Raw genomic sequence first — 222,807 nt, forward strand, 5'->3', positions numbered from 1 at the left:
TGGCTTGCGCGTGTCGCTCGTGCTGGCGCCCGATCGCACGGCGGCGGCCGCCTTCGCCAATGCGCTGCGTGCGGTCGCGCAGATGCCGGTACCGTTGACGGTGGCGCTCGTCTTGCGCTGGCTGGCCGATGGCAGTGCTGACGCGATCATCGCGGCCATCACGGCCGAAGCCGCGGCGCGACAGAAGCTCGCGGCAAAGGCGCTGCTCGGCCAGGTCTACAAGGCCCATCCCAGAGGCCATCATCTTTGGCTGACGCTGCCTTCGGCCTGGAATCGTACGGAGTTCGCGGCCCATATCCAGCGCCAGGGACTTGCGCTGGTGACGAGCGACAGCTTTAGTGTCGACAACGCACCGGAGCATGCTGTCCGTGTCGCACTTGGAGTTGCGCGCGGCCGTGCCGATCTCGTAAGCGCTCTGGAAGTCCTCACGGTCGCCTTGAACGCGCCTGCGTCAGCGTCTCGCATCGTCTAACGTCGTTCCTGTGATTGAGATGGCAGCATGTTCGAAGCTTTCGACGCAACCCTGCTGGCGCGGCTGCAGTTCGCCTTCACTGTTTCGTTCCACTTCGTCTTCCCGTCGTTCACGATCGGTCTCGCGAGCTACCTCGCCGTGCTGGAGGCGATGTGGCTTGTCACCGGGCGCGCCGCGTACCTCAACCTTTTCAAGTACTGGCTGAAGATCTTCTCGCTGGTCTTCGGCATGGGCGTGGTGTCGGGGATCGTCATGTCCTACCAGTTCGGCACCAACTGGGCGGTCTATTCCCAGAAGGCCGGTCCCGTGGTCGGTCCGCTGATGGCCTACGAGGTGCTCACGGCCTTCTTCCTCGAGGCCGGCTTTCTCGGCGTCATGCTGTTCGGCATGAACCGTGTCGGACGGGGGCTGCACTTCGTGGCGACGCTCGCGGTTGCCGTCGGCACGCTGATCTCCGCCTTCTGGATCCTTGCCGCCAACAGCTGGATGCAGACGCCGGTCGGCCACACGGTCGCGGCGAATGGCCAGTTCGTGCCTGCTGACTGGTGGCAAATCATCTTCAATCCGTCGTTTCCCTATCGCTTGGCGCACACCGTGACGGCCTCCTACCTTACGACGGCGCTGGCCGTCGGCGCGGTCGCGGCGTGGCATCTGTTGCGCGGACGGAAAGGCGAGGGTGTGCGCGTCATGTTCTCCATGGCGATGGGCATGATCACCGTGACGGCGCCGATCCAGATCCTGCTCGGCGACCAGCACGGCCTCAACACGCTCGAATACCAGCCGATCAAGGTGATGGCGATGGAAGGCCACTTCGAGAGCCATCCCGATGGCGCGCCGCTGATCCTGTTCGGCTGGCCTGATCAGGCGGCCGCCAAGGTGCGCGACGAGGTGTCGGTGCCCAAGCTTTCGTCGCTGATCCTGAAGCATTCGCTCGACGCACCGCTCAAGGGCCTCGATACGGTGCCGCGCAGCGAATGGCCGCCCGTGGCGACCGTGTTCTGGTCGTTCCGGGTCATGGTCGGACTCGGCCTGCTGATGCTGCTCTTGGGCGCCTGGAGCCTGCTCGCCCGGCTCTGGCGCGGCCTCTACGACTGGAAGTGGTTGCACCGGCTCGCCCTGGTCATGGGACCGGCCGGATTTGTCGCGGTGATCGCCGGATGGGTGACGACCGAGGTCGGCCGACAGCCCTATACCGTTTATGGCCTGTTGCGCACGGCCGATTCCGTGTCGCCGCTGCAGGCGCCAGCGGTCGCTTCATCGCTCGTCGCCTTCATCGTCGTCTACTTCATCGTGTTCGGTGCCGGCATCCTCTATGTCCTGCGGCTGATGGGTCAGACGCCGCACGAGGACGAGGCCGGGCCCGACGCCGTGCCGACCCATGCGGCCGGCATCACGCCGGCGCCCGCCGTCGCGGCAGGCCGGAGGACATGACCATGCCGATCGCGTTCGATCTGCCCATCATCTGGGCCTTCATCATCACCTTCGCGATCTTCGCCTATGTCGTGATGGACGGCTTCGATCTCGGCATCGGCATCCTGTTTCCGTTCTTTGCCGAAGGACAGGAGCGCAACAGCGCCATGAACTCGATCGCGCCGGTCTGGGACGGCAACGAGACCTGGCTGGTGCTGGGCGGCGGCGGGCTGATGGCCGCGTTCCCGATCGCCTACGGCATCATCCTGTCCGCGCTGTATACGCCGATCGTCGCCATGCTGCTGGCGCTGATCTTCCGCGGCGTTGCCTTCGAGTTCCGCTGGCGCGATGCGCGCCATCGCAAATACTGGGATGCGGGCTTTACGCTGGGCTCGATCGTCGCGGCACTGGCGCAGGGCATCACGCTCGGCGGCCTGCTGCAGGGCATCGCCGTGCATGACAACGCCTATGCCGGCGGCTGGTGGGACTGGCTGTCGCCGTTCAGCGTGCTCGTCGGAGTGAGCCTCGTGTGCGGCTACGCGCTCCTGGGCGCGACATGGCTGATCATGAAGAGCGAGGGCACGCTGCAGGACCATTGCCATCGCCTGGCGCTTCGCTTCGGTATCGCGACCATTGTCGGCATGGCGGCGGTGAGCGCGGCGACGCCTTTCCTCAGCAACGAGTACGCGACGCGCTGGTTCGACTGGCCGCAGGTCCTGTTCACCGCGCAGGTGCCGCTGCTGGTCGCGATCGCCTCGGTCGCCTTCTTCTTCGCGCTGCGCTACCGGCACGACCATTGGCCGTTCCTGATCGCGCTCGCCCTGTTCGCACTTGGTCTCGCCGGCCTCGGCGTCAGCCTCTATCCCTACGTGGTGCCGCGCGCCGTCACCATCTGGGATGCGGCAGCGCCGCCGGCCAGCCTGGAATTCATGCTGGTCGGCGCGGCCATCATGGTGCCGATCATCCTTGCCTACACCGGCTACGCCTACTGGGTGTTCCGCGGCAAGACCGGGCACGAGGGCTATCATTGATGCCGTCCGCCCGGCAGTGGCTCTGGTTCGTGGGCCTGTGGGCCGCAGGCGTTGGCATCACCGCCCTGGTCGGCTACGGCCTGCGCCTCTGGCTCAAATAGGCAGTCGACATACGCTGTGAAATTCGCTTATGGTTAACCAGAAAGTTAAGCGATTGGAGTACGCATGGCCTATGTCGATGGTTTTGTCCTGCCCGTCCCCAGACGCAAGCTGGCGGCGTACAAGCGCCTGTCGGCCAAGGCCGGCAAGATCTGGCGCGAGCACGGCGCGCTCGAATACCGCGAATGCGCGGGCGACGATCTCAAGGTGAAGATGGGCGTTCCCTTCGGCAAGCTTGCCAAGGCGAAGCCCGGCGAGACCGTGGTGTTCTCCTATATCGTCTACAAATCGCGCGCGCACCGCGACCGCGTCCTCGCCAAGGTCATGTCCGACAAGCGCCTGGCGGACGGCGCCAACTCGATGCCCTTCGATCCCAAGCGCATGGCCTGGGGCGGCTTCGAGACCATCGTCGACGTCTAAGTCGTACGGCGCGTCGGGCGGCAGTTCCAGGCGAGCGGCCGGCTGCCGCCGTAGTTCTCGCGCAGCGAGGCAAGGTCGTCGCGGCCGACCCATTGCACGGAGGCGTCGGCGTAGCGAAAGCCATCGCCCACGGGCTGATACTCGGTGCGCCATGTCCTGTTCTCGAAGGTCACGGTCGCCCGGTTCCTTGCATAGACCACCAGCACCTCCTTGCGGTCCTCGCAAGTGTAGGCGATGCCGTGCGGTATCTTGTCGTCCGGCGCCGGGCGCGCAATGGGCGCCGGAGCGGTGACCGTCGCGCTTTGCTGCGTGCAGGCGCCCAACGGCGCGACCAGCATGACGGCGGCAGTCGACAGGGGACGCATCGAGCGATTTCCTTTTGCTGTATTTCGGGGAGCGGGAGCTTAGCGGCCTCGGCATTCGAGGCAACGCTTCCAAGCCTGGCGCCGCCTGCGCATACTGCCGCGCCCGCCGAAGACCGCGGGAGGGGGATGGAATGCCGCATTTGAAGCTGCGCGACGGCGCCGAGCTCTACTACGAGAAGTCGGGCAGCGGTCCGCCGCTTTTCCTCGTGCCCGGACTGGGCGGCGATGGCCGCTTCTGGAGCGAGCATGTCTCCGGCCTTGCCGAGGAATTCACCGTGGTGGTGCACGATCATCGCGGCACGGCCCGCAGCACGCTGTCGCGCATCGTCTACAGTGTGACGCAGATGGCCGACGATGCACTGCAGCTCATCGAGGGGCTGGGCTTCGACAAGGTCCATTGGTGCGGCCATTCCACCGGCGGGGCGATGGGCCAGGTGCTGGCGATCGAGCATCCGCACCGTATCGACCGGCTGGTGCTGAGCGCCACCTGGGCCAAAACCGACGCCTTCTTCCGCCGTCTCTTTGAGGTGCGTTCCCAGACGCTGCGCGAGCTGGGGCCGGCCGCCTACCTAAAGGCGAGCGCGCTGGCGCTGAACATGCCCGCCTGGATCCGCGACCATGATGCTGACCTCGCGGCCTCAGAGGCGAAAGCCAAGGAGACGATTCCGGCTCCCGAGATCGTGCTGTCGCGTATCGCCGCCATCGTGGCGCACGACCGGCGGGCGGAGCTGCAGAAGGTCCGGGCGCCCACGCTCGCCATCTGCGCCCGCGACGACATGGTGACGCCGCTCTATTTCACGGAAGAGCTGGTGCGTCTCATCCCCGGGGCCCGGGCCTATGTCCTGCCGGACGGCGGGCATTTCTATCCGAGCGTGCATGGCGCCGAATTCCGGCGTGTAATGACCTCTTTCCTGCTGGAGTCCTGAATGCCTGCCAAAATCGAGCCGAAGATTGCCGCTTTCGCCGCCGAGCTGACGGCCATCCGCCGCGACATCCATGCCCATCCGGAGCTCGGCTTCGAGGAGGACCGGACATCGAAAATCGTCGCCGGCAAGCTCAAGGAATGGGGCTGCGAGGTCACGACCGGGATCGGCAAGACCGGTGTCGTGGGCACCATCCGGGTCGGCAACAATCCAAAGGCGATCGGGCTGCGCGCCGACATGGATGCGCTGCCGATGGACGAGCACAACACCTTCGACTATCGCAGCCGCCATCAGGGTCGCATGCATGCCTGCGGCCACGACGGCCACACGACGATGCTCCTGGGGGCGGCCAAGTATCTCTCGGCGACGCGCAACTTCGATGGCACCGTCCACCTCATCTTCCAGCCGGCCGAGGAAGGCCGCGGCGGGGCCGAGGCCATGGTGAAGGATGGCCTTTTCGAGAAGTTTCCCTGCGAGCAGATCTTCGGCATGCACAACAGGCCCAAGCTCGATGTCGGCAAGTTCGCCATCCGTCCCGGTCCGCAGATGGCGGGCGGCGGCTTGTTCGACATCAGGATCACCGGCAAGGGCGCGCACGGGGCGCGGCCGGAGACGGGCATCGATCCCGTCATCATCGCCACGCAGATCATATCCGCGTTGCAGAGTGTGGTGTCGCGCAACGTGGCGCCGCTCGACTCCGCTGTGATCTCGGTAACGCAGATGCATGCCGGCGACGCCTACAACGTGATCCCGCAGGAGGCAGTCCTGCGCGGCACCATCCGCGCCTTCCGCAAGGAGACGATGGCGCTGGTCAAGGAGCGCATCGAGACGATTTCCAGGGGCATCGCCAAGACACTGGGGGGCACGGCGGAGCCCGATGTGCGCGTCGTGTTCCCGCCGCTGGTGAACGATCGGGACTCGGTGGAGTTCATCGCCGACGTCGCCGCCTCCATCGTCGGTGAGGAGAACATGAATCGGGAGGGGCCCTATGTCATGGCTTCGGAGGACTTCTCCTACATGCTGGAGAAAGTGCCCGGCGCCTTCATCAATATCGGCAATGGCGGCGGCGAGGGCGGCTGCGAGGTCCACAATCCAAGCTACGACTTCAACGACGAGATCCTGACGCTGGGCGCCACCCTTTGGTCGCGCGTGGTGGAAACCAAGCTGGCGAAGGACCGGAGATAGCTTCTTCTGGACCGCGCGCATCCGCATAAGCCATGCCCGCCGAAATCGTCCTCTGGTCCGACTATGTGAGCCCCTACGCCTTCGTCGCCAAGGCGTGGGCCTACGCGCTCGAGGCCGACTACGAGGTCGTCCTGCACTGGCGGCCCTATACGCTCGACATCGCCTCGTTCCAGGGTTCGGTCGAGGAGCGCGATCCGCACCACTGGCGACGCGTGCGCTACGCCTACATGGACGCCCGCCGCTTCGCCAACAAGCAGGGCCTGACGCTGATGGGACCGAAGAAGATCTACTTCGCCCGCCCGGCCAATGCCGGCATGCTCTACGCCCAGAAACATCGCGCATTCCCCCGCTATAACGATCTCGCCTTCGACCGCTTCTGGCGCCGCGCCCTCGATCCGGAGAATGTCGAAGCGGTCGAGGGCCTGCTGGTCGAAGCGGGGGCGCCCGCCGGCTTCGCCGCCTTCCTGGCAGGCGAGGGCGGCGCCGAGCACGATCGCCTGCGCAACGAGGCCGAGGGCTCGGGCGTTTTCGGGGTGCCGACTTTCGTCTTCGAGGGCGAGCTTTTCTGGGGCGGCGATCGTGTCGGGCTGCTGCGAGAACGGCTCGACGAAAAAGGCGTGAAACGCCGCCGCACCTGAAGCGAAACAGGGTCGGCTGTCCTCGCGAAGGAGGCTGTCGATGGCCAAATCGGTGATGAAACCGCGGCGCAAGGCGCGCCTACCGGCGGCGCCCCAGATGGAGCCACTGCGCAAGCGCACGCTGATCGTGGTGGCCGACAGCGCGCGCGCCCGCTTCCTCGAGCCGAGCGAGGACGCGCGCAAGCTCGTGCCGGCGAGCCAGCTCGATCTGGTCTCCCCGACCAGCCGGCGGCCGACGCGCGATCTCGTCGCCGACAAGCCCGGCCGGGGATTCCGTTCAGCGAGCAGCCGCATGCGCCATGCCTACGAACAGACGCACGACCTGCACAAGCTCGAGAAGCACAAGTTCGTCGAGTCGCTTGCAAGGACGCTGGACGACATCCGCAGACGCGGCGAATTCGATCGGCTGGTGCTCGTGGCGCCGGCCCGCAGCCTCGGCGAGCTGCGCGGTCTGCTGTCGCCACGCGTTCGGCGCATGATCTCTCACGAGGTGCCGAAGGATCTCACCGCCTCCACGCCGACCTCGCTCAAGCGGGCTCTGGCGGCGATCCTGCCGACGCCGGTCGTGTCCCCGCCCTAGCGGTGCGGTCACTGCTGGTCGGGTCTGTTGATCGTGCGTTCGACACGCTCGCGCAAGGTCTTCACCTCGCCGCGCTGCTTCTTCGCCCGGTCCGTCAGCAGGCGCTTGGCGCGGCGGAAGGCGTCGTTCACGGCGAATTGCGGGATGGCGTAGCGATCGTCGGCCTGCGGCGTCTGGTCGATGTCGATGTTGATGCCGCCTGGCAGGACCATGTGGATGTTGACTCGATAGAGATTGTTGGTGCGATGGCGCCGGTCGGGCACCTGGACGATGACGTGACAGGCCGTCATCCGCCCATAGAGCCTCTCCAGGCTCTCGACATGCTCGCGGACGAAACCGTCCAGCGCCTCGCTGGTCTCGCCTCCTTGGAAGGTCACTCGCAGCGGCGTTTCCATGCTCATCCCCCTGAGCTTGTTCACCTTTCGGTAAACGCCGCGCGAGAAGGCGGGTTGCCGGCTACTCGGCGGCGACCATTGGCCTGTCTGCCTGCTCCTGCTGTACCACGCGGTGGCTAACCATGCGGCGATGCAGGCCGCGGATCGTGTCACTGCCTCGGGTGAGACAGAGCCACGGGAAGAGACCGTGCACGAAGCAGGCGAGGCTTCCCAGAAGCATACGCCCGCCGAAGCCGAATGCCATGCCCATGTGCTCGAGATAGGTCTCGTTGACCGAGGCGGGGTGGTCGGTGAAGCGCCGCAACATGGAGAAAGTCTAGCGGTGGACCCTGAAAATGGGTTGCAAGCTTCGCCTCGTCGACGTCAGTATCGAGAACAAAATTCCAAAGAGAAGCCCATGCCGGCGAAATTTTTGCTAGATTCCTTTGACCGGAAGATTCTGGATTGCCTGCAGGACGACTCGGACATGCCTTTGGCGGAGGTGGCGAGGCGGGTGGGACTGTCGACCACGCCCTGCTGGCGCCGCATCAACCGCCTGACGGAGGAAGGGATCATCCGGGCACGCGTGGCGCTTCTCGATCGCAAGGCGGTCAATGCCGGCGTCACGGTGTTCGTGGCGGTGCGCACGGCCCAGCACAACGCCCAATGGTTGGCCCGCTTCGCGAAGGCCGTGGCATCGTTTCCCGAAGTGATGGATTGCTACCGCATGAGCGGCGAGATCGACTATCTGATCCGGCTCGCCCTGCCCGACATCGACGCCTACGACGCCTTCTACAAGCGCCTGATCGCCAGGATCGAGCTTTCCGACGTCACCTCCATGTTCGCCATGGAGGAGATCAAATCGACGACCCGGCTGCCGCTCTCTTACCTGCCTTGAACCGGCGGACGATTGCCTCGCGAAACGCGGTCACATTGCTTGCGCCCGATCTGGCTTCGCGGCGTGGCTGCCACTAGGATCGCGGCCGTTCGATCCATGACCGCAGGGGAAACGATGTCTACGGGCCCGAATTCCGGCAAGAACCGCAAGAAAGTCCTGATCGTCGGCCGCATGCCGCAGGCCGGCCTCGACGTGCTGAAGAAGCGCGACGATGTCGAATACGAGATCCTGACCGACGATTCGGTTTCCTCGCTGCATCCCAGGCTCAAGGACGCCAACGCCGTCACGCTCGGCGCCACGCCCTTCCGCCAGGCCGAGCTCGACGCCGCGCCCGGCATGATGGTGGTGGCGCGCCTGGGGGTCGGCTTCGACGCGGTCGAAATTCCCGCACTCAACAAGCGCAGGATTCCGCTCATGACGACCGGCATCGCCAACTCGGTCTCGGTCGCCGAGCATGCGATGTACATGATGCTGGCGGCGGCGCGGCTCACCAGGAAGCACGACCGCTTCGTGCGCGAGGGTGGCTGGGGCCAGCGTCTTTCCGATCTGCCGGCCGATCTGTCGGGCAAGTCGGTGCTGGTGGTCGGCATGGGCCGCATCGGCTCGCGCACGGCGAAGCGCTGCGTCGCCTTCGAGATGGAGACCTACGTGCTCGACCCCAACATCTCCGAGGCCGAGATCAGGAAGGCCGGCGCCATCAAGGTGACGGACCTCAAGGCGGTCCTGCCCAAGGTCGATTTCGTCTCCGTCCACTGCCCCAAGTCACCGGAGACGGTGAACATGTTCAATGCCGAGACGCTCGGCCTGATGAAGCCCGATGCGTTCCTGGTGAACACCGCCCGCGGCGGCATCGTGAACGAGGAGGCGCTCTACAACGCGCTCAGCACCGGCAAGCTGCGCGGCGCCGGCCTCGACGTGCTCGACCGCGAGCCGCCCGATCCCAAGAACAAGCTGTTCGCGCTCGAGAACGTCATCTTCAGCCCGCACATGGCAGGCGTCACCAAGGAGGCGAGCGACCGCATGGCCGTCACGGCCGTCGAGAACATCCTGTCGGTGTTCGACGGCCGGCCCAACGCCGCCAACGTCGTGAACAAGGAAGTCCTGTCGGCCTGAGAGCAAGCGCAACGGCTATCTCGTGTCATCCCGAACGAAGGGATCTTTAATAGCGCAAACAAAAGATCTCTCGCTGCGCTCGGGAGACACTGCAGGTGCGCGGCAAAGCTTTACCCGGCCAGCAGATCGTCGATCTCGGCGTCGGTCGGGAAGCGGCCGGTCTTGCCGCGGGTGTATTTCAGCGTGCCGTCGACGGTGACGTCGAACTGGCCGGACTTGCCGGGACGCAGCTCGACGTCGGTCGTGCCCAGTTTCTCGAGGCGTTCCCTCACACGGAGGGCTTGCGGCTTGTAGCCTCAAGCACCGCAATATTCGATCAGGACCTTCATTCGCGAAAAGTGGGGCCTTAAGCTCGGCCCGACAAGGGGGATCTCTCGATGAAATATGGACCGCTTGGCCGTTCGGGCCTGATCGTGAGCCGCATCTGTCTCGGCGGCAATTCGTGGGGCGCCAAGGGGCGCCGTGGCTGGGGCAAGTTCGACGAGGCCGAGGCGCCGGCCTATTTCAAGCGCGCCCTCGATGTCGGCATCACCTTCTTCGACACCGCGGACACCTACAATTTTGGCCGCTCCGAGGAGATCATGGGCGCGACGCTCCTGAAGATGGCCAAGCGCGAGGAGATCGTGCTCTCGACCAAGGTCGGCATCCGGATGAGCCCCGTCGCCAACGACCAGGGCACCGGCCGCAAGCACCTGATGGCTTCGGTCGACGAGCAGCTCCGGCGCCTGCAGACCGACTATATCGACGTCTATCAGGTCCATCGGCTCGATCCCCATACGCCGATGGAGGAGACGATGTACTCGCTCGACCAGATCGTGCGTTCAGGCAAGGTGCGCTACATCGGCGGCTCGACCATGCCGGCCTATAAGTTCGCGCAGATGGTGATGATCGCCGACTGGAAGGGCTATGCACGGCCGATCGCCATGCAGAATCTCTTCAACCTGATCCAGCGCGAGGAGGAACGCGAGATGAACCGGCTCTGCCAGGAGCAGGGCGTTGGTCTCATTCCCTACTCGCCGCTGGCGCGCGGGTTCCTCGCCGGCAACCGCAGCAAGGAGGGCGGCGGCGCCACCGAGCGGTCGAAGAACGATGCACAGGTCCAGCCCGGCACCTATCGCGACTGCGACTGGGAGATCGTCGAGCGGCTGAAGAGGATCGCGGCGGCGCGCGGCTGCACGCCGGCCCAGGCCGCGCTCGCCTGGCTGCTCGCCAAGCCCTACATGGGCGCGCCCATCATCGGCGCGACCGACCTGGAGCAGCTCATGTCGGCGGCGAAGGCCACCGAGATCGCACTGAGCGACGCGGAGTGCAGGCAGCTCGAGGAGCCCTATCGGTTCCGCGTGTCGCCGGCCAACTGACGACGGTGTTTCAACGCGCTCGCGAACCACATCGCGAGCATGGGCAGGAAGAGCGCCGCAGCCCAGAAGATCGGCGGGGCGCCAAAGCGGTCGACGATGGGCGCGGCAATCGGCACGCCGATCGCCTGGCCCACGAACAGGCAAAGCGCGAACAGCGCCAGCGCCGAGCCGCGCGCTTCGGGCGCCATCTGGGTGCCGTTGGTCTGCAGTGTGTTGTGCAGCATGTAAAAGGCGATGCCAAGCACAACGATCGCGACGAAGGCCACGATGGCATTGGACGCGAGGGCCAGAACGGCGAAGCCAAGGCTCAATCCCATGCCGCCCCAAAGGCATAGCCCACGCTCACCCAGCAGGCGCACGAGATACGGGGCGATCGTCACATAGATGAAGCCGCCGCTGCCGAAAGCCGCGACCGCGAGACCGACGAAGGCGAAGCCGAGACCGAAACGCTGGTGCAGATCGGTGGCGACGAAGGTGAAGCAGCCCCAGAAGACGCCGCCTTCCAGGGCGACCACGAGGATCACGGTGCGCGCCCATGGCCGGCGCAGTACACCCATCATCTGGCTCAGCATCGAGCCGCCGGCGCGCACAGCAGGCCGGGCAATGTGAGGACGGGCGCGCATGGTGGCGAAAAGCGCCGCACCGGCCAGCGAATAGATCGTCGCCAGGATCCAGAACACGGCGCGCCAGCCCAGCCAGTCGCCCACGGCGCCACCGAGGGCCGCACCCGTCGCCAGCCCCAGGGTCTGTCCGCTCAGGAAGCGTGCCAGCGTCGCCTGCCGTCGCTCGTAGCCGACATTGTCGCCGACCCACGCCATGGCGAGCGGAATGATGGCCGAGCTGGTGACGCCGGCAAGAAAGCGCGTGGCCGCGAGCATCGCGAGCGAGACCGAAAGCGCGCTCGCCACGCAGCAGAGGGCGGCGCCCACGCAGGCGATGGCGACCACCGGCATCTTGCCGTGCCGGTCGCCGAAGGGGCCGTGCACGAGCACGAACACGCCGTTGGCCAGCAGAAACAGCGTCGCCGCGATCGAGGCCCGGCCCGGCGTGACGCCGAACTCGCGGCCGAGCTCGACCAGCAGCGGATCGACGATCCGCATGTTGGCGGCGGAGGCGAAGGCTGCGATCGAAAGGAGGACGATGGCGAACGAGGGGGCGGACCGCGCGCCGGCGGCGGAAAGCGTGGACATCGGGACGCAGCCTTAGCGCAGATCGCGGCCGGGTCGCCACAGCGGCGCCTGCAAGGCTACACTGCGACCGAACGACAAAGGGATCGATGGATGCAACGCAAGCTCGAGCAGGTCGCCACGGGCTACGGCCTGATCGAAGGGCCGGTGTGGGATCCGGCCCGCGGCCTTTACTTCAGCGATGTATTGAACGGCGGTGTCCATCTGCTGGACCGGTCGGGCAGCGTGTCTCTCGTCATGCCCAAGCGGCGGGGCATTGGCGGCATGGCACTGCATGCGTCGGGCGGTCTGGTCGTCGGCGGTCGCGATATTGCCTGGGTGTCGCTCTCCGGCGGGGAGACGCGACCGCTGCTGTCGCTCGATAAAATTCCCGGCGCCACGGGCTTCAACGATCTCACCACCGATCGGGCCGGCCGAATCTATGTCGGCTCGCTCGCTTTTCGCGTCTTCGGCGGCGATCCACCCAGGCCGGGGCATCTGCATGTGATCGATCTCGACGGGGCGATGCGCACCATCTCCGACGGCATCCTGCTGACCAACGGTCTCGGCTTCTCGCCCGACGGCCGGCGCCTTTATCACAGCGATGCGCGCGCGAATATCGTGCGCGTGTACGACGTGGCATCCGACGGCAAGGTCGCCGCCTGGCGGACCTTCGCGACTCTCGGTCCCGACGGCGTGCCGGACGGCCTGAAGGTCGCCGGCGACGGCTCGGTCTGGTTGGCCGATGCCCATGGCGGCCGGGTCGCCGTGTTCGATGCCGACGGCACACACCGCGAGGACATCGCGGTCCCCCTATCCATGGTGACCAGCCTGTGCTTCGGCGGCGACGATCTGCGCGATCTCTATGTCGTCACCGGCTCGCGCGGCGGACCAAGCGACAATTGCGGCAGCATCTTTCACACCCGGGTCGACGTCGCTGGCCTCGCCCTGCCGCCGGCGCGCGTCGCCCTGCCGGCGCCATGAAGCCCGACGTGCTTTCCGAATGGCTGGTCGGCGCTGGCCTGCGCAGCCTGCCGTTCGAGGAGCTGATCGACGGCTTTGCGCGGCGTTTGAACGACGCGGGCATCGCAGCCGCTCGCCTGTTCGTCGGCATGGATACGCTGCACCCCCTGGTGCGAGCCCGGAGCGTGATCTGGGATCGCAGCGAGGGGCCCGCGACGCACTACGAGTTCCAGCACATCGAGATCGATGCGCCGATCATAGCGCAAAGCCCGTTTGCGGCGATGCTGCGGCAGGGCATCGAGAGGCAGCAGTTGGACCTCACCCTTCCCGCCGTCGAAGGTGAGCCTCCGGTCTTCGCCGAGCTGCGCGATGCCGGCATGACAGAATGGCTGGGGCGAACTTTTCCCTTGGGCGAATCGACGCCGCGGTTGCCAACCCCTCACGTTGCTGAGGCAGCGGGGCAGCTTTGGCTCGTTTGCTCGGTCAGCACCGATCGCTCTGGCGGCTTTGTCGAGTCCGACATCAAGCGGCTCGACGCGATCCTGCCTCTGTTCGCGCTCGCGGTGAAGGCGACTACGGCGCGCTGGATCGGCCAAGGCTTGCTTGCCTCCTATCTGGGCATCGACCCGGCGGCACGCGTCTTCGCGGGCACGGTGCAGCGTGGCGAGGTACTCGGGGTCGAGGCGGTACTGTTCTATGCTGACCTGCGCGACTTCACGGGCTTCGCCGACCGGTTGCCGCCGCGCGAACTGATCGGCCTCCTCGACGAGTGCTTCGAATGCATGGTGCGGCCGCTGACGCGACACGGAGGCGAGGTCCTGAAGTTCCTGGGAGATGGGCTGCTCGCGATCTTTTCGACCGAACGACGGCGGCGCGACGAGACTTGTGCGCTGGCGCTGACCGCGGCCAGCGAAGCGCTGGACCTGATGGATCTGCTGGCGGCCAAACGGGTCGGTGCTGGTCAGCCGACGCCAAGCCTCGATATTGCGCTTCATGTCGGCGAGGTGCTGTACGGCAACGTCGGCGCCGACGCACGGCTCGATTTCACCGTGATCGGACCGGCGGTGAACGAGGCCGCGCGGATCGAGCTCCTGTGCAAGGAGCTCGGCCGTAATCTGCTGGTCAGCCAGGCCTTCGCGGCCGCCGCCGGAAGGAGCCGCGACCATCTGGCCTCACTCGGCCGCCACCGCTTGCGCGGCGTGAGCGAGGAGACCGAGCTCTTTACCCTTGCAGGCTAGCCCGATGGCTGGTCAGGCGTCGTAGACTGCCTTCTCGAAAGCGTAATAGAGCGGCAGCGCCTTGACGTCCGCGAAAGGCAGGACCTGCGTTGCATAGACTCCGCCGATCCCCTTCTTCTGGTCGATCCAGTAATAGGTGTTGGCGAGTCCTGCCCAAGCGAGGCTGCCGGCCGACCGCCCGGTCGGTGCCGGCGCATTGTTGATCATGAAGCTCAGCCCCCATTGCTTCTCGAGCCCGGGGAAGAACTCCGCATCGTTGGAGAGCGGCGGGATCGCCGTCTTCAGCACGCAGACCTTGCAATCGCCCATCGCGTTCTTCGACATCTGCGCCACGGTCTCGGGCTTCAGCACCTGCTCGCCCCGATCGGACTTGCCCTGGTTCAGCATCATGCGCACGAACTTCAGGTAGTCGCCCGCGGTGCCGTAGAGCCCGCCGCCCCCCATCTCGAACTCCGGCTGCTGCGGGATCTCGAGCTCCATGTCGGGCGTCAGGGCGCCGTCGGCGCCGCGGTGGTGGATCTTGGCGAGCCGGCCGCGCATGTCGGGCGAGATGAAGAAGGCCGTGCTGTCCATGCCGAGCGGTCCCAGCACGTTGTCCTCGAGATATTGGCCGAGCTTCTTGCCGCTCGTCGCCTCGACCATCTTGCCGGCCCAGTCGATGTTGATACCGTAGTCCCAGCGTTCGCCGGGGTCAAACAGCAGCGGCGTGGTCAGCGCCTTGTTCTCGCAGCCCGTGATCCCCGGCACGCCCATCGCCTGCTGGTACTTGGCGATGTCGCCGTTCCAGATTTCATACGAGAAGCCGGCGGTGTGGGTGAGCAGGTGGCGCAGCGTGATGTCGCGGCGCGGCTTGCGCGTCCTGGGCTTGCCGGCGGCGTCGAACCCTTCGAGCACCTGGACCTCGCCGAGATAGGGGATGACGGACCTGGCCGGCGCGTCGAGGCCGAGCTTGCCGCGCTCGACCTGCTGCATCGCCGCCGTGCCGGTGATCGCCTTGGTCATCGAGGCGATCCAGACGACGGTGTCGGGCGTCATTTCGGCCGGTTGGCCCAGCACGCGCTTGCCGAAGCCGCCCTCGTAGGTCGTGCCCTTGGCGTCGGTCGCGACCGCGACCACCCCCGGGACGTCGCCCCTGGCGACCGATTCCTTCAGCAGCTTGTCGACTGCGGCCTTCATGGCGTTCCTCCTGCGTTTCGCGTGCTGTGCTGCGCCCTCCGAACCCGTACGCGTACCGCCGGAATTAGGGCATGGGGCGCAAGCCGGCACAAGGCGCTCGACTTCTTTCGCGCGGCCTGGAGCGCTATGCTCGCCGCCATGAAGCTCGAGGGCCGTGTCGCCATTGTCACCGGCGCCGCGTCCGGCATCGGCGCCGCATCGGCGCGCCTGTTCGCGGCGGAAGGCGCGCGCCTCGCACTGGTCGACCTCGACGAGAAGGGCCTGGGACGGGTCGCGGCGGACATCGAAGGCCGAAGTGGACAGGCGATCACAGTTGCGGCCGACGTCAGCAGTGGCAGCCAGGCCCGTGAAGGCGTGGCACGGGTCATGGCGACATGGGGCCGGGTCGACGTGCTGCTCACGGCGGCCGGCGTGTCGCTCGGCGGGACTGTCGACAGTCTCGACGAGGCGACCTGGGACAAGACCTTCGCCGTCAACGTGAAAGGGACCTATCTCTGGGTCCATCACGCCATCCAGCCGATGATCGCCGCCGGATCGGGCGCCATCGTGACCGTGGGATCGCAGCTTGCCCAGTCGAGCCTGGGAAAGAACGCGGCCTATGTCGCGTCGAAAGGCGCGATCGCCTCGTTCACCAAGACCATCGCCGTCGATCACGCGCGTCAGGGCATCCGCGTCAACGCCCTGATGCCGGGCGTCATAGATACGCCGATGCCGGCGCGTTCGCTGCAACGGCAGGCCGATCCCGAGGCGGCGCGTGCGTTCTGGAAGCAGCGCCATCCGATGGGCCGCATCGGCCAGCCCGAAGAGGTGGCGAAGGCGGCGCTGTTCCTGGCGAGCGACGACTCGTCCTTTGTCACCGGGACGCTGCTGTTCGCCGACGGCGGCTGGACGGCGCACTGACATGCCCAGGAAGCTCACTGCCGATCAGATCGCCGCATACGAGCGCGACGGCTACATCTGTCCGATCGAGGGCTTCACGGCCGATCGGGCACGCGCCTGGCGCGACAGGCTCGAGGCCTTCGAGCGCACCGAGGGCCACAAGATGGGGCGTGGCCACAATTTCAAGCCGCACCTGCTCTTCCCTTGGGTCGATGAGATCGTCCATGCGCCCGAGGTGCTCGACGCGGTCGAGGACCTGATCGGCCCCGACATCCGATTGTTCCATCTCAGCGTCTGGCCCAAGGATCCGGGCTCGGATACCTACGTGAGCTGGCACCAGGACGCGACCTACTTCGCCCTCGAGCCGGCTTGCCATGTCACCGCCTGGGTGGCGCTGACCGATGCGTCGATCGAGGCCGGCTGCATGGAAGTGGTTCCAGGGTCGCACAAGCTCGGCCAGCTTCGCCACGCCGAGATGCAGGACCCGGAGAATCTGCTGTCGCGTGGCCAGACGCTGGCGGCCGAGGTCGATCGCACCAGGACCGCGTTCATGCCGGTGAAGGCGGGCCAGTTCTCGTTGCATCACACCCATCTGGTGCACAATTCGCGACCCAACCGATCGAGCGACCGGCGTATCGGGCTCGGCATCAGCTACATCCCGACCTGGGCGCGCTGCACCAGCAAGACGCGCGTCACCGCGATGCTCGTGCGCGGGCAGGACCGCTACCGCCATTTCGACGACGAGCGCCGCCCGGTCGTCGAGGCCGGCCCCGAGGAACGTGCCTTCCATGCGCAGGCCGTCGCCACCTTCCGGCAAATGAATGCGGACGAGGCAGGTGGCCAGCATGCCGTCGTGCGGCGCTGATCAGACGAGGCGCACCGCCCAGAGCGCGAAGGCGTAGGCGAGGGCGATTTCGTCCAGTCGTTGGAACCGGCCGGCGGCGCCGCCATGGCCTGCGCCCATGTTCGTGCGCAGCAGGACAGGGCCACCCGAGGTCATGGTCGCACGCAGGCGCGCCACCCATTTGGCGGGCTCCCAGTAGGTGACGCGCGGATCGGTGAGGCCCGCCATGGCGAGGATCGCCGGATAGGCCTTGGCCTGCACATTCTCGTAAGGCGAATAGGTGAGGATGGTGCGAAAGGCGGCCTCGTCCGTGATCGGATTGCCCCACTCGGGCCATTCGGGCGGCGTGAGCGGCAGCTTGTCGTCCAGCATCGTGTTGAGGACGTCGACGAACGGCACCTCGGCCACGATGCCCGCAAAGAGATCGCCTGCCCGGTTGGCGACGGCGCCCATCAGCATGCCGCCGGCGCTGCCGCCATGCGCCACGACACGTTTCTCCGAAGTGTACCGGCGCTCGATCAGCGAGCGCGCCGCCGCGATGAAATCGTCGAAGGTGTTGGTCTTCTTCTCGCGCTTGCCGTCGAGATACCAGGACCAGCCCTTGTCGGCGCCGCCGCGGATATGGGCGATGGCATAGACGAAGCCGCGATCCACGAGCGACAGCCGATTGGACGAGAACGCCGCCGGCATCGCCATGCCGTAGGAGCCGTAACCGTAGAGGAGCAACGGTGCACCGCCATCGAGGGCAAGGTCCCGGCGATGCAGGATCGAGACCGGAACCTCGGCCCCGTCGTGCGATTTCGCCATGATGCGTGTCGTGACGTAGGCGGCCGGATCGTGGCCCGAGGGGATTTCCTGCCGCTTGCGCATGATGCGCGTGCGGCTTGCCATGTCGTAGTCGTAGATCTCGGCCGGCGTCGTCATCGACGAATAGGCGAAGCGGACGGTGGTCGTGTCGAACTCGTAGCCGCCGACGACATCGAGGGAATAGGCCGCCTCCTCGAAGGCGATCGCATGCTCGGTCCCATCGCGAAGGTCGCGGATCACGATCGACGGCAGGGCGTTGGCCCGTTCCAGGCGCACCAGGTGGTTCGCGTAGAGCTCGATGCCCAACAGGTAGACGCCGGGCCGGTGAGGCACCAGCTCGCGCCAGCGCTCGCGACCGGAAGAGGAAAGCGGCGCGGTGGCGATCCGGAAATCGATCGCGCCTCGGTCATTCGTCAGGATATAGAGCTCGTCCGCGCGGTCGGCCACGCTGTAGCGCACGCCCTTCTCGCGCGGTGCGATCAGGCGGGGCGCCGCATCCGGCAGCGCGAGATCGATCAGCCGCTGTTCCGACGTGTCGTGGTCGCCACCGGCGATGACGCAGAACCGGCCGCTGGCGCTTTCATGGATATGGGTGAACCAGCCCGGATCCTTCTCCTCGTAGACGAGGATGTCATCGGATTGCAGCGTGCCCAGCCGATGACGGAAGACCTGCAGGGGGCGGTGATTGTCGTCGACCCGCACATAGTAGAAGAACGTCGAATCGCGGCCCCAGACGACGTTGCCGCTGGCCTGCTCGATCGTGTCGGCCAAATCCTCGCCCGCCGTCCAGCGGCGGACGCGGATGGTGAAATACTCCGAGCCGCGCTGGTCGGCGCTCCAGGCTTCGAGCCGGTGGTCGGGCGAGTGGCGCGTGCCGCCGAACTTGAAGTAGTCGGATTCCCTGGCCAGCGCATCGCCGTCGAGGACGAGCTGGAAATCGCCGCCGTCGCGCGGCACCCGGCCGATCAGCGCATGCTGCCCGCCTTCGCGGTACTTCCAGAGATAGGCATAGGGTCCGTCGGGCGTGGGGACACCCGAATCGTCCTCCTTGATGCGGCCGCGCATCTCGGCGACCAGGGTCTTCTGCAGTTCTTCGGTGGGCGCGAGGACGGTCTCGGTGTAGCGGTTCTCGGCCTCCAGGTAGGATCGGATGTCGGGCGCCAGCCGCGACGGATCGCGCAGCACCTCCTGCCAGTTCTCGTCCTTCAGCCAGGCATAGTCGTCCGTGAGCGTGACGCCATGCAGCGTGCGCCGCGTCGGACGCCGCGGCGCGATGGGCGGCGCAACCAACGGGGCCTCAGTAGTTGCCGACAGCCTTGACGGCCGGCTTGGCCGGCGCCTCGGCCTTGCCCTCCAGCAAACCGCGCATCTCGGCGCCCTTGCTGTCCCACCAGTCGGCCAGGATGCGCACGTCCCAGCCGATGCAGAAGTGCTTCACGCCCATCTCGAGATACTTGTCCGCCTGGCCCGGATCGCGCAGCTCCACGCGCGGATGCAGGCCTTTCCTGAGCGCCGTCTCGATCGTCTTCTTCTCGGCCGCCAGCACCTCGGCGTCGCCGTACTGCGCCGGCTTGCCGATGCTCATGGAAAAGTCGGAGGCGCCGAACTGGACCATGTCGATGCCGGGCACCGACAGGATGGCGTCGAGATCGTCCACGCACGACTTCTTCTCGACCATGATGGCGATCACGACGTCGTTCAGGGCATCGACATAGGCGGGCTGCCCGCCCTGACGCACGACGCCGACATCGCGGCGCATGCCGACGCCCATCAGCCCGCGCCCGCGCGCGTCTCTGGCCATCGTCGTCTCGGCGCGCACGGCGTTCACCGCCGTCCGGGCATCCTCGACGGTTCGGATGTCGGCGAACAGCACACTCTGGAAGCCCGAGCCGATCGCGCGCATCGCCTGGTGCATGTACTGCGTCTGCTCGATCTTGATCATGCCGGCGAGCCCCGCCACCTCGAAGGCGCGGCCGAGATTGTCGAGGTCGTGCATGTCGAACGGCGCATACTCGGCCGTGAACTCGACATAGTCGTACTGCCCGGAATGGCCGATCAGCTCGACCAGCGTGGGCCAGCAGGAAAGGATGTGCGTGCCGACGGTCGGCTGTCCGGCAATGAGACGTTCGCGAAGCAGGTTGCGGCGCATGGCGATTCCCCGGTAAGTGCGGTGGATGTCAGTCTCGCATTTTGCGCCGGGGGAGGGCCAATGTTTCCGTCGAAGGACCAGCTCACGATCTGCTTTGCGCACGCGGCCTACCAGATGAAGAACCGGTTCGATGCACGCCAGACCGGCATCAGGAACTTCGAGGTCCGGGCCTACGACGAGCTGCAGAAGAGGATCGGCGAGGCCGACGTGGTCGTGGTTTCCGGCATGTGGAAGAACGACCTCATTGCCCATGCCCCGAAGCTGAAGTTCATCCAGTCGATCAGCTCGGGCATAGACCAGTATTCCAGGGAGCAGCTCGGCGCAAAGAAGGTTCGGCTGGCGAGCGCGGCCGGCGTCAATGCCCGGGCGGTGGCCGAGCATGCGATGGCGCTGCTTCTCGCCGTGGCGCGGCGGCTGCCCGAGGCACGCGACAATCAGCACAGGAAGACCTGGCGCGGCATGATCGGCGATCTTGCCGAGCGCGAGGACGAGCTCGGTGGCAAGACGCTGCTGGTGGTGGGCATGGGCCGCATCGGCAGCCATCTGGCGCGGCTCGCCAGGGCCTTCGACATGAAGGTGATCGGCATCCGCCGCGATCCGGCGCAGGGCGACAACGGCGCCGACTCCATCCATGCGATGGGCGATCTTGTGAAGCTGGTCCCCGAGGCCGATTTTGTGGCGCTCACCTGTGCATTGACGCCGGAGACCACCGGGCTCATGAGCGCGGCCGCGTTCGCCGCGATGAAGCCGTCGGCGGTGTTCGTCAACGTCGCGCGCGGCCGGGTGGCGGACGAGACCGCGTTGATCGAGACGATGAAGCGCGGGAAGATCTGGGCCGCGGCGCTCGATGTCACCGCCGACGAGCCGCTGCCGGCTTCGTCGCCACTCTGGGCCATGCCCAATGTCTTCATCACGCCGCACACCGCCGGCGAGACACGCCGCTACGAGGACAATGTGCTCGATATCCTGGTCGATAACCTGGAGCGGCTGTGGCGCGGCGAGACTGCCTTGCGCAATCAGGTTCTCTGACCGAAGCTTGGGAAGGAGGAGCCGAGATGGCCATTGCAGACCCCAATCGAACGATCCTGACGGGCGAGAATCCGTTCATTCGTCTCAGCGCACGTGACGGCGATCCCAATTCGACCGATGCGAGCTTCTGGCGCATCCTCTTCTGCCCGGCCGGGCCGGGCCACGTCCTCTACCTCAAGAGCGAGCTCACCGACGGCCGCTGGCGCATCTATTCCGACAATATCGCCATGGCCCGCTGGCTGCAGAAGACGGTACAGGGGATGCTCAATCCCGAGCTGAAGGACCTCGCGATTCCCGTGACCGATGCCTCCTTCATGAAATCGGGCGATCCCCGCTACTTCTGGACCGAGCACGTCTCGTCGGCGGAAGCCGAGATCTCGCTCACCTGGCACGATATCGGCGAGCCTCTGCTCATCCACACCCAGCCCAACGCGCCGCCCAATCCCAGGCCCTACGGCGTCTGCACGCTCTTGGTGCCCGCGCTTGCCGCCCGGCTGACGCTGAACGGCGCGCAAGCCAAGGGCCAACCCTGGCCGCGCGAGCGCGAGGGCCAGCCGTTCAGCACCTGCGCGCTCGCCTTCTCCGAAAGCTGGACCGAGCCGCGTTAGGCGGGGGCGAAGCCGCCGGCCTGGGCGAGGAGGGTGTAGCTCTTGCGGCGGACCGCTTCGTCGTAGGTCCAGGTGACGACCGCCATCTCGTCGACGCCGATCCGGTTCTTCAGCTCGACGATGCGCGCCATCACGTCGGGCCCGGTGCCGACAAAGGTCTCCTTGCGCAGCCGTTCCATCTTGGCCTGCTCATGCGGCGCGAGCGCCGCGGCGGCGGCCACCTCGGGTGCCACCAGCGGGCCCAGCAGCCCCTTGTCGCGATTGATGCGCGACAGGGCGCGCGGCGTCAGCTGGTATTGCGCCTCTTCCATGCTGTCGGCGGCCAGCGCCCAGACGCAGAGAGCGGAGTGGGGCTGCGGATGGCGTGCGCTCGGCCGGTAGTTCTTTTTGTATAGCTCGATGGCGCGCTCGCCGCCCGCGCCATCGCTGAAGAACCAGGCGAAACAGTAGGGCAGGCCAAACAGCGCCGCGACCTGGGCGCCATAGTCGGAGCTGCCCAGGATCCAGATCTCGGGTGAGGTCGGACCGTTGGGATAGGCCTTCACCGGTGCGAACGGATGGCCCTGCACCAGGGGCTCGTTGCGCACCCAGGCCATCAGGTCGCGCACGTCGGCCGGGAAATGCTCGGGTCGTTCGTTGGCGGCAGGATTGAGGGCGAAGGCAGTGCGTCCGTCCGAGCCCGGCGCGCGACCGAGGCCCATGTCGATGCGGCCTGGCGCCAGCGCATCGAGCACGCGGAACACTTCGGCCACCTTGAATGGCGAATAGTGCGGCAGCATGATGCCGGCGCTGCCGATGCGGATACGCTCGGTTGTGGCGGCGACCGCCGCCATCACGATTTCGGGCGCCGTGCCGACGATGGTCGGGTGGTTGTGGTGCTCCGACACCCAGAAGCGGTCGTAGCCTAGTGCCTCGCAATGTCGGGCCAGCGCGACGGTGTTGCGGATCGATTCTTCGTGCGGGCGGCCGGCAACGGCGATCGACTGGTCGAGGACGGAAAGACGCATCGGTGGGGGAACTTAGATCTTCGTCTCCGGTTGTCCATCTATACACAGGAGGCTGCCATGCCCAAGGTCCCGTGTCGCGTCGTCGGCATTGACCATATCTCCGTCAGGGTCAGCGACTACGATAGGTCGAAGGCTTTTTATTCGAAGCTGTTCACCTTCCTGGGCTTCGAAATCTCGGACGAATATCCGGGCACGATCGGCTGGACCAACGGCAAGACACGCTACTGGATCGCAGAGGCGGAAGGTCGAAAACAGTACAAGATCGGCGATGTCGGCTTCCATCATTACGCGTTCCAGCTCCGCAACCGCCGCGATGTCGACGAGCTGCAGGCCTGGCTGGAGAAGGAAGGCGTGAAGATCGTCGATCCCGCCGACGAATATTACGAGGACTACTACGCCGTGTTCTTCCTCGATCCCGACGGGCTGAAGCTCGAGGGGATGAAGTACGGCGAACTGACCGGGAAGAAGGCAAAAGGGAAGGCTAAGTCTTTGAAGGAAAAAGCATAATCAATCATTGAAATAGTTCTGAGAATGACTTGCAATTAGAGGCTATCTCTCCATATTAGAAACGTTCCAAAGTGTGATTTTACGGAGCGTTTCATGCTGACCATTGGCGACAAGTTTCCCTCATTCGACCTCAAGGCGGTGGTGAATATCGACCCCAAGGCCGCCTTCAGGCAGATCAACGACAAGTCCGACGAGGGCAAGTGGAAGGTCGTCTTCTTCTGGCCCAAGGACTTCACCTTCGTCTGTCCGACCGAGATCGCGGCCTTCGGCAAGTTGAACGGCGAGTTCAAGGATCGCGATGCCGTGGTCTACGGCGTCTCGATCGATTCGGAGTACGTGCATCTCGCGTGGCGCCAGAACCATGCCGACCTGAAGGCGCTGCCGTTCCCCATGCTGTCCGACCTCAAGCGCGAGCTCTCGAGCGCGCTCGGCATCCTGGACAAGAACGAGGGTGTGGCGCTGCGGGCCACCTTCATCGTCGACCCCGACGGCATCATCCGATTCGTGTCGGTGAACGATCTCTCGGTCGGCCGCAATCCGCAGGAAGTGCTGCGCGTTCTCGACGCCCTGCAGACCGACGAGCTTTGCCCCTGCAACTGGCAGAAGGGCGAAGAGGTCCTGAAGGCTGCCTGAGGAGCAGATCATGTCCCTCGATCTCCTGAAGGAGCGGCTGCCGGACTATGCGCGCGACCTGAAGCTCAACCTGTCGAGCCTCGCGTCCGAGCAGGTCCTGAGCGAGCAGCAGAAGGCCGGCAGCTTCATCGCTGCCGCCCTGGCGGCGAACCATGCGCCGACCGCCAAAGCGGTGGTCGACGCCTTAGCGGGGCAGCTCTCGCGCGAGGCGCTCAATGCCGTGAGGATCGCGGCGGCGCTGATGGCGATGAACAACATCTACTACCGGTTCGTGCATCTCGTGCCCGTGGCCGACTACAAGACCATGCCGGCGAAGCTGCGCATGACCGCGATGGCCAAGCCCGGCGTCGACAAGGTCGACTTCGAGTTGTGGTCGCTGGTCGTGTCGGCCGTGAACGGTTGTGGCATGTGCGTGGAGAGCCACGAGAAGGTCTTGCGCGAGCATGGTCTTTCGGCAGAGCAGATCCAGGCGGCGGTGCGGATCGCCGCAACGGTTCATGCCGTTGCCCGCACGCTCGGTGCGGAAGAGGCGCTTGTGTCGCAACTCGCGCCGGCGGCGTAGAGGCGCGCGAGCCTTGTAGCGTCGCGACATGCGGGCCAAACTTCGGGCCAATTTCTGGATCCGGAGGACCCGCATGTCGATGACCGCCACGCAACTGAAACCCCAACCCACCGTCTCCGGCACCTACCAACCCAAAGGGATGCTGATCGGCGGCAAGTGGGTCGGCGCCGCCTCGGGCCAGCGCTTCGCTGTCGAGAATCCGGCCAAGCGTACCGCCGTCGCCGAAGTGCCGCGCGCGGCGGCGGCCGATGTCGAGGCGGCTGTCGCCGCGGCAGAGAAAGCATTCCCCGCCTGGAAGGCGGTCGTGCCGCGCGAGCGCGGCAAGCTTTTGCTCAAGATCGCCGAGGCGATCGAGGCGCGTGTCGAGGAGCTCGCGCGGACGATCGCGCTTGAGACCGGCAATGCACTGCGGACCCAGGCGCGCGGCGAGGCCAAGCTCACCGCCGACATCTTCCGCTATTTCGGGGGGCTCGCGTCCGAGCTGAAGGGCGAGACCGTGCCGCTCGGCGAGCATGTCCTGTCGTACACGCGCCGTGAGCCGATCGGCATCGTGGGCGCCATCATCCCGTGGAACGCGCCGGTGATGCTGGGCGCGCTCAAGATCGCGCCTGCGCTCTGCGCCGGCAACGTCATGGTGATGAAGGCGGCCGAGGACGCCCCGCTCGGCGTGCTGATGATGGCCGACATCTGCCAGGAATTCGTGCCGGCCGGCGTGCTGAACGTGCTGACGGGCTACGGCGAGGAATGCGGCGGCCCGCTCGCCAACCATCCCAAAATCCGCAAGCTCTCCTTCACCGGCTCGACCGAGGTCGGCAAGGTGATCATGCGCGCCGCGGCCGAGCGTATCGTGCCCGTGTCGCTCGAGCTCGGCGGCAAGAGCCCATCGATCGTCTACCCCGACGTCAACGAGGACTGGACGGTCGACGGCATCATCGGCGCCATGCGCTTCACCCGCCAGAGCCAGAGCTGCACGGCGGGCTCGCGGCTCTTCCTGCACGAGGACATCTTCGACAGCTTCCTGAAGAAGCTCGAGAAGAAGACGACGGCGCTCAAGATCGGCGATCCGCTCGACGAGGCGACCGACATCGGCACCATCATCAACAACAAGCAGTACACCAAGGTCTGCAAGTACGTGCAGGATGGTCTCGATCGCTCCGACGCCAAGCTGGTGTTCGGCGGCCTGCCGCCGAAGACCGGTCCTCTCAGCGAGGGCTACTTCACCATCCCCACCGTGTTCGCCGACCGCTCCAACGACTGGCGGCTGGCGCGCGAGGAGATCTTCGGTCCAGTGCTGGTTGCCATACGCTGGAGCGACGAGGCCGAGGCGATCCGCATGGCCAACGACAGCCACTACGGGCTCGCCGCCTATGTCTGGACGCACGACATCGGCAAGGGCCTGCGCGCCGCGCATGCGATCGAGTCGGGCTGGGTCCAGGTCAACCAGGGCGGCGGCCAGACGCCCGGCATGTCCTATGGCGGCTACAAGCAGAGCGGCATCGGCCGCGAGTTCTCGCTCGAAGGCATGCTGGACAGCTTCACGCAAAGGAAGAGCGTCACCGTCAATCTGGCGGTGTAGGATCAAAGATCCCTCGCTGGCGCTCGGCTGGCACGATGAGGCTGTGTCATCCCGAGCGTCAGCGAGGGATCTTTCCGTTTCAGACCGGCACTCGTCGATGAAATTCGGTCACACCCTGGTAGGCGTGGCCGATGCGGTAGAGCAGCGGCTCGTCGAACGGCCGGCCGACGAGCTGCATGCCGATCGGCAGGCCGTTGGCATCGAAGCCGCAAGGCACCGACAGCGCCGGCACGCCGAGCGTGTTGAAGGGCCGGGTGAGGCCGGTGAAGCGACCGACCATGCCGAGCGTTGCCGGGCCGCCCTTCGCCTCGACGTCCGTCTCCTCGATGGTCGGGATGGAGAAGGGAATGGCCGGCAGCAGGACGGCATCGACGCCTTCCATGGCGGTCGCCAGGAACTCCTCGAGGAAGTGCCCGCGCAGGCGCAGCGCGTCGATGTACTGCGTGGCCGGGATGAGAAAGCCGGCCTCCATGCGGGTGCGCACCTGGTTGGCATAGGCGCCGGGCATCTTCTCCAGCCACGGCCGGTGCATGGCGGCGGCCTCGCATTTCACGATCACCTCGGCGGCGCGATAGAGCGCGGTGAAGTCGGGCAGCGTCGCGGGTCTGATCGCGGCACCGAGCTTGCCGAGGGCATCGGCCGCCGCTTGCACCGCCGCACCCACTTCGGCATCGAGCGCGGCGGGACCGTCGTTCGGCAGGGCAAGCCCGATCCTGAGATCCGATACGCCGCCTCGCAGTAACTTTTCGTAGTCGGGCACCGGCCGTTCGCTGCTCGTGGAATCGTCGGGATCCGGCCCTGCAATAACAGCCAGCATCCGCGCGTTGTCGCGCACCGTCCGGGCAAGAGGGCCGACATGGTCGAGGCTCCACGACCGGGCGAGGGCGCCGGCGCGGCTCACACGGCCGTAGGTCGCCTTCATGCCGACCACGCCGCAGGCGGAGGCGGGGAGGCGGATCGAGCCGCCCGTATCGGATCCCAGAGCGCCATAGACCATGCGTGCGGCGACCGAGGCGCCCGAGCCGCTCGAGCTGCCGCCGGTGACACGCGTGCCGTCCCAGGGATTGCGGCAATGGCCGTGATGCACGTTGTGCCCCGTGGGGCCCGCCGCGAACTCGGCCATGTTGAGGAAGCCCAGCTCGACCACTCCCGCGGCGTCGAGCTTCTGCAGGACCGTCGCCGTCACCGGTGCGCGCCAGTCGCGGCGGATGGCACCGCCGCCCGTCGAGAGCTCGCCCTTGCGGTAGTACATATCCTTGTGCGCCATCGGCACGCCGTGCAGCGGCCCGCGGCGCTTGCCGGCCGCCAGCTCGGCGTCCATGGCCCGTGCGCCTGCGAGCGCCTTGTCCCTTTCGACGCGCAGGAAAGCGTTGGTCCGCGGCTGCCAGGTCTCGATGCGCGCCAGGCAGGCCTCGGTCACGGCGACCGACGTGGTCCGGCCGGCAGCGATCGCATCGGCGATCTCGCTCAAATCCGCCAGGGCCAGATCGTCGTTTCTCATTTCCGCGCCTCGCGCCCGAGAAGGCTCGCGAAAGCGGCGGGATCGTCGTCGAAGGTGAGGCGTCGAGCCGCTTCGCTGCGCACCGCCCCGTTCAGCACTTCGACCTCGGCGGCCAGCTCGGCCAGGCGCTTCTCGTCGTATTTCAAACCTTGAAGGATCGCCGCGATGCCGGCGGCGGTGCGGGTCTTTTCGTCCATGAGCCTGTTTCCTATCCGGGAAGCCGCAGCTTCAGCGTGGCAAGTCGCGCCTGATCCTCTGCCGAGAAGAGCATGATCCTGCGCTGCTTCTGGTCGAACTTCATGCCGATCGCCTCGGCGCAGGCGGCAAGCTTGCCAGTCTCCGCCTCGAAAAGGAAATGGCTGAACTTCAGGATCTTGTCCGTGAAGTCTGCGAGGCCGCTCATGACGACCAAGAGGTCGCCGGCGCGCAGCGGCATGCGATAATGCTGCAGCATCTCGACCACGACCGAGCCTTCGCCGCGCTCCTGCATCGCGCCGCGGTCGAAGCCCAGATGGTTCCACAGGAAGGGCGCGCCGTCGGAATATCGGCCGAACTGGTGCCGCGGCAGGAAAGCGCCGCGCTCGTCGCATTCGGACGGCTTGACGACGCTGCGGCCCACCTCGATCAACCCTATGCTGGGGGCATCGGCCAACGCGAGGTCGGGCAGCGCAAGGGTGCCGACGCTTCGCGGCTGCGCCTGGCCGGGCAACGCGATGCGCGCGGCCTCTGCGCGTTCGCGGAACGCGGCCGGCCAGGGCTTGTCGCTTTCGATACGGCGGCGAACGGTCGAGGCGACCTTGCCGTCGGCGGCATTGCGGACCTCGTGATAGACCAGCAGATGGCGCTCTCCCAGCTCGACCGGCGCGGAATGGACCTCGACGGCATCGATGACGCGGAACTCGCGGAGGTAGCGGATGTGGTCTTCGCTCACGTATAGAGAGAGGCTGCTGGCGGCCTGCGTGCGCGGTCCGAGTCCCAGGGACGTCATCAGATGGGCCGAGGCTTCGTGAGCGAACTCGGTGTAGAATTGCACGTTGAGATGGTCGTTTTCGTCGCACTGCCAGGTGTTCACGGCGGTGGCGAAGGTCGGGATCAAACGGGACGTTGGCACGCGATACGCTCTCTGCAACCTGTGGATGGGGCTTCAAATGGCCGAAAAAGCCCCAGAAATCGACATTTTTCGTGCATTGAGGACTTGCGAGGGCGCGATTCGTGGATAACCTTGGGCCCGTCGGCGCAAGCCTTGGGGCGTCAGGGACCGCCGGCGGAACGATAAAATCGCAAGGGACCCCTCAACTATGGCTACCAAACCCTCCACTCCCACCGTCCCGCTGTCGAAGGTCGCAGCCGAGCTGGCCGAGAAGACGGGCATGACCAAGAAGGACGCCACCGGCGCCCTCGACGAGTTCGTCGGTCTGGTCGTGAAGCACCTCAAGAAGGGCAACAAGGTGCGCATCACGGGCCTTGGCATCCTGCAGGTCCGCCAGCGGCCGGCGCGCATGGGCCGCAATCCGGCTACGGGCGAGCAGATCAAGATCAAGGCGTCCAAGAAGGTCGCCTTCCGCGTCGCCAAGGATCTGAAGGAAGCGATCTGATCGATCGCTAGCGAGATCAAGGCGGGCCCAGCCAGGGTGGGCCCGCCTTTTTCTTTGGGCTGCCTCTTGTTCGACGAGAGGTCAGGCATCCGGTTGCGCTTCGGGCGCTGTGCGTCCGGCAGGCAGAGGCGGATGCCGCCAGCGAAGGTCGCCTCACGACGTCCGGCGTCACAGCCAGGGCATGGCGCGGCGCTGGTCGTTCTCGAAGCGGACGATGTCCTTTTCGTAGCCGAGCGTGAAGTCGATCGAATCGGTACCCTTCAGCAGCATGTCCTTGCGGAAGGAATCGATATCGAACCTGTCGGTCTGGCCGTCCGGTCCGGCGACCGTCTGCGCCGCAAGATCGATCGCCAGTCTGGCGCCCGGCAATTCGTGCAGGATGACCCGCAGCCGCGCCACCCGTTCGGCCGGAAGGCGGATCGGCAGCGCGCCGTTCTGGAAGCAGTTGTTGAAGAAGATGTCGCCGAAGCTCGGCGCGACGAAAGCCCGGTAGCCGTTGTCGACCATCGTCGTCACCGCATTCTCGCGCGACGAGCCGCAGGCGAAGTTGTGGTTGGCGACGATGATCCGCGCGCCCTTGTAGGCCGGATTGTTGAGCGTTACGCCCTCGCGCGGCCGGCCGTTGGCGTCGAGTCGCATGTCGTGAAAGAAGCCCTCGACCTGCTGCCCGCGCGGCCGGCCCAGATAGCGCGCCGGGATGATCTGGTCGGTGTCGACGTTGGGCTGGTCGATCGGCACGGCGATAGCGTCGAGTTTTGTGAACGGTTCCATTGGATGCTCCTCCTAGCCCAGCATCTTGCGCACATCGGTGAAGCGGCCGGTCACGGCCGCCGCCGCGGCCATTGCCGGGCTGACGAGGTGCGTGCGCACCCCGCGTCCCTGTCGGCCGACGAAGTTGCGGTTCGAGGTCGAGGCGATGCGCTGGCCCGGCATGCCCGTGTCGCCATTGACGCCGATGCACATCGAGCAGCCAGGCTCGCGCCACTCGAAGCCGGCCTCGCGGAAGATCCTGTCGAGGCCCTCCGCCTCGGCCTGCTGCTTGATGAGGCCCGAGCCCGCGACGACCCAGGTCGGCACCTGCGCCTTGCGACCTTTGGCGATCCGGGCAGCCAGGCGCAGATCCTCGATGCGGCTGTTGGTGCAGGAGCCGATGAACACGCGATCGACCGGTATCTGGTCGACCGGCGTGCCGGGCTTCAGGTCCATGTAGTCGAGGGCGCGCTGCATGCTTTCCCGTTTGGTCTGGTCCGCCGCCGAGGCGGGATCGGGAACGCGGCCCGAGATCGACAGCGCATCCTCCGGACTGGTGCCCCAGGTCACCATGGGCGCGACCTCCGAGCCGTCGAGCGTCACCTCGCGATCGAAGGTGGCGCCGGCCTCCGTCGGCAGGCTGTGCCAGAACGCCATCGCCTTGTCCCACATCTCGCCTTTGGGGGCATAGGGCTTGTCCTTCAGGTAGGCGAAGGTGGTGTCGTCCGGCGCCACCATGCCGGCGCGCCCGCCGGCCTCGATCGACATGTTGCAGAGGGTGAGCCGGCCTTCCATCGACAGCGCGCGGATCGCGCTGCCGGCATATTCCATCACATGGCCGACGGCACCGGCGGCGCCGATCTTGCCGATGATGGCGAGGATGATGTCCTTGCCGGTGATGCCGTCGCCCAGGCGGCCATCGACATTGATGCGCATCGCCTTCGGCTTGCGCTGCCACAGGCACTGCGTCGCCATCACATGCGTCACTTCCGACGAGCCGATGCCGAAGGCGAGCGCGCCCAGCGCACCGTGGGTCGAGGTGTGCGAATCGCCGCACACCATCAACAGGCCCGGCTGCGTGAGCCCTTGCTCGGGCCCGACCACATGGATGATGCCCTGGCGGGGATCGCCGGCGGCAAAGACAGTGACGCCGTGCGCCTCGCAATTCTCCTTGATGACCTCGACCAGATGTCGTTGCTGAGGATCGGCGATGTCTTGCGGACGGCGGCTGCTGGTCAGGACGTAGTGATCGGGCGTGGCGAAGCTGCGGTCGGGGCGGCGGACCTTCATGTTCCGCTCCTTCAGCCGCGCAAAGGCGGCCGCCGATCCGTCGTGCATCAAATGCCGGTCGATATAGAGCAGCGTATAGCCGTCATCGCGATCGACGACGACATGACGCTGCCAGATCTTCTCGAACATGGTCCGTGGCTCGGCCATCGGTTTCATCCCTTCCTTTTGTCGGCGGGACTCTAGCAGCCGCCGCCTGCGCTTGCCGAGTCGCCCGATCGTCCCACCCTTGCACAACGAAAGATCCCTCGCTTCGCTCGGGACGACACCATCTCAGCGAGGGATCTCTGGTCGTCGGAAGTGGTGCTATGCCGCGTTCGATTGAGCTTTCACGTCGACCGGATGGACCGAACGGAAGCCGATGGCGAAGCGGTTCCAGGCATTGATGGTCGTGATCAGGAGCGTGAGCTTCACCAGCTCCTCCTCGGAGAACTCGGCCCGGGCCTGCTCGTAGACATCGTCCGGAACGTGGGTCTGGCTCACGAGCGTGACGGCTTCTGTCCAGGCAAGGGCCGCCCGCTCGCGCTCGGAATAAAGCGGCGATTCGCGCCAGGCGTCGAGCAGGTAGATGCGCTCCTCCTTCTCGTCCTTGGCCCGGGCGTCGCGGGTATGCATGTGCAGGCAGAAGGCGCAGCCGTTGATCTGCGACGCCCGGATCTTGACCAGCTCCATCAGCGCCGGCTCCAGCCCGCTGCCGGCGGCCTGGCTTTCGAGCGCCATCATCGCCTTCATGACGGCCGGCGCGGCCTGGTAGGCATTCAATCTCGGTTTCATCGATTTCCTCCTTTTTGGTCGATCAGTCAGTGAGCTCCGCCGGCCGACAGCGGTCCGGCCTTCTTGAGCAGCAGCGTCGCCAGCAAGGCGGCCACGAGCGCCATGCCCAGCAGGTAGAACGTGTCGGCAAAGGCCATGGTGTAGGCCTGCTGGTGCACGCGATTGCCGATGGCGACCACCGCCTTGTGCCAGGCGAGAGCTTGATCGCTCACGCCATGGCCCAGGAAGTAATGAGTGAGCTGGTCGAGCCTGCGGCGCGTGGCTTCGTCGAAGAGCGAGACCGACTGGCCGAGGATGTTCGAATGGAACTGCTCGCGCTTGGTGAGGAAGGTCTGCAGTCCGGCAATGCCGATCGCCCCGCCGAGATTGCGCATCATGTTGAACAGGGCCGAGGCGGATCCGGCGTTGGCCGCCTCGATACCGGCGGCGGCAACGGCCGAGAGCGGCGTCATCACCAGCGCCTGGCCGATCGCCCGCACGATGTTGGGTACCAGAAGCTGGTCGGCGGCGGTGTCGGCGCTCATGTAGATGTTCATGAAGTTGCTGCCTGCAAACAGGGCGAAGCCCACCACGATCACGAGACGCGCGTCGAATCGTTTCATCAGGCGCGGCACCAGCGGGATCAGCACGAGCTGCGGCAGGCCGGTCCAGGCCAGCACCATGCCGATCTGCTCCGAGTTGTAGCCTTGGATGCGCGACAAATAGACCGGCAGGATGAACACCGAGCCGTAGAGCGCGATGCCCAGCAGGAAATTGGCGAACAGGCCGAAGCCGAAGTTGCGCCGCAGCATCAGCCGCAGGTTCAGCAGCGGATGGCCGGTCCTGAGCTCGATCCAGACGAAGAGGGAGAGCGCGACCACGGCCACGATCGACAGCCGCACGATGAAGGGCGAGCCGAACCAGTCGTCCTTGTTGCCTTCCTCCAGCACCGTTTGCAGGGCGCTGAGCCCGATCGCCATGGTGGCGATGCCGGCCCAGTCGCCGTTGCGCAGCAGGCCGAGCTGCATCGGCGCCCGTTCCAGCGAGAACCACAGCATGGCAAGCATCACGCCGCCCGGCACGAGATTGACGTAGAAGATGTATTCCCAACCCCAGTTTTCCGTGAGATAGCCGCCGATCGTCGGGCCGATCGCCGGTGCGAAGGTGGCGGAGAGCGCGAACAGGGCAAGCCCGATCGGCTGCTTGGCCGCCGGCAGCAGCGTGATGATGAGGGTGAAGGCCATCGGGATCAGCACGCCGCCGGTGAACCCCTGGAAAGCGCGCAGCACGATCATCTGGCCGAGATTCTGTGCCAGCGCACAGGCGGCGGAGAAGGCGAGGAAGAGCGCGGCATTGGCGAGCAGATAGAGGCGTACCGAGAAGACCCGCGCCAGCCAGCCGCTCAGGGGAATGACCACGATCTCGGCCACCAGATAGGCGGTCGAGATCCAGCCGCCGTCGTCGATGCCGGCCCCGATCGCGCCCTGGATGTCGGCGAGCGAGGCATTGACGATCTGGATGTTGAGCACCGCCATGAAGGCGCCGAGCGTCGAGCCGATCACGGCGATCCAGGTCCGCGCGGTCACGGGAGAAGCGGCGGTCATCGTCGTCTCCTTACCGAGCCGTCCTGGTGTCGATGGTCGGCTCGACCGACATGCCGGGCCGCAGCAAGCCTTCGAGCTTTTCGTCGTCCAGCACGATCTTGACTGGAATGCGCTGCACGATCTTGGTGAAGTTGCCGGTCGCGTTGTCGGGCGGCAGCAGCGCGAACTCGAGGCCGCTGGCCGGCGACAGGCTGTCGACATGACCCTCGAGCGTCACGCCCGGGAAGCTGTCGATCTCGACGTTTGCCGGCTGGCCGGGGCGCACGCGGGAAAGCTGCGTTTCCTTGTAGTTGGCGACGACATAGACGGCATGCAGCGGCACCACCGCCATCAGGGCCGTGCCGGCCTGCACGAACTGGCCGACGCGCAGCGAGCGGGCGCCGACGGTGCCGTCGACCGGCGCGCTGACCGTCGTGTAGGAAAGGTTCAGCTCCGCCTGGTGTCGGTTGGCGAGGCTGCGGTCCCGGCTCGCTTCGGCGCGGCCGCGCTCGGTCCTCAGCACATCGACCTTGCGCTCGGCAACCAGCAGGCTGGCGCGGTCGTGCCGGAGCTGGGCGGTCTTCTCCTTGAGCGCCGTCTCGGCCTGCTGGGCGCGCTGCACGGTGCCGTATCCGGTCTTCACCAGGGCGCTGTAGCGGGCGTTGTCGGCCTTGGCGAAGCTGAGCGCGGCCTCGGCCGAGGCGATGTCGGCCTCGGTCTGGTCGATCACCGACTGCTGCTGGGCGATCTGTGCATCGAGGTTGCGAAGGGCCGCCTCGGCCGCCTCGACCTCGGCGTTGGCCCGGTCCAGCGCGACGCGGAAGTCGCGGTCGTCGATGCGCGCCAGCACCTGGCCGGCCTTGACCTTCTGGTTGTCCTCCACCAGCACCGCGGTGATGTATCCCGAGATCCGCGGCGCGACCGTGGTGTAATCGGCCTGGACATAGGCGTTGTCCGTCGACACCTGGTACTGGCCGACTTTCCAGTAGTCATAGCCGTAGTCGATCGCGACACCGAGGGTCGCCAGAAGACCGACGCCGAGCGCCGAACGCTTCAGGGCGGTCCTCGAAAGCAGCGCGCTGTTGCTGCGGGCGAGACCGGCGATGACGGCATAAGAAAGCAGGGACATGCAAACTCCGCGTTCTGATGCCGGATAGATGCCCTTGCGTGTAGCAATTGATAATCTCTCAATTTTTTGAAATATTATCCCGAAATGATTGATAATTGAGGCCCGGATGGATCGGCTCACCGGCCTGACGGTTTTCTCTCAAGTCGTTGAGTCAGGCGGATTTTCCGCTGCAGCACGGCGGCTGAACATGTCCACCACCATGGTCAGCAACCATGTCCAGGCGCTCGAGGGACGACTGGGAGCCCGTTTGCTGAACCGGACCACGCGGCGGGTGAACCTGACCGATGTGGGCAGGGCCTACTACGAGCGTTGCCGCCGTATCCTCGCCGACCTTGAGGAGGCCGACCAGGCGGCGGGCCTGCTGCAATCGACGGTGCGCGGCACGCTGCGGCTCTATACCGGCGCCCACCTCGTGCCCTTCATTGCGCCGGTCGTCATCGATTTCCTCGCCCGCTATCCCGAGGCCTCGGTCGACCTCAATGCCGGCGAGCGCAATGTCGACATGATCGAGGAGGGGCTGGATCTTGCAATTCGCGCCGTCCAGCCGCCGGAGGCCAACCTGATCCTGCGCCGGCTGGTCAGCTGGCACCACATTCTCTGCTGCGCCCCGTCCTATCTCGAACGACACGGAGCGCCGCGGCAGCTCCAGGATCTGAAGCGCCACAACTGCCTGCGCTTCTCGCTCTATCCCTTCGGCGAGGAATGGCACTTCGTGGGGCCCGGAGCGGCACAGGTCTCGGTCCGGGTATCCGGCAACCTCGTCACCAACAGCGCGACCACCATGATGAAGGCGGCGCTGGCGGGGCAGGGCATCATGATGGCGGCGTCGTTTCTGGGCGTGGCGGACGATCTGCGGGCCGGCCGGCTCGTCCGGCTGCTGCCCGATCACAAGCCGATCGATTTCGCCATCAACGCCACCTATCCGACGCGCCACCACCTCTCGAGCAAGGTGCGCGCCTTCCTCGACCTGGCGGCCGACCATATGGCGCGCCATCGGCAAGAGCTGATCTCCGACTAGAACTGCGGCGTGAAGCAGCCGTGCAGGCCGAAGGGGGCGTGATGCTTCAGCCGGGCCGTGAAGAGGGGCGGCGCCGCGACATTGTGCGCATCGAGGCCGACAATGGCGCTGCGTTCGGTCCTCGCCTCGAAGACGAGCGTGACGAGGACACCATCGTCTTCGGCCCCGCGGCCCGTCGGAATGAACACCGCTTCACCGGGATAGCCGCCCGGGCCGAAGTCGTGTGTCGCCACCGTGCCGTTCTCGACGTCGACGCGGGCGATCCGTTGCTGCAGTCCGAGCGTGCTGTCGGCGGAATTGCAGGCGATGTAGGCAAATCGGTGGCGCCTGCCGACGTAGAGGGGGTTGATGGTCGGAAACTCGTTGGCGGTTCCCGCGGCGAAAGCCTGTGTCTCGACCTTCCCGCTGGCGAGATCGACGCGCAGTCGCGTCAAGGTCGCCATGCCCCTCGCCGGCCAGTCGGAGCGCCAGAAGTCGCGCAGCGCCTGGCCGATCACCGAATAGTCCGGATAGCGCGCCAGATCGAGGATGATCGTACCACCCTCCTCGTAGCCGTTGGCGAAGTGGAACTGGAAAAAGGGATCGGCCTCGATGATGCGCGGCTTCCCGTCGCCGTCTCGCGGTACGAGCAGGATCAGCGTCGGCTTGCCGCTGTCCCAGTGAAGCGCGCCGTCGAAGCTCGCGAGGCCCAGGATCATCTTCAATGGATGAACCAAGATCGGACCGAGACAGAAGACGAGATGATGCCGCGTGAGCACGAAGTCATGGTTCATCAGCGGATAGGGCAGTGTCACCGCGGGCAGCGATGCCGCCTTGCCGTCCTTCAGGCGATAGGGCGTGAGCGTGGTGTTGGGTCCGTAGTCGATGCCGAAATTGAACAGCTCGCCACTCTCGGGATCGATCTTGGGATGGGCGGAAAACGCCCGGACGGTGCCGCCGAAGTCGGCAATGCCCCTGGTCTCCAGTGTCCGCGGATCGAGCTCATAGGGCGGCCCGCCTTCCCAGAGCGACAGCAGGCGCCCGCTTTCGAGCACGACCGACGTGTTCGAGACATTGGCAAGCGGACGGAAGATGTTCGCCAGCATGCCGCCGGGACGCATCTTGCCGAAGCCGCGATAGACGATCCGGCCGGCGCGGGTCTCGTCGCGATAGTTCGCCGTGGCGACGTAGCGGTTGCGATAGCGGATGCCGTCCGGCCCGAAGCGGATGGCGTGGATCATGCCGTCGCCGTCGAACCAGTGGGCGAACCATTTGCCGTCGAGATCGTTGCGGCCGGAGCCGTTGCGGAACAACGTGCCCCGCAGCGCAGCGGGCACCTCGCCGTCGATGTCCTCGACGCGATAGTTCCATTCGTCGGCCAGGGAGCGAAACCCTCCGCTCCAGGGATGGAGGGCCATCGCGCTCCCCGCCCCGGGATCAGCCGCCGCCGAACTTGTAGGAGAGGCCGGCGCGAATCGTCTGGTTCGAGGGCTGGAAGGTCGCGCCGTACGCCGACGCCTGGCCGAATTGCGTATAGCGATATTCGATGCGCGTCGACCAGCCGTCGGCGATGCGCATCTCCACACCCGGTCCGACCGTCCACCCGCCGAGCGTGTTGTCCTGGGACGCGCTGACAAAGGCGCCGGGCGCTGCGGCCGAGACCGTCGTGGTGAAGGTCGTGCCGGTGTAGCCGGCGGCGGCGTAGATGAGCGTCGACGGCGTCGGCAGGAAGCCCACGCGGCCGAGGATGCTCCACGACATGTTCTGGCGCGACGTCACACCGGCGAACGCGTTGCCTGTCGTCGAGCTCGTCGTCGATTGCAGGCCGGCCCAGGTGAGATCGCCCATCACGCCGACCAAGGCGCGGTCGGTGACCTGATAGTCAGCGCCCGCGAAGACCGAGCCCAGCAGGCCCTGGCCACCCGTATTGGCGCTCGCCGACGCGCCGCCGGCGCTCGCGTTCACGTTGTTGCTGAGGGCCCCCGCGCCGCCCGCGCCGCCGAGATAGACGCCGGTCCAATTGACCTGGCGCTCGGTTGTCGCTAGGCGAGCCTCAGACGTCGCGCCGCCCGGGGCACCGAACCGATAGGAAAGACCGATGCGGGCCGTATGGATCGACGGCCACAGGCTGAGGGCCGTGCCGGGCAAGGTCTTCTGCCCGTACTGGCTGTAGCGATACTCGACTTTGGTCGACCAGCCCGCGCCCAGCTTCGTTTCCACGCCGCCGCCGACTGTCCAGCCGTTGAACGTGTCGCGGCTGTCGAAGAATGCCGATCCGCCGCCGCCGAACGCCGATGCGGTGGTATGCATATTCTGTCCCGTGTAGCCGCCGATGCCATAGAGCAGGGTGGACGGCGTGGGCAATACGCCGGCGCGCAGCAACAGGGCCCAACCGAGGTCGGGATGCGTCGTCAACGTCGCGCCGGCACCCGGCACCTGGGCCGAGACGGTCGAGTCGAGGCCACCGTAGGAGAGCTCCGCGACCCCGCCGACCAGGGCTTGCGGGATGAACTGGTAGTCGAAGCCGCCATAAATGGAGCCGAAGACACCCTGGCCGCCCAACCCATCGACGCTGAGCACCGGACCGAATCCCGCGAGGTTCGCCCGGTCGACCATCGCCTGGACGCCGAAAGCAGCGCCCAGATAGGGGCCTGTCCATGTCGGCCCGTAAGCCGAGGTCGGAATGTCGATGGGTTGGGTCTGGGCGGAAGCGGAGCCAATGCCGAGGCATGCCGTGGCGACGGCAACGTGCAGTTTTTTGTACATAATTTCATTCAGTTAGAGGTAGTAGTTAAGGCAATGTAACACGGCGTTGGCCTTAACCACAAATCGCCGGCACCATCGAGGCGGCGAAAGCCTTGAGTTCCGATGGCGAAACGCCGATCCGGGCCCGGATGGCGAGCGTATCGAGAAGGGAGCCTGCGATCCGTGCGCGCGCGGCCGGGCTGGGTGACCGGCCGAGGTCGCCAGCAGCCACTGCCCTGGCGAAGGCTGCCTCGAAGCACTGCTCGAACTCCTGCAAAAGCGCCTGCGCCATCGCCGCGATCCTGGGATGTGTCGGCGCCTCGACGGCCGCGGTGCCCACGATCAGGCAGCCGCGCGGCCGGGGTGGCGCGGTATAGAGGTCGATCGCGGCGTCGAAGACCTGCCCCAGACGCCGCTCGATCGAGCCCTTGCCGCCCAGGATCGCCTGCAGGCCGGCAAGGCTCTTGTCGCCGTAGAAGCGCAAGGTGTGGATATAGAGCTGCTCCTTGTCGCCGAAGGCGGCGTAGAGACTGGGCCGGTTGAGCCCGGCCGCCTCGGCCAGCTCGTCGAGCGAGGCGCCGGCGAAGCCCTTGTCCATGAACACCGTGCGCACGCGGTCGAGCACCTCGGCGGTGTCGAACGAACGCGGACGCCCTCTTGGCCGCTTCTGCGCCGGCTCGACCAATTTTGTACCATTTCGCATAATAATCCTTGACTCAGCCGTCCGAGCGCATTTCTGTACAGCATCGCATAAAAACATGGAGGATGCGATGGAACTGTTCGCCTCACCGATGGCCTGCTCGCTGGCCTCGCACATCACTGCCCTCGAGGCCGGCCTGCCCGTCAGGGTGCGCTTCGTGAAGGACAAGAAGACCGACGAGGGCGGCGACTTCTTCGCCATCGCCGCCAACGGCTATGTCCCGGCGCTGCGGCTCGAGAGCGGCGAGGTCCTGAACGAGGGCTCGTCGGTGCTGCAGTACCTCGCCGACCGCAAGCCCGAGGCGGGCCTCGCGCCGGCCTGGGGCACGATCGAGCGCTACCGCCTGATCGACACGCTGAACTACCTCGCCACCGAGGTGCACAAGAAGCTGTTCCAGCCGATCTTCGCGCCCGACGCTCCGGCCGAGACCAAGACGGCGGCCAAGGCGCTGCTCGGACCGACGCTCGACTATATCGCGCGCCGGCTGGGGGGCGGCAGCTTTCTCGTCGGCGACCGGTTCACCGTCGCCGACGCCTATCTCGTGACGCTGCTCAACTGGTTCGGCTTCGTGGGCTGCGATCTCAAGAGGTGGCCGACACTCCATGCCGATCACCAGAACCACCTGCAGCGGCCGGCGGTCGCCCAGGCGATGGGCGTGGAGATGGAGGAGCGCAAGCGCCGCGCGGCGTAGTTCATGTCTTGCGGACCGCGAGCTTCCAGCTCGCTCGAGCTCGTGAGCGCGCGAGATCAGCGCGGTTCGGAAGACTCATGACTTCTTGTTCAACACCCCGAACCGGTCCTTCGGCGCCTTCTCGCGCGCCGCCGGGCCGTAGGTGCCGAGCTCGATGCGGTGCGGGATGGTCAGCATGTAGTTCTTGAAGGCGCCTTCCATCGCCTGACGCCAGCCCTGGGCGTCCTGCATCTCGTTGACGGACGCCTTGGCGAACTTGAGCGCGAAGGGGTCGCGCTCGGCGATCCGTTGCGCGAGCGCCATCGTTTCCTCCTCGAGCTCGGCGCGCGGCACGACCCGGTTCACCAGCCCCGCCTTCTCCGCCTGCGCCGCGGTGATGAAATCGCCGGTGAAGAGATATTCCTTGGCCTTGCGCGGGCCGAGATCCCACGGCATCGAGAAGTACTGCACGTGTGCACCGCCCCATCTGACGGCGCGGTCGGCGAACAGCGCATCGTCACTGGCAACGATGAGGTCGCAGGCCGAGGCGATCATCATGCCGCCCATGATGCAGTAGCCTTGGACCTGGGCGATGGTGGGCTTCGGCAGGTCGCGCCAGCGCATCGTGTTCTCGAAGAAGCGTTCCCAGAGACGCCGGTACTCGCCCTTGAAGCCGGGCTCGAGCAGCGTCTTCTTCTGGTCCTCCATTTCCTGCGGGCTGCCGAGATCGTGGCCGGCCGAGAAGTGCTTGCCGGCGCCCGCCAGGATGATGACACGCACCTCGTCGCTGTCGACTGCCGCCTTGAAGGCGTGGTCCAGCTCCTCGAGCAGGATCCGGCTCTGCGCGTTCAGGACTTCCGGCCGGTTGGCCGTGATCTTGAGGACCGCGCCGGTACGCTCGGTGAGCAGTGTCGCGTAGCTCTTCATGCCGCCGCTCGCAATTCCGGCGTGAGGCCCGCGCCCATGAGATCGACGAAGTTGTCGCAATAGAAGCGCTGCTTCTGCCCTTCGCTGACGCCCGCCTTTTCCATCGACGCCTCGAAGCGCTTGATCGGATGGCGCCCGCCTTCGACGTGCGGATAGTCCGACGAGAAGAGGCACACCTCGTCGCCGGAATTGGCGATGATCCAGCCGGCATCCTCGTGCGGATAGGGCGTCACGCGCACCTGGCGCCGCACGTACTCGCTGGGCTTGAGCGCCATCTCCTGCAGCCGCTCCTCGTTCTTGTAGAAGGCGTTGTGGGCCGAATCCATGTTGCGCATCCAGCCCGGCACCCACGAGGCGCCCTGCTCGATGACGCCGAACTTCAGCCGCGGGAAGCGGTCCAGCACGCGGTCGACGATCAGTGCCGTCATCGCCTTCATCGGCGGATAGGCGATCGCCATGTAGTCGATCGACCTGAAATTGTCGTCGCCGCCGTGGAAGTCGGGCACCGGCGGCAGGCCGTTGTTGAAATAGGCGTCCTCCAGGAGTTTTCCGCCGCCGCCGACATGGAACACGATCGGCAGGCCGGCTTCCTGGGCGATCGCCCACAACGGATCGAAGCCGATATGGCTCGGCGAGTGGTCGTCGGGACAGCGCGACGGGATCAGCAATGCCTTGGCACCGAGCTCGATCGACTCGCGCGCCGCCTTCGCGGTGCGCTCGAAGTCGATGAGCGGTACGTACCCGGTCGGCAGCAGGCGGCGATCGACCGAGCAGAAGTCGACCATATGGCGCGTGTGGGCGCGCGCGACGGCATAGGCGAGATCGGGATCGCGGCCGGCCTCCAGCACGGTCGAATAGTTGAGCAGCGCCGTGGTGAACATGAGCTGGCTCGAAAAGCCCAACAGGTCGATCGAGCGCGTGCGGTCCTGCTTGCGGTAAGAGCCGAGCGCATCCCAGTTCTTGGCGAGCATGATCTGCGACTCGTCGAACGCAGCCGGCGCCTTTTCGAGATGCGCTGCGGTGAGATGGCTGTGAAAGCCCTCGCGGCGAGGAAACAGCGCGGCATCGGTGACGACGGCACGATACTTCGCTTCGAGATGCCCTTCGAGGAAACCCGGCACTTCCATGATATGCGCATCGGCGTCGTGAATGACGCGGCCGCTCGCGTAGGGCATGTTCCCTCCGGTCTTTGGTGACGATCGGAGCTTAGCATGACGCCCGACATTTCCCACGCCGTCCGCCTGCTGCTGCAGGCGCGCCGTTCCGGCAAGCAGATGACGCCGCCGTTTGCCTTGCCGGATCGCAATGCGGTCTACGCCATCCAGGACGGCGTCGCCAAAGCCGCGGGACCGGTGTCGGGCTGGAAGGTCGGCGCCCGCACGCCGACGGCCGAGCCCAATCCTGCCCCGTTGCTGGCCGGCGCGCTGGTCCGCTCGCCGGCCAGCTTCGACGGCAAGGCGATGCACATGATCGGCGTGGAGATCGAGATCTCGTTCCACATCGTGCGCGACATTCCCTCACGCGAGGAGCCGGTCGGGCAGGACGAGGCGCTCGATGCCGTGGGCGACGCCTTCGTCGGCATGGAAGTGGTCGACACGCGGCTCGCCGACTTCAAGGACGTCGATCCCGAATGGCTGCTCGCCGACAACCAGATGAACCAAGCGCTGGTGGTCGGCGGCGGTATCGAGGCGTGGCGTTCCCTCGACTGGCCGAGCCTGCAGGTGAGGCTCCTGATCGATGGTCGGATGGAGGTCGATCAGAAAGGCGGGCTCGGCGCCGTCGATCCGGTGCGACCGCTCGCGTGGATGATCGACCACGCCGTGCGTCGTCGCGGCGGCATCCGCAAGGGCCAGGCGATCACCACCGGCTCGTGGACCGGCTTGCGCTACTACCCGCCCGGCACGAAAGCGCGTGGCGAGTTCGTCGGTCTCGGCGCTGTCGAGGCAAGCTTCTGACGCTTCGGCTGGCGCCGTAACCTCGAACATGGGCCGATCGGCAAGGTCGACCCATGCACAACGTCCTTCGCCTCGATGCGTTTGCGGGCGGGTCGAACGCCCGACGTCTCTGGCCTTTCCTTTTGTCGACACTGTCGTTGTGGCGAGACCGCAGCCGCTCGCGCCGGCAGCTTGCCCTGCTCGACGATCGTGCGCTGGCCGATGTCGGCCTCAGCCGCGCCGAGCAATGGAAGGAAAGCCGCAAACGCTTCTGGCAGGCCTGAGCCTCAGCGGCCGCTCCATTTCGGCGGCCGCTTCTCCAGGAACGCGCTCATGCCCTCGCGGAAGTCGGCGCTGCCGTAGGTATGGCGGATCAGGTCGTCGATATTCTCGTCGCCGATCTTCGCCTGCAGGCGGCGCAGCGCCTCCTTGGTCGACCGCATGGTGAGGGGTGCATGGCCGGCAAGGGTCGTGGCCAGCGCCTCGGCCCGCGCCTGCAGCGCGGCGACATCCGGCAGCACCTCGCTCACCAGGCCGATCTGCAGCGCCGTCGATGCATCCACCAGCCTGGCGAGCAGGATCATCTCCTTGACGCGCTGCGGGCCGATCAGGCTCGCGAGTCGGGCATAGTTCGCCATCGACAGGCAGTTGCCCAGCGTGCGCGCGATCGGGAAGCCGAACTGCGCCGAGGCCGAGGCGATGCGGAAGTCGCAGACGGCGGCGATTCCCGCGCCGCCGCCGGTGCAGTAGCCCGCGATCGCGGCAATGGTCGGGACCGCACAGCGCTCGACCGCGTCCAGGATGCGGTCCATCTTGCGCTCGTAGGCGATGCCGTCGTCGCCATTCTTGAACGACTTGAACTGGCCGATGTCGGTGCCGGCCGCGAAGGCCTTGTCGCCGGCGCCGGTGATCACCAGCACCTTGGCCTCGTGCGTCGCGGCGACGCGGCCACAAATCTCGGCCAATCCTTCATACATCGCGAAAGTGAGCGCGTTGCGGGCCTGCGGCCGGTTGAAGGTGATCCAGCCGATATCGCCGCGCTTGTCGTAGAGCAGTTCCTGGGTCATGTCCCTTGTCCGTGGAATGACCCGCATCGTAGGCGAGACATCATGGCGTTTGAACGACTTCTGAAGGGCTTTGCGGATTTTCGCCTGGGCTACTATCGCGAGCACCTCGATCTCTTCGAGAAGCTCGCCACCGAGGGGCAGTCGCCGGAGGTGCTGGTGATCGGCTGCTCCGATGCGCGCGTCGATCCCGGCATCCTGACGCGGACACGGCCGGGCGACATCTTCACCGTGCGCAACATCTCCGCGATGGTGCCGCCGGCGCAGATCCCGCCGGACGAACGTCAGCACGGCACGTCGGCCGCGATCGAGTTCGCGGTGCGCGGCCTCGAGGTCCAGCATGTGGTGGTGCTCGGACATGCGCTGTGCGGCGGCATCGCCGCGCTGGTCGACGGCGAACGGTCGAGCGCCTATGCCAGCTACGACTATCTCTCGACCTGGATGGCCGTCGCACAGGAGGTGCGCGACGTCGCCGTGCGCGAGCTCGCGGGCAAGCCGAGCGCAGAGATCAATCGTGCCGTCGAGCAGGCGGCGGTGCTGAGCAGCATCGTCAATCTGATGAGCTTTCCCTGGATTGCGGATCGTGTCGCCGCCGGCAAGCTCCGCCTGCATGCCTGGTGGTTCAACCTCGTCGAAGGCCAGCTCTACGCCTTCAACCCCGCGTCGGTGCGCTTCGAGCCGGTGAGAGACGTCGCGGTCCCGCCGACGGTCGCGAAGGGCACGTCCCTGTCGTCGATCAAGCCCGAGCGCCTGATCGCCGTCGCCGCGGGCAAGCCAGCCTTCTAGGCCCAGCCTTCTAGGCTTGGCCCGCCAGCGAATCGATGGCGGCATCCACGCCGCCGGGCGCGAAGGGGACGCCGGCCGTCTTCATGGCGAGTTCCGTCGTGGCGAGGCAGCCGAGCAACATCGGTTCGTTGAGGTCGCCCAGATGGCCGATGCGGAACACCTTGCCCATCAGCGGCCCCAGCCCTCCGCCCAGGGAAAGGTTGTAACGCTCGAGTGCCGCCTTGCGCAGGCCGTCCGAGCTCACACCCTCGGGCATCAGCACCGTGGTCACCGAGTTGGACAGGCGCTCCGGCGTCTGGCCGTACAGCGTCGGCCCCTTGCCGTTCGCGCCCCAGGCGCGCACCGCGGCGCGCGTCGCCTCGGCCAGCCGGGCATGGCGCGCGAACACCGCGTCGAGGCCTTCCTCCTCCAGCATCCTGATCGATTCCTGCAGGCCGAAGAAGAAGTGCACCGGCACGGTGCCGATGAACCGCTGCGGCGGCCGCGCCTCCATCAGTTGCCAGTTGAAGTAGTACTTCGGCATCTTCGAGGTGCGCGACGCCTCCATCGCCTTGGCGCTGACGCCGGTGATCGCCATGCCGGTCGGCATCATCAGGCCCTTCTGGCTGCCGCCGACCGTCACGTCGACACCCCACGCGTCCATCTTGTATTCCATGCTGCCGAGCGACGAGATCGTGTCGGACAGGAGCAGCGCCGGATGCTTGGCCTCGTCGAGCGCGCGGCGAACCTCCGCCAGCGGCAGCACCATGCCGGTCGCCGTCTCGTTGTGCACGGCGAGCACCGCCTTGATCTCGTGCGCCTTGTCCTCGGCGAGGCGCTCGGCGAGCTTGGCGATATCGACGCCTTTGCGCCAGTCGGCCGGCACGGTTTCGACCTTGAGCCCCAGCGTCTCCGCCATTTCCTTCCAGCCCATCGAGAAGTAGCCGGTCTCGACCACGAGAACGGTCTCGCCGGGCGAGAACAGATTGGCCACCGCAGCCTCCCAGGCGCCGTGGCCGGTCGAGGCATGGACGAACAACGTCTGGTCGGTCTTCAGGATGCGCTTCACGCCCGCCATGCAGGCGCGCTGGATCTCGAGGAATTCCGGCGCCAGGAAATCCATTACCGGCCGATCCATCGCCCGCAGGATGCGGTCGGGAATGTTGGTCGGGCCGGGATTGTTGAAGAACTGCCGTCCACGCGGCTTCACGTTCACTGGGGCGTTCACTTGGGACTCCGGTCTGCGAAAGACAGGAAACGATAGGGCCGGGCCCCTTGGCGAGACAAGCGAGGCTTGCGATGTTCGGCCATTAGCTGAGTTGAGGGCAAGTATGAGCGCGCAAAAGAACGATTCATCACAAACGAACTCCGCCGTCGTGGCCGACTACAAGGCCCGCACCGGCGGCTCGGCCGCTCTGTACGAGCGGGCGCGCAAGGTGCTGCCGAGCGGCATCACGCACGACGCGCGCTATCTCGATCCCTATTCGATCCACGTCTCGCGCGCCAAGGGACCGCGCAAATGGGACGTCGACGGCAACGAGTACGTCGACTATTTCGGCGGTCACGGCGCGCTGCTGCTCGGCCATTCGCATCCCGCGATCGTCGAGGCGGTGAAGCGGCAGATGGAGCTCGGCACGCACTACGGCTCGAGCCACGAGCTCGAGGTGCGCTGGGCCGAGCTCGTCTGCGAGCTGGTGCCGTCGGCCGAGAAGGTGCGCTTCACGGCCTCGGGCACCGAGGCCTCGCACATGGCGATCCGGCTGGCGCGCGCCCATACCGGCAAGGAGAGGATCGTGCGCTTCGTCGGCCACTTCCACGGCTGGCACGACACGGTCGCCGCGGGCGCGGTCTCGCACTACGACGGCACGACCACGCCCGGCGTGCCGCAGAGCGTCACCGATCTCACGATCCTGATGCCGGCCGACGACGTGAAGCCGGTCGTGAAGCTCCTCGAGGAGCGCGACGACATCGCCGCCGTGATGTTCGAGCCGTCCGGCGCCTCGTGGGGGCAGGTGCCGCTGCCCCCGGGCTTCGCGCCGGCGATCCGCGAGGTGACGGCGCGCCGCGGCGTCGTGATGCTGATGGACGAGGTCATCACCGGCTTCCGCTGGTCGTCGGGCGGGGCGCAGAAGGCGCTGGGAGTCACGCCAGACCTTTGCATCCTCGCCAAGATCGTGGCGGGCGGATTGCCGGGCGGCGCGGTGGCCGGCAAGCGCGAGATCCTCGACCGCATCGATCACGCCGCGACGGCGGCGAAGAACCAGGAGAAGATCGCCCATCCCGGCACCTACAACGCCAATCCGCTGTCGGCCGCGGCCGCCGTCACGGCGCTGTCGCTGGTGCGCGACGAGGACCTTGCCGAGAAAGCGAACAGGACGGCGGCCGAGCTGCGCGGGGCGCTGCGCCAGGTGCTGGTCGAGGAGAGTGTGCCGTGGGGCATCTACGGCCAGTCCTCGACCTTCCTGATCTATCCCAATCCGACCGGCGAGGCGGTCGATCCCGCGACCTTCGATCCCTTGAAGCTGGGCTTCGCCAAGCTGAAGGGCGCGCGCTCGGGCCCGCTCAGCGGCAAGATCCGCATGGGCCTGATGACCCACGGCGTCGACGTGATGGGTGCGCCCGGCGGCTTCGTCTCGGCCTTCCATGGCGGCGCCGAGATCGAGAGGACGGTGCACGCGCTGCGCCAGACCGTCCGCGCGCTCAAGGCCGAACGCGAGGTGAAGGCGGCGTAACTCGCCGGCCGCGATGTGGTGTCATTCCGAGCGCAGCACCTGTCCTGAGCGAAGTCGAAGGAAGGAATCCTTGATCGGTGCCGCAAACGATCCCGCGCTGCGCTCGGGATGACACGAGGCGATTGAAGCCTAACGCGGGCCCTTGCCGATATGGGCGATGGCCTCGATCTCGACCAGGATCTCGGGGGCGGCGAGCGCGCGCACCTCGACCAGGGTCGAGGCGGGAAAGTTGCCGGTGAAGAACTCGCGCCGCGCTGCCCAGACCTTGGTGTTGTTCTTGATGTTGGTCACGAAGATCGTGACCTTCACGACGTCGGCCATCGCGCCGCCCGCGGCCTCGAGCATGCCCTTGATCTTGCCGAAAACGATCTTGCCCTGCTCGTACTCGTCCAATGTGGCCAGCACCTTGGGATCGGTGCCGCGCGCTGTCATCCCCGATACATAGGCGATGCCATCGCAGACCAGGCAATTGGACCAGCGCTCGGGCGGCGGCTCGGGCACGGCAGGCGACGTCACGCGACGGATGGTCATCGGGCTCTCTCCTCCTCGGGTTCAGTCGGAGGAGTATAGCTCAGGCGATGCGCGTGTTGGCGGCCTCGAAGAGCTGGCGGAAGTCGTCGAGCACGAAGTAGGTGTTCTGCAGCTTGTCGATCTCGTAGGGCCGGTGCATCACGGTCGAGGCCTCGAACGGCAGGCGCTCGACACCCTCGTCCTCGATCGCGTGCCGCACCTCGCGTGCCGAGGAGAGGATGCCCGCGCCGTAGATCTTGAGGCCCTGCGGCGTGCGGATCAGACCGAACTCGACCGTGTACCAGTAGAGCCGCGCCAGCAGGTCGATCTGCGGTCCGGCCTCGATGCCGCGCCGCCCGTAGAGCTGCATATAGTCGGCGAACACCGGATTGCCGAGCAGCGGCACGTGGCCGAAGAAGTCGTGGAACAGGTCCGGCTCGACCAGATAGTCGATCTCCGAACGCCTGCGGATCCAGACCGTGACCGGAAACCGGCGATGCGCCAGATGGTCATAGAAGGCCTGGTCCGGGATGAGTCCCGGCACGCCGACGACCCGCCAGCCTGTCAGTGGCTCGAGTCGTCGGTTGACCTCGTCAAAGTCGGGAATCGTCTTGCTGATGCCGAGCGTGCGCAATCCGTGGATGAACTCGGAGCAGGCATGCCGATGCGCCAGAAGCGTCTGCCGCTCGGCGAGCAGGCGCCAGACGGCCTGGTCTTCGGCCGAATAGTGGTCGAGCTCTTGCGGCACCGTCCAGTCGGTCGCCATCCCGCGATAGTCGCCGCGCAAGGTCTCAAGGGGGACCAAGGTGTTCATGCTCCGAATATGGGCGCGGGACCGGGAGTGATTCCCGGCGAAATGGATCGAGATCTGGGCCTGTTTTAGGGATATCCTCCAGGAACATCGCCAATATAGGTGAAAAGGACCATGATCGAGCTCGATGTCATCGACAAGCGCATCGTCGCCGCCTTGCAGGCCGAAGGCCGGCTGTCGATCGTCGATCTCGCCGACCGGGTCGGCCTGTCGCCGACACCCTGCCAGCGCCGCGTGAAACGCTTGGAGGAGGAGGGCGTGATCGGCCGTTATGCGGCCCTAGTCTCGCCGACGGCGGCGGGCTTCAATCTGCAGGCGCTGGTCGAGGTCACTCTCGACGACCATTCGGAGAAGACGGTCGAGGCCTTCGAGGCGGCAATCCGCGCCCGGCCCGAGGTCGTGGCCTGTTACGCGGTGACCGGCGACATGGATTTCCTGGTCCATGTCTTCGCCACCGATCTCGCCCAGTTCAGCGACTTTGCGATGAAGGCGCTGCTGCGCATGCCGGGTGTCAAAGGCACCCGCTCGTCCTTCATCATGCAGCAGGTGAAGAACGAGCTGGCTTGGGCGCCGCTGCCGGCGAGCGCCGCGCCGCAAAAGCGCGTGAAGTAGCCGTCCTCGGCTATGGCGCCGCGCGCGGCGCTCCGTCTATGATGCGCGTCTTTTTCAATCCGGAGTCGCTTGATGCCCGTTTTGCCGCGTGCCCTGGAGATCCAGGGCGAGATTGCCGCGATCCGTCGAGACATCCACGCCCATCCAGAGCTCGCCTACGAAGAAAACCGAACGTCCGACATCGTCGCGGCCAAGCTTCAGGAATGGGGGCTCGAAGTGACCCGCGGTCTCGGCAAGACCGGCCTGGTGGGCACGCTGCGCAAGGGCAATTCGCTGAAGTCGATCGGCCTTCGCGCCGACATGGATGCGCTGCCGATGGACGAGACCAACGACTTCGCGCATCGGTCGCAGAACGCCGGCCGCATGCACGCCTGCGGCCACGACGGCCACACCGCGATGCTGCTGGGTGCGGCCAAGATGCTGAGCGAGACGCGCGAGTTCGAAGGCGCGGTGCATTTCATCTTCCAGCCGGCCGAGGAAGGCGGCGGCGGGGCGCGCGCCATGATCGAGGACGGGCTGTTCGAGAAATTCCCCTGCGATGCGGTGTTCGCGATCCACAACAAGCCCGGCGTGCCGCTCGGCCATATCGTCACGCGGCCCGGCCCGCTGCTGGCGGCGGCCGACCGCTGGGACATCCGTATCACCGGCAAGGGCGGCCACGCCGCCCATCCCCACGCCACGCTCGACCCGATGGTGGTGGGCGCCAGCATCGTGATGTCGCTGCAGACGATCGTCAGCCGCAACATCGATCCCATCGATTCGACCGTGGTGACCGTGGGTTTCTTCAAGGCGGGCTCCGCCTACAACGTCATTCCGGGCGATGTGCATATCGGCGGGACGACCCGCACCACGACACCGCAGAACCGCGCGCTGGCGAAGCGGCGCATCGACGAAATCTGCCAGGGCGCCGAGAAGATGTACGGCGTCAAGATCGCCGTCGAGCACAAGCCCGGCTATCCGCCGACGGTCAACAATGCCGATCGCGCTCGCTTCGCGATCGACGTGGCCGCCGGCGTCTGCGGCGAGGGCAATGTGCGCGACAACGCCCGGCCCAGCATGGGTTCGGAGGATTTCTCCTACATGCTGGAGAAGGTGCCGGGGGCGATGGTGTGGCTGGGCAATGGCGGCGACAAGGATGCCGTGAGCCTGCACAACTCGCGCTACGACTTCAACGACATGGCGATCCCGTTCGGCGTCAGCTTCTTCGTGCGCACCGTCGAGCGTTTCCTGGGCGAGCAGCCGTCGCCCTGACGACGCGTCGGCTCCCTTGTCATGCCAAACGGAGCGAAGCATCTTTCGCGCGGCCTTGAAGACCCTTCGCTCCGCTCAGGGTGACACCCCATCGCATGGAATTCCTCCGCGTCTATGGCCGCGTCCTCGGATTGCTGCGCGACGAGCGCAGGCTGGCGATCACGCTGGCTCTCGCCAACGTCGCGGTGGCGGCGCTGCAGTTCTACGAGCCGGTGCTGTTCGGCAAGGTGGTGGACCTGCTGTCGAACGCCCGCAACGAGACGACGGCCACGTTGTGGGAAAAGGCGAAGGAACTGCTGATCCTGTGGGCGGCGGTCGGGCTGGGCGGCATCGTCGCCAACATAGTCGTGTCGCTGCAGGCCGACCGCATGGCCCACCGCCGGCGGCTGGGTGCCATGGCGCGCTATTTCGAGCATGTGCTGGTGCTGCCCTTCGCCTTCCACAATGCCCAGCATTCGGGCCGGCTCCTGAAGGTGATGCTGACCGGCGTCGATCACCTGTTCGGCATCTGGCTCAGCTTCTTCCGCGAGAATCTCGCCACCTTCGTGGCGCTGTTCGTCATGCTGCCGCTCAGCCTGTTCCTGAACTGGCGACTCGGGCTGCTGCTGATCGTGCTGATCCTGTTCTTCGCCGCCGCCAACGCCTGGGTGGTCGGCAAGACCGACAAGCTGCAGGCCGAGGTCGAGGAACACCACAGCGAGCTGGCGAGTCGGGCGGGCGATGCGCTGGGCAACATCCATCTGATCCAGAGCTTCGTGCGGCTCGCGGCCGAGACGCGCGAGATCAACCGCATCATCGGCGAGACGCTTGCGGCGCAGTATCCCGTATTGAACTGGTGGGCGCTGCTGTCGGTGCTGACGCGCGCCGCCTCGACCCTCACGGTGATCCTGATCTTCGTGCTCGGCACCTGGCTCTATACCCGCGGCGAGGCGACCGTCGGCCAGATCGTGAGCTTCATGGGCTTCTCCGCCATGCTGATCGGCCGCATGGACCAGGCCTCGGCCTTCGTGAGTCGCATTTTCTTCCAGATGCCGGCGCTGGCCGATTTCTTCCGCGTGATCGACCACCAGACCACGGTGCCGGACCGGCCGGACGGCGTCCAGCTTGGCCGCGCCCGGGGCGACGTCGATTTCGAGGACGTGAGCTTCTCCTATGACGGGTTGCGGCCGGCGCTGCAGCATTTCTCGCTGCACGTGCCGGCGGGAACGACGGTCGCCCTGGTCGGTCCGACGGGGGCGGGCAAGAGCACGGCGCTGTCGCTGCTGCATCGCATGTGGGACCCGCAGTCGGGCATGATCCGCGTCGACGGCATCGACCATCGCGCCATCAGGCTCGACTCGCTGCGTCGCAATATCGGCGTGGTGTTCCAGGATTCGACCATGTTCTACCGCTCGATCGCCGACAATCTGCGCATCGGCAAGCCGGATGCGACGCAGGCCGAGCTCGAGCAGGCGGCGCGCCTTGCCGAGGCGCACGACTTCATCTCGCGTCAGCCGCAGGGTTACGACACGCTGGTCGGCGAGCGCGGCGCCACGCTCTCCGGCGGCGAACGCCAGCGGCTGGCCATCGCCCGGGCGCTGCTCAAGGATCCGCCGATCCTGATCCTGGACGAGGCGACCAGCGCGCTCGACTCGGTCACCGAGGCGCGCATCCAGAAGGCGCTCAAGGTGCTGATGAAGGGCCGCACCACCTTCGTCATCGCCCATCGCCTTTCGACCATTCGCGATGCCGATCAGGTGGTCGTCCTGGAACAGGGGCGGATCGTGGAACGCGGCGCCTATCGCGAGCTCATGGCCGCGGGCGGCGTCTTCGCACGACTCGTGGCCACCCAGCAGATCGGCACGGAATCTGCCTGATATCCCCTTGGCGGATCGGCAAGGCCCGCCTAAGAGTCGGCCGAACATCGGGGGGCTTGGATGATCAAGGCAATGAGGGGATTGGGGATCGCCGCGGCGATCGCGACATGGCTGGCGGCCACGCCCGCCTCGGCGCAGACGCCGATCAAGTTCACCCTCGACTGGGTGTTCCAGGGACCGACCTCGCCGTTCCTGGTGGCGCTGGAGAAGGGCTACTACAAGGCCGAAGGCCTCGATGTCACCATGGATCCGGGCCAAGGCTCGGCCGGCGCCGTCCAGCGGGTCGCCACCGGCGCCTACCAGATCGGCTTCGCCGACGTGAACGCGGCCCTCGAATACGACGCCAAGAACCCCGGCAAGGAGGTGCTTTGCGTGTTCATGGCCTATGACTTCGCGCCATTCGGCGTCTATGCACTGAAGAAGAGCGGCATCAGGACACCGAAGGATCTCCAGGGCAAGAAGCTCGGCGCCCCGGTATTCGACGCCTCCTATCGTCTGTTCCCCGCTTTCGCCAAGATGAACGGCATCACCAAGTGGGACTACGTGAACCTGACGCCACAGCTTCGCGAGCAGAGCCTGGTGCAGGGTTCGGTCGACTTCATCTCCGGTCACTACTTCTCTTCGATGCTCGACCTCAAGGCGCGCGGGGTGAAGTTCGACGACATCGTCGCGATGCGCTACGTCGACTACGGCATGGACGTCTACGGCAACGGCATCGTCGTCTCGCCGGAGATGGCCAAGAACGAGAAAGCGGTGAAGGGCTTCGTCGCCGCCACCATCAAGGGCTGGCGGGACGTGATCAAGGACAACAAGCTCGGCGTCGCCGCCGCCAAGAAGCGCGATCCGCTGATCGACGATGCGCTCGAGCTGGAGCGCCTGCAGCTTTCGCTGCAGACCAACATCCTGACGCCCTACGTCAAGGCCAACGGCATGGGCGGCGTCGATCCCGAGCGTTTCGCCCGTTCCGTCAAGCTGGTGTCGGAGGCCTTCGGCCTGCCGCACGCGCCGGCGCCGGATAAGGTCTTCACCGACAAATACCTGCCGCCGAAGGCCGAGCGCATGGTTACGCAATGATGTCGTGGGATGGGACAGGAAGATTGCGCCACTGCAGTGGCGCGCTCCCTTGAGCGCTCATCGGGGCGCGCAACTCCAGTTGCGCTCATGCGGTCTAACGGCAATGGGCCAGCGACAAAGAGACAACCATCGTTCGCAAGCCTTCGACGGCGCCCCATGACCTTCGTCGATCTCAAAGGGGTCAGTCTGACCTATCGGCTGGGCAGGGAGACGACGCTCGCGCTGGCCGACGCGACGATGACTGTCGGCAAGGGCGAGTTCGTGGCGGTCGTCGGGCCCTCGGGCTGCGGCAAGTCCACGATCATGAAGCTCGTGACCGGCCTCCTGCCGCCGTCGGGTGGCGAGGTGCGGGTGGGCGGACAGCGCGTGACGGGGCCGGTCAAGGGTGTCGGCATGGCATTCCAGAACCCTACTTTGATGCCGTGGCGCACGACGCTGGCCAACATCCTCCTGCCGATGGAGGTGGTCGAGCCGCACAAGCGGCGCTTCCGCCGGCACCGGGCCGAGTACGAGGCGCGGGCGATGAAGCTCCTCGAAACCGTGGGACTTGCCGATTTCAGCCAGAAGTATCCCTGGCAGCTCTCCGGCGGCATGCAGCAGCGCTCCAATCTCTGCCGTGCGTTGATCCACGAGCCCGAGCTCCTGATGCTGGACGAGCCGTTCGGCGCGCTCGATGCGTTCACCCGCGAGGAGCTGTGGGGCGTGATGCAGGCGCTATGGCTGGAGAAGCGCTTCACTGGCGTGCTGGTGACGCACGATCTGCGCGAGGCGGCCTATCTCGCCGATACCGTGCATGTGATGAGCCGGCGTCCCGGCCGTATCGTTCTGACGCGCACGATCGACATCCCGCGCCCCCGCACGCTCGCCACCACCTTCGAGCCGCGCTTCGTGGAGATCGTCCACGAGCTGCGCGACCGCATCCACCAGGAACATTCGGCATGAGCGAGTGGCGACGCAACGCACTCAGGATCGCCATGCCCTGGCTCGCCATCGCGGTCCTGCTGCTCCTCTGGGAGGCCGCCTGCATTGTCTTCGACCTGCCGGAGATCCTGCTGCCGCGCCCCAGCAAGGTCTTCGCGGTCTTCTTTGCGCGCTTCGACATCCTGCTGCTGTTCTGCTGGCAGACGCTCTGGACCTCCCTGATCGGCTTCCTGATCGCCATCGCGGGCGGCCTGCTGCTGGGGCTCGCGATCGGCGCCTCGCCGTTCGTCTACTCGGGCCTCTATCCGCTCCTGATCGCCTTCAACGCGGTGCCGAAGGTGGCGCTGGTGCCGATCCTGATGATCTGGGTCGGCGTCGGCGCCTTGCCGGCGGTGGTGACGGCGTTCGTGATCAGCTTCTTCCCGATCGTGGTCAATGTCGCGACCGGGCTCGCCACCATCGAGCCCGAGATGCGCGACGTCTTGCGCTCGCTCGGCGCCTCGCGCACCGAGATCCTGACCAAGGTCGGCATTCCGCGGGCCATGCCCTATCTCTTCGCGAGCCTCAAGGTCGCGATCACGCTCGCCTTCATCGGCTCGGTCATCTCCGAGACGGTGGGCGGCAATCGCGGCATCGGCTTCCTGATGCTGTCGGCCGGCGCGCGCAACGACGCACCCACCACTTTCGCCGGCCTGTTCGCCATCGCCATCATGGGCGTTTTGATGTACGCCCTCTGCGCCCTCGTCGAGAAGCGCATGACGCGCTGGGCGTTTCGCGGCGAGATCGTGAGCTAGGAGCCGATGACTCTCGCACCCACGCCGACACCGTTCGACCCGGACCGGTATCGCTTCGCCGCCGCGCATTACGAACAAGGCCGGGTACCCTACGCGCCGGCGCTGATCCGCCGGGTCGCCGAGGTCACCGGCATCGGCTCCCGGCACCGGGTGCTCGATCTCGGCTGTGGTCCGGCGCCGCTTGCCCGCGGCTTCGCTCCGCTCGTCCGCGAGGTGGTGGCGATCGACCCCTCTCCGGAGATGCTGGCGGCGGCCCGAGCGCTGGCCGGGCAGGCGGCAAACATCCGCTTTCTCTCCGGCAGTTCTTACGACCTCGATCCGACGCTTGGTCCTTTCCGCCTGGCCGTCATGGGGCGCTCGTTCCATTGGATGGACCGGGTGGACACGCTGAGGCGCCTCGACCGAATGATCGAGCCGGGCGGCGCGGTGGTCCTGTTCCACGATTCCGCGCCGGCAATCCCGGCAAATGCCTGGCGCAAGGTCTGGCGCGATATCCGCGAGCGCTACGAGCCCAACCACGGGCCGCACGACCGTGATCCCGACTGGATCCGCCACGAGGCGATCCTGCTTGAGTCGCCGTTCCCCCGCCTGGAAAGCTTCGGCGTGATCGACCGGCGAACGGTCGACGTCGAGACACTGGTGCAGCGGGCGCTCTCGATGGGCTCCACGTCACCGTCGCACCTGGGCGGGAAGATGGGAGCCATGGTGGCGGAGCTGCGCGCCGCGCTCGCAGATGTGCGCGAGGAAGTGGTGGAAACCTCCGCGCTGGTGGCGTGGCGACCGGATTTCCGGTGAACGTCCCGCTGCTCGGCAGCGGCGTTTCCTCGACTATCGCCCCTTGCGCAATCGCGCCAGCAGCGGAAAGGCCTCGGCGGCGAAGCGCTCGGTCTGCCGGTCGCGCTGCTCGTAGGGGCCGACGAAGTCGAGAATGACGTGGCGGACGCCTGCCTCGTGGAAGCGCAGGATGGTCTCGACCACCTGCTGCGGCGAGCCGAGCGCGCAGTAGCGCTCGGCGGCCTTGCGGAAATCCATGGCATAGCGCTGGCTGAGCGAGATAGTCGCGGCGTCCAGCGCCTTTTCGTAGGTGTCGTCTATGCAGGTGAACAGGAGATGGGCGGTGCCGAAGCCACGCTCGAAGACCCGCCCGGCCTCCTCCGCAGCCGCCGCGATCTTGGCCAGGCCTCGCCGGAACATGTCGGGCGTGACGACGTAGGACATCCAGCCATCGGTCAGTCGGCCGACGCGCCGCAGCGCGGCATCGGACCGGCCGCCGCACCAGATCGGCGGACCGCCGGGCTGGCGCGGCGGCGGCTGCATCGGCACGTCCTTGAATTGGAAGAAGTGCCCGTCATGCGATGCCGGCTCGCCGCTCCAGAACTCGCGCAGCACCGCGAGGCTTTCGGTGAGGCGCGCGCCGCGCTCCTTGATGGGCACGCCGCAGGCTTCGTATTCCTTGGGGAACTCGCCGCCCACGCCAACGCCGAAGATGAACCGGCCCTCGGTCAGGTGGTCCAGGGTAGAGACCTGCTTGGCAACCGGCGTGGGATGCCGCAGCGGCAGGAGATAGACCGCCGTGCCGAACTGCAGGCGCGGACTCACCACCGCCGCCTGCGCGAGCTGCAGCAGGGGGTCGAAGATGGCGAGGGCAAAGGAGATATGATCACCGACCCACAGTGAATCGTAGCCGCAGCGATCGACCAGGCCGACCAGCGTGCGCATCTCGTCGATCGTCGGCAGCCAGGGACCGGTGGCGGGCTCGGTGCGGCGGTGGATGGTCTGCATGCCGATGCGCAGGCGATCGTCGAGGGGCAAGTCCATAGCTCTACCTTTCCGTCCTGAAGCCGCGAAAGGCCTGTGGGATCCGGTGAATCTCGGCGAGCATCTCCCGCACAGGCCCCGGTTCCCAGCCCGGCGGCAGGGCGATGGTGATGGAATCGGCTGCGCCGCCGAAGCGCCGTTCGATCTCGCCCGGGATCTCGGCATAGGTGCCGCAGGCGGCGAAGATGCGCAGGGTATCGTCGGAGATCTGCTGCGCCATTTCCTTCCACCGGCCCTGCACGGACATCTCGTGCAGCTTCTGGCCCAGATCCTCGAGGCCGTGCATGGCCAGGATCGGCCTGTAGGTGCGGGTCGAGCCATAGAAGGCGACGCGAAAGCGCGCCCATTCCATAGCCTTGCGAACCGCCGCTTCATCGGCGCCAGTGCAGACGAAGCCGCCGCCATGGATATCGAAGTGCTCGCGGCGGCGGCCGCTGCGCTGCATGCCTTCGAGCATGGTCGGCAGGCAGACTTCCTCGAGGTAGCGGCGGCTGCAGATCGGATGGAGCCGCACGCCGTCGCACAGCTCACCTGCCAGCCGCAGCATGGCCGGTCCGACCGCCGAGATCGTTACCGGCACCATCGGCAGGCCGGTCCGTTCCGGCGAAAAGTCCGGTGTCATGAGCGTCAGCGTGTAGTGCTTGCCGCGATAGTCGAGCTTCTGACCTGTCTCCCAGCAGCGCCAGATCGCGCGCAGGGCCTCGATATACTCGCGCAGCCGCGGCGCCGGCGGGCTCCACGGGATGCCGAACCGGCGCTCGTTGTGGCCCTTGACCTGCGGGCCGAGGCCGAGGACGAAGCGGCCGCGCGAATTCGCCTGAAGGTCCCACGCCTGTGAGGCAAGAACGGTCGGACTGCGCGGGAAGGCGACGGCGATCGACGGCGTGAGCTCGACGCGCTCGGTGGCGACGGCGGCGAAGGCGAGCGGCGCCAGCACGTCGTGCCCGAGCTCGGTCGTCATCAGGGCGTCGAACCCGGCCTTCTCTGCCGCCTCCGCGGCCGGTCCTACACTGCGCCAGTCGGCTGGCGGCAGCTCCGTGAACACGCGCATGGCATCCTCCCGATGGCGGTGTCGACACAGTATCGCAGGACGGCCGGCCCTACACGACCAGCACGCCGTCGCGCGCGCACACGCGACCGGCCTTCACGACCAGTCTGCGCCGCGGGCGGGTGGCGACCGCCTCGGCAATGGAACTCGCTTCGACGGCGACAAAATCGGCAGGCCCGCCGACGCGCAGGCCGTAATCGGCGATGCCGAGGACGCGGGCCGCCGCCGCCGTCACCATCTCGCAGGCCACCGACAGCTCGTGATCGTGCCGGAAGTTGGCGCGATAGGCGATCGTCATGGCGCGATCCAGCATGTCGCCGTTGCCGAACGGCGACCAGGCATCGCGGATATTGTCCGAGCCGCCGAACACCTCGACGCCGTGCGCGCGCAGCAGGAGGAGGGGCGGCATGGTCGCGGCGCCGGGCCCGTGGCTCATGATCGCGACGCCCGCCGCGGCCAGCGCATCGGCCGCTTCCGCTGCGCGCGCCGGGGGGACCGAGCCGAGAGCGAAGGCATGGCTGACCGCGACCTTGCCCTCGAGGCCGGCCGCCTTCGTGCGCATGGCGATGGCGAGAAGCTGCGCGATGCCGCCCTCGCCGCCGTCGTGCAGATGAATGTCGAGACCGACGCCGCGCTTCTCGGCGATGCCGAAGATCGTATCGAGATGGCCATCGAGATCGCCGTCGATGCCGACCGGATCGAGACCGCCGACGAGATCGGCGCCCTCGGCAATGGCCGCATCCAGCAGATCGGCCGTGCCCGGCGAGCGCAGGACGCCGCTTTGCGGGAAGGCGACGATCTGGAGGGTGACAAGGTCGCGAAAGCGCTCGCGGACCTTCAGGATCTCGTGGAGATTGCGCAGTCCGAGCCGGTTGTCGATATCGACGTGGCTGCGCAGGTGCAGGGTGCCGCTGGCCACGACCTGGCGCACGAGGTTGGCGCCGGTCTCCGATTCGGGCACGGTGCGCGCCGCACGGACCTTGCGTTCCGCTTCGATGCGGTCGGCCACGCGGTTGCCCGTCGCCTGGTTGGGCACCCACGGCAGGCCGAGCAGCGTCTTGTCGAGATGGATATGACCGTCGACCAGCGGCGGCAGGACCAGCGCGCCGGCGAGATCGATGTCAGCGTCCGATGTCGTGCTCTCCGAGGACGGGAGGAGGGCGACGATGCGCCCACCCTCGACGTCGATATCGCGCCTGCTGCCGTCCGGCAGGGTGGCGTCGGCGAAGCGCACCGCCTACTTCTCGGCGACGGCGCCGGCTTCCTTGCGGGTCTGGTTGACGGCGGCGCGGGCGGCTTGCGCCATCAGGCCCGAGTCGTTGGCGATGGTCACGAACCGGAAGCCCGTGCCGATCATCTTGGCGGCGTAGCCCGCCGTGCCGTTGTGGATGCCGGCGAACAGGTTGCGCTTCTTCACGGCTGCCAGCAGCTTGTCGTAGATCGCGAGCACCTGCGGCTCCTCGCGGTCGAGCCTGGGAGCGAGGCCCAGCGACAGGCCGAGGTCGGACGGGCCGATATAGATGCCGCTCACGCCCGGCACGTCGAGGATGGCGTCGATATTGTCGATCGCCTCCTGGGTCTCGATCATCGGGATGATCAGCACCTCGTCGTTGGCGGTCGCCTGGTAGGGCGTCGCCTCGCCGTAGGCGCCGGCGCGGATCGGGCCGTTGCTGCGCTTGCCCTTGGGCGGATAGAGGCTGTAGGAGACCAGCGCCTTCGCTTCTGCCGGCGTGTTCACCATCGGACAGATCACGCCCCAGGCGCCGCCGTCGAGCACCTTGCCGACGATGCCGGGCTCGTTCCACGGCACGCGCACCAGTGGCGTCACCGGATGCTTGTCCATCGCCTGGAAGCAGGTGACCATCGACTGGTAGTCCTGCACGCCGTGCTGCATGTCGACCGTGACGCTGTCCCAGCCGCACTGCGCCATGGTCTCGGCCGAGAAGCCGTTGGGGATGGCGAGCCATCCGTTGACGCAGGCCTTGCCTGCCTGCAGGCGCTTCTTCAGCATGTTCGACGACATATCGGCGTTCCCTCGCTCCAGGTTAAGAACGCCGCAGTCTACACAGCGGCGGGAGGAGTGGTGACGGATTTGTTGTCGTTGCAGGCGGGCCGGCTGGTCGTCGATCTTGCCCCGCAGGCCGGCGGCTCGATTGTGCGGTTTCGCATCGGCGACGTCGACCTCCTGCGCCCCATGACTCCTGCCGACATGGCGTCCGGGCGCGGCAACAACGCATCCGCCTTTCCGCTGGTGCCCTTCTCCAATCGCATCGCGAACGGCCGCCTCGATTTCGAGGGGGAGACCTTCCAACTGAAGCGCAATTGGCCGGATGTCGCTCATCCCATGCACGGCGACGGCTGGTCGCATGGCTGGGACGTCGTGCGGGCGGACGAGCGGTCGGCCGAGATCGTCTACCTTCATGGGCGCGCTGGAGCGGAAGGCGGCTGGCCGTTCCGCTATCGGGCCCGACAGAGCTATCGGCTGGCGTCCGATCGTCTGAGCGTCGTGCTCGCCATCGACAATCTCGAGGACCGTGTCGTGCCGGCGGGACTTGGCCTGCATCCTTTCTTCGTGCGCGAACCCGACACGGAGCTCGTCTGTCACGCCCAGGCGGTATGGCTGGCCGACAGGGAGGTCCTGCCGGTCGAGCGGGTGCCAGTGCCGGACGATTGGAATTTCGACAGGCCACGTCGCGTCGACGGGGTCGTGCTGGACAATTGCTTCGATGGCTGGCCCGGCAAGGCGAACGTGATTTGGCCCGGCCGCCGTCTGCGCCTCGACCTCGAGGCCAGTGAGCCGTTTCGTCATGTCGTGATCTATACGCCACCCGGGCAGTCCTATTTTTGCGTCGAGCCCGTCAGCCATGCGAACGGCCAGGTCGGCATCCTGCCGCTGGCACCGGGCGCCACGCGCGGCGGCGAGATCGTCTTCCGCATCTCCGACTTGTGAGGGTCCGATGCCAGCCTTCGCTTCCTATCCCAGTCTCATGGGCCGGACCGTGTTCGTCTCGGGCGGCGGCTCCGGCATCGGCGCCTCGATCGTCGAGCACTTCGCCGAGCAGGGCGCGAAGGTGGGTTTCGTCGATATCGACGAACCGGCTTCGATGGCGCTTGTGAAGAAAGTCGAAACGGCAGGGCATGCCGCTCCGCTCTTTCTGAAAGCCGATGTGCGCGACGTGAAAGCCTACCAGGCGGCGATCACCGACGTGGCGACGAAGCTCGGCGCGATCACGGTCCCGATCAACAACGCCGCACGCGACGACCGGCACGACCTCGCGGAGGTCACGCCCGACTACTGGGACGAGCGCATCGCTGTCAACCTGCGCCACCAGTTCTTCGCCATCCAGGCCGTGGCGCCGGGCATGAAGGCGGCGGGCGGCGGCTCGATCGTGAACTTCAGCTCGGTCAGCTATCACACCATGACGGCGCGACTCTCGGTCTATGAGGCAGCCAAGGCCGCGGTGATCGGCCTGACGCGCGGACTGGCGCGCGACCTCGGTCCCGACCGGATCCGCCTGAACGCGATCACGCCCGGCTGGATCATGACGCAGCGCCAGATCGATCTCTGGCTCACGCCCGAAGCCGAGGCCGACCTGATGAAGGCCCAGTGCCTCAAGGAGAAGGTCTATCCGCCCGACATCGCCCGCATGGCGCTGTTCCTGGCGTCGGACGACAGCCGGCTGATCACGGCCCAGAACTTCGTCGTCGACGGCGGCCGGATGTAATCAGCCGTCCGTCAGGGAATCTCGTAGACCGCCATCTCCGAGGCGATGCCGCGCAGCGCATGCCGGTGGACGGCGGGCGTCAGGCCGCCCTCCTTCAGCAAGCTGGCGCTTTGCGGGTTGCTGACGACGCTGTCGGTCGCCAGGATCGAGGGCGAGAGCGCGAGCCCCTGAACGCGCGAGGCGATGTTCACCGTCTGGCCGAAATAGTCCTGGCGCTCGTTCAGGGTCACCGCAAGGCAGGGGCCTTCGTGAATGCCGATCTTGAGCAGCAGGTCGTCGCGACCGTGCGCGGCATTCAGCTTGCGCATCGCCTCGCGCATGCGCAGGGCGGCGGCCAGCGCGTGATCCGGCGTCAGGAAGGTCGCCATCACGGCGTCGCCGATGGTCTTGACGACGGCGCCGCCCTCGGCCGCGACGATGTCGTTCAATGTCCGGAAGTGCTCGCGCACCAGGTCGAAGGCGACCAGGTCGCCCACCCGCTCGTAGAGCTCGGTCGAGCCCTTGAGATCGGTGAACAGGAACGTGAGGCTGGTGATCTTCAGCCGCTGATCGATGCCGAGGGTATCGGTGCGATAGATGTCGCGGAACGTCTGGTTGGAGAGCAGGCGTTTGGCCGTGAGGAACGGCCGTCGCTTGCCGATCGCACGGTGCATCGCATCGTTGGCGACCCAGATCGCGGGCAGGACCCGGCTAGCGGCACGGTTCTCGAGCGACAGCCTGACCGGACCCGGCCGCAGCGCGGTGGTGCCCGTCGGCGCATGCAGGTTGGTATAGACGAGCGTCAGGCTCTGCCGGTTGCTGGTGGGCTCGCCCTTCACGTCGATGAACTGCGCGGCGTGAGTCACGGGTTCGAGAACGATGATGGTTTCGGCCGGGAGCTGCAGCGACAGGATCGCCTTGTCGCCGGCAGGCAGCTCGACGGCATCGAGCGTGACTTGCTGCATGGCCGCTTCGAGACTGTCTCCGGGCAGGTCGACGCCGGTGCCCCAGAAGACCTGGCGGTAATATTCCCAGATCGGGAGCTCGTCGGGATTGTGCGCCCCAAGGCGCCGCACCCGCGGGCTCACCGTGAAGCTCACCTCGACCATCTCGTCGAGCGTGGGCTCGTTGCTGACGGCGCAGAAGGCGCAGTAATACTCCTCCGACCGTACGCTCTTCAGCGTCGCGTTCGTGTCCAGGACGCCGCTGCAGCTCGGGCAAAGGACGTTCCAGGACATCTCGAACAGGCCGATCCGGGCGGCATGCAGGAGGGTCGCGACGGTCTTCTCCTCGTCGAGATTCTCGCGCCGGGCGAGGTCGAGGGCGTTGACACGGGCAAGCAGGCGGTCGGGCGCCTCGCGCACCAGCCGTTCCAGGGCGGCGACGCAGTCCGCGTCGGCCGATTGGCGCAGGACCGCGAACAGGGGTTGCGCGTCGCTCATGTCCGAAAGGTACGTCCAAACGAACAAAGCCGGAAAGCGGCGATGCGAAATTTTCGCCGGCTCGCTTCACTGCCCGTGTGTCGCGCCCATGTGTTGCAGCCTTCGGGAGGGACTGTCGTTGCAATGCAACGAGCGCGGACTACATGCAGGAAGTTCGACGTCCGAACAGGAGGAGGTTCGTCATGGCTGAGCATCTCCCGAAACCCTTCACGTCAAGCTCCCTGATGCCGTTCGGCGGCGAGATGGAGCAGTTCTTCAATCGCATGATGCGGGGCTGGCCGTTCGGCTGGCTCGAGGCAATGGGCAGCGGCCAGTCGCCGGCGTTGCGCGCGTTCGAGTCGACGCCCAAGGTCGAGGTGAAAGAAAATGACAACGCCTATACGCTGTGTGTCGAACTGCCCGGTCTCGACCAGAACGACGTCAAGGTGCATGTCGACGACGAGGTCCTGACGATCTCGGGCGAGAAGAAGGTCGAGCGCACCGACGAGAAGACCCACTATTCCGAGCGCAGCTACGGCAGCTTCACCCGGTCTTTCCATCTGCCGTCCGATGCCGAGGCAGACCGGATTTCGGCCCGCTACGGCAAGGGCATCCTGACCCTCGAGATCCCCAAGGCCGCCAATCGCAAGTCGGCAGGGAAGGAAATCGAGATCAAGCCGTCCTGACCGCCGACAGCACGTCGCGCTCGACCCAATCGCCGATCAGGCCCGCCAGTTCGCGCGGGCGCTCGAGCGGCGCCATGTGCCCACACTCCTCGATCACCTCGAAGCGGGCGTGCGGCAGGCAGTGGGCCATGCGCTCCGTTTCGACGAAGGTGCGCAGACGGTCCTGGCGGCAGGCGACGACCAGCGCCGGACAGGTGATCCGCGCCAAATCGGCATAGCCGTCGTTGCGCACGAGAGCCGCCTGCTTCGCTCTCACCTGGGGGCCCAGCCGGCGTTGCATGCCGCGCAGCCGCTCGAGCAGGGCAGGATCGCGTTCGCGGTCGGGATGAAGGCCGGCCGCGACGCCGTTGGTCCTGGGCGGCCGGTTGCCGGGCTGCCAGCCGGCCCGACGCCGCGCACGCTCCTCCTCCGAATAGCCGCGGGCGGAAGAGGCGACGAAAGCCACGGCAGTGACACGCTCGGGCGCCATCAGCGTGAGCACACGCGCCACGAAGCCGCCCATCGAGAAGCCCACGAGGATGAACCTTTCCGGCGATCCCGCCAGCACGCGGCCGGCCATGCCTTCGAGCGTGTCGTCCTGGTAGACGTCGCCGTGATGGATGCGGCCGATCATCGCAAGATCGGGCAGCATGTCGGCCCAGAGATCGGCATCGCACATGAAGCCGGGAAGCAGGACAAGGTCGTTCATCGGGTGCGCAGCTTGCGTGCGCGCGGCCGCTTGATCAACATCGCCCGGACAGCAAGGGGATCCGAGATGGCCGTTCGCAAGGAAACCGACAGCATGGGCGAGATTGAGGTGCCCGCGGACAAGCTGTGGGGTGCCCAGACGCAGCGTTCGCTCGTCTATTTCAGCATCGGCAAGGATCTGATGCCGCGCGAGATGATCGGCGCCTATGCGGTGCTGAAGAAGGCCTGCGCCAATGCCAACCTCGCCGGCCGGCGGCTGCCGCCGAAGCTGCATCGGCTGATCGTGCGGGCCTGCGACGAGATCCTGGCGGGAAAGCATCACGACATGTTCCCGCTGCATGTCTGGATGACGGGCTCGGGCACGCAGTTCAACATGAACGTGAACGAAGTGATCTCCAACCGCTGCTGCCAGCTTGCCGGCACACCGCTCGGCTCCAAGCAGCCGGTGCACCCCAACGACCATGTCAACATGTCCCAGTCGTCGAACGACAATTTCCCGTCGGCGATGTACATCGCCGCCGCGATCGGCGTGACGCGGAAGCTCTTGCCCTCGGTCAGGGCGTTGCACGCGGCGATCGACGCGAAGGCGCGGGAGTGGGTCGATATCGTCAAGATCGGCCGCACCCACCTGCAGGACGCGACTCCCGTCACCCTCGGCCAGGAATGGTCGGGCTACGCCGTGATGCTGGCGGAGGATATCGCCCGACTCGAGCAGGCGCTGAAAGACGTCCATCAGCTCGCCCTGGGAGGCACCGCGGTCGGCACCGGCATCAACGCCGCGCCGGGCTTTGCCGAGGCGGCGGCGGCGGAGATCGCGGCTTTGACCGAGCTGCCGTTCGTGTCGGCGCCCAACAAGTTCGCCGTCCAGGGATCGCACGATGCGCTGGTGCAGCTCTCCGGCACGCTGCGCACCCTCGCGGGCTCGCTCTACAAGATCGCCAACGACATCCGCCTCATGGCCTGCGGTCCGCGTGCCGGGCTGGCCGAGCTGATCCTGCCGGAGAACGAGCCCGGCTCGTCGATCATGCCGGGCAAGGTCAACCCGACGCAGGCCGAGGCGCTGGCCATGATCGCGGTCCAGGTCATGGCCAACGACGTGGCGGTCGGAATGGGCGGGGCAGGCGGCTACCTCGAGATGAACGTCTACAAGCCGCTCATGATCTTCAATGTCATGAACTCGATCGTTCTGTTGGCCGACGGCTGCACCAACTTCCGCAGGTTCATGATCGAAGGCACGAAGCCCAACCTGCGAAAGATCAGGGAGCATGTGGAACGCTCGCTGATGCTGGTCACCGCGCTCGCGCCCGTGATCGGCTACGACAAGGCCTCGCAGATTGCCCATCATGCGAGCGAGCACGATCTCACGCTCAAGGAAGCGGCGCTCCGGCTTGGCTATGTGAGCGAAGCCGAGTTCGATCGCATCGTCGATCCGGCCAAGATGGTCCGGCCCTATGTCGCGAGCGAAGGATGAGGGCGTCTAGCGAATAGTCCGGCTGCGCCGGGCCAGCAGGATCATCGCGACGAAGGAAATCGTCCCGAAGGCGAAGGCAACCCAGAGCGCGCCCGATGCGCCGAAGCGATCGAGCACGGCGGCGAGCACAGTCGGCGCGCTCGCCGACAGAATGCCCTGGGGCAGGGCGAGGCGGCCCATATAGGCGCCGAACTGGCCTCGCCCGAACAGGGCGAGCGGCAGCGTGGCGCGTTGCACCGCCTTCAGGCCGTTGGAGATGCCGTAGGCCAGGATGCAGACCAGGGCGATCGCCGAGTTGCTGCCGTCGATCAGCATCAGGCCGAGGCCGAACGGCAGCATCGCCGATCCCATGACGGCCGAGGTCATGAACGAATAGCGGTGGCCGAAGACGAGCTCGATGATGCGGATGCCTACCTGCGAGGGGCCGATCAGCGAGGCGAGGAACAGCGCCGAGGCCGGCGGATGGCCGAGGCCGCGCAGGATCTCGATGACGTGGATGATGAAGCCGGTGAACACGAAGGCACCGAGAGAAAGCGTCACGTTGAGCAGCAGGAAGGCGCGCGATCTTTCTTCCGCCGGCAGGCCGCCGCCCGCCGCCGGACTCGCCGCCGCATGCGATGCGGCGGGTGCGGTCTTGGGCAGGGCGATGAAATGAATCGGCATGCAGACGAGCAGATGCATGGCCGCGTAGATCAGCACCGTGCCGCGCCAGCCGAAGAAGCCGACCAGCGCGCCGCCAACTGGCCAGAAGACGGTCGAGGCGAAGCCGCCGATGATGGCAAGGACCGCGATCGCCTGACGGGCCCTCGGTCCCGCGACCTGCGCCAGGGCGATGCTGGAGGGCGTGTTGAGCGCCAGGGTCGAGGCGATGCCCATGCCGGCCCAGGCCAGGAGATAGACGATCGGGCCCTGGCAGAAGGCGAGGACGGCGAGCGACAGGGCATAGGCGAGCGAGCCGCTTGCCATGACGAGACGCGGCCCGGTGCGGTCCATCAGGCGGCCGATGCGCGGCGCGAACAGCGCACCGACCCCGAACATCACCGTGATACCGGCGAACACCAGCTCGCTCGGCATGCCGAGCTCGTCGCCGATCTGCCGGCCGAGCACCGACGGCATCAGGAAGGTGGTGCCCCAGCCGATGATCTGCGTCATGCCCAGGCCCAGCGTGGCGCGTCCGACCGGAGCGAAGATCGTGGCGCCGCCCAGGGCGCGTATCATGAGCCGATCATGCCGCCCGGGCTTGCTCGGGATAGAGAGAGAGCAGGCCCGCCTCGCTGGCCGGGCAGACGCCGCGTTCGGTGATCAGCGCCGTGACGAGGCGGGCCGGTGTGACGTCGAACGCCGGATTGGCGGCGGGGCTGCCCTCCGGCAGGATGTCGACACTCACCACGTCGCCACTCCCACCGCGTCCGGAGATGCGCGACAGCTCGGCCGCATTGCGCTCCTCGATCGGGATGTCGCGATGGCCGTCCTCGATCGTCCAGTCGATGGTGGGGTAGGGCAGGCCGACATAGAACGGCACGCCGTTGTCGTGCGCCGCCAGCGCCTTGAGATAGGTGCCGATCTTGTTGCAGACATCGCCGCGTCGGGTCGTGCGGTCGGTCCCGACGATGCAGAAATCGACCTTGCCCTGCTGCATCAGATGGCCGCCGGCGTTGTCGGCGATCACGGTGTGCGGCACGCCGTGCTTGCCGAGCTCCCAGGCCGTCAGGCTGGCGCCCTGGTTGCGCGGCCTGGTCTCGTCGACCCAGACATGGATCGGGATTCCGGCGTCGTGCGCCTGGTAGATCGGCGCCAGCGCCGTGCCCCAATCGACGGTGGCGAGCCAGCCGGCATTGCAGTGGGTGAGGGCGTTCAGCGGCCCGCCGCGCGGCTCGAGCCTTCGGATCTCGGCCAGCCCATGCTCGCCGATGCGGCGGCAGATCTCGGCATCCTCGTCGCAGATCTCGGCGGCCCGGCGATAGGCTGTTTCGCGGCGGCTGCCGGGCGGCAACGGCGAGAGGCGGGTGCGCAGATCGTCGAGTGCCCAGCGGAGATTGACGGCCGTGGGGCGCGCCGCAAGGAGCACCTGGTAGGCGCGGGCGAGCATTGCATCCGACGGATCGGCAGCCATGGCAAGCGCGATTCCGTACGCCGCCGTCGCCCCGATCAGCGGCGCGCCGCGCACGATCATGGTGCGGATGGCGCGTTCGGCGTCTTCCATCGCCCGCAGGTCGCGGATGACGAAGCGGTGCGGCAGCAGCGTCTGGTCGATCACCTGCACGGTCGTGCCGTCGACATCGAGCCAGATGGTGCGGTAAGGCCTGCCATCGACTCTCATGCCGGCACCTTGGCCGTCTCGCGCCGGACGGCACGCGCAGCTTCATTTGCTGCGCCGATGCCGTCGAATCTGCTGCCTTCGACCATCAGGACGCGCGCGAGTCTCAGCGCCTGCTTCTCGCACTCGGCGCGTCGGTCGGGGTCGGCGATGCTCTCCATGTCCTCGACATGGGCGAGTCCCAGGATGCGGCGTGTCATCTTGCAGCCGCCGAAGCCCAGGGCATCGACGAACAGCCGGCGCATATAGGCATCCTGCGCCGCCTGCAGCGCGGCCTGCTCCGAAGCGGTGGCGAACAGCGCGGGCATGAAGGTGTCGCCGCCGTGGGCCTTGTTCCAGAGGGCGCGGAAGCGCTGGTCGAACAAGGTCCAGACCGTCTCGATCGTCCGCAGGATCCAGTCGCGGTAGCCGTCGCGCTCGCCGGGCCATGTCTCGTGGCCGCTCTGCGAGAAATAGGCCAGATAGAGATTGCCGATCAGGGCGCCGACATCGAAGCCCATGGGACCATAGAACGCGAACTCGGGATCGATGGCGTAGGTCTCGTCCTCGGTCACCATGATCGAGCCCGAGTGCAGATCGCCATGGATCAGCGCCTGCGCCTCGCCCATGAACTTGAGCTTGAATTCCTGCGCCGCCCGCTTCCAGGGACCGTCGCTGCGCACCGCGGCGGCGGCGGCGTCGAGCTGCGGGCTGGTCCAGCGGTTGGCCTCGGCGATGCGCCAGGGATCGGTGAAGACCAGGTCCTCGGTGATGCGGCAGAGCTCGATATTGTCGCAGAAGAGCGCCATGTGCTTCTTCTTCGCCGCGGCCGGTTGCCCCAGATCGGAAGTGGCGAACAGCGTCTCGGCGAGGAATGTGGCCATGTGATCGGCGAGCTTCGGATAGACGATGCCGCGGATCAGGCCCTTGCGCAGGATGATGTGCGGCGTGAGATAGGCCATCACCGTGAGCGCCAGCGTCTCGTCGAAATGGAAAATCCTGGGGACATGCCGTGGCGCGGCCTTGCTCTCGGCGGCCAGCGCCTGGTGCTCGAAAAAGGCCCGCCGTACCGGCAAGGGCCAGCTCTCGCCGACCAGCCGCACATAGGGCAGGGCCTGCTTCAGCACCACGCCGCCCGACGGTCCCTCGACGATGAACACGAGATTGAGGTTGCCGTCGCCCACTTCGCGGACCTTCCAGTCCGTTACGCTGCCGCCCAGCTTCGTGGCGACCGCCGGCACGCCCGCCAGATAGGACGATACGTCGGCTTCCTTGAGGCTCCGATAGCCCGGCGGAACGTCGAGTGCCATGACGCCCGAAATTCGGGCTTCACGGCTGCAAGGTCAAGAGATCGCTCTTGCCGCCGCGTCGACGATCGCTGCCGAGTCGAGCTTGTAGGTGCGATAGAGGTCGGGAATGTCGCCGGACTGGCCGAAGGCCTCGATGCCGAGCGGAACGACACGCTGGCCGCGCACCGAGCCCAGCCAGGAGAGCGTGAGCGGATGGCCGTCGAGCACGGTGACGAGCCGCGCCTCGCGCGACAGCGGCGCCAGCAGGCGCTCGATCGGACTCGGGCCGCGATCGATCCTTCCCGCCGTGCGGCCACGCTCGCGCTGCGCCGCGAGCCAGTCGGCGTGCAGGCGATCCGGCGAGGTGAGGACGAGAAGTCCGGCGCCGGCGAAGTCGCGCACGATGCCGTCGTGCGCGGCGATGGTCTCGGGCGTGACGGCGCCCATGGCGACGATCGCCAGGTCGGCGCCCGGCTCCGGCGGCGCGTACCAGTAACCGCCCGCCACGATGTCGGCCTCCTGCGCAGGCGACAGCGTCCGCTCTGGCTGCGGCAGGCTGCGGGTCGAGAGCCTGAGATAGACCGACGAGCCTTTGGGCCGCTGGATATGCTCCAGGCCGAACCGCAGCAGGACGGCCAGCTCGTCGACGAAGGCGGGTTCGTAGGACAAGAGGCCCGGCTGGCCGATGCCGATCAGCGGCGTGTGGATGCTCTGATGCGCGCCGCCTTCGGGCGCCAGCGTCACGCCGGACGGCGTAGCGGCCAGCACGAACCGCGCATCCTGATAGCAGGCATAGTTCAGCGCATCGAGGCCGCGGGCGATGAACGGGTCGTAGAGCGTGCCGATCGGCAACAGGCGGGTGCCGAACAGCTCGTGGGCGAGGCCGAGCGCTGCCAACTGGATGAAGAGATTGTTCTCGGCGATGCCGAGCTCGATGTGCTGGCCGCGCGGCGTCTTGCGCCAGAGCTGGGCCGAGACGACCTTGAGCTCGCGGAACACGTCTTCCGCCTCGGTATGGCCGAACAGGCCGCGCCGGTTGATCCAGGGGCCGAGATTGGTCGAGACGGACACGTCGGGCGAGGTCGTCACGACGCGGCGGGCAAGCTCGCTGTCCTCGGCGGCGATGGCGTTCAGGATCTTGCCGAAACCCTCCTGCGTGCTGGCCTTCCTGTCGCCGGATCTCGGCAGGGTGGCGGGTATTGCGATCGCCGGCGCCTCGGTCCGGCGCCGGCCTTCGGCATTGAACGGGGCCTCGGCGATGAAGGCTTCCAGCTCGGCGGGCGAGGCCGAGAGGCCGGCGAACTTCTCCCATTCCCGGCCGTCCTCGATGGCCATGCCCTTTTTGAAGCCCGCCATCTGGTCGAGCGTCATCAGGCCGGAGTGGTTGTCCTTGTGGCCGGCGAAGGGCAGGCCCTGGCCCTTGATCGTGTAGGCGATGAAGCAGGTCGGCCGATCGTCGTCGATGCTCTCGAAGGCATCGAGCACGGCCTGCATGTCGTGGCCGGCGAGGTTGGTCATCAGCCGATGCAGCGCGGCGTCGTCGTGCTGCTCGAGGATGCGGCGGATGCCGGGATACTGGTTGAGGTCGCGCGTCAGCGCCTCGCGCCAGCCGGCGCCGCCCTTGAACACCAGCGCCGAGTAGAGCGAGTTGGGGCAGGCGTCGATCCATTGCCGGAGCTGCTCGCCGTCGGGTTGGGCGAAGGCGGTCTCGAGCAGCTTGCCGTACTTCAGCGTGAGGACGCGCCATCCGACCAGCTCGAACATCTCGCCGATGCGGCCGAACAGACGGTCGTTCACCACGCCGTCGAGGCTCTGGCGGTTGTAGTCGATCACCCACCAGAGATTCCGCACGTCGTGCTTCCAGCCTTCGAGCAGGGCCTCGAAGACGTTGCCTTCGTCGAGCTCGGCGTCGCCCACCAGCGCGACCATGCGGCCGGCCGGTCGTTCGGTCGGAGCGAGCTTCTTCAGCCGCACATAGTCCTGCACGATCGAGGAGAAGAGCGTCATGGCGACGCCCAGCCCGACCGAGCCGGTCGAGAAATCGACGTCGTCGACGTCCTTGGTGCGCGAGGGATAGGACTGCGCCCCGCCCAGGCTGCGGAACTTCTCGAGCTTGTCCTGCGTCTGGTGGCCGAACAGGTACTGGACGGCGTGGAACACCGGCGAGGCGTGCGGCTTCACCGCCACGCGGTCCGCGGGCCGCAGCACCGCGAAGTAGAGCGCAGTCATCACCGTCGCCAGCGAGGCGCAGGAAGCCTGGTGACCGCCGACCTTCAGGCCGTCGCGGTTGGGCCGGATGTGGTTGGCATGGTGAATGGTCCAGGCGGAAAGCCACAGAACCTTGCGCTCCAGCTCGCGCAGAAGCCTCAGTCGCTGGACGGGCGCCATCGAGGTCATGTCCTCCAGATACGCCGGGATACGGGGAATATCCTTGCGTTTGGACCCATTCGGCCGCTGTATAGGGCAAAATTGCGCCAAGATTGGGAAATTCGAGCAATGATCTCCCTCGATGCCATCGATCGACGCATTCTCGAGCGGCTGCAGCAGGAGGGACGGCTGAGCAATGCCGAGCTCGCCGAGAAAGTCGGTCTTTCCTCCTCCCCCTGCTGGCGGCGCGTCAAGGCGCTGGAGGAGGCCGGTGTGATCAGGGGCTATGCCGCACTGCTCGACGCCAAAACGGTCGGCCTCGCGGTCAATGTCTTCATGAGTGTCTCGCTCTCCACCCAGAACGAAAAGTCTCTGAAGGAGTTCGAGCGCGCGGCTGCGGCACGGCCCGAGGTCATGGAGTGCTACCTGATGACCGGCGACAGCGACTATCTGCTGCGCGTCGTGGTGCGCGATCTCGAGGCCTACGAGCGCTTCGTGATGGATTTCACCAAGATTCCCGGCATCGCCCAGATCCGCAGCTCCTTCGCGCTGCGCCCGGTGAAGCAGGGGACGGCCCTGCCGCTCGGCTGACGCAACGGCGGCCGATCTTTGCTAAGCTGCGGTGCTGGGAGGAACAGCGCCATGTCGACTCCGATCGCCTTCGATCCCGCCATCGGCCGCGAGTTCGTGAAGTATGCGCGACTGCTGTCGGCCCGCGGCTACGTGCACAACACCTTGGGCAACATCGTGATGCGCGTCGCTCATCCCGACTTTCCGCACGGCATCGCCTACACCAAGCACGCCGAGATCTCGCTCGAGGAGATGGAGACCGGGAACATCGTCATCACCGATATTCCCACCAGCCGGATCCTGTGGGGCGAGCGCATGACCTCGGTCGGGCACAATCTCAGCCGGGAGATCCTGCGTCTGAGGCCGGACATCGGCGCCACCATCCATGTCCATGACGACGCCACGATCGCGCTTCTGGGCGCACTGGGCGAGGCCAATGCGCCCGAATTCAAGGTGCTCTCGCTCGATCCGCCCTTCGTTCTCGGCAGGCCGGTGCATTTCGTGCCGGCCCATGTCGATGTCGAGGCCGATGTGAGCTCGGTCGCGAGCTTCATCCAGGGCACCAACTCGGTGGTGCTGGTCGGGCACGGGATCACGACATTGGGACGCACCCTGTCGGAGGCCTACCATCGGCTCAACACTCTCACCGCCGAAGTGCGCCGGTGCATCGTCGCCGAGCAGATCGCGGCGCTCAAGGGAACGCGCGTCGCCTACCGGCCCCGGCACGAGATCGAGGAGATGTACCGCTTCGCCGAGCGCATCATCTATCCGACGCGGGCCGAGGATGTGATGCGCGACGAGGCCGCCCAATAGCGGCCGGCGCCGGAGGAGCGGCGCGGTGTTGACCCTCGAGCATCGGCCGAAACCGCCGGTCGGGACCTACGTCCTGCTGGGCGTGGCCGGCCTTTTCTATCTGCTGATGCTCGTGAATCTGGTCGATATCGGCGACGTCGACCCGGCTGGACGCGGCCTCAACCAGGCCTTCGCGGCTCTCGCCGGCCTTCTTCTCTGGATCGTGCTCGCGATCCTGCTGGTGGTCGGCGGCGTTCGGGGACACATGCCGCTGCTGGCCGCCATGGCCGCCGCGATCCTGCTTCCGGCCTCGGCGGTCGCGGCCATCGTGGCGGCCGAGCTTTACGAACGCATGGGCGGCTGGCCGATCCTGGTGCCGGCGCTCCTGCCGCTGGTGTTCGCGTCCTATGCGCTGTGGGCCAGGCTGCCGCAGCTTCGCAAGCACTTCCCAGCCTTGTCGACGAGTGCCTTCGCCGGCGTCGCGGTCCTCGTGATGACGGCGGGACCTCTGGCGGCGACGTGGTACGCCGACCAGCCCGATCCCACGCGCCGGGCCCGCTTGGCGGCGGAGGAGCGAGCGCAGCACGAAGAGCGGCAGCGACAGGCGGTCGCGATCCGCAGCCGTGAAGCGGCAGCCTTCGCCAAGCTCGGCCCCGACTCGTCGCTGGCCGACTATCTGCCTTACCTGCATGGCGAGCACGCCCAGGCCGCGCTCATCGGCATCCGGCTGGTGAAGAGTCGCCAGGCCGATGCGGTCGCCCTCTTGCGGCAGGGGCGTCTCGGCGATCTGGCGCATCTGCGGGAATTCAACGTCGAGCCCACCGCGGAGCTTTGCCAGGCGTACGGCAAGGCGCTCGCCGCGGCGGCGGCCGAGGTGGCGCCGAGCCCGCACTCGGCCTATCTCTCGGCCGCCATGGCGCTCGAACGTCAGCTTCCCAACATCACGTGGCTGATCGGGGTAGGCTGCGATCTTGCCGAGCCGCTTGCCCTGCTCGAGACCAATGTTCGTGCGGTCGCCGACTCGCCGCGCATGACCGCCTTCGCCGATGCGCTCGCCAGGCTGCGCGAAATCAAATGACGGCGCCTGTCAGAGCTCGATTGTCCCCGTCATCATCTCGACGCAGCACCCGCCGATATGGGTCGCAGTCACCTTGCCGGCTCGCTTTTCGGCACAGGCTTGCAGGATGCTGGGACGGCCCATATCGAAGCCCTGGCCGATGGTCTGGCTCAGGGTGAGGTCGGCGCGCGCATCGAAGTGCGCCAGCAGGCCGATCAGGGCGACGTTGGCGCTGCCGGTCGCCGGATCCTCGGGGACGCCGTAGAGCGGCGCGAACATGCGACTCTGGATGTCGAGATCGCCGTCCTCGCCGCGCACATAGAGATGGATGCCGACGGCGCGCTCCATGGGCAGGTGGCGCCGGAAGGCATCCTGGCGGCCTTGCGCGGCCGCCAGTGCCTCCCGCGACCGGAGCTCGGTCATGACGAAGCCCACGCCGCAGGAAGCGATGATCGGCCGATGCACGCCGGTCTGGATCTCGGTCGGTGGAAGGGAGCAGGCCTCGGCGACGATGTCGACGGCGATCTCGTCGCCGAGCGTCAGCGGCTGCGGCGCGGCCAGCCGGGTCGCGATCACCTCGCCCTTGTCGCGTATCAGGTCGATCGGCACGAGACCGGCCTTCTCCTCGAACACCAGTCGATCGCCTGCGACCTTGTGGCCGAGGCATTTGCCGGCCTTGGCCAGCACGAAGGCCGTGCCGATATTGGGATGGCCGGCAAACGGCATCTCGGCCTTGGGCGTGAAGATCCGCACCTCGGCCGTGTGCGCGCGGTCGCCGGGCGGCAGGACGAAGGTCGTCTCGGCCAGGTTGAACTCGGCGGCAACGGCTTGCATCTGCTCGCCCGACAGACGCCGCGCATCGGTGACGACGGCCAGCGGGTTGCCGCCGAACTTCCGGTCGGTGAAGACATCGACGGTCGTGAAGGGAACCTGCATGGCGGCGGACCCTAACCGGCTTGCGGAAGGGGCCCTGAACGAGATTAACTCGGGACTGGGAGGAAAAACACTCGGCCATGACACAGCTTTCCTATGACCACGGCGTTTCCCGGAACAAGCTGATCGGCGAGACGATCGGCGCCTTCTTCGACCGCACCGTCGAGACCCATCGCGACCGCGAGGCGCTGGTCGTGAAGCACCAGAACGTCCGATGGAGCTGGGGCGAGCTCGGCCGCCGGGTCGACGATCTGGCGGCGGGCCTGCTGTCGCTGGGCCTCCAGCGCGGCGATCGCATCGGTATCTGGGCGCCCAACAATTCGGAATGGACGCTGACGCAGTTCGCCACGGCCAAGGCCGGGCTGGTGCTGGTGAACGTAAACCCGGCCTACCGTCGGGCCGAGCTCGAGTACGCCATGAACAAGGTCGAGTGCAAGGCGCTGGTCCTCGCGCCGGCGCTCAAGACCTCGAACTATCTCGAGATCGTGGCCGATCTGATGAAGGACAGGAAGCTCCCGCACCTCAAGCACATCGTCCGGCTCGGCGGCGAGAAGACTCCGGGCATGCTGAACTTCGACGATGTCGCCAAGGCCGGCGGCAACGCCGAGCGGGTGAAGCTCGCCGAGATCGGGCCGAAGCTGCAGTTCGACGACGCCATCAACATCCAGTTCACCTCGGGCACGACGGGCTTCCCCAAGGGCGCCACGCTCAGCCACCACAACATCTTGAACAATGGCTTCTTCGTCGCCGAAGGCCTGAAGTTCACGCCCGACGACCGGCTCTGCATCCCTGTGCCGCTCTACCACTGCTTCGGCATGGTGATGGGCAATCTCGGCTGCCTGACACACGGCGCGACCATGGTCTATCCAGCCGAGTCGTTCGATCCGCTGGCGACCCTGCAGACCGTCGCCGAGGAGCGCTGCACGGCGCTCTACGGCGTGCCCACGATGTTCATCGCCCAGCTCGACCATCCCGAGTTCGACAAGTTCGACCTCAAGAGCCTGCGCACCGGCATCATGGCGGGCTCGCCCTGCCCAATCGAGGTGATGAAGCGCGTGCAGAGCAAGATGAACATGCACGAGGTCACCATCGCCTACGGCATGACCGAGACCTCGCCGGTCTCGACCCAGTGCGCGACCGACGATCCCGTCGAGCGCCGCGTCTCCACGGTCGGGCAGGTGCTGCCGCATATCGAGATCAAGATCGTCGACACCGAGGGCAGGTGCGTGCCGCGCGGCGAGACCGGCGAGTTCTGCACCCGCGGCTACTCGGTGATGAAGGGCTACTGGAACGACGACGACAAGACGGCCGAGGCGATCGACGACGGCGGCTGGATGCACACCGGCGACCTCGCGACCATGGACGCGGAGGGCTATGTCAACATCGTGGGCCGCCTCAAGGACATGGTGATCAGGGGTGGCGAGAACGTCTATCCGCGCGAGATCGAGGAGTTCCTCTACCGCCATCCCAAGGTGCAGGACGTGCAGGTGATCGGCGTGCCGGATCAGAAGTACGGCGAGGAGATCTGCGCCTGGGTCAAGCTGCGCGACGGCCAGAGCGCGACGGCGGAGGAGATCCGCGAGTTCTGCAAGGGCCAGATCGCCCACTACAAGATCCCGCGCTACATCGAGTTCGTGGACGCCTTCCCGATGACCATCACCGGCAAGATCCAGAAGTTCGTGATGCGCGAGCAGACGATCGGCAAGCTCGGGCTCAAGGCGCAGAAGACGGCGTGAGGCCGCTGATTATTATTGCTTTCGTGTCGCCCCGAGCGCAGCGAGCGATCCTTGATCGGCGCTGCCAAAGATCCCTCGCTGCGCTCGGGATGACACCCGTACATATGCTGGCTACGACAGCGCCATTTCCTTGTACCCGTTGGCAGCGACCTCGTCGCAGCGGGCGCGGTAGGCGGGGGCGCTGCCGCTGTAGCGGGCGACGATGCGGGTCTGCTTGCCCTCGACGTTGCGGTTGATGCCGGTCATCCAGGAGTCGACCTCGTTGGAGAGCAGGCCCTCGCCCAGCGCCTTCACGTGGTCGGTCCAGGCTGCGACGCCCTCGGGCTGGCATTCGGCGCGGGTGAAGCCGTGCTCGCGCATGTAACGGATCACGCCGATCACCCATTCGACATTGTATTCGATGCTGCGCGGGATGTTGCCGAGAGCGGTGTGCGGACCCATCACCATGAACATGTTGGGGAAGCCCTCGACCTGCACGCCGAGCCAGGTCTGCGGCCCGCCCTTCCACTTGTCCTTCAACCGCAGGCCATCGACGCCGCGGATGTCGATGCGGTCGAAGCTGCCGGTGATGGCGTCGAAGCCCGTGGCGTAGATGATGATGTCGAACCCGTGCTCGGCGGCGCTGGTCTTGATGCCTTTGGGCGTGATGCGGTCGATCGGTGTCTCACCGATATCGACCAGCGTCACGTTGGGCTGGTTGTAGACTTCATAGTACCGGGTCTCGAGCGGCACGCGCCGCGTGCCGAAGCCGTGGTTCCTGGGGATCAGCTTCTCGGCCACCTTCGGATCCTTCACCCGCTGGCGGATCTTGCGCGCCACGAAGTCGCTCACGAGGGCGTTCGCCTTGCGGTCGACCAGAATGTCGCGGAAGTTGCCCTGCCACATGCCGAAGCCGCGGTTGCCGTAGAGCTTCTCGAAGACCGCTTCGCGCTCCTCCGGTGTGACCTCGCTGGTGGCGCGGGGATCGGGCGTGTGCAGGAAGCAGGCGAAGGTCTCGCGGCAGCGCTCGAAGATCTCGGGGTAGCGCGACCTGATCTCGCGCATTTCCTCCTCGCCGATCGGGGCGTTGTGCAGCGGCGCGCACCAGTTGGGCGTGCGCTGGAAGACGGTGAGGGTGCCTGCGGTCTTGGCCACCTCCTGGATGGTCTGCACGCCGGTCGCGCCCGTGCCGATCACGGCGACGCGCTTGCCCTCGAAGCTCACCGGCTCGTGCGGCCAGCGCGCGGTATGGCAGGATAGGCCCTTGAACGTATCGATGCCCTCGATCCTGGGCATGGTCGGCGCCGAGAGGGGGCCGACGGCAGTGACGAGAAAGCGCGCGCTGTGCCGGGTGCCGCCCTCCAGCGTGATTTCCCAGCCGCGCGTCTCTTCCTTGTAGTGCGCCGCCGTCACGCGCGACCTGAACTGGATGTCGCGACGCAGGTCGAACTTGTCGGCGACGTAGTTCAGGTACTTGAGCGTCTGCGGCTGGGGCGAGAAATGCTCGGTCCAGTGCCATTCGTCCAGCAGCTCCTGGGAGAAGGAGTAGCCGTAGGAATAGCTTTCGGAGTCGAAGCGCGCGCCGGGATAGCGGTTCCAGTACCACGTGCCGCCCACGCCCGTGCCGGTCTCGAACACCCGGACCTCGAGGCCGAGCTTGCGCAGGCAATAGAGCTGGTAAAGGCCCGAAATGCCGGCGCCGATGACGATCGCGTCGTAATCCATCCCCTCAGGATAGCAGTCGGCTCACCACTTCCAACTGGATCCGCGCCGCCGCGACCATTTCGGCGATCGGAACGCTTTCGTTCGCGGCGTGACCCTGCGCGCCGGAGCCAGGCCCGAAATTGATGATCTCGATCCCGTCGTCGGCGTAGTAGCGGCCATCGCTGACGCCGGTGGCGTTGAGGAATTTGGCCTTGCGGCCCGTCTGTTCCTTGATGGCCGCCTCGAAGGCCGTGACGGCCTGCCCGTTCTCGGGCGCGAAGAAGCCGTTGGTGCCGGTCAGGAACTCGACGCGATAGAGGCTCCGCGGCTCACCTGCCGAATCGACCACGCGCTTCAGCTCGGCGAACGCGTCCTTCACCTTCTCGCCGGGCAGCAGGCGACGGTCGATCTCGGCCGTGCAGGCCGAAGGCACGACGTTGGTGTTGTGGCCGCCATGGAACATGCCGACATTCACCGTCGACCTCATGGCGCCCGATCTACGCTTCGCCAGTGCCTCGTCGTAGTAGGACTGCAGGGCGCCGACGAGCCGCATCATGCGCAGGACCGCGTTGTCGCCCGCGGCGGGATTGCCGGCATGGGCCGCTTTGCCTTTGGTGGTGAGGCGCGCCCACATCACGCCGCGCTCGGCCACGATCAGATTGTTCTCGGTCTGCGCGCCCAGGATCAGCGCATCGGGCCGCACCTTGCCGCTCTTGCGCAGATATTCCATGCCGTTCGGCCCGAGATTCTCCTCGTCGGCCACGAAGGTGAAGATCAGCTCGCCCTTCGCCGGTCCGCCGCGCCGTGCGATCTCTTCGGCCAGCCAGAGCTGGACGGCCATGCTCCCCTTGCAGTTGCCGGCACCCAGGCCGTAGACGAGGCCGCCTTTCACCAGGGCCTTGAACGGATCGCTCTTCCAGTTGGCGCGCTCGCCCACGCCCACCGTGTCGACATGGGCGTTCAAGGCGACGACCGGCCCTTTGCCCCTGCCCTTGCGTCGCGCCACGACGTTGTCGACGCCCTTCACCTTGCGCGCGATCTCCACCTTGTAGCCGGCCTTCCTCAGGCGCTTCGCCGCATAGGCACAGATCTCGACCGACGTGCCGGGCGGGTAGGGGCTCGGCAGCGCGATCAGGTCGGACAGGATCGAGACGAGCTCGGACGACAATTTCTTGGACACGATGGCTCCTCAAGTAACGGCGTCATCCCGAGCGTAGCGAGAAATCTTTGATCGGCGTCGCGAAGGATCCCTCGCGGCGCTCGGGATGACACGGCGTCTGTTCGGCGGCCTAGCGATTCGCCAGCTCCTGCAGCACCGCGACCAGAACGCGCGCGCCGGCGGCGAGGTCGGAGGGCGTGGCATTCTCGCTCTCGTTGTGGCTGACGCCGCGCTCGCAGGGCACGAAGATCATGCCGGCGGGGCAGAGCCTGGCGATATGCATGGCGTCGTGGCCCGCGCCGGAAGGCATGTCCATGTGGGCGAGCTTCAGCGCCTGGGCCTTGTTGCGCACCAGGTCGATCACCCGGGGGTCGAACAAGGTGGGCGCCACATTGGTCACCCGCTCGATGCGGGCAGGGCAGGGCCTGGCCTTGCGCGCCACGATGTCCCGCAGCTTCTTCTCGTGCGTCTCCAGCATGCCGTCGTCGGGATGGCGCATGTCGATCGTGAAGGTGACCTTGCCCGGCACCGTGTTGGGCGAGCCGGGCGAGACCTCGACGCGGCCGATGGTGAAGCGCAGCGTGTCGTCGGCGTCGGTCGTCGCCTCGTACATCGCGGCCGCGATGCGCGTCGCCGCGACAAAGGCGTCCTTGCGGGCGGCGCGCGGCGTCGTGCCGGCATGCGCCTCCTCGCCGTCGATCTCGACGATGTAGCGGCGGCTGCCCTGGATCGCCGTCACCACGCCGATCGTCTTGCTTGCCGCCTCGAGGCGCGGGCCCTGCTCGATATGGGCCTCGACGTAGAAGCCGACATCGAAGCCTGGCGGGCCCTCGCGCATTGGCGCCGGCGCGGCCTTCAGCGTCTCGGCCAGCGCATCCTTCAGCGCGACGCCTTGCCAATCCTTCGTCGCCAGCATCTCGTCGAGCCGGTAGATGCCGGCGAACACCGCCGAGCCCATGGCGCCGGGCTGGAAGCGCGAGCCTTCCTCGTTGGTCCAGGCGACCGCGATCACCGGCCGCCGCGTGCGGATGCCGGCATCCTCCAGCGCCTCCAGCGCCTCGAAGGCCGCCAGCACACCGTACATGCCGTCGAAGCGGCCGCCGGTCGGCTGGCTGTCCATGTGCGAGCCGCTCATCACCGGCGGTGCCTTGGCGTCGGTGCCGTCGCGCCGCACGAAAAGATTGCCGATCGCATCGGTGAAAACGGAAAAGCCGCGCGCCCTGGCCCACTCCATCAAGAGGTTGCGCGCCGCCGCATCCTCGGCCGACAGCGCCTGGCGATTGACGCCGCCCTTGGGCGTGCCGCCGAGCCTGGCCATGTCGGCATGCCGTTGCCACAGCCGATCCTCGCGCACCGCGCCGGAGCTCTCCTTGAGGGCCACGCCCATCCTGCCTCCTCGAGCTTGTCGTCGGAGCTATACCGGCCCCATAGTCGACCTTCAATCCTGCGGAGGCTTGGGGCGCCATGCACAATCACCTCGATCGCAACCTGGTCGGCTACGGCGCCCATCCGCCAGACCCGCAATGGCCCGGCGAGGCGCGCATCGCCGTAAGCTTCGTGCTGAACTACGAGGAGGGTGGAGAGAACACGATCCTGAACGGCGATGCCGGATCCGAGATCTATCTCACCGAAACGCCGGGCGGCGTGCCGCTGCAGGGCGCGCGCGATCTCTCGACCGAGTCGATCTACGAGTACGGCAGCCGCGCCGGCTTCTGGCGCATCCTGCGGCTCTTCGCCGAGCGCAATATGCGCTTCACCTCGTGGGCCGTGGGCCGTGCGCTGGAGCTGAATCCCGTCGCCGGCAAGGCGATGGCCGAGGCCGGGCACGAGGTGGCGAGCCACGGCTGGCGCTGGATCAACTACAAGGACTTCGCGCTCGAGCAGGAGCTCGATCACATCAGGAAGGCCGTGAAGGCGATCAAGGAGACAGCCGGCAAGCCACCGGTCGGCTGGTATACCGGCCGCTTCGGCATGAACACGCTCAAGGCCGTCGTGCAGCATGGCGGTTTCCTCTATTCGAGCGATTCCTACAACGACGACCTGCCCTATTGGGTGCGCGTTGACGGCACGCCGCACCTGGTCATTCCCTACACGCTCGAGGTGAACGACATGAAGTTCGCCGTGGCGCCGGGCTTCACCCAAGGCGACGGCTGGCTACAGGCGATGAAGGATGCCTTCGATGTGCTTTATGCCGAGGGCGCACGCTCGCCGAAGATGATGTCGGTCGGTCTTCACTGCCGCCTCGCCGGTCGGCCGAGCCGCGCCGCCACCCTGGCGCGCTTTCTCGATTATGTCGGCGCCAAACCCAAGGTCTGGGTCGCAACGCGCGAGGAGATCGCCCGCCACTGGATGACGGTGCATCCGGCACCCTGAGCTGATCGGTATCGCACGGGAGGAACGACATGAATGCCGCGATTACCGAGGCGCCCACCGGCACGACGCTGGTGCTGCGGGCACTCGCGCGTTTCCCGGAACGCATGGCCTTCGCCTGGGATGGCGGCAGCCTCACCTATCGCGGCGCCCTGTCGATGATCGGTCGCTTGCAGGCGGCAATGGCAGCCGTCGGATTGCGCAAGGGCGAGACGGTCGCGTTCCTGAGCGCCAACAGCGCCGAGGCGTGGTGCGCCGGAACGGCGGCGCAGGGGCTGGGCGTCGTCAGCACGTGGCTGCATCCGCTGGCGTCGCTCGGCGACCATCTCGAAGTGATCGAGGACGCAGAGGCGAGCGCGCTGATCGTCGATCCGGCCACGCATGGCCAGCGCGGCGGCGAGCTCGCCGCGCGGGCGGCCGATCGCCTGAAGCAGGTGCTTACGTTGGGGCCGACCGATTTCGGCCGCGACCTGCGCGACGCGGCGGCTCGCGTCGGCGAGTCGAGGCCGGTCGATCTCGCGACGGCCGACGACTATGCGGTGATCAGCTACACCGGCGGCACGACCGGCCGGTCGAAAGGCGCCATTCGTCGCCACCGCTCGGCCCGCCGCCATGACGCTGGCGGTGGCTGCGGATTTCGAGTTGCCCGAAACGCCGCGTTATCTCGCGGCTGCGCCGATCACGCATGTCGCCGGCACGAAGGTGCTGCCCACGCTGCTCAAGGGCGGCACGGTCCATCTGATGAGGGGCTTCGATCCCGAGCGCTTCCTCGTCACGCTGGAGCGCGAAAGGATCAACTTCACGCTGCTGGTGCCGACCATGATCTACGTGCTGCTCGATCATCCGGCGCTCGACCGCACCGATCTCTCCTCGCTCGAGCTCGTTCTCTACGGCGCCTCGCCGATGTCGCCGACGCGGCTGGTCGAGGGGCTGGAGCGGCTCGGCCCGGTGTTCAGCCAGCTCTATGGGCAGACCGAATGCTATCCGGTGAGCGTGCTGCGCAGGCGCGATCACGACGCCCGACGTCCCGAGCTGTTCTCCTCCTGCGGCTTCCCCGTCGCCTCCTGTGCCGTGAGTCTGCGCGGCGAGGACAACGAGGAGGTAACGTCCGGCGAGCCGGGCGAGATCTGCGTGCGCGCGCCGCACGCGATGGAGCAATATTGGAAGCGGCCCGAGCAGACAGCGGAGACCTTCAAGGGCGGCTGGCTGCACACCGGCGACATCGCGCGCGCCGACGAGCGAGGCTACATCTATATCGTCGACCGCAAGAAGGACATGATCGTCTCCGGCGGCTTCAACATCTATCCGCGCGAAGTCGAGGATGTCCTGTCGTCGCGCCGTCGCCGCCGTGATCGGCGTGCCGCACGAGAAATGGGGCGAGGCGGTCGCGGCGCTGATCGTCGCCAGGGCCGGAGCACAGCCCTCGCGCGAAGCGCTGATGCAACTGGTGAAGGAGCGCAAGGGCAGCACACACGCACCCAAGCAGATCGAGATCGTGGACAATCTGCCGCTCACGGCCGTGGGCAAGGTCGACAAGAAAGTCCTGCGCGCCAGATACTGGGCCGGAAAGTTTCGTCAGGTGGGATGAATCGATCCCCAGATCGAGGGTTTACGCCGGACCGATTCCTGTGGGAAAAGGCGGTGCGTGAGACCTGCCTGCTATCCTCTGTTGCTGGTGCTGCTCGCAATCGCCGGCTGTACCAAGCCCTCTCCCCCCCGTACCGCTCTCTCAACCGAGGCACGCGCGGACATGCGCATGCGCGACGTCGAGGAGCGCAAGGACGAGATGTTGCGCGAGCTCTCGATGTGCGAGAGCGGCGGCGTCGGCGATTCGGCGCAACCGATCTACGGTGGCCGCGGTGCATTCGTCGGCCGCTTCCAGTTCACGCCGCGCACGGTGATCAACTACGTCCAGCAAATGGATGGCCGCATCCTGTCGGTCAAGGAGGCGGTCGCGCTGGCGCACGACTACCGGCGGGCAGCCGCGCTGGCGAAGTTCGTGATCTTCGAGAAGGACGGCGTCTGGAACTGGCCGCTGTGCAGCCGCAAGCTCGGCCTGGTCCAGCAGGTCGCCGACATCAAGTCCTTCGCCTCCGAGACAATGGCCGCGCAATCCGCCATCGCCCAGAGCGCCGCTTTCTAGCATCGAGACTTGTCGGCGGGCTGGCCCGCTAGTTGGCCAGTCGATAAAGCTTCATCGCGTTGTCGCGGGTGATCTTGCGGCGCGCCTGCGGCGTGATCGCCGAAAGCTCGCGATCGAGAAATTCCTGCGAGTCGGGCCAGATGCCGTCGGGATGCGGATAGTCCGAGCCCCACATGACATTGTCCTCGCCCAGGAGGTCGAGCAGTCGGATGCCGACAGGATCGGTCTGGTAGGTGGCATAGAACTGGCGGTGCCAGTATTCGGACGGCTTCATCTTGAGGTCGAGATCCTTGAACTGGTCCTCCCATTCGAGGTCCATGTGCTGCAGCACGTAGGGGATCCAGCCGAGCCCGGCCTCGCCGATCACGATCTTGAGGTTGGGATAGCGCTCGGGCGCGCCGCTGAAGATCAGCGAGATCAGCATATAGCTCATATGCATCTGGAAGCTGGTGATGTGCCAGGCGTGGACCCGCCGCTTCACGAACTCCGGCATCTTCGAGACGTCGGGCGAGCGTCCGCCGATCGTGTGGAAGTGGATCGGAATGCCGGTCTCGTGCGCCACCTGCCACAGCGGCTCCCAGAACGGATCCCAGAGCGGCGTCATGTCGGGTTTGTTGGCGACGTCGAAGCCGCGCACGCCGCGCTTGGCATTGCGGCGCATCTCGGCGGTCGCGACCGCCATGTCGTGGTTGGGAATGTTGGCCAGCCCGATCAGCCGGTCGGGCGCCGCGCGACAGAAATCGTGCAGCCAGTCGTTGTAGATGCGCAGCACCTCGGTCGAGGCCTCGGGATCGTTGAGCCGGCCGCTCGCGCCCAGGATGCCGTACAGTACCTCGGCCTGCACGCCGTCGCGGTCCTGATCCCCGAGTCGCAGCCCGGGCTCGGTGAGCCGACGGATGCCCTTCTTGCCGTCGTCATAGAGGCCGGTGGAAGCCATGCGGTCCGAGCGATGGATCACGCCCGGCACATATTCGCGTCCGGCCGAGCCCATGCCGTTCACCAGACCGAACTTGGCGCCCTTTGCACTCGTCCATTCGGGCCCCTTGGGGCCGTCCACGACGTAGGGCATGCGCTCCTTCATCGCGGCGGAGGCGTTCCTGGTGAAGAGGTCGGGCGGCAGCCAGATCAGGTCGACATGGCCGTCGGCGGAGATGACGTCGTACTTCATGGGCGCGTTCCTCCTCGCGTGATCTTCTCCCTGCTCGTCGTCGGCCGACAAGCGGCCAAATCCGCAGATCGAAGCCGGCGCCGGCCCGGGTCCGCCGGTCGGGCCGGAAGATCGCGGCAATCTATAGCCTAGTACAAGTGGCGACCTTATCCTGGTATAGCTGTCACCAGCTCTTGCACCTCAGCGTCGCCGCAGGATGACGAGGGCGATGCCGCCCAGGATCGCGACCGACGCGATCAGCAGGCGCGGCGAGAGTGGTTCGGCCAGCAGCAGGACTCCGCCGAGGGCTGCCAGTGCCGGCACGCTGAGCTGGACGGTTGCGGCCGACGCCGCCTTGAAGGCGGGCAGGGCGGCATACCAGAACACGTAGCCCAGGCCCGAAGTGATGGCGCCCGAAGCGACGGCATAGAGGATGCCGGTGGCGTCGAAGCTCGCCTGCGCCGTCGTCGCAAGGCTCAGCGCGATGGTGAACGGCACTGCGCGCAGGAAATTCCCCGCGGTTCCCGCCACCGGGTCGGTCACGCCGCGCCCGAGCAGGGAATAGACGCCCCAGGCGGCGCCGGCTGCGAGCATGAAGGCCGCGCCCATCAGCGGCGGCGCGGCGATGCCGGGCAGCAGCAGCCCGACGAGACCGGCGACGGCAACCGACAATCCCAGCCATTGCAGGCCCTGCAGGCGCTCGCCGGTCGCAAGGCCGTAACCCAACATCGTGATCTGGACCGCGCCGAACAGCAGCAAGGCGCCGGTCGCCGCGGTGAGCTGCCGATAGGCGAAGGAGAAGGTGACGGCGTAGGCGAAGAGCATCGCGGCGGCGGGCCACGTTCCTGCGGTCCACGGTCTGGCGCCACGGCCGGCCATGAGGATGGCCAGCATCACGGCGCCCGAAACCAGGCGGATCGAGGTGAAGCTTGCCGCATCGATCGTCGTGTCGCGCAGGGCGAGGCGGCAAAGGAGCGAGTTGCCGGCAAAGGCCAGCATGGCGAGGACGGTGAGCGAGGCGATGCGAAGCGGCTGCTGCATGCAACGCCTGTCCTATCACGGATCGGAACGGACATCCCGCACGGTTGTGGCGGGACTGCCTCCGCGCTAACGGAACGACATGAACATTCAGGAGAAGTCGCTGGCGACGTCGCGCTGGCTCGGGAACTTCGCGGAGGCGCTCGATCGCGGCGACACGGCTGCCGCGGCGGCACTGTTTTCAAAGACGAGCTACTGGCGCGATCTGGTCGCCTTCACTTGGAACATCGTCACCTTCGAAGGCCGGGCCGCGATCGCAGACATGCTGAAGGCGCGGCTGGCGGACGTCCAGCCGCGTTCGTTCGTCGTCGACAGCGGTGACGGCTGGTTCAGCTTCGAGACCGAGGTGGGGCGCGGCCGCGGTCACCTTCGTCTGAAGGACGGCAAGGCCTGGACCTTCTTCACTGCTCTCACGGAGCTGAAAGGGTTCGAGGAGAAGACCGGTCTCACGCGCGAGATGGGTACGGAACATGGCGCCATCCGCGACCGCGTGACCTGGACCGACCGGCGCAACGCCGATGCCGGGCTCGGCCTCTCGCATCAGCCGTTCGTGCTGATCGTCGGCGGCGGCCAGGGCGGCATGGGCCTCGGTGCGCGCCTGAAGCGTCTCGGCGTGCCGGCGCTGATCGTAGATCGCCATCCGCGGCCGGGCGACGCCTGGCGCAAGCGCTACAAGTCGCTCTGCCTGCACGATCCGGTCTGGTACGACCACCTGCCGTACCTGCCCTTTCCCGAGCACTGGCCGGTCTACACGCCCAAGGACAAGATGGGCGACTGGCTCGAGGCCTATACCAGGATCATGGAGCTCGATTACTGGAGCTCGGCGATGTGCAAGCGCGCCGCATGGGACGAGGCGAAGCGGCAGTGGGCGGTCGAGGTCGAGCGCGAGGGTCGCCCGGTCACGCTGCGGCCCAGACACCTCGTGCTGGCGACCGGCATGTCGGGCTTTCCGGAAGTTCCGCGCTTTCGCGGCGCCGAGCGCTTCAAGGGCGTGCAGCACCATTCCAGCCAGCATGCTGGCGGCGAGGGCTGGGGCGGCAAACGATGCGTTGTCGTGGGTTCGAACAATTCGGCGCACGACATCGCGGCCGATCTGTGGGAGCACGGCGCCCAAGTCACCATGTTGCAGAGATCGCCGACTCTCGTGGCGCGCTCCGAGACGCTCGCGCGCATCGGCCGTCCGCTCTATTCGGAAGAAGCAGTCCGCGCGGGCGTCACCACGGAGCTGGCGGACTTCACGGCGGCGTCCTGGCCGTACGCGCTGCAGCCCGAGGCTGCGCGGCCGGTGACGGCGCAGATGAAGAAGGACGATGCCGAGTTCTACGCCAGGCTCCAGGCCGCCGGCTTCATGCTCACCTTCGGCGAGGACGAATCAGGCATCGGGCAGATGTATATGCGCCGCGGCGCGGGCTACTACATCGACGTCGGCGCTTCCGACCTGATCGCCGACGGCCAGATCAAGCTGCGTTCCGGTGTCGAGATCGACCATCTCACCGAGACGGCCGTCGTGCTGAAGGATGGCAGCGAGCTTCCGGCCGACCTCGTGGTCTACGCCACGGGCTACGGCTCCATGAACCAGTGGGCGGCGGCGCTGATCTCGCGGGAGGTGGCGGACAAGGTCGGCAAGTGCTGGGGGCTGGGCTCCGGCACAGCCAAGGATCCGGGACCGTGGGAAGGCGAGCTGCGCAACATGTGGAAGCCCACGGCGCAGCAAGGGCTGTGGTTCCACGGCGGCAACCTTGCGCAGTCGCGGCACTACTCGCGCTTCCTTGCCTTGCAGCTCAAGGCGCGGCTGGAAGGACTCGCGACGCCCGTCTACGGTCGGATGCCTGTGCACCATCGCGTCTAGCGTCGAGAGGTCTCATGAAGCATCCCGCCGTCCGCCTGCTGCTCGCCGCGGCCTTGCTTCTGCTGGGGGGCTGCATGTCCTATGTGAGCGAGCCTCGCGGTTCGAACATCGAGCTCGGCGCCACGCTCAGCGGCGCCAGCGAGGCGCCGTCCAACGCCAGCACGGCCGGCGGCTATCTCACGGCGCAGTATTCGACGGTCACGCATATCCTGAAATGGCGACTGGTCGTGAACGGTCTCAGCACGCCGATCACGCGCGCCGCCTTCCACGGGCCCGACGCGATGGGGACGGAGCGCGCCATCGTGCCACTCAATCTGCCGTTCGACGGAACGACGCATGTCGGCGGCGCTACCCTCACCGAACAGCAGGCGACGGACCTGCTGGCCGGCCGCTGGTACATCGACGTGCAGACCGAGAAGTTCCCCGACGGGGAGATCCGCGGGCAGGTGTTGAAGACGACGCGTTAAAGGCGAGATGTCATCCCGAGCGCAGGGAGGGATCTTTAATCGGTATCGCGAAAGATCCCTCGCTGCGTTCGGGATGACACAGCGTTCATAACTTCAATCGTCGAACCTGTAGTCCCAGCCGATCCACTTGCAGAGGCCGCGGCCCATGACCTTCTCGAGATCGGAGCCTCTGAGCCAGGGCAGCTCCTCGGTGAACAGGGTCACGCACTGGCGGTAGCTGCAGGGCATGCGGGTGATGTCGGTGCCCCAGAAGAACCGGTCGGGCCCGAAGGCGTCGAAGATGCGGTGCAGCCCGTCGTGAAGGTTGCGGAACGGATAGGGCTGCGTCGAGTAGCCCGGTGCGCCCGTCGCCTTGATCGCGACGTTGGGGAGCCCGGCAAGCGGCAACAGCCCGTCGAGATTGCCGAACGCCGCTTCGTCCTTCTCCAGGCGCAAGAGGCCGCAATGGTCGATGATCAGTTTGAGTCCGGGATGCGCCTCGGCGATCTTGCGGAACTGCGGCAGGAAGAGCCCGCCCATCATGGCCACCGGCAGGCCCGCCTTCTCCGCCGCCGGCCAGATCCAGTCGAGCTTGCCCTCATGCAGCAGCCGCTGCTCTTCGGGGTAGAGCAGCGCCCAGCGCAGCCCCTTCATGCCCGGTTGCCGGCGCCAGCCCGCCATGAGCTTCTCGTTGGCGGGATTGTCGGGTGGAAACTGGCCCATCACGGCGAAGCGATCGGGATATTTCTTCGCTGCCGCGATGGCGAGGCTGCTCGAATCGGGATCCCAGCTCGAGGGTGGATGGATCAACGCCGCATCGACGCCGGCTTCATCCATCTCGTTCAAAAGCTCTTCGGCCGTGAACTTCGAAACTTTTCGATGCGCGCCCGTCGGCGGCTTGATGGTCTGGCCCCAGATATGGACCTGCGCGTCGATGATATTCATGGCCTTTCCTCAGTTCGGTGTCGGCGCGTCGGCCTCGAGGAGCTTCTCATGCTTGAGCTCGCCCCAGAGATCGGCCGGTATCCTGACCTTCATGCGCTCGACGTTCTGGGTCACCTCGCGGGCGCTGAGCGCGCCGGGAATCACCGAGCACAGCGCCGGATGGAAGAGCGGGAACTGCAGCGCTGCAGCGCCGAGCGCAACGCCGTGCCGCTTGCAGATCGCCTCGATTCTCCGGGCTTTCTCGATCAGAGCCGCGGGCGCCGGCGCGTAGTCGTGGGTGGCGCCGGGCCCGACGCCGCCGGTCAGGATCCCGGAATTGTAGGGCCCACCCAGGATCACCGAGACTCCGCGGTTCACGCATTCGGGCAGGAACTCGTGCAGCGCGCCCTGCTCAAGAAGCGTGTAGCGGCCCGCCAGCAGCATGCAATCGAAGTCGCCCGCCTGGATGAAGCGCAGGCTGGTGTCGGCCTCGTTGATGCCGACGCCGATCGCCCCGATGACACTCGCCTTGCGCAACTCGTCGAGCGCCCGGAAGCCCGACCCCATCACCGTCCGGAAGCGATGATCGAGAATCTCGCGGTCCTTTATGGTCCAGAAGTCGACATCGTGCACCAGCGCGATATCGATCCTCGAAAGCCCCAGTCGCAGATGGGACTGCTCCAGCGAGCGCATCACGCCGTCGTAGGTGTAGTCGAACTCGGGCACGAAGCCCGGCAGGCCGTTTTCCCGGAAATCGGCCGGCAGTTGCTCGCCGGGCCGCCGCGCGTGCATCACGCGCCCGATCTTGGTCGAGAGCACATAGTCGCCGCGCGGCTTCTCGCGCAACGCCGCGCCCATGCGCAACTCGCTGCGGCCGTAGCCGTAGAAGGGCGAAGTGTCGAAGTAGCGCACGCCCGCGGCATAGGCCTCGTCGACCAGCTCCACCGCCTCCCTGTCGCCGATGGTGGCGCGAAAGCCGCCCATCGGCGCGCCGCCCAAGCCGAGCGTCGTGACCTCCAGCTGGGTCTTGCCGACCTGGCGCGTGGCGAGCGTCATGCCGCCTCCTGCTCGGCCGTCGGGCCGTCGCTGCGCGTCGTCGTGCGGCGCATGTCGCGAACCACATGCAGATCGTCGAAACGGCGGACACGGTGCATGGTCGTGCGGTTGTCCCAGATCACGAGGTCGAACTGCGTCCAGCGGTGCGCATAGACGAACTCGCGCTGCGTGGCGTGCTCGATCAGGTCGCGGATGAACGCCATGGCCTCGGGCCTCGGCCAGCCGACGATGGTCCCGATATGCGAGGCGAGGAACAGCGACTTGCGACCGGTGACAGGATGCTTTCGCACCAGACGCTGGCGCACGGGCTTCATGGCCACCCGCTCGTCGGGCAGGAACTCCGTGAAGCCGAGCTGCCCGCGCGAGTAGATCAGCGAATGCTCGCAGACGAGATCCTCGACCTCGGACTTGGTCCTCTCGTCGAGGGCATCGTAGGCCGCGCGCATGTCGGCGAACTCGGTGTTGCCGCCTTCGACGGCGACGACCCGGCCGCTCAGGATCGAGTACCGGGCCGGCACCGCCCGAAACGACGCGTCGGAGTGCCAGAGGCGGTTGGCGAGGGCAGCCATGCGCTTCTTGTTGTCGCGAGGAGCGATATGGCCTTGCTTGTCGAGATTGGAGACGTCGGCGAATACGACCGGCAGGCGCAGCTCCGAGTCGCGCGCCCCGGAGTTTGCGCCTTCCTCGAGAGGTCCGAAATTGCGGGAGAACGCGAGCTGCTGCTCGTCGGTGATGTCCTGGCCGGGCAGCACGAGCACGGCGTATTTGTCCATCGCCGCCTCGATCGCCCCGACTTCGGCGGACGTAAGCGGTCGGCGCACATCGATCCCGGTCATGCGCGCGCCGATATGAGGCGTCAGCGGATGGAGCTCAATCGACATCTTCCTCCTCGTCGCCGCGGGCCATTGGCCGGCGCTCGATATCCATGATGCGCCAGGGGAGTGGGCCGCGCCTATGATTCTAACGCAACGCAGCCGCGATGTTGCCGCCGTCGACGGTGATCACCGCGCCGGTCGTCTTGGTGGCCTTGGCGAGGGCGACGAAGGCCTGCGCCACATCGTCGGCCGTCACTTCGAGGCCGAGCAGGTTGCCGCCCATGTAGTCGGCCTCGCTGACCCCGCGTGCCCTGGAGCGCCGGGCGATCATCTCGTCGGTGAGCAGGCCGGAGCGGATGCGGTCGGCGTTGACCGCATTGGAGCGGATGCCGTCGGCGCCATGGTCGAGAGCATACTGGCGACTCAGGAACAGCGTCGCCGCCTTGGGCAGCCCGTAGGGGCCGAAGTCGGGGCCCGGATTCACCGCCTGCTTGGACGTATTGAAGAGCAGACAGCCACCCAGGCCCTGCGCCTTCATGATGCGCACGGCGTTCTGCGCCACGCTCTGGTGGGCCCAGAAATTGAGCTCGAAGCTCTGGCGCAAGATCGCCTCGTCGACCTCGCCGATCTTGCCCTGCCAGGCGGCACCCGCGTTGGAGACGACGATGTCGATGCCGCCGTAGGTCGCCGCTACCTTGTCGAAGGCCGCCCGCACCTCGAGGGGCTTGGTCACGTCGCAGGCGATGGCGACGCCTTTGGCCGTCGAGATGTCGCGGTCGAGCACGACCACCTCGGCGCCCTCGCGCGCAAAGGCCTGCGCGGTGGCGGCGCCGATGCCCGAGGCGCCGCCGGTGACGACCACAATGCGGCGTGCCAGCGGCTTCTCCGCTGCCGCGCCGAGCTTGGCCTGCTCCAGCGACCAGTACTCGATATCGAAGATGTCCGGCTCGGGAATGCTCTCGTAACGGCCCAGCCGCTCGGCGTCGGCGATCACCTCGACCGTGGTCTCCGCCAAGTCCGCCGCGATCCTGGCGTCCCTGGAGCTGTTGCCGATACCGAACAGGCCGAGGCCGGGCACCAGTACGACGCGCGGAACGGGATCGAGCTCCGTCTTGGGCGGCGCCTGTCGGGCATTGTGACGCGCGAAGTAGCCGCGGTAGTCGGCGATGTACTTGTCGAGCGCCTTCCGCGCCCCGGCCCTGAAGATATCCAGCTTTCCGGCCTCGGGCGGCGGCACGACCAGCGGGGTAGGCTTGGTGCGGATCGCATGATCGGGCGTCACCGGACCCTGCTGGCTGTAGCGCGCGATGTCCTTGCCGTTGACGAAAGCAAGAATCTCCGGACTGGTGCGGAACTCGAACACGAAGCGCCGGGCGGCTTCTCGTCCACCGGCTTGCGCGGGAATCGAGAGCAGGCCGCGCAGGATCGGCGCCACGTCCGCCGCCGTGGCCGGTCCTGCCGGAAGCGATGCCGCCGGGAAGATCCTGCGCCTGGCGTCGGCGAACCGCTGCTCGGCCAAGGTCACCAGGTCGATCATGCGCACATAAGCCTCTTGGGCCGTGGCGCCCATGGTGAAGATGCCGTGCTTCAGCAGGATCAATCCCTCGGCATCGGGATTCGCCCGGCTCACCTCGGCCGCCTTCTTGGCGAGCGCGAAGCCCGGCATGATGTAGGGCACCAGCGCGGCGCGCTTGCCGAAGACGTCGGCCGCGAGCGCCGCGCCATCCGGCTGGTCGGTCAGCGCCAATACGGCGTTCGAGTGCGTGTGATCGATGAACTTGTGCGGCAAGAAGGCATGCAGCAGCGTTTCCACCGAAGGGTTCGGCGACTTGCTGTCGAGAAGGTTGCAGCGCTGGACGTTCACCATCTCCTCGTCGCTGAGCGCCGGCAGCCCGATCAGGGCGCCGAGCGGGGCGAGACGCACGGCGGGCAGCCCGGGCGCCTCGATCGTGCCCATGTCCCAGCCGCTGCCCTTAACGCACAGCACCTCGACGGGTGCGCCGGTGAGATCGGTGACGGTCGTCTTGACCGAAGTATTGCCGCCGCCATGCAGCACCAGGCGGGGTTCGCCGCCGAGCAGCCGCGTGGTGTAGACGCGCAGCGCCAAATCCTCGCCAATGCCCTTTGCCGCGTGATGCGCGACCGCCGCCTTGGCATCGCTGTGGGACCAGAGATTCTTCATGGCAGTAGACTACCACGCACGCGGCGCCGAGCCGAAGGTGCCGCAATGTTCGCGCTGCGTGATCGCTACTGGCCCGCCTTCATCTCGACGATGGTCTTGGCCATCACCGCTTCCTGGTCCCAGGGGAACAGGATCCAGGTGTCCTGGCTGACCTCGGTGATGTAGCTGTCGACCTCCGGCCGGCCGGCAGGCTTGGCGTAGACCGTCGCGAAATGGGCCTCCGGCAGGAGCGCACGCACGGCGCGGGCCGTCACCCCTGTATCGACCAGGTCATCCACGATCAGCCATCCCTTGCCCTTGTCGTCGGCGGCCGTCGTCCCCTTCAGGACCTCGACCCGGGCGCCGCGTTCCATGCGGTCGTAGGTCGAGCAGCACACCGTGTCGATCAGGCGCAGGTTGAGCTCGCGGGCGATGATGGCCGCCGGCACCAGACCGCCGCGCGTGACCGCCACCAGCCCCTTGAACGGGCCGAGATCGGCCAGCCGCCACGCGAGCGCCCGGGCATCCCGGTGCAGCTCCGCCCACGACACGGGGAACATCTTATTGTAGCCGCCGGCAATCGCCATGCGATCTCGCTTTCGCGCGCTGCGATAGTCCGCCCCGTGCCGCCGCGCAAGAGGTCCGTGACGCGGCGTTCGGGGTTTACAGGGTCGGTCCGGCCGTTATGGTGCGGCGCCCCCGGAGGAATTGAATGGTCTTCGTAGTACCCGATCTGTCATCGGCCGCGTTCTGGGCCGCGCTATGGGAGATCATCGTCGCGAATATCATTCTGTCGGGCGACAATGCCATGGTGATCGCGATGGCGTGCCACAACCTGTCCGACCGATATCGCAGGCCGGCGATCCTGTTCGGCAGCGCCGGCGCCATCGTGCTGCGCATCGTCTTCTGTGCCGTGATCGGCCTGCTGCTGGCCGTGCCGTATCTCAAGCTGGTGGGAGGCGCGCTCCTGCTGTGGATCGGCGTCAAGCTGCTGCTCGACGAGGAGGAGGAGGCAAAGATCAAGGCGCACGACAATATCTGGGCGGCAATCTGGACGATCATCGTCGCGGATGCGGTGATGAGCCTCGACAATGCGATCGCCATCGCCGCGGCGGCGAAGGGCGATTTCACGCTGATCGCGACCGGCCTGGTCATCTCCATTCCGATCATTGTCTTCGGTGCGACGCTGATCTCCCATGTGCTGGACCGCTTTCCCTGGCTCGGCCTGGTCGGCGCCGCCCTGATCGGCTGGATCGCAGGCGAGGTGATCGCTGGCGAGGGCCGGGTCGATCAGGTCGACGCCACCGGCCAGCTCGTCGAGTTCGTGAGGCCGGTAACCATCGCCGACTGGCTCGATCACACGGTTCCCCATGCGGAGACGATCTGCGCCGCCCTGGGCGCCGGTCTGGTCGTCCTTGTCGGCCTGCTTCTCGCCCGGCTCCATGCCCGTCAGGCCGGGAAGGGCTAAGGCGAATTCTTGAAGTCGAGATCCTCGAGGCAATTTCGGGACGAGCGGAGCGCAGATGGATACTCTGGGGCTACAACTGGACGCCGCCTCGCTGTCGGCCCTCCTGCAGGTCGTTCTGATCGACCTCGTGATGTCGGGGGACAATGCCATCATCATCGGCATGGCGGTGGCGGGCCTCCCGAAGGAGAGCAGGGCCAAGATCATCTTCTGGGGCGTCGCCGGCGCCACCGTGCTGCGCATCGGCTTTGCGCTGATCACCACCCAGCTTCTCGCGATCGTCGGCCTGACGCTGGCCGGCGGCCTGCTGCTGCTGTGGGTCGCGTGGCGAATGTACCGCGAGCTGCGCATGAAGAGCCGCCATGCCGTGGGCGAGCTGCCCGCCGAGAGCGCGCGCGCACAGCCCAAGTCGGCAGGCCAGGCGATGCTGCAGATCATCCTGGCCGACATCTCCATGTCGCTCGACAACGTGCTCGCCGTGGCCGGCGCGGCGCGCGACCACAAGGCGGTGCTGTGGATCGGCCTTGCGCTCTCGGTGGTGCTGATGGCCGTCGCCTCCAACTTCATCGCCCGCATCCTCGACCGCTACCACTGGGTCGCGTGGATCGGCTTCGCCATCGTCGTCTATGTCGCCCTCGACATGATCTGGGCCGGAACGCACGAGGTTGTTGCTGCGACGGGGAAGGCGTAGACAGGCGCCGACGGAGGAATCTTGAGCGAAGGTCGGGCTGACGAGCGATGGCGGTATCAGGCGCGCGCGCCCTATGCGACCTTGCCGTGGGCGAGCCGTGGCCGTCTGCATCCCGAGCCCGAGACGCCGACGCGCAGCCCGTTCCAGCGCGACCGTGATCGGATCATCCATTCCACGGCCTTCCGGCGGTTGAAGCACAAGACCCAGGTGTTCGTCTATCACGAGGGCGATCATTATCGCACGCGCCTCACCCATTCGCTCGAGGTGGCGCAGATCGCGCGCACCATCTGCCGCACGTTGCGTTTCGACGAGGATCTCGGCGAGGCGGTCGCGCTGGCCCACGATCTCGGCCATACGCCATTCGGCCATGCCGGCGAGGAGGCGCTGCACGCGGCGATGAAGCCGTTCGGCGGCTTCGACCACAATGCCCAGACGCTGCGCATCCTGACCAAGCTCGAGGAGCGGTACGCCGAGTTCAACGGTCTCAACCTCACCTGGGAGACGCTGGAAGGCGCGGTGAAGCACAACGGGCCGCTGCTGAAGGACGGTCGTACGCTCGAGGATCTGCCGGCCGCCATCGTCGAGTACTGCCGCGACCACGACCTCGAGCTGGGTGGTCATGCCGGACCCGAGGCCCAGATCGCGGCCCTCTCCGACGACATCGCCTACAACAACCACGACATCGACGACGGCCTGCGCGCCGGCCTGTTCGAGATCGCCGATCTCAGAGATCTGCCGCTGGTGGGCGATATGTTCACTTTGGTGGAGAAGACCTATCCCGGCCTCGCCCCCTCGCGACTGATCCACGAAGCGATACGGCGCATGATCAACGCCATGGTCGAGGATGTGCTGGCCGAGACGCGGCGACGGCTGGCCGAGGCGGGTCCCGGTTCCGTGGCGGACATCCGTGCGCTCGGCCGGCCGGTCGTCGCCTTCTCCGAGTCGATGGCCGCCAACGACCGCATCATCAAGGCATTTCTCTACAAGCGCATGTACGAGCATTGGCATCTGAACCGCTCGCATTCCAAGGCGCGCCGCGTGGTCATGGACCTGTTCGGGCTTCTCTTCGCCGAGCCCAATTGCCTGCCGCCGCCATGGCGCGAACGCGCCGAGGCGGCCGAGCGTGCCGGCCGCGCCCGGGTCGTTGCCGACTACATCGCCGGCATGACCGACCGCTACGCCCTCGACGAGCACAAGCGGCTGTTCGATCTCTATCAGTAGGCCGCTCGGCCAACCGTCGGATGACAAACGGCGCCGATTGAGCAATACCGCGCCCCATGAATCCCTATCGTCAATTCGTCGGCGAGATCGAGGCCGCGCTGCGGGCCATGCAGGCCGCCGGAGAGCTGCCGCAGGCTCTCGATTTCTCCGCCATCACGGCCGAGCCGCCGCGCGATCCGGCGCATGGCGATATCGCCACCAACGCCGCCATGGTGCTGGCCAAGGCAGCCCGCAAGAAACCGCGTGACATTGCCGACGCGCTGCTGCCCCGGTTGAAGGCCAATCCCGACGTGGTCGAAGGGACGGTCGCGGGACCGGGCTTCATCAATCTGCGGCTGCGCGATTCGTTCTGGCGCGAGCGGTTGCGCGATTGCCTCGAGGCTGGCGTCGCCTACGGCGATTCGAGGATGGGCGCCGGTCAGCGGGTCAATGTCGAGTATGTGTCCGCCAACCCCACCGGTCCGCTGCATGTGGCGCACGCGCGCGGCGCCGTGGTGGGCGACGCCCTCGCCAACCTGCTCTTGAAGGCGGGCTACGACGTCACCAAGGAGTACTACATCAACGATGCCGGCGCGCAGGTCGATATTCTCGGTCGCTCCACATACCTTCGTTACAAGGAAGCGCTGGGAGAGGAGATCGGCGCCATTCCGGAGGGGCTCTATCCTGGCGAATATCTGAAGGAGGTCGGGGCGGCGATCGCCGGCCGCGACGGCGCCCGCTGGATCGACAAGCCCGAAACCGACTGGCTGCCGAAGATGCGCGGCTTCGCGATCGATACCCTGATGACCGACATCAGGAACGATCTCGCGGCGCTCGGGGTGCGGATCGACGTCTATTCATCCGAGCGCGCGCTGGTGCAAAGTGGCGCTGTCGATCGCGCCTTCGACGAACTGACGCGGCAGGGGCTGATCTACCAGGGCCGACTCGAGCCGCCCAAGGGCCAGAAGCCGGACGACTGGGAGGACCGCGAGCAGACCCTCTTCCGGGCGACGAAGTTCGGCGACGAGGTCGACCGGCCGCTCAAGAAATCGGACGGCGGCTGGACCTACTTCGCCAACGACATCGCCTATCATCACGACAAGTTCCGCCGCGGCTTCGCCGACATGATCGACGTTTGGGGCGCCGATCACGGTGGTTATGTAAAGCGCATGAAGGCGGCCGTCAGCGCCATCACCGGCGGGCAGGGCAGGCTCGACGTGAAGCTCTGCCAGCTCGTGCGGGTCATGCGAAACGGCGAGCTGGTCCGCATGTCCAAGCGGGCCGGCACATTTGTCACCCTGCGTGACCTGTTGGACGAGGTCGGTCCAGATGTAGTGCGGTTCACCATGCTGACCCGCAAGAACGACGCCCCGTTCGACTTCGATCTGGTCAGGGCCACCGAACAGTCTCGGGAGAATCCCGTCTGGTACGTGCAGTACGGCCATGCCCGCACCCGATCGGTCATGCGGCAAGCGGGCGCGGCCGGCATCGCGACGGGGGGATTGGAAAAAGTGCCGCTCGACCGCCTGGTCGACGAAGGCGAGCTCGGCCTCGTTCGGCTGATCGCGCAATGGCCGCGCCAGGTCGAGGCGGCCGCCGCGGCCCACGAGCCCCACCGCATCGCGTTCTACCTGTACGACCTCGCGGCCGCGTTCCATGCCCATTGGAATCGCGGCCGTGACGAGCCTTCGCTGCGCTTCGTTGTCGAGGGCGATACCGAGCTGACGCGGGCCCGTCTCGCCTTGGTACAGGCTGTGGGATTTGTGATAGGATCGGGTCTAAAGGTCTTCGGCGTCACACCCGTCGAGGAAATGAGATAAGAGCAATGCACATCCGCCGGCCCCCCTCCGGCGACGGACCACGAATCTACCGACCGAACGAGTCGGTTGCGGTACGGTTGGACCCGCCAGCCCGCCCCGTCGCCTATGAACCCGAATCGATTCCGCCACCGCCGCGGGACTCGCTTCTTGCGCGCGTCAACCGTCGGCGCAACCAGATCCTGACCCTGATGGTCTCGACTGCCGCCATCGCGAGCTTCGGCTCGGTGGTCTGGTGGGCGCACAATCAGGACGTGCGTGCCGGCGGCAAGGGCCTCGAGCCGCTGGTGATCCAGCCTCCGGATACGCCGGCCCGGACCAAACCGGAGAACGCCGGCGGCTATGTCCCGCCGGATCAGGACAAGGAAGTCTACAACCGCATTGCGCCCGGCGCGGTGCCGCTCCAGCCCGAAAAGCTGTTGCCCGCGCCGACCGTGCCTCATCTTCCGGCGAACGGCCAGCCGGTGCCGCTGTCGACCAAGCCCGTCGACGGCGATGCCAACGGAGCGGCGCCCAACCAGACTGCTGCCGGAACGGCTACAGCGGGCTCGACGTCGGCCTCCGCGGGCGGCTCGACGCCGCCTTCCGCCGCCACGCCGCCGCCATTGCCGGCCAATCAGCCGACCGTCACCCAGGCGCCCTCGACCACCCCGACGGAGACTGGTCCCACGATCGCCAGCCTGATCGAGAACTTGTCGGGGCCGGGCGGCGGCTGGCGCATCCAGATCGCGTCGGTGAAGACCGAGGATATCGCCAAGTCGACCTGGGCCCGGCTGCAGGCCGCCTATGGCGATGTGCTGGCCAATCTGCGGATGCAGCCCACGCGCGTCGACCTTGGCGACAAGGGCGTATGGTACCGGGTGCAGGCCGGCCCGCTCGACGAGAAGCAGGCGCACAACATCTGCGGCACGCTGCGCAGCCGCCGGGCCGACTGCGTCGTCATCCCGCCGCCGCGGTGAGGCTCTTCCGGGCCGCGCGCTTGCCGCGCGCCAGTCGGCATGAGTCGCCATGAGTCCCCGGGCCGCCATCTTCGGCTGCAGCGGTCTGGACCTCACGTCAGAGGAGCGCGTCTTCTTTCGCGACGCCGATCCGCTGGGCTTCATCCTGTTCGCGCGCAATGTCGACACTCCGCAGCAGGCGCGCCGGCTGGTCGACGAGCTGCGCACCTCGGTCGGCCGCGCCGAGGCGCCGGTCCTGATCGATCAGGAAGGTGGGCGGGTCGCGCGTCTCAAGCCGCCTCATTGGCGCGCGGCCCCGCCGGCGCGTCTCCTGGGCGAGCTCTACGAGCGCGATCCCGAGCGCGGGCTCGAGGCGACCAGGCTGAATTCCCGGTTGCTTGCCGCTGATGTCGCATCGATCGGCTGCGACGTCGACTGCCTGCCGGTGCTCGACATCGCCGTTCCCGAGACCCATGCGGTGATCGGCGACCGCGCCTACGGCTCCGATCCCGGCACGGTCGCCGCGCTGGGCCGCGCGGCCGCCGAGGGGCTGTTGGCCGAAGGCGTGATGCCCATCATCAAGCACATTCCGGGGCACGGCCGGGCAATGGTCGACTCGCATCATGCCTTGCCCACCGTGGACGCACCCCTCGACGTCCTTGAACGCCTGGACTTCCTGCCGTTTTCGCTCCTGTCCGACCTGCCTTGGGCAATGACGGCCCATGTGCTTTACACGGCGGTCGATGCGGAAGCGGCACTGACGGTTTCGGCGCGGGGCGTGCAGAATGTCGTGCGCCGTCACATCGGCTTCGATGGTCTTCTGCTGTCGGACGATCTGTCGATGCAGGCGCTGGGCGGCTCCCTCGGCGACCGGGCGGCGCGCGCCCTCCTGGCCGGTTGCGATATCGCGCTTCACTGCAATGGCCGGATGGACGAGATGCGCGAGATTGCCGACAGGGCCGGGCCGATGACCGCCGCCACGATGCGGCGCTTCGAGGAAGGCCGTCGCTACCTTGCCCGCCATCGCGCACCGCTGGGCGGGGCGGGGCTTGCCGATGCCGGAAAAAGGCTGTCTTCGCTGCTCCCCGGATGGGGATAAGGCCTGCCAAATCCAGTGGCGGCCGCTGCGGCGGCTGGATAAACCGGGGCTGCATGAACGATCCCGTCAGTCCTCCCGCCGCCGACGGCTTTGCCGCCGAGGGGCCCGACGTCATCGCGCCGGGCGAGGGCGAGCTGATCGTCAATCTCGAGGGTTTCGAAGGCCCCCTCGACCTGCTGCTGACGCTGGCGCGCGATCAGAAGGTCGACCTGCGGCGCATCTCCATGGTGGCGCTGGTCGATCAGTACCTGACGCATGTCGCACAGGCCCGCCGGTTGCGGCTGGAACTTGCCGCCGACTATCTCGTGATGGCGGCGTGGCTTGCCTATCTCAAGTCGCGCCTGCTGCTGCCCGAGCCACCTGCCGACGAGGAGCCGTCGGGGCAGGAGATGGCCGACGCGCTGCAATGGCAGTTGCGGCGCCTGGAGGCGATGCAGGAAGCGGGCGTGCGCCTGATGGCGCGGCCTCAGCTCGGCAAGGACGTCTTCCCGCGCGGCCAGCCCGAGGGCGTGGTGGTCGTTCGTCGCGCGGTATGGGACGTGAAGCTGTACGATCTGCTGTCGGCCTATGGCAGCCAGGTGCGGCCGAAGGACGCCGATACCTACCAGATCGAGCCGATGCAGTTCTTCTCGGTGGAGGAAGCGGCGGAGCGTCTGGCCCGGATGCTGGGCATCGCCATCGACTGGCAGACGCTCGAGGCATTCCTGCCGGCCGGCCTTACCGATCCGACGCGCCGACGTTCGGCCATCGCCTCGACCTTCGTGGCCGGCCTGCAACTCGCCAAGGACGGCCAGATCGAGCTTCGCCAGACCGAGCGGTTCGGTCCCATTCAACTGCGCAAACGTAGCGACCGCGGTGACGGCAATGTCTGAGAGTGAAATCCCGAGCGCGACCGACACCACCGACAGCGCCGATCCGAACGTCACCGACGTGGTCTCGCCCGACCACGCGCAGCATCTGCGCCTGCTGGAGGCCCTGATCTTCGCCGGAACGCAGGCGCTGGACGATAAGGAGCTGGCCGAACGCTTGCCGGACGACGCCGACCTGCCGCGCCTTCTGGGCGACCTCGCCGGGCTCTATGCCTCGCGCGGCGTAAATTTGGTGAAGGTGGCGGGCGGCTATGCTTTTCGCACCGCCCCTGATCTCTCCGAAAAGCTCAGGATCGAAAGGCCCGTGACGCGCAAACTGTCGCGGGCCTCGATCGAGACCCTGGCGATCATCGCCTACCATCAGCCCGTCACCCGGACCGAGATCGAGCAGGTGCGCGGCGTGGGACTCAGCAAAGGCACGCTCGATCTCCTGTTCGAGCAGAACTGGATCAGGCCGATGGGCCGTCGGCGCGCGCCGGGCAAGCCGGTGACGTGGGGCACCACGGATTTTTTCCTGGAGCATTTCGGGCTGGCGAGCCTCGACGATCTGCCGGGTCATGAGGAAATGAAGGCCGCCGGCCTCTTGGACCCGCGCGCCCAGCCCCCCATATTCAGACCAGAAGAGCCCGACCTGCCGCTGGAGCCGACCGAGGACGAGGCCGACGAACCGCTGGCAGCGGAACAGCAGGGAAGCTGAGAGGTCGCCGAGAGCGATCGCCAGAGACCTTGGGCCGCAATACGGCCTCATTAGACTTGTTGCCGGGCCTTCCGCGCGGGTGCGATAATCCCTCCCGAGCGATCGCAAACAATTCTGGGAGCTTTTTACATGGGTAGCTTCAGCATCTGGCACTGGTTGATCGTGCTGGCCGTTGTGCTGCTGTTGTTCGGCGGTCGCGGTAAGGTCTCGCAGCTCATGGGCGACTTCGGCAAAGGCCTCCAGGCCTTCAAGAAGGGCGTCGGGGCGCAGGACGAGGCCCAGACCGCGTCCGGCCAGCCGGGCGACGCCGCCAAGCCGATCTCGGCCCAGGCCACGACTTCGCCGCCCGGTCAGGTCCATCAGGATACGGCCGCCAAGGTGTGATCGGGCGAGCCTGATCGCGGCAATTCTCGATGTTCGGTATCGACAGTCCCGAGCTGCTGGTCATCGCGATCGTAGCGCTGGTCGTGATCGGCCCGAAGGAGTTGCCGGGTCTGTTGCGCACTTGGGGGCGGTGGATGGCCCAGATGCGCGGCATGGCGGCGGAGTTCCGCGGCCATGTCGATGAGATGGTGCGCCAGTCGGAACTCGACGAGGTCAAGAAGCAACTTGAATCGGTCCAGGACGGTCTCGACCTGAAGTCGCTCGATCCCAGCCGACAGATCCGCGACGCCATCCAGGACGGTGTGGCCGAGGGCGAGAAGGCGATGACCGACGCCAAGGCGGCGCTGGACAATCCGCTGGCCGAGCCAGAGTCGGCGCCGCAGATCGCTGCAGAGCCCGAGACAACGCCCGTGGCGGCGTCCGCGGAGGCGGCGCCTGCTGTCGAACCCGCGCCTGCGGCGTCCGAGCCGACGCCTATCGAGCAGTCGCCCGTCGAGCACAGGCCCGCCAAGGCGGCGGCCGAATAGGCCAAATCGCCCTTTGAACTGCGAGCCAAAGGGCGGCATAACGCGCCTCCTATCTTGACTGCTCGAACTTGACCCAGGCGCACGACGGACCCGAAGACGACAAACCCATGCCGCTGCTCGATCATCTGATCGAGCTGCGCAAACGGCTGATCTATGCGTTGATCAGCTTCTTCGTCGTGTTCTTCGTCACGTTCTACTTCGCCAAGCCGATCTTCTCGTTCCTGATCGAGCCGGCCAAGCACGAGGGCTACCGCCTGATCGTGCTCGACATCTTCGAGTTCTTCTTCGTCACGGTGAAGCTTTCGGGATTCGTGGCGCTGATCGTGGGCTTTCCCCTGATCGCCACGCAGATCTGGCTGTTCGTCGCGCCCGGTCTCTATCGGCACGAGAAGCGCGCCTTCCTGCCGTTCCTGATCGCCACGCCGTTCATGTTCTACGCCGGCTGCGCGATCATGTACTACGTCGTGCTGCCGTACGTGATCAACTTCATGCTGACGCAGTACGCGCCGCCGGACATCGAAAAGACGCTGCGCTCGTCCGACTATCTCCAGCGCATCCTGCAGCTCGTCTTCGCCTTCGGCTTCGCCTTCGAGATGCCGGTGCTGCTGACATTGCTGATGCGGGTCGGCATCCTGAGCAGCGCGACGCTGAAGTCCAAGCGGCGCTACGCGATCGTCCTTTGCTTCATCGTCGCTGCCGTGCTCGCACCGCCCGACGTCGTGAGCCAGCTCGCCCTGGCGGCACCCCTGCTGGCCTTCTACGAGATCAGCATCCTGCTCGGGGGCTGGATCGAGAAGAAGCGCGAGGAGGAGGACAAGAAAGCCGAGCAGGAAGCGACCGCGGACAGCTGAGGCCATGCACGACATCCGCTCCATCCGCGAGAATCCCGCCGCTTTCGACGCCGGCCTCAGGAAGAGGAACCTGGCGCCGCTGGCTGCCGAGTTGCTGGAGATCGACCGCCGCCGCCGTGCGGCCATCTCGGAGAGCGAGGCGGCGCAGGCCAGGCGCAAGGCGCTCAGCCGCCAGATCGGCGCCGCCAAGGGCAAGGGCGAGCCGACCGATGCGCTGATGGCCGAGGTCGCGGCCCTCGAAGCGTCCCTCGAGAAGGGCGAGGCGGAAGCGGCCGCGCTCGATGCCGAGTTGACGCGGCGCCTCGAGGTGCTGCCGAACCTGCCGTTCGACGATGTGCCCGACGGGACCGACGAGACCGGCAATGTCGAGATCCGCCGCGTCGGCAATCAGCGCAACCTCGGCTTTGCGCCGAAGGACCATGTCGCCCTGGGCGAGGCGACCGGAGAGATGGATTTCGCCGCAGCCGCCAGGATGTCGGGGGCGCGCTTCGTCGTCCTGAAGGGGTACCTCGCGCGCCTCGAACGGGCGCTGGCGCAGTTCATGCTCGACCTGCATACGAGCGAGGAGGGCGGCTACGTCGAGGTCAACCCGCCGTTCCTGGTGCGCGACCGCGCCGCCTATGGCGTCGGCCAACTGCCGCGCTTCGCCGAGGACATGTTCCATACCGACAACGGCTTCTGGCTGATCCCGACCGCCGAGGTGCCGCTCACCAACCTGGTGAACGACACGGTGCTGGAGGAGAAGCAGCTTCCGCTGCGCTACACCGCCTGGACGCCGTGCTTCCGGTCCGAGGCCGGCGCCGCCGGCAAGGACACGCGTGGCATGATCCGCCAGCATCAGTTCCCGAAGGTCGAATTGGTGAGCATCACCACGCCCGAGCAGTCGGTGGCCGAGCATGAACGCATGACCGGCCGCGCCGAGGAGGTGCTGAAGCGGCTCGGCCTGCCGTTCCGCACGATCGTGCTGTGCGGCGGCGACATGGGGCCGGCATCGCGGAAGACCTACGATATCGAGGTCTGGCTGCCCGGCCAGAACGCCTACCGTGAAATTTCGAGCTGCTCCAATTGCGGCGACTACCAGGCCCGACGCATGAACGCGCGCTTTCGTCCCAGGGGGGGCCATAAAGGAAGCAGGGGGGGCACGCGCTTCGTGCATACGCTGAACGGGTCGGGCCTCGCGGTCGGTCGCACCCTGATCGCGGTGCTGGAGAACTACCAGAACGAGGATGGTTCGGTGACGATTCCCGAGGCTTTGCGTCCCTACATGGGCGGCCTGGCGACGGTCCCTGCGCCCGCCGCAAAGTGACGCCGACCGAGCTCGCCAAGGCGCGCATCCTCGTCACCAACGACGACGGCATTCACGCGCCGGGACTGGATGCGCTGGAGGAGATCGCCAGCGAGCTGTCGAGCGACGTCTGGATCGTGGCGCCCGAGCACAACCAGAGCGGTGCCGGCCATTCGCTTTCCATCACGCACCCGATCCGTGCGCGGCAGGTCAACGAGACCAAGTTTGCCGTCGAAGGCACGCCGACCGATTGCGTCCTGTTCGCGGTCAAGCATCTCCTCAAGGACCGCAAGCCCGCGGTCGTGCTCTCGGGCGTCAATCGCGGAACGAATCTCGCCGACGACGTGACCTATTCGGGCACCATCGCCGGCGCCATGGAGGGCTGCCTGCTCGGCATTCCCTCCATTGCCTTCAGCCAGGCCTTCACGCATCCTCACCCGGTGAAGTGGGGTACGGCGACGCATCATGGAGCCGACGTCGCCCGCCGGATCCTGGCGATGGACTTGCCGCGCAACGTGTTCGTCAACGTGAACTTTCCCGATGTCGTGGCGGCATCGGTCAATGGCACGCGCGTCACCCGGCAGGGGGTGCGCGGCTTCGGCGGCTACATCGTCGAGCGCACCGACCCGCGCGGCGGCGCCTACTACTGGATCGCCTACGCACCCGGCGAGCACGAGGTCGACGATCAGGGCGACATCTCGGCGGTGCGCGAGGGATACATCTCCGTGACGCCGCTTCACCTCGACCTCACGCACGAGGCGACCCGCCGCAAGCTGGCGGCCCAGTTCGAGAAGGCCTGATCCGGGGCTCGCGATGAACGTTCCGGCCATGCAACGCCTAGTCGCCGAGCTGCGCCAGTCGGGCATCACGGACGAGAACGTGCTGGCGGCGATCGGCAGCGTCGATCGCGAGCGGTTCGTCTCGCCACCCTTCGCCGAGCGCGCCTGGGAGAATACGGCGTTGCCGATCGCCTTCGGCCAGACCATCAGCCAGCCGTTGGTCGTGGCGGCGATGACCGAGGCGCTGCGCGTGGGGCCGCGCATGAAGATCCTCGAGGTCGGCACCGGCTCGGGCTACCAGGCGGCCGTGCTGGCGAAGCTCGCGCGGCGCGTCTATTCGATCGAGCGCTTCAAGCCGCTGTCGAAAGAAGCGGAGCGGCTGCTGATCGATCTCGGCATCTACAATGTGGTGTGCGATGTGGGCGACGGCAGCAAGGGCTGGCCGGGCCAGGCGCCGTTCGACCGCATCATCGTGACAGCCGCGGCCGAGGAGCGCCCGCAGGCGCTGATCGATCAGCTCGGTACCGGCGGCATCCTGATCGTGCCGGTCGGCCGCGATCCCACCGCGCAAGTGGTGGAACGCATCGTCAAGAGCGAGACCGGCCTGCAGCGCGACACGCTGATGCCGGTGCGCTTTGTGCCGCTCGTCAGCGGCCCATTGCCTGTTCTGGGCCAGGGCTGAGGCAGGGGAAAAAGCCGCATCAGCCCGATTCCCGCCGGAATCGCGATGCAGTAGAGTGGCGTCATGAAAAGAGCCCCTCGCTTCCCCTCGCGATGGGCCGGCCCATGGCGCACACTCGTCTTCGCGACGGCGCTGTCGGCTGCGCTCGGCGCCTGCTCCTCGATGGACGACGTCTTCTATCGCGCACGCGAAGGCACCATCGAATATCCCGGTTCCGGCGCCGGCACGGAAGCCGCGCCCAGCTACGTCGTGAAGCACAAGGATACGGTCGACGGCATTGCCCGCCGCTTCGCCGTCAGCCCGCAGACGATCATCGACCGCAACCACCTCCAGCCGCCCTATACGCTGCAGCCCGGCCAGACCCTGGCGATCCCCGGCGCGCGCGTGATCGAACCATCGGGCGGGTCGTCGCCGGCGACCGAAACGGCTGCGGCGGCGCCCAATCCGCCGGCCGCCGTGAAACGCGAGACGCTCGCGCCGCCGCCACAAGGCGAGGCGCCGCACTCGGCCGCGCCGCCGCCCGCCGCCTCGTCTTCCGCCGCCCCGCCGCCGCCGCCGCGGCCGGCCGCCGAGACGCCGCCGCCAGGCCAACCCACGCCGCTCAGTCCGGCCGTTTCGCACCCCGCGCCGGCGAGTTCCTCGGCGCGCTTCGAATGGCCGGTCCACGGCAAGATCGTCTCGAGCTACGGCTCGCACGACGGCCAGAGGAACGACGGCATCGATATCGAGGCGCCGAAGGATGCCACTGTACGCGCCGCCGATTCCGGCACTGTCGTCTACGCCGGCAACGAGGTGCGCGGCATGGGCAACCTGCTCCTGGTGAGCCACAGCGGCGGTTACATCACGGCCTACGGCTTCAACGACGCGCTCCTGGTGAAAAAGGGCGACAAGGTCAAGAAGGGCCAGCCGATCGCCAAGGTGGGGACGACCGGCAGCGCTCCCGATCCTCGCCTGCATTTCGAGGTCCGCCGCGGCAACAAGACGATCGATCCGACGACCGTCCTGCCCGCACCGTAGCCGGCATCAGACGACGCGTCCGTCGAGCTTGTATTCGCCCTTGCGGTCCTCGATCTCGAGCACCCAGACGTCGGGATCGCGCTGGACCTGTCGGGCGATATAAGCGTCCGCTTCCGCTTCGCTCACCGGGACGGGACCTGTGCCGCGGCTCCAGGCCGGCCGATCGTCCATGCTGCTCGCCTGCGTATAGACCGTGACGCCGGCCTCGAAGCGGTTGAGCTTCAGCAATACCGTTCCGGCGTCGGGATCGCCGCGTCGCACCACCGCCGCCGGAATGAAGGCGCGGTCGCACAGCCGCACCTGCGCCATGACCCAGAGGCCGGTCGTCAATCCCATCACCATGCAGCGATCCTATCCCGGATAGCCGCCGAAGCCGTCGCGGAAATGCAACGGGCCGCTTGCCGATGCCGATGGCTTCGGCCATGACAGCCCGCTCCTGAAACCATGGCACCTGCACCTCTCCTGACCCTGGCCGATATCCGCTACCACCTCGGCGGCCAACCGATCCTCGATGGCGTCGATCTCGTCATCGCGCCCGGCGAGCGGCTGTCGCTCGTCGGCCGCAACGGCGCGGGCAAATCGACGCTGTTGCGTATCCTGGCGGGCGAGCCGATCGCCGACGGCGGCACGCGCTTCGTTCAGCCCGGCATGACCATCGCGACCTTGCCGCAGGAACCGGATTTCATGGGCTATCCCAGCGTGGCGCAGTACGTCGCTTCCGCCCTGCCGCGATCGCTCGGGCCGGCCGACTATCGTGTCGAGGCGCTGCTGGCCGAGATGAGGCTCGACGGCGCGCGCTCGCCGGCGAACCTGTCGGGCGGCGAAGCGCGGCGAGCGGCGCTTGCGCGGGCGCTCGTTGCAGAGCCCGACGTCATGCTGCTCGACGAGCCGACCAACCATCTCGATCTCCCGACCATCGAATGGCTGGAGGAGAAGCTCGCCGGCTGGAAAGGCGCTTATGTGCTGGTGAGCCATGACCGCCGCTTTCTCTCGACTCTCGCACGGTCTGTGCTTTGGCTCGACCGGGGCATCGTGCGACGGCTCGACAAGGGCTACGCGGCGTTCGAAAGCTGGTCGACCGGGATCCTGGAGCGCGAGGCGACGGAGCGCCACAAGCTCGACCGGCTGATCGAGCGCGAGACCGAATGGGCAGGCAAGAGCATCCGCGCTCGTCGCACGCGCAACGAGGGCCGCCTGCGTGCGCTCGCGGAATTGCGCAGGCAGCGCCGCCAGCAGATCGGTCCCGTCGGCCGCGCCGTGATCGAGACCGGTCCGGCAGAGCCGTCGGGCGCGCTCGCGATCACGGCGCGCGACATCTCCAAGCGCTGGGGCGACAAGCTGATCATCGAGGGCTTCTCGACCCGCATCTTCCGGCGCGACCGTATCGGCGTGATCGGGCCCAACGGGGCCGGCAAGACGACGCTGCTGCGGATGCTGATCGGCGAGATCGAGCCCGACACCGGCTCGGTGAAGCTCGGCGCCAACCTCCTGCCGGTCGTCATCGATCAGCGCCGCGTTGCGCTCGACCCGGACAAGACGCCATGGGAAATCCTCGCCGATCGCAACGATCATGTGCTGGTGCGCGGCCAGCCGCGGCACGTCATGACCTATCTGCGCGAATATCTGTTCCGCGACGAGCAGGCGCGACAGCCAGTGCGCACGCTGTCGGGCGGCGAGCGCAACCGTCTGCTGCTGGCCAAGGCGCTGGCGGCGCCGTCGAACTTGCTGGTCCTGGACGAGCCGACAAACGATCTCGACGCCGACACGCTCGATCTTCTTCAAGAGGCGTTGAGCGACTACGACGGCACGGTTCTGCTGGTGAGCCACGATCGCGACTTCCTCGACCGGCTCGTGACCTCGACGATCGCCCTGGAAGGGGACGGCACGGCAGTGGAATATGCCGGCGGCTACAGCGACTATCTCGTCCAGCGCGGACCGCGGCCGGGGACCGTGGCGACGTCGTCCCGGCGCAGGGAAAGGGCGGCGCCGGTGCGTGAGACCGCGCCGGCACGACGGCTCGGCTACAGGCGCGAGCGTGCACTGGCCGAGCTGCCCGGCAAAATCGCGGCGCTTCAGGCTGAGCTCTCGGCCCTGCAAGCCACTCTCGCCGACCCGGATCTTTATCGCCGCGATGCCGTGGCCTTCCAGGCCAAGACCGCACGCCTCGCCGCCGTCCAGGCCGAGCTCGATGCCGCCGAGACCGAATGGCTGGAGCTCGAGCTGCTGAAAGGCGAGCTGGGTGGAGGTTAGCGCGGAGCTGCAGAAGCCGTGTCATCCCGAGCGCGGCGAGCGATCTTTGGCGACGCGGTCGAAAGATTCCTCGCTGCGCTCGGAATGACACCACGTCGAGATTCGCAAGGCTTCGGACGTTGACGCGACGGGCGCACTCCGCTACCCCACGCCGCCCCCTCAAGGTTCCAGAAAGTGCCCGATTCCGCCGCTTACGCCATGCCCGACGCCGCCCTGGCCGGCCATCCCGCCGCGCTGCGGCGCACCTTCGCCATCATCTCGCACCCGGACGCGGGCAAGACCACGCTGACCGAAAAGCTGCTGCTGTTCGGCGGCGCGATCCATGTCGCGGGGGCGGTGAAGGCGCGCGGCGAGGCGCGGCGGGCGCGCTCGGACTGGATGAAGATCGAGCAGCAGCGCGGCATCTCGGTCACTACCTCGGTGATGCATTTCGAGTACGGCGGGGCGGTATTCAACCTTCTCGACACGCCGGGCCACGAGGATTTCAGCGAGGACACCTACCGCACGCTGACCGCGGTCGATTCGGCCGTGATGGTGATCGACGCCGCCAAGGGCATCGAGGCACGCACGCGCAAGCTGTTCGAGATCTGCCGTCTGCGCGATGTGCCGATCGTCACCTTCATCAACAAGATGGATCGCGAGAGCAAGGACCCGATCGAGCTCCTGGACGAGATCGCCTCGACCCTGGCGCTCGATGTCGCGCCGATGAGCTGGCCGCAAGGGTCGGGCCAGAGCTTCAAGGGCACCTACGACCTCGCCCGCAATCGCATGCTGGTGTTCGACACCGTCGACAGAAGCCGGATCGGCGAAGTGATCGAGAACTACACCATCCCCGATCCCCAGCTCGCCGAAGAGGTCGAGCTGGTACGCGCCGGCTATCCCGCTTTCGATCTCGAGGCCTACCGGGCGGGCCATCTGTCTCCGGTCTTCTTCGGCAGCGCCTACAACAATTTCGGCGTGCGCGAACTCCTGGATGCGCTGGCCGCCTGGGCGCCGCCGCCGCGTCCACAGCCCGCCGAGCCGCGCGCGATCGAGCCGACCGAGCCCAAGGTCTCGGGCTTCGTGTTCAAGGTGCAGGCCAACATGGATCCCAACCATCGCGACCGCATCGCGTTCCTGCGGCTCTGCAGCGGCAGATTCCGCCGCGGCATGAAGCTCACGCAGATCGGCACGGGCAAGACCCTGTCGGTCAACTCGCCGATCCTGTTCTTCGCGCGCGAACGCGAGATCGTCGACGAGGCCTGGCCGGGAGACATCATCGGCGTGCCCAATCACGGGGTGCTGCGCGTCGGCGACACGCTGACCGAGGGCGAGGCGATCAGGATCACCGGCATCCCGAACTTCGCGCCGGAAATCCTGCGTCGCGTGCGGCTCGAGGATCCGATGAAGTCCAAGCAGCTCAAGCGCGCCCTGGACGATCTGGCCGAGGAGGGCGTGACGCAGGTGTTCCGGCGCGTGATCGGCGGCGACAACATCGTGGGCGTGGTGGGTGAACTGCAGCTCGACGTGCTCAAGACCCGCGTCGAGGCCGAATATTCGGTGAAGATCGACCTCGAGCCCGCGCCCTTCGAGACGGCACGCTGGATCGCGGCCGACAGCAAGGCCGACCTCGATGCCTTCATGGCCGCCAACCGCGGCGGCATATCGGAGGATCGCGACGGCGCGCCGGTCTTCCTCGCGCGCAACGTCTGGGAGCTGGGCTACATCGCCGAGAAGAGCCCGAGGATAAAATTCTCCGACATTCGCGAGCGCTCTTGATGCTAAGGTCCGTCGTCCGCTCGGACTGAATGGAGGAGAGAAATGAGCGTCAAGCGCATCAATGCCGGCCCGCGCATGTCGAGCGCCGTGGTCCATGGCGACACGGTCTATCTCGCCGGCCTCACCGCCGACGACAGCAAGCTCGACGTGAAGGGCCAGACCAGGCAGATCCTCGACAAGATCGACAAGTTCCTGGCCGAGGCGGGCACCGACAAGTCGAAGATCCTGTCGGCCAATATCTGGCTAACCGATATCTCGACCTGGAGCCAGATGAACGAGGTATGGGATGCCTGGGTGGCGCCCGGCAACGCGCCTGCGCGCGCCACCGTCGAAGCCAAGCTCGCCGCGCCCGGTCTCAAGGTCGAGATCATGGTGCAGGCGGCGAAATGACGGCCCTTGGCCGTCATCCCGGGCATTTGCGGGGGATCTTTCGGGCGACCTGAAAGGTCCTTCGCTTCGCTCAGGGCCCGATGATCTTGCCTGGATTCATGATGTTGTCGGGGTCGAGCGCCTTCTTGATCGAGCGCATGAGCGACATCGCCTCGCCGTGCTCCTCGTACAAGAATTTGATCTTGCCCATGCCGACGCCGTGCTCGCCGGTGCAAGTGCCGCCGAGCTTGAGCGCGCGCGCCACCATGCGGTCGTTCAGCGCCTCGGCGCGCGGCAGATAGGTCGGATCGTCCGGGTTCACCATCATCGTGAGATGGAAATTGCCGTCGCCGACATGGCCGACGATCGGCGCGTAGAGGCCGGTCTTCTGGATGTCCTTCTGGGTCTCGAGGATGCATTCGGCGAGCTTCGAGATCGGCACGCAGACATCGGTCGCCCACATGCCCCAGCCGAGCCGCGCCGCCTTGGCGGCCCAGGCGGCGTCGTGACGCGCCTGCCACATCCTGCTGCGCTCCTCCGCTTGACCGGTCCAGGCGAAATCGCCGCCGCCGTTCTCGGCCGCGATCGCCTGCACCATCTCGGCCTGTTCCTTCGTGCTGGCCTCGGTGCCATGGAACTCCAGCAGGAGCAGATTCTTGGGCGGCAGGCTGAGCTTGGAGTAGCTGTTCACCGTGGCGACCGTCTCGGTATCCATCAGCTCGATGCGCGCCACGGGGATGCCCGACTGGATGGTCTGGATGACCGTGTTGACCGCGCCCTCCAGCGACTCGAAAGCGCAGGTCGCCGCCGCCATCGATTCGGGAATGCCGTAAAGCCGCAACGTGATCTCGGTGATGATGCCGAGCGTCCCTTCGGAGCCGATGAAGAGCTTCACGAGATCGTAGCCCGCACTCGACTTGCGCGAGCGGCGGCCGAGCCGCATCAGGCGCCCATCGGCCGTGACGACCTGCAGCGCCAGCACGTTCTCGCGCATGGTGCCATAGCGCACCGCGTTCGTGCCCGAGGCGCGGGTGCTGGTCATGCCGCCGATCGAGGCGTCGGCGCCGGGATCGATCGGGAAGAAGAGGCCGGTGTCGCGGATATACTCGTTGAGCTGCTTGCGCGTGACGCCGGGCTGCACGACCACGTCGAGATCGGCCTCGTTCACGGCCAGCACCTTGTTCATGCGGCTGACATCGACTGAGATCCCGCCGTTGGGTGCGCTGATATGGCCTTCCAGCGAGGTGCCGGTGCCGTAGGGGATGACGGGTGTCTTGTGGCGGGCGCAGATCTGCACGATCCGCTGCACTTCCTCGGCCGACTCCGCGAACACGACGGCATCGGGCAGGTGCGCCTCGTGGTAGGAGATGTCCTTGCCGTGCTGCTCGCGTACGGCAGGGGCGGTGCTGACCCGATCGCCGAACAGCTTGCGGAGCTCGGCGATCGTCTCGTCGACGTGAGGGGCGCGTGGCTGTGCCTGGGCCTCGGCGGCCATTTCGGTTCTCCTAGCGTAGACGCGTTGGATACGCTCAAATGCCGCCCAAGCCAACCGAGGGAAATGTCAGGAAGGAGCGCCCATGCGCGACGTCTATGTGGTCGGCGCCTATACGACCGCGTTCAAGAAGCACCCCGGCATGAGCTTCGCCGACCTTGCGCGGGAGGCCTATCTGGGCACGCTGGCGGATGCCGGCATGAAGACCGGGGCCGACATCGAGGCGGGCTGGCTGGGCAATTGCGGCATGGGCTTCTGGGGCCAGAACTCGATCCGCGCCCAGGCGCTGTTCCAGCCGCTGGTCGAGGAAGGGCTGTTTCCCGAGCGCGTGCCCATGTTCAACGTCGAGAATGCCTGCGCCACCGCCTCGACCGCCTTCATGGGGGCATGGAAGGACGTGCTGGCGGGCACGCACGAGCTCTCCTTCTGCATCGGCATCGAAAAACTCTTCAGTCCCGAAGCGCCGGAGCGCACCGCCAGTCTCTTCAACCAGGGCTACATCACGGACCAGCATGACCGTCTGGTGGCGGAGATGAACCGCGTGGGCGAGATGGTCGGCGCCAGGTTCGAGCCGGGCGATGACCGCACCATCTTCATGGACACTTATGCCATGCAGGCCAAGTGGCACATGTGGAAGTACGGCACGACCCAGGAACAGATCGCGATCGGTGCGGCCAAGAACCACAACTACGGTTCCCTGAACGAGAAGGCGCAGTACCGCTTCCAGATGACGCCGCAGTCGGTGCTGGAGGACCGGCCGGTTTCCTATCCACTGACCCGCGCCATGTGCGCACCGATCGGCGATGGCGCCGCGGCGGCGCTGCTCTGCTCGAAGGAATATCTCGAGAAGCTGCCGAAAAGGGTGCGCGAACGCGCCGTCAGGATCGCCGGTGTGGGCTTCTCCGGCGGTATGTATCGCGAGCTCGACAAGCCCGGCCTCACACGCGCGGCCGCCGACAAGGCTTACAGAATGGCCAGCCTTGGCCCGCAGGACATCGACGTGGCCGAGGTGCACGACGCCACGAGCTTCTGCGAGATCTATCAGTGCGAGATGCTGCGCTTCTGCCCCGAAGGCGAGGGCGGCAAGTTCGTGGAATCTGGCGCCACCGGGCCCGGCGGCAGGCTGCCCGTGAATACTTCGGGCGGCCTCGTCTCCAAGGGGCATCCGGTCGGTGCCACCGGTCTTTCCATGCTGGCCGAGCTGGCGACCCAGCTTCGCGGCGAGGCCGGTCAGCGCCAGGTCAAGGGTGCAGAAGTCGCGCTGGCCGAAAACGGCGGCGGCGTCATCGGCATGGAAGAGGCGGTTGCATCGGTCGTGATCCTGCAGCGCGTTTGAGGTCGGCGTTCGTTCAGGGTTGAAACAGCCGCGGGGCACCCAACATGGTGCTCCACGCCGGTGATGGTCTTATAAGCTCTCCCGGACTACCTGGATGTCGTAGGGAGATTGAGAACCATGACCATCCGCTTCGACAATCGCGTCGCCATCGTCACCGGCGCCGGCAATGGCCTCGGCCGTGCGCATGCACTCCTGCTGGCGAGTCGCGGCGCCAAGGTGGTGGTGAACGATCCGGGCGGCGCGGTCGACGGAAAGGGCGGCAGCCACGCCGCGGCGGACAAGGCCGTCGACGAGATCAGGAAGGCGGGCGGCCAGGCCGTCGCCAACTACGATTCGGTCGCCGATGCCAAGAGCGCGGCCAACATCGTCAGGACGGCCGTCGACTCTTTCGGAACTGTCGACATCGTCGTAAACAATGCCGGCGTCCTGCGCGACAAGACCTTCCACAACATGACGGTCGAGGATTTCGACTTCGTCGTGAAGGTGCATTTTCTCGGCACCGCCTACGTCACGCATGCGGCCTGGCCGATCCTGCGCGCCAAGGCCTATGGCCGCGTGGTCGTGACCTCGTCGAATTCCGGCATCTACGGCAATTTCGGCCAGTCGAACTATGGCGGCGCCAAGCTCGCCGTGGTGGGCTTCATGAACGCGCTGCGCCTCGAGGGCCAGAAATACAACATCATGGTCAACGCGCTGGCGCCCGTGGCCGGCACGCGCATGACCGAGAGCCTGATGACGCCCGAAGTGCTGGAGAAGCTCAAGCCCGAGTACGTGTCACCGATGGTCGCCTATCTCTGCAGCGAGCAATGCCAGCGCACCGGCGAGATCTGGAGTGCGGGCGCGGGCTACTTCGCCCGCATCGAATATCGCGAGGCGCCCGGCGTTCGCATCCGGGGTCGGGCACCGACCATCGAGGACGTGGAAGGCAATATCGACAAGATCGCCGACCTCGCGACGAACAAGGTCTACCGGACCTCGTCGGAGGAGGTGCAGGCGGTGGTGGGTGCCTGATTCGGCGCCCGCCGCGGCGCTCGACTGGCGGGTCGAGCCGGTCATCGACTGGCTCGCGCGCGAAGGGCGCCTGATCGCCGACCCGGCCAAGCTCGTCGGGGAGACCGCCAACCGGCTGGTGGCGGCGGGTGCACCGCTCGCCCGCTTCACGATCGGCCTGCAGGCCATCCATCCGCAGTGGCGCACGATGGGCATCCAGTGGCGGCGCGGCGGCCAGGTGGAGCAGGCAAGCCGGCCGCACGGCATCGAGCAGTCGCCATCCTATATTGGCAGCCCGATCCAGGAGCTCGCCGAGACGCGCCAGCCGGTGCGCTATCGGCTCGACAGGCTTTCGGCCGAGAACCATGCGGTGCTGCACGAGCTTGCCGCCATGGGCGGCACCGACTACTACGCCGCGCCCATGCGGGTCGCCTATGGACGGCCGCCGGCCGTCACCTTCATGACCGATCGGCCGAGCGGCTTCACCGACGGCGACATCGTCAAGTTCCATCATCTGATGGACTACATGGCGCCGATCGTCGAAAGCCGTATCAACCAGCGCCTGTCGACGACGCTCCTCGACACCTATCTCGGCCGCATCGTCGGCGAGCAGATCATGAGCGGGCTGATCAAGCGCGGCGATGGGCACGAGATCAACGCCGTCCTGTGGTTCTCCGACCTGCGCGACTTCACCGGCCTCAACGAGCGCATGGCGCCGGCCGATCTCCTCGAGCTTCTGAACAACTACCTCCAGCTCGTGGGCAACGCTTTGACCTCGCACGGCGGCGAGATCCTGAAGTTCATCGGCGACGGCGTGATGGCCTATTTCCCGGCCGAGGATGCACTCTTCCTGCCTATGGTGACGGCCAATGCGCTGGCGGCGGCGCGCCAGTTGATCGACGAGGTCGCGGCGGCGAACGAGGCGCGCGCGACCGGCGGCCACGATCCGGTGCGGTTCGGCATCGGCTTGCATATCGGTCCGGTGACCTTCGGCAATGTCGGGACGGAGGACCGGCTCGACTTCACGGTCATCGGCCCTGCCGTCAATCGCGCCGCAAGGCTGGAGAGCCTGACCAAGGAGCTGGGCGTCCCGGTGCTTGCTTCGGCGGAGTTCAAGGACGCCACGGCGCAGCCCTTGGTCTCGATGGGCCGCCATACGCTTCGCGGGGTGCCGGAACCTGTCGAGGTGTTCACCCTGCCGTAAATCCCGGCGGCCAGGCTTCCGCGGGTCAGACCAGGCCTTTCCAGCCCTCGACCCAGGCCAGTGCTTCCTCGTCGGGCAGCGGCTGGCTCGACGCGTCGACCTCGAGCCGGTCGCCGATCTTCGTGGCGCCACAGCGCTCGAGCACCTGGTCGACCTTCTTGCCGCCGCCGCAGAACGTGTCCTGATAGGTCATATCGCCGAGCGCGATTACGCCATAGCGGTGGCCGGAAAGATCGGGCCGTTCGCGTTCCAGCGTCTCGGCCAGCGGCAGGATGTTGGTCGGGATGTCGCCCGAGCCGTGCGTGGCGCAAACCACCAGCAGGACGTCGTGAGCCTGCAGATCGGCGGCCGAGGCAGCCTGATCGCTGACATCGACCGCATGTCCCGAGGTTTCGAGAACGGGCTTCAGGGCGTCCGCGACCATCTGGGCGTTGCCCGACTCGGTGCCGACCAGGATCAGGATCGAGGACATTTTGTCCGGGATACGGGAGCGGGTGTCGCTCTGCGACGCGACCGGTTGGCGCGGGCCGGTGCGCATGCCAGTCTGTGGCCATGGGAGACACGACCAAGGAAACGCCCCTGCAAGCCGTGCTGGAGAGCGGGGTGCTGACACTGACCCTCAACCGTCCCGAGCGGCTGAACGCGATGAGCCAGGAGCTGATCGGCATGATCATCGAGCAGCTCGATCGGGCGCTGGCGGAATCGGAGGTCCGGACCGTCCTCATCACGGGCACCGGCCGCGGTTTCTGCGCCGGCGCGGATCTCGCGGGCACCGGCACCGGCACAGCGACCGGGGCCGATGGCAGGCCCGATCTCGGTGTGGTCATCGAGCGGCTCTACAATCCCATGATCCGCGCCATTCGCAACCTGCCCAAGCCGGTCGTCGCCGCGGTCAATGGCGTGGCGGCGGGCGGCGGTGCCAACCTGGCGCTGGCCTGCGATATCGTGCTGGCGGCGCGCTCGGCCCGCTTCGACCAGGCCTTCGTGCGCATTGCGCTGCTTCCGGATCTCGGCGGCACCTGGTTCCTGCCGCATGCCGTGGGTGATGCCCGTGCCCGTGCGCTCGCCATGCTGGGGACGTCCGTGCCAGCGGAGGACGCCGCACGCATGGGCATGATCTGGCAGGTCGTCGACGAGTCGAAGCTGATGGCCGAGGCGACCGCGCTCGCGCGCCGGCTCGCGTCCGGCCCGACGCTCTCCTATGCCGCGATCAAGCGGGCCATCAACGCGGCCGCGACCAACACGCTCGACCAGCAGCTCGACCTGGAACGCGACAGCCAGCGGGCGCTGGGGCAGAGCGCCGATTTCAGGGAGGGGGTCGCGGCATTCCTGGCCAAGCGGCCGGCACAGTTCACGGGACGGTAGGATGATGTACCAGAAGATCGAACTGGCGATGGCCGACGGGCTGGCGACGCTGACGCTCAACGCGCCCGACAAGCTGAATGCGGTCTCGCGCAAGATGGTTGCTGAGCTCAAGGAGTGCTGGGAGGGGCTTGCCGGCGACAGCTCCGTGCGGGCGGTGCTGCTGACCGGGGCGGGTCGCGGCTTCTGCGCCGGCGCCGATCTCGCCGATCCGGATCGCGATACGAGCGCCACCGCCGACTCGGGCGCGGCGCTCGACAAGTTCTTCAATCCGGTGATCCGCACCATGCGGACGATGCCCAAGCCCATCGTTGCCGCCGTGAACGGGGTGGCGGCCGGCGTGGGCATGAGCTTCGTCATGGCCGCTGACATCGCCGTCGCGGCCAAATCGGCCTCGTTCCTGCAGGCCTTCGCGCGCATCGGACTGCTGCCCGACGGTGGCAGCACATGGTTCCTGCCACGACTGGTGGGCGACGCCCGTGCCCGCGCTCTTGCCATGCTGGCACCGCAAATCGCCGCCGATCAGGCCAAGCAGTGGGGGCTGGTCTGGGAGGTGGTCGAGGATGGCGAGCTGATGAAGACCGCGACCGAGCTGGCGCGCCGGCTGGCGGACGGGCCGACGCAGTCGCTTGCCCGCATCAAGGAGGCGATGAACCGCGCTTCGACGAGCACGCTCACGGCGCAACTCGACGTCGAACGCGACTTTCAGCGCGAGCTCGGCAAGAGTGCCGACTTCAAGGAGGGCGTCGCGGCCTTCCTCGCCAAGCGCAAGCCCGCGTTCAAGGGAAAGTAAGAGGAGCATCGATGACGCCGCACAAGGAAATCACTTCCGGTCTCAGGTTTCCGGAAGGGCCGATCGCCATGCCCGACGGTTCGGTGATTCTGGTGGAGATCGCGCGCGAAACGCTGACTCGCGTCATGCCCGACGGCAAGCAGCATGTGGTCGCCAAGCTCGGCGGTGGCCCCAACGGCGCGGCGATGGGGCCGAACGGCAAGATCTATGTCTGCAACAACGGCGGCTTCAACTGGATCCAGCGTCCGGACGGCCGGATGTTTCCCGGCACGCAGCCGGCCAGCTACAAGGGCGGCTCGATCCAGGTCGTGGATCCGGAGACGGGCAAGGTCGAGACGCTGTACGACTCCTGCGACGGCCGCCGTCTCAACGGGCCGAACGATCTGGTGTTCGACAAGGAGGGTGGCTTCTGGTTTACCGATCTCGGCAAGACGCGCGAGCGCGACAGCGATCGCGGCGCGGTCTACTACGCCAAGGCCGATGGCTCGAAGATCGAGGAAAAGGTTTTTCCCCTCGAGCGACCGAACGGCTGCGGCCTCTCGCCCGACGAGAGGACACTCTATGTCGTGGAGACGCCGACCGCGCGCTGCTGGGCGTTCGAGCTTTCCGGTCCCGGCACGATCAAGGACGCCAACGGGCCCTATCGTGGCGAGAAGGGCCGCGTGATCACGGGCCTCGGCGGCTATCAGATGTTCGATTCGCTGGCCGTCGATTCGGCGGGTCACATCTGCGTGGCAACCTTGATCACCGGCGCCGTGTCCGACATCTCGCCCGACGGCCAGTCGGTGACGCAATACAAGCTTCCGGATCCGATGGTCACCAACGTCTGCTTCGGCGGAAAGGAGCTGCGCACGGCCTATGCCACGCTTTCCATGACCGGCAGGCTCGTGAGCTTCGAATGGCCACGGCCAGGGCTGAAGCTGAATTATCTGAACAGATAGCCATCCTGCCTTGACGGCAGCGGGCGCGTCTACATCCGCGCCGCCGCCCGCACCTCGCGGCTGGCGACGACGCGGCCGTTGGCGTAGGCGGCGTGGTTGGCGTCCACGTCGCCGAGCTTGTAGCGGTAGTTCACCATGATGCCGTAGGACTGCTTGAGCCCGTTGGCGCTGACGTCGGCCAGCCAGTTGATGCGCTCCACGATTGCGCCGTTGCCGAGGTGGAAGCGGGCCACGCGATCGATCGCGCGCCCCCGTTCATCCGTGCTGGTGAGGTAGCGCGCGGTGAACCGCGTCAGGATCGGCCGCAGCGCCTTGTCGATCGCCGGCACCTCCCACCAGACCGGTCTGTCGAGGAGCTCGCGCACCGCGGCAGCACCCCGGGTTGCATTGTTGGTGACCGGCACCAGGGATGCGATCTCGGCGCTGGTCAGCGCGCTGTCGCCCTCGTTCTTCAGCCGGCCGTCGATATGCTGGCGCAAGGCGGGGACGGGGGAAAGCGTGGCAAAGTCCTTGATGTTAGGCAGCTCACGGGCCAGCTCCTCGGCGACGCGCTTGATCAGGAAGTTGCCGAAGCTGATTCCTGCCAGCCCCTGCTGGCAGTTGGAGATCGAATAGAAGATCGCGGTGTTGGCGTGCTCGGGATCGGACGTCTCCGCCCTGGCATCGAGCAGGCGCTGCACGCTGCCGGCCATGCCGTTCACCAGCGCCACCTCGACGAAGATCAGCGGCTCGTCCGGCATGCGCGGATGAAAGAAGGCAAAGCAGCGCCGGTCCGAATCGAGCCGGTTCTTGAGGTCGCGCCAGGAGCGGATCGTGTGTACGGCCTCGTATGTGACGAGCTTCTCGAGGAGCGCCGCCGAGGAGCGCCAGTCGATGCGCACCAGATCGAGGAAGCCGACGTCGAACCACGCAGCGAGCAGGGTCCGCAGATCCTCGCTCAGGGTGCGGGCGGCGGCGTCGGTCTTGCCGAGCGTCATCAGCTCGGCGCGCAGATCGACCACGAACTTGACGCCCTGTGGCACACCCACGAACTCCCGCAGGAGGTGCACGGCCGGCGGTTCGAGCGCCCTGACCAGCGCACGCGGCGGCTCCTTGGAGGCGCGCCAGCGCTCGACCTGGGCGAGGGCCGCCTCGCGCGGCAGGCCGTAGTCGTGGGCAAGGGTCAGCAGAAACTTCCGCCTTCCGGCAGGCGAGAGCGACAGGTACGCCTCACCCAGCTCCGCGGCGCGGGCGCGTCGCGCAGGCTCGCCGCCCTTGCCCTCGAGGCAGGCATCGATGCGGCCCTTCAGTCGCGGCACGTCGTCGTCGGGCAGGTCGGGGCGAAGCGGCGCTCCCACCGCCTCGCGCGCGCCGCGGGCGGTTTCGATGAAGGCCTGGCGCAGGCGCTCGAGCGTGCGGTCGACGGTGCTGGAGAGGAGCAGTGCCATGCGGCCGATTATGTCATGCTCGACGTGTCACTCCAGTGGCGTCCATGAACGCTTCTTCACACCGGCGGGAGGTCGAGCGTTTGCCACAAGTACCAACAGGCGACGGTGCGGTAGGGTCGCCACTTCTCGCCATGTCTTTCGAGTGTCCGAGGCGAAGGCAGGGCGCGCTTGCGGAAGGCGATGGCATAGGCCCTGCGCAAACTGTAGTCCTCGAGCGGCAGGATATCGGGCCGTCCCAGGCGGAACATCAGGAACATCTGCGCGCTCCAGCGACCGATGCCGCGCACCTCGATCAGTCGATCGATCAGAGCGGCATCGTCCATCGTGCGTGCCTCCTCGAGCAAGGGCAGTTCGTCGTCCTGGACACGGCGGGCGAGGTCCTGCAGCGCCAGGACCTTGGCAGCCGAGAGACCCGCGGCGCGTAACGTGTCCGGCGGGGCGCGCAGAACGTCCTGCGGCGTGAAGCCGTTGCTGCTGCAGGGAAACAGCGCTTCGACGCGGCCGTAGATGGTGGCGGCGGCCTTTGTGGAAAGCTGCTGGTAGACGATCGCCTCGGCGAGCGCGGTGAACAGGCTGCAGGAGGATTTGAGCGCCATGGCGAACGGTCCCACGCGCGCCATGACCTCGGCCAGGGCGGGATCGGCGGTCCTCAAATGCCGAACGGCCTTGCGGTGGTCGAAGTCGAAGTCAGCCATCGTGGGAGGCTGTCGCCTCGAACAACGGTCCCGCACCCAACGCCGATGCGCCTTCGATCTCGAGGATGCGGCGCTTGGTGGCGACACCGCCGGTGGCCGAGAAGCCACCCATCTTGCCGTCGGCTCCGAGAACGCGATGGCAGGGAACAATGATGGCGACCGGGTTGCGGCCGAGCGCCTGCCCGACTTCGCGCGATGCGTGCGGCGCGTCGAGGCGGCGGGCGATCTCGCCGTAGGTCATCGTATGGCCGGGCGGAATGGTGCGCGCGACATCGTAAACGCGGCGATGGAACTCGGGGACCGCGCCGAGATCGAGAGGGATGTCGCCAAGGTCCGTCGTCTCGCCCCTGAGCAGGGCCTGCACGCGGTCGATGGCGCGTTGGATACCGGGAGGCGGCGGCGTCTCCTGGACGCTTGGCCAGCGTTGCCGCACTCTGGCTCGCGTGGCGGCGGCCGTCGGTTCGGGAAGCTGAAGCCCGGCAATTCCCTCGGCGCTCCAGGTGAGGCCGCAGGTGCCGATCGGCGTGTCGAACAGGGCGAAGCTGCGGGCAGGCATGGCCTTACGGTCTACCTAACCGGTCAACCCGTCAAGTATTCGAATCAGGCTGCCGCGCGCCGGGTCAGCCGGGCAAGTTCGTCGTCGATCAGCATGCGGTAGGGGCCGCGCCGGTGCAGCAGCTCGTCGGGCGTTCCTTCCTGGATCACCTGGCCATCCTGCAGCACCACGATACGATCGAAGTTGCGCAAAGTGGAGAGGCGGTGCGCGATCGCGACGACGGTGCGGCCCTGCATCAGGTGGTCGAGCGCCTGGCGGATCGCTTCCTCCGATTCGCTGTCCAGGGAGGATGTCGCCTCGTCCAGCAGCAGGATCGGTGAATCCTTCAGCAGCGCGCGGGCGATGGCGATGCGCTGGCGCTGGCCGCCGGACAGGCGGGCCCCGCGGTCGCCGACGATCGTCTCGAAGCCCTGCGGCAGGGCCTCGATGAAGTCTCGGCAACAGGCGGCTTCGGCGGCCTTCCACACCTCGGCCTCGGTCGCCTCGGGCTTGCCGTAGCGGATGTTGTCGAACACGGAGCGGTGCAGCAGGCTGATATCCTGAGGCACGAACGAGATGGCACGCCGGATGCTGTCCTGCGTGATGCGCGAAATGTCCTGGCCATCGATCAGGATGCGGCCCTGGTCGACATCATAGAAGCGCTGCAGCAGCGACAGGATGGTCGACTTTCCGCCGCCGGACGGACCCACCAGGCCGGTGCGCTTGCCGGCATCGAAGCGCAGGCTGAGCTTGTCGAACACCTTGTCGCCGCTGGGATAGCTGAAAGAAACGCCCTCGAACTCGATGCCGCGGTCCTTGGGTTCGAGCGCCGTCGCCTCCGGGTGATCGCGCAGCTGATGGGGTTGCAGCAAGGTGCCGATCGCCTCGGACAAACGCGCCATGTGCTGCGTCACGTCGACGAGGGCCACGGCGAGATCGCGTGTGGAATGCAGGATGGTGAAGCCCAGCGTGCAGACCAGCACGACATCGCCGGTGGAGGCGCGGCCGCGCTGCCAGAGCAGGATCGCCCAGGCCAGCATCGCCACCGTCAGGATGATCGTGACTGCGGCGTGCAGCAAACGCAGCCGCTCGAGATAGAGTAGGCTCTTGCGCCGCGCCGTCATTTCCTGCCCGACGGTCTCGTCGAACCTCACATGCTCGCGCGCGGTGGCGCCGAACGTGCGCACCAGCGGCATATTGCCGATCACATCGGCCAACTCGCCCTCGACACGGGCGGCCTTGTCCGCGAAGCCATGGTGAAGGGGCGTGCCGGCGGCCGCGAGCTTGAACAGAACGACAATGAGTACGGCGGCGACCGCCGTCAGCGAACCGGCCATCGGGAGGCTCACCGCCGCGAGATAGGCGATGGCGCCCGCCGTCGCCACGCATGGCGGCAGGACGTTCCACATGAACAGGTTCTCGACCGCAAAGGCGGCGTTCGACGTGGCGGTGATGCGGCCGGTCAGCGTGCCGGCCAGCCGGTCGGCGAAGTAACTGGGCGCGTGGCCGGTGAGATGGCGGAACAGATCGCCGCGCAAGTCGCCGCTCACGCCGACGAAGGCATGGCTGGCGACCCAGCCGCCGAGACGCCACAGAAGATTGTCGGCCGCGACCAGCGAGACGAGGACGATGAAGGCCATCCAGATGCCTGGGTGGGATGTTCCCGCTGCCAGCGTATCGACGAGGAATTTCACCGCATACTGGGTACTGACGGAGCAGCCCACGGCCCCGAGAACGGCGACGAGAATTGCCGTATGCGCCAAAGGCCGACGACGAACGTACCGCAACAGGAACGCAACGGGGCGTCCGGCGTAGTTACAAAGGCTGAGCATCGCCACAGCCTAATGCTCTATCGGGCAATTCGGCGGCACCAGAGGGGAGATTTGCCTGTGACAAAAAAAGGTCCGCCGCATGGTCACCGCAATCTTCCTTGACCAACGCAGCGCCGCAACCTGGAGGTAAGTTAATGCGTATTGCGCAGATCGCTCCGCTGACCGAGGCCATTCCCCCCAAACTCTATGGCGGCACGGAGCGCGTTGTCTCTTGGCTGACCGAGGAACTGGTGGAGATGGGCCACGACGTCACCCTCTTCGCCAGCGGCGACTCGCTGACCAAAGCGAAATTGCAGCCGATGTGGCCCCGGGCCCTTCGCTTGGACGGGGCCGTCCGCGATCCGGTGGCGCTACATATGGCGATGATCGAGCATGTACGTCAGCGGGCGGAGGAGTTCGACGTCCTGCACTTCCATCTCGACTACTATCCTTTCTCTCTCTTTTCCCGGCAGGCGACGCCCTTCATTACAACTTTGCATGGCCGCCTTGATTTGCCGGAGCATCAGGCCGTGTTCGATGCCTTTCCGTCGGTGCCGGTGATCTCGATTTCACACAACCAGCGCAAGCCGCTGCCGCAGGCGCATTGGGTGAAGACTGTTCATCACGGGCTGCCGGCCAACTTGCTGGCGCCGCGGCCGGCGAAAGGCGGCTATCTTGCCTTTCTGGGCCGAGTGGCGCCGGAGAAGGCGCCCGATCAGGCGATCCGCATCGCCGTGCGCTGCAAGATGCCGCTCAAGATTGCCGCCAAGGTCGACGCCGTCGACCGGGAATATTTCGAGCGGGAGATCGAGCCGTTGCTGCAGCTTCCCGGCATCGAGTTCGTCGGCGAGATAAGCGACCGCGAAAAGTCGGAGTTCCTGAGCGGCGCCGAGGCGCTGCTGATGCCGATCGACTGGCCCGAGCCGTTCGGCCTGGTGATGATCGAAGCCATGGCCTGCGGTGCGCCCGTGGTCGCCTACGGCAGTGGCTCCGTGCCCGAGATCGTCGAAGATGGCCTCACGGGTTTCATCGTCAAGGACGAGATCGAGGCGTCGGATGCCATCCGCAATCGCCTGGGAAGCCTGTCGCGGGCCAAGATCCGCGCCCGCTTCGAGGAGCGTTTCACGGCGCGGCGCATGGCCAACGAGTATCTCGAGATCTATCGCAAGCTGGTCACCAACGAGGTGCCGCGGCTGCGGCTGGTCAAGGCGTGACGCAGGATCGCCTGTCGTAGAGCGGCCTGCGACCGCTTTACTTCGGTCCGCGGTCGTCAGCCAGGGTTTCCGTCTCCCTTTCGCTGCATGGCCCTGCCTCAGGCAGGGCATTGGCAGGACGTTTGGCCGATGCTAACCGGGGCGGAACGTCTGTTGCGTTGGGAGTCCCCAAGATGACCGAAGCCTATATCTGCGACGCCATCCGCACCCCCGTCGGTCGCTACAATGGCGGCCTGTCGACGGTGCGCGTCGACGACCTTGCCGCCCATCCCATCAAGGCGCTGATGAAGCGCAACGGGAGCGTCGATTGGGGCGCGGTCGACGACGTGATCTATGGCTGCGTCAACCAGGCCGGCGAGGACAATCGCAACGTGGCGCGCATGGCGGGCCTGCTGGCCGGCCTGCCGGTCGAGGTGGCAGGCGCCACCGTCAACCGCCTCTGCGGCTCGGGCCTGGAGGCGGCGGGCCATGCGGCGCGCGCCGTGAAGCTCGGCGAGGCCGACATGATCATCGCCGGCGGCGTCGAAGGCATGACCCGTTCGCCCTATGTCATGGGCAAGCCCGAAGGGCCCTTCGACCGCAGCATGAAGCTCGAGGACACGGTGCTCGGCTGGCGTTTCGTCAATCCGAAGATGAAGGCCGCCTACGGCATCGATCCGATGGGGCAGACGGCCGAGAACGTCGCCACCGAGCACCAGATCAGCCGCACCGACCAGGACGCCTTCGCTTATCGCAGCCAGCGCCGCTGCAAGGCGGCCCAGGATCGCGGCTTCTTCGACAAGGAGATTGTCACGGTCACCGCGAAGAAGGGCAAGGCCGAGATCGTCGTCGGGAAAGACGAGCATCCGCGCGGCGAGACGACGATGGAGACACTGGCCAAGCTGCCGCCGGCCTTTCGCGAGGGCGGATCGGTGACGGCCGGCAACTCGTCCGGCATCAACGACGGCGCCTGCGCGATGATCATCGCATCGGAAGCGGCTGCCAAGGCGAACGGTCTGACGCCGCGCGCCCGCATCCTCGCTGCCGTGTCGGCCGGCGTCCCGCCGCGCGTGATGGGCATCGGCCCGATGCCCGCGACGCGCAAGCTCCTGGCCAAGCTCGGCATGACGGTGAAGGACTTCGACACGATCGAGCTCAACGAGGCCTTCGCCGCGCAGGCGCTCGCGGTGCTGCGCCAGCTCGGCCTTGCCGACGACGCCGATAATGTCAATCCGAACGGTGGCGCCATCGCGCTCGGCCATCCGCTCGGCGCTTCCGGCGGCCGTCTGATGATCACCGCGCTCAATCAGCTCGAGACGACCGGCGGCAAACGCGCGCTCTGCACCATGTGCATCGGCGTCGGCCAGGGCATCGCGCTCGCCCTCGAACGTGTCTGAGCGCCCGTTAGGGCGTCACGGCGTCTCGCTCAGGTTGATGCCGGCCTGACGCAGTTCGGTCAGCTTGCGCTTGCGGCTGCCGTCGACGTCGATCGATGCCGTGGCGTCGAGCACGACTCCGACATTGAAGCCCGCCTGCCGGGCGTCGATCGCCGACCACGAGACGCAGTAGTCGAAGGCGAGGCCGCAGAACACCAGCCGCGTGAAGCCGCGCGCCTTGAGATAGCCGTCGAGACCGGTGCGCGTCATGCGGTCGTTCTCGCGGAACGCCGAATAGGAATCGATGCCGGTATGAAAGCCTTTGCGCACGATCATCTGCGCCTTGGTCGTATCGAGGCCGGGATGAAAGGCGGCCCCCACGGTGCCTTGCACGCAGTGGTCCGGCCATAGGGTTTGCGGGCCGTAGGGGAACTGCACCGTTCCGTAAGGCTCGGCATCCTTCCAGCTGCTGGCGAAGGAGGCATGGCCGGCGGGATGCCAATCCTGCGTCAGGATCACATTGTCGTACCGGCCGATCAGACGATTGACCAATGGCACGATGGCATTTGCCCCGGGGACGGCAAGCGTACCGCCCTCGCAGAAGTCGTTCTGCATGTCGACCACGATCAATGCCTCGTTGGGCATGCCTCTGTTCTCCCTCAGATTTCCGGCAGGTCTCCTCGGCTTTGTTCCTTCTCGAATGCGGCGATCCAGTGGCAGAGTGAGCCGTTTTCGATGGCGCTGCGCAAGCCGCGCATGATGTCCTGATAATAGTGGAGATTGTGCCACGTGAGCAGCATCGCTCCGAGGATCTCCTCGCTGCGAACGAGGTGATGGAGATATGCGCGGCTGTGATTCCGGCAAGCGGGACAAGCGCATTGCTCGTCGATCGGCCGCGGATCGTCGCGATGACGGGCGTTGCGCAGATTGAGCTCGCCACGGCGCGTGAAGGCCTGCGCGGTGCGGCCGCCGCGTGTCGGCAGCACGCAGTCGAACATATCGATGCCGCGCCGCACGGCACCCACGATATCGGCCGGTCGCCCGACACCCATCAGATAGCGCGGTCTGCCGGCGGGCAGGAGCGGCACCGTCGTGTCGAGGGTCTTGAACATCAGCTCCCGGCCTTCGCCGACAGCCAGCCCGCCGACCGCATAGCCGTCGAACCCGATATCCGCGAGCACGCCGGCGCTCTGCGCGCGCAGAGCCGGGAAGATGCTGCCTTGCACGATCCCGAACAACCCGTAGCCGGGTCGCCGCACGAAGGCCCGCTTGCCACGCTCGGCCCAGATCATCGAAAGCCGCATGGATTGCGCGGCCGCCGCCTCCTCGACCGGCCAGGTCGTGCATTCGTCGAACGACATGGTGATGTCGGCGTCGAGCAGGTGCTGGATCTCGATCGAACGCTCCGGCGTCAGGCGATGCTGCGAGCCGTCGCGCGGCGAGCGGAAGGTGACCCCGTCGCGGTCGAGCTTGCGCAGGTCCTTCAGCGACATGACCTGGAATCCTCCTGAATCGGTCAGGATCGGTCCGGGCCAGTTCACGAACCTGTGAAGCCCGCCCAGCGCCGCGACGCGCTCCGCGCCCGGCTGCAGCATGAGATGAAACGTGTTGCCGAGGATGATCTCGGCGCCGGTCGCCCTCACCGAGTCGGACATCATCGCCTTGACCGTGCCGGCGGTGCCGATCGGCATGAAAGCGGGGGTCTCGATCGTGCCGTGCGCCGTGCCGAGCCGCCCGCGGCGGGCAAAGCCGTCGACGCCGATCAAGTCGAACGAAAGACTCATCGGCGCAACAGACAACAATCGCCGTAGGAATAGAAGCGATATCGCCGCGCGATCGCGTGCGCGTAGGCCGCCTTCATGCGGTCGAGCCCGGCGAAGGCCGAAACCAGCATGAAAAGCGTCGATCGCGGCAGATGGAAGTTGGTGATCAGCAGATCGACCGCGCGGAAGCGAAAGCCGGGCGTGATGAAGATGTCGGTCTCGCCGCTCCACGCCGTGACTGCACCGTCGTTGTCGCGGGCCACCGACTCGAGCAGACGCAGCGCCGTGGTGCCTATCGAGACGACCCGTCCGCCGGCCTGCCGCGTACGTTCGATCGCCTTGACGGTCGGCGGCGGCACTTCTCCCCATTCGGCATGCATGGCGTGCTGCCCGGTGTCCTCGACCCGCACCGGCTGGAAGGTGCCCGGCCCGACATGGAGCGTGACGTTTGCGGTTGCAATGCCGGCCTGGGCGAGCGCCGTCATCAGCTCCGGCGTGAAGTGCAGGCCGGCCGTCGGCGCGGCGACCGAGCCATCGACCTTGGCGAACAGCGTCTGATAGTCGGTCCGGTCGCGCGCATCGGCGATGCCGCCGCGAATATAGGGCGGCAGTGGCACGGCTCCGGCACCCTCGAGCGCGGCGAGAAAGTCGCTGCCGCTGCGCTCGAAGGCGAGCGCGATCGAGCCGTCGGCGTTGATCATTTCCACCATGGCCTGCAGCCCGCCCGCGAACGAGATCCGGTCGCCAACCTTCAAGCGCTTGACCGGACGGCCGAAGCAAAGCCAGCGCCCGCCGCCGAGTTTGCGCACAAGGAGGGCCTCGACCGCGACATCTCGCCGGCTCTGGCCGCCGGCGCGTACCCCTTTGAGACGTGCTGGAATGACCCTGGTGTCGTTGAACACCATGAGATCGCCGGGCCGCAGAAGCTTCGGCAGATCGCGCACGACATGGTCGCCGAAGCCCGCGGCCGCGACATCGAGAAGCCGCGCCGAATCGCGCGGGCAGGCGGGCCGCTGGGCGATCAGCTCGTCCGGCAGCGCAAAATCGAAAAGACCGACGCGCATCAGGAGACGACGATACCCCGCCTCAGGTCGGGCCGATATCCATCACGTCGGCGTCCGAGTCGTCGACCGGCGGCTGGGCGAGCGGATCGACGAGGGCGATGAAGCGGTGCACGCCGCCCACCACCTCGCGCTTTACGCGGGTACGCGTCTCGAGACAATGGAGGTGGGCCAGCGTCTCGCCAAAGGCGAAGACGACCTGGTTGTTGTCGAGATGGCGCGGGAAGAGCACCGGCACCATGTCCCAGCCGGTCGCGCCCCTGGCGCCGGCTCGGGCGATGGCGTTGGTCATGTCGTTCATGCGCGCGTCGTGATGCGCTATGAGCTGATCGAGGCGGGTATGCAGCCCGACGAACGGAAAGCCGTGGCTCGGCAGCACCAGCGCATCGGCCGGCAGGCGCCGGAACCGCGAGAAGCCGTCGAGGAACCAGGTCAGCGCGTCGGCGAGCGGCTCGTTGGGCCAGACGCCGACATTGGTGCTGATCTTGGGCAGGACCTGGTCCCCTGCGATCAGCACATTGAGCTCCGGACACCACAGCGAGGCATGCTCGGGCGCGTGGCCGCGGCCCACGATCACATCCCAGCGGTGGCCGCCCAAGGTGATGGGATGGGCATGGATCAGCCGCTGGAAGGCGGTCGGCAACGGCACCACCCCCTTCGCGTAGCCCCCCTTGTGGCGATGGAAAAGCGGGATCTTGTCGGTCGGCACGCCGTTGCGCCGAAGATGGCCGGCGCGCACCTCTTCGTTCTCGATGAAGTCGTTGCGCGCGGCGATGGCGCTCATGTACTCGCCGAGCGTCATGAACAGCGGCGCATTCCAGCGCGCGCACAGCCATCCCGCGAGGCCGATATGATCGGGGTGCAGATGCGTGCCGACCACGCGCGTCAGTGGCTTGCCGGCGAACCTGGTGGCAAAGATCTGTTCCCACAGGTCGCGTGTCGCCTGCGAGTTGATGCCGGTGTCGACCAGCGTCCAGCCGTCCTTCTCCTCGATCAGCCACAGGTTGATGTGATTGAGCTGGAAGGGCAGGGGCATGCGCAGCCAATAGATGCCTGGCGCGATGTTCTTGATGTCGCCTGCCGCCGGCACGTCGCCGCAGGGGAAGCGCAACTGCGCGAGCAGGCGCTGCGAGAGATCGGGAGAATCGGGCATGGAACCAACCTAGCCTTGACGGCCGCCGGCTGTCACGACCGCCGGGTGACGGCCCGCCATGCAATATCGCGGCGGCAGAAGCCCTGAGGCCAGTCGATGAGATCGACGGCACGGTAGGCCCGCGACCGGGCGTCCTCCACCGTGGGCGCCATCGCCGTGACGTTGAGGACGCGTCCCCCATTGGCTAACACACGCTTGCCGTCCGGACCGAACCTGGTGCCGGCATGGAAGATCTGCACGCCTTCGACCTCGCCGGCGGCATCGAGGTTGCGGATCTCGCTGCCCTTTTCGTAGGCATCCGGATAGCCCTTCGCCGCCATCACGACGGTGAGGGCGGCATCGTTGGCCCAGCGCAGATCGAAATGGCCGAGGCCGCCCTCGGCACAGGCCAACAGCGCCGGCACGATGTCGGACTTGAGCCGCATCATCAGCACCTGGCATTCGGGATCGCCGAAGCGGCAGTTGTATTCGACCAGCCGCGGGCCCTCTGGGCCGATCATCAGCCCGGCGTAGAGAACGCCCTTGTAGGGCGCTCCGTCGGCCGCAAGACCGCGCACCGTCGGCAGGACGATCTCCCGCATCGCCCGTTCGACCATCGCCGCATCGAGGACGGGGGCGGGCGAGTAGGCGCCCATGCCGCCGGTGTTCGGACCCTTGTCGCCGTCGAAGGCGCGCTTGTGGTCCTGCGCACCGGCAAGCGCCAATGCATGCTCGCCGTCGCAGAGCGCGAACAGGCTCGCTTCCTCGCCCTCCATGAACTCCTCGACGACGACCGAGGCGCCGGCGGCCCCGAAGCGGTTGCCCGACAGCATATCCCGCACCGCGTCGATCGCCTGCTGCACGGTCTCGGCCACGACCACGCCCTTGCCGGCGGCGAGGCCGTCGGCCTTCACAACGATCGGCGCCCCCTGCGCCTCGATGTAGGCCTGGGCCTTGGCCGCGTCGGTGAAGCGCTCGTAGGCTGCCGTCGGGATGCCGTGGCGGCGGCAAAGGTCCTTGGTGAAACCCTTGGAGCCTTCGAGCCGGGCCGCCTTGGCCGACGGGCCGAAAACCTTGATGCCGGCCCCGGCCAGCCGGTCGGCGAGGCCGGCCACCAGCGGGCCCTCGGGGCCCACCACCACGAAATCGATCTTTTCCCGCTGCACCAGAGCCAGTTGCCCGGCTATATCTTCGGCGCCGACCTCGACGCACTCGGCGATCCCGGCGATGCCGGCATTGCCGGGGGCGCAGAAAAGCTTTGTGCACAAAGGAGAGGCGGCGATGGCCCAGCACAGGGCGTGTTCGCGGCCGCCGCTGCCCACCACCAAGATCCGCATAGACTCAACCTCTTGAAATCCTGCTCGATTCCGACAATATGACCATAGTCACGACCATGGTCACATCTCGGGTCCAGCCATGACAAGAACCATGAAAGCGTCGGAGTGCAAAGCGAAGTTTTTGGGCGTCCTGGACGAGGTTGCCGCCAAGCATGAGCGTGTGATCGTTACCAAGAACGGGAAGCCCGTGGCCGAGATCGTGCCGTTCGTGGAAAAGCCTCGGTCGATCCGTGGTGCCCTCAAAGGATCCGTCACCATCTTGGGCGATCTCAATGAGCCTCTCGATGTGGAATGGGAAGCCCTCAAGGAATGAGTGTTCTTCTCGACACCAACGCCTTGATCTGGCTTCTCGGCGACAACATTGAACTGGGAGAGCGTGCCACTGGAGAGATCGAGCATGCGCTTCGTAGCAGTCGGCTGATGGCGTCGGCAGCCTCGTTCTGGGAAGTTGCCATGCTCGTGGAGAAGAAGCGCATCATCTTGGATCGACCTGTGTACAGGTGGCGCTTGGATGCTCTTCGGTCTGGGATAGAAGAAGTGCCACTCGATGGTGAGCTGGCCATTGAGGCCGTGGCCTTGGCCGATCTCCACGGCGATCCGATGGACCGGTTTATTGTTGCTACAGCGATCAGGATGCGAGCATCCCTGACCACATCGGACAGCAGACTGCTCGCCTGGAACGGCCCGATCGTCTGCATCGATGCACGGGTGTAGCGTCTGATGATGGAATCGAATGGCCCCGATGCCGCCTCGAGCAATGTTCCGGAATTCACCGTCTCCGAGCTGTCGTTCGCGCTGAAGCGCCAGCTCGAGGGGGCGTTCCCGCGCGTGCGCGTGCGCGGCGAGATCAGCCAGCCCTCGTTCCCGCGTTCGGGCCACTGCTATTTCCGGCTGAAGGACGAGAACGCGGTGCTCGACGGCGTATGCTGGAAGACCACGGTGCCCCGACTCGGCATCAAGATCGAGGAGGGCATGGAGGTGATCGCCACTGGCCGGATCACGACCTACGCCGGCTCCTCGCGCTACCAGATCATCATCGATCGGCTCGAGCTCGCGGGCGAGGGCGCGCTGCTGAAGCTCCTCGAGGACCGTCGCCGCAAGCTTGCCGCCGAAGGTCTGTTCGATGGCGCGCGCAAACGGCCGCTGCCTTTCCTGCCCGAGGTGGTCGGGGTCGTGACCTCGCCGTCGGGCGCCGTGATCCGCGACATTCTCCACCGTCTTGCCGACCGCTTCCCACGCCGGGTCCTCGTATGGCCGGTCGCGGTGCAGGGCGACAAGGCGGCCGGCGAGGTGGCGACAGCCATCGCCGGATTCAACAGGCTGCCGCAACAGGGGCCTGTCCCGCGGCCCGATGTGCTGATCGTGGCGCGTGGCGGCGGCAGCCTCGAGGATCTCTGGGCCTTCAACGAGGAGGTCGTGGTCCGCGCCGCGGCGGCGTCGGCCATCCCGCTGATCTCCGCCGTCGGCCATGAGACCGACACGACCCTGATCGACTTCGCCTCGGACCGGCGCGCGCCGACCCCGACAGCGGCCGCCGAGATGGCGGTGCCGGTGCGCGCCGATCTGCTGGCGCAGACGCTCGATTTCGGCAAGCGCACCATCGCCTGCATGAGCCGGGCGCTGCGCGAGGCAAACGTGGCGCTCACGGGCCTGGTGCGCGGCCTGGGCGACCCGCTGCGCCTGATCGAGGAACGCCAGCAGCGCCTCGATGTCTGCGGCGAGCGGCTGGCACTCGCCGTCCGCCAGCTCGTCGAGCGCCGGGGCCATCAGCTTGCCGCGGCGCGGCTCGTGAGTCCGCTCGCCGTCATCAATACCAAGCAGCAGGCGCTGGCTGGCGAGGCGCGCGTGCTCGAAGGCGCCATGCGCCGCTATGTCGGCGACACGCGCCAGAAGATCGAACGCACTGCCGAACGGATGGAGCAGTTCACCGATCGCATGCGGCGATGCATGGGCGAGATGCTGGGCCGCTGCGTCGAGCGGACCGGGCAGCTCGGCAAGTTGCTGGAGAGCTATTCCTTCCACTCCGTGCTCAACCGCGGCTTCGCGCTGGTCCGCGACCAGGACGGCCATCCCGTGCTGAGCGCCGTGGAAGCAAGGACCGGCGATACGCTTCGCATCCAGTTCGCCGATGGTCGCATCGGTGCCAGGGTCACGGACGGCGTGGGCTCGGCGCCGCGCCCCGCACCGGGCGCGCCGCGCCGGCGCAATGGCGGCGGTGGCAACCAGGGCTCGTTGCTGTAGCGCGCTGCGCGGGAACAATCGGGGCTGGCCGGCGTTCTAGCCACGCCGCGCCCGAGGGGAGGCGCCCGAGGGGAGGCGCCGGAGCGGAGGAGGAACGTATGTCTATCCTGGCGTGGATCATTCTCGGTCTGATCGCCGGCTTCATCGCCAGCAGGGTGGTGAACCACCATGGCGCCGGGCTGGTGCTCGATCTCGTGATCGGCATCGTCGGCGCGGTCATCGGCGGCTGGATCATGACCGCGTTGGGCGGTGCCGGCATCACCGGCTTCAATCTATGGAGCCTCCTGGTCGCGATCGTCGGCGCCATCATTCTGCTGGTCATCGTTCATGCCGTCAGACGGGCCTGAAACATTCCCTCGCCGCGCCGGGCAGAGGTAGGACCCGCCGGCCATGGTGCCTCCCCTCGTCCGCCAGGAGCGGTCGGAGGCTCGCCTGAGGGCGCAACCGGTCAGCGCCTCCGCGACAGCGACAATCTTTGCCGTCACCGTCGCCGCCCTTTACTTCGGCCGCGAGGTGCTGATGCCGCTCGCGCTGGCGATCCTGCTGAGCTTCGTGCTGGCGCCGCTCGTGCTGTGGTTGCGGCGCTGGCGCGTGGGCCGCGTGCCGTCGGTGATCGTGGCGGTGCTCCTGGCCATTCTCGTGATCTGCGGCATCGCCGCGCTCATCGGCGGGCAGGTGGCGCAGCTCGCTGAAAATCTTCCGCGGTACGAGTACACCATCAATCGGAAGATCCAGTCGCTGCGAAGCGCTGCCGCCGGGAGCGGAATCGTCGAGCATGCCTCGTCGATGCTGAGCGACCTTCGGAAAGAGCTCACGAGGGGAAGCGAAAGCACGAATCGCCCGGCGACAAGCGCGTCGGGTGGAACGGCGTCGGCAACCGAGGAGCAGAAGCCGCTCCCGGTGGAGATTCGCGAGCCGCCGGCCACGCCGCTTCAGGTCATCCGGGGAGTCATAGAGCCGCTCTGGGCGCCGCTGGCGACCGCCGGCATCGTCATCATCTTCCTGGTCTTCATCCTCCTGCAACGGGAGGATTTGAGGGATCGGTTCATCCGGCTCGCCGGCCTGCACGATCTCCAGCACACCACGCAGGCGCTCGACGACGGCGTAAGCCGGCTCAGCCGCTATTTCCTGGTCGAAAGCGCCATCAACGCGGCCTTCGGCTTGCTGATCGGCACGGGCCTGTTCTTCATCGGCGTGCCCAATCCCGTCCTCTGGGCGATCCTCGCCATGCTGCTGCGCTTCCTGCCCTACATCGGTGCGTGGATCGCAGCCTTCTTCCCGGCCGTCCTCGCATTGGCGGTCGATCCCAACTGGTCGATGCTGGTCTGGACCATCGGCCTGTTCGCGGTCATCGAGTTCATCATGGGGCAGGTGGTCGAACCGCTGCTCAATGCCCATAGCACCGGATTGTCGCCCGTCGCCGTCGTCGTCGCCGCCGCGTTCTGGGCCTGGCTGTGGGGACCGATCGGCCTCGTCCTGTCGACCCCGCTGACCGTCTGCCTCGTCGTCGTCGGTCGGCATGTCGAGCATCTGCAGTTCCTCGATGTCCTGCTGGGCGACAATCCCGCGCTCGCGCCCGAGGAAAGCTTCTATCAGCGCATGCTCGCCGGCGACCCCAACGAGGCGGCACGCTATGCCGAGGAATTCCTCCAGCAGAATCCGCTGTCGGCCTACTACGACGAGATCGCCGTCAAGGGGCTCGCGCTCGCGCAGTTGGACGTCAATCGCGGTGTGCTCGATCATGACCGGCGCGAGCAGATCAGGGATGCCGTCGACGAACTGGTCGACGACCTGTCCGACCACGACGATGCGCCGGGTCCTGCCGCAGGGGAGGGGGCGGCGGATGGCGCTTCTCCACGGTCCGGCGAGCACGAGGAGGCGGGGAAGCGCGACGCATCCGTGCTGTGTGTCGCTGGTCGGGGCTCGCTCGATGAGGCGTCGGCCATCATGCTGGCGCAGCTCCTGCGCAAGCGTGGCATCGAAGCGCGCGTGATTGCGAACCGCGAGATGTCGCCGGCCAATATCCAGCGGCTCGACGCGCACGGCGTGAGGATCGTTTGCCTCGCCTATCTCGAGCCGGGCGGCTTTACGAGTGCACGCTATCTTGTCCGACGAGCCAGGCGCAGGCTGCCGCAGGCCCGGATTTTCCTTGGATTGTGGGCACGCCCCTTGGCGGAGAGCGATCGCGACAATGCCGTCAAGCAGTCGGAAGCCGATGTCGTCGTCGCATCGCTGGCGGAGGCGGTGGACCGGATTGCCGGTGAGGCGGATGGCGGCAAGGCGACCGCCGGCGGCACCGCGGACCCTCAGCGTCCATTGACCGAGACTTCCTCTTCGGCACGCGCCTGGCCGCGCTGATTGCAATTCACGCCGAAGCAAGGGACTTTCCTCCGCTGCCGATCCGCGGGACCTTCCCAGGACGGCAATCGACCTGGAGGAAGATCGTGCCCAACGAAGCGCCGCTCTCGACGGAGACCGTAAAGAACTTTCTGTATGCCAGCACGGCCACGGTATCGATGCAGATGCTGAAGCGCGGCTTTCGCAATTCGGCCGTGAACGGGGTGCGGCCGCTCAATCCGAAGGCGGCGCGGCTTGTCGGACCTGCCTACACCCTGCGCTACATTCCTGGCCGCGAGGACCTCGACAAGCCGCCCACGCCGCAGGATCCGCCCTCCGCGCAACGCGCCGCGATCGAGGAAACGCCGGCGGGCCACGTGCTGGTGATCGGCACGGAAGGCAGTACACGCGCCGGCACGCTGGGCGACATCCTGGCGCTTCGCCTGAAGGTGCGCGGCGTCGCCGGTGTCCTGAGCGACGGTGCCATGCGTGACACGCCGGTGATCGGCAAGCTCGACCTGCCGGTATTCTGCGCTGCCGCCGCCGCGCCGCCCAGCATGAACCACCTCCACCCGGTCGAGGTGCAGGCGCCGGTCGGCATCTGCGGCGTCCCGGTCTATCCTGGCGACGTGATCGTCGCCGACGAGGATGGCGCGATCGTCGTGCCGCGCCACATTGCCGACGAGGTGGCGCGCGATTCCTTCGAGCAGGAACGGCTGGAGAAGTTTGTCGCGCTGCGTGTTCGCCAGGGCAAGCCGATCCCCGGCACCTATCCGCCCAACGACGAGACGAAGGCGGCCTACCGAGCCTGGCTCGAGGCGGGCGAGCCAGTCGACGGCTGAGGGGCCTACGGTTGGCTGCCGTAGGGCCTGGTCAGCAGCTCCATCCAGTGACCGTTGGGGTCGTCGAAGTAGACGCCGCGACCGCCCCAATAGTGGTTGATCTCGCCCTTGCCGCTGCGGTCGTGATTGGCGAAGTAGGCGGCGCCGGATTTCTTCAGGCGCTCGAAGGCGCCGTCGAATTCGTCCTCCTCGACCAGGAAGGCGTAGTGCTGGGTACGCACGTCCTTGGAATCGACGAAGTCGAGAGTGACTCCGTTACTGGTTTGAACCGGGCGGAATGGGCCCCATTGCGGCTGGAGCTTCACGCCCAGGATGCCGGCCAGGAATGCCGCCGAGGCATCCTTGTCTTTCGCGGGGACGATGATGTGGTTGAGGGCGGGCATCGCAGGCCTCCGATGGCTGAGACCCTTGAGAGATAGGCTGGCGATCGTGGACGTCAACGGGACCGCGGCCGCCCGAAGGCGCATCGGCAGCAGGCCGGCCATTCAATGCTGCGAGGCACTGCGCGGTATGGGCCGCAAGGCGGTGCGCCGCCAGCCGGTGCAGGCCGACGGCGACGACGCGCTCACGCTTCCCGTGTCGATTGCCGTGGCGCCGCGCGCGGTCCGGCTGCTGCGGCCTTCAGCGCACCGCCTGGACGAGCCGCTGCACGACCTCGGGCGTGGGATGGCCGTCGGCGGGTAGGCCGATCTTCTTCTGGAACATGCGGACGGCGGAGCGTGTCTTGGGGCCGAGCAGGCCGTCGGTCTCGTCGGTGTACAGGCCGAGACGGGCGAGCCTCGTCTGCATGTCGACAACCGTATCGTGCGACAACGGCTGATCGTCATCGGGCGGTTGCCGCATCACCGCCGGGCCGCCGGCGATCTGCTGGGCCAGGATGCCGATCGACAATGCATAGAGCGTCGAGCGGTTCCAGTTCATGACCGCCTTGAAATTGGGATAGAGAATGAAGGCCGGCCCGCGCCACCCCGCCGGCAGGATGATCGACGAGAGATCGTCCGAGACGGGCAAGGGCTGGCCGTTCGCGCGCTTCACGCCCATCGCCGTCCAGTCGCGCACGGGCTTCTCGACGGTCGTATCGGCTGTCTCGAGCGGAAAGGCCTGCGGCAGGAGGACCTCGTCGCTCGCCGGCAATCCGGGCCGGAAGCCGATGCCGCGCAGGAAATTCGCAGCCGAGGCGAAAGCGTCGGGCATGCTGTTCCACAGATCGATCCGGCCGTTGCCGTCGCGGTCGACGCCGTACTTCACGAAAGTGGAGGGCATGAACTGCATGTTGCCCATCGCACCGGCCCACGAGCCGCGCATCTGCTGGCTCGTCATGCCGTTGGTCGCGAGAATCCTGAGCGCCTGGACCGTCTCGTTGGAAAAGAAGGCGGCCCGCTTGGTCACGCAGGCGAGTGTCGCTACCGAGCGGACAACCTGGAAGTCGCCAAGGTAGCTGCCGTAGTTGGTTTCCATGCCCCAGAAGGCGACGAGATATTGGGCCGGCACGCCGTATTCGCGCTCCAGCGCCCCGAGCAACGATCGGTATTGCGCCAGCTTCTGCTGCCCCCTGGCGATCCGGTCGGGGGTCACGGCATTGCCGACATATTTGCCGTAGGTCTGCGTGAATTCGGGCTGGCGCGCGTCGAGGTCGACGACCTTCTGGTCCGGCGTGAGGTTGTGGAACGCCCGGTCCGCGACGGAGCCGGCGATGCCCTGACGCATCGCCTCGCTCTTGATGGACTGCAGGCAGTCGCGGAACTCGGCCTCCTGCGCCTGCGCGGGGACGAGACCCGATGCGGCGGAAAGCACAGCCGTTGCAGCGAAAAGGACAATCTTGTTGAAGGGGGTCATGAGCCCGACTTTATCACGAGCCGGCGATCGTCATCCCCTCGATTCGCACCGTCGGCGCGTTGATGGCGCCCTTGAACTGCAGGTCGCTTGCCGGGGTCATGTTGAGGAACATGTCCTTGAGATTGCCGGCGACCGTGATGCCGCTCACCGGCCAGGCACGCTTGCCGTTCTCGATCCAGAAACCCGACGCGCCGCGGCTGTAGTCGCCCGTGACGCCGTTCACGCCGAAACCGATCAGGTCGGTGATGTAGAGGCCGCTCTTGATGTCGGCGATCAGCTCGTCGACTGAAAGTTTGCCCTTCGCAAGGTAGAAGTTCGAGGTGGTGGGACTGGGCGGCCCGGAGGTGCCGCGCGCGGCATGGCCGGTGGGTGCGAGATTGAGCTGACGTGCGGCCGCGAGATCGAGCAGCCAGGTCGTGAGCACACCATCGTCGACGACAGCGTAGCGCTTGGTGGGCAGGCCCTCGGCGTCGAACGGCCGGCTGCCAAGGCCGCGCTTGCGATGCGGATCGTCGAGGATGCGCACTCCCTTCGCAAAGACTTCCCGGCCCATCCTGTCCTTCAGGAACGATGTGCCGCGCGCCACCGAACGGCCATTGATCGCCCCGGCCAGATGGCCGATCAGGCCGCCCGAGATGCGACGGTCGTAAACGACCGGCAGTCGCGCATTCGGCGCCTTCTTCGGATTGAGGCGTTGCACGGCGAACTTGCCGGCGTTGCGGCCGACCCTGGCCGGCGCCATCAGGTCGTCGAAATGGACGGCGCTCGACCACTCGTAGTCGCGTTCCATGCCGGTGCCTTCGCCGGCGAGTACCGCGCAGGAGAGGGAGTAGCCGCTGCGACGATAGCCGCCGAGGAAGCCGTTGCTGGCCGCAAGCACAATCGAGGTGCGGCCCCACGATGCCTCGGCGCCTTCGGAATTCGTGACGCCCTTCACGGCGCGCGCCGCATCCTCGGCCTCGGCGCTGAGCGCCAGCAGCGACCCGGCCGACGGAGGCTTTCGCTTGTCGTCGAGATCGAGGTCCGGCCAATCGCGCGCCAGCAGCTCCTCCGGCGCGATGCCGCAGACGGGGTCCTCGGGCACCGCACGCGCCATGTCGACTGCGCGCTCCGCCAGGGTGCGCAACGCGGCCGGAGAGAAATCGGTCGACGAGACGAAGGCCTGGCGCCTGCCGACGAACACGCGCAACCCGAGATCGCGGCCTTCGCTGCTCTCGAGCTTCTCGCGCTTGCCGAGTCGCTGCGAGACGGAGATCGATTCGCCGTTCACATAGAGTGCGTCGGCCGCATCGGCGCCGGCGGCCCTCGCCCACTTCATGAGATCGGCGAGGAGATTGGCGTCCGGCGCGGCGGCCGGACGCTTCCTGCGGGACGGGGACTTGCTGTTCGCTTTCGCCATGTCCCTTCTTACGCGCTAAGCGCGGCCGCCGTCGAGGTGGCGCGAGGCGCGGTTGGCCGCGCAGGTCACGGCCTTGAGGGAAGCCGTGACGATGTTGGAATCCATGCCGACGCCCCACAGCACGCGACCGTCGCCGGTTTCCGCCTCGATGTAGCTCACTGCCTGGGCGTCCTCGCCGGCGCCGGTGGCGTGCTGATGGTAGTCGCGCACCTTGATCCTGATGCCGCAATCCTTGGCCAGCGCCTCGACATAGCCTGCGATCGGGCCGTTGCCATGGCCGCTCACTTTCTTCTGCTGACCGTTCACCCTTACCCGCGCGTCGATCAGGCGCAGTTCAGGATGACCGGGCTCGGGCACGGTCGTGTGGCCCACGAAATCGAACGGCGTCCTGTTCTCCAGATACTCCCGGCGGAAGGTGTCCCAGATCAGCGCCGACTGGATCTCCTTGCCGGTCTCGTCGGCGATCTGCTGGATCGTCTTGGAGAACTCGACCTGGAGAAGACGCGGCATGTCGATGCCGTAGTCGGTCTTCAGGATATAGGCGATGCCGCCTTTGCCCGATTGGCTGTTGATGCGGATGATCGCCTCGTAGCTGCGGCCGAGATCGGCCGGGTCGATCGGCAGGTAGGGCACCTCCCAGACCTTGCTGTTGGAGGCTTGCAGCGCCTTGAAGCCCTTGTTGATGGCATCCTGATGCGAGCCCGAGAAGGCGGTGAAGACGAGGTCGCCGCCGTAGGGGTGACGCGGATGCACCGGCAGCTGGTTGCAGTATTCGACGGTCTGCCGGATCTCGTTGATGTTCGAGTAGTCGATCTCGGGATCGACGCCCTGGGTGTACATGTTGAGGCCGAGCGTCACGAGATCGACATTGCCCGTGCGTTCGCCGTTGCCGAACAGGCAGCCCTCGATGCGTTCGGCGCCGGCCATGTAGCCCAACTCCGCGGCGGCCACGCCGGTGCCGCGGTCGTTGTGCGGATGCAGGCTCAGGACGAAGGAATCGCGATACTTGAAATTGCGGTGGCACCATTCGATCTGGTCGGCATAGATGTTGGCCGAGGCCATCTCCACGGTCGCCGGCAGGTTGATGATCATCTTCTTCTGTGGCGTCGGCTGGTAGACGTCCGCCACCGCCGCGCAGATGTCGCGGGCAAACTCGAGCTCGGTGCCAGTGAAGCTCTCGGGCGAGTATTCATATACCCACTCGGTCGCAGGATCGGCATCGGCCAGTTGCTTGACCAGCCGGGCGCCGGAGACGGCGATGTCGATGATGCCGCTGTAGTCCATGCCGAATACCACGCGGCGCTGGAGCGTCGAGGTCGAGTTGTAGAGATGGACGATCGCGCGCCGGGCGCCGCGACAGGCCTCGAACGTGCGCTCGATCAGCTCGGGCCGGCTCTGGGTCAACACCTGGATGGTGACATCGTCCGGGATCATCTTCTTCTCGATCAGCTCGCGCACGAAGTCGAAGTCGGTTTCCGATGCCGCCGGGAAGCCGACCTCGATCTCCTTGAAGCCCATCTTGCAAAGGAGCTTGAACATCCGGGTCTTGCGGTCCGAGTCCATCGGCTCGATCAGCGCCTGGTTGCCGTCGCGCAGGTCGACGGCGCACCAGATCGGCGGCTTGGCGATGACCGCATTGGGCCATCGTCGGTCCTTGAGCTGGATGGGGGGGAAGGGAACGTACTTCTCGTTCGCGGTCGGCATCATGGGCTTTTGGGATGACATGCAAGACTCCTCGCGCCGCGCACGGCCTGAAGGCTCGAAACGAACACTGCGATGGGAATTGGGTGGCGGCGACTGGTGGGAAGGAAGAGACGAACGACGAACGATCCGCAGGGCTCCGGAAACCGGAACGGCGGATCAGCCAATAAGTCGAAGCGTCGTCAGTCGCAGCATTTCCGAAAGAATAATGCGTCGGGCCGAGGAGTCAACAGCCGCGAAAAGGGCCTGAACTGAACTGGAATTGAACTGGCCGGCTGTCGTTCGTCAGCCGGCCAGCCGATTTCGTGTTTCAGCGCAAGGGGATGTTGACGTTGAGGTTCAAGCCCGGCGGCGGTCCGTAGTAGACAGGTTCCGGGGAATAGATGACCGGCCGCGGCTGATAGACGACGACGGGGCGCGGCGCGTAAACGACGGGCGGGGCGTAGTAGTAGACATGGCCCGGCGGGATGAAGTGCCGATGGTGCTTCTTCTTCCAGTGCCAGCCGTCATGCGCCTGCGCGGCGGTTGCGAGGGCGAATACGCCGCCGGCTCCGACCAGGATCGTTGCCGTCCGGCGCAGGATCGTCCGCCACGTCGTCGCATGCCTTATCATGTCGTCCTCCTTGAATATGCAGAATACCTAACGTTTCAGTCATGGCAAAGATTTGGCGAAGCTTGAGGAATATTGTGGCGGCGGCGGCCAATTTCGCAGATTCGCACGCAACGTTTCGCCTGCGTGTCCGGCGTGGTTAGATGCCGGAGCGAACAAGCGGGGGGAAATGACGATGGCAGGGCCGCTGGCCGGAGTACGTATTCTCGATTGCACGACGGTCGTGCTGGGCCCGTGGGCGGCGCAGCAACTGGGCGATCTCGGCGCCGACGTGATCAAGATCGAGCCGCCGGAAGGCGACACGACGCGGCAACTCGGGCCGGCGCGCCATCCCGGGATGGCGGCATTCTATCTGGGCTGCAATCGCTCCAAGCGCTCGATCGTGCTCGACCTCAAGCAGGAGGCTGGCCGCAAGGCCCTGTTCAAGCTCGCCGAGACCGCCGACGTGCTGATGCACAACTATCGGCCCGAGCCTGCCAGGCGGCTGGGCGTGGAATACGAGGCTTTCGAGAAGATCAATCCGCGGCTGGTCTATCTTGCCACTTACGGTTACCGGGCGGCCGGACCGCTCGGGCCGAAGGCGGCCTACGACGATATCATCCAGGCAGGCTCGGGCCTCGCCTCGCTGCAGACGGTGGTGGCGGGCCAGCCGCGCTTCCTGCCGACCATCGTCGCCGACAAGACGAGCTCCAACGGTGTCGTCTCGGCGCTGCTGGCGGCGCTCTATGCGCGCGAGAAGACGGGCCATGGCCAGGCGGTCGAGGTCCCGATGTTCGAGACGCTGGTCTCGTTCGTGATGGTCGAGCATCTCTACGGCGAGAGCTTTCGCCCGGCGCTGGAGAGTGCGGGCTACAAGCGCGTCCTCAACAAGGAACGGCGGCCATATCCCTCCAAGGACGGGTACTTCGCACTGTTGCCCTACACCGACGGGCACTGGAAGGAGTTCTGCACCCTGATCGGTCGCGAGGATCTCGCCAGGGATCCGCGCTTCACCACGCTCGCCATCCGATTGAAGAACGTCGAGGCCTACTATGCGACGCTGGCCGAGATTTGCGCCACGCGCACCAATGCGGAATGGGTGGAGCTTCTGAAGAATTCCAACGTGCCGCACGGTCCGGTCAACACGCTCGAGGATCTGTTCGTCGACCCGCAGCTCAATGCCACCGGCTTCTGGAAGGAGGTCGAGCATCCCAGCGAAGGCAAGCTGCGCATGCCCGACATCCCGCCGCGCTTCAGCAAGACCAAGCCCGAGATCACCCGTCTGCAGCCGCGATTGGGAGAGCACAGCGTCGAAGTATTGCGCGAGGCCGGCTACGGCGCGGCCGAAATTGAGGCGATGCTGAAGTCGGGCGCGACCAAGACCGCGTCATAGACGACGCGATCGACATCACACCACATCACAGGTGCGACATCAGAGCACGGCCCGCAGCCGTGAGTTGCGTTTGTGCGCGTGAGATATTTGCAGACGGTTCTATGCACGGGATCAGTGCGGGTATAGATCAACTGGAGGTGGCAGGGGAAAAAGGGCAGGGGAACCCCGTAATGGGCTTGGATGTCTATGTCGGATCGCTGACGCGCTACTACGCGGGGGATTGGGAGAATGTCGCGGACAAGGCGGCGCGCGAGCGAGGCGAGCCGGCCGGCAGACGGCCCTTCTCCGACGGGCCGAGGGACGCCGTCGGCATTCGGCCACGTATCCTCGAATGGCGCCGCGCCCTTGCCAGCTCCCTGGGCGACCGGATCAGCGACCCGCTCGAATGGGACGAATCGGAGATGGCTCCGTATTTCACCGCCCGCCCCGGATGGGACGGCTTCGGCTCGCTGGTCCTGTGGGCCGCCTATGCCGAGCATCCATCCTTGCGGGCGCCGCCGGCCCTGCCCGAGGCATGGGACGATGACCCGGCGCTGCTTCGTTGCAACGCCGAGGGCTTCCGGTCGCGCTTCTCGCACCTGGTGCGAAACGTCGAGCTCTGGCTGCCCAACACCTTTCGCTTCACGTTCGAGGGCGACGACGTCGATGGCCGTCGGATCGTGGTGGGTTCGGTCAGGATGCTTTTGGCCCAGCTCGCCGATCTCAACGCCGCCACCTGGGGCGTGGATGACGACGCACTCGCACAATGGAGTCGCCAGGCGCCGGCGCCGGGAGCGTCGCTCGAGGTGCGGGCTCGCTATGCCTGCGCGGTGATGACAGCTCTCGTGCGGCAGGCGGTCGATCGCGACCTGCCGATGAAGCTCGACTATTGAGCTATTGAAAAAGCCGCCCGCGAGGGACTCGCAGGCGGCTTCTCCGGATGGAGGAAGATCAGGCTGCCGTCGGCGGTGGCTCGGCCGCCGGCGGACGGTTGCGCCGCTCGGCCATGAATTGGTCGAACTCGGCGCGGTCCTTGGCCGACCGCAGCTTGTCGAGATACTCGCGGAACTCGCGCTGCTCCTCGTCGAGCTTGCGCAGCGTCTCCTCGCGATATTCGTCGAAGGCGACGTTGCCGCTCGAGTAACGGCCCCAGCGATGGCGGCGGCGCCAGGCGCGGAACTCCTCGCGGGCATCGCGGCCGTCGGGCGTGTACCAGCGGCCATAGCGGCCATGATTCCAGCAAGACATGCGTCCACTCCATTTGAGGTAGATGAGCAAGCCGAGGCCAACCGGCCAAAAAACGATGAAGGCGAGCACCACAAGCGCGATCCACGCCGCCTTGGGCACATCGTCCAGTCTGTCCATCAGGCCGTAGTACATGGTTGGCCTCCTCCGGGCGGTTAACTATGTAAATGTTAACGACATTTACATTGGGCTCTGTCGCTCAGCGAGTCAAGGGGCGGCGCGTCGATTTCAGTTCTTCTGGGGGAAACCCAGCCCCTGCAGGTAGATGAGCATTGCCGACTCAAGTAGTTCGTCCGCCGTCATCGGCAAGGTGCGCCGTCCGGCATCGCCGCGGCCGAACAACGACGCGATGCCGTGGGCCATCGACCAGAGGTGGAGGCTCATCATCAGGGCAGGCGGGCGGCCCTTGGCCGGCAGGCTTGCCGACAGCGTTTCGGCAGCGCCGCGCAGCACCGCGAAAGCGCGATCGCCCGAAGCGCGCAGCTCGGGGCTGAGATCGGGCGGCAGACCCGACTCGAACATCGCGGCGTAGTAGGCGGGCTCGCTGCGCGCGAAGGCGAGGTAGGCGCGTCCGACATTGTTGAAGGCTGTCAGAGGGTCGGGTTTGCCGCCGGCCCAGCCGGTGACGAGCATCGCCTCGAAGCGCTGGAAACCCTCGCGCGCCACATCCGCCAGAAGGGCTTCGCGATCGCGGAAATGACGATAGGGAGCGGCCGGGCTGACGCCGGCCCAGCGCGCCGCGTCGGCGAAGGTGAAGCCTGCGGGTCCCTTCTCCTTGATCAGCTCGCGGGCCGCCTGGATCAGCGCCTCGCGCAGATTGCCATGATGGTACGCGCCTTCGCGGGCGCGCCGTTTCCAGCTCATGTTAACGAAGTTTACATTAGGTGGGACGCCGACCAAAGTGTCGAACGCATCAAGAAGATCGAGCGGAGGAAGAAGTGGAACTGTGGACCACGGGCGTCGCCTCGGCACGCGGCAGCGCGCGCAGCGCGCAGGAGATCGAGGCGGCCGGCTGGGACGGCATGCTGGTGGTCGATTCGCAGAACCTTTCGGGCGATCCGTATGTCTCGCTCGCGCTCGCGGCAACGGCCACGACGCGCATCGGCCTCGGCACCGGCGTCACCAACTCGGTGACGCGCCACGCTGCAGCGACCGCCACCGCCATCACCAGCGTCAATCGGGTTTCCAACGGCCGCGCGGTGCTGGGGATCGGTCGTGGCGATTCCGCGCTGGCGCATCTCGGGCGGGCGCCGGCGCGCCTTGCGCAATTCGAGCGCTATCTGCGCCACCTGCAGGCCTACCTGCGCGGCGAGTCGGTGAGCTTCGACGAGATCGACATCCCAGCCGAGGCGGCGCCGCCGGTGTCCGGCCTTCATCTGCACGATGCGCCCTCGGCGAGTCGCATCGACTGGATCGCCGGCGGCAAGAAGGTACCGGTCGAGGTGGCGGCGAGCGGCCCCAAGGTCATCGCCATGGCGGCGCTGCATGCCGAGCGGGTGATGTTCACCCTCGGGGCCGACCTCGAGCGGCTGGCTTGGGGAATCGCATTGGCACGACAAGCCCGTAAGGATGCCGGCCTCGATCCCGACGGGGTTGCCGTCGGCGCCTATGTCAATCTCGGCTGCCACGGTGACCCGAAGGCGGCGCGCGATCTGGTGCGCGGCGGCCTCACGACCTTCGCGCGCTTCTCGGTGATGCATGGCAAGGCCAACGGACCGGTGTCCGCCGCCGATCGCGCCGTGCTCGAGACGCTGCGCACCAACTACGACATGCGGGCTCATACCCGCGCCGATTCGCGCCAGGCCGCCACACTCAACGACGACTTCATCGATCGTTTCGCCATCGTCGGACCGCCCGAGCGCTGCATCGAGCGCCTGGGTTCCCTGAAGGCGCTCGGCCTCGACAAGGTGGCGATAAACAGCCGCACGCGCGGTGCCCCGGCCGACGCCGCCGCCGTGAGCCAGCAACTGATCGTGCGCGAAATCCTGCCCGCGATGCGCGGCTGAGGGCGGCTAGCGCGGGGACTCGTCGCTCAGGATCTCGTCGGTCACGCGGTTCCGGAGCGTCTCTTCGTCGCCGATCAAGCGCTTCCTGCGCCAGTTGCCCTTGGCGAAGACGACCACCGTGATGATGAAGATGAGGACCGTCGAGATCGGCAGGGACCAGTAGATCCCGTCTGCGCCCAGCGAGGTATGCTTGGAAAGAACGTAGGCAAGGGGAAGCTGCAGCAGCCACTGCGAGACCACGGTCAACATCATGCTCACCATCATGCTGCCGGCGGCGCGGAACACGCCGATGAGCGCGAACTGCGCGCCGTAGAAGCCCCAGCTTAGCGCCATGATCCGCAGGAAATGCGCGCCCTCCGTGATGACGCCGGCATCGTGGGGCACGAAGAAGGTGACGAGCGGCGAGGCGAACAGGAAGACCAGAAGGCCGAACGCCGTCAGGACCGAGAAGCCGAGCCACGCGCCCAGCCGTCCGATCTGCTCGGCGCGTTCCATATTGCCGGCGCCGATGTTCTGGCCGGCCAGCGCCGCCACCGCGATCGACAGGCCGATGCCGGGGATGATGGCGACGGCCTGCAGCACGTTGCCGCCGACACCGTAGGCGGCAAGGCTCAGGGTCCCGAAGCTCGTCACCAGGAAGGTCATCATCATCAGCCCGACGGCGCGCGCCGACATGTCGATCGAGGCCGGGAGGCCGAGGAAGAAGGCCCGCTTGATATGCTGGAAATCGGGCACGAGGTCGCCGGCGTGCACATGGACGCCATGCAGGCCGCGCCGCAGCACGGCGACGCCGATCAAGGAGGCGACGCCTTGCGTGACGAGGGTGGTGAGGGCGGCGCCCATCACGCCGTGACCGGGGATCGGTCCCCAGCCGAAGATCATCAGCGGATTGAGCGCGAAATTCAGGAACACCGTGCCCAGCACGATATAGACCGGCAGCGCCGGCCGGCCGATGCTGCGCATGATGCCCTGGAAGACGAAGAAGGCGAAATTGAACACCAGTCCGAGGAACGACACGCGCATGAATCCCAGCGCGCCGCCGTAGACGTCCGGGCCGACTCCCATCAGCCGCAGCAGCAAGGGTGCGGTGACGTAGCCGATCGCGCCGAGCACGAGCGCGGCCAGCACCACCATCAGGAGCGTCTGCCCCGCGACATGGCCCACCATCTTCTCGTTGCGCGCGCCGACATACTGCGCGATCAGCGTCGACCCCGCGATGGAGAGGCCGGCGCCCACCGCGACCATCAGGAACATCACCGGGAAGCTCACCGAGACGGCGGCGATCGCCGCGCCACCCAGCCGGCCCACCCAGAAGGCATCGATGATCTGGTAAGCCGACTGCAGCACGTTCGTCAGCACGATCGGCACGGCAAGCGCCAGCAGCGAGCGAAGGATCGGCCCTTCGAGGAGCCTGTTGTTGGAAGGCGGCACGGGAGCGATATAGGGAATTGGACGGGAATGGGGGAGGACTTTATCGCCAGATCTTCTTCCCGCTGCCCGGCAGGCCGAGTCCGCTCCACATCACATCGACCTTGTCGATCACGGCCTGGTCCATGCGGATCTGGCGGCCCCATTCGCGATCCGTCTCGCCCGGCCATTTGTCGGTGGCATCCAGCCCGATCTTGGAGCCGAGCCCGGAGACGGGCGAGGCGAAGTCGAGATAGTCGATGGGCGTATTCTCGATCACGGTGATGTCGCGCGCCGGGTCCATGCGGGTGGCGATCGCCCACATCACGTCCTGCCAGTTGCGCGCGTCGATGTCGGCATCCACCACGATCACCCACTTGGTGTACATGAACTGCCGCAGGTAGGACCACACGCCCATCATCACGCGCCTGGCGTGTCCGGCATAGGCCTTCTTCATCGAGACGACGGCAATGCGGTAGCTGCAGCCTTCGGGCGGCAGCCAGAAGTCGACGATTTCGGGAAACTGCTGCTGGAAGAGAGGGATGAAGACCTCGTTCAGCGCTTCGCCCAGCACCGAGGGCTCGTCGGGTGGGCGGCCGGTGAAGGTGGAGAGATAGATCGGCTGGCGGCGCATGGTGACGGCCGAGATCGTGAAGACCGGGAACTTCTCGACGCTGTTGTAGTAGCCCGTGTGATCGCCGTACGGACCCTCGTCGCCGCAGTCGTCGAGGCTGACGTGGCCCTCGAGCACGATCTCGGCCTCGGCCGGCACCTTGAGCGGCACGGTCTTGCAGTCGACCAGCTCGACCTTCTTCCCGCGCAGCAGACCAGCGAACTGATATTCCGACAGCGTGTCGGGCACCGGCGTGACGGCCGCCAGGATCGTCCCGGGATCGGCCCCGATCACCGCCGCCGCCGGCAGCGGCTCATGCTTGCCGGCGCCTTTCCAGCGACGGTGGTGCTGCGCGCCGCCACGATGCTTCAGCCAGCGCATCAAGGTCGTGTCGCGGCCGGTGACCTGCAGGCGATAGATGCCGAGATTGAAGCTGTCCTGCCGGTCTGCCGCCGGATTGGGGCCCTGCGTTACCACCAGCGGCCAGGTGACGAGCGGGGCAGGTTCGCCGGGCCAGCAGGTCTGGATCGGCAGATTGCCGAGGTCGATATCGTCGCCCCTCAGCACGGTCTCCTGGCAGGGCGCGGCGCCGACGGTCCGGGGCTTCATCGCCATCACCGTGCGCAGCATCGGCAGCATGTCGAGCGCCTCGCGCCAGCCGCCGGGCGGCTCGGGCTGGCGCAGGAAGGCCAGCGTCTCGCCCACCTGGCGCAGCTCGTGCGGCTCGCGCTCCATGCCCCAGGCGACCCGCTCCACGGTGCCGAACAGATTGACCAGCACCGGGATGTCCGAGCGCTTGCCGTCCCGGCCGACAACATTCTCGAACAACACGGCCGGCCCTTTCTCGGCCAGCAGCCGCGTCTGGATCTCGGTCATTTCCAGATAGGGCGATACCGGCGCCTGCACGCGCACCAGGCGATCCGCCTTCTCGAGGCGCGCCATGAAATCCCGAAGCGAGGCGTAAGGCATGCGGCTCTTTAGGGGGTCGACCGGAGATTGTCATCCCGAGGCGAAGCCGAGGGACCTTCAAAGCTCTCGGTAAAGATGCTTGTCTGCGCTCGGCATGACAGCGATTCCCACCGAGTTCGAGGATCTTCTGAGCCGCAAGGGGCGCGAGGTGCTGGCCGGCACGCATCCGCTCTGCGGCGCGCTGGCCGATCCGCGCACGCGCTTCCTGTCGGCGGGCGATCTGCTCGACCGGCCGAAGGCGGCGCGTCTGCGCAAGACGCTGGACGAGCGGCTTTGCGACGTCCTCGAGCCGCTGGAGAAGCCCATCCCGCCCGAAAGCATCTGGGACATGCGCCGCGACTATGCCGAGCTGCTGCCCAAGACGAGCCGGGCAAGCACGATCTTCTTCGACAGCCGTCGCGAGGCCGGCGCGAAAGCGGCGGAGCGGATCGGACTCGCGCGACTGCTGCGATCGCAAAGCTTTCGTGCTTTCGCCGAGGCGCTGGCCGGCCGCAGGCTCGCCTCGGGATGGGGGCTGCAGCTGCTGCGCTACGGACCGGGCGACTACGCCGGCCCGCACAACGATCATCATCCCGAGAACCGGCACGCGGCGCGCGGCTATATCGACCTGCACCTCAGTCTCTGCACCCCGGGCGTGGCGCATCAGTGGCTGGTCTACAGCCGCGCCGGTCATTTCAGCGAGATCGTCCCGGTCGCAGGGCCGCCCATGGTGACGGCCTATCGCCTGCCGTTCTGGCACTACACGACGCCGCTGGTCGGCAAGCCCGACGCTGCGCGCTGGGTGCTGCTCGGGACCTTCCTCTTCGCTAGTGCAAGCCCACGGGAACGACGCTGAGCGAATTGCGCGGGCTGCCTTCGAAAATGCGGTCGGTGTAGGTGAGGTAGATCAGCGCCCGCCGCTTGGCGTCCCAGAAGCGGACCACCTGCGTCGACTTGAAGATCAGCGAGGCGCGCTCGCTGAACACTTCATGCGGGCTCTTGAGCCTGGCCAGCTTCGACTCGTCGATCGGGCCGACCTGGCGGCACGCAATCGACGCCTCCCCCGGGTCCTCGGCGACGCCGATCGCGCCTTTGATGCCGCCGGTGCGGGCATGTGAGAAATAGCAGGTGACGCCCGGCACGTCGGGATCGTCGAACGCCTCGACCACGATCTTGTCGTTGGGGCCGATCCACTTGAAGCGATAGCCGACGGAGCCGATCTCGTCGGCGAAGGCCGGCACTGCCAGCACCGACAGCAGCAGGGCGAACAGGACACGGCGCATCTCAGGCTCCCTTGGTGGGGCGATCGGGTGTGCGCTAGATGGTGATGCGGCGCGTGCTTGCCAAGCTGGCAGTGTCAGACGGCGCGCAGCCCCTCCTTCGGCACCTCGCCGTCCGCTTCCTTGATGGCGGCACGGTATTCCTTCTCCGAGGAGAAGGGCGCGATCTTGGGATAGTCCTTCTTCCTGCCGGGCCGGATCGCCCCGCTGCTGGGCTCGACGATCAGGAGCTCACCCTCGCGGCCGAGGATCGGGATCTCCCGCTTCCAGCGCGAGTAGACCCGCCGGGCCGAGGCGGAGAAGTCGACATAGGTCGTGAACTCGCTGGGATCCTTGACGAACAGCGCCTCGTAGGTGGTGATGAACTCCTTCACGTACTTTTTGTCGACGATCTCCAGGTTGGACATCATCCAGCAGCGATCCTCGAACACCCAGTAGGTGCCGAGGCCGACGAACTCCTTCTGCCGCGTGAGGTAGGGATAGAAGGGGAAGCTGCGGCAGGCCATGGTGCGGTTGTCCCGCTCGCAGTGCCGCGCACCCTTGCAATGGATGGCCATGCAGTCCGAGGTGAGCTCGGCCACGATCTGGCGCGTGGCGTAGTCGTAGGGCTTGAACTTCGACCAGAGGTCGGTCCGGGCCCTGAGCAGCTCGAACTCGACCTTGTGCACGACCGGCACGGCGTTGTCGGTCGAGCAGCAGACGGGCGAGCCGCCGTTCAGCGGCGCACACTTGCGGCCGCAGTCGAAGCGGGAGATGGGAGCGGTGAACCCGTCATAGAGCTCGGCGAAGTCGGCGGGGGCGATGGTGGCTTGCGAGGGCTTCTTCGACATGCAGCGGCCGTGTAGCCGAAACGGATGTGAAAGAACAGTTAAGGAATTCTGACGGTGCCGTGGGGATAGGGCAATACGCGCCACACGACGGTCTCGCGCATGCCGCGATTCTCGAGCTGCAGCGAGGTCGGGATCTGGTAGCGGGCTCGTTCCTCGAGTCCCTGGGCGCTGAAGTAGTTCCGACCCGGATCGCCCAGCAGGACCAGCCGGCCGGCGCCGGCATGGCCGCGCAGCCAGGCCAGGGCGCGGGCCGACATGTCGCGCTCGTAGCAGACGTCGCCGGCGATGACGATGTCGGCCTCGGGTTCGGCTTCGGGCCCGGCGAGCCAGTCCTCGTCGCTGACCTCGAAGGCGAGCCCGTTTGCGGCGGCATTCAGACGGGCTGCAATCAGCGACAGCCTGTCGATGTCGTTGGCCAGCACGGACGCTGCGCCCGCCCGTACGGCGGCCATCGAGGAGACACCCGAGCCCGCCGCGAAATCGATCACGCGCCTGCCGCGCACCTCCTCGGGATGATCGAGCAGATAGCGCGCGATGGCCTGACCGCCCGGCCAGCAGAAGGCCCAGTAGGGCGGGTCGATGTTCTGCTCCTCCATCCAGGCTTCGGTGGCCTGCCAGATCGGCACATATTCACTGGCCAGCCAGAGCCTGAACTCCGGCACCATCGCCGGCGTTTCGAGCGCGGTATTGGCGCGGATGAAGGCCTCGGGATCGGCCGGCAGGCGCGCCATCAGCCGAACTGGCCTGCAACGATGGCCGCCAGCATCAGCCAGCCCACGTGCGCATTGGCCTTGAACTTGGCCAGACAATCGCGCTGGTCGTGCGGCTTGAGGTCGGCGATCTGCCAGCCGAAGTGCACGGCGACCGCCGCCAGCACGACGAAGTAAGGGGGATGCAGCGGCGCCAGCAGGCCGACCGCGACCCACAGCGCCACGGCGAGGACGGCGAAGAAGACGAGCCACAGCCGCGGCGCGCCGGCAAAGCGCCGTGCCGTCGAGCGCACGCCCACGATCGCATCGTCGCGCTGGTCCTGCATGGCGTAGATCGTGTCGTAGACCATGGTCCAGGCGACGCCGCCGAAATAGAGGGCGACCGTCGCTTTGGAAAGCGTACCGGTGACTGCCGCGAAGCCGAGCAGGGCGCCCCAGTTGAAGGCAAAGCCCAGCACCACCTGCGGCCACGAGGTGATGCGCTTCATCAGCGGATAGATCGCCACGATCAGCAGCGAGCCCAGGCCCACCAGCACTGCGAATTTGTTGAACTTGAACAGGATCACGGCTCCGACCAGCGCCTGCAGGACCATCCAGACGATCGCACCGCGCAGACCGACCTCGCCCGAAGGCAGCGGGCGGCTGCGCGTACGCTCCACCTCGGCGTCGATCTTGCGGTCGAGGATGTCGTTCCACGTGCAGCCCGCACCACGCATGGCGAGCGCGCCCAGCGCGAACAGCACCATCCATCCCAGGAGATGCGCCCAGTCCCGGCCCACTGCCAGCGCCAGCGACCACCAGCAGGGGAAGAGCAGCAGCCACGTGCCGATCGGTCGGTCCCAGCGCGCCAGCCGGCCGAACGGCCGCGCCGCCGGCGGGAGATGGCGGAGCGACCAATGCTGACGGTCGATATCGGTGAAGCCGGTTGTCCGGTCGGCGGTCATGACGGCATCATGGCGGCAAGCAAGCGGGAGTTCCAAGCGGGAGTTCCATGAGCGTATCGCGCCTGTTCATCGAGGCCGACCTCGCGGCCGGCGTCGAGGTGGCGCTCGATGAGGCCCAGGCCCACTATCTGCGCCACGTCATGCGGCGGGAGGAGGGGGCAAGTCTGCTGCTTTTCAACGGCCGCGACGGCGAATGGAAAGCGGTGCTTTCCTTGCGCGGCAGGAAGGCGGCCGTGGCGGTCGTCGAAGGCCGAACACGCATCCAGGCGGAGGAGCCCGACGTCTGGCTCTGCTTCGCGCCTGTCAAGCGGGCCCGCATCGACTTCATTGTCGAGAAGGCGACCGAGCTCGGCGTGTCGCTGCTGCAGCCTGTCCTGACGCAGCACACCGCCGTCGAGCGCGTCAATGTGGACCGTCTGCGCGCCAACGCGATCGAGGCGGCGGAACAGACCGAACGCCTGTCGGTGCCCGAGGTCCGGCGGCCGGTCGAGCTGGGGCGGCTGATCGACCAATGGCCCGCCGGTCGGCGGCTGCTGATGTGCGACGAGACGGGCGGAGGGCCGCCGATCGCCGGGGCGCTGGCGGCCCTCGATTCGGCCGCGCGGACGGCGCCTTGGGCCATCGTGATCGGACCGGAAGGAGGCTTCGCCCAAGCCGAGCTGGCGGCGCTCCGTCGCATGACGGATGTGACGCCTGTCGGCCTCGGGCCGCGTATCCTGCGCGCCGACACGGCGGCGCTCGCGGCCCTGGCCTGCTGGCAGGCCGTGCTGGGCGACTGGCGGGAGCCGACGCCGCGTCTGAGCGGCGACTATCGCACCGCCAGGAGCGCGCGCTGAGCGCTTGCGCCCGCCCCCGGCGATATGGGAGAGGGGGAATCGAACATCATGAACCAGCCGCGTCCTTGCGTGAGAATTCCTCGTGCGAGTCGCGCCGTCTCCGGCGGCACTGTCGTGGGGCGATACAGGGAGCCATCACCGCATGTCCGCACCACCGTCGGGCGGCGGCACGCCGATCGAGAGTCGGCGGCAGCTCGTCGACTACTTCGCTGCCGGCAACAAGCCGCGCGCGAACTGGCGCATGGGTACCGAGCACGAGAAGTTCGGCTTCGACAGAAAGACGCTGCAGGCCGTTCCCTATGACGGGCCGGCCGGCGTGCGCCTGATGCTGGAAGGGCTGACGCGTTTCGGCTGGGAGCCTGTGATCGAGGGCAACAATCCGATCGCGCTGACGCGCGGCAAGGCCAGCGTCACGCTGGAGCCCGGCGGGCAGTTCGAGCTTTCCGGCGCGCCGCTCGAGACCCTGCACGAGACCGCGGCCGAGAATGCCCAGCATCTCGACGAGGTCAGGGAAGTCGCGGACGAGCTCGGCCTCGGCTACATCGGCCTCGGCTTCGCCCCGCAATGGAAGCGCGAGGACGTGCACTGGATGCCCAAGGGGCGCTACAGGATCATGCGCGACTACATGCCGAAGAAGGGCAAGCTCGGCCTCGACATGATGCTGCGCACCTGCACGGTGCAGACCAACCTCGACTTCGAGTCCGAAGCCGACATGGTGAAGAAGTTTCGCGTGTCGCTCGCCCTGCAGCCGCTGGCCACCGCGCTGTTCGCCAACTCGCCGTTCCTCGAAGGGCGGGCATCGGGCTTCAAGAGTTACCGCAGCCACATCTGGACCGACACCGATCCCGACCGCTGCGGCATGCTGCCCTTCGTGTTCGAGACGGGCTTCGGCTTCGAGCGCTATGCCGACTACCTGCTCGATGTGCCGATGTACTTCGTCTATCGCGACGGCAGGTACATCGATGCGGCCGGCCAGAGCTTCCGCGACTTCCTGAAGGGCCGGCTGCCGGCGCGGCCGGGCGAGCTGCCGACCATCAACGACTGGGCCGATCACGTGACAACGGCCTTTCCGGAAGTTCGCCTGAAGCGCTACCTCGAGATGCGCGGCGCCGACTCGGGTCCCTTGCCGGCGCTCAATGCCCTTCCCGCACTGTGGGTCGGCCTGCTCTACGAGCAAAGCGCGCTCGACGCGGCCTGGGACCTGGTCAAGGACTGGACGATCGAGGATCACGACTACCTGCGCAGCCATGCGCCGCGGACCGGGCTCTCGACCAAGTTCCAGGGCCTGCCGCTGTCGGACCTGGCGCGCGATGTGATCGAGATCGCGCATGCCGGCCTGCGGGCGCGCAAGCGGCTCGATGCGGACGGCAACGACGAGACCATCCATCTCGCGCCGCTCGATCGTGCCGTCGCCAGCGGTCTCGCGCCCGCCGACGAGCTGCTGGCCAAGTGGCAGGGCGAATGGCAGGGCTCGTTCGAGCCCTTGTTCCGCGACTACGCCTACTGAGCTACTGTCCGCCGATGCTCGACCGTTGCGACCGGGTCCAGATCGCCGTCCACGATGCCGGCAAGGCGGCATTGCGCTACAAGCAATTGCTTGGGTGCGAGATCGCGCGCCGCGACCACAGCCGTCGTTTGAGTGCACGGCGCACGATCCTCGCCGTCGGCGAAAGCGAGTTCGAACTGTGCGAGCCCGACGGCGCTGGCCGTACGCGCGACTTCCTGGGCGCTCGGGGCGAAGGGCTCATGACAGCCGGCTACTGCACCGCCGACCTCGACGGCATGGCAAGGCGATGGGAGGGGCTCGGCATCGCCTACGAACGCGAAGACGAGCAGCTCTACCTCGGGGCCGATATCACCTTCGGCCTGCCGATGGTCGTCTCGCAAAGCACCTACCGGCCGCGTGTCGGGCCGGTGTCCTTCCTCTACGAGACCACGAACACACTGGCGAGCGACTGGCGCCGCGCCGCAGCGCTCTATGCCGGCCTGTTCGGCCTCGATCCCGCGCGCTTCAGCGAGATCGGCAGCGAGCGCTTCGGCTATGTCGGCACACTGACCCTGTTCGATCCACCCAACAGGCTCGATCGCATCGAGCTCAGCCAGGCGACCGACGATGTCCATGCCATGGGTCGATTCGTGAGAAAGCACGGCGATTCGCTCTACATGTGCTACGTCGAGACGCACGACTGGCCCGCGATCCGCGGCCGGCTTCTCGAAGCCGATGCTCGCTACACGCCGCGCGGCTCCGATCCGGCGACCGATCCGGACGGCGGATGGGTGCATCCGAAGGAACTGCATGGCCTGCTGCTCGGCGTCTCGCGCACCGGGCTCGCCTGGGAATGGTCCGGCCGCGAAGACCTGGTGCCGCCTCCATGAGGCGGCGCACGCTGATGGTCTTGTTTTCCGCGCTGCCGGTCGCGGCGCGGGCGCAATCGGACGGAGAATGGCAGACCATCGTGGCGCCCGATCTGCGTTTTCGGCTCGAGATGCCGGCGCCGGTGGAGAAGAGCGTCGCCGGCCAGAAGGACCCCGGCAACCTCGCGCCTCGTGTCGCCTGGGAGTCCAGGCGCGCCGACCAGATATTCGACTTCGACTATGTCGACTACGAGCCCGACTGGTTCAGCGGTCACGATACGAAGCAGATGGCCCGGAACCTGGGCCGAGGGGATGCCGAGAAGGCGTTCCCCAAGGACAAGTTCAAGTATACGCGCGATCAACTGGTCACGCTGCAGGGCTGGGACGGCTACGCGCTCGACATCGAAGGCGGCGATGGCGGCTATGTGATGATGCGCACCTACATCGTGAAGGACCGGCTTTATCGCCTGCTGGCCACCGCCAAGAGCGACATGCGAACCCGCGGCGCGGCCGTCCGCTTCATCGAGTCGCTGCGGTTGGCGGAGACGCGAGAATAGGCCGGAGAAGGGAGCGATGCGGATCTGCGTCTTCGGCGCCGGCGCGATCGGCGGGAACTTTGCGGCGCGGCTCGCCGCGGCCGGCAACGAGGTGTCCGTCGTCGTCCGCGGCGCCCATCTAGAGGCGATCCGGCGGAATGGGCTCGTCCTGCTGACGGGCGAGCGAAAGATCGTCGCGCCCGTGCGGGCCAGCGACCGGCCGGCCGATCTCGGGCCGCAGGATATCGTCCTGGTGACGATGAAGGCCTGCGGTCAGGCCGTGCTTGCCGACACCGTCGGGCCGCTGCTCGGCGCCGGGACGTCGGTCGTCTTCGTGCAGAACGGCATTCCCTGGTGGTATGGCCACGGCCTGTCGGCGAACCGTCCGCCAGCGCCTGACCTGTCGCGACTCGATCCGGGCGGCGCGCTGGCGCGATCGGTCGGCCTCGACCGCACCATCGGCGCCGTCGTCACCTCCTCGAACCATGTGATCGAACCCGGCGTCGTGCGCAACATCTCGCCCGATCGCAACACGCTCTGGGTCGGCGAGACGGACGACCGTCCGAGCGCGCGCATCCGGACCCTGCGCGCGACGCTGAAGGCTGCGGGCATCGCCTCGCCCGAAACCCGCGATATCCGCTACGACATCTGGCACAAGCTGATGGCCAACCTCACCGGCTCGACGCTCTGCCTGATCCTTGCCCAGCCGACGACCATCCAGAAGACCGAGATGATCAACCGGCTGGCCCGCCGCGCCCACGCCGAGGCGCTGGCGGTCGCGGCCGCCCACGGTGTCCTGCTCGACGACAGTCCCGACATCCGCTATGGGCCGAAGCGCGTCTACCCGGACCATCGACCTTCGATTCTGCAGGACTACGAGATCGGCCGGCCGATGGAGATCGAGGCCATCGTCCGCGCGCCGCTCGCTTTCGCGCGCAGCGCCGGCATCGACACACCGACGCTTGATGCGGTCGAATCGCTCTGCGTCAGCCTCGCCGTGTCCAAGGGCCTTTATGCGCTCTGACCCAGATCGAGATTGCGCGTCACGGGGCGCGCTACCAACAACTCAACCAGTGTCGTGTCATCCCTCGCTGCGCTCGGGATGACACCGCATTCCCGAGGATCGACGCTGCCGGCGAACGCCGGTGGCGCACTCGCGTCGTCGCTAGGTCGCCGTGCCGCCGACGGTGAGGGCGTCGATGCGCAATGTCGGCTGGCCCACGCCGACCGGCACACCCTGGCCGTCCTTGCCGCAGGTGCCGATGCCGGGATCGAGCGCCATGTCGTTGCCGACCATGCCGACGCGCGTCAGCGCCTCGGAACCGGCGCCGATCAGGGTCGCGCCCTTCACGGGCCGCGTGATCTTGCCGTCCTCGATCAGGTAGCCCTCGGTCACGCTGAACACGAACTTGCCCGACACGATGTCGACCTGCCCGCCACCGAAATTGGCGGCATAGAGGCCCTTCTTCACCGAGGCGATGATTTCCTTGGGATCCGCGGTCCCGCCCAGCATGAAGGTGTTGGTCATGCGCGGCATCGGCGCATGGGCGTGACTCTGGCGTCGGCCGTTGCCGGTCGGCTTCACGCCCATCAGGCGGGCATTCATGCGGTCCTGCATCAAGCCGACCAGCCTGCCGTTCTCGATCAGCACGTTGCGCCGCGTCGGTGTGCCCTCGTCGTCGATGGTGAGCGAGCCGCGGCGGTCGGCGATCGTGCCGTCATCGACCACGGTGACGCCCGGAGAGGCCACCATCTGGCCCATCAGGTGGGTGAACATCGAGGTCTTCTTGCGATGGAAGTCGCCCTCCAGCCCGTGACCGACGGCCTCGTGCCATAGAACGCCCGACCAGCCGGCGCCCAGGACAACCGGCATCTCGCCGGCCGGCGCATCGACCGATTCGAGATTCACCAGCGCCTGCCGGATCGCTTCGTCGGCCTCCTTCTTCCAGTAGTCGGGATGGAAGATGTCGCCATAGGCGGCGCGCCGGCCACTGCCGGTGCTGCCGGCCTCGAGGCGCGCGCCTTCGCCGCAGACGACGCTGACGTTGAGCCGCACCAATGGCCGCACATCGGCGGCGCGCCAGCCGCCGGCGCGCACGATCTCGATCACCTGCCATGAGCCCGAGAGCGAGATCGAGACCTGGCGCGCTTTCGGCTCCTTGCCGCGCACATAGGCGTCGATCTCCTGCAGGAGCTTGACCTTCTTCTCGAAGCTTTCGCCGTCGATCGGGTTGTCGTCGGCATAGAGCAGCCGGTTGGTGCCATGCGGCGACTGGTCCGATTTGCCCGATTTGCCCGAACGCACGCCCTTCACCGTGTCGGCGGCACGCCTCATCGCCTTTTCGTCCAGCGCCGAGGCGTGCGCGAAGCCGGTCGCCTCGCCCGAGACGGCGCGCAGCCCGAAGCCTTGCGTCGTGTCGTAGGAGGCGCTTTTCAGCTTGCCGTCGTCGAAGCTGAGGCTTTCGCTCTGGACATACTCCAGGAACAGCTCGCCGTCGTCGCAACCCTTCAGCGCCTCGTCGACCGTTTTCTCGGTCTTGCGCTGGTCGAGCGCGCCTCTGCCGAAAAAAAGGCTGTCGGCGGTGGCGAGATGGTTGATGCCCTGGGCCATGGGATACCTGCTGATTCAGACGACGAGGACGATCTTCCCAAAATGGGCGTTGGCCTTCATGTGCGCAAGCGCCTCGGCCGCCTGGGCGAGCGGGAAGGTGCGATCGATCGGCAGCGAGAGCTTGCCGGCCTCGATCGCGGGCCAGAGATCCTTGCGGGCGGCCTGCACGATCGCGCGCACCTCCTCGGGCGTTCGCGTGCGGAAGGTGACGCCGATATAGTCGATGCGCTTCAGCGCATGGAGGTCGAAGTTGAACTCGCCCTTCATGCCGCCCAGCCGGCCGACATTGACGATGCGGCCCAGGATCGCGGCGGCTTCCATGTTCTGGTTGATCACGCCGCCCGACACCTGATCGACGATCAGGTCGACGCCCTTGCCGCCGGTCGCTTCCTTGACCTTGTCCGGCCATTTCGGATCGCGCGTGTCGAGCGCGAGGTCGCAGCCGAACTCCTTGAGCCGGGCGCGACGCGAATCGTTGGTGGATGTGCCCATGACGATCGACGCGCCCATGTGCCTGGCGATCTGCATCCCGAGCAGCCCGACGCCCGAGCTGGCGCCCTGGATCAGGACCGATTCGCCCTTCTTCAGCCGTCCCGCGCCGACGAGGGCATTGTGCATCGTCTGCACCGCCACCGGCATGCAGGCCGCCTGCTCGAAGCTCATGTTGTTGGCCGGGATCTTATGGACGCGGCCCGAATCGGCCACGGCATATTCGGCGAAGCCACCAGCCGCCGAGCTCATGACGCGGTCGCCCGGCTTGAAGTCCTTCACCTCGCCGCCCACGGTTTCGACCTCGCCCGCGCATTCCAGACCGACGATCGTTCCCGGCCCGCCGACCGCGCCGTGACGATGGCCGGCCGCGACCGCGAGATCGGCCCGGTTGAGCGAGGCGGCCTTGACCCTGATGAGGATCTCGTTGGCCTTGGGCGAGGGCTTGGGCGCCTCCTTGACCTGGACGCCCTGCTCGGTGACGACGGCTGCTTTCATCGTGCGCTCCTTTGAATTCATACGATCCTGCTCTCGCGGCCCTGCCAGTAGCGGTCGCGCAGCAGACGCTTGTAGAGCTTGCCCGTCGGGTGGCGTGGCAACTCGGCCTCGAAATCGATGCTGCGCGGGCATTTGATGGCCGAAAGGTGATCCTTGCAGTAGGCGATCAGCTCCTCGGCCAGCGCCGGTCCCGCCTGCGCCATGTCGCGCGGCTGCACGACAGCCTTCACCTCCTCGCCGAAGTCGGGATTGGGCACGCCGAACACCGCGCAGTCCATCACCTTGGGATGGTTGATCAGAAGATTTTCAGCCTCTTGCGGATAGATATTCACCCCGCCCGAGATGATCATGAAGGCCTTGCGGTCGGTGAGATGCAGGAAGCCGTCGGCATCGACATAGCCCACGTCGCCCAGGGTCGACCATCCCTTCGGATGACGCGACTCGGCGGTCTTCCCGGGATCGTTGTGATACTCGAAGGCTCGACCCTCGGCGAAATAGATCGTGCCCGGCTGGCCGACCGGAAGTTCGTTTCCCGCATCGTCGCAGATCTTGAGCTTGCCGACGACCGCGCGGCCGACCGTCCCCTTGTGCGCCAGCCATTCGGCGGAGTTGCACATGGTGAGGCCGTTGCCCTCCGTGCCGCCGTAGTATTCCCAGATGATGGGCCCCCACCACTCGATCATCTTCTCCTTGACCGGGATAGGGCAGGGCGCGGCGGCATGGATGGCGCATTTGAGCGACGAGACGTCGTACTTCAGCCGCGCCTCGTCCGGCAGCTTGAGGAAGCGCACGAACATCGTGGGCACGACCTGCGTATGGGTCGCGCGATATGTCTCGATCAGCCGCAGATACTCCTCGGCATCGAAGTTCTCCATGATGATCGAAGTGCCGCCCAGCCGCATGACGCTCATGTTGAAGCGCAGCGGCGCGGCGTGATAGAGCGGCGCCGGCGAGAGGTAGACCGTGTTCTCGTCCATGCCGTAGAGCCTGCTGGTGATCTGCAGCAGCGGATTGTCGAAGTCGATCGGCTGCGGCTCGACGACCGGCAGCACGCCTTTCGGCCGGCCGGTCGTTCCGGACGAATAGAGCATGTCGTGGCCGGCCGTCTCGTCGGCGATGCGCCGTGCCGGCTGGCGGCCGACCGCCGCCTCCCAGGGATCGTAGCCGGCGAGGGCGCCGTCGATCATGTAGCGGTTGGCCAGGTGACGCAGGAGCGGCGCGAGTTCGGCCGCCTTGTCGGCCAGGTGATGCGAGGTGACGAAGAGCCGGGCGCCGCAGTCGTTCACGATGTATTCGACCTCTGCCGCGGTCAGTCGCGAGCTGATGGCCGTGTAGATCAGTCCCGACCGCTGAGCGCCCCAGCAAATCTCGAAGAAGCGCGGGTTGTTCTCGAGGAACAGCGCGATGTGGTCGCCGGCCTTCAGGCCGAGCGAGCGGAAAAGCTGCGCAATGCGGTTCGATTGCTCGTCGAGTTGCCGATAGGTCACCACCTGGCCACTGCCGGCCATGATGTAAGCCGGCTTGTCGGGGTGTTTTTGGGCGTGGACATAGGGGTGCACTTGAACGCTTCCTCCGGGCAGCACTTGCGCAAACGAGGGTCCATAAGACCGGAGCGGAGCAGGACCGGCAAGCAGGTGTCCGTTCGATGTACGAAAGCGGCCGCAATCCCGGCCGGGGCAGAATATCGACCCATCGAATGTCCAATCGGTGACCAGACGCGGCAGTAGGCCACCGTCAATTGACCCGACCGAAAGCTCCTTTCTAGGCTGTCGCGGGACAATTCAAGTTGTGTGGGATTTTTCGCCATGTCGCGCAAGCGACCGTCACGTCATAGCGAGGATCAGTTTGCACTCTTCCTCGAGCGGATCAGCGACTCTCTGGGCAGCGAGGACGATGCGAAATTCAATGAAGCGGTAAGTAGCCTCATTCGGCGGCGCAAAGGCGACGATCCGAAGGAGCGCAACGGACGCGACTGCAAGCGCACGACGGGCGAGCAGGCGGCTCGGGACTCGTCGTCGGCGAGACAGACGGTGCGCAGGGCGGTCGGCCGCGAATCGCCGATGGCGCGACTCGGTGGGCTGGTCGTCGACTGGGCGAACAACGAAGGCTTGCTGCTGCGCCTCCTGACGCTGCTCCTGGGCACGGATGAGAAGTCGGCGACCGTCGTCCAGTCCATTCTGAACACCACCCAGGCGCGGCTGGAGCTGGTGCGCCGGCTTGCTCTTCTGAAGGTCGTCGATCCCTCGCTTCGCAGATCACTCGAGACGATTCTCGACAGCTTCCGCAAAGCCGACCGCCTGCGTGAAGAGCTCCTCCGGGCCGACATCGCGGACGGACGATTGGTCGACGAAGATGGCACGAACCGGCTCGAACGGGGTCTGCAAGAGCTGCGCACTCTGAACCTGGCCCTGTCGGATCTCCTGCCTCAGCTTTGTGAAGCGCTCGCCGCCGCCGAGCCGGGCGCGCCGGAGCTCGACCGGCATTAGATCAGGAATCGGACTGCCAGGGGGGCAGTGTGGCGCTCTGTTCCGCGGCGGCGTCTTCCAGGCGCCGCAACATCGTTGCCGCGGTCTTGAACGAGACGTTCAAGATGCGTTGCAGATGATGCGGCCGGATGGGCTTCTTGCCGCCTTCGGTCAGGTAGATGGCTTGCAGCCATTTGTGCAGCGGCACATGGCTCGAGCTGAAGATCGTGCCATGAGTCAGCGAGAAGCTGCGGCGGCAAGCATAGCACTTGTAGGCGCCAAGTCGCGTCGATGCTCCGTCGAGCTTGCCGATTCGTCCCTGCGCGCCGCACCTCGGGCACGTCGCGCCGTCCGGCCAAAGGATCCCCTCCAGGTAGCGATGCGCACTCAACTCGTCGGCGAAGCGCGCAAGGCTGTCGCTGCGTGTCGCAGCGCCGTCCTCCGCTTGCATGACCCAGTCGTTCCTTCCCACTCACGCCGCACCCCAATGGGCGTGATCCTCTCCGACCCAAGTATAGACAGGTTTCGAGCAGATTCACGCCCGAGTCGTTCTTCTTCCTATTGCCCATGCCGTCCACGACGCTCGGGCCGAACGTGCCGATCCGCTGCGGACGCATTGCCGAAAGGGCGGCCAAATGCCCGTCCTGGCAGGCGAATCCCCGTGTCCGTCGAATGCTCGGCCGAGCGCGGACCGACCGGCCGCGTCCGGCACTCGGCCGAGGTCTCTCATTTGTCACGGCTCTCGGCCTCAGAACGGCCGCTCGATTGACCGCGCCCGATCCTTCGGCTTTATTCCCGGCCGCACGAGCCCGTGCCCCCGTGGCGGAATTGGTAGACGCGCCTGACTCAAAATCAGGTTTCCTCACGGAAGTGTTGGTTCGAGTCCGACCGGGGGCACCATTTTCGGAGGGGAAGGCGTTCCCTTCACGTCGTACCGGTCGACGGCGCACACAACCGGACTCGAGATCGATCGGCAAGCTGGCAGAGGTGATCGCGCGAGATGGGTGCGGGTCAGCGCCGACGTTCGCGGGCAGACCCGCCAGCGCTACCGAATGCACTCCCGCCGAAGCCATTGCGCAGCCCGCCGGCGCTGCGCTGCCGCTCTCCCGCGAAACGGGCCTGGCGGTCCTGTTCGAGCTGCCGGAACGAGTCGCCGTCCATCCTCTGACCGGTGCCGCCTCTCTGCTGGCCGGCGCCGGGCGGACTGCTTTGCATGGTGCTGCCCGAGCCGCTTTGCCGCCGATTCTGTTCGTTGGGAGTCGGAGGCGTCACCGGCTGCCATCCGCCATTTTCCCATTTCGACCAGCCAGTCGAGCCGTGCTGATAGACATTGCCGTCGTGCCCGGCATAGACATCTCCGCTCTGCGTCTTCACAGCGCCGCCGCTGTTGCCGGTGACGGCATTGTGATACCCGGCGCCTTCCGCGCCGGTGCTCGACCGGTACGAGCCCGCGGAACCCTGCTCGTTGCTGCGGCTCTGGGTGTTTACCGTCTGGTTCGGGCCGCTGAACGTGCTCGATCCCCAGCGCGAATATGCATTCCAGTTCTGGTCGGTCGAGCCCGAGATTCCCATTCTCGCATTGTAGTAGCTGGCGTTTGCCGAACCGCCCGAAGCGTCCCATGCGGCACTGCCATGTGCGTAGCTGCCGTTCGAGGGGTTGTAGTAGGAGAAGGCGCCCGCGCCGCCATTCGGGCCGTAGATCGCGCCGGCTCCGCCGGTGGCGCCTGTGGCCGGGTTGTAGGACGTGCGGCCGGTCGCTTCGCCGCCGTATGGTCCGTAGATCGTGCCGCCGCTGTGCCAGGTGCCGTTGCTGGAATTGTACCAGACGCTGCCGGCATAGGAGTAAGGCGCCGCGTAGTAGATCGGCACCACCGGTCCCGCGATCACCACCGGCGGATAGTAGTAGCCCGTGCCATAGACCACGACGCCGGCGCTCACGAAGCTCATCGTGTAGCCGGCCGTGTAGCCATAGGTCACCGTCGCCGGCGTCGCGCCATACACCTTGACGAAGGTGACGTTGTAGAGCGGGCTGCTGGGTGGAATCGCATAGATCGCAGCCGGCACGGTTTCGGCCAGCGTCCAGGGACCGTCTGGCCTAGTGCCGACGAACCATGCGCCCTGGTAGCAGACATAGAACCGACCGTCGGCCCCGATCACCTCGAACGAGGTGTTGACGGCATAGGTCAGGGACGTGCCGGCAATCGGCTTGAACTGCGGCGCGCCGGCATAGACGACCTTGATCTGCGCCGTGCTCTTCTCGAGCGTGGCCTGGCGCGGCACCTGCGCTTGCTGCACGGCGAGCTCCGCCTGGGCGGTGCCGGGCACCGCAGCAAGCACTTTGCCCTCGGGGCCGGCGGGCGAGATCAGGGCGAAGTCGGGTGGCAGCTTGTCGGTGGCAAAGCTCCACGGACCGTCGAGTCCCTGCGACGCGAACCAGCGTCCCGATACCAGCAGGAAGAAGCGGCCGCTGGCCGGTTGAAGGAAGAGCATGCTGTTGGTGTTTCGCACGACCTGGAGAGTCGTCCCGGCAACCGGCACGAATTGCGGCTGGCCCTGCGTGACGATGATCTCGGCCGGCTTGGTGCTGACGAAGATCGCCGGCACGAGGCCCGGCTTGCCCAGCTTGGGCGGAATGGCCTTGCGCACATCGGCGAAGTTCTTGTCTGCCGGCAGCGCATTGAACGCTGGCGGTAACGCCGTCACTGGCTTGTAGGGGCCGACATAGGCCGGCGCCGCAAGCCACAGCCCATCATTGAGCAGGTACCAGTTCCGGCCATCGCTGAACACATCCCAATTCGTGTTCACCGCAAAGGACAGGCCGGATTTGCCGATGGGGGCGAGCACCGGCTCGCCGTCGAAGACGACGAGGCTTGCAGGCGTGCTGCTGTGGAAGATCACGGGCGGCTCGGTCGCCAACGACACGACGGGAGGCGCATCGTGTCCCTTGAGGCTGAGCAGCACGGCATTGACCGGCACCTGCTTGGTCTCCAGTCCGGTCAGCAGGGCCGCCTTGATGCGCTCCTCGAGTTGAGCGGCCTGCGCTGTGTCGAGGCTGGGAAAATGCGAGGCCAACAGCTGCGGATCGGACAATATCACTTCGCCGCTCGCGGCATCCGTCCGTGTTGCGAGCGAAATATCGACCGTGCCCACAATCGGCGTTTTCGCGCCCTGTGGCGTGATCGCCAATGCCGCGCGTGCCGTAAGCTTCTCGTGATCGGGCCACGCGATGGCCTGAGGCTGGTAGACGACGGTGCTGGCATTGGGCGTCGTGATCGTATGAGGCCAGGTGCCTGGTGCGTTTTGCGCCTGACCATCCTGGATCATGCCGACGGACGCGGCTCCGACGAGCCACGCCGCCAGCGCAAGCCGCCATACCGCATTCATCCGATGATCCTCCCGGCACGGCCTTGACGCAGCCGGCATCGACATCGAGGCTTTTCGCTCGTCTTGTTTGCATGATGCTAGAAGGGCTGCGTCCACGGCGCAACCGCTTCCCGGTTTGATGGAGCGGCACAAACACCGTTTTTGGCCCGGCGGACATTTTGCTTAATATGTGCCCATGGACACCGCTCGCCTGAAGCAGTTTGTCGAGAGCTTCTGGGAAGACTCGATCCTGCCCTCCATCACCGAATACATCCGCATTCCCAACAAGTCGCCGGCATACGACCCGCAGTGGGTCGAGCACGGCTACATGGAAGATGCCGTCAAGCTGATGGAGGGATGGGCGCGCCGGCAGCTCGCCGGGTTTGCCGGTGCAAAGCTCGAGGTCGTCCGCCTGCCCGGACGCACGCCGCTGCTGTTCATCGATTTGCCGGGCGACAGTGACGACACGGTGCTGCTCTACGGCCATCTCGACAAGCAGCCTGAAATGAGAGGCTGGTCGGAGGGCTTGGGACCATGGCTGCCGGTCCGCAAGGATGACAAGCTCTACGGGCGCGGCGGCGCCGACGACGGATATGCGATCTATGCCTGTCTTTGTGCGCTGAAAGCGCTTGGCGAGCAGAATGTAGCTCGGGCTCGCTGCGTGATCATGATCGAGGCGTGTGAGGAGTCCGGCAGCTACGACCTGCCGTTCTATGTCGACTACCTGATCGACCGTATCGGCAACCCGTCGCTGGTCGTCTGTCTCGACTCGGGCTGCGGCGACTACGACCGTCTGTGGCTCACGACCTCTTTGCGCGGCATTGCGGCCGGCACCCTCGAGGTGCGGGTGCTGACGGAGGGCGTGCATTCCGGGGATGCCTCCGGCATCGTACCGTCGTCGTTCCGTATCCTGCGCGGGCTGCTCTCTCGCCTCGAGAACGAGGATAGCGGCGAAATCAAGCTGCCCGAACTGTATGTTCAAATCCCGCCGCAGCGGATCGAGCAGGCCAAGGAGGCCGCCCGCATTCTCGGCAGGGAGGTTTACGGCAAGTTTCCCTTCGCGGGGTCGACCCGACCGATGGTGGACGACACGGGCCAGATGGTGCTCAACCGCACCTGGCGACCGCAGCTCGCGGTCGTGGGCATGGATGGCTATCCGGCGCCCGGCGACGCCGGCAACGTGCTGCTGCCGTACTCGACTGCCAAGCTCAGCCTGCGTACGCCGCCGACGCTCGACGCCAGGAAGGCGGCCCAGGCGATCAAGCAGGCGCTGGAGGCCGATCCGCCATATGGCGCGGAGGTCACCTTCGAGGGGCGGGAGGGACAGAGCGGTTGGCATGCGCCGCCGCTCGTACCCTGGCTCGAGACAGCCGTGGCGCAGGCGTCTGAGGAGTCGTTCGGAGCGCCGCCGGCCTACATGGGTGAGGGAGGTACAATTCCCTTCATGGGCATGCTGGGCGAGAAGTTCCCCCACACACAGTTCGTCATCACCGGCGTGCTGGGCCCGCACTCCAATGCGCATGGCCCTAACGAATTTCTGCATATTCCCACGGGCAAGCGCGTAACGGCGGCGATGGCGTGCTTGATCGCGGCGCATCATCGTCGGCGGAAACGACCGGAAAGCAGCGGCGGTTGACGGCCGACCGTCTCAGCGGCGACCGAAACCGTACGAAACGGCGAAAACGACGTGCCGACGCCGGCGGCCGGCCGACTCGATCGCACAGGACTTAAGACGTGCTCGAGTCGAGCTTTCTAATGTGCACCAGCAATCTCGTCTTGCTCGAAGGTATTCGACACGATGGGGCGGCTCAGCGTTGACTTGAGGTGATCGGCGAGCCGAAGAGCGAGCGCGACGATGGTCAGCGATGGGTTGGCATAGCCGCCGGTCGGAAAGACCGACCCTCCGGCAATATAGAGATTGGCGATCTCGTGTACCCGACAGTTCGCGTCCACGACTCCACGAGCAGGGTCTTGGTGCATCCGGGTGGTGCCGAGATGATGCCAGTTGCCGAACACGGCCGGCGGCTGCTTCCCGGCTCCGATGGTCGAAATGACGGTGCCCACGCCTGCCTGATGGACGGCGTCGCCGAAGATCTCCACGGTCCGCCGGATCGAGTCCCAGTCGATGCTCGCCAGCCGCCAGTCGAGAATCGTCACCGGGACGCCAAGTCGATCGCGGCGTCGGCCGAGCCTTACTTGAGAGGCCATCGTGGGCGTCTGCTCGGCCATCACGTCGATGCCGAACACCTCCGGCGGTCGCCTGGAGCGCCAGGTCAGATAGTGGCGAAGAAGCTGCGGTGCGCCCAGGATGCTTCGCACGGCGTGCCTCGCCAGCCCGGGTGTCGCGACCCCGTAATGGACCGATCGCCGGACAACCTGGGCCGATTGCACGGCTTCCGTCATGCCGCTGCGGTAGGTGTCTCGCAGGCGCAGCACGGCGTTGAGCAGCCCCTCCGCTCTCAAGGTAGAATCGCTCAGTCGAAACATGGCTTCGACCGTGAGATTCTCCCCGGCATGCTGGTGCCGGTACAGCCGGAACGCGCTCGGATCGAGCTCGGGATTGGGAATCAGGTATCCGACCGCGGCGTCCGGATGCTCCATGAAGCAGCGACCCACCAGGCCGTGGCTGTTTCCGATGCCGGCGGGCCGGCTGTCCCTCGAGACCAGCAGCAGGCGAGCGGTCTCGATCGCACCCGCCGCGATGACGAAGGTCCGGGCGCGGACGCCGAAACGGCTGCCCCCTACTGTCGCGCAGTCGATCCGGTCCACGCTCCCGTTCCTGTCGGCGAGGTGCACGGCGGTGGCGTGGAGCACGAGGTTGACGTTTCCGGCCCGCGCGAAATCATCCTCGTACCGGTCGAATTTGCTGTGCCGGCCGAACTTGAAGATCACCGACTCGACGAGCCTGGAATCCAGGGGTAGCGGCGACCCATAGCCTTGCGCTTCCCATGATCTCGGGTCGTAGGCGAAGGCGCCGAGGCCGCATACCTCTTGGGCCCGTTCGTAGAAGGGATCGAGCTGCGTCCTGTCGATGGGCCAGCCGTGTTCCGGCAAGCTGTCTCGTGCCTCGAAGTCGATGGCGTCGAGTGGCCGGGCGTGAACGCCGCGATGTTCGTGCCATGCCCGGGACGAGCCGCCGAACGCGCGCACCCTCGTGAACCGGAGCGGATAGTAGGGTCGCCCGGCGTTCCGGCCGCCGGCCAGTGCCTGTTCACCAAGGGCATGTCGCCGCAGCACCGTCGGCAGCTTGCGAAGGGACTTCGTGAACCCGAGGCCGCCTCCTTCGAGGAGCACGACGCTCTCGGATCGACCGATGAACTCCCGGGCGATCGAGATTCCGGCGATGCCCGCGCCGATGATACAGATGTCGGCCTGCAGGATCGAGCCCGCCGCGAGGGATCTGGCATCAGTGAACACGCAACGGTCTCCGATCCTCGACGATGGTGGAGACGTCGGGGCTATGATGCTTCAGCCAGGACCTGAACATGAGCACTGGCCAAAGATAGTCGACGCGATCTCGTTCGCCGCTGAGGTGTTCGTGCCACTTCATCCGGATCGGGTCCGGGTCCAACAGTCCCTCCTGGCGGATGGAGCTCGGGTCGAGCAGGTCCTCGGCCCACTCCCTCAGAGGCCCTCTGAGCCAGGTGCTCAACGGCAGATGGAACCCCATCTTGGGTCGCCGATACAAAGCTTCGGGAACGTGTCGGTGGAGTACCCGGCGCAGGATGTACTTCCCCGTCTCGCCCCGCACCTTCAGGTCCGGCGGCAGGGTGAAGGCGAACTCGACGACGCGATAGTCCATGAACGGCACGCGCGCCTCGACGCTCACGGCCATGCTCGCGCGATCGACCTTCTTCAGCTGCGTGTCAACGAAGGTGGTGACGAGCTCATGAACGAGCATACGCTCCAGCAGCTCGAATTCGCCGTTCAGTCGAACGAATTCAAAATCGGCCGGCGACTGTTCGGGATGGTGGCCGACGACGAGCCGGTCGCCGGGATCCCATCGAGTGGACAGGACGCGGTACATCTCTTCCGGGGAGGCGGAGGCGATCCAGCGCGCCAATCGATGGAGCTTGGCCCCGGGAGTTCGCTCGCGCAGCCGTGAGGGAACCACCGGTTCGATGATGCCGAAGACCTTGTCCCATGTCGCCGGCGGGATCGCCGTCAGCGCTCGTGCTCCTTGCTCGCGGATCCCGACCGGCAGCCAACCGAGCCGCCGACATACCCTCGGCAGCCAACGATGGCGATGGTAGCCCGCGAACAACTCGTCGCCGCCGTCGCCGGCCAACACGACGGTCACATGCTGTCCGGCGAGCCGGTACGCGACGTGGTTGGATACATAGGACGGATCGGATTGCGGCAGATCGGACATCCGCGCGAGCGAGGGGATCAGCCGGATGATGTCTTCAGGCGCCATGTAGAGCTCGGTGTGATCGGAGCCGATGTGGGCGGCGATCTTCCGTGCGGCAGGCGCCTCGTCGAGGCCCGAATCGGGGAAGCCGATCGAGAAGCTCCGGATCGTCCTTGAACTCTCTTGCTGCAGGAGTGCCAGCACCGTCGAGGAATCGATGCCGCCGGACAGCAGGACCCCCAGCGGGACATCGCTGACCGCACGCAGGCGCACCGCGTCCCTCAACAGGCTGTCCAGCTTCTCGACGGCCTCGGCCTCGCTTCCCGGGAAGCGATCCCGGTGTCCGATCTCGGCCTTCCCGGTCGCCGACCAGTAGACGCATTCGTGTGCCTGCAGCCTCTGGTCGTACGTCACGTGCGTTCCCGGACGGATGGCACGAATGCCACGGTAGATCGTGTCCTCGCACTCTCCGTGTATCTCGCGCAGGTACCGATCCAGCCAGTCGCGGTCGATGGTCAGCGCCGCGTCGGGATAGACCGCGATCGCCTTCAATTCCGAACCGAATACGAGCGCGCCGTTCAGGCGACCGTAGTAAAGGGGCTTCACGCCCAGTCGGTCTCGCACCAGGCATAGAGTTCGCTCGCGGACATCCCAGAGCGCGAACGCGAACATGCCGTTGAACGACTCGAGCGCCCTGTCGAGGCCCCAGGCTTCGATGGCTGCGAGCATCACCTCGGTGTCCGAGTGACCGCGCCAGCGGGGCGCCAGGCCTTCCGCCTCGAGCGTGCGAGCGATTGCCGCCGAGTTGTAGATTTCGCCGTTGTAGGCGATGACGTAGCGCCCCGAGGCGGAATGCATGGGCTGATGGCCCTCGGGTGACAGATCGATGATCGCCAGCCGTCGGTTTCCGAGTGCGACCCCTGCCGTGGGATCGACCCAGGCCCCCTCGTCGTCGGGTCCGCGGTGCGCGAGGCAGTTCGTCATAGCGATGACACGCCGGCGCATCGATTCGGGATTGCGATTGCCGCCGGGGTCGAGAAAGCCTGCGATGCCGCACACGGGAAGCCTTCCACTCTTGGTTGTCGACGATCCACCGTTCTATCGGCATGCCAGGCGACGCCAGCCGCGCGGACGCCCGGATCGGCGCGACTGATGGTAGTCTGATGGAGGCAGCGCCGACCCCTGCTTTCTAACAGTGCCCCAACACCGACAAGCAGCGAAATTCTTGGGTACTACCAACGCATGCTCGCGTGGTTCTCCGGACCTTTACGGCGCCTTCCTCGGCCGAGCTCCAGCTGCGGCTGATCTTCTGCTGCCGGTTTTCGTGCAGGGGCCGATCATCGGGAAAGCCCCTTTTGTCCGGCCAAGCAGATGGTCTGCATCCAGCGGTTCGGCCGCGGACGGCGGGACCGGCACGTTGCGCAGGCGCAGCCCGTCGTCGACCACCTCGAAATAGGGCTTCTCTATACCCCACAGGATCTGCTCCTGGGTGCGTCGTACATCGTCGGCGATGAAGCTCACGATAAGAAGTCCGGGGCGCAATCGGGGGACGATCGTCTCGGCGCGAAGCACGACCTGGTCGAGCCCGTAGCCCGCTACACCGCCATTCAGGACGCGACGATCGAGGAGGTCCTGCAGGTGGGCCGGAAAGGTCTCCTCGTCGGCGACCTCCTCGCCCATGGCATAGGAATCGCCCATCACCAGAACCGGTGGCGTTACGACGGCGGGCGGCGCGGCCTGGCGGCGATGCACCCGAAGCCCTCGATCATCGAAGGTCAGAAGCTCCCGACCGCCGTGATTGGTGCCGGAATAGCCGGGGCGCGGTTCCCATCCCAGCAGGGGATGGGGTCGCATGACGTTCCAGCGGCCATCGGCACGGGACGGATAGGTGACGAAGTGTTCGAGCTCCCAGCGCTTGGGATCGTCGGACAGGGCACGCACAAGCAGTTCGCCGACAAGCAAGCCAAAAGTGACGCTGGCCAATACGAGGCCCAATCTGATGCCGGCCTCACGCAGGGACGGTCGGGTGACAGGAGGCATCGGACTCCATGACATGCGCTCAGTGACAGGTCATGAACTTTGCGGGGTTCCTTGTCGAAGGAGGAGTCGTCTTCGACAATGGCGGTCGACCGCTCGTCCGGCAAGGTGGGCAAAAGGGGGCAGCAGGTGAAGACGACTATGTGGAAGGTCGGCCTGGCGGCGCTGGTCTGTTGTGCGCCTCCTCCGATCATGGAGGACGCGGCCGCGGCTGACGGGTTCGACGTCGTCGTCTTGGGCGCCCTTGGCGGCATCCAGGACGGCAATCTCAGTGCCTACCTCGTTCGGCCGCACGACGACGACCGCGCGGTGACGTGCGACGCCGGAACGCTGGTGAACGGCTTGCGCATCGCCGATTCAAATGGCGCTTTCGATGCTGTCGACGTGCCGCGGCAGGCCGGCCAGAGCCGCGTGGGCTATATCCTCACCCACAAGGTCAAGGGTTACCTGATCAGCCACGCCCATCTCGATCATGTCGCCGGCTTGGTGATCGCCTCGCCCGACGACAGCAACAAGCCGATCTACGCCCTGCCGTCGGTCGGCAAGGCGCTTGTGGAGAACTATTTCAACTGGCAGGCCTGGCCCAATTTCACCGATCGCGGGAAGCCGCCAAGGCTCGGCAAGTTAGCCATTGCCGATCTCGAGCCTGCAGTCCGTACGCCGCTCTCGGACACGAAGATGACGGCAACGGCCTTTCCGCTGAGCCATGGCGGGCTGGAATCGACCGCCTTCCTCTTCGAGAGCGACGGCGATGCAATGCTCTGCTTCGGCGACACAGGACCGGATGCGGTCGAGAAGACGACGCGCATGAAGGATGTCTGGACGGCCGTCGCCGGCAAGGTGAAGCAGCGACGCCTCAAGGCCGTCGTGATCGAAGCGTCCTATGCCAACGACCGGCCGGACAAGCTGCTGTTCGGCCATCTCACGCCCAAATGGCTGTTGGCTTCCCTGCACGACCTGGCCGCGCAGGCGGGCGCGGAATCCCTGACCGGGCTCCCGGTCGTCGTCGGCCATATCAAGTATTCGCTGACCGACGAGCAGCCGCAGAAGGAAATCCTCGACGAGCTTGAGGCCGGCAACGACCTCGGTCTGCGGTTCATCCTCCCTCGCCAAGGAAGCCATTGGCACTTCAAATGATCGCCGCGCACCGTACGGCGGGCGGGCTTCCCCGGCACCATGGGCGAGACGGGCATCTTCGACCGCCGCCTGTCCCGCCTCGTCACCTCACAGTATGGAAGCGCCGTTGGAGATGGTGACATCCTTGGGCGATCCACCCTTCATCTCGTCGCCGGGATAGCCGTGCTCCAGCGCCCAGATCGCCGCCTGCGTCCGGTTGGCCACCCGGATCTTGCGCAGGATCGACTTCATGTGGACCTTGACCGTCGCCTCCGTGATGTCGCAGGTCCGGGCAATCACCTTGTTGGCATGTCCCTTGACCAGGCCATCGAGGATCTGGGCTTCGCGCTCCGACAGCCTCGGCAGATCCCTGGACGCGGGCGACGACGGAAGCGGATCGCTGCCGTTGGCCGATGCCTGCGGCGCGACCTCGACGCCGATGCGGGGCATCGGTGTCAGGGGCAGCAGCGCGGCAGGCATCATCTGAGGCTGCATCCCGCTCGCCTGGAGCTTGTCCGTTCCGGCTTCCGGTCCCGGCGCGTCTTCCGAGCCCGGCGCCGAAAGGGCGGGACGCTTTGCGTCGGCCACCACCATGACCCGGACATCCCTCGCCATGATCAGGTCGAGAGTGCTGATGAGCGTCTCGGGCGACACCGACAGCGGAACGCAGCCGTCGACCTGCGACGCCAGCAGCTTCTGGAAGTCGAGAAGCGAGGCCTGCTCGAAGAGCAGAATGACCTTGCAGTCGGACCACAACTTGCGGATCCCGACCGCCTCCGCGACCACGTTGTCGGTCGATTGGGCGCCGAGGATTGCAAGCTTGGGCGCTTCGGCGAGAATCGACGCACCTGCGATTTCCGAGGTCGATCCAACGCCGCAAACGACCCGATACGAATGCTGCGCCATCAGCGATTCGAGAGCTTCGCGGACAAGTAAACGCGGTTCGACGATGATCGTCGCTACCCGTGTCGCCATGATTGCCACCCCCACACTTGCGGCATCGACTTTGGGCCCGGCGAATCAATAGAGAGGTAGGCCCTGCGGGAAATTAACCGGTGATAAGCCCGGGCTTCACTTCCGCGTTACCGACAACCGGGCCGCCAAGCCGTCGGCAAGGGGTACCTCCAGCTGGCAAGCCGCCAGGCGCAGCCGGGCAGTCGTTCGTGACCGGGCAGAAAGGCGGCCGCTCTGCCTCGCGGCCCGCAGCCGCCCTCCCTGGACCCGGATTACTCCTTCGTTGCGCTTGAGGGCAAAGCAACCGGCCGTAACGTAGCGGCATCGATGCAAAGCGTCTGCGGAGGGAGCGACGAACGTGGTGAAGGTCCGGTCGAGGAGCGAAGAGGGCCGATCGGGTCGACATCCGGGACGGGGCGACGAGGCGCAACCGTACGCCGCCGACGGTGCGGGCTGAAATCCATGTCGAACATCGAAGCACGCTTCGGCCCCGCCTTGCCGCCGCCCGGACACGGGCCGCCTCTCGGACTTCACGACCAGGTTCTCCGTGCACCGGCTGTCGCACGGAGGGCGAGGTCGGACCGGTCTCTCGCCCTGGGGCTTCTCGCCGGAGACATGGTATCCGGAGCGATTGCGATCACGATCGCCTTCTCGGCGGCGGTCGCCATTTGGCCGACCAGTCATGTCGACTTCGCGGACTGGCTGTTGAGCGAGATGTCGGCGCTGCTGCCATTGCTGGCCGGCATTTCGGCCATCCTGGGTGTCTATCGGCCGACCACCAAGAGCCTGATGGAGCGCTTCCGCAACCGGGCGTCGGCGACCTTGATCTTCATGCTGGCGGCGGTCGTGATGTGCGCCCGGGAAGATCCTTCCCTTGTGCTCGTCGTCGTGCCGCTCATCGGGGCATTCACGCTTGTCCTTGGATCGTGGGCGGAGCACCTCATCGTCGTCCGGTTTGCGCGGTCCGGGGCATGGGGCATGCCGACCGCGATCCTCGGGGCCGGCGCCCGGGGGCAGGCGTTCGCACGGCTCCTGCTCGACCAGCCCGCTTGGGGCCTGAGGCCGGTCGGCTTCATCGACGACGGGATGTCGGACGCCGCGGCCGAGAGGGCTCCAGGCGGAGAAGAAGGCGATACCGCCGGTGCGCTCCCACGGCTCGGTACCATCGACGAGTGGGGGGTCGGCGCCGGGATCGAGGTCGTGGTCGTGCCGGACGGCCATGACCTGCCACCCGATCCGGACGCGCTGTATCGGCTGGGCGTTCGCAAGATCCTGGTGGTAAGCCAACTGGGCGATCTCGCCTCCTTTGGCCTGCAGGTTCGCCATTTCGATCGATATGTGGCCCTCGAGCTGGGCGGCCGGCCTTCCTCTCTCGGTCGCGTCCAGAAGCGGGCGATCGATCTCGCCCTGGCGTTGCCGCTGGCGGTGCTGACGTGGCCGATGGTCGCCTGTCTCGCCCTGATGATAAAGGTCGTGGATCCCGGGTCGGCGTTCTATCGCCAGCAGCGCGTCGGGCGCGACGGCAAGCCGATTTACGTGCTGAAGCTGCGCACGATGTACCGGGATGCGGAGCAGCGGCTCGAACAGGTGCTCGCCACGGACGAGGCCCTGCGCGAGCAGTGGCAGCGCTATTTCAAGCTGACGAAGGACCCGCGGATTCTGCCGCATATCGGCGATTTCCTGCGGCGCACCAGCCTCGACGAGCTGCCGCAGCTCTGGAATGTGATCCGCGGCGATATGAGCCTCGTCGGCCCGCGACCGTTCCCCGCCTATCATATCGATGCCTTCGATCGCGAATTCCAGGCGCTGCGGGCGACCGTGACGCCCGGCCTCACCGGCCTGTGGCAGATCTCGGCGCGCAGCAGCGGCGATCTCGGCGTCCAGCGGGCGCAGGACTGCTTCTACATTCGCAACCGGTCGCTCTGGCTCGATCTCTATATCCTCATTGCGACGCTGCCGGCGGTGATCGTCGGCCATGGGGCGAAGTAACGCCCAAAAGGAGCGATGCGGACGGTGATGCGGCCTTTTCGCCTTTGCTTGCGAGCCAAGGGTCATGAAAAGCAAGTTGTCGCCACGCAGCAGGGCTCCGAGGATTACCCTCTTGGGGGTAGCAATGTTTGGTTCAGTCGGTGCACTCCGCCGTGACGGAGCTGAGGCGCTCATCCGGAGGTTCAGGGGTCTGGGGGTGGATCGCGAGGAGGAGCTGCAGGCGCTCCTGGCGCTGGTTAGAGCCAAGCGCTGCGTGGGGCGTGGCGAGGACATCGTTCGGGGCGGCGATTCGCCAAGCTGTCTGGCCATTCTGTTGGAAGGCCTGGCCTGTCGCTACCGGATGATCGAGAACGGCCGCCGGCAGATTTTCACCTTTCAATATCCCGGCGATCTTTGCGACTTCGACCGCTACATCTTGCCGGAAGGCGAAGACGCGGTGGCGGCGTTGACCGTCTGCTCGGTCGGCATCATCTCCCATGAGGATATCGGACGTGTCACTGCGGAGTATCCGCGGCTCGGCCTTGCCTTGTGGCGTGCGACGATGATCGAGGCGGGCATCTTCCGTGAAAGGTTGCTGAATGTCGCCCAGCGGCCGGCGCTGCCGCGCATCGCCAACCTCCTGTCCGAGCAAATGGTCCGGCTGGAGGCAATCGGCATAAGCGGGACGGTCATTCCGATGACGCAAGTGGATCTGGCCGACGCCGCGAGTCTTTCCACTGTCCACATGAACCGCACCATACAGGATCTGCGGGAGCTCGGCGTGCTGTCGAAGAATACTCATGCGATCGAGGTCGCTCACAGGGAACGATTGATGGACCTCGGCAAGTTCGACGGACGCTACCTGAATACCTCTAAAGCGGAGACAATTGCGCACCCGGCCGCGAATTGCGCACACTGGCATCGACGTCCAGGGACAACGGGCTGGGACGCGGCGAGCTGGCCAGGAGGTCCTTGAGCCAGGTCTCGCCACGGAACCTTTGATACTGCTCCCCGCGCAGCCGGTCCGCCAGGCGGCCAGCCGGTAGCACGACGTCGCCGTAGGTGATCACGGAATCCTTGGCGATGTCGTTCGTCAGCCGACAGCCTTCCACGAGGCCTTCCGGCAGATAGCGGCCGCTGCTCATCTCCTCGACATTCACCGCCTCGCCGTAGGTCATGTACATGCCATAGTCGTCGAGAATCTCGCCGGCCTTGAGATCGCGCTTGGCCACCGCGCAAACCTCGACAACGGGCCCTCCAAGCGGCTTGATGACTGGATCGCGGAACAGAACCGCGCGGGCGATCGCGTTCGGCACCTCGAAATGCACCAGATGGTAGGGCAGGAAGAACGAATAGAGCGGTCCCGGTCCCATCTTGTAGAGGTTGAGATAGTGCTGCTGCTTGGGGTCCGGATGTTCGGCCAGACAGAATACCTTGGTCAGCGGCGTCCCGACGACGTAGTCCATCGCGCCGCCGAGCCGGCGCAGCTCTTCGAGGTCGTAGAGCTCGCCGATCTTCATGACGTCGCCGGTGTACTCGACGCCGCGCGACATGCCGCGTGTGAGGACCCTGAAGCCGGTCGCATTCCCCACGGCGGACTGCTCGAAGCTGATCTTGGAGCCGTCGGCGAAGCTCGTCACCATCGTGGCGTTCTGGCCCCAGCGCTCGGCGAAGCCTTTCTGGGTCGTCGGGTTGCGGTAGCGGTCCTGCAGGCCCTTCACGTTGCCCAGCAGGCGCGGTGTCAGGCCGAGTCCCTTGACCCAGCGGAAGAGGTTCATCTGCAGGCCGGGCTCATCCCCTTCGCAGCCGGTCAGGATCACGCCGTGCCTCTCGGCGTAGGTCTGCAGGATGGGCCCGATCGTGGCGTCGAGCTCGGCGTTCATCAGGACGACGTCCTTGCCGTGCCGGAAGGCCTCGAGCACGACGTGGGCGCCGAATTCGACCGAGCCGGTGACATCGACGAGCACGTCGATATGCTCCGAACGGGCGAGCAGCATCGCGTCCTCGGTGACGACCGGCCGCAGGCGAAAGGCGGCGTCATCGAGCTCCCGTTGCGTGCTGGCGAACGCGACATCCTCATGCCCGGCGTACCTGAACACGCCGGCGGCCCGCTCGACCTTTCGGTTGGAGATGGCCACAACGCGCATACCCGGCACGCTATGGGTGATCTGGTTGGTCAGGCCCTGGCACATGAAGCCGGCACCCACGATGCCGACGCGAACGGGCTTGAGTTGCTCCTCGCGGGCCTTCAGCGCTGTATCGACGATCCACATGGCGGTGCTCCTGTATCATTCACAATGGCAGCCGCGGCCGCCTGCACGCTCTGCCTCGTCACGCGGGGACGAGCGCGAGGGACATCTTGCGTTTCAGTTCCCCCTCGATGTCATGCAGCGGGGCGAAAGCCTGATCCTTCGGCGAGACCACGGACACCGGCAACGGCCACTCCAGACCGAGCTTGGGATCGTCGTACCGCAGACCACCCTCCGTATCGGGCGCATAGAACTCGCCGACCTGGTAGCTGGTGTCGGTGTCGTCGCGCAGCGCCTGATAGCCGTGCGCGAAGCGCTCCGGCACATAGAGAGCCCGCATGTTCTCCTCGGTCAGCTCGACGGCAACGTGCTGCAGGTAGGTCGGGCTCTCGGGCCGAAGGTCGACGATGATGTCGAGGATGGCGCCCCGCGTGCATCGCACCAGCTTGGTTTCGGCCTTCGGCGGATACTGGAAATGCATGCCCCGTAGCGTGCCTTTCCGGCGATTCGAGGCAATGTTGGCCTGGGCGATGACGGGTTTCAGGCCATGGTCGCGGAACTCATGCTGACAGAAGGCCCGGGCGAAGAAGCCACGTTCGTCGACCTTGCGATCGAGATCGATGATGAAGGCGCCCTTGAGCCTGGTTTCGGTGAAGATCACGTTCGCCTTCCTGTCTAGCTGGCCGCTGTTGCAACGTGCTCGAGGGTGTCGCCGGTCGCGTGGCGGTGCCTGAGGTCTTCCGCGAGGATGCCCTCGGCGATCAGCTTCTGGATGTGGCTGATGCGCTGGTAGCGCGGCCCCTCGAACTCCTCGAGCGTGAGATTCGATTGGCGGTAGGCGGCGTAGAGCTGCTCCGCACCGCGCCGCGCATCGTACTGCGGCCTGAAGGCGGGCAGCACGCGCGCGATCTTGTCGAAGTTGACACGATAGGAGCGCGTGTCGGGGCTGGCGCCCGGCGCGAACTCGAGCCGGCATCCCGGGACGACGTCGGCGACGATCTCGGCGATGTCGCGGATGCGGTAGTTGTGGCCCGTCTGGCCGACATTGAAGGCTTGATTGCGCACCAGGTCCTCGGGGGCCTCGAGAGCGGCAATGAACGCCCGCGAGATGTCCTCGATATGGACGATCGGCCGCCATGGCGACCCGTCGGATTTGAGGTAGATCTTCCCCGTGGTGACTGCCCAGGCCACGAGGTTGTTGAGCACGATGTCGAAGCGAATCCGCGGCGAAACGCCATAGGCGGTCGCCGGACGCATGAAGGTCGGGCAGAAGCTGCCATCCGCCAGGGGAGAAATGTCGCGCTCCGATCGGACCTTGGATTCGCCGTAGGCCGTGACCGGGTTGAGCGCGCCGGTTTCGTCGAGCATCGCTTCGCCGGCCTGCCCGTAGTTGCTGCACGAGGACGCCATCAGGAAGCGCCGGACGCCGGCCTGCTTGGCGAGCGTGGCCAAGCGCACGCTGGCGCGATGATTGATCTCGTAGGTGAGCTCGGGCCGGAAATTGCCCAAGGGATCGTTCGACAGCGCGGCGAGATGGATGATCGCATCGAGTCCATCGAGGTCGCGTAGCTCGACGTCGCGAGTGTCCCTGCGAATGTGCGGCACCTCTACGATGCGGCCGCCCGCGGCGAACGTGCAGCGTTCGTAGAGATTGCTGTCGAGGCCGATCACGTCGTGCCCCGCCTGCTGCAACATCGGGACCATGACGGTTCCGATGTAGCCCAAATGTCCCGTCACCAGTACACGCATCGCCGTCTTGCTCCTGTCATGCGCTGTCGCGCGTCATTGCACCGTAAGCTTTCGGGCATGGAAGGCCTCCGCGAAGCCGTCTGCCGCACGGCATTCCATCCCGCGCAGGCGGGCGAGCCCCATGAATATTTCACCGTCGAACCAGCCCTTCGAGCGCTGCGAGCCGAAATGGTCATTCAGCAATTTCGCCTTGCGCTCCATCAGTGCCCGGCTGGCGGGGATATAGACGTTCGGCTGGCCGATGTCGCCGTCCCACTTCGGAATCTCGTACTCGAGGATCACGTGGTCGCGGAACGTGTTCCATGTCAGCTCGGAGACCTGCCGGTGGTCCTGATGCGCATCGCCGCGCCAGTGGCACAGGATCACGTCCGGTGACGTGCGCGTCTTGAGTGTCTCGAACCAGTCCTTGATCTCGCTCCCCTGGTGCGGGAAGAATCCGTCCCTGAACTTCGCCAGGTCGATGACGGCGCGCTCTGCTTTTGCGAGAAACGCCTGTGCGGACGCATGCGCCTCGTCGGCACGCGCGCCCTGGGCACTCAGCACCGACCAGTGCACATCGAGGCGGACGCCGCGCTCGATCCAGCCGAGGATCGTCGCGCCGGCGCCGATCTCGATATCGTCCGAATGAGCACCGATGCACAGTACGGAAAGGCGCTCACCCCAGCCGGTGAGCTCGAGATGCTTCATCCCGCCTTCCTTTCCGCGTCGCCCGGAAGTCCGCCGAGGGGACCGTTGAGCCGCCAGGGCATCGTACCCTTGTCGACCAGGTCCTCGAGCACCTGTTTGTCCTTCAGCGTGTCCATGGGGCGCCAGAATCCTTCGTGCCGGAAGGCCATGAGCTGGTCGGCATCGATCAGCCGCTGGAACGGCGCCTCGACCAGCTCGTCGCCCGGTTGCATGTAGTCGAAGATCGCCGAGCGGAAGATGAAAAAGCCGCCATTGATCCAGAGATTGGCGTCCTGGCTGGCGCGAATGCGCTGAACCTTTCCGCTCGGCCGCATATCGACCAGGTGCAGGCTGAACGATGGCCGGACGGCGATGAAGCAGGCGAGCTTGCCGCTCGCGCGGAACGTCTCGGTCATCTCGTCCAGATTGACGTCGCAAAGGCCGTCGCTGTAGTTGGCGTAGAACATCTCCTCGCCCGCGACGTGCTCGCGCACCGCCCACAGCCGTTGACCGATATTGCGCCAGATGCCGGTGTCGATCATGGCGATGCGCCAGTCCTGCTGCGGATCGCCCAGGATCTCGACGTTCTTGCCGAAGCCCGTGACGATGCAGTCGGCGTAGGTTTGCGGCTTGTGGTTCAGGAAGAATTCCTTGATCACGTTCGCCTTGTAGCCGAGGCACAGGATGAAGTCCTTGTGGCCGAACTGGCTGTAGTAGTGCATCAAATGCCACAGGATCGGCTTGTCGCCGATCGGGATCATCGGCTTCGGTATGCTTTCGGCGACATCCCGAATACGGGTGCCGAGACCGCCGCAGAAGAGGATCGTCTTCATCTTAATGCCGTCCTTCGGATAGCGCGGGATGCGTATTGTCTGTGCCTGAGGTGACTCGAGCGCGATCCGCCGGCCCGGTCCAAGTGGCGTCCGGCGTCCCGTTGCGCACGTCCTTGCCCGTGAGGGCGTCCGTCACGGCCCTGACGCAAACGCCGGCGACCAGGGCAGTGCACATCGCCTTGGTCATGATTCCGACCGGCTTGCCGGCGGCCGCACCGAAAAAGGCTCTGATCTGGCGTGCGCGCCGCGAATAGGCCTGCCCGTCCGTGCTCAGGTAGTTCTTTATCTCGTGATAGCCGAGCGCCCAGGACGAGCCGGCATGGATTCGCCTGAGGTAGAGGCGTTCGGGGACCGATCGAAAGCGGCCAAGCAACGCCAGCTCGGCAAGCATGGCGCGATCGCTGCTGGCGAAGTTCAGCAGGAGCTGTGTCCGGGCCAGGGCTTGGCGCCGGACGACGCCGTACATATGGCTCCCCCAGCGTGCGTGGAAAAGCACCTGCCGGAAGCGTTCGACCGCGACGGCACTGTCTCCGATCGTATGGCTGTCCGGCATGTGTCGAGCGCCGGTTTCGGGATCGATATACGTTCCGGTGCCGGAATCGAAAGCGAACGCCTGCCCGTCGTCGTCGATGAACGTCGTCCCACTATGGGCCAGGACGACAGTCGGATCATCGGCGAGTATCCGGACACAGGTTTCGAGATAGGTCCTTTGGTAGAGGTCGTCGTGGGCGGCCCATTTGAAAAGCGGGGCAGCCGACAACTCGTAGGTTCGGTTGTAGTTGGGGTTTGCGCCGATATTTCTGTCGTTGCGGACATAGCGAATACGGGCGTCGCGTCCGGCATACTCGCGGCAGATTTGCGCGGTGCGGTCGGTCGATGCGTTGTCGCAGATGACGAGCTCGAAGTCCGTGAAGGTCTGCGCCAGGAGATGGTCGAGCGCCTGCGCCAGGAGCTTCTCGCCGTTGTAGACCGGCAAGCCGATCGACAGCTTCGGCATGGGCCTGTTGGGTGAGCGAGCCATTTCCTTCCCACTCCGCCTTCTGCTCACGCGGGATGACGTGTCGCTCGGCCGGATGCAGGGAAGCGTGTCGATGCGGTTATGTTAAGTCAACGAACCGCCGAGGTTACTCCCACCGGAGGACGCCTCTTCGTCGATATCCGCGGTGCTTGTCGGTACCTCTTTCGGGCTACTCCGACTTGAGGGGCGGCTGCCGTCCAAAGCGCCGCCCGCGCCATGCTCCGATCGATGTATTCAGTTAAGGATGAGCGTCCTCAAGTTCGGCGAGGAGAGGCGACCTCCGCGTGCCTTGGCGCGGGCCGCGACGGAAGACCGAGCCCGCGAGAAGATCGGCGGCGTCGCGCGTCGCATCGCCTGGTCGGGGGCGAAAATCGCCAACGGCATGTCGACGAGCGTCAGGCGTGTCGTCGATCGTGCCTCCTGGACCCTTTTCGACCAGTGCACCGTGAGCGCCGGCAACTTCGTACTCAACGTCCTGCTCGCCCGGGCGCTCGGACAGGACGAGTACGGCAAGTTCGCGCTCTTCCTCGGAGCCATCTTCATCCTGCGGGTGGTCGACTATGCGATGATCTCCTATCCGCTGTCGTTGCGTCTGCCCGTCGCCAAGGAGCAGGACCATGCCGGACTGCTCGGATTCACGGTCCTGCTTGCCGCAGCCCTCAGCCTCGTCCTCGTCACCGTGATGGGGCTGGGGGTCGCATTGCTGGGCGCCATCGATCTCCTGCTGCCGGCCTGTCTCTGCTACCTCTGCTGGCAGGCGCAGGAGACCGCGCGGCGCTGCCTGCTGGCCGAATTCCGATATCGCGAGGCGATGCCGGGCGACGCCATCGCCTATGTCGGACAGGCGATCCTGGTCCTGGTACTGCTGCGTCTCACGACGGTCACGCTGTCGACCACCCTCTATGCCATGTCCGCGGCGTTCGCTTTTGGCGCGGCCGTGCATGCCTCGAAGCTGCGCTTTGCCTGGCCGAGGTCCGCCGGGATCGGCCGGTTGATCCTCGACTACTTCTCGGTGGGCAAGTGGTCGCTCGTCGTCTATCTGCTCCAGTTGCTGCGCGTGCAGCTCCTTCCGTGGCTGCTGGCGACACTGTCGGGCACTGCGTCGACGGCATCGCTGCAGGCCAGCTTCAACATCGCCAACATGATGAACCCCGTCGTTCTGGGCATGGGAAACGCGGTGCCGCAGATTGCCGCCCATGCACATCGGTCCGCCGGCATTCGGGGCGCGGTCCGCGCGGCATCTGGTTACCTGCTTTTCGGCCTGGCCCCGATCCTGGTCATATGCTTCGCCGGCGTGCTGCTTCCGCATTCCCTCCTGCGGGCGGCCTACGGTCCCTCCTCGCCCTATCTTGCGGTCGCGCTTTGCCTGCAGCTTCTCATGGTTGCCGGCGTGCTCGACTATGTCGCCGAGATGATCAGCAAGACGCTGCTCGGCGTTCAGGCCGGCAAGCCCGCCTTCCTCGTCAATGTCGTGTCGGTGGCGACCGTCCTGGCGCTGGCCGTGCTGCTTATCGGACCATTGGGCGTGACGGGCGCCTGTCTCGCCCTGCTGGCGGCCAGTCTGGTGCGGATGGTCGGCGCGGCCATCTCGATGGCCTGGTTGATCAGGCGGGACGAATCCCATGCGGCGGTCGACGGTGACCGCCCGATTGGCAGAGGGGCCTCCGGGCCGGAATGACCATGTTGAGCACGCTCGAATACGAGTCGCGACGCGTGCCGACTGTCGGCGATCGATATCTGGGGCTGCTGGCCGCCGTGCTGCTGGGCTATGCCCTGATGGGGAAGGGTTTCGCCTATATCGGTCTACCTCCCCTCTACATAGGGGAGATCGCCTACCTCATCGGGGTCCTCGTCCTGGCGAGGTCGGGCGCCTGCCTTGCCATGCTCGCCACGCTGCCGAGCCTCGTTCTCGCCGTACTGATGATCTGGGCCGTTGCCCGGACAGTGCCGTTCCTGGACGTATATGGCGTCGATGCGCTGCGCGACAGCGTCCTCGTGCTCTATGGCGGCTTCGCCTTCATCGTTATCGGGCTTCTGCTTGAGGACGCGCGCCGCATCGATGTCGTGGTCCGCTACTACAGCTTCTTCGTCGGGACGTTTCCCATAATGCTGGTCGGATATGCCGCCACGCGATTTTGGCAGGACTACATACCGAGCTTCTACGGGCCGAACATCCCGATCCTGGACATCCAGGCGACCGCCGTGGGGATGCATCTGGCTGGCGCCGCGGTCTTCGTCCTGGCCGGCTACCGGAAGGCGTCACCGCTCTGGCTCGCGACCTGGCTCGCCCTGTTCTCGCTTGTCGGGACGATCAATCGCGGCGCCCTGCTTTCGGTCTTCGTGCCGGTCGTGCTTGCGATGCTTGTGCTCGGTCGCCTGCGGCTGATGCTGGCGGCCGCCGCCACCGTCGTCGCCCTGATCGGCGTGGCGTACACGCTCGAGGCCACCTATTCCCACTTTCACGAAGCCGAAGAGTCGAGCGAGCGGCCGGTGAGCGCGCACCAAGTCGTGGACAATATCAAGGGCATCTTCGGCGAAGGTGGAGAACAACTTAGGGGGACGAAACAGTGGCGCCTCGACTGGTGGGACGTCATCATCGAGAAGACGTTCCATGGCTCGAACTTCTGGACGGGCAGGGGTTTCGGGGTAGATCTGGCGCGGGCCGACGGCTTCGAGACGCCGCCCGATCCCAGCGATCCCCGTCCCCCGCCGCCGTCGCGCAGCCCGCATAGTGCGCACCTGAACCTTTTGGCCCGGACCGGCATGCCAGGCCTCGCGCTGTGGTTGCTTCTGCTCGTTTCCTGGGGCGTCATGATGCTCAGGGCGATCTTCGCTGCCCGATCCCGGGGGCACGAGCAGTGGGTCGGCCTCTTCCTGTTCGTCAGTTGCTATGTTCTGTCCATCATCATCAACGCGTCGTTCGACGTCGTGCTCGAAGGACCGATGCAGGGCATCTGGTTCTGGTGCCTGTTCGGCTTGGGCATCGCATCGGTGATGGTCTATCGAAGCCATGTCGCCGCCGAAGAGCCGAGTCCGGACCAATGACGGAAAGCAGGACGACATGGATTTGCTTGCTGCTGGCCTTTGCCCTTCTGATTGCGGGTGGGCCGTCAGTGGCGTGGGCCGGTGAAGCGCCGTGCCCGGCTGGAGCGATCGCCATCGAGCCCGGCGCCTCGATTCAGGCGGCGGTGGATCGCGCCGGCGATGGCGCTGTGTTCTGCCTGAAGAACGGGATTCACAGGGCGCAGTCGATTCGGCCCCGAACGGGACAGCGCTTCTTCGGCGAAGGCCGTACGGTGCTTGATGGCAGCCGTCCCGTGAGCGGCTTCCGGCGCGAGCAGCGCTACTGGGTGGCGACCAACCCGTTCCAGCCGACCGCGGCGCACGGCGAATGCCTGCCGAGTGCGCCGACCTGCGACCGGCCCCAGATTCTGTTCATCGACGATCGGCCGCTCATCAAGGCAGCCAGCAAGCGCGCGGTCGGGAAGGGCCAGTTCTACATCGACTATGACGGCGGAAAGATCTATCTCGCCGACGATCCGACCGACCGCCGGGTCGAGGCGACGGCGGCCCCGTTCGCCTTCAAAGGTCCGGCTGCGGACGTCACGATCGGCAACATCACGGTCGAAAAGTACAGGAATGCCGCGCAGGACGGCGCCATCGACGCGCGCGAGGGCACCGGCTGGATCATCGAGAACTGCGAGGTGCGCCTGAACAGCGGCACCGGCATCAGCGCCGGACCCGGCAGCCGCGTGCAACATTGCGCCATCCATCACAACGGTCAGATGGGAATCGGCGGCAACGGCAACAACATGCTTATCGAGGACAATCGCATCTGGTCGAACAATATCTACGGCTTCGACCCGGACTGGGAAGCCGGCGGCGTGAAGATCGCCGAGAGCGACGGCGTCACGTTCCGCCGCAACCACGTCTACGACAACAACGGTCCTGGGCTGTGGTGCGACATCGACTGCCACAACGTCCTCTATGAGGACAATCTGATCGAGAACAACCGGTACATGGGCATCCACCACGAGATCTCGTTCCGCGCGGTCATCCGCAACAACGTCGTGCGGCACAACGGAAGCGGAAAGAGGAGCTGGTTCTGGGGCGCGGATATCGATGTCGCGGCATCCGAGGGGGTCGAGGTGACCGGCAACAAGCTGACGGTCGACGCGGGGGGCTGCGGTATCGTGTTGATCGACCAGGGCCGCCGGTCGGACAGCGGCAGGGAATACAAGACCCGCAACAACGTCGTCCATGACAACGAGATCACGTTCGAGGGCGCTCCCTGCGCCGGCGGGGTCTCCGACACCATGCCCGGCGACGCGAATTTCGACATCATCGCCAAGGGCAACAATCGGTTCGACGGCAATACCTACCGCGTCCGTCGCGGCAGCGGAGCGGGCCGCTTCGTCTGGGGGCGGGAGGTCACCGACTGGGACGGCTTCCGGCGGAAGGGCCTCGAAGGCAGTGGCCGCATGGTCCTGTTCTGACGACTACTTCCGGCGCAGCAAGTCCTTCAACGCGGCCTGGATGACGTAGAACACGAACAGGGAATTGTAGCGGAGGTAGCGCGGCCCCAGGCGAAGCGGGTCCTTGCAAAGCCGATAGAACCAGGTGAGTCCGAGCCGTTGCATCCACTTGGGGGCGAACTGCTGGCGCCCGCTCAGCAGCGTGAACGCATCGCCGACCGCGAGAAAGACGCCCCCTCGATAGCGTCCCTGATTGGCGATGATCCAGCGCTCCATGCGCACGCCGGGCAACGCCACCCATACGAAGTCGGGCCGGGCGGCGTTTATGGTGTCGGCGAAGCCTTGCTCGTCCGCTTCGGTCCAGGGTCGGAAAGGGGGGCTGAGCATGCCGGCCATATCGATGTCCGGCTGCAGCTGGTGCAGTGCCTGCTGCAGTCCGAGCAGGCACTCCTCCGTGTCGCCGAATAGGAAATGCCGCCATGGGCGGGGGGTGTTCCGTATGACATGCCGCATCAGGTACGGACCGTAGACGCGGTCGGCGAGCCGCGCGCCGCGAGCGTTCAAGGTCCAGACGATCGGCATGCCGTCGGGCAGGACCAGGTCGAACGCGTCGATGGTCTTCCTGAAGCCGGGATCGTGCCTCGCTTCGGCAATGATGTGAGTGTTGGCAGGGCAGACGGCCGTCGGCCTGCCCTGCTTGGCGAGCGCCTTCACCCTCTCGAGGGCGCTGTCGTAGGTCGCGCAGGCAACCGGGGTGCCGAGCACGTCGATCGAAGGCGGCGAGCTCGGCGCCTGAAATCCCATTTCCGACTTGGCAAGCGTCATTGGTACCTACGTCTTCGCGAAGCAACTCGGCCGCATCCTGCAGACCTGCACTAGTCGGCGGCCTCCCTGTGCGGTGTCGCGCAACCACCCGCCAGCGTGGGTTGAGGCGCCTGCACGGAAGCTTCCACGGAAACGCGCTCGAGCCAGATCTCACGGCACCACAGATGGATCGCGCGCGGACAAAACATCCGGCGGCCGCTGTAGAGTGACTTGCAGACGACACCGTCCAGGATGACGGCTGGCGTCTTCATCCGCCGCATGCGCCCGCTGCGCTCGTCGACGAAGCGCTCGATCCGGGCACCGACGCGGAAGACCTTGCCGCAGTAGGGCACGAGCTCGGCGTCGAAATAGAGGCCCCGGTTGTAGAACCGCGTGTCCAGCGTGGCGCGAATCTCCTCGTGGCTCTTGACCCGCACCAGATCGCCCGGCTTGAGGTCCAGATCGTCTCTGGGCGTGAGCTGCCCCGCGGGAATCTTCCCCTCGGCGCGCGGAAACGGAATGCCCCCCGTGACGGCCTGGAACCTGTTGTACAGCCAGCGGGCCGGCCGGCCCCATCGCTCGCTGAAGGCCAGCGTTCCGTAGTAGTAGAGGAGATACCAGAGCCCGCGACCGACTTGCGGGAGCGTTCTGTTGCCCGAGGTGTAAGCCTCGACATATTGCCGCGCATCCCACCACTTGAGCGGCCTCGTATAGTTCAGCAATTCGGTGGCTTGGCAGGAGTATATTGTCTCGCCATCGGTGCCCTGGTGTTGGACCGCCTGCCGAACGTCCGCCTCGGTGCAACCATCATCGGCGCGCGAATGGGCCAAAGCGCGCGCGGCATCCGCATCGCCGATCGGCTTGAGCCACGCATTCTTCCAGAACAGCAGGCAGCCTGCCTGACAGCCGCCATGTGCAAGCCCATCGCATCGGATGTCGAGATGCACCGCATCCGGCAGATGGAGACCGCCATAGTCGCCGCTCACCGTATCGCAGGTCTTGTATGCGTTCGCCTGGACACGGAATCGCTGCCCGCAGTAGTTGAACATCTGCGGCATGAAGGGCAGCCCATCCAGGCGGCCTTCCTTGTCGAGGGTGCGGAGGATTTCCTCTTTGCTCCGCACCTCGACCCAGTCGCCGGTACGCACTTTCATTTCATATATCGCCCTTTCGGACGCGAAGCTTAAGATCCGAGGGCATGTTAGGCGCATGCCTTCGCTGCGGCTGCGTTCAAAAGGAGCGGCGGACCTCTTCTTGAGGGGTAACCCCGGCGGGAGCGTCGAGATGCGCGCGGCACGGAAGGCGGCTAACTTGCGACGTCTCGCAGCCGAAGCATCGACATGGAGGAAGGAATGGACAACGACGCCAAGAAGACGGTCCTGCGCATGATCCCCTACGGGATCTATGTCCTGACGGCCGCCGACGGGAAGGACAAGATCGCGGCGGCCACGGTGAACTGGGTGACGCAGTCGGCCTTTGCCCCGCCGCTGGTCGTGGTCGGCGTCAAAACCGATTCGGGCGCCTACCAGATCGTGAAGTCAGCCAAGACCTTCGCCCTGAACATGCTGGGCAAGGACCAGAAGGGACTCGCCTTCACCTTCTTCAAGCCGGCCAGCGTGGCCGACGGCAAGATCAGCGGGCAGGCGTATCGCACCGGCACGACCGGGGCGCCTATCCTCACCGACGCCCCGGGCGCCGTCGAATGCCGGGTCACGAGCATTGTCGAGCAGGGCGACCATCACATCGTGGTCGGCGAGGTGGTGGAGGCCCATCTCCAGAAGCCGCCGACCGGACGTCCCGATGCCGCGATCCTCGAAATGAAGGATCTCGGCGACACCGTCTTCTACGGCGGATAGCCCGAGGCCTCAGGCCCTGTCCTGGCCGCCGAGATAGGCGTCGCGGATACGCGGATCGGATCGCAGCTCGGCGGCCGGGCCGTCGAGCACGATCCGCCCGGTCTGCAGCACATAGGCGTGATGGGCGATCTCGAGCGCGAGGCTCGCGTTCTGCTCGACCATGAAGACCGTCGCGCCCTCGCGGTTGATCGCGGCGATCAGGTCGAGCACACGGTCGACCCAGAGCGGCGACAGGCCCATGGTGGGCTCGTCCATGCAGATGAGCTTCGGCCGGCCCATCAGCGCCCGCGCCATCGCGACCATCTGCTGCTCGCCGCCCGACAGCGTGCCGGCCCGCTGGCCCAGCCGCCCGGCGAGCTTGGGAAAGAGGTCGAGGATTCGATCGAGGTCCTGGCCGATGGCGCGTTCGTCTTTTCGGGCGAAGGCGCCCATCAGCAGGTTCTCGCGGACCGTCATTTCGCCGAACAGACGGCGCGCTTCGGGCACCGATCCGATGCCCCGGCGCACGATCTGCGGTGTCGGCAGGCCGGTGATCGGCTCGCCGCCGAGGCGCACGATGCCGGAGGCAGGTTTCACCAGGCCCAGGATGATCTTCATCGTCGTCGACTTGCCGCTGGCATTGCCGCCCAGCAGGCAGACGATATGGCCGCGGCCGACGGTCAGGCCGAGGTCGAAATGGACCTGCACCGGGCCGTAGAACGTATTGATGCCTTCGAGCGTCAGCAGCGGCTCGACGGGCTTGGGCGCGATGGCTGTGGCGGCGGTCATTCGGCGGCTTCCTGCGAGACGGCGGGCCGATTGGCCGCGCGGTCGCGGCGATGGCCGAGATAGGCTTCGATCACAGCGGGATCGTTGCGCACGTCGTCCGGCGGGCCGTTGGCGATCACAGACCCTTCGTCCATCACCACAACGCGATCGGAGAGTTGCATCACCATGTCGAGCTTGTGCTCGATCAACAGGACCGACAGGCCGGACCGCTTGAGGTCGCCGATCAGCGCCTGCATCTCGGCCGTCTCGGTCTGGTTCATGCCGGCGGTCGGCTCGTCGAGCAACAGCAGCCGCGGGCCCAGCGCCAGGGCGCGACCGATCTCGACGCGACGCCGGTTGGCATAGGAGAGGCTGTAGGCCGGATGGTCCAGGCGCGGCAGCAGGCGCTCGCCGAAGCGCGACAGGATTTCCAGCGCCTTCTCGCGCATGCGCTTCTCCTCGGCCACCACGGTCCCGGGACGGATCAGCGCGAGAGCGAGCTCGGCGAACGGCGAGAGGAGGTCGAGCGGGAAAGGCCAGCGCGGCCGCACTGCCTTGAAGCGCACATGGGCGCCCACCAGGACATTGTCCATCACGCTGAGATTGGCGAACACGCGGCCATGCTGGAAGGTGCGCGCGATGCCGAGCGCTGCCAGGCGCTCCGGCGAGAACCGCGTGATGTCCCGACCCATGAAGCGCACGGCGCCACCATCCGGATCGTCGAGGCCGGTCATCAGGTTGAACAGCGTGGTCTTGCCGGCGCCGTTGGGGCCGATGATGCTCACGAACTCGCCCTCGGCAAGGTCGAGATCGACGCCCGCGACGGCGGTCAGGCCGCCGAAGCGCCGGGTGAGGCCGCGCACTTCGAGCAGGGGAAGGGGCGCGCTCATACCGTCCCCAGCAGCCCTTGCGGGCGGAAGCGGATCAGGAGCAACAGCACCAGGCCGTAGATCAGCATGCGGTACTCGGCGGCAATGCGGAAAACCTCCGGCAGGCCGACCAGCAGCACCGAGCCCACGATCGCTCCCGCGACATTGCCCATGCCGCCCAAGATGACAATGGTGAGGGCCAGGATGGAAAGCTGGCTGTTGAAGGTCTCGTGGTTGATGTACGAGTAGAGGTGCGAGGTGATGCCGCCGCTGATGCCGGCGGCGAAGCTCCCGACGGCGAAGGCGAGTGCCTTGTAGCGGTCGAGGCCGATGCCATAGGAGCGCGCCGCGATGTCGTCGTCGCGGACGGCGCGCAAAACGCGGCCGAGATGCGAGCCGAGCAGCCGCAATTGCAGCGCCGCCAGCACGACCAGGACGGCGAGTGCGAACCAGTAGACCGACCGGTTGCTGTCGAGCTCGATGCCGAAGATGGAAAGCGGCGGAATGCCCGAGATGCCGATCGGCCCGCGCGTCAAGCCTTCCCAGTTGAGGATCACTAGCGACACGATCTCGCCGATCGCCAGCGTGGCGATCGAAAGATAGTGGCCGCGCAGGCGGAAGGACGGGAAAACGAGGGCCGTGCCGATCGCCGCCGCGATCAGGCCGGCGCAGAGCAGGGAAACGCCGACCGGCACTCCGAGATTGATCGACAGCAGCGCGGAGGCATAGCCGCCGATCGCCAGCAGTGCGGCGTGGCCCAGCGAGATGAGGCCGACCGTTCCGGCGATCAGCGTCAGGCTGAGGCCGAGCAGACCATAGAGCCAGGCGTTGGTAAGCGTCTGCAGGACGTAAGGATCGGGCAGCACGACCGGCAGCAGCGCCGCAGCCAGCGCGAGCGCGATCAGGACGCGATGGGGGACACGTACCGGCCTGCTCGGGGCGATAAAGGTGCCGGTCATCGGCTCGGGCGGCGTCTGTCGCCCCGAGGCGAACAGGCCGTTGGGCCGCAGCACCAGCACGGCGACCAGCAGGATGAAGGCGAACAGATTGCGGTAGCTGGTGCCGAACAGGGCGATGCCGTAGCTCTCGACCAGCCCCAGCAGCAGGCTGCCGGCGATGGCGCCCGGCACGTTGCCGACGCCGCCCACCACCTGGGCGACGACGCCCTTCAGCGTCGCCTGGAAGCTCATCGAGGGATCGATGTAGTTGTAGTACATGCCGACCAGCAGCCCGCTCAGGGCGCCGAGGCCGGAGGCGATGGCGAAGACGGTACGGTTAATCGCGTCGACGTTGACGCCCATCTGCTGCGCGGCGTCGCGATCCTGCGCCGTGGCGCGCACCGCCCAGCCGAGCCTGGTGAAGCGCAGGAAGCTGTAGAGCAGGCCGGCGCTGGCGAGCCCGATGGCGGCGATCAGGATGTCGAGCGCACCGATCGTGCCCGAGCCGACCTGGAAGCGGCTCTGCAGGAGCTCGCTCGGCACGGCGCGCGGATCGGGCGAGAAGGTGAGCTGAACGAGCTGATCGAGCACGAAACTGATGCCGATGGTCGCCAGGAGCGGCGCGATATGGGCGTAGCCCTGCAGCGGTCTCAGGCCGAACCGTTCGATGCCGAGGCCCAGCAGCGCGCCCACCGCCACGGCGATCAGGATGGTGAGCGGCAGCGGCGTGCCGAACTGCGTCACCGCCACGAAGCCCGCATAGGCGCCGACGACATAGACCGAGCCATGCGCGAAGTTGATCAGGCGGGCGACGCCGAAGATCAGGGCAAGCCCCACCGCCAGCAACGCATAGATGTTGCCGATGATGATGCCGTTCAGCGTGTAGTCGAACCAGGAGGACACGGGACAGGCTTCAGCGGATGGCCGACCCGCCCTCATAGATCGCGAACCTGCCGTTCTTGACGACAAGGTCGACATTCATCGCGCCGCGGACCCGGCGCGTGTTGGGATCGAACGTCGCCTTGCCGAAGATGACGCTCGGCACGTCCTTCACTCTGGCGAGGCCGTCGTGGATCGCTTTGCGGTCGGTGCCCGACTCGCGCATCACCTGCGCCATCAGGATCATGGTGTCGTAGGCATAGGCGTTGAAGGCGTCCGGCTCCTTGTCGTACCTGGCCTTGAACTTGGCGATGAAGGCGCGCACCTCCGGCCGCGGATCGTCCGGGAAATAACGCGACGCCGTGAAGATGCCCTCGACGGCGTCGCCGCCCAGCTCGATGAACTTGGGCGAATAGACCGAGCTCGCCGCGACTGTCGGCAGCTTGACTCCGACCTGCTGGAGCTGGCGCGCGATCAGTGCCGCATCGGAGTAGTAGGAGATCAGCATCAGCCCGTCGGGCTTGGCGTCTCGCACCCGCACGATGGTGGAGCGGAAGTCCTTCTCGTCGGGCATGTAGCCTTCGGTGGCGACCACCTCCGCACCGTCCTCCTTGGCCGCCTTCACGAAGATGTCCTTGCTGGTGCGGCCCCAGTCGGTGTTGAGATGCAGCACCGCGATCCGCTTCAGGCCGAGCCGCTTCACGGCAAGCGCGGCGCTGAGCGGCTGCTCGTCGGCCTGGCTGACCGAGTTGCTCCACATGTAGTCGCCGCCCTTGGTGAAATCGGGGTGCGAGTTGGTGAAGCCGAACTGCACGAGCTTGGCGCGCTGGTAGATCGGCGATGCGGCCATCGAGGCCGGGCTCGAGAAGTCGCCCAGCTCGGCCACGATCCGCTTGTCGGCGACGAACTTCTGGGCGACGGCGACCGACTGGCGAGGATCGCTCTGGCTGTCCTCGAAGATATAGGCCAGCGGCCGGCCGTCGATGCCACCCGACCCGTTGATCTCGTCGAGCGCGAGATCGAAGCCCTGCTTCCACTGGGCGCCGTACTGGGCGTTGGGCCCGGTGAGCGGCCCGCTGACGCCGAGATAGACGGGATCGCCCTTGGCCGGACCCGCTCGCGTGCCTGCGGGCGCGATGGCGAGGCCAGCGAGCGCGGCGGCGCCGGCCAACAGGTGACGACGGGGGAGGGTGAGCATGCAGGCCTCTCGGCAGGACTTGGTGACGGACAGGAGGCCGCGAACCTGTCAGCGGCACCGGCGTGGGGAAAGAGAATGTTCGCGTCGAAAAGCAGCCGACCGCCACCACATCCTCTTCCGCCATGCCGCCGTGGCAGCAAGATCTGTGCAAAGACCATCGTCAACGATCGAGCTTTTCGCGCGCAAGCGGAAAAGCCTTGCGCTAGAAGGGATGGACGAAACCGATAGGGATACGCGCCTGATGACCGATGATCTCTTTGCCGAGCTGCGCAAGATCGACACGCCCACCATCACCAACGTGGTGGCGACCTATCCGAAGAATCCGCTGTGCCTCGGCCTTTACAATCCCTGGACCGAGAACTGGTACACGGATACCTCCATCCGCTGCATCTACCCCGAGCTGGGCGCCACCATCGGCTATGCCGTCACCTGCGTCTATGGCCTGCCCGACCCCAACTTCTCCGGCAGGCTGAGCTTCATGGATGTGGTCGACGCGCTCGACGCCATGAAGAAGCCGACCGTTCTCGTGATCCAGCAGAAATGGCCGCCTGAGCTGCACAACAAGGCCGGGCTCGCCGGCGAGATGATGGTGAGCTCGATGATGGCCGTGGGCTGTGTCGGCCTCCTGTCCAACGGACCGTCGCGCGATGTCGATGCGATCCGCAAGCTCAGGTTCCAGCTCCTGCTGGGAGGCGTGACGGCCGGGCACGGCGAAATGGCCGTGCAGGCGGTCAACGTTCCCGTGTCGGTGGGCGGCATGGACGTGGCGCCGGGCGATCTCGTTCACATGGACGAGAACGGGGCGGTGAAGTTTCCCGTGCAGCATGCCGAGGCGGTGCTGAAGAATGCCCGCGCCATGCTCGACGACGAGGCGCGCCGCCTGGTGCAGATCCGCAAGGCCCGGACCGCCGCCGAGGTCCGCGCCGCCAATTCCGGCGGCGCCTATACGCAAAAGAAGGGGTAGCAAACATGGCCGAGCTTTCCAGGGATCTCCGCGCGGCGCTGGCGCGGGTCGGCACCTCGACCCTCACCGGCGTCCTGAACCGTCGCGGCTTGCGCAGCATGACCCTGTTCGATGTCTGGCCGCTCAGGCCCGAGCAGCCGGCCATGGTGGGTATCGCCTACACCATGCGTTTCATTCCGTCGCGCGAGGACATGGACGGCCCGACCTCGACCAACCGCTCCCGGATCCAGCCGCAGGCGATGGAGGAATGCCCGCCGGGCCACGTGCTGATGATCGATTCGCGGGGCGATTCGCGGGCGGCGTCCGCCGGCGACCTCTATGTCGGGCGGCTGAAGGCGCGCGGCGCGGCCGGCATCGTCACCGACGGCGGCTTCCGCGACACCAACGGCATCTTCAAGACCGGATTGCCGGCCTACCACCGGAGGCCCTCGTCGCCGCCCAGCCCGATCGCCCACCGCCCGGTCGACCTGCAGCTTCCGATCGCCTGTGGCGGCGTCGCCGTCTATCCCGGCGACATCGTCGTCGGCGATCGCGATGCGGTCCTCGTGATCCCGCCCGACATTGTCGAGGCGGTCGCCGAGGAGGCGGTGAAGAACTACGAGTACGAGGAATTCGCCGAGCTCGAGGTGGCGCGCGGCCGTTCGCTCAAGGGCCTGTTTCCGGTGGCAAGCGAGGAGGCCAAGCGCGACTACGAGGAATGGAAGAAGAAGGGCGGCAAGAAGAAGTAGGCGAAGGCGTCAGACCTTCGCCATCACCTCGCCGGTGAAGCGTTTCATTTCTTCCAGCATCGCCGCGACGCTATCGCCGCCGAAGCTGAGATCGATGGCGCCGACGCCGAGCGTCGCCAGCGCCCGGATGTCGCCGGCGATGGCGGCAGCCGCACCGGAGAAAAGACGGCGCTCGCCGTCGCCAGCCTTGTCCGGCAGCGCCGCGCCGTAGCGCGGGAAACGGAAGGCAAGTCCGATCGACCGGGGATCGCGGCCCGCCTCGGCGGCGAGCCTGCGCAGCTTTTCGACGCCCGCCTGGAAGCGCGCCAGGCTGTCGAGCGGGAAGGCGGGATTGCTGCCGATGGGATACCAGGCATCGCCCAGCCGTGCGGTGCGGCGCAGTGCCGGTCCCGACTCGCCGCCCACCCAGATCGGGATGCCCGCCTTCTGCGCGGGCTTGGGCGCGAAGACGACGTTGTCGAAGCGCACGAACTCGCCGGAGAACTTCGGTCGCTCCTTGGTCCAGAGCTCGCGGAAAGCGGCCACGTACTCGTCTGTGACCTTGCCGCGCCGGTCGAAATCGGGTGCATCGATCGCCTCGAATTCCTCCCGCATCCAGCCGGCGCCGATGCCGAGCGTCAGGCGTCCGCCCGACAGCACGTCGATGGTCGCGAGCTGCTTGGCCGCCAGCACGGCCGGTCGGTGGGGCACCACCATGACCGAGGTCACGAGCCTGAGCCTGGAGGTGCGGGCGGCGACAAAGGCGAGCTCGATCAACTGCTCGTTGCGCTCGCCATTGCCCGCGGTACTGAACTCGCCGCTCTCGCTGTAGGGATAGCGCGCCTCGATGTCGGTCGGGATCACGACATGGTCGCTGAAGGTGGCGTAGTGATAGCCGAGGTCCTCGGCACCGGTCGCGAGCCGCGTCAGATTGTCGGCACTCGCGAGCGGGCCGGCGGTGGGCGCGCTGAATCCGATCTGCATCGTTTCCTCCTCAGGCCAGCGAGGTGCGGATCTCGAGGCCGCGCTTCAAGGTAAGCGTGACCGGCGTGCGCTCGGCGATCTCGGCCATGCGCTTCCTTTGCTCCTCGTCCACCTTGCCTTCGATCCGCAGCCGGCGATCGATTCTCTGATTGTCGCCCTCGCGCACGAAATGCACGTCGGCATGGACCGCCTCGACCGGCCAGTGCTTGCGCTCGGCATACATGCGCAGCGTGATCACCGTGCAGGCTCCCAGCGCCGAGGCCAGCAGGTCGTACGGCCCCGGGCCAGAGTCCTTGCCGCCCAGCGCGGGTCCTTCGTCGGCATTGAGCCGATGACGACCCGACGTGATGGTCGTTTCGTAGTTGGTCGTGCCGATGCTCGCCGTCGCGTGGGCCATGCCGCGGTCCTCTCCGTCAGTTTGCCGCGGCGGCCAGTCTAGCGGCATCGGCCAAATCCCGCTTCCCGCTCGGGGGGGCTCTGGCGTGGTCGCCAAAAATATCGTATTATCAGCAAATTATTTGATATTCTTTTAGTTATTTCGGAGCTTTCCATGGCCGTTGCTTCCGGCCTTTCCCTCTCCCCCGATATTCAGGCCAAGCCCACACGTCCCCTCTGGACGCCGTCCTGGCCGTTGCTGATGGGGCTTGCCGCGTTCGCCTGGCTCGCCGCCTGCAAGGGCGGGCCTCTGCTGGCCGATCCGGACACCCACTGGCATATCACCGTCGGCAACTGGATCCTGCAACACGGCACTGTTCCCCGGGTCGACATCTATTCCTTCACCTTTGCCGGGCAGCCATGGATTGCCAAGGAATGGCTGTCCCAGGTGGTGCTTGCCGCAGCCTACGATCTCGGCGGCTGGGGTGGCGTGGTCGCCTTGGCTGCCGCCGCTATTGGGGTGACGTTCGCTCTGCTGCTGCGCCTGCTGCTGCGCGATCTGACAGCCTTTCCGGCCGTCCTGTTCACGGTCGCGGCTTTCGCGATGACGAGCGTGCACTTCCTGGCCCGCCCGCATGTGCTCGCCTTTCCGTTCATGCTGTGGTGGGTGGCGGGCCTGGTGCGCGCGGTGGAGGAGCGGCGCGCTCCGAAGCCGTTGCTGCTGGTCGCCATGCTGTTCTGGGCCAACCTTCATGGCGGCTTCACTCTGGGGCTGCTGCTGGCGGGCGCCATGGCACTCGATGCGCTGGTCGGCGCGAAGGACGGCGCCGAGCGGCGTGCTTTGCTCATCGCGTGGGCGAAGTTCGGTGTGGCGGCCGTCCTGGTGGCCTGCATGACGCCGTACGGGCCGGAATCGATGCTGGTCACGCTGCGCATCTTCGGCCTCGGCGACGCGCTGGCGACGATCTCGGAATGGAAGCCGCCCAACTTCCAGCAGCAGCCGATCCAGGAGCTCGTCCTGCTGATCGCGCTCTATCTCGTCCTGTCGCGGGGGTTGAAGCTGCCGTTGATCCGTCTGCTGATCGTGATCGGTCTGGCGCACCTCTTCCTGCGCTATGTCCGCAATGTCGAGCTGCTGGCGATGCTGACCCCGCTCGTGATCGCGCCAGTGCTGGCACGGCAATGGCCGTCGCTGCGGCCGACCGCCAGCGCGACGGGTCGGCTGGCTGCGCTGGCGCGGCCGGCCGGTCATGGCGTCGTTGCCGTATGCCTCTCCCTGACCGCGCTGCTGGCCGTGGGGCTGACGCGGCCCGGGTTGGTGACCGCCTCGAAGGCGACGACACCATCGGCCGCGCTCGAGTTCGCGCGCGAAGCCGGTCTCAAGGGACATGTGTTCAATCACTACGGCTATGGCGGATATCTGATCGAGTCCGGCGTCCCGACCTTCATCGATGGTCGCGGCGAACTGTTCGGCGGCGACTTCATCAAGCGCTATGTCGGCGCCGTGAACCTGCACGGCGATGTGTCGCTGGAAAGCATCCTCGATCAGTACAAGATCGAGTGGACCCTCCTCGCCAAGGACCTGCCCGCCAACAAGCTGCTGGCGCTTCTGCCCGGCTGGCGTCTGGCCTACAGCGACGATCAGGCGACGATCTACGTCCGCGACCGCTAGTCCCTCAGCAGGATCCAGGTGCAGTGGCCGAGGGCGCAAAGTCGGCCGCTCTCGGTATAGAGGGCGGTTCCTGAATAAAGCTTGCGGCCTTCGGCGCCGAGCTTCCAGCCGACCACCGCGCAGCGTTCGCCGACGCGCGGCGGGTCGATGATCCTGGCGGTCATGCGGCCGGTGAGCGCTGGCCGCCAGTCGTCCGGGTCCTGCACCGCCCATGCGCCGGGGCAGTCGAGCGTTCCCCAGACGAACTCCCGCCGGATCCGGCCGTCGCCGTCGGCATGGGCGGCGTGCGGCACGTAGCAGGAGAGCGACCGGCCGGTGTCGGGTCCCGATGTGCCGAGCACGCGCAGGCCGTCGCCGACGGCACGGCCGCGTCCGCAGACGATGCAATAGTGGAAGTCGCTGTCCTCGAAGCTGCCGCCGTCGTGCTCGCGCTGCATCACGTCGGTCCAGTCGCTCGGCGCGGGCGGCGGAGAGAGGTGATCGACGGAACCGGCACGCGCCTCGCAGATCAGCGTCTCGCCGTCGCGAAGCTGCAGACTGCCGTTCGACCTGTGCAACGCCAGCGGGCGTTCGAGGGGAATCGGTGCTCGAAAAGTGACCTCGACCGCGCTGTCGGGCGCAAAGCGCCGGGCAAGCAAGCCTCCGACATAGCCACCGTTTCCCGACAGGCGCGGCCCGTTGAAGCCGCGTTCGACAATCAGCGTTTCGTTCACGATCCCTCCGCGGCGCGGAACGTGGCGCGCGCATGTCGCAATTGCAAGCCTGCCGGTCGGCAAAGCGCTTGCACGATGGCCGCCGCGTCGCCATGGCTGAAGAAGATGAGCCGATTCGTGCCCTGGTCACTGGTGGCGCTGTGCTTCGCCCTCGGTGTGGCCAGCCGGTCGATCAGCGACTCCTTCGCCGTGTTCGTGCCATCGCTGCAGGGCGCCTTCGCGGCGAGCCGCAGCTCCGTGACGATCATCTACAGCTTCGCGCTGCTGGTCGGCGGAACCGGCGCGCCGCTGGCCGGCTGGATCGTCGACCGTTTCGGCCTGCGAGCGATCACGGTCATTGGCATGTCGGCCGCCGCGCTCGCGACGGCCAGCGCCTCGCAGGCGACGCAGCTCTGGCAGCTCTATCTCGGGCTTGGAGTCGTCATGGGGTTCGGCGGCGCCTCGCTTTCCGGAGTCTTGAGCTCGTCGGTGCTCGGCCGCTGGTTCCCCGCCCACCGGCTGGGCGTGGCGCTTGCGGTCGCCTGGTCGGCCTCGGGCGTCGGCGCCATCGTCATCCTGCCGCTGGCCGAACACATCATCGCGACTGCTGGCTGGCGGCAGGCCTATTTCGTCTTCGCCTGCATCAGCGCGGCGTTCATTCCGCTGCTGCTCGCGCTGCCTTGGCGTCGCATTGCCGCGGGGGCACCGACGCTGGCACGCGCGAAAGCCTCGGTTGGCGCCGGGATGACGGTGGGGCAGGCGGTGCGCGAATGGCCGTTCTGGGCGCTGACCTTTTCCTTCGGCTTCACCTCGCTCGGCATCTTCGCCATCGCGCCGCAGGCCATGGTCTACCTGCTGGAGCGCGGGATGGACGGTGGCTATGCGGCGCGGGCGCTCGCCGTGGCCGGCGTGCTGACGCCGCTCGGTATGGTGGGCTTCAGTTGGCTGTCCGACCGCGGTGGCCGCAAGCTCGCGGCGATCCTCGCCTATGCCTGCTCGATCGCGGGTGTGGCCATGCTCGCCATGGTCCGCGGCCCGGATGACGATCTCTGGCTGTGGCTCTACGTGCTGCTGTTCGGCGGCAGCCAGGGCTCGCGAGGACCGATGATCTCGACCCTCGCGACGCTGCGCTACCATGGCGCCAATTTCGGCCGTATCTACGGCCTCATCAGCATGGGCATGGGATTCGGCGGCTTTCTCGGTGCCTGGATCGGCGGCTTGCTGCACGATCTCACCGGCGACTACGTGGCGGTGATGATCTTCTCGGTGTGTGCACTTGCGCTCGCCGCCACTTCGTTGGGAGCGGAGGCGGGAGCACGCGAGCGTCTCAACCGTTGATGCGGGAACGGCGTCGGTTCGGGTAATCCTTCCTGACATCGTGCCGACCTTGATGTCGACATATTGTGTTTCCAAAAAAGCTTGCCACAATGCGCGCTATGTCCCACCGACTTGTCGACCACCTCGACTTTCGGAGTAGTCCCGCTCAACGGCGGCGGGCCTAGCCGTGACGCCGGGCCTTGAGTCCTGCCACGCGCTTGTGCTCAACGCCGATTTCCGGCCGCTGTCCTACTTTCCTCTGTCGATCTGGTCGTGGCAGGATGCCGTGAAAGCGGTGTTCCTCGACCGTGTCAGCGTGATCTCCGAGTACGACCGCAAGATCCACAGCCCGTCCTTCGAGATGCGGCTGCCGAGCGTGATCGCCCTCAAGGAGTATGTGCCGGCGGCGCGGCGGCCGGCCTTCACCCGGTTCAATGTCTTCCTGCGCGACCGCTTCAACTGCCAGTATTGCGGCGGCGACTTCGCGACCCACGAGCTCACTTTCGACCATGTGGTGCCGAAGTCACGCGGCGGCCGCACGGTCTGGAGCAACGTGGTCACGGCCTGCAGCCCTTGTAATCTGCGGAAGGGGAACCGCCTGCTGCGCGAGAGCGGCATGCTCCTGCAGCGCGCGCCGGTCGAGCCGACGACGGCGGAGCTGCAGGACAACGGCCGGGCTTTTCCGCCCGGCTACCTGCACGAGAGCTGGCGCGACTTCCTGTACTGGGACAGCGAGCTGGATCAGACCTGATTGCCGGTGGCGCGCCGCTCCGGTGGCGCAATATTCATCGATCCCGTGTCAGATCCTCGTCGACAGCCAGATTGCGAGCCGGGAGCCCGTCTTGATGGCCTGCGTCAGCAGCTCATAGCCCGGTGTCTGCTCGGCGCCCGACGCGAGCGCCTCGTCGCGGTGGGCGATCTCCTCGGCCCGGAACTTCTCGACAGTGGCGCGAAGCTCGGCCTCGTCGTCGCCCAGGACAGCGGCCTGACCCGCGTAGTGCTCGTCGATCGTCTCCTCGATAGCGACGGTGCAGGCCATCGCCGCCTTGTCGCCCATCAGGGCCGTCGCGGCGCCGAGCGCAAAGCCGGCGAGATTCCAGATCGGCGACAGCGCTGTCGGCCGCACGCGACGCCCGGTCAGCAGGCGGTCGAAAGTGGCGCGATGCTCGCGTTCCGTGCGCGCCATCGCGGCGATCTTGCGGCCGGCCTCGCTGTTGGTGCGCCCCTTCCAGCGTAGGGCGGCGAGCTGGCCTTCGTAGATGCGCACCGCGCCGAATTCGCCGGCCTGGTCGACGCGGATCACGCGCTCGACCATCTGGCGCGGCTCGAGATCGCCGGGATCGCGCCCTTCGCCGGTCTTCATGGATGCTCCTTGAGGTATCGACCGACACTCAGCGAAAGCACGATGGCAACGCCGCCCGAAAGGATCGCGTTCCAGCCCGCCATCGAGATGCCCCACAACGACCAGGCCGCCTGGTCGCAGCGCACCATCTTGGCCGAGAAAAGGTACTTCTTGAGCTCGGCCGGCGACAGGCCGCTCGGGATCTGGCCCGAGCAGGCCTGCGGTCCTAGCCACCAATGCTGCTCGACGCCGACATGGAAGACCCCGATGCCGGCGGTGACGAACAAGGCGGCGATGGCCGCAAGCGCGAAAACATAGGCAGGGCGCGGAGCGGCGAGCGACGCCACAGCGGCGAGACCCAGCACGATCGAGGCGATGTGCGGATAGCGCTGCCAGTGGCAGAGATCGCAAGGTGGCAGGCCGACGACGTACTGGAAGTAGAGGGCGCCCGCCAGCAGGGCGATGCTGGTGAGCGCAGCCGCCAGGCCGATCTGGCTCGGGAAGGGAAGCGGCTTGAGTCGATCGAAGCTCATCGACGGTCTCAGAAGAGATAGCGGAAGGCGACGAACCCGCCCACCAGCGCCACCAGGAAGGACCATGTCACGAACGTCAGTCGTTCCTCGATGAAGCTGCGGATCGGCTCGCCGAACTTCCACAGCAAGGCTGCCACGATAAAGAACCGCAGGCCACGCGTCACGATGGACGCCCACACGAAAGTGAAAAGGTCGAAATGCGCCGCGCCCGAGGCGATCGTCACGAGCTTGTAAGGAATGGGCGTCAGGCCCTTGATCAGGATGATCCAGGTGCCCCATTCGGCGAAGCCGGCGCGGAACTTCTCGAGGCCGTCCTGCAGGCCGTAGGTCCTGACCAGCCAGTCGCCGACCGTCTCGAAGAAATAGAAGCCGATCGCATAGCCCAGCAGCCCGCCCAGCACGGAGCAGACGGTGCAGACCAGCGCGATCCTGAACGCCTTGGTGCGGTTGGCCAGCACCATCGGGATCAGCATCACGTCGGGCGGAATGGGAAAGAACGAGCTTTCGGCGAACGCCACGGCGCCCATGGCGACGATGGCTTTGGGGTGACGGGAAAGCCGGATCACCCAATCATAGAGGCGGCGCAGCATGACACGCTATTAGCGTGTCATCCCGAGCGCAGCGAGGGATCTTTCTTCGCCTGTCGGATCCCTCGCAAAGGCTCGGGATGACGGCCGCGGGCCGTCACTCCGCCGCCTGCCTGAAGCTCGTCGGCACCGTCTCGCCGGCGAACAGCGCGGCCCGTGCAGCTTCATACTCCGCCTTCAGCCGCGCCACGATCTCGCCCGCCGGCGGGGCATCGTGGATCTGGCCAACGCCCTGGCCCGCGCCCCAGATGTCTCGCCAGGCCTTGGTCTTCATGTTGCCGCCCGAGCCGAAGTTCATCTTGCTCTTGTCGGCTTCCGGCAGGGCGTCCGGGTCGAGCCCGGCGGCGGCGATGCTGCGCTTCAGGTAGTTGCCGTGCACGCCGGTGAAGAGGTTGGTGTAGACGATCTCCTCGCCGCTCGACTCGATGATGCACTGCTTGTTCTCCGGCGATGCCGCGGCTTCCTTGCTGGCGATGAAGCGCGTGCCGATATAGGCGAGGTCGGCGCCGATCGCCTGGGCGGCCAGCACCGAGGCGCCATTGGCGATCGAGCCCGAGAGCAGCAGGCAGCCGTCGTAGAACTGGCGCACTTCCGCCACCAGCGCGAAGGGCGACAGCCGCCCGGCATGGCCGCCGGCGCCGGCGCAGACGAGGATCAGGCCGTCGACGCCCGCCTGCAGCGCGCGCTTGGCGTGCGCCACATTGGTCACGTCGTGGAACACCAGGCAGCCGTAGCGCCGCGCCGACTTCACGACATCGTCCGGCGCGCGCAGCGAGGTGATTTGGATCGGCACCTTGTACTTCTCGCAGAGCTCGACGTCGTGCTGCAGCCGGTCGTTGGAGCTGTGCACGATCTGGTTCACCGCAAACGGCGCGACCTTGCGGTCAGGATGCCTGGCCTTGTAGTCGCCGAGCTCGCCGGTGATCCGCTTCAGCCACTCTTCCAGCATCTCCTTCGGCCGGGCATTCAATGCCGGGAAAGCTCCCACGATGCCCGCCTTGCACTGCTCGATCACGAGATCGGGGCTGGAGACGATGAAAAGCGGCGCGCCCACGACGGGAATGGAAAGCGAATTGCGCAACAATGCCGGAAGAGCCATGAACCTTTGACCTCGTCGATTTTGGGCAATCTGCCTCAGAGCGGCCCGGGGCGCCAGTTGCCGTGGAAGCCGGCGGGAACGCGGCTCGACAGATGCGCGAGCGCGATCGGACCCTTGGCGAGGTCTGTCGCTTCGAACACGGCGAGGTCGCTGCGGCCTTCCTCGGCGCGGAAGACCACGCTCAACAGCCAGCCGTCGCCCTCGTCGGCGGCGTCCGATCGCGGCACGAAGATCGGCTCGCCGAAGCGGTCGTTCGGGCCGTCGTTCCAGGTGACGTTCCGGCCGCTCGCGAGATCGTAGTGGGTGATGCCCTCGTGGCGCGGCGTGCCGGCCGCCGCCACGTTGCCCGATACGATCCAGCCGTGCCGGTAGTCGCTCATGCAGAAGCGCTCGTCGAAGCGCGGGAACTCGCCGGCGCGGTCGTCGAGCTGCTCCTCCTTGAAGGTATTGCCGTGGCCTTCGAGGTCGAAGCTCCAGCGGAACAGCCGCGCCGGCGGCGTTTCCTTCGTCGAAGGCGACCCGTCGGGCAGGGGGAAGAGCGGCGCCACGTCGTACTTCATGACGTCGATCACCACCTTGCCGTCCGCCGTCTCGAAATGGTTCATCGGATGGAAGACGTAGCAGGGCGGTGCGGCGACCCATCTGGCCTCGGCGACGGTGCCGGTGCGGGGAATGAAGGCGATATGCGTGCCCTTGTCCGGCTCCCAGGCGAACGGCGGCTTGCCGTTCATTGCTCGCTCCATCGAGCTCGTGAGCGGGAAGACGGGCACGACGATCCAGTTCCGGGTCACGGCGAAGTCGTGGATCATCGACGGGAAGGGGCCGTCGAGGATCTCGGCGCGCGTGACCTCGCCGTCGGCGGTGACGGTCTGCACGCTCACGTCCCTGGTGAAGCGGCCCTTGGCCGAATAGCCGAAGAACACCATCTCGCCGGTCTTCGGATCGAGCTTGGGATGCGCGGTGAACGGTCCGCAGAGCTTGTCACCCCAGGTCTCGTAGCCATCCTTGGGCCCGACCGGCATCAGGCTCGCCGGATCGAGCGAGAAAGGTGCGTGCGCCTCCTCGAGCGCCAGAAGCTTGCCGCCGTGCCAGACGATGTTGGTGTTGGCGATGGTCGAGCCGAGCGCCAGCACGCGCGGATCGGTGTACATGGGATTGCCGAAAGTGCCCGACAGGCCCTCGCCCTCCTTGTTCTCCAGCTCCCACTTGGGCGTGCGCACCCAGCGGTTTTTGTAGGAGACGTTGCCGTTTTCGATGTGGAAGGCGTGGATCATGCCGTCGCCGCCGAACCAGTGGTACGGCCCGCGCGGCGCGAACTGCGGATTGGGGCCGTTGCGGTAGAGCGTGCCGCAGAGCTCCTTCGGCATCTCGCCGGTGATGTGCAGATGGCCGGCATCGGCTTCGGTGTTCACCGGCGCGTAGTAGCCCTTGAGGAACGGGTTGTCGGTCGGAAAGGCCTTGGCCATGGCGCGCTCCTGCTTACCGGAGATAAGGGTAACGCTGTGTACCTAACTGACGCTATCAATACACGCCGTTCCCCGCAAGAGGCGTTTTTTAGTCTTTCATACCGGGAATTGGTGCCATCCCGAGCATAGCGAGGGATCCTTGATTGGCGTCGCAAAAAGATCCTTCGCTTCGCTCAGGATGACACCGCCCTGCAATTGGCGTTTTGCCTGAACGATAGCCGGCTTCGGGGCGGCGTCACCTGGCCCAGACGCCGGCGTCCTTGTTCTTGTAGCCGAGCGAGAGGTAAGCGGCGTCGACCAGCGACTGGCCGCGCTCGTTCATCAGCAGGCCGGGACCCATCTGGTTCATCGTGTAGCCGAAGGAGAGGCCGGCGGCGGGGTCGGCGAAGCCCAGCGAGCCGCCCGCGCCGACATGGCCGAAGGCGGCGCTGCCCAGGATCGCGCTGTCGACATCCGGCCCGAAGATCCGGGCGCCCACGCTGCGCTTGCGATTGTCCATCGATTTCATGAAGCCGAGCGCAAAGCGGGTCGGAATGCGCAAGGTGGCGTCGTCGTGCGTCGCCATCGAGACCTCGCCCATGCGCGCGAGCGTCCTGGCATCGACCAGCTTGCCGCCGCCCACCGCGAGCGGGGCATACATGCCGGCGAGCCCGCGTGCATTGGTGATGCCGTTGGCCGCGCCGATCTCGGCGGTGTGGCCGGCGCGCGTATTGGCGCCGCCGACCCGCCAGGCGCCGACATTGAAGAAGAAGAGGGCGGCGATCGACTGGCGATCGGCGAGATCGCGCAGGAACGGCGTCACCGCCTGCTCGCGCTTGTAGGCATAGGGAAAGATCGGCGCCACGCGCGGCTCGATCGCCTCGGGCAGGCCGATCCAGAAGTCGAGGCCGAGCGGCTTGGCGATCTCGTCCTGGAAAAATACGCCCAGCGATCTGCCCGAGGCGCGCCGCACCATCTCGCCCACCGTCCAGCCGAAGGTGAAGCCGTGATAGCCGTTGCGCGTGCCGGGCACCCAGAACGGCTCCTCCGCGGCAAGACGCTCGGTCATGTAGGGCCAGTCGTAAGGGCCGTCGTCCTTCACCTTCTCACGCAGCGCCGGCACCGCCGACGAGTGATCGAGCATCATGCGCGTGGTGACATGCTCCTTGCCGCGCTGGCCGAACTCCGGCCAGAGCTCGGCCACCGGCGCGTCGATATCGAGCTGGCCGCGGCTTGCGAGCACATGGGCGCAGAGCGCGGTCGCCCCCTTGGTGCAGGAGAAGACGATGCCGACCGTATCGCGCGTCCATGGCGCCCCGGTCCTGGGATCGGCCGTGCCGCCCCACAGATCGACCACCGTCTCGCCGCCGACCGTCAGGCAGACGGAGGCGCCCACCTCGCCGTGCTCGGCGAAGTTCTTCTGGAAGGCTTCGGCGACCCGCTCGAAGCCTTTCTTGCACGTTCCTTCGACAGTCATATCAGCGTCCTTGTTGAGGCAGCGGCAGCTTGAGGGCGTCGAGCAGGAAGACGGCGGCCTGCGAGAGGCCGGTCTGGTCGATGCCATGCCCGACGCCGCGCGCAATATGCACGCGCACCGGCACACCGTTCTGGCGCAACGCGTCCGCCGCCCGCTCGGTCAGCATATGCGGCAGCATCTCGTCGCTGTCGCCGTGCAGCAGCAGCACCGGCGGCCGCGTCCTGATCTCCGCGCCCAGCGCGTCGGGCGCGGCCAGCATGCCGGAGAAGCCGACGATGCCCGCGAGCTGCCTGGCTCGACGCAGGCCGACATGCAGCGCCATCATCGTTCCCTGGCTGAAGCCCACCAGCGCCGTCTTGCTCTCGTCGAGCCCGTACGTCGCCATCGTCTCGTCGAGGAAGGCATCGACGAAGGGCGCGGCGGCCCGCACGCCGGCCGCCGCGATCTGTGGATCGAGCCGGGAAATGCCGAACCACTGGTAGCCCATCGGATTGCCCTCGCAGCGATAGGGCGCATTGGGCGCATGGAAGACCGCGTCGGGCATCAAGGGCGCGAGCACTGGCGCCAGCCCGATCAGGTCGTTGCCGTCGGCGCCATAGCCGTGCAGCAGCACGACCAGATGGCCGGGCTTGCCACCGGCTTCCGGCCCGTGGCTCGGCCCGTCGAGCTTGATCATGCGGCCTCCACTTGCTTGCGAGCAGGCCTCGCGGGCTTGGTTTGCGGCTTGGTGAGCGCCTTGGGTTCTCTGGCGCTCCAATCGGGCATGTTGCGGCGGTAGTGCCAGAGCAGCAGCGCCGCCGCGCTGCGCCACGGGCGCCAGGCCTCGGCCATCTTGATCAGCCGCTTCGCATCGGGCCGCTTGCGCAGCTTCTTGAGATGCTGCGCCGCCACCACCAGGCCGAGGTCGAGGCCGGGCATGATGTCGGGCCGGCCGTGCGCGAACATCAGATAGATCTCCGCCGTCCAGCGGCCGATTCCCTTGGCTTGCGTGAGCATGGCGATAGCCGCCTCGTCTTCCAGCTCGTTCAGGGCCGCGAAGTCGATGCGGCCCTCGACGATGTCGGTGGCGAGGCTGCGGCCGTATCTCATCTTGGCGGCAGAGAGGCCGACAGCGCGCAACTGCTCGTCGCCGAGCGCGAGGAAGTCGGCGGGCTCCATCGACGGCACCGCCGCCTCGAGCCGCAGCCAGATGCTGCGCGCGGCGTGGACCGACACCTGCTGCCCCACGATCGAGCGCATCAATCCGCCGAAGCCCGTCGGCACCTCCCGCAACTGGGGATGCCCCACTTCCTTCAGCGCGCGCGCGAAGTCGGGATCGATCTTGGCGAGGTGCCGCATCGCCTTCCTGAGGTTCGCGGCATCGAGGATTACCTGAGCCATCCTCTCCGCATAGCACGACGCACGACCCGGCTGTAACGTCCGATCATGGAGATCGTCACGCGCTTTGCCCCCAGCCCGACCGGCGAGCTGCATCTCGGTTCGGCCTACTCCGCCTGGATCGGCTGGCACCGGGCGCGCGAGGCCGGGGGGCGCTTCCTGGTGCGCATCGAGGATATCGACATCCGTCGCTGCCGGCGCGACTACGAGCGCTCGATCCTCGCCGACCTCGAATGGCTGGGCCTTCGCTGGGACGGCGCGGTGCGGCGCCAGTCGGAGCATTTCGCGGACTATGGCCGCGTGCTCGACAAGCTCGATGCCCAGGGGCTCATCTATCCCTGCTTCTGCTCCCGTGCCGACATCGCGCGCGAGCTGGCGGCGTCGGCGGCGGCACCGCACGCCTCATCCCATGGACCGGACGGCCCTCTCTATCCCGGCACCTGCCGCCACTTGAGCGCACCGGAACGACGATCCCGATTGGCAGCGGGCGAAGAGCATTGCCTGCGGCTCGACGCGGCGAAGGCGGGGTCGCTGGTCGGCCACTACCACTTCATCGACGAGACGCGCGGTCGCCTCGAAGGCCGGCCGCTGCTGCTGGGCGACTTTGTCATCGCCCGCAAGGACACGCCGACCAGCTACCACCTTGCCGTCACGGTCGACGATCATCTGCAGGGCATCACGCTGGTGACCCGCGGCGAGGACGTGCTGCCCTCGACGCACGTCCATGTCCTGCTGCAGAAACTCCTGGGGTACGAGACGCCGCTCTACGCCCATCACAAGCTCCTGACCGACGCGAGCGGCCGCCGGTTTGCCAAGCGCGATCGCGACATGACGATCCGGGCCATGCGCGAAGCCGGACTGACGCCGCAACAGGTGATCGACGGGGCGCGCCGCGCCGCCGGTTCCTAGGCGGCGGGCGGCCGCGAGCGTCGGTCGAGGGCGATGATCGCATCCTGCAGGAGACCGCGAATGCGCCCGGCCGCGGCGGCATCGACGGCGCTCGGATCGAGGTAGAAATCGAGGCCGGCCGTGTGATCGCTGAATTTCTCGATCTCGGTGCCGGTCGCATCGACCATGGCGTCGATCGTGTAGGGCATGATCTGGCGGTGAATGCCCTTCATTGCGATCGGCGGCAGGGCATGGGCGGTCACCATGTCGCGCACCAGCGTGTAGGTCTCGTAGCTCAGAACGATGTGACCCGGCTCGGCGATCGATTGAAGGCGCTGCGCAAGATTCGCCTCGGCGCCTATGATCGTGTAGTCCATGCGATCCTGGCTGCCGAAATTCCCGACGTCGCAGTAGCCGGTGTTGATGCCCATGCGGATCCGGAACGGCTGCTCGATGCCGCGCCGGCGCCACTCGGCGTTCAGCTCGGCCATGCGCCGCTGCATATCGATCGCCATGGCAAGGCACGCCTTGGCGTCGTCGGCCGTTCCCCTGGTCTCGGGATCGCCGAAGAAGATCAGGATCGCGTCGCCGACGAACTTGTTGAGGGTGCCGCCGTGCCTGGCGGCGATGGCCGACATCTCGGTGAAATACTCGTTCAGGAGGCCGGTGATCTCCTCCGGCTGCAGGCGCTCCGTGGTGGCGGTGAAGTCCTTGATGTCGGAGAAGAAGATGGTGAGCTTCTTGCGCTCGGTCTGGACCGTCACGTCCTTTCGGCCGCTGAAGATGCTCGAACAGACCTGGGGTGCGAGGTAACGCGAAATCTTGCCCGCCACGTTGGCCAACGCCTCGTTGGCGGTCTCGAGCCTGTGGTTCATGCCCTCGATGGTGAAGATGAGCCGCCGCTGCATGGCGATGAAGCCCATTCCCAATGCGGCCATGAGGACGAAGTAGCCCAGCAGGTACTTGAACGCGAAGATATTCGACGCCATCGACGCGTCGATGACGACCTCCTGGATGCCGCGCACATCGCCGACCATCCAATCGCGCTTCGGACTCTGGGGATGGCTGTTGTGGCAGGCCACGCAGGGCTCGTCCATGACGACAGGTGAGACGAGTCGTACCCTGCCGCTCAAACCGGACCACGAGACATCGCTGATGGTCTGTTCGGGATTGCGGCGCAGGCTCAGGAGCGCTGCTTTCTCGAAGGCATCGAGTTCGTGTGGCGGACGCTCCCGAAACGGGTAGTCGGACACGAAGCGATACGAGATGTTCGACTGCTGCTCACCGATGACACGCCCGAGTTCGAGCGAAAGCGTCGGCGGGCTGGGAATCGCGCCGGGAATGTCCCGGTAGTTGTGCACCACCGCGCTGTGCCCGGGCGTTTCCAGGACGCGGGCGACCACATTGTTGGCATAGTAGGCGCGCACGCTGGTGATGACCGAGTTGAGGTCACCCGCCTGCAGGCGCAGCGCGCGTTCGGAGAGGTTCCTCAGATCGAGCCAGACGGCCAATGGCAGGCCGGCCAGGAGGAGGGCGACCAGCGGCACGAGCGCCAGCCCCTGCAGTCTCGCGGTCCGAGGAACGGTGTCTGCCATGGCGACCTTCCCGACGCCGAGCGGCGCGAACCCAAAAATTATACTCCTGTTTCCGGGCCTCGGGGATGGTCAGCCCGGTCTTGGCGCTCCAGAGGGCAGGGCTTAGACTTTCGCCATGGACCGCAAGGAAGAACTGGCCGTCGGGCGGCGGCTGCTCGGCCATATCGACGGCCGTACGACCGATCTGGCGGACGATCTGTTCCGCAACAAGGTGATCGCCTATTCCTGCCGCGAGCGCGCCAGGCTCGAGCGCGAGCGGCTGTTTCGCGACCACCCGATCTTCATGGCGCTCGGCACCCGGCTCGCCAGGCCCGGCGACTATCTCACCGAGGATCTGGCCGGCCTTCCCGTGCTGCTGGCGCGGGGAACGGACGGCACGGTGAGGGCCTTCGCCAATATCTGTCGTCATCGCGGCGCGCCGGTGGCGCAGGGCTGCGGCAACGCGCGGGCCTTCGCCTGCCCCTATCACGGCTGGACCTACGACCTCACCGGCAGGCTGCTGGGCACCACCGACAAGGTGGCGTTCGCCGGACTCGATCTCGCAAGCCACGGGCTCGTCCCGCTGCCTGCAGCCGAGAAGCACGGCATGATCTTCGTGCGACCGAAGCCTCCCCGGCCGGGCGAGGTCGGGGCCATCGATGTGGATGCGACGCTGGGCGTCATGGCCGCCGACATGGATGCGCTCGAGCTCGACAGCTACCCGATATTCTCGGTCGACCGCATCACGCCGCGCATCAACTGGAAGTTCGCCATCGACACCTTCCTCGAGGGCTATCACATCCCGCATCTGCACCGTAAGACGATCGGCCCGTACTTCATCGGCAATTGCGGGACCTTCGACGCCGCCGGCGCCAACGGTCGCATGTGCGTGGCCCGGACGTCGATCGACGCCGTGCGGACGCTGCCCGAGGCGGAGCGCAACTACCGGCCGCACGTCATTTCGGTCTACCAGCTCTTCCCCAACACCATCGTGATCTGGCAAGTGGATCACATCGAGATCTGGCGCGCTTTCCCGCATCGCGACGATCCGGGCCGCTGCGACGTCGAGATGACGATCTACAAGCCCGCCGACTCGGACCGGCCCGATTCCTACTGGGAGAAGAATCGCGACATCGCGATCCGCACGGTGATGGAGGAGGACTTCCCTTTGGGCGAGCGCATGCAGGTCGGCTTCGAATCGGGGGCGACCGACGAGGTGATCTACGGCCGCAACGAGCCGTCGCTGGTCCATTTCCATCGTTCGATCCGGGCGGCGCTCGGCGTCGCGGCCTGATGTCGTCGGACCGCGGGCTTCCAGCCCGCTCATGAGCGCGCAAGATGCGCGCGGTCCACAAGAGGGGAAAGACATGCAACGCAGCAAACCGCCGTTCCGCGCCGACCAGGTCGGCAGTCTTCTGCGCAGCGCACCCGTCAAGGAGGCGCGCACCAGGAAGCTGGCCGGGGAGATCACGGCGGCGGAGCTGAAGGCGGTCGAGGACGTCGAGATCCGGAAGCTGGTCGCCAAGCAGGAAGCAATCGGCCTGCAGGGCATCACCGACGGCGAGTTCCGTCGTTCCTGGTGGCATTACGATTTCCTCGCGGGGCTGCAGGGTGTCGAGCTGGTGAGCGTGGCGCAGGGCCTCCAGTTCAAGGGCACGCAGACCAAGGCCGAGGGGCTGCATGTGCACGGCAAGATCGACTTTCCGAACGATCATCCCATGCTCGATCACTTCAGGTTCCTGAAGTCGACGGTCACGCAAACGCCCAAGATGACCATCCCGTCGCCCACCGCGCTGCATTATCGCGGCGGCCGGCAGGCGATCGAGAAGGCCGTCTATCCCGAGATGGAGCCGTTCTTCGAGGATCTCGGCAAAGCCTATGGCAAGGCCGTGCGCGCCTTCGGCGAGGCCGGCTGCACCTACCTCCAGCTCGACGAGGTGTTCGTCGCCTACCTCTGCGATCCCGCGCAACGCGACTATCTGCGCGGCCGCGGCGACGACCCCGATCGATTGCTGCACGTCTATGCCGATCTCGTGAATGCGGCCTGCGCCGGCCGGACGCCGGGCATGACGATCTCGATGCATCTCTGCCGCGGCAATTTCCGCTCCACCTGGATGGCGCAGGGCGGTTACGAGCCGGTGGCCGACATCCTGTTCAACAGGATGAATGTCGATGCCTACTTCATGGAGTACGACACCGAGCGCGCCGGGGGATTCGAGCCGCTGCGCCTGCTGCCGAAGAACAAGCACGTGGTGCTGGGCGTCATGACCTCCAAGACCGGCGCCCTGGAAAGCAAGGAGCAGCTCGAGCGCCGCATCGACGAGGCGGCGAAGTTCGCGCCGCTCGACCAGCTCTGCCTCTCGCCGCAATGCGGCTTCGCCAGCACCGAGGAGGGCAACCTGCTGGCCGAGGACGAGCAGTGGGCCAAGCTCGCCCGATGCGTCGAGGTGGCGGAAGAGGTGTGGAGCTGACGCACGAAAGATCCCCCGCGTTCGGGATGACACCAAATTTTGAATCGAACTGGTGTCATCCCGAGCGTAGCGAGGGATCTTTCGGCTTCGATGGGGCGCCGACTACGCCGCTTCTTTCTGCTCTTGGATCGCGCGGCGGATGGCGGCGCGCGCCAGCAGCCTGGTCGAATCGAGGGTCGGCAGGGGCTAGTTGGCGTCGTTCAGGATCAGCGGGATCTCGGTGCAGCCCAGGACGACCGCGTCGCAGTCTTCCTCCGCCTTCAGGCGACCGATCACCTTCTGGAAATAGGCCACCCCCTCGGGCTTGAAGACGCCGCGCACCAGCTCGTCCATGATGATGCGGTTGATCTCCTCGCGCTCGCCGACCGCGGGGCGCACCCATTCCAGCCCGCGTGCGGAAAGCTTCTGCGGATAGACCTCGCTGTCGGTCAGCCAGCGCGTGCCGGTGATGGCGATGCGCCGGAAGCCGCGATCGACGGCCTCGGCCGCCACGCCGTCGGCAATGTGGAGCCACGGAATCGGCGACCGCGGTTCCACGAAGGGCAGCGCCTGATGGATGGTGTTGTCGGGGCAAATCACGAAAGCGGCGCCCATCCGGGCAAGCTTCTCGGCCGAGGCCAGCATGAGCTCGCCGACGGCCGGCCAGTCGCCGCGATAGATACGATTCATGTAATCGTCGAGGGAAGGCGTATGCATGGTCACCTCGGGGTGGCCATGGCCGCCCAGCAGGGCCGGCGCCTCGGTGCAGATCGTGCGATAGCAAAGCGCCGCGCCTTCGGCGGAGCAGGCGGCGATTCCGATATGAAGCGGTGTCATGCCGCCAGTGTCGCCGAAGAGGAGGCGAACGTCACCCGTCCTCGGCAATTCCTGCTACCGCGAGGGGCGCCTGTGAACGGGGATGGCGCGGGCGACGTTGCCGCGCAACTTGTCGTCCCGGAAGGATGTTCGGCAGGAGGCTTGATTCCTGGCTGGGGTATCACCACCTATCGGCGTCGCCGGACCGGTACCACATGCAAATGGCATTCCCACCTGCATCCCATCTCCACCTGCATCCGACGTATTCCAGCGGGCCCCACAGAATCCCCGACTGCGTCTGCTAATTCCTGAAACTCCACTCGCTGCAACGGAAAGACGCTCGTGCTCGTCCGACTGCAAAGGCTCGTCAACGATCCGAGCCTGGAACGCGTCATTACCGCGCTGATCGTCGTCAATGCGCTTACCCTCGGACTGGAGACGATCCCTGCGGTCTCCCGGACGTACGGACGGATTCTGTGGGCCATCGACCATGTCATCCTGGCAGTCTTTGCTGTCGAGATTGCCGCACGGATCGTGGCGAACCGGCTTGCTTTCCTTCGTGATCCCTGGAGCCTGTTCGATTTTGCGGTGGTCGGAATGGCGCTTGTGCCCGCCACCGAAAGCTTTTCGGTGCTGCGTTCCTTGCGCGTGCTGCGGGTCCTGCGTCTGGTCTCACGTGTGCCGTCCCTGAAGCGGGTAGTCGGAGGCCTGATCGCTGCCCTGCCTGGCATGGGCTCGATCATCCTGCTGTTGGCGCTCCTGTTCTACGTGTTCGGGGTGATGGCGACCAAGCTCTACGGCCAGGCCTTTCCCGACCTGTTCGGAACGCTCGGCCATTCGCTGTTCACTCTCTTCACGATCATGACGCTCGAAGGCTGGGTCGAGGGCGTGGTCAAGCCGGTCTCGGAACGATTCCCCTCCGCCACGTTCTTCTTCATCCCGTTCATCATAGGAACCACTTTCACGGTGCTGAACCTATTCATCGGCATCATCGTGAACGCCATGCAAGCCGAACATGAGAAAGTGGAAGCGGCACGGCGCGAAGCGGAGCGGGACGCGTTTGGAGCAGAAACGGAGCCGCTGCTCTCCGAGCTCAAGCACCTCCGGGCGGAACTTGCAGCACTGCGCAGCGAGGTGGCCGGGCCGGAGGCTCGAACGGCTGCCGATATGAAGCAAACGACTCCGGGTTAGGCTGCCGCCAGTCGAGGCAGCGCATTATCAGGGGCATTGGGAGATACGATGAACGATCTGCTCCAGCTCGCTGTCGAGCCGGCCGCCTGGGCTGCGCTGGCGACCTTGATCGCGATGGAAGTGGTGCTCGGGATCGACAACCTGATTTTCATCTCGATCCTCACCAACAGGCTTCCGGCGGAACACCGAAGCAGGGTAAGGCGGATCGGGATCGGCGGCGCGGTCGTGCTCCGGCTGGCGTTGCTGGGGACGGTCGCGTTCATCGTGACGCTGACGCAACCAATCTTCACCGCATTCGGGCACGGCTTTTCCTGGCGTGATCTGATCCTGATCGGGGGCGGGCTGTTTCTCGTCTGGAAAGCAACCAAGGAAATTCATCAGAAGCTCGATCCCGAGCCTGACACCCTGTTTTCCACGCCGGCCAACAAGGTTCTCGACGCAGCATCGGTAATCGGCCAGGTCCTTGTGCTCGATCTTGTCTTCTCGATCGACAGCATCATTACGGCGGTCGGCATGACCGACGAATTGGCCATCATGGTCGTTGCCGTGCTCGTGGCTGTCACGCTGATGCTGTGTGCAGCCGAGCCATTGGCGAAGTTCATCGAGGCGAATCCAACCGTCGTGATGCTGGCCCTGGCGTTCCTCCTCATGATCGGGATGACGCTGATCGCGGAGGGATTTGGAGTGCACGTACCGAAGGGCTACATCTACGCAGCTATGGCCTTCTCGGCCGGCGTGGAAGCGCTGAACCTTCTTTCGCGAAGAGGTTTGAAAGGCAGCTCGAAGCAGCCGTTCCGCAAGAGCGCGCAATCTCACGAGAGAGATTCTACATGAATCAACAATGTCCGGTTGTATTCGCGTGCCGATCGATCTGGACAGGTGCCGCGGAACCAAGATCGACATAGTTCGCGGCACTGGCAACATGGCCGGCAACTTGCCGTCGCGGAAGGGCGTTGATGGGAGACGACTTCTTTACTTTCTCCAACAGGAACAGAGAGGCGGCCATGACCGACGTCACCAAGATCACGAGCGGTTCCCTGATCGCGGCCGACAAGGTGAACGGCACCACCGTCTACAACACCGCCGGCGAGAAGCTGGGCAGTGTCGACGACATCATGCTCGACAAGAAGAGCGGCCGTGCGATCTATGCCGTGATGTCGTTCGGCGGCTTCCTGGGCATGGGCGAGAAGCAGCACCCCTTGCCCTGGTCGGCCCTGACATACGACGAAAACAAGGGCGGGTTCGTCGTCAATCTCGACAAGCAGAAGCTCGAGAGTGCGCCGACGATCGACGACTACGAGGATTTCGAGTGGACGCCCGATTACGGCCGTGCCGTCGACAAGTACTACGGCGCGCCGACCTACTGGTAGGCGCAGCGCAATGCCGATTATTTCTGTTCCAACTGCGGGTTGATCCAGTCCTGCACCGGATCGGCCTCGAGGAAGCGGCGGGCGATGCGACGGAGCTTGTCGTCGGCGACGTTGCCGACGGCAAGCGCCACGATCAGATGGCAGCGATAGGAAACGGCGATCGCCTCGGCAAGCCGCGCAGGCTCGCGTGACGGCAGCTTGTAGAGCCGGCTGCGGCCAACGAGGTCCGTGATCCGGATGCGCTGCCCCGGTGCGAGCGGCTCGAAAAGTGGGTCGATCAGGTCGAGATCGGCCGCGCGGTCGATCGTCGAGTCATCGGTCACACGGGCATCGCAGTTCAGGAAAAAATCGAGCTTGGGCCGTACGTACAGGTCGAGCCCGTGACCACGCCAGGCTTGCCCCTCGCCCCAGTGGTCGGGCGGAAATGGCCACGCCGTGCGCCGCCAGCCGTCATATTCGTGCGGCCGGTGCGCTATCTCCCAGCGCACATAGGCCGAGACGGCCGCGATCGCGACCACGAAGAGGGCGGCAAGGCATGCGTAGAAGAGCGTGCGCCGGCTCAGCATTGCTCACGATCGGAGAAGATTAGTGTCGCTGTCGGCTTCGGCAACCCGGCGGCGTCGGGTGCCGTTGCCGTTCGACGTCAGGAATGCGGAGGACCGAATGGACAAGGGCGAACGCGACCGGCTCGACCGCCTGAACCGGGAGGCCGAAGCCGAGAAGGGACCGCACGATCTGAAAGCGGTGGAACCGCGCAACGTATGGCCGTTGATCGCCTGGCTCGGCATCGCCGTCGTGATCGCGATCGGCCTCATTGGCCTGATGTACGGGCGCAGCCACAACGGCATACCCTCTGAACCCCTGTCACAGCAGGAGGCTCGGACTCCGAGGCAGTGATGCCGCCCTTTTGTCGGGAGGCCTGCCTACGGTCGCTGCCCATCACCGCCGAGGCGGTGAAGGCGGCGATGAAGGCGTAGCCCGAAGCTTCAGGGCGGGAGAGACGCCCGGGCCCGCGCCCGGTCGTGCCGCCGACAGGCGCTCGAGGAGCAGCGCGGGTATCGCCAGCAGGGCGATGCCCGTGACGGCGATCAGCGTCTTCGTGACCTCGTCGAACGGCCCCCAGTCGTGATCGACCGCCCTCAGGAGGTAGACGACGATCACATGCCAGGCATAGACCTGCAGCGAGTGACGACCGAGCAACCGCAGGAAGGAAAGGTTGAAGAGGCTGCTCAGCAGGCCGGCCAGCCGTCGCAGCAGGGCGCTCGTTGTTGCAGGCCCGACGCGGATCACCCAGGTCATGGCATAGGCCGCCGCCGCGAAGTTCAGCAGATAAACGATGCCGAACTCACCGCGGTTGGCGAGAACCTGGAAGCGCGCCGCGATGGGCTCGGGCAGCGCGAAGTTGTTGAACAGGATGCGCCAGACGGCGAAGAAGAGCAGCAGGACTGCAGCCACGATCGCGAGTTCCGGACGATCGCGGCGGAACAGGCGGTCCCAGTCGATCCGGCCTTGCGCCATCGCCGCGCCGATCATCAGCCCGGCCATGAAGACGAGCTGCCATGCCAGCACGTTGAAATAGGCCCTGAGCGGCAGCAGTCGATCCAGGGCGGCAGCGACGGGCAAGTGGGCGCCGAGCTGGACGGCGAGCCAGAGCGCGATGCAGCCTGCCGCGACCCAGGCCCAGCGCCCGCGCAGGCAGAGCCACAGGAGCGGCGGCGCTACCAGAAGGTAGACGATGTACTGGGGCAGGATGTCGAGATAGTCGGGCTGGTAGAGGAGCAGCGCCGACGCCGCCACGTGCCGCGCTCGGCCGAAATTGAGGTCGCCGAGCCAGTGGCGCCAGTAGAGCTGCGATCCGGGCAGCAGCGGCTGCAGCGCCAGGATGATCAGGACGCAGCCCAGGGCGTAGGCATAGATCTCGGCGGCGCGGTTCCACATGGCGCTGGCGGCCGGGCCGAAGCCGCGGCGCAACGCGCGCTGCCCATGGACGAGGCCGGCCAGCAGGCCCGACAGGAAGACGAAGCCCTGCGCGCCCTCGACGAAACCCAGCTCGTCATGATTGATCTTCACCAGCAGATAGCCGCCGGTGAAGGTCAGGTGATTGAGGAACATGAAGACGAGGAAATATCCCCGCAGTCCGTCGAGGATCGTCAGGCGGCCCATCAGAAAACTCCCTCACGCCGGCCAGGACGTCCCGAGCAATCGAAACCACTTCGCCGCCAGATATGCGCCCCCGGTGCCCGGATACCGATACTTGCCGGGCTACGCAGGGGAAGAACGCCGCATCCCTTCGCGGGTTGGCTTTTTCGCCTTCAACTTTCCGTGCTTCACACAGTGCGAGTGAAGATTGCGCAACTGGAGTTGCGCGCCCCGATAAGCGTTCGGCGGAGCACGCCACCAACAAGAAACAAGAGCAGGCATTCAACCAGTGTCGTGTCATCCCGAGTGCAGCGAGGGATCTTTCGCAGCGCCGGCAAAGGATCCTTCGCTCCGCTCGGGACGACACCCATTTTGCCGCGCACAGATTCATCCCCGAGGGTCTGACCTCGTTCCGTGGCGAACGCCAGTGGCGCTCGTGCGCCGTCCTCGGGTCAGATCTGATGTGCCATGGGCGGGGCGGGGATGGGGCGGACGCGCTCGTAGGCGGCGGCAGCGCGCATCACCAGCGCGTCGCGCGCGTGGGCGCCGACGATCTGCAGGCCGATCGGCAGGCCGTCGCGATCGAGGCCGCAGGGAATCGTCGCGGCGGGCTGGCGCGTGAGATTGAAGGTTAGGGTGAAGGGGGTCCAGCCGATATCGACACCGTCGCCGCCCCAGGCGGCATTCTCCTTCACCGCGAAGGCCGTCATCGGCATGGTGGGCGTCAGCAGCAGATCGTACTTGGCCAGGAACTGGTTCAGGATCACCGCCACCTGCTGGCGCTGGTTGATCGCCGTCACCACCGTCTCCTGGCCGAGACTGGCCCCGACCTCGGCCGCCTTCAGAAGGCCGGGATCCATCAGCGCGCGCTTCTCCTCGCTGAAG

The 222,807-nt window shown here is 66.4% G+C and carries 218 protein-coding genes, 1 tRNA gene and 2 pseudogenes (2 of these 221 only partly in view); 112 read left to right on the plus strand and 109 right to left on the minus strand.

Annotation, left to right across the window (positions count from 1 at the left end; genetic code table 11):
* The 4 genes from OJF58_RS15335 to OJF58_RS15350 all read left to right on the plus strand — a co-directional run.
* Window positions 1–472: the 3' portion of a PLP-dependent aminotransferase family protein gene (locus OJF58_RS15335; RefSeq protein WP_300778563.1), read on the plus strand. The gene continues 905 nt to the left of window position 1, outside the view; the window shows 472 of its 1,377 coding nt (coding positions 906–1,377); the start codon falls outside the window, past its left edge; the stop codon is at window positions 470–472.
* A gap of 27 nt (window positions 473–499) precedes the next feature.
* Window positions 500–1,903: a cytochrome ubiquinol oxidase subunit I gene (locus OJF58_RS15340; protein WP_300778564.1), complete on the plus strand. Its 1,404-nt coding sequence runs from the start codon at window positions 500–502 to the stop codon at window positions 1,901–1,903.
* Window positions 1,904–1,905: 2 nt separating this feature from the next.
* Complete coding sequence (cydB, locus tag OJF58_RS15345) at window positions 1,906–2,913, plus strand: cytochrome d ubiquinol oxidase subunit II (RefSeq protein WP_300785284.1); 1,008 nt, start codon at window positions 1,906–1,908, stop codon at window positions 2,911–2,913.
* 165 nt (window positions 2,914–3,078) lie between these two features.
* Window positions 3,079–3,432, plus strand: a complete 354-nt coding sequence (locus OJF58_RS15350) for a DUF1428 domain-containing protein (RefSeq protein WP_300778565.1) — start codon at window positions 3,079–3,081, stop codon at window positions 3,430–3,432.
* Here the strand turns inward: OJF58_RS15350 and OJF58_RS15355 are convergent.
* Window positions 3,429–3,797, minus strand: coding sequence for an MliC family protein (locus OJF58_RS15355; RefSeq protein WP_300778566.1), 369 nt, complete (start codon window positions 3,795–3,797; stop codon window positions 3,429–3,431). The two genes, OJF58_RS15350 and OJF58_RS15355, sit on opposite strands and share 4 nt — an antisense overlap.
* A 131-nt stretch (window positions 3,798–3,928) precedes the next feature.
* Between OJF58_RS15355 and OJF58_RS15360 the strand changes: the two genes are divergently transcribed.
* The 4 genes from OJF58_RS15360 to OJF58_RS15375 are packed head-to-tail and all read left to right on the plus strand — an operon-like array spanning window position 3,929 to window position 7,123.
* Window positions 3,929–4,723, plus strand: a complete 795-nt coding sequence (locus OJF58_RS15360; protein WP_300778567.1) for an alpha/beta fold hydrolase — start codon at window positions 3,929–3,931, stop codon at window positions 4,721–4,723.
* Window positions 4,724–5,905, plus strand: coding sequence for a M20 aminoacylase family protein (locus OJF58_RS15365; protein ID WP_300778568.1), 1,182 nt, complete (start codon window positions 4,724–4,726; stop codon window positions 5,903–5,905). It begins immediately after the preceding gene.
* 32 nt (window positions 5,906–5,937) lie between these two features.
* Window positions 5,938–6,543 carry a DsbA family protein gene (locus OJF58_RS15370; protein ID WP_300778569.1) on the plus strand — a complete coding sequence of 202 codons (606 nt, stop codon included), beginning with the start codon at window positions 5,938–5,940 and terminating at the stop codon, window positions 6,541–6,543.
* Window positions 6,544–6,583: 40 nt separating this feature from the next.
* Window positions 6,584–7,123, plus strand: coding sequence for a host attachment protein (locus tag OJF58_RS15375; RefSeq protein WP_300778570.1), 540 nt, complete (start codon window positions 6,584–6,586; stop codon window positions 7,121–7,123).
* An 8-nt stretch (window positions 7,124–7,131) separates the two neighbouring features.
* On the opposite strand, the gene OJF58_RS15380 is transcribed toward OJF58_RS15375, so the two are convergent.
* Together OJF58_RS15380 and OJF58_RS15385 are read right to left on the minus strand one after the other, a co-directional pair.
* Window positions 7,132–7,518 carry an HPF/RaiA family ribosome-associated protein gene (locus OJF58_RS15380; RefSeq protein ID WP_300778571.1) on the minus strand — a complete coding sequence of 129 codons (387 nt, stop codon included), beginning with the start codon at window positions 7,516–7,518 and terminating at the stop codon, window positions 7,132–7,134.
* 61 nt (window positions 7,519–7,579) lie between these two features.
* Window positions 7,580–7,825, minus strand: a complete 246-nt coding sequence (locus OJF58_RS15385) for a DUF6356 family protein (protein ID WP_300778572.1) — start codon at window positions 7,823–7,825, stop codon at window positions 7,580–7,582.
* A gap of 90 nt (window positions 7,826–7,915) precedes the next feature.
* Between OJF58_RS15385 and OJF58_RS15390 the strand changes: the two genes are divergently transcribed.
* Both OJF58_RS15390 and OJF58_RS15395 read left to right on the plus strand, forming a co-directional pair.
* Window positions 7,916–8,395, plus strand: coding sequence for an Lrp/AsnC family transcriptional regulator (locus tag OJF58_RS15390; protein WP_300785286.1), 480 nt, complete (start codon window positions 7,916–7,918; stop codon window positions 8,393–8,395).
* Between the two features lie 114 nt (window positions 8,396–8,509).
* Window positions 8,510–9,508 carry a hydroxyacid dehydrogenase gene (locus OJF58_RS15395; protein WP_300778573.1) on the plus strand — a complete coding sequence of 333 codons (999 nt, stop codon included), beginning with the start codon at window positions 8,510–8,512 and terminating at the stop codon, window positions 9,506–9,508.
* Between the two features lie 110 nt (window positions 9,509–9,618).
* On the opposite strand, the pseudogene OJF58_RS15400 reads toward OJF58_RS15395, so the two are convergent.
* A pseudogene (locus tag OJF58_RS15400) lies at window positions 9,619–9,792 on the minus strand (Rdx family protein); the annotation flags it as partial.
* Window positions 9,793–9,885: 93 nt separating this feature from the next.
* Here OJF58_RS15400 and OJF58_RS15405 point away from each other — a divergent pair.
* A complete protein-coding gene (locus tag OJF58_RS15405) occupies window positions 9,886–10,866 on the plus strand; it encodes an aldo/keto reductase (RefSeq protein ID WP_300778575.1) in 981 nt (326 codons plus the stop codon).
* Here the strand turns inward: OJF58_RS15405 and OJF58_RS15410 are convergent.
* Complete coding sequence (locus OJF58_RS15410; RefSeq protein WP_300778576.1) at window positions 10,836–12,056, minus strand: MFS transporter; 1,221 nt, start codon at window positions 12,054–12,056, stop codon at window positions 10,836–10,838. The genes OJF58_RS15405 and OJF58_RS15410 overlap by 31 nt on opposite strands.
* A 90-nt stretch (window positions 12,057–12,146) precedes the next feature.
* Here OJF58_RS15410 and OJF58_RS15415 point away from each other — a divergent pair, with 90 nt between their 5' ends.
* Together OJF58_RS15415 and OJF58_RS15420 are read left to right on the plus strand one after the other, a co-directional pair.
* Entirely contained in the window at window positions 12,147–13,016 is an 870-nt protein-coding gene (locus OJF58_RS15415) for an SMP-30/gluconolactonase/LRE family protein (RefSeq protein ID WP_300778577.1), read from the plus strand.
* Window positions 13,013–14,233, plus strand: coding sequence for an adenylate/guanylate cyclase domain-containing protein (locus OJF58_RS15420; protein ID WP_300778578.1), 1,221 nt, complete (start codon window positions 13,013–13,015; stop codon window positions 14,231–14,233). The genes OJF58_RS15415 and OJF58_RS15420 overlap by 4 nt, the downstream gene beginning before the upstream one ends.
* A 12-nt stretch (window positions 14,234–14,245) precedes the next feature.
* Here OJF58_RS15420 and OJF58_RS15425 read toward each other — a convergent pair whose 3' ends face one another.
* Complete coding sequence (locus OJF58_RS15425; RefSeq protein WP_300778579.1) at window positions 14,246–15,409, minus strand: serine hydrolase domain-containing protein; 1,164 nt, start codon at window positions 15,407–15,409, stop codon at window positions 14,246–14,248.
* Between the two features lie 126 nt (window positions 15,410–15,535).
* Between OJF58_RS15425 and OJF58_RS15430 the strand changes: the two genes are divergently transcribed.
* Window positions 15,536–16,309: an SDR family oxidoreductase gene (locus OJF58_RS15430; RefSeq protein ID WP_300778580.1), complete on the plus strand. Its 774-nt coding sequence runs from the start codon at window positions 15,536–15,538 to the stop codon at window positions 16,307–16,309.
* Between the two features lies 1 nt (window position 16,310).
* Complete coding sequence (locus OJF58_RS15435) at window positions 16,311–17,153, plus strand: phytanoyl-CoA dioxygenase family protein (RefSeq protein WP_300778581.1); 843 nt, start codon at window positions 16,311–16,313, stop codon at window positions 17,151–17,153.
* On the opposite strand, the gene OJF58_RS15440 is transcribed toward OJF58_RS15435, so the two are convergent.
* Window positions 17,154–19,229, minus strand: coding sequence for a S9 family peptidase (locus OJF58_RS15440; RefSeq protein ID WP_300778582.1), 2,076 nt, complete (start codon window positions 19,227–19,229; stop codon window positions 17,154–17,156).
* Window positions 19,230–19,236: 7 nt separating this feature from the next.
* Window positions 19,237–20,088, minus strand: coding sequence for an aldolase/citrate lyase family protein (locus OJF58_RS15445; protein ID WP_300778583.1), 852 nt, complete (start codon window positions 20,086–20,088; stop codon window positions 19,237–19,239).
* A gap of 60 nt (window positions 20,089–20,148) precedes the next feature.
* On the opposite strand from OJF58_RS15445, the gene OJF58_RS15450 reads away from it, so the two are divergent.
* Together OJF58_RS15450 and OJF58_RS15455 are read left to right on the plus strand one after the other, a co-directional pair.
* The gene (locus OJF58_RS15450) at window positions 20,149–21,117 is read left to right on the plus strand and encodes a D-2-hydroxyacid dehydrogenase (RefSeq protein ID WP_300778584.1); all 969 of its coding nucleotides are present in this window, start codon (window positions 20,149–20,151) and stop codon (window positions 21,115–21,117) included.
* 26 nt (window positions 21,118–21,143) lie between these two features.
* On the plus strand, window positions 21,144–21,725 hold the full coding sequence (locus OJF58_RS15455; RefSeq protein ID WP_300778585.1) for a hypothetical protein: 582 nt from the start codon (window positions 21,144–21,146) through the stop codon (window positions 21,723–21,725).
* On the opposite strand, the gene OJF58_RS15460 is transcribed toward OJF58_RS15455, so the two are convergent.
* Entirely contained in the window at window positions 21,722–22,732 is a 1,011-nt protein-coding gene (locus tag OJF58_RS15460; protein ID WP_300778586.1) for an LLM class flavin-dependent oxidoreductase, read from the minus strand. The genes OJF58_RS15455 and OJF58_RS15460 overlap by 4 nt on opposite strands.
* A gap of 57 nt (window positions 22,733–22,789) precedes the next feature.
* Here OJF58_RS15460 and OJF58_RS15465 point away from each other — a divergent pair, with 57 nt between their 5' ends.
* The 4 genes from OJF58_RS15465 to OJF58_RS15480 all read left to right on the plus strand — a co-directional run bounded on the left by OJF58_RS15465 (window position 22,790) and on the right by OJF58_RS15480 (window position 26,010).
* Window positions 22,790–23,239, plus strand: a complete 450-nt coding sequence (locus OJF58_RS15465; RefSeq protein ID WP_300778587.1) for a VOC family protein — start codon at window positions 22,790–22,792, stop codon at window positions 23,237–23,239.
* 93 nt (window positions 23,240–23,332) lie between these two features.
* Window positions 23,333–23,872: a peroxiredoxin gene (locus tag OJF58_RS15470; RefSeq protein ID WP_300778588.1), complete on the plus strand. Its 540-nt coding sequence runs from the start codon at window positions 23,333–23,335 to the stop codon at window positions 23,870–23,872.
* A gap of 10 nt (window positions 23,873–23,882) precedes the next feature.
* A complete protein-coding gene (locus tag OJF58_RS15475; protein ID WP_300778589.1) occupies window positions 23,883–24,434 on the plus strand; it encodes a carboxymuconolactone decarboxylase family protein in 552 nt (183 codons plus the stop codon).
* A gap of 73 nt (window positions 24,435–24,507) precedes the next feature.
* The gene (locus OJF58_RS15480) at window positions 24,508–26,010 is read left to right on the plus strand and encodes an aldehyde dehydrogenase family protein (protein WP_300778590.1); all 1,503 of its coding nucleotides are present in this window, start codon (window positions 24,508–24,510) and stop codon (window positions 26,008–26,010) included.
* Between the two features lie 79 nt (window positions 26,011–26,089).
* On the opposite strand, the gene OJF58_RS15485 is transcribed toward OJF58_RS15480, so the two are convergent.
* From OJF58_RS15485 to OJF58_RS15495, 3 genes are read right to left on the minus strand one after another with little or no spacing between them, the layout of a single operon-like run.
* Window positions 26,090–27,511 carry an amidase gene (locus tag OJF58_RS15485; protein WP_300778591.1) on the minus strand — a complete coding sequence of 474 codons (1,422 nt, stop codon included), beginning with the start codon at window positions 27,509–27,511 and terminating at the stop codon, window positions 26,090–26,092.
* The gene (locus OJF58_RS15490; protein ID WP_300778592.1) at window positions 27,508–27,708 is read right to left on the minus strand and encodes a hypothetical protein; all 201 of its coding nucleotides are present in this window, start codon (window positions 27,706–27,708) and stop codon (window positions 27,508–27,510) included. Before OJF58_RS15490 ends, OJF58_RS15485 begins: the two co-directional genes overlap by 4 nt.
* Window positions 27,709–27,719: 11 nt before the next feature.
* Window positions 27,720–28,622 carry a thioesterase family protein gene (locus OJF58_RS15495; protein ID WP_300778593.1) on the minus strand — a complete coding sequence of 301 codons (903 nt, stop codon included), beginning with the start codon at window positions 28,620–28,622 and terminating at the stop codon, window positions 27,720–27,722.
* A gap of 187 nt (window positions 28,623–28,809) precedes the next feature.
* Between OJF58_RS15495 and OJF58_RS15500 the strand changes: the two genes are divergently transcribed.
* Window positions 28,810–29,106, plus strand: a complete 297-nt coding sequence (locus OJF58_RS15500; protein ID WP_300778594.1) for an HU family DNA-binding protein — start codon at window positions 28,810–28,812, stop codon at window positions 29,104–29,106.
* 168 nt (window positions 29,107–29,274) lie between these two features.
* Here OJF58_RS15500 and leuD read toward each other — a convergent pair whose 3' ends face one another.
* The 5 genes from leuD to OJF58_RS15525 all read right to left on the minus strand — a co-directional run bounded on the left by leuD (window position 29,275) and on the right by OJF58_RS15525 (window position 34,608).
* Entirely contained in the window at window positions 29,275–29,877 is a 603-nt protein-coding gene (leuD, locus tag OJF58_RS15505; RefSeq protein WP_300778595.1) for a 3-isopropylmalate dehydratase small subunit, read from the minus strand.
* A 12-nt stretch (window positions 29,878–29,889) separates the two neighbouring features.
* Window positions 29,890–31,293: a 3-isopropylmalate dehydratase large subunit gene (gene leuC / locus OJF58_RS15510; protein ID WP_300778596.1), complete on the minus strand. Its 1,404-nt coding sequence runs from the start codon at window positions 31,291–31,293 to the stop codon at window positions 29,890–29,892.
* 156 nt (window positions 31,294–31,449) lie between these two features.
* The gene (locus OJF58_RS15515) at window positions 31,450–31,917 is read right to left on the minus strand and encodes a carboxymuconolactone decarboxylase family protein (protein WP_300778597.1); all 468 of its coding nucleotides are present in this window, start codon (window positions 31,915–31,917) and stop codon (window positions 31,450–31,452) included.
* A 26-nt stretch (window positions 31,918–31,943) separates the two neighbouring features.
* Window positions 31,944–33,500: an MDR family MFS transporter gene (locus tag OJF58_RS15520; RefSeq protein WP_300778598.1), complete on the minus strand. Its 1,557-nt coding sequence runs from the start codon at window positions 33,498–33,500 to the stop codon at window positions 31,944–31,946.
* A 10-nt stretch (window positions 33,501–33,510) separates the two neighbouring features.
* Window positions 33,511–34,608 (minus strand): HlyD family secretion protein, encoded by a 1,098-nt coding sequence (locus OJF58_RS15525; protein WP_300778599.1) that lies wholly within the window; start codon window positions 34,606–34,608, stop codon window positions 33,511–33,513.
* A 106-nt stretch (window positions 34,609–34,714) separates the two neighbouring features.
* Here OJF58_RS15525 and OJF58_RS15530 point away from each other — a divergent pair, with 106 nt between their 5' ends.
* Window positions 34,715–35,626 carry a LysR family transcriptional regulator gene (locus tag OJF58_RS15530; RefSeq protein WP_300778600.1) on the plus strand — a complete coding sequence of 304 codons (912 nt, stop codon included), beginning with the start codon at window positions 34,715–34,717 and terminating at the stop codon, window positions 35,624–35,626.
* Here the strand turns inward: OJF58_RS15530 and OJF58_RS15535 are convergent.
* Genes OJF58_RS15535 through OJF58_RS15545 form a run of 3 tightly spaced genes read right to left on the minus strand, consistent with a single transcriptional unit; the run spans window position 35,623 to window position 39,053 of the window.
* Window positions 35,623–37,023, minus strand: a complete 1,401-nt coding sequence (locus OJF58_RS15535) for a carotenoid oxygenase family protein (protein ID WP_300778601.1) — start codon at window positions 37,021–37,023, stop codon at window positions 35,623–35,625. The genes OJF58_RS15530 and OJF58_RS15535 overlap by 4 nt on opposite strands.
* 19 nt (window positions 37,024–37,042) lie before the next feature.
* Window positions 37,043–38,371 carry an outer membrane beta-barrel protein gene (locus OJF58_RS15540; RefSeq protein ID WP_300778602.1) on the minus strand — a complete coding sequence of 443 codons (1,329 nt, stop codon included), beginning with the start codon at window positions 38,369–38,371 and terminating at the stop codon, window positions 37,043–37,045.
* A 52-nt stretch (window positions 38,372–38,423) separates the two neighbouring features.
* A complete protein-coding gene (locus OJF58_RS15545; protein WP_300778603.1) occupies window positions 38,424–39,053 on the minus strand; it encodes a TetR/AcrR family transcriptional regulator in 630 nt (209 codons plus the stop codon).
* Window positions 39,054–39,120: 67 nt separating this feature from the next.
* Between OJF58_RS15545 and OJF58_RS15550 the strand changes: the two genes are divergently transcribed.
* Window positions 39,121–39,741 (plus strand): glutathione binding-like protein, encoded by a 621-nt coding sequence (locus OJF58_RS15550; protein WP_300778604.1) that lies wholly within the window; start codon window positions 39,121–39,123, stop codon window positions 39,739–39,741.
* 75 nt (window positions 39,742–39,816) lie between these two features.
* Here the strand turns inward: OJF58_RS15550 and OJF58_RS15555 are convergent, their stop codons facing one another.
* Both OJF58_RS15555 and OJF58_RS15560 read right to left on the minus strand, forming a co-directional pair.
* Window positions 39,817–40,647, minus strand: a complete 831-nt coding sequence (locus OJF58_RS15555; RefSeq protein WP_300778605.1) for an enoyl-CoA hydratase — start codon at window positions 40,645–40,647, stop codon at window positions 39,817–39,819.
* Window positions 40,644–41,822, minus strand: coding sequence for an amidohydrolase family protein (locus OJF58_RS15560; protein WP_300778606.1), 1,179 nt, complete (start codon window positions 41,820–41,822; stop codon window positions 40,644–40,646). Before OJF58_RS15560 ends, OJF58_RS15555 begins: the two co-directional genes overlap by 4 nt.
* Window positions 41,823–41,858: 36 nt before the next feature.
* Between OJF58_RS15560 and OJF58_RS15565 the strand changes: the two genes are divergently transcribed.
* Window positions 41,859–42,602 carry a hypothetical protein gene (locus OJF58_RS15565; protein WP_300778607.1) on the plus strand — a complete coding sequence of 248 codons (744 nt, stop codon included), beginning with the start codon at window positions 41,859–41,861 and terminating at the stop codon, window positions 42,600–42,602.
* A gap of 53 nt (window positions 42,603–42,655) precedes the next feature.
* Window positions 42,656–42,865, plus strand: coding sequence for a DUF1127 domain-containing protein (locus tag OJF58_RS15570; RefSeq protein ID WP_300778608.1), 210 nt, complete (start codon window positions 42,656–42,658; stop codon window positions 42,863–42,865).
* 3 nt (window positions 42,866–42,868) lie between these two features.
* Here OJF58_RS15570 and OJF58_RS15575 read toward each other — a convergent pair whose 3' ends face one another.
* Window positions 42,869–43,648, minus strand: coding sequence for an enoyl-CoA hydratase/isomerase family protein (locus OJF58_RS15575; protein WP_300778609.1), 780 nt, complete (start codon window positions 43,646–43,648; stop codon window positions 42,869–42,871).
* 42 nt (window positions 43,649–43,690) lie between these two features.
* Here OJF58_RS15575 and OJF58_RS15580 point away from each other — a divergent pair, with 42 nt between their 5' ends.
* Entirely contained in the window at window positions 43,691–44,431 is a 741-nt protein-coding gene (locus OJF58_RS15580; RefSeq protein ID WP_300778610.1) for a carbonic anhydrase, read from the plus strand.
* A gap of 10 nt (window positions 44,432–44,441) precedes the next feature.
* On the opposite strand, the gene OJF58_RS15585 is transcribed toward OJF58_RS15580, so the two are convergent.
* Complete coding sequence (locus OJF58_RS15585; protein ID WP_300778611.1) at window positions 44,442–45,638, minus strand: aminotransferase class V-fold PLP-dependent enzyme; 1,197 nt, start codon at window positions 45,636–45,638, stop codon at window positions 44,442–44,444.
* Window positions 45,639–45,741: 103 nt separating this feature from the next.
* On the opposite strand from OJF58_RS15585, the gene OJF58_RS15590 reads away from it, so the two are divergent.
* Window positions 45,742–47,142 (plus strand): aminotransferase class III-fold pyridoxal phosphate-dependent enzyme, encoded by a 1,401-nt coding sequence (locus OJF58_RS15590; protein ID WP_300778612.1) that lies wholly within the window; start codon window positions 45,742–45,744, stop codon window positions 47,140–47,142.
* Window positions 47,143–47,271: 129 nt separating this feature from the next.
* Here OJF58_RS15590 and OJF58_RS15595 read toward each other — a convergent pair whose 3' ends face one another.
* Window positions 47,272–47,673 (minus strand): RidA family protein, encoded by a 402-nt coding sequence (locus OJF58_RS15595; protein ID WP_300778613.1) that lies wholly within the window; start codon window positions 47,671–47,673, stop codon window positions 47,272–47,274.
* Between the two features lie 40 nt (window positions 47,674–47,713).
* Window positions 47,714–48,457, minus strand: a complete 744-nt coding sequence (gene phhA, locus OJF58_RS15600) for a phenylalanine 4-monooxygenase (protein ID WP_300778614.1) — start codon at window positions 48,455–48,457, stop codon at window positions 47,714–47,716.
* A gap of 120 nt (window positions 48,458–48,577) precedes the next feature.
* On the opposite strand from phhA, the gene OJF58_RS15605 reads away from it, so the two are divergent.
* The 7 genes from OJF58_RS15605 (at window position 48,578) to OJF58_RS15635 (ending at window position 55,766) form a co-directional block, all read left to right on the plus strand.
* Window positions 48,578–49,075 (plus strand): Lrp/AsnC family transcriptional regulator, encoded by a 498-nt coding sequence (locus OJF58_RS15605; RefSeq protein ID WP_300778615.1) that lies wholly within the window; start codon window positions 48,578–48,580, stop codon window positions 49,073–49,075.
* Window positions 49,076–49,147: 72 nt separating this feature from the next.
* On the plus strand, window positions 49,148–50,326 hold the full coding sequence (locus OJF58_RS15610) for a M20 aminoacylase family protein (protein ID WP_300778616.1): 1,179 nt from the start codon (window positions 49,148–49,150) through the stop codon (window positions 50,324–50,326).
* A 95-nt stretch (window positions 50,327–50,421) separates the two neighbouring features.
* Window positions 50,422–52,182, plus strand: a complete 1,761-nt coding sequence (locus OJF58_RS15615; protein WP_300778617.1) for a glucan ABC transporter ATP-binding protein/ permease — start codon at window positions 50,422–50,424, stop codon at window positions 52,180–52,182.
* A 60-nt stretch (window positions 52,183–52,242) separates the two neighbouring features.
* Entirely contained in the window at window positions 52,243–53,256 is a 1,014-nt protein-coding gene (locus OJF58_RS15620) for an ABC transporter substrate-binding protein (protein WP_300778618.1), read from the plus strand.
* A gap of 156 nt (window positions 53,257–53,412) precedes the next feature.
* Complete coding sequence (locus OJF58_RS15625; protein ID WP_300778619.1) at window positions 53,413–54,198, plus strand: ABC transporter ATP-binding protein; 786 nt, start codon at window positions 53,413–53,415, stop codon at window positions 54,196–54,198.
* Entirely contained in the window at window positions 54,195–54,971 is a 777-nt protein-coding gene (locus tag OJF58_RS15630; protein WP_300778620.1) for an ABC transporter permease, read from the plus strand. Before OJF58_RS15625 ends, OJF58_RS15630 begins: the two co-directional genes overlap by 4 nt.
* Before the next feature lie 6 nt (window positions 54,972–54,977).
* Entirely contained in the window at window positions 54,978–55,766 is a 789-nt protein-coding gene (locus OJF58_RS15635) for a class I SAM-dependent methyltransferase (RefSeq protein WP_300778621.1), read from the plus strand.
* A gap of 33 nt (window positions 55,767–55,799) precedes the next feature.
* Here the strand turns inward: OJF58_RS15635 and OJF58_RS15640 are convergent, their stop codons facing one another.
* From OJF58_RS15640 to OJF58_RS15655, 4 genes are read right to left on the minus strand one after another with little or no spacing between them, the layout of a single operon-like run.
* The gene (locus OJF58_RS15640; protein WP_300778622.1) at window positions 55,800–56,789 is read right to left on the minus strand and encodes an LLM class flavin-dependent oxidoreductase; all 990 of its coding nucleotides are present in this window, start codon (window positions 56,787–56,789) and stop codon (window positions 55,800–55,802) included.
* A gap of 4 nt (window positions 56,790–56,793) precedes the next feature.
* Window positions 56,794–57,840, minus strand: coding sequence for a TIGR03617 family F420-dependent LLM class oxidoreductase (locus OJF58_RS15645; protein WP_300778623.1), 1,047 nt, complete (start codon window positions 57,838–57,840; stop codon window positions 56,794–56,796).
* 49 nt (window positions 57,841–57,889) lie between these two features.
* Entirely contained in the window at window positions 57,890–59,071 is a 1,182-nt protein-coding gene (locus OJF58_RS15650; RefSeq protein ID WP_300778624.1) for an amidohydrolase family protein, read from the minus strand.
* 3 nt (window positions 59,072–59,074) lie between these two features.
* Complete coding sequence (locus OJF58_RS15655) at window positions 59,075–59,860, minus strand: aldolase/citrate lyase family protein (protein WP_300778625.1); 786 nt, start codon at window positions 59,858–59,860, stop codon at window positions 59,075–59,077.
* Window positions 59,861–59,920: 60 nt separating this feature from the next.
* On the opposite strand from OJF58_RS15655, the gene OJF58_RS15660 reads away from it, so the two are divergent.
* Together OJF58_RS15660 and OJF58_RS15665 are read left to right on the plus strand one after the other, a co-directional pair.
* Complete coding sequence (locus OJF58_RS15660; protein ID WP_300778626.1) at window positions 59,921–60,787, plus strand: aldose 1-epimerase; 867 nt, start codon at window positions 59,921–59,923, stop codon at window positions 60,785–60,787.
* 7 nt (window positions 60,788–60,794) lie between these two features.
* Complete coding sequence (locus OJF58_RS15665) at window positions 60,795–61,562, plus strand: SDR family oxidoreductase (protein WP_300778627.1); 768 nt, start codon at window positions 60,795–60,797, stop codon at window positions 61,560–61,562.
* An 11-nt stretch (window positions 61,563–61,573) separates the two neighbouring features.
* Here the strand turns inward: OJF58_RS15665 and OJF58_RS15670 are convergent, their stop codons facing one another.
* Window positions 61,574–62,983: an adenylate/guanylate cyclase domain-containing protein gene (locus OJF58_RS15670; RefSeq protein WP_300778628.1), complete on the minus strand. Its 1,410-nt coding sequence runs from the start codon at window positions 62,981–62,983 to the stop codon at window positions 61,574–61,576.
* A gap of 182 nt (window positions 62,984–63,165) precedes the next feature.
* Here OJF58_RS15670 and OJF58_RS15675 point away from each other — a divergent pair, with 182 nt between their 5' ends.
* Window positions 63,166–63,648: an Hsp20/alpha crystallin family protein gene (locus OJF58_RS15675; protein ID WP_300778629.1), complete on the plus strand. Its 483-nt coding sequence runs from the start codon at window positions 63,166–63,168 to the stop codon at window positions 63,646–63,648.
* Here OJF58_RS15675 and OJF58_RS15680 read toward each other — a convergent pair.
* The gene (locus tag OJF58_RS15680; protein ID WP_300778630.1) at window positions 63,635–64,336 is read right to left on the minus strand and encodes an alpha/beta hydrolase; all 702 of its coding nucleotides are present in this window, start codon (window positions 64,334–64,336) and stop codon (window positions 63,635–63,637) included. The two genes, OJF58_RS15675 and OJF58_RS15680, sit on opposite strands and share 14 nt — an antisense overlap.
* Window positions 64,337–64,402: 66 nt before the next feature.
* Here OJF58_RS15680 and fumC point away from each other — a divergent pair, with 66 nt between their 5' ends.
* Window positions 64,403–65,806 (plus strand): class II fumarate hydratase, encoded by a 1,404-nt coding sequence (gene fumC / locus OJF58_RS15685; RefSeq protein WP_300778631.1) that lies wholly within the window; start codon window positions 64,403–64,405, stop codon window positions 65,804–65,806.
* Window positions 65,807–65,812: 6 nt separating this feature from the next.
* Here fumC and OJF58_RS15690 read toward each other — a convergent pair whose 3' ends face one another.
* Genes OJF58_RS15690 through OJF58_RS15705 form a run of 4 tightly spaced genes read right to left on the minus strand, consistent with a single transcriptional unit; the run spans window position 65,813 to window position 71,788 of the window.
* Window positions 65,813–67,024, minus strand: a complete 1,212-nt coding sequence (locus tag OJF58_RS15690; protein WP_300778632.1) for an MFS transporter — start codon at window positions 67,022–67,024, stop codon at window positions 65,813–65,815.
* A 7-nt stretch (window positions 67,025–67,031) separates the two neighbouring features.
* A complete protein-coding gene (gene mtnA, locus OJF58_RS15695) occupies window positions 67,032–68,126 on the minus strand; it encodes an S-methyl-5-thioribose-1-phosphate isomerase (RefSeq protein ID WP_300778634.1) in 1,095 nt (364 codons plus the stop codon).
* Complete coding sequence (gene mtnK, locus OJF58_RS15700; protein ID WP_300778635.1) at window positions 68,123–69,412, minus strand: S-methyl-5-thioribose kinase; 1,290 nt, start codon at window positions 69,410–69,412, stop codon at window positions 68,123–68,125. Before mtnK ends, mtnA begins: the two co-directional genes overlap by 4 nt.
* Window positions 69,413–69,445: 33 nt before the next feature.
* Entirely contained in the window at window positions 69,446–71,788 is a 2,343-nt protein-coding gene (locus OJF58_RS15705; RefSeq protein WP_300778637.1) for a transketolase, read from the minus strand.
* A gap of 99 nt (window positions 71,789–71,887) precedes the next feature.
* Between OJF58_RS15705 and OJF58_RS15710 the strand changes: the two genes are divergently transcribed.
* From OJF58_RS15710 to OJF58_RS15720, 3 genes are read left to right on the plus strand one after another with little or no spacing between them, the layout of a single operon-like run.
* A complete protein-coding gene (locus OJF58_RS15710) occupies window positions 71,888–72,349 on the plus strand; it encodes an Lrp/AsnC family transcriptional regulator (RefSeq protein ID WP_300778638.1) in 462 nt (153 codons plus the stop codon).
* A 51-nt stretch (window positions 72,350–72,400) separates the two neighbouring features.
* Complete coding sequence (locus OJF58_RS15715; protein WP_300778639.1) at window positions 72,401–73,141, plus strand: class II aldolase/adducin family protein; 741 nt, start codon at window positions 72,401–72,403, stop codon at window positions 73,139–73,141.
* Window positions 73,142–73,166: 25 nt separating this feature from the next.
* Window positions 73,167–74,198, plus strand: coding sequence for a hypothetical protein (locus OJF58_RS15720; RefSeq protein WP_300778640.1), 1,032 nt, complete (start codon window positions 73,167–73,169; stop codon window positions 74,196–74,198).
* Between the two features lie 9 nt (window positions 74,199–74,207).
* On the opposite strand, the gene OJF58_RS15725 is transcribed toward OJF58_RS15720, so the two are convergent.
* Complete coding sequence (locus tag OJF58_RS15725; RefSeq protein WP_300778641.1) at window positions 74,208–75,113, minus strand: PhzF family phenazine biosynthesis protein; 906 nt, start codon at window positions 75,111–75,113, stop codon at window positions 74,208–74,210.
* A gap of 77 nt (window positions 75,114–75,190) precedes the next feature.
* Here OJF58_RS15725 and OJF58_RS15730 point away from each other — a divergent pair, with 77 nt between their 5' ends.
* Complete coding sequence (locus tag OJF58_RS15730; protein WP_300778643.1) at window positions 75,191–76,846, plus strand: AMP-binding protein; 1,656 nt, start codon at window positions 75,191–75,193, stop codon at window positions 76,844–76,846.
* Window positions 76,847–76,957: 111 nt separating this feature from the next.
* Here OJF58_RS15730 and OJF58_RS15735 read toward each other — a convergent pair whose 3' ends face one another.
* From OJF58_RS15735 to OJF58_RS15745, 3 genes are all read right to left on the minus strand, one after another.
* Window positions 76,958–78,550, minus strand: a complete 1,593-nt coding sequence (locus OJF58_RS15735; protein ID WP_300778644.1) for an NAD(P)/FAD-dependent oxidoreductase — start codon at window positions 78,548–78,550, stop codon at window positions 76,958–76,960.
* 4 nt (window positions 78,551–78,554) lie between these two features.
* Entirely contained in the window at window positions 78,555–79,709 is a 1,155-nt protein-coding gene (locus OJF58_RS15740; RefSeq protein ID WP_300778645.1) for an ArgE/DapE family deacylase, read from the minus strand.
* Between the two features lie 109 nt (window positions 79,710–79,818).
* Entirely contained in the window at window positions 79,819–81,075 is a 1,257-nt protein-coding gene (locus OJF58_RS15745; RefSeq protein ID WP_300778647.1) for a Zn-dependent hydrolase, read from the minus strand.
* A 77-nt stretch (window positions 81,076–81,152) separates the two neighbouring features.
* Here OJF58_RS15745 and puuE point away from each other — a divergent pair, with 77 nt between their 5' ends.
* From puuE to OJF58_RS15770, 3 genes and pseudogenes are all read left to right on the plus strand, one after another.
* Window positions 81,153–82,061, plus strand: coding sequence for an allantoinase PuuE (gene puuE, locus OJF58_RS15750; protein ID WP_300778648.1), 909 nt, complete (start codon window positions 81,153–81,155; stop codon window positions 82,059–82,061).
* A 29-nt stretch (window positions 82,062–82,090) separates the two neighbouring features.
* A pseudogene (locus OJF58_RS27165) lies at window positions 82,091–83,646 on the plus strand (AMP-binding protein).
* Window positions 83,647–83,814: 168 nt separating this feature from the next.
* Window positions 83,815–84,201: a hypothetical protein gene (locus tag OJF58_RS15770; protein ID WP_300778650.1), complete on the plus strand. Its 387-nt coding sequence runs from the start codon at window positions 83,815–83,817 to the stop codon at window positions 84,199–84,201.
* Window positions 84,202–84,229: 28 nt separating this feature from the next.
* Here OJF58_RS15770 and OJF58_RS15775 read toward each other — a convergent pair whose 3' ends face one another.
* Window positions 84,230–85,369, minus strand: coding sequence for an amidohydrolase family protein (locus tag OJF58_RS15775; RefSeq protein WP_300778651.1), 1,140 nt, complete (start codon window positions 85,367–85,369; stop codon window positions 84,230–84,232).
* A gap of 180 nt (window positions 85,370–85,549) precedes the next feature.
* On the minus strand, window positions 85,550–86,389 hold the full coding sequence (locus OJF58_RS15780; RefSeq protein ID WP_300778653.1) for a DMT family transporter: 840 nt from the start codon (window positions 86,387–86,389) through the stop codon (window positions 85,550–85,552).
* A 79-nt stretch (window positions 86,390–86,468) separates the two neighbouring features.
* On the opposite strand from OJF58_RS15780, the gene OJF58_RS15785 reads away from it, so the two are divergent.
* Window positions 86,469–88,235: an NAD(P)/FAD-dependent oxidoreductase gene (locus OJF58_RS15785; protein ID WP_300778654.1), complete on the plus strand. Its 1,767-nt coding sequence runs from the start codon at window positions 86,469–86,471 to the stop codon at window positions 88,233–88,235.
* Between the two features lie 14 nt (window positions 88,236–88,249).
* A complete protein-coding gene (locus tag OJF58_RS15790) occupies window positions 88,250–88,702 on the plus strand; it encodes a CHRD domain-containing protein (protein ID WP_300778656.1) in 453 nt (150 codons plus the stop codon).
* A 93-nt stretch (window positions 88,703–88,795) separates the two neighbouring features.
* Here the strand turns inward: OJF58_RS15790 and OJF58_RS15795 are convergent, their stop codons facing one another.
* From OJF58_RS15795 to gpt, 5 genes are all read right to left on the minus strand, one after another.
* A complete protein-coding gene (locus OJF58_RS15795; RefSeq protein ID WP_300778657.1) occupies window positions 88,796–89,626 on the minus strand; it encodes an amidohydrolase family protein in 831 nt (276 codons plus the stop codon).
* A gap of 9 nt (window positions 89,627–89,635) precedes the next feature.
* Window positions 89,636–90,661, minus strand: a complete 1,026-nt coding sequence (locus tag OJF58_RS15800; RefSeq protein ID WP_300778658.1) for an aldo/keto reductase — start codon at window positions 90,659–90,661, stop codon at window positions 89,636–89,638.
* Complete coding sequence (locus OJF58_RS15805) at window positions 90,658–91,542, minus strand: TauD/TfdA family dioxygenase (RefSeq protein WP_300778659.1); 885 nt, start codon at window positions 91,540–91,542, stop codon at window positions 90,658–90,660. The genes OJF58_RS15800 and OJF58_RS15805 overlap by 4 nt, the downstream gene beginning before the upstream one ends.
* A 79-nt stretch (window positions 91,543–91,621) precedes the next feature.
* Entirely contained in the window at window positions 91,622–93,658 is a 2,037-nt protein-coding gene (locus OJF58_RS15810) for a bifunctional aldolase/short-chain dehydrogenase (RefSeq protein ID WP_300778660.1), read from the minus strand.
* 65 nt (window positions 93,659–93,723) lie between these two features.
* Complete coding sequence (gpt, locus tag OJF58_RS15815; protein WP_300778662.1) at window positions 93,724–94,224, minus strand: xanthine phosphoribosyltransferase; 501 nt, start codon at window positions 94,222–94,224, stop codon at window positions 93,724–93,726.
* A gap of 125 nt (window positions 94,225–94,349) precedes the next feature.
* Between gpt and OJF58_RS15820 the strand changes: the two genes are divergently transcribed.
* The 15 genes from OJF58_RS15820 to OJF58_RS15890 all read left to right on the plus strand — a co-directional run bounded on the left by OJF58_RS15820 (window position 94,350) and on the right by OJF58_RS15890 (window position 107,938).
* The gene (locus OJF58_RS15820; RefSeq protein WP_300778663.1) at window positions 94,350–95,105 is read left to right on the plus strand and encodes a TerC family protein; all 756 of its coding nucleotides are present in this window, start codon (window positions 94,350–94,352) and stop codon (window positions 95,103–95,105) included.
* 55 nt (window positions 95,106–95,160) lie between these two features.
* Entirely contained in the window at window positions 95,161–95,793 is a 633-nt protein-coding gene (locus OJF58_RS15825; RefSeq protein WP_300778664.1) for a YjbE family putative metal transport protein, read from the plus strand.
* A gap of 21 nt (window positions 95,794–95,814) precedes the next feature.
* Window positions 95,815–97,014, plus strand: a complete 1,200-nt coding sequence (locus OJF58_RS15830) for a deoxyguanosinetriphosphate triphosphohydrolase (RefSeq protein ID WP_300778665.1) — start codon at window positions 95,815–95,817, stop codon at window positions 97,012–97,014.
* A gap of 56 nt (window positions 97,015–97,070) precedes the next feature.
* On the plus strand, window positions 97,071–98,813 hold the full coding sequence (argS, locus tag OJF58_RS15835; RefSeq protein ID WP_300778667.1) for an arginine--tRNA ligase: 1,743 nt from the start codon (window positions 97,071–97,073) through the stop codon (window positions 98,811–98,813).
* Between the two features lie 77 nt (window positions 98,814–98,890).
* Window positions 98,891–99,769 carry an SPOR domain-containing protein gene (locus tag OJF58_RS15840; RefSeq protein WP_300778669.1) on the plus strand — a complete coding sequence of 293 codons (879 nt, stop codon included), beginning with the start codon at window positions 98,891–98,893 and terminating at the stop codon, window positions 99,767–99,769.
* A 49-nt stretch (window positions 99,770–99,818) separates the two neighbouring features.
* On the plus strand, window positions 99,819–100,847 hold the full coding sequence (gene nagZ / locus OJF58_RS15845) for a beta-N-acetylhexosaminidase (protein ID WP_300778670.1): 1,029 nt from the start codon (window positions 99,819–99,821) through the stop codon (window positions 100,845–100,847).
* Between the two features lie 53 nt (window positions 100,848–100,900).
* Window positions 100,901–101,719 carry a ScpA family protein gene (locus OJF58_RS15850; RefSeq protein WP_300778671.1) on the plus strand — a complete coding sequence of 273 codons (819 nt, stop codon included), beginning with the start codon at window positions 100,901–100,903 and terminating at the stop codon, window positions 101,717–101,719.
* A 58-nt stretch (window positions 101,720–101,777) separates the two neighbouring features.
* The gene (gene scpB / locus OJF58_RS15855; RefSeq protein WP_300778672.1) at window positions 101,778–102,413 is read left to right on the plus strand and encodes an SMC-Scp complex subunit ScpB; all 636 of its coding nucleotides are present in this window, start codon (window positions 101,778–101,780) and stop codon (window positions 102,411–102,413) included.
* 129 nt (window positions 102,414–102,542) lie between these two features.
* Entirely contained in the window at window positions 102,543–102,797 is a 255-nt protein-coding gene (locus OJF58_RS15860) for a twin-arginine translocase TatA/TatE family subunit (protein WP_300778673.1), read from the plus strand.
* Between the two features lie 29 nt (window positions 102,798–102,826).
* Window positions 102,827–103,324 (plus strand): Sec-independent protein translocase protein TatB, encoded by a 498-nt coding sequence (gene tatB, locus OJF58_RS15865; RefSeq protein ID WP_300778674.1) that lies wholly within the window; start codon window positions 102,827–102,829, stop codon window positions 103,322–103,324.
* Between the two features lie 107 nt (window positions 103,325–103,431).
* Window positions 103,432–104,175 carry a twin-arginine translocase subunit TatC gene (tatC, locus tag OJF58_RS15870; protein WP_300778675.1) on the plus strand — a complete coding sequence of 248 codons (744 nt, stop codon included), beginning with the start codon at window positions 103,432–103,434 and terminating at the stop codon, window positions 104,173–104,175.
* A gap of 4 nt (window positions 104,176–104,179) precedes the next feature.
* Window positions 104,180–105,481 carry a serine--tRNA ligase gene (gene serS, locus OJF58_RS15875; protein ID WP_300778676.1) on the plus strand — a complete coding sequence of 434 codons (1,302 nt, stop codon included), beginning with the start codon at window positions 104,180–104,182 and terminating at the stop codon, window positions 105,479–105,481.
* On the plus strand, window positions 105,478–106,260 hold the full coding sequence (gene surE, locus OJF58_RS15880) for a 5'/3'-nucleotidase SurE (protein WP_300778677.1): 783 nt from the start codon (window positions 105,478–105,480) through the stop codon (window positions 106,258–106,260). Before serS ends, surE begins: the two co-directional genes overlap by 4 nt.
* Before the next feature lie 28 nt (window positions 106,261–106,288).
* A complete protein-coding gene (locus OJF58_RS15885; protein ID WP_300778678.1) occupies window positions 106,289–106,921 on the plus strand; it encodes a protein-L-isoaspartate(D-aspartate) O-methyltransferase in 633 nt (210 codons plus the stop codon).
* Window positions 106,922–106,984: 63 nt separating this feature from the next.
* A complete protein-coding gene (locus OJF58_RS15890; RefSeq protein WP_300778680.1) occupies window positions 106,985–107,938 on the plus strand; it encodes a M23 family metallopeptidase in 954 nt (317 codons plus the stop codon).
* Window positions 107,939–107,944: 6 nt separating this feature from the next.
* Here OJF58_RS15890 and OJF58_RS15895 read toward each other — a convergent pair whose 3' ends face one another.
* Entirely contained in the window at window positions 107,945–108,280 is a 336-nt protein-coding gene (locus OJF58_RS15895; protein ID WP_300778681.1) for a DUF1491 family protein, read from the minus strand.
* Between the two features lie 102 nt (window positions 108,281–108,382).
* Here OJF58_RS15895 and OJF58_RS15900 point away from each other — a divergent pair, with 102 nt between their 5' ends.
* The 3 genes from OJF58_RS15900 (at window position 108,383) to OJF58_RS15910 (ending at window position 112,336) form a co-directional block, all read left to right on the plus strand.
* Window positions 108,383–110,188 carry an ATP-binding cassette domain-containing protein gene (locus OJF58_RS15900; RefSeq protein ID WP_300778682.1) on the plus strand — a complete coding sequence of 602 codons (1,806 nt, stop codon included), beginning with the start codon at window positions 108,383–108,385 and terminating at the stop codon, window positions 110,186–110,188.
* 198 nt (window positions 110,189–110,386) lie between these two features.
* A complete protein-coding gene (locus OJF58_RS15905; RefSeq protein ID WP_300785288.1) occupies window positions 110,387–111,946 on the plus strand; it encodes a peptide chain release factor 3 in 1,560 nt (519 codons plus the stop codon).
* A gap of 42 nt (window positions 111,947–111,988) precedes the next feature.
* Window positions 111,989–112,336, plus strand: a complete 348-nt coding sequence (locus OJF58_RS15910; RefSeq protein WP_300778683.1) for a RidA family protein — start codon at window positions 111,989–111,991, stop codon at window positions 112,334–112,336.
* A gap of 70 nt (window positions 112,337–112,406) precedes the next feature.
* Here the strand turns inward: OJF58_RS15910 and OJF58_RS15915 are convergent, their stop codons facing one another.
* Complete coding sequence (locus tag OJF58_RS15915; protein ID WP_300778684.1) at window positions 112,407–113,810, minus strand: FAD-linked oxidase C-terminal domain-containing protein; 1,404 nt, start codon at window positions 113,808–113,810, stop codon at window positions 112,407–112,409.
* Between the two features lie 82 nt (window positions 113,811–113,892).
* Between OJF58_RS15915 and OJF58_RS15920 the strand changes: the two genes are divergently transcribed.
* The 3 genes from OJF58_RS15920 (at window position 113,893) to OJF58_RS15930 (ending at window position 117,337) form a co-directional block, all read left to right on the plus strand.
* A complete protein-coding gene (locus OJF58_RS15920; RefSeq protein ID WP_300778685.1) occupies window positions 113,893–115,143 on the plus strand; it encodes a thiolase family protein in 1,251 nt (416 codons plus the stop codon).
* Window positions 115,144–115,260: 117 nt separating this feature from the next.
* Window positions 115,261–116,154 carry an SDR family oxidoreductase gene (locus tag OJF58_RS15925; RefSeq protein ID WP_300778686.1) on the plus strand — a complete coding sequence of 298 codons (894 nt, stop codon included), beginning with the start codon at window positions 115,261–115,263 and terminating at the stop codon, window positions 116,152–116,154.
* The gene (locus tag OJF58_RS15930; protein ID WP_300778687.1) at window positions 116,147–117,337 is read left to right on the plus strand and encodes an adenylate/guanylate cyclase domain-containing protein; all 1,191 of its coding nucleotides are present in this window, start codon (window positions 116,147–116,149) and stop codon (window positions 117,335–117,337) included. The genes OJF58_RS15925 and OJF58_RS15930 overlap by 8 nt, the downstream gene beginning before the upstream one ends.
* Before the next feature lie 25 nt (window positions 117,338–117,362).
* Here OJF58_RS15930 and OJF58_RS15935 read toward each other — a convergent pair whose 3' ends face one another.
* Complete coding sequence (locus OJF58_RS15935; RefSeq protein WP_300778688.1) at window positions 117,363–117,809, minus strand: flavodoxin domain-containing protein; 447 nt, start codon at window positions 117,807–117,809, stop codon at window positions 117,363–117,365.
* Window positions 117,810–117,889: 80 nt separating this feature from the next.
* Here OJF58_RS15935 and paaG point away from each other — a divergent pair, with 80 nt between their 5' ends.
* The 3 genes from paaG to OJF58_RS15950 are packed head-to-tail and all read left to right on the plus strand — an operon-like array spanning window position 117,890 to window position 120,433.
* Window positions 117,890–118,702 (plus strand): 2-(1,2-epoxy-1,2-dihydrophenyl)acetyl-CoA isomerase PaaG, encoded by an 813-nt coding sequence (gene paaG / locus OJF58_RS15940; RefSeq protein WP_300778689.1) that lies wholly within the window; start codon window positions 117,890–117,892, stop codon window positions 118,700–118,702.
* A gap of 1 nt (window position 118,703) precedes the next feature.
* Complete coding sequence (locus OJF58_RS15945; protein ID WP_300778690.1) at window positions 118,704–119,492, plus strand: enoyl-CoA hydratase-related protein; 789 nt, start codon at window positions 118,704–118,706, stop codon at window positions 119,490–119,492.
* Between the two features lie 11 nt (window positions 119,493–119,503).
* Window positions 119,504–120,433 (plus strand): SMP-30/gluconolactonase/LRE family protein, encoded by a 930-nt coding sequence (locus OJF58_RS15950; RefSeq protein WP_300778691.1) that lies wholly within the window; start codon window positions 119,504–119,506, stop codon window positions 120,431–120,433.
* Window positions 120,434–120,462: 29 nt separating this feature from the next.
* On the opposite strand, the gene OJF58_RS15955 is transcribed toward OJF58_RS15950, so the two are convergent.
* Genes OJF58_RS15955 through OJF58_RS15970 form a run of 4 tightly spaced genes read right to left on the minus strand, consistent with a single transcriptional unit; the run spans window position 120,463 to window position 124,922 of the window.
* Window positions 120,463–121,860 carry a malonyl-CoA decarboxylase family protein gene (locus OJF58_RS15955; protein ID WP_300778692.1) on the minus strand — a complete coding sequence of 466 codons (1,398 nt, stop codon included), beginning with the start codon at window positions 121,858–121,860 and terminating at the stop codon, window positions 120,463–120,465.
* Window positions 121,861–121,916: 56 nt separating this feature from the next.
* On the minus strand, window positions 121,917–122,555 hold the full coding sequence (locus tag OJF58_RS15960) for a hypothetical protein (RefSeq protein ID WP_300778693.1): 639 nt from the start codon (window positions 122,553–122,555) through the stop codon (window positions 121,917–121,919).
* On the minus strand, window positions 122,548–123,111 hold the full coding sequence (locus OJF58_RS15965; protein WP_300778694.1) for a methylated-DNA--[protein]-cysteine S-methyltransferase: 564 nt from the start codon (window positions 123,109–123,111) through the stop codon (window positions 122,548–122,550). The genes OJF58_RS15960 and OJF58_RS15965 overlap by 8 nt, the downstream gene beginning before the upstream one ends.
* A gap of 44 nt (window positions 123,112–123,155) precedes the next feature.
* The gene (locus OJF58_RS15970) at window positions 123,156–124,922 is read right to left on the minus strand and encodes an ABC transporter ATP-binding protein (RefSeq protein WP_300785290.1); all 1,767 of its coding nucleotides are present in this window, start codon (window positions 124,920–124,922) and stop codon (window positions 123,156–123,158) included.
* A 134-nt stretch (window positions 124,923–125,056) separates the two neighbouring features.
* Here OJF58_RS15970 and OJF58_RS15975 point away from each other — a divergent pair, with 134 nt between their 5' ends.
* Both OJF58_RS15975 and pcaF read left to right on the plus strand, forming a co-directional pair.
* A complete protein-coding gene (locus tag OJF58_RS15975; RefSeq protein WP_300778696.1) occupies window positions 125,057–126,115 on the plus strand; it encodes a glycosyltransferase family 4 protein in 1,059 nt (352 codons plus the stop codon).
* Window positions 126,116–126,288: 173 nt separating this feature from the next.
* Window positions 126,289–127,491 carry a 3-oxoadipyl-CoA thiolase gene (gene pcaF, locus OJF58_RS15980; protein WP_300778697.1) on the plus strand — a complete coding sequence of 401 codons (1,203 nt, stop codon included), beginning with the start codon at window positions 126,289–126,291 and terminating at the stop codon, window positions 127,489–127,491.
* Window positions 127,492–127,506: 15 nt separating this feature from the next.
* Here the strand turns inward: pcaF and pncA are convergent, their stop codons facing one another.
* From pncA to purD, 5 genes are read right to left on the minus strand one after another with little or no spacing between them, the layout of a single operon-like run.
* Window positions 127,507–128,115, minus strand: a complete 609-nt coding sequence (gene pncA / locus OJF58_RS15985) for a bifunctional nicotinamidase/pyrazinamidase (RefSeq protein ID WP_300778698.1) — start codon at window positions 128,113–128,115, stop codon at window positions 127,507–127,509.
* 14 nt (window positions 128,116–128,129) lie between these two features.
* Window positions 128,130–129,254 carry a tRNA guanosine(34) transglycosylase Tgt gene (tgt, locus tag OJF58_RS15990; protein ID WP_300778699.1) on the minus strand — a complete coding sequence of 375 codons (1,125 nt, stop codon included), beginning with the start codon at window positions 129,252–129,254 and terminating at the stop codon, window positions 128,130–128,132.
* A complete protein-coding gene (gene queA, locus OJF58_RS15995) occupies window positions 129,251–130,297 on the minus strand; it encodes a tRNA preQ1(34) S-adenosylmethionine ribosyltransferase-isomerase QueA (RefSeq protein ID WP_300778700.1) in 1,047 nt (348 codons plus the stop codon). Before queA ends, tgt begins: the two co-directional genes overlap by 4 nt.
* Before the next feature lie 22 nt (window positions 130,298–130,319).
* Window positions 130,320–131,447, minus strand: a complete 1,128-nt coding sequence (locus OJF58_RS16000; protein WP_300778701.1) for an MBL fold metallo-hydrolase — start codon at window positions 131,445–131,447, stop codon at window positions 130,320–130,322.
* 32 nt (window positions 131,448–131,479) lie between these two features.
* Entirely contained in the window at window positions 131,480–132,763 is a 1,284-nt protein-coding gene (gene purD, locus OJF58_RS16005; protein ID WP_300778703.1) for a phosphoribosylamine--glycine ligase, read from the minus strand.
* 91 nt (window positions 132,764–132,854) lie between these two features.
* On the opposite strand from purD, the gene OJF58_RS16010 reads away from it, so the two are divergent.
* From OJF58_RS16010 to OJF58_RS16035, 6 genes are all read left to right on the plus strand, one after another.
* Window positions 132,855–133,076, plus strand: coding sequence for a type II toxin-antitoxin system prevent-host-death family antitoxin (locus OJF58_RS16010; protein ID WP_300778704.1), 222 nt, complete (start codon window positions 132,855–132,857; stop codon window positions 133,074–133,076).
* The gene (locus OJF58_RS16015; RefSeq protein WP_300778705.1) at window positions 133,073–133,477 is read left to right on the plus strand and encodes a type II toxin-antitoxin system VapC family toxin; all 405 of its coding nucleotides are present in this window, start codon (window positions 133,073–133,075) and stop codon (window positions 133,475–133,477) included. The genes OJF58_RS16010 and OJF58_RS16015 overlap by 4 nt, the downstream gene beginning before the upstream one ends.
* Before the next feature lie 6 nt (window positions 133,478–133,483).
* Window positions 133,484–135,004, plus strand: coding sequence for an exodeoxyribonuclease VII large subunit (xseA, locus tag OJF58_RS16020; protein WP_300778707.1), 1,521 nt, complete (start codon window positions 133,484–133,486; stop codon window positions 135,002–135,004).
* Window positions 135,005–135,102: 98 nt separating this feature from the next.
* Window positions 135,103–135,351 (plus strand): GlsB/YeaQ/YmgE family stress response membrane protein, encoded by a 249-nt coding sequence (locus tag OJF58_RS16025; RefSeq protein ID WP_300778708.1) that lies wholly within the window; start codon window positions 135,103–135,105, stop codon window positions 135,349–135,351.
* 43 nt (window positions 135,352–135,394) lie between these two features.
* A complete protein-coding gene (locus OJF58_RS16030) occupies window positions 135,395–137,362 on the plus strand; it encodes an AI-2E family transporter (RefSeq protein WP_300778710.1) in 1,968 nt (655 codons plus the stop codon).
* 86 nt (window positions 137,363–137,448) lie between these two features.
* The gene (locus tag OJF58_RS16035) at window positions 137,449–138,183 is read left to right on the plus strand and encodes a ribonuclease activity regulator RraA (protein WP_300778711.1); all 735 of its coding nucleotides are present in this window, start codon (window positions 137,449–137,451) and stop codon (window positions 138,181–138,183) included.
* Between the two features lie 5 nt (window positions 138,184–138,188).
* Here OJF58_RS16035 and OJF58_RS16040 read toward each other — a convergent pair whose 3' ends face one another.
* Window positions 138,189–138,566, minus strand: coding sequence for a VOC family protein (locus tag OJF58_RS16040; protein ID WP_300778712.1), 378 nt, complete (start codon window positions 138,564–138,566; stop codon window positions 138,189–138,191).
* 25 nt (window positions 138,567–138,591) lie between these two features.
* Here OJF58_RS16040 and OJF58_RS16045 point away from each other — a divergent pair, with 25 nt between their 5' ends.
* Window positions 138,592–138,867 (plus strand): hypothetical protein, encoded by a 276-nt coding sequence (locus OJF58_RS16045; RefSeq protein ID WP_300778714.1) that lies wholly within the window; start codon window positions 138,592–138,594, stop codon window positions 138,865–138,867.
* On the opposite strand, the gene OJF58_RS16050 is transcribed toward OJF58_RS16045, so the two are convergent.
* The 4 genes from OJF58_RS16050 to OJF58_RS16065 form a co-directional block, all read right to left on the minus strand.
* Window positions 138,805–140,019, minus strand: coding sequence for a lytic murein transglycosylase (locus OJF58_RS16050; RefSeq protein WP_300778715.1), 1,215 nt, complete (start codon window positions 140,017–140,019; stop codon window positions 138,805–138,807). The genes OJF58_RS16045 and OJF58_RS16050 overlap by 63 nt on opposite strands.
* Window positions 140,020–140,032: 13 nt before the next feature.
* The gene (locus tag OJF58_RS16055; protein ID WP_300778716.1) at window positions 140,033–141,418 is read right to left on the minus strand and encodes a metallopeptidase TldD-related protein; all 1,386 of its coding nucleotides are present in this window, start codon (window positions 141,416–141,418) and stop codon (window positions 140,033–140,035) included.
* A 15-nt stretch (window positions 141,419–141,433) separates the two neighbouring features.
* Window positions 141,434–143,143 carry a 2-isopropylmalate synthase gene (gene leuA / locus OJF58_RS16060; RefSeq protein ID WP_300778718.1) on the minus strand — a complete coding sequence of 570 codons (1,710 nt, stop codon included), beginning with the start codon at window positions 143,141–143,143 and terminating at the stop codon, window positions 141,434–141,436.
* 286 nt (window positions 143,144–143,429) lie between these two features.
* Window positions 143,430–143,732 carry a hypothetical protein gene (locus OJF58_RS16065; protein WP_300778719.1) on the minus strand — a complete coding sequence of 101 codons (303 nt, stop codon included), beginning with the start codon at window positions 143,730–143,732 and terminating at the stop codon, window positions 143,430–143,432.
* Window positions 143,733–143,904: 172 nt separating this feature from the next.
* Here OJF58_RS16065 and OJF58_RS16070 point away from each other — a divergent pair, with 172 nt between their 5' ends.
* Both OJF58_RS16070 and OJF58_RS16075 read left to right on the plus strand, forming a co-directional pair.
* The gene (locus OJF58_RS16070) at window positions 143,905–145,101 is read left to right on the plus strand and encodes a CoA transferase (RefSeq protein WP_300778720.1); all 1,197 of its coding nucleotides are present in this window, start codon (window positions 143,905–143,907) and stop codon (window positions 145,099–145,101) included.
* Window positions 145,102–145,271: 170 nt separating this feature from the next.
* A complete protein-coding gene (locus OJF58_RS16075; RefSeq protein ID WP_300778721.1) occupies window positions 145,272–145,973 on the plus strand; it encodes a hypothetical protein in 702 nt (233 codons plus the stop codon).
* Window positions 145,974–146,031: 58 nt separating this feature from the next.
* On the opposite strand, the gene OJF58_RS16080 is transcribed toward OJF58_RS16075, so the two are convergent.
* Window positions 146,032–146,460 (minus strand): DUF2852 domain-containing protein, encoded by a 429-nt coding sequence (locus tag OJF58_RS16080; protein WP_300778722.1) that lies wholly within the window; start codon window positions 146,458–146,460, stop codon window positions 146,032–146,034.
* Between the two features lie 93 nt (window positions 146,461–146,553).
* Complete coding sequence (locus tag OJF58_RS16085; protein WP_300778723.1) at window positions 146,554–147,189, minus strand: TetR/AcrR family transcriptional regulator; 636 nt, start codon at window positions 147,187–147,189, stop codon at window positions 146,554–146,556.
* A gap of 74 nt (window positions 147,190–147,263) precedes the next feature.
* Between OJF58_RS16085 and OJF58_RS16090 the strand changes: the two genes are divergently transcribed.
* Complete coding sequence (locus OJF58_RS16090) at window positions 147,264–148,331, plus strand: LLM class flavin-dependent oxidoreductase (protein ID WP_300778724.1); 1,068 nt, start codon at window positions 147,264–147,266, stop codon at window positions 148,329–148,331.
* A 6-nt stretch (window positions 148,332–148,337) separates the two neighbouring features.
* On the opposite strand, the gene OJF58_RS16095 is transcribed toward OJF58_RS16090, so the two are convergent.
* Together OJF58_RS16095 and OJF58_RS16100 are read right to left on the minus strand one after the other, a co-directional pair.
* A complete protein-coding gene (locus tag OJF58_RS16095; RefSeq protein WP_300778725.1) occupies window positions 148,338–149,762 on the minus strand; it encodes an MATE family efflux transporter in 1,425 nt (474 codons plus the stop codon).
* 40 nt (window positions 149,763–149,802) lie between these two features.
* The gene (locus OJF58_RS16100) at window positions 149,803–151,320 is read right to left on the minus strand and encodes a UbiD family decarboxylase (RefSeq protein WP_300778726.1); all 1,518 of its coding nucleotides are present in this window, start codon (window positions 151,318–151,320) and stop codon (window positions 149,803–149,805) included.
* Window positions 151,321–151,414: 94 nt separating this feature from the next.
* Here OJF58_RS16100 and OJF58_RS16105 point away from each other — a divergent pair, with 94 nt between their 5' ends.
* The gene (locus OJF58_RS16105) at window positions 151,415–152,155 is read left to right on the plus strand and encodes a hypothetical protein (protein WP_300778727.1); all 741 of its coding nucleotides are present in this window, start codon (window positions 151,415–151,417) and stop codon (window positions 152,153–152,155) included.
* Here OJF58_RS16105 and OJF58_RS16110 read toward each other — a convergent pair.
* The 4 genes from OJF58_RS16110 to ubiA form a co-directional block, all read right to left on the minus strand.
* Window positions 152,127–152,582, minus strand: coding sequence for a CreA family protein (locus tag OJF58_RS16110; protein WP_300778728.1), 456 nt, complete (start codon window positions 152,580–152,582; stop codon window positions 152,127–152,129). The two genes, OJF58_RS16105 and OJF58_RS16110, sit on opposite strands and share 29 nt — an antisense overlap.
* A 74-nt stretch (window positions 152,583–152,656) precedes the next feature.
* Window positions 152,657–153,409 (minus strand): hypothetical protein, encoded by a 753-nt coding sequence (locus tag OJF58_RS16115; RefSeq protein WP_300778729.1) that lies wholly within the window; start codon window positions 153,407–153,409, stop codon window positions 152,657–152,659.
* 38 nt (window positions 153,410–153,447) lie between these two features.
* On the minus strand, window positions 153,448–154,140 hold the full coding sequence (locus tag OJF58_RS16120; protein ID WP_300778731.1) for a 50S ribosomal protein L11 methyltransferase: 693 nt from the start codon (window positions 154,138–154,140) through the stop codon (window positions 153,448–153,450).
* Window positions 154,140–155,063, minus strand: a complete 924-nt coding sequence (gene ubiA / locus OJF58_RS16125; protein ID WP_300778732.1) for a 4-hydroxybenzoate octaprenyltransferase — start codon at window positions 155,061–155,063, stop codon at window positions 154,140–154,142. Before ubiA ends, OJF58_RS16120 begins: the two co-directional genes overlap by 1 nt.
* 47 nt (window positions 155,064–155,110) lie before the next feature.
* Between ubiA and OJF58_RS16130 the strand changes: the two genes are divergently transcribed.
* From OJF58_RS16130 to OJF58_RS16150, 5 genes are all read left to right on the plus strand, one after another.
* On the plus strand, window positions 155,111–155,899 hold the full coding sequence (locus OJF58_RS16130; protein WP_300778733.1) for a 16S rRNA (uracil(1498)-N(3))-methyltransferase: 789 nt from the start codon (window positions 155,111–155,113) through the stop codon (window positions 155,897–155,899).
* A gap of 142 nt (window positions 155,900–156,041) precedes the next feature.
* A complete protein-coding gene (locus tag OJF58_RS16135) occupies window positions 156,042–157,406 on the plus strand; it encodes a glutamate--cysteine ligase (protein ID WP_300778735.1) in 1,365 nt (454 codons plus the stop codon).
* 14 nt (window positions 157,407–157,420) lie between these two features.
* On the plus strand, window positions 157,421–158,275 hold the full coding sequence (locus OJF58_RS16140) for a VOC family protein (RefSeq protein ID WP_300778736.1): 855 nt from the start codon (window positions 157,421–157,423) through the stop codon (window positions 158,273–158,275).
* 14 nt (window positions 158,276–158,289) lie between these two features.
* On the plus strand, window positions 158,290–158,811 hold the full coding sequence (locus OJF58_RS16145; RefSeq protein ID WP_300778737.1) for a hypothetical protein: 522 nt from the start codon (window positions 158,290–158,292) through the stop codon (window positions 158,809–158,811).
* A 16-nt stretch (window positions 158,812–158,827) separates the two neighbouring features.
* Window positions 158,828–159,814: a 2-dehydropantoate 2-reductase gene (locus OJF58_RS16150; protein ID WP_300778739.1), complete on the plus strand. Its 987-nt coding sequence runs from the start codon at window positions 158,828–158,830 to the stop codon at window positions 159,812–159,814.
* A 141-nt stretch (window positions 159,815–159,955) separates the two neighbouring features.
* On the opposite strand, the gene tldD is transcribed toward OJF58_RS16150, so the two are convergent.
* Genes tldD through OJF58_RS16165 form a run of 3 tightly spaced genes read right to left on the minus strand, consistent with a single transcriptional unit; the run spans window position 159,956 to window position 163,947 of the window.
* Window positions 159,956–161,401, minus strand: coding sequence for a metalloprotease TldD (gene tldD / locus OJF58_RS16155; protein WP_300778740.1), 1,446 nt, complete (start codon window positions 161,399–161,401; stop codon window positions 159,956–159,958).
* Window positions 161,402–161,416: 15 nt separating this feature from the next.
* Entirely contained in the window at window positions 161,417–162,388 is a 972-nt protein-coding gene (locus OJF58_RS16160; protein ID WP_300778741.1) for a zinc-binding dehydrogenase, read from the minus strand.
* Window positions 162,389–162,405: 17 nt separating this feature from the next.
* Window positions 162,406–163,947, minus strand: coding sequence for an AMP-binding protein (locus OJF58_RS16165; protein ID WP_300778743.1), 1,542 nt, complete (start codon window positions 163,945–163,947; stop codon window positions 162,406–162,408).
* A 246-nt stretch (window positions 163,948–164,193) separates the two neighbouring features.
* On the opposite strand from OJF58_RS16165, the gene OJF58_RS16170 reads away from it, so the two are divergent.
* The gene (locus OJF58_RS16170; protein WP_300778745.1) at window positions 164,194–164,874 is read left to right on the plus strand and encodes a hypothetical protein; all 681 of its coding nucleotides are present in this window, start codon (window positions 164,194–164,196) and stop codon (window positions 164,872–164,874) included.
* A 1-nt stretch (window position 164,875) separates the two neighbouring features.
* On the opposite strand, the gene OJF58_RS16175 is transcribed toward OJF58_RS16170, so the two are convergent.
* Window positions 164,876–165,304, minus strand: coding sequence for a transposase (locus OJF58_RS16175; RefSeq protein WP_300778746.1), 429 nt, complete (start codon window positions 165,302–165,304; stop codon window positions 164,876–164,878).
* A gap of 362 nt (window positions 165,305–165,666) precedes the next feature.
* Here OJF58_RS16175 and OJF58_RS16180 point away from each other — a divergent pair.
* Window positions 165,667–165,753: transfer RNA gene (locus tag OJF58_RS16180), tRNA-Leu, on the plus strand.
* Window positions 165,754–165,864: 111 nt separating this feature from the next.
* On the opposite strand, the gene OJF58_RS16185 is transcribed toward OJF58_RS16180, so the two are convergent.
* The gene (locus tag OJF58_RS16185; RefSeq protein WP_300778747.1) at window positions 165,865–168,369 is read right to left on the minus strand and encodes a hypothetical protein; all 2,505 of its coding nucleotides are present in this window, start codon (window positions 168,367–168,369) and stop codon (window positions 165,865–165,867) included.
* A 43-nt stretch (window positions 168,370–168,412) separates the two neighbouring features.
* On the opposite strand from OJF58_RS16185, the gene OJF58_RS16190 reads away from it, so the two are divergent.
* The gene (locus OJF58_RS16190) at window positions 168,413–169,852 is read left to right on the plus strand and encodes a M20 family metallopeptidase (RefSeq protein ID WP_300778749.1); all 1,440 of its coding nucleotides are present in this window, start codon (window positions 168,413–168,415) and stop codon (window positions 169,850–169,852) included.
* Between the two features lie 116 nt (window positions 169,853–169,968).
* Here the strand turns inward: OJF58_RS16190 and OJF58_RS16195 are convergent, their stop codons facing one another.
* From OJF58_RS16195 to OJF58_RS16205, 3 genes are all read right to left on the minus strand, one after another.
* Window positions 169,969–171,633, minus strand: coding sequence for a GMC family oxidoreductase (locus tag OJF58_RS16195; protein ID WP_366526774.1), 1,665 nt, complete (start codon window positions 171,631–171,633; stop codon window positions 169,969–169,971).
* On the minus strand, window positions 171,623–173,626 hold the full coding sequence (gene asnB, locus OJF58_RS16200; protein WP_300778752.1) for an asparagine synthase (glutamine-hydrolyzing): 2,004 nt from the start codon (window positions 173,624–173,626) through the stop codon (window positions 171,623–171,625). Before asnB ends, OJF58_RS16195 begins: the two co-directional genes overlap by 11 nt.
* A gap of 207 nt (window positions 173,627–173,833) precedes the next feature.
* Window positions 173,834–174,508, minus strand: a complete 675-nt coding sequence (locus OJF58_RS16205; protein WP_300778753.1) for a hypothetical protein — start codon at window positions 174,506–174,508, stop codon at window positions 173,834–173,836.
* A gap of 177 nt (window positions 174,509–174,685) precedes the next feature.
* On the opposite strand from OJF58_RS16205, the gene OJF58_RS16210 reads away from it, so the two are divergent.
* Complete coding sequence (locus OJF58_RS16210; RefSeq protein WP_300778754.1) at window positions 174,686–175,741, plus strand: 3',5'-cyclic-nucleotide phosphodiesterase; 1,056 nt, start codon at window positions 174,686–174,688, stop codon at window positions 175,739–175,741.
* Window positions 175,742–175,828: 87 nt separating this feature from the next.
* Here OJF58_RS16210 and OJF58_RS16215 read toward each other — a convergent pair whose 3' ends face one another.
* The gene (locus OJF58_RS16215) at window positions 175,829–176,695 is read right to left on the minus strand and encodes a response regulator transcription factor (RefSeq protein ID WP_300778755.1); all 867 of its coding nucleotides are present in this window, start codon (window positions 176,693–176,695) and stop codon (window positions 175,829–175,831) included.
* A gap of 594 nt (window positions 176,696–177,289) precedes the next feature.
* On the opposite strand from OJF58_RS16215, the gene OJF58_RS16220 reads away from it, so the two are divergent.
* Window positions 177,290–178,663 (plus strand): exopolysaccharide biosynthesis polyprenyl glycosylphosphotransferase, encoded by a 1,374-nt coding sequence (locus tag OJF58_RS16220; protein WP_300778756.1) that lies wholly within the window; start codon window positions 177,290–177,292, stop codon window positions 178,661–178,663.
* A 196-nt stretch (window positions 178,664–178,859) separates the two neighbouring features.
* Window positions 178,860–179,618 carry a Crp/Fnr family transcriptional regulator gene (locus OJF58_RS16225; protein ID WP_300778757.1) on the plus strand — a complete coding sequence of 253 codons (759 nt, stop codon included), beginning with the start codon at window positions 178,860–178,862 and terminating at the stop codon, window positions 179,616–179,618.
* Here OJF58_RS16225 and OJF58_RS16230 read toward each other — a convergent pair.
* Genes OJF58_RS16230 through OJF58_RS16255 form a run of 6 tightly spaced genes read right to left on the minus strand, consistent with a single transcriptional unit; the run spans window position 179,515 to window position 185,160 of the window.
* Window positions 179,515–180,915 carry a Gfo/Idh/MocA family oxidoreductase gene (locus OJF58_RS16230; RefSeq protein WP_300778758.1) on the minus strand — a complete coding sequence of 467 codons (1,401 nt, stop codon included), beginning with the start codon at window positions 180,913–180,915 and terminating at the stop codon, window positions 179,515–179,517. The genes OJF58_RS16225 and OJF58_RS16230 overlap by 104 nt on opposite strands.
* 58 nt (window positions 180,916–180,973) lie before the next feature.
* The gene (rfbC, locus tag OJF58_RS16235) at window positions 180,974–181,552 is read right to left on the minus strand and encodes a dTDP-4-dehydrorhamnose 3,5-epimerase (RefSeq protein ID WP_300778759.1); all 579 of its coding nucleotides are present in this window, start codon (window positions 181,550–181,552) and stop codon (window positions 180,974–180,976) included.
* A 14-nt stretch (window positions 181,553–181,566) separates the two neighbouring features.
* Window positions 181,567–182,640, minus strand: coding sequence for an NAD(P)-dependent oxidoreductase (locus OJF58_RS16240; RefSeq protein WP_300778760.1), 1,074 nt, complete (start codon window positions 182,638–182,640; stop codon window positions 181,567–181,569).
* 33 nt (window positions 182,641–182,673) lie between these two features.
* A complete protein-coding gene (locus OJF58_RS16245; protein WP_300778761.1) occupies window positions 182,674–183,327 on the minus strand; it encodes a PIG-L deacetylase family protein in 654 nt (217 codons plus the stop codon).
* Window positions 183,324–184,139: a sugar phosphate nucleotidyltransferase gene (locus OJF58_RS16250; RefSeq protein WP_300778762.1), complete on the minus strand. Its 816-nt coding sequence runs from the start codon at window positions 184,137–184,139 to the stop codon at window positions 183,324–183,326. The genes OJF58_RS16245 and OJF58_RS16250 overlap by 4 nt, the downstream gene beginning before the upstream one ends.
* 1 nt (window position 184,140) lies before the next feature.
* Window positions 184,141–185,160: a glycosyltransferase family 2 protein gene (locus tag OJF58_RS16255; protein ID WP_300778763.1), complete on the minus strand. Its 1,020-nt coding sequence runs from the start codon at window positions 185,158–185,160 to the stop codon at window positions 184,141–184,143.
* 142 nt (window positions 185,161–185,302) lie between these two features.
* On the opposite strand from OJF58_RS16255, the gene OJF58_RS16260 reads away from it, so the two are divergent.
* The 3 genes from OJF58_RS16260 (at window position 185,303) to OJF58_RS16270 (ending at window position 189,653) form a co-directional block, all read left to right on the plus strand.
* Window positions 185,303–186,835, plus strand: a complete 1,533-nt coding sequence (locus tag OJF58_RS16260) for a hypothetical protein (protein ID WP_300778764.1) — start codon at window positions 185,303–185,305, stop codon at window positions 186,833–186,835.
* A gap of 2 nt (window positions 186,836–186,837) precedes the next feature.
* On the plus strand, window positions 186,838–188,202 hold the full coding sequence (locus OJF58_RS16265; protein ID WP_300778765.1) for an O-antigen ligase family protein: 1,365 nt from the start codon (window positions 186,838–186,840) through the stop codon (window positions 188,200–188,202).
* A 251-nt stretch (window positions 188,203–188,453) separates the two neighbouring features.
* Window positions 188,454–189,653 carry a right-handed parallel beta-helix repeat-containing protein gene (locus OJF58_RS16270; protein WP_300778766.1) on the plus strand — a complete coding sequence of 400 codons (1,200 nt, stop codon included), beginning with the start codon at window positions 188,454–188,456 and terminating at the stop codon, window positions 189,651–189,653.
* A 3-nt stretch (window positions 189,654–189,656) separates the two neighbouring features.
* On the opposite strand, the gene OJF58_RS16275 is transcribed toward OJF58_RS16270, so the two are convergent.
* Both OJF58_RS16275 and OJF58_RS16280 read right to left on the minus strand, forming a co-directional pair.
* Window positions 189,657–190,457, minus strand: a complete 801-nt coding sequence (locus OJF58_RS16275; protein WP_300778767.1) for a WecB/TagA/CpsF family glycosyltransferase — start codon at window positions 190,455–190,457, stop codon at window positions 189,657–189,659.
* A 50-nt stretch (window positions 190,458–190,507) separates the two neighbouring features.
* Complete coding sequence (locus OJF58_RS16280) at window positions 190,508–191,590, minus strand: hypothetical protein (protein WP_300778768.1); 1,083 nt, start codon at window positions 191,588–191,590, stop codon at window positions 190,508–190,510.
* 198 nt (window positions 191,591–191,788) lie between these two features.
* Between OJF58_RS16280 and OJF58_RS16285 the strand changes: the two genes are divergently transcribed.
* A complete protein-coding gene (locus OJF58_RS16285; RefSeq protein WP_300778769.1) occupies window positions 191,789–192,292 on the plus strand; it encodes a flavin reductase family protein in 504 nt (167 codons plus the stop codon).
* A 9-nt stretch (window positions 192,293–192,301) separates the two neighbouring features.
* Here OJF58_RS16285 and OJF58_RS16290 read toward each other — a convergent pair whose 3' ends face one another.
* The 4 genes from OJF58_RS16290 to OJF58_RS16305 are packed head-to-tail and all read right to left on the minus strand — an operon-like array spanning window position 192,302 to window position 196,923.
* Window positions 192,302–193,060 (minus strand): ABC transporter ATP-binding protein, encoded by a 759-nt coding sequence (locus OJF58_RS16290; RefSeq protein WP_300778770.1) that lies wholly within the window; start codon window positions 193,058–193,060, stop codon window positions 192,302–192,304.
* Entirely contained in the window at window positions 193,057–193,929 is an 873-nt protein-coding gene (locus OJF58_RS16295; RefSeq protein WP_300778771.1) for an ABC transporter ATP-binding protein, read from the minus strand. Before OJF58_RS16295 ends, OJF58_RS16290 begins: the two co-directional genes overlap by 4 nt.
* The gene (locus tag OJF58_RS16300; protein WP_300778772.1) at window positions 193,926–195,749 is read right to left on the minus strand and encodes an ABC transporter permease; all 1,824 of its coding nucleotides are present in this window, start codon (window positions 195,747–195,749) and stop codon (window positions 193,926–193,928) included. The genes OJF58_RS16295 and OJF58_RS16300 overlap by 4 nt, the downstream gene beginning before the upstream one ends.
* Before the next feature lie 10 nt (window positions 195,750–195,759).
* Complete coding sequence (locus OJF58_RS16305; RefSeq protein WP_300778773.1) at window positions 195,760–196,923, minus strand: ABC transporter substrate-binding protein; 1,164 nt, start codon at window positions 196,921–196,923, stop codon at window positions 195,760–195,762.
* Between the two features lie 241 nt (window positions 196,924–197,164).
* Here OJF58_RS16305 and OJF58_RS16310 point away from each other — a divergent pair, with 241 nt between their 5' ends.
* Window positions 197,165–197,887 carry a hypothetical protein gene (locus tag OJF58_RS16310; RefSeq protein ID WP_300778774.1) on the plus strand — a complete coding sequence of 241 codons (723 nt, stop codon included), beginning with the start codon at window positions 197,165–197,167 and terminating at the stop codon, window positions 197,885–197,887.
* Window positions 197,888–197,892: 5 nt separating this feature from the next.
* Entirely contained in the window at window positions 197,893–198,615 is a 723-nt protein-coding gene (locus OJF58_RS16315) for a ribonuclease activity regulator RraA (RefSeq protein ID WP_300778775.1), read from the plus strand.
* A gap of 9 nt (window positions 198,616–198,624) precedes the next feature.
* Here the strand turns inward: OJF58_RS16315 and OJF58_RS16320 are convergent, their stop codons facing one another.
* Both OJF58_RS16320 and OJF58_RS16325 read right to left on the minus strand, forming a co-directional pair.
* Complete coding sequence (locus OJF58_RS16320; protein WP_300778776.1) at window positions 198,625–199,578, minus strand: LLM class F420-dependent oxidoreductase; 954 nt, start codon at window positions 199,576–199,578, stop codon at window positions 198,625–198,627.
* Between the two features lie 10 nt (window positions 199,579–199,588).
* Window positions 199,589–199,975 (minus strand): OsmC family protein, encoded by a 387-nt coding sequence (locus tag OJF58_RS16325; protein WP_300778777.1) that lies wholly within the window; start codon window positions 199,973–199,975, stop codon window positions 199,589–199,591.
* Window positions 199,976–200,128: 153 nt separating this feature from the next.
* Between OJF58_RS16325 and OJF58_RS16330 the strand changes: the two genes are divergently transcribed.
* Window positions 200,129–201,625, plus strand: coding sequence for a hypothetical protein (locus tag OJF58_RS16330; protein WP_300778778.1), 1,497 nt, complete (start codon window positions 200,129–200,131; stop codon window positions 201,623–201,625).
* On the opposite strand, the gene OJF58_RS16335 is transcribed toward OJF58_RS16330, so the two are convergent.
* A complete protein-coding gene (locus OJF58_RS16335; RefSeq protein WP_300778779.1) occupies window positions 201,622–202,338 on the minus strand; it encodes a hypothetical protein in 717 nt (238 codons plus the stop codon). The genes OJF58_RS16330 and OJF58_RS16335 overlap by 4 nt on opposite strands.
* Before the next feature lie 75 nt (window positions 202,339–202,413).
* Here OJF58_RS16335 and OJF58_RS16340 point away from each other — a divergent pair, with 75 nt between their 5' ends.
* Window positions 202,414–203,655 carry an MFS transporter gene (locus OJF58_RS16340; RefSeq protein ID WP_300778780.1) on the plus strand — a complete coding sequence of 414 codons (1,242 nt, stop codon included), beginning with the start codon at window positions 202,414–202,416 and terminating at the stop codon, window positions 203,653–203,655.
* A 199-nt stretch (window positions 203,656–203,854) separates the two neighbouring features.
* Complete coding sequence (locus tag OJF58_RS16345) at window positions 203,855–204,385, plus strand: HNH endonuclease (RefSeq protein ID WP_300785294.1); 531 nt, start codon at window positions 203,855–203,857, stop codon at window positions 204,383–204,385.
* A 48-nt stretch (window positions 204,386–204,433) separates the two neighbouring features.
* On the opposite strand, the gene OJF58_RS16350 is transcribed toward OJF58_RS16345, so the two are convergent.
* The 8 genes from OJF58_RS16350 to OJF58_RS16385 form a co-directional block, all read right to left on the minus strand.
* Window positions 204,434–204,997 carry a demethoxyubiquinone hydroxylase family protein gene (locus OJF58_RS16350; RefSeq protein WP_300778781.1) on the minus strand — a complete coding sequence of 188 codons (564 nt, stop codon included), beginning with the start codon at window positions 204,995–204,997 and terminating at the stop codon, window positions 204,434–204,436.
* The gene (locus OJF58_RS16355) at window positions 204,994–205,509 is read right to left on the minus strand and encodes a disulfide bond formation protein B (protein WP_300778782.1); all 516 of its coding nucleotides are present in this window, start codon (window positions 205,507–205,509) and stop codon (window positions 204,994–204,996) included. Before OJF58_RS16355 ends, OJF58_RS16350 begins: the two co-directional genes overlap by 4 nt.
* 8 nt (window positions 205,510–205,517) lie before the next feature.
* Window positions 205,518–206,099, minus strand: coding sequence for a YqaA family protein (locus tag OJF58_RS16360; protein WP_300778783.1), 582 nt, complete (start codon window positions 206,097–206,099; stop codon window positions 205,518–205,520).
* A 94-nt stretch (window positions 206,100–206,193) separates the two neighbouring features.
* Complete coding sequence (locus tag OJF58_RS16365) at window positions 206,194–207,195, minus strand: nitronate monooxygenase family protein (RefSeq protein WP_300778784.1); 1,002 nt, start codon at window positions 207,193–207,195, stop codon at window positions 206,194–206,196.
* Window positions 207,196–207,230: 35 nt separating this feature from the next.
* Window positions 207,231–208,661: a carotenoid oxygenase family protein gene (locus tag OJF58_RS16370; RefSeq protein ID WP_300778785.1), complete on the minus strand. Its 1,431-nt coding sequence runs from the start codon at window positions 208,659–208,661 to the stop codon at window positions 207,231–207,233.
* A 235-nt stretch (window positions 208,662–208,896) separates the two neighbouring features.
* Window positions 208,897–210,117 (minus strand): serine hydrolase domain-containing protein, encoded by a 1,221-nt coding sequence (locus OJF58_RS16375; RefSeq protein WP_300778786.1) that lies wholly within the window; start codon window positions 210,115–210,117, stop codon window positions 208,897–208,899.
* Window position 210,118: 1 nt separating this feature from the next.
* Window positions 210,119–210,793: a dienelactone hydrolase family protein gene (locus tag OJF58_RS16380; RefSeq protein WP_300778787.1), complete on the minus strand. Its 675-nt coding sequence runs from the start codon at window positions 210,791–210,793 to the stop codon at window positions 210,119–210,121.
* Window positions 210,790–211,497: a DNA-3-methyladenine glycosylase 2 family protein gene (locus OJF58_RS16385; protein ID WP_300778788.1), complete on the minus strand. Its 708-nt coding sequence runs from the start codon at window positions 211,495–211,497 to the stop codon at window positions 210,790–210,792. The genes OJF58_RS16380 and OJF58_RS16385 overlap by 4 nt, the downstream gene beginning before the upstream one ends.
* A gap of 45 nt (window positions 211,498–211,542) precedes the next feature.
* Between OJF58_RS16385 and gluQRS the strand changes: the two genes are divergently transcribed.
* Window positions 211,543–212,403 carry a tRNA glutamyl-Q(34) synthetase GluQRS gene (gene gluQRS, locus OJF58_RS16390; protein WP_366526775.1) on the plus strand — a complete coding sequence of 287 codons (861 nt, stop codon included), beginning with the start codon at window positions 211,543–211,545 and terminating at the stop codon, window positions 212,401–212,403.
* Here the strand turns inward: gluQRS and OJF58_RS16395 are convergent.
* Complete coding sequence (locus OJF58_RS16395; RefSeq protein WP_300778789.1) at window positions 212,400–213,977, minus strand: adenylate/guanylate cyclase domain-containing protein; 1,578 nt, start codon at window positions 213,975–213,977, stop codon at window positions 212,400–212,402. The two genes, gluQRS and OJF58_RS16395, sit on opposite strands and share 4 nt — an antisense overlap.
* A gap of 115 nt (window positions 213,978–214,092) precedes the next feature.
* On the opposite strand from OJF58_RS16395, the gene OJF58_RS16400 reads away from it, so the two are divergent.
* Both OJF58_RS16400 and OJF58_RS16405 read left to right on the plus strand, forming a co-directional pair.
* Window positions 214,093–215,250, plus strand: a complete 1,158-nt coding sequence (locus OJF58_RS16400; RefSeq protein WP_300778790.1) for an SRPBCC family protein — start codon at window positions 214,093–214,095, stop codon at window positions 215,248–215,250.
* A gap of 73 nt (window positions 215,251–215,323) precedes the next feature.
* Window positions 215,324–216,427, plus strand: coding sequence for a 5-methyltetrahydropteroyltriglutamate--homocysteine S-methyltransferase (locus OJF58_RS16405; RefSeq protein WP_300778791.1), 1,104 nt, complete (start codon window positions 215,324–215,326; stop codon window positions 216,425–216,427).
* 186 nt (window positions 216,428–216,613) lie between these two features.
* Here OJF58_RS16405 and OJF58_RS16410 read toward each other — a convergent pair whose 3' ends face one another.
* Window positions 216,614–217,243 carry an amino acid racemase gene (locus OJF58_RS16410; RefSeq protein WP_300778792.1) on the minus strand — a complete coding sequence of 210 codons (630 nt, stop codon included), beginning with the start codon at window positions 217,241–217,243 and terminating at the stop codon, window positions 216,614–216,616.
* A 321-nt stretch (window positions 217,244–217,564) separates the two neighbouring features.
* On the opposite strand from OJF58_RS16410, the gene OJF58_RS16415 reads away from it, so the two are divergent.
* From OJF58_RS16415 to OJF58_RS16425, 3 genes are all read left to right on the plus strand, one after another.
* Window positions 217,565–218,413, plus strand: a complete 849-nt coding sequence (locus OJF58_RS16415; protein ID WP_300778793.1) for an ion transporter — start codon at window positions 217,565–217,567, stop codon at window positions 218,411–218,413.
* A 48-nt stretch (window positions 218,414–218,461) separates the two neighbouring features.
* Complete coding sequence (locus OJF58_RS16420; RefSeq protein ID WP_300778794.1) at window positions 218,462–219,247, plus strand: TerC family protein; 786 nt, start codon at window positions 218,462–218,464, stop codon at window positions 219,245–219,247.
* A 170-nt stretch (window positions 219,248–219,417) separates the two neighbouring features.
* A complete protein-coding gene (locus tag OJF58_RS16425) occupies window positions 219,418–219,783 on the plus strand; it encodes a PRC-barrel domain-containing protein (protein ID WP_300778795.1) in 366 nt (121 codons plus the stop codon).
* A 17-nt stretch (window positions 219,784–219,800) separates the two neighbouring features.
* Here the strand turns inward: OJF58_RS16425 and OJF58_RS16430 are convergent, their stop codons facing one another.
* The gene (locus tag OJF58_RS16430; protein ID WP_300778796.1) at window positions 219,801–220,349 is read right to left on the minus strand and encodes a hypothetical protein; all 549 of its coding nucleotides are present in this window, start codon (window positions 220,347–220,349) and stop codon (window positions 219,801–219,803) included.
* A gap of 97 nt (window positions 220,350–220,446) precedes the next feature.
* Between OJF58_RS16430 and OJF58_RS16435 the strand changes: the two genes are divergently transcribed.
* Window positions 220,447–220,680 carry a hypothetical protein gene (locus OJF58_RS16435; RefSeq protein ID WP_300778797.1) on the plus strand — a complete coding sequence of 78 codons (234 nt, stop codon included), beginning with the start codon at window positions 220,447–220,449 and terminating at the stop codon, window positions 220,678–220,680.
* 42 nt (window positions 220,681–220,722) lie between these two features.
* On the opposite strand, the gene opgC is transcribed toward OJF58_RS16435, so the two are convergent.
* Together opgC and OJF58_RS16445 are read right to left on the minus strand one after the other, a co-directional pair.
* Window positions 220,723–221,946, minus strand: a complete 1,224-nt coding sequence (gene opgC / locus OJF58_RS16440; protein WP_300778798.1) for an OpgC domain-containing protein — start codon at window positions 221,944–221,946, stop codon at window positions 220,723–220,725.
* A gap of 428 nt (window positions 221,947–222,374) precedes the next feature.
* A protein-coding gene (locus OJF58_RS16445; protein WP_300778799.1) for an amidase crosses the window boundary here: on the minus strand, window positions 222,375–222,807 show its final stretch. The gene runs 989 nt beyond the window's last position; only the last 433 of its 1,422 coding nucleotides appear in the window; the start codon falls outside the window, past its right edge — the gene reads right to left on this strand; it ends in the stop codon at window positions 222,375–222,377.

The organism is Enhydrobacter sp. (assembly GCF_030246845.1).
GTDB lineage: Bacteria > Pseudomonadota > Alphaproteobacteria > Reyranellales > Reyranellaceae > Reyranella.

Coding starts and splice junctions, on each gene's coding strand:
- OJF58_RS15340 (WP_300778564.1), top strand. CDS start 500: ATGTTCGAAGCTTTCGACGCAACCCTGCTGGCGCGGCTGCAGTTCGCC.
- cydB (WP_300785284.1), top strand. CDS start 1,906: ATGCCGATCGCGTTCGATCTGCCCATCATCTGGGCCTTCATCATCACC.
- OJF58_RS15350 (WP_300778565.1), top strand. CDS start 3,079: ATGGCCTATGTCGATGGTTTTGTCCTGCCCGTCCCCAGACGCAAGCTG.
- OJF58_RS15355 (WP_300778566.1), bottom strand. CDS start 3,797: ATGCGTCCCCTGTCGACTGCCGCCGTCATGCTGGTCGCGCCGTTGGGC.
- OJF58_RS15360 (WP_300778567.1), top strand. CDS start 3,929: ATGCCGCATTTGAAGCTGCGCGACGGCGCCGAGCTCTACTACGAGAAG.
- OJF58_RS15365 (WP_300778568.1), top strand. CDS start 4,724: ATGCCTGCCAAAATCGAGCCGAAGATTGCCGCTTTCGCCGCCGAGCTG.
- OJF58_RS15370 (WP_300778569.1), top strand. CDS start 5,938: ATGCCCGCCGAAATCGTCCTCTGGTCCGACTATGTGAGCCCCTACGCC.
- OJF58_RS15375 (WP_300778570.1), top strand. CDS start 6,584: ATGGCCAAATCGGTGATGAAACCGCGGCGCAAGGCGCGCCTACCGGCG.
- OJF58_RS15380 (WP_300778571.1), bottom strand. CDS start 7,518: ATGGAAACGCCGCTGCGAGTGACCTTCCAAGGAGGCGAGACCAGCGAG.
- OJF58_RS15385 (WP_300778572.1), bottom strand. CDS start 7,825: ATGTTGCGGCGCTTCACCGACCACCCCGCCTCGGTCAACGAGACCTAT.
- OJF58_RS15390 (WP_300785286.1), top strand. CDS start 7,916: ATGCCGGCGAAATTTTTGCTAGATTCCTTTGACCGGAAGATTCTGGAT.
- OJF58_RS15395 (WP_300778573.1), top strand. CDS start 8,510: ATGTCTACGGGCCCGAATTCCGGCAAGAACCGCAAGAAAGTCCTGATC.
- OJF58_RS15405 (WP_300778575.1), top strand. CDS start 9,886: ATGAAATATGGACCGCTTGGCCGTTCGGGCCTGATCGTGAGCCGCATC.
- OJF58_RS15410 (WP_300778576.1), bottom strand. CDS start 12,056: ATGTCCACGCTTTCCGCCGCCGGCGCGCGGTCCGCCCCCTCGTTCGCC.
- OJF58_RS15415 (WP_300778577.1), top strand. CDS start 12,147: ATGCAACGCAAGCTCGAGCAGGTCGCCACGGGCTACGGCCTGATCGAA.
- OJF58_RS15420 (WP_300778578.1), top strand. CDS start 13,013: ATGAAGCCCGACGTGCTTTCCGAATGGCTGGTCGGCGCTGGCCTGCGC.
- OJF58_RS15425 (WP_300778579.1), bottom strand. CDS start 15,409: ATGAAGGCCGCAGTCGACAAGCTGCTGAAGGAATCGGTCGCCAGGGGC.
- OJF58_RS15430 (WP_300778580.1), top strand. CDS start 15,536: ATGCTCGCCGCCATGAAGCTCGAGGGCCGTGTCGCCATTGTCACCGGC.
- OJF58_RS15435 (WP_300778581.1), top strand. CDS start 16,311: ATGCCCAGGAAGCTCACTGCCGATCAGATCGCCGCATACGAGCGCGAC.
- OJF58_RS15445 (WP_300778583.1), bottom strand. CDS start 20,088: ATGCGCCGCAACCTGCTTCGCGAACGTCTCATTGCCGGACAGCCGACC.
- OJF58_RS15450 (WP_300778584.1), top strand. CDS start 20,149: ATGTTTCCGTCGAAGGACCAGCTCACGATCTGCTTTGCGCACGCGGCC.
- OJF58_RS15455 (WP_300778585.1), top strand. CDS start 21,144: ATGGCCATTGCAGACCCCAATCGAACGATCCTGACGGGCGAGAATCCG.
- OJF58_RS15460 (WP_300778586.1), bottom strand. CDS start 22,732: ATGCGTCTTTCCGTCCTCGACCAGTCGATCGCCGTTGCCGGCCGCCCG.
- OJF58_RS15465 (WP_300778587.1), top strand. CDS start 22,790: ATGCCCAAGGTCCCGTGTCGCGTCGTCGGCATTGACCATATCTCCGTC.
- OJF58_RS15470 (WP_300778588.1), top strand. CDS start 23,333: ATGCTGACCATTGGCGACAAGTTTCCCTCATTCGACCTCAAGGCGGTG.
- OJF58_RS15475 (WP_300778589.1), top strand. CDS start 23,883: ATGTCCCTCGATCTCCTGAAGGAGCGGCTGCCGGACTATGCGCGCGAC.
- OJF58_RS15480 (WP_300778590.1), top strand. CDS start 24,508: ATGTCGATGACCGCCACGCAACTGAAACCCCAACCCACCGTCTCCGGC.
- OJF58_RS15485 (WP_300778591.1), bottom strand. CDS start 27,511: ATGAGAAACGACGATCTGGCCCTGGCGGATTTGAGCGAGATCGCCGAT.
- OJF58_RS15490 (WP_300778592.1), bottom strand. CDS start 27,708: ATGGACGAAAAGACCCGCACCGCCGCCGGCATCGCGGCGATCCTTCAA.
- OJF58_RS15500 (WP_300778594.1), top strand. CDS start 28,810: ATGGCTACCAAACCCTCCACTCCCACCGTCCCGCTGTCGAAGGTCGCA.
- leuD (WP_300778595.1), bottom strand. CDS start 29,877: ATGGAACCGTTCACAAAACTCGACGCTATCGCCGTGCCGATCGACCAG.
- leuC (WP_300778596.1), bottom strand. CDS start 31,293: ATGGCCGAGCCACGGACCATGTTCGAGAAGATCTGGCAGCGTCATGTC.
- OJF58_RS15515 (WP_300778597.1), bottom strand. CDS start 31,917: ATGAAACCGAGATTGAATGCCTACCAGGCCGCGCCGGCCGTCATGAAG.
- OJF58_RS15520 (WP_300778598.1), bottom strand. CDS start 33,500: ATGACCGCCGCTTCTCCCGTGACCGCGCGGACCTGGATCGCCGTGATC.
- OJF58_RS15525 (WP_300778599.1), bottom strand. CDS start 34,608: ATGTCCCTGCTTTCTTATGCCGTCATCGCCGGTCTCGCCCGCAGCAAC.
- OJF58_RS15530 (WP_300778600.1), top strand. CDS start 34,715: ATGGATCGGCTCACCGGCCTGACGGTTTTCTCTCAAGTCGTTGAGTCA.
- OJF58_RS15535 (WP_300778601.1), bottom strand. CDS start 37,023: ATGGCCCTCCATCCCTGGAGCGGAGGGTTTCGCTCCCTGGCCGACGAA.
- OJF58_RS15540 (WP_300778602.1), bottom strand. CDS start 38,371: ATGTACAAAAAACTGCACGTTGCCGTCGCCACGGCATGCCTCGGCATT.
- OJF58_RS15545 (WP_300778603.1), bottom strand. CDS start 39,053: ATGCGAAATGGTACAAAATTGGTCGAGCCGGCGCAGAAGCGGCCAAGA.
- OJF58_RS15550 (WP_300778604.1), top strand. CDS start 39,121: ATGGAACTGTTCGCCTCACCGATGGCCTGCTCGCTGGCCTCGCACATC.
- OJF58_RS15555 (WP_300778605.1), bottom strand. CDS start 40,647: ATGAAGAGCTACGCGACACTGCTCACCGAGCGTACCGGCGCGGTCCTC.
- OJF58_RS15560 (WP_300778606.1), bottom strand. CDS start 41,822: ATGCCCTACGCGAGCGGCCGCGTCATTCACGACGCCGATGCGCATATC.
- OJF58_RS15565 (WP_300778607.1), top strand. CDS start 41,859: ATGACGCCCGACATTTCCCACGCCGTCCGCCTGCTGCTGCAGGCGCGC.
- OJF58_RS15570 (WP_300778608.1), top strand. CDS start 42,656: ATGCACAACGTCCTTCGCCTCGATGCGTTTGCGGGCGGGTCGAACGCC.
- OJF58_RS15575 (WP_300778609.1), bottom strand. CDS start 43,648: ATGACCCAGGAACTGCTCTACGACAAGCGCGGCGATATCGGCTGGATC.
- OJF58_RS15580 (WP_300778610.1), top strand. CDS start 43,691: ATGGCGTTTGAACGACTTCTGAAGGGCTTTGCGGATTTTCGCCTGGGC.
- OJF58_RS15590 (WP_300778612.1), top strand. CDS start 45,742: ATGAGCGCGCAAAAGAACGATTCATCACAAACGAACTCCGCCGTCGTG.
- OJF58_RS15595 (WP_300778613.1), bottom strand. CDS start 47,673: ATGACCATCCGTCGCGTGACGTCGCCTGCCGTGCCCGAGCCGCCGCCC.
- OJF58_RS15605 (WP_300778615.1), top strand. CDS start 48,578: ATGATCGAGCTCGATGTCATCGACAAGCGCATCGTCGCCGCCTTGCAG.
- OJF58_RS15610 (WP_300778616.1), top strand. CDS start 49,148: ATGCCCGTTTTGCCGCGTGCCCTGGAGATCCAGGGCGAGATTGCCGCG.
- OJF58_RS15615 (WP_300778617.1), top strand. CDS start 50,422: ATGGAATTCCTCCGCGTCTATGGCCGCGTCCTCGGATTGCTGCGCGAC.
- OJF58_RS15620 (WP_300778618.1), top strand. CDS start 52,243: ATGATCAAGGCAATGAGGGGATTGGGGATCGCCGCGGCGATCGCGACA.
- OJF58_RS15625 (WP_300778619.1), top strand. CDS start 53,413: ATGACCTTCGTCGATCTCAAAGGGGTCAGTCTGACCTATCGGCTGGGC.
- OJF58_RS15630 (WP_300778620.1), top strand. CDS start 54,195: ATGAGCGAGTGGCGACGCAACGCACTCAGGATCGCCATGCCCTGGCTC.
- OJF58_RS15635 (WP_300778621.1), top strand. CDS start 54,978: ATGACTCTCGCACCCACGCCGACACCGTTCGACCCGGACCGGTATCGC.
- OJF58_RS15640 (WP_300778622.1), bottom strand. CDS start 56,789: ATGGACTTGCCCCTCGACGATCGCCTGCGCATCGGCATGCAGACCATC.
- OJF58_RS15645 (WP_300778623.1), bottom strand. CDS start 57,840: ATGCGCGTGTTCACGGAGCTGCCGCCAGCCGACTGGCGCAGTGTAGGA.
- OJF58_RS15655 (WP_300778625.1), bottom strand. CDS start 59,860: ATGTCGTCGAACATGCTGAAGAAGCGCCTGCAGGCAGGCAAGGCCTGC.
- OJF58_RS15665 (WP_300778627.1), top strand. CDS start 60,795: ATGCCAGCCTTCGCTTCCTATCCCAGTCTCATGGGCCGGACCGTGTTC.
- OJF58_RS15670 (WP_300778628.1), bottom strand. CDS start 62,983: ATGAGCGACGCGCAACCCCTGTTCGCGGTCCTGCGCCAATCGGCCGAC.
- OJF58_RS15675 (WP_300778629.1), top strand. CDS start 63,166: ATGGCTGAGCATCTCCCGAAACCCTTCACGTCAAGCTCCCTGATGCCG.
- OJF58_RS15680 (WP_300778630.1), bottom strand. CDS start 64,336: ATGAACGACCTTGTCCTGCTTCCCGGCTTCATGTGCGATGCCGATCTC.
- fumC (WP_300778631.1), top strand. CDS start 64,403: ATGGCCGTTCGCAAGGAAACCGACAGCATGGGCGAGATTGAGGTGCCC.
- OJF58_RS15690 (WP_300778632.1), bottom strand. CDS start 67,024: ATGATACGCGCCCTGGGCGGCGCCACGATCTTCGCTCCGGTCGGACGC.
- mtnA (WP_300778634.1), bottom strand. CDS start 68,126: ATGAGAGTCGATGGCAGGCCTTACCGCACCATCTGGCTCGATGTCGAC.
- mtnK (WP_300778635.1), bottom strand. CDS start 69,412: ATGGCACTCGACGTTCCGCCGGGCTATCGGAGCCTCAAGGAAGCCGAC.
- OJF58_RS15705 (WP_300778637.1), bottom strand. CDS start 71,788: ATGACCTCGATGGCGCCCGTCCAGCGACTGAGGCTTCTGCGCGAGCTG.
- OJF58_RS15710 (WP_300778638.1), top strand. CDS start 71,888: ATGATCTCCCTCGATGCCATCGATCGACGCATTCTCGAGCGGCTGCAG.
- OJF58_RS15715 (WP_300778639.1), top strand. CDS start 72,401: ATGTCGACTCCGATCGCCTTCGATCCCGCCATCGGCCGCGAGTTCGTG.
- OJF58_RS15725 (WP_300778641.1), bottom strand. CDS start 75,113: ATGCAGGTTCCCTTCACGACCGTCGATGTCTTCACCGACCGGAAGTTC.
- OJF58_RS15730 (WP_300778643.1), top strand. CDS start 75,191: ATGACACAGCTTTCCTATGACCACGGCGTTTCCCGGAACAAGCTGATC.
- OJF58_RS15735 (WP_300778644.1), bottom strand. CDS start 78,550: ATGGATTACGACGCGATCGTCATCGGCGCCGGCATTTCGGGCCTTTAC.
- OJF58_RS15745 (WP_300778647.1), bottom strand. CDS start 81,075: ATGGGCGTGGCCCTCAAGGAGAGCTCCGGCGCGGTGCGCGAGGATCGG.
- puuE (WP_300778648.1), top strand. CDS start 81,153: ATGCACAATCACCTCGATCGCAACCTGGTCGGCTACGGCGCCCATCCG.
- OJF58_RS15770 (WP_300778650.1), top strand. CDS start 83,815: ATGCGCGACGTCGAGGAGCGCAAGGACGAGATGTTGCGCGAGCTCTCG.
- OJF58_RS15775 (WP_300778651.1), bottom strand. CDS start 85,369: ATGAAGTACGACGTCATCTCCGCCGACGGCCATGTCGACCTGATCTGG.
- OJF58_RS15780 (WP_300778653.1), bottom strand. CDS start 86,389: ATGCAGCAGCCGCTTCGCATCGCCTCGCTCACCGTCCTCGCCATGCTG.
- OJF58_RS15785 (WP_300778654.1), top strand. CDS start 86,469: ATGAACATTCAGGAGAAGTCGCTGGCGACGTCGCGCTGGCTCGGGAAC.
- OJF58_RS15790 (WP_300778656.1), top strand. CDS start 88,250: ATGAAGCATCCCGCCGTCCGCCTGCTGCTCGCCGCGGCCTTGCTTCTG.
- OJF58_RS15795 (WP_300778657.1), bottom strand. CDS start 89,626: ATGAATATCATCGACGCGCAGGTCCATATCTGGGGCCAGACCATCAAG.
- OJF58_RS15800 (WP_300778658.1), bottom strand. CDS start 90,661: ATGACGCTCGCCACGCGCCAGGTCGGCAAGACCCAGCTGGAGGTCACG.
- OJF58_RS15805 (WP_300778659.1), bottom strand. CDS start 91,542: ATGTCGATTGAGCTCCATCCGCTGACGCCTCATATCGGCGCGCGCATG.
- OJF58_RS15810 (WP_300778660.1), bottom strand. CDS start 93,658: ATGAAGAATCTCTGGTCCCACAGCGATGCCAAGGCGGCGGTCGCGCAT.
- gpt (WP_300778662.1), bottom strand. CDS start 94,224: ATGGCGATTGCCGGCGGCTACAATAAGATGTTCCCCGTGTCGTGGGCG.
- OJF58_RS15820 (WP_300778663.1), top strand. CDS start 94,350: ATGGTCTTCGTAGTACCCGATCTGTCATCGGCCGCGTTCTGGGCCGCG.
- OJF58_RS15825 (WP_300778664.1), top strand. CDS start 95,161: ATGGATACTCTGGGGCTACAACTGGACGCCGCCTCGCTGTCGGCCCTC.
- argS (WP_300778667.1), top strand. CDS start 97,071: ATGAATCCCTATCGTCAATTCGTCGGCGAGATCGAGGCCGCGCTGCGG.
- nagZ (WP_300778670.1), top strand. CDS start 99,819: ATGAGTCCCCGGGCCGCCATCTTCGGCTGCAGCGGTCTGGACCTCACG.
- OJF58_RS15850 (WP_300778671.1), top strand. CDS start 100,901: ATGAACGATCCCGTCAGTCCTCCCGCCGCCGACGGCTTTGCCGCCGAG.
- OJF58_RS15860 (WP_300778673.1), top strand. CDS start 102,543: ATGGGTAGCTTCAGCATCTGGCACTGGTTGATCGTGCTGGCCGTTGTG.
- tatB (WP_300778674.1), top strand. CDS start 102,827: ATGTTCGGTATCGACAGTCCCGAGCTGCTGGTCATCGCGATCGTAGCG.
- tatC (WP_300778675.1), top strand. CDS start 103,432: ATGCCGCTGCTCGATCATCTGATCGAGCTGCGCAAACGGCTGATCTAT.
- serS (WP_300778676.1), top strand. CDS start 104,180: ATGCACGACATCCGCTCCATCCGCGAGAATCCCGCCGCTTTCGACGCC.
- OJF58_RS15885 (WP_300778678.1), top strand. CDS start 106,289: ATGCAACGCCTAGTCGCCGAGCTGCGCCAGTCGGGCATCACGGACGAG.
- OJF58_RS15890 (WP_300778680.1), top strand. CDS start 106,985: ATGAAAAGAGCCCCTCGCTTCCCCTCGCGATGGGCCGGCCCATGGCGC.
- OJF58_RS15895 (WP_300778681.1), bottom strand. CDS start 108,280: ATGGTGATGGGATTGACGACCGGCCTCTGGGTCATGGCGCAGGTGCGG.
- OJF58_RS15900 (WP_300778682.1), top strand. CDS start 108,383: ATGGCACCTGCACCTCTCCTGACCCTGGCCGATATCCGCTACCACCTC.
- OJF58_RS15905 (WP_300785288.1), top strand. CDS start 110,387: ATGCCCGACGCCGCCCTGGCCGGCCATCCCGCCGCGCTGCGGCGCACC.
- OJF58_RS15910 (WP_300778683.1), top strand. CDS start 111,989: ATGAGCGTCAAGCGCATCAATGCCGGCCCGCGCATGTCGAGCGCCGTG.
- OJF58_RS15915 (WP_300778684.1), bottom strand. CDS start 113,810: ATGGCCGCCGAGGCCCAGGCACAGCCACGCGCCCCTCACGTCGACGAG.
- OJF58_RS15920 (WP_300778685.1), top strand. CDS start 113,893: ATGCGCGACGTCTATGTGGTCGGCGCCTATACGACCGCGTTCAAGAAG.
- OJF58_RS15925 (WP_300778686.1), top strand. CDS start 115,261: ATGACCATCCGCTTCGACAATCGCGTCGCCATCGTCACCGGCGCCGGC.
- OJF58_RS15935 (WP_300778688.1), bottom strand. CDS start 117,809: ATGTCCTCGATCCTGATCCTGGTCGGCACCGAGTCGGGCAACGCCCAG.
- paaG (WP_300778689.1), top strand. CDS start 117,890: ATGGGAGACACGACCAAGGAAACGCCCCTGCAAGCCGTGCTGGAGAGC.
- OJF58_RS15945 (WP_300778690.1), top strand. CDS start 118,704: ATGATGTACCAGAAGATCGAACTGGCGATGGCCGACGGGCTGGCGACG.
- OJF58_RS15950 (WP_300778691.1), top strand. CDS start 119,504: ATGACGCCGCACAAGGAAATCACTTCCGGTCTCAGGTTTCCGGAAGGG.
- OJF58_RS15955 (WP_300778692.1), bottom strand. CDS start 121,860: ATGGCACTGCTCCTCTCCAGCACCGTCGACCGCACGCTCGAGCGCCTG.
- OJF58_RS15960 (WP_300778693.1), bottom strand. CDS start 122,555: ATGGCTGACTTCGACTTCGACCACCGCAAGGCCGTTCGGCATTTGAGG.
- OJF58_RS15965 (WP_300778694.1), bottom strand. CDS start 123,111: ATGCCTGCCCGCAGCTTCGCCCTGTTCGACACGCCGATCGGCACCTGC.
- OJF58_RS15970 (WP_300785290.1), bottom strand. CDS start 124,922: ATGCTCAGCCTTTGTAACTACGCCGGACGCCCCGTTGCGTTCCTGTTG.
- OJF58_RS15975 (WP_300778696.1), top strand. CDS start 125,057: ATGCGTATTGCGCAGATCGCTCCGCTGACCGAGGCCATTCCCCCCAAA.
- pcaF (WP_300778697.1), top strand. CDS start 126,289: ATGACCGAAGCCTATATCTGCGACGCCATCCGCACCCCCGTCGGTCGC.
- pncA (WP_300778698.1), bottom strand. CDS start 128,115: ATGCCCAACGAGGCATTGATCGTGGTCGACATGCAGAACGACTTCTGC.
- tgt (WP_300778699.1), bottom strand. CDS start 129,254: ATGAGTCTTTCGTTCGACTTGATCGGCGTCGACGGCTTTGCCCGCCGC.
- queA (WP_300778700.1), bottom strand. CDS start 130,297: ATGCGCGTCGGTCTTTTCGATTTTGCGCTGCCGGACGAGCTGATCGCC.
- OJF58_RS16000 (WP_300778701.1), bottom strand. CDS start 131,447: ATGCCCGATTCTCCCGATCTCTCGCAGCGCCTGCTCGCGCAGTTGCGC.
- purD (WP_300778703.1), bottom strand. CDS start 132,763: ATGCGGATCTTGGTGGTGGGCAGCGGCGGCCGCGAACACGCCCTGTGC.
- OJF58_RS16010 (WP_300778704.1), top strand. CDS start 132,855: ATGAAAGCGTCGGAGTGCAAAGCGAAGTTTTTGGGCGTCCTGGACGAG.
- OJF58_RS16015 (WP_300778705.1), top strand. CDS start 133,073: ATGAGTGTTCTTCTCGACACCAACGCCTTGATCTGGCTTCTCGGCGAC.
- xseA (WP_300778707.1), top strand. CDS start 133,484: ATGATGGAATCGAATGGCCCCGATGCCGCCTCGAGCAATGTTCCGGAA.
- OJF58_RS16025 (WP_300778708.1), top strand. CDS start 135,103: ATGTCTATCCTGGCGTGGATCATTCTCGGTCTGATCGCCGGCTTCATC.
- OJF58_RS16030 (WP_300778710.1), top strand. CDS start 135,395: ATGGTGCCTCCCCTCGTCCGCCAGGAGCGGTCGGAGGCTCGCCTGAGG.
- OJF58_RS16040 (WP_300778712.1), bottom strand. CDS start 138,566: ATGCCCGCCCTCAACCACATCATCGTCCCCGCGAAAGACAAGGATGCC.
- OJF58_RS16050 (WP_300778715.1), bottom strand. CDS start 140,019: ATGACCCCCTTCAACAAGATTGTCCTTTTCGCTGCAACGGCTGTGCTT.
- OJF58_RS16055 (WP_300778716.1), bottom strand. CDS start 141,418: ATGGCGAAAGCGAACAGCAAGTCCCCGTCCCGCAGGAAGCGTCCGGCC.
- leuA (WP_300778718.1), bottom strand. CDS start 143,143: ATGTCATCCCAAAAGCCCATGATGCCGACCGCGAACGAGAAGTACGTT.
- OJF58_RS16065 (WP_300778719.1), bottom strand. CDS start 143,732: ATGATAAGGCATGCGACGACGTGGCGGACGATCCTGCGCCGGACGGCA.
- OJF58_RS16070 (WP_300778720.1), top strand. CDS start 143,905: ATGGCAGGGCCGCTGGCCGGAGTACGTATTCTCGATTGCACGACGGTC.
- OJF58_RS16075 (WP_300778721.1), top strand. CDS start 145,272: ATGGGCTTGGATGTCTATGTCGGATCGCTGACGCGCTACTACGCGGGG.
- OJF58_RS16080 (WP_300778722.1), bottom strand. CDS start 146,460: ATGTACTACGGCCTGATGGACAGACTGGACGATGTGCCCAAGGCGGCG.
- OJF58_RS16085 (WP_300778723.1), bottom strand. CDS start 147,189: ATGAGCTGGAAACGGCGCGCCCGCGAAGGCGCGTACCATCATGGCAAT.
- OJF58_RS16100 (WP_300778726.1), bottom strand. CDS start 151,320: ATGCCTTACGCCTCGCTTCGGGATTTCATGGCGCGCCTCGAGAAGGCG.
- OJF58_RS16105 (WP_300778727.1), top strand. CDS start 151,415: ATGACAGCGATTCCCACCGAGTTCGAGGATCTTCTGAGCCGCAAGGGG.
- OJF58_RS16110 (WP_300778728.1), bottom strand. CDS start 152,582: ATGCGCCGTGTCCTGTTCGCCCTGCTGCTGTCGGTGCTGGCAGTGCCG.
- OJF58_RS16115 (WP_300778729.1), bottom strand. CDS start 153,409: ATGTCGAAGAAGCCCTCGCAAGCCACCATCGCCCCCGCCGACTTCGCC.
- OJF58_RS16120 (WP_300778731.1), bottom strand. CDS start 154,140: ATGGCGCGCCTGCCGGCCGATCCCGAGGCCTTCATCCGCGCCAATACC.
- ubiA (WP_300778732.1), bottom strand. CDS start 155,063: ATGACCGCCGACCGGACAACCGGCTTCACCGATATCGACCGTCAGCAT.
- OJF58_RS16130 (WP_300778733.1), top strand. CDS start 155,111: ATGAGCGTATCGCGCCTGTTCATCGAGGCCGACCTCGCGGCCGGCGTC.
- OJF58_RS16135 (WP_300778735.1), top strand. CDS start 156,042: ATGTCCGCACCACCGTCGGGCGGCGGCACGCCGATCGAGAGTCGGCGG.
- OJF58_RS16140 (WP_300778736.1), top strand. CDS start 157,421: ATGCTCGACCGTTGCGACCGGGTCCAGATCGCCGTCCACGATGCCGGC.
- OJF58_RS16145 (WP_300778737.1), top strand. CDS start 158,290: ATGGTCTTGTTTTCCGCGCTGCCGGTCGCGGCGCGGGCGCAATCGGAC.
- OJF58_RS16150 (WP_300778739.1), top strand. CDS start 158,828: ATGCGGATCTGCGTCTTCGGCGCCGGCGCGATCGGCGGGAACTTTGCG.
- tldD (WP_300778740.1), bottom strand. CDS start 161,401: ATGGCCCAGGGCATCAACCATCTCGCCACCGCCGACAGCCTTTTTTTC.
- OJF58_RS16160 (WP_300778741.1), bottom strand. CDS start 162,388: ATGAAAGCAGCCGTCGTCACCGAGCAGGGCGTCCAGGTCAAGGAGGCG.
- OJF58_RS16170 (WP_300778745.1), top strand. CDS start 164,194: ATGTCGCGCAAGCGACCGTCACGTCATAGCGAGGATCAGTTTGCACTC.
- OJF58_RS16175 (WP_300778746.1), bottom strand. CDS start 165,304: ATGCAAGCGGAGGACGGCGCTGCGACACGCAGCGACAGCCTTGCGCGC.
- OJF58_RS16190 (WP_300778749.1), top strand. CDS start 168,413: ATGGACACCGCTCGCCTGAAGCAGTTTGTCGAGAGCTTCTGGGAAGAC.
- OJF58_RS16210 (WP_300778754.1), top strand. CDS start 174,686: ATGGCGGTCGACCGCTCGTCCGGCAAGGTGGGCAAAAGGGGGCAGCAG.
- OJF58_RS16215 (WP_300778755.1), bottom strand. CDS start 176,695: ATGGCGACACGGGTAGCGACGATCATCGTCGAACCGCGTTTACTTGTC.
- OJF58_RS16220 (WP_300778756.1), top strand. CDS start 177,290: ATGGTATCCGGAGCGATTGCGATCACGATCGCCTTCTCGGCGGCGGTC.
- OJF58_RS16230 (WP_300778758.1), bottom strand. CDS start 180,915: ATGTGGATCGTCGATACAGCGCTGAAGGCCCGCGAGGAGCAACTCAAG.
- OJF58_RS16240 (WP_300778760.1), bottom strand. CDS start 182,640: ATGCGTGTACTGGTGACGGGACATTTGGGCTACATCGGAACCGTCATG.
- OJF58_RS16245 (WP_300778761.1), bottom strand. CDS start 183,327: ATGAAGCATCTCGAGCTCACCGGCTGGGGTGAGCGCCTTTCCGTACTG.
- OJF58_RS16250 (WP_300778762.1), bottom strand. CDS start 184,139: ATGAAGACGATCCTCTTCTGCGGCGGTCTCGGCACCCGTATTCGGGAT.
- OJF58_RS16255 (WP_300778763.1), bottom strand. CDS start 185,160: ATGGCTCGCTCACCCAACAGGCCCATGCCGAAGCTGTCGATCGGCTTG.
- OJF58_RS16265 (WP_300778765.1), top strand. CDS start 186,838: ATGTTGAGCACGCTCGAATACGAGTCGCGACGCGTGCCGACTGTCGGC.
- OJF58_RS16275 (WP_300778767.1), bottom strand. CDS start 190,457: ATGACGCTTGCCAAGTCGGAAATGGGATTTCAGGCGCCGAGCTCGCCG.
- OJF58_RS16280 (WP_300778768.1), bottom strand. CDS start 191,590: ATGAAAGTGCGTACCGGCGACTGGGTCGAGGTGCGGAGCAAAGAGGAA.
- OJF58_RS16285 (WP_300778769.1), top strand. CDS start 191,789: ATGGACAACGACGCCAAGAAGACGGTCCTGCGCATGATCCCCTACGGG.
- OJF58_RS16290 (WP_300778770.1), bottom strand. CDS start 193,060: ATGACCGCCGCCACAGCCATCGCGCCCAAGCCCGTCGAGCCGCTGCTG.
- OJF58_RS16295 (WP_300778771.1), bottom strand. CDS start 193,929: ATGAGCGCGCCCCTTCCCCTGCTCGAAGTGCGCGGCCTCACCCGGCGC.
- OJF58_RS16305 (WP_300778773.1), bottom strand. CDS start 196,923: ATGCTCACCCTCCCCCGTCGTCACCTGTTGGCCGGCGCCGCCGCGCTC.
- OJF58_RS16310 (WP_300778774.1), top strand. CDS start 197,165: ATGACCGATGATCTCTTTGCCGAGCTGCGCAAGATCGACACGCCCACC.
- OJF58_RS16315 (WP_300778775.1), top strand. CDS start 197,893: ATGGCCGAGCTTTCCAGGGATCTCCGCGCGGCGCTGGCGCGGGTCGGC.
- OJF58_RS16320 (WP_300778776.1), bottom strand. CDS start 199,578: ATGCAGATCGGATTCAGCGCGCCCACCGCCGGCCCGCTCGCGAGTGCC.
- OJF58_RS16325 (WP_300778777.1), bottom strand. CDS start 199,975: ATGGCCCACGCGACGGCGAGCATCGGCACGACCAACTACGAAACGACC.
- OJF58_RS16330 (WP_300778778.1), top strand. CDS start 200,129: ATGGCCGTTGCTTCCGGCCTTTCCCTCTCCCCCGATATTCAGGCCAAG.
- OJF58_RS16340 (WP_300778780.1), top strand. CDS start 202,414: ATGGCCGCCGCGTCGCCATGGCTGAAGAAGATGAGCCGATTCGTGCCC.
- OJF58_RS16350 (WP_300778781.1), bottom strand. CDS start 204,997: ATGAAGACCGGCGAAGGGCGCGATCCCGGCGATCTCGAGCCGCGCCAG.
- OJF58_RS16355 (WP_300778782.1), bottom strand. CDS start 205,509: ATGAGCTTCGATCGACTCAAGCCGCTTCCCTTCCCGAGCCAGATCGGC.
- OJF58_RS16360 (WP_300778783.1), bottom strand. CDS start 206,099: ATGCTGCGCCGCCTCTATGATTGGGTGATCCGGCTTTCCCGTCACCCC.
- OJF58_RS16365 (WP_300778784.1), bottom strand. CDS start 207,195: ATGGCTCTTCCGGCATTGTTGCGCAATTCGCTTTCCATTCCCGTCGTG.
- OJF58_RS16370 (WP_300778785.1), bottom strand. CDS start 208,661: ATGGCCAAGGCCTTTCCGACCGACAACCCGTTCCTCAAGGGCTACTAC.
- OJF58_RS16375 (WP_300778786.1), bottom strand. CDS start 210,117: ATGACTGTCGAAGGAACGTGCAAGAAAGGCTTCGAGCGGGTCGCCGAA.
- OJF58_RS16380 (WP_300778787.1), bottom strand. CDS start 210,793: ATGATCAAGCTCGACGGGCCGAGCCACGGGCCGGAAGCCGGTGGCAAG.
- OJF58_RS16385 (WP_300778788.1), bottom strand. CDS start 211,497: ATGGCTCAGGTAATCCTCGATGCCGCGAACCTCAGGAAGGCGATGCGG.
- gluQRS (WP_366526775.1), top strand. CDS start 211,543: ATGGAGATCGTCACGCGCTTTGCCCCCAGCCCGACCGGCGAGCTGCAT.
- OJF58_RS16395 (WP_300778789.1), bottom strand. CDS start 213,977: ATGGCAGACACCGTTCCTCGGACCGCGAGACTGCAGGGGCTGGCGCTC.
- OJF58_RS16400 (WP_300778790.1), top strand. CDS start 214,093: ATGGACCGCAAGGAAGAACTGGCCGTCGGGCGGCGGCTGCTCGGCCAT.
- OJF58_RS16405 (WP_300778791.1), top strand. CDS start 215,324: ATGCAACGCAGCAAACCGCCGTTCCGCGCCGACCAGGTCGGCAGTCTT.
- OJF58_RS16410 (WP_300778792.1), bottom strand. CDS start 217,243: ATGACACCGCTTCATATCGGAATCGCCGCCTGCTCCGCCGAAGGCGCG.
- OJF58_RS16420 (WP_300778794.1), top strand. CDS start 218,462: ATGAACGATCTGCTCCAGCTCGCTGTCGAGCCGGCCGCCTGGGCTGCG.
- OJF58_RS16425 (WP_300778795.1), top strand. CDS start 219,418: ATGACCGACGTCACCAAGATCACGAGCGGTTCCCTGATCGCGGCCGAC.
- OJF58_RS16430 (WP_300778796.1), bottom strand. CDS start 220,349: ATGCTGAGCCGGCGCACGCTCTTCTACGCATGCCTTGCCGCCCTCTTC.
- OJF58_RS16435 (WP_300778797.1), top strand. CDS start 220,447: ATGGACAAGGGCGAACGCGACCGGCTCGACCGCCTGAACCGGGAGGCC.
- opgC (WP_300778798.1), bottom strand. CDS start 221,946: ATGGGCCGCCTGACGATCCTCGACGGACTGCGGGGATATTTCCTCGTC.